Consider the following 227,876-nt stretch of genomic DNA (forward strand, 5'->3'; position numbering starts at 1 on the left):
ACACCTCCCAGTACCAGCCGGCGCTGGGAGAACCCGCCCTCCACTAAAGCCGGGGCGATTCACGGTGGTGTATTCCCCCCGATCATATGCCCGCAGCCAGGGCCGCACAGTCGACTCATCCAGCCGGAACTCACGCAGCAGCCGGGTCTTCGCGCCACGCTCGGTGCAATCCTGCCAGCGGCGCACAAAATCCAACCGGAACGCCAGCGAAAAACTGCGCTTCCCAGTCAGAGACCGGCCAATCTCAACATCACTCATCACGGGAATCCAATCCCCGCCCCACCCATCAAAACGGTGTCTCACCACCACCCTGACAAATAGGGCATGACGCGGGCAAATTCCCAACGGGCGGGCGTACTTAGTCCAGGACCCTCGCTAATCCGACTGCAGCCCAATCGCTATCGCTTCGCCACGGGTCGACACACCCAGCTTCTTCAAGATCCGTCCCACATGGAACTTCACGGTGCTTTCACTGATTTGGAGTTCATCCGCGATCGCCTTGTTCCGCTTTCCGCTGGAAAGCTGGGCCAGTACTTCACGTTCGCGGGCGTTCAGCTCGGCGAGCAGCGGTTCGTGGGACCGGGCGGCGGGTGGGTCTAGCGGAAACGCGATTGTGAGGCTGCTTCCCCAGTTCGGCAACACCTCGATCGACACGTCGGCACTGAGGGTCCGCGCGCGCGGATCCAGCTGGCGGCGCAACGTATCGCTGTCGAGTGTTCCCGGACCTTGATCTCGGATGTCTACCGTGAGACTGACACCGTCGCAGTACCAGCCGATCCGTATGCGGGAGGAGCCCGATTGGGCGGCGAACGCAAGTGTCCCCGTGGCGGTCATCGCTCTCGCGGCGTACGCGATCTCGCCCGGAATAGGCCGTCCACTGGCTGGTGGCGATATGTACTCGAGGTCGACATTGCGGTCACGCAGCAAACTGTCGATCTCGCGACGCAGCAGCTTGAAAGCGTGGGGCGGCGCTTCTTCAGAGAGATCGCGGTCATGGGTTTGTGTCGAGCGCAGCGCGAGCAACGCTGCCGTGGCGGATTCGCGCGCGGTGACGCGCGCGCGGGCGTCGTCGAGTGCGCGCGAGCGCAGCGCCGAGAGGATCGCGGCCAGGCTGGCTTCGTGTGCCGCGGTCAGTTCGGCGATCGTGCGTGCACGCTCGGCTGAGGCGGCTCGCGATTCCGCCAGATAATCTGGGCTCGCTTGCTCCACCTGCTGCCGGATGGACGTCGCGACCAGCCCGAAAATGGACGCGAGTTCCTCGTCGTAGGGCGCGGGTGTGCCCGGCGTCCGTGGCACCAGCACCAGCAGGGTATCTGTTGTGTCACGAGCAACCCAGATCCAGCGCGCCTGCCCCCCGAGTTGCTTGGTGCCAGAATAGCCGCCAGCGGGCCGCGCGTCGTTCTTGATCGCTTCGAGTTCGCTGATTGTCACGGCTTCGACGATTCCAGTGTCACCCGCCACTTTGCGCGGGCGCCCAGTGCATTCCCGCGTGAAAATCACGAGCGCACTGTGCGGCCACCGGGGCTGCAAGAACTGCGACAGCCGGTGCGCGATCTCGAAAAGTGGACCTGCTATGACCTGCCGCAATGCCCGCAGTTGGTCCGCACTGAAGGGTGGCTGAGTCGACATCTGGTTCCTGCCTGCTGACGCGTTGGTCGTCTATCCCAAAGTCTAATGAGAACTGATCGTACGGATAGACGTCTGCGCTGCGACAGACCGGTAGCTTCAGTAGTCAGATGCGCAATCGTGCATTTAAGTACAGCCCCGCACATGGCGTTTTAAGGAGTGACTGTTCATGCCGCAGCAGGTTCGAGGGGTTATCGCCCGGAAAAAGGGCGCTCCCGTTGAGTTGACCGACATTGTCATCCCCGATCCCGGCCCGGGCGAAGTCGTTGTCGACATCGCTGCGTGCGGGGTCTGCCACACCGACCTCACCTATCGGGAAGGCGGCATCAACGACGAATTCCCGTTCCTGCTTGGTCACGAAGCTGCGGGCATCGTCGAGAGTGTCGGGCCCGGCGTCGATTCGGTTGAGGTCGGCGATTTCGTAGTGCTGAACTGGCGAGCAGTGTGCGGGCAGTGCCGCGCCTGTAAACGCGGTCGTCCGCACCTCTGTTTCAGCACGTTCAACGCGTCGCAGAAGATGACGCTCACCGACGGTACCGAACTCTCGCCGGCGCTCGGAATCGGCGCGTTCGCGGAGAAGACACTCGTCCATGCCGGCCAGTGCACCAAGGTTGACTCGACCGCCGATCCGGCCGTCGTAGGTTTGCTCGGCTGCGGCGTGATGGCCGGGCTCGGCGCCGCCGTCAACACCGGCAACGTCGGGCGTGACGACACCGTCGCCGTCATCGGCTGCGGCGGTGTGGGTGACGCAGCGATCATGGGGGCCTCGCTCGTTGGCGCGCGGAAGATCATTGCGATCGACCGGGACGACAAGAAGCTCGAGTGGGCGAAACAGCTCGGCGCTACCCACACCGTCAACGCAGCTCAAGCGGATTCCGTGGAAGCGGTACAGGAGCTCACGGACGGTTTCGGTGCGGACGTCGTGATCGACGCCGTCGGACGGCCGGAAACCTGGAAGCAGGCCTTCTACGCTCGTGACCTTGCCGGGACCGTGGTGCTCGTCGGCGTTCCCACACCAGACATGAAACTCGAGATGCCCCTGCTTGATTTCTTCTCTCATGGTGGCGCGCTGAAATCCTCGTGGTACGGCGACTGCCTGCCCGAGCGCGATTTCCCCACGCTCGTCGACCTGTACTTGCAGGGCCGCTTGCCACTCGAGAAGTTCGTCACTGAACGAATCACCATCGATGACGTCGAAAAGGCATTCGACACGATGCACGGCGGCAACGTGCTCCGATCGGTGGTGGTCCTGTGAGCGGGAAGCTGCGCATCGACCACGTCCTCACCGCCGGGGTATTCGAACTCGACGGCGGCTCCTGGGACGTCGACAACAACATCTGGCTGATCGGTGACGACGATGACGTCATCATCGTCGACGCGGCACACAACGCGAAACCGATCATCGCTGGTGTGGGCAACCGGCATGTCACCGCGGTCATCTGTACCCACGGCCACAACGACCACGTCACGGTTGCACCCCAACTCGCCGCCGAGCTGCACGCCCCCGTGCTGCTGCACCCCGGAGACGAGCAGCTGTGGGAAATGACTCATCCCGAAGAGAAGCACTGGAACCTCAGCGACGATCAGCGCATCGCCATCGCCGGTACCGAAATCGAGGTCATACACACGCCCGGACACTCGCCGGGATCCGTGTGCCTGTACGTGCCGGAAGCCAAAGCCCTATTCTCGGGTGACACGCTGTTCTCCGGCGGCCCAGGCGCGACCGGCCGGTCATTCTCCGACTTCCCCACAATTATCGGATCGATCCGTGACCGGCTGTTCACCCTTCCTGAGGACACCCGTGTGTATACCGGTCACGGTGACGGCACCACGATCGGCAGCGAAGCGCCTTATCTCGAGGAATGGATCCGGCGCGGGTATTGAGTTCTCGTCTTGACACAACGCTAAACCCCGTAGCGAGCACCACCTCGCTGCGGGGTTTTCGCGTGCTTAATGGCATTCTTGAGAGAGGCCCGGCGTCCCCGGCAGGGCAGTGAGGATTCCGCAATGGCGCGCACACAGCAGAAGGCTCCGTCCGTCGCGATCGTCGGTGCTGGCTTCGGCGGGATCGGCATGGCCATCAAGCTCAAAGAAGCCGGTTTCTCAGACATAACCCTCTTTGAGAAAGCCGATGACCTTGGCGGAACCTGGCGTGAAAACACCTACCCCGGCGCGGCATGCGACGTTCCTTCGCACCTTTACTCATTCTCGTTCGAACTCAAACCAGACTGGGGTCGCCGGTACGCAGGGCAAAGCGAAATACTCGGCTACCTCCGCCACTGCACGGACAAGTACGACGTCAAACGGCACATCCGATTCGGCACCGAGGTAGCTGCCGCAAAGTTCAGCGAAGACGCGGGGACCTGGGCGCTCACCCTTAAGGACGGGAGCACGCACACGGCGAACGTTCTGATCTCGGCGTGCGGGCAGTTGAGCCGCCCGGCGTATCCGCGTATCCCGGGCCTTGCGTCGTTCGGGGGCGAACTGTTCCATTCGGCCACATGGAATCACGAGTATGACCTGACGGGTAAACGGGTCGCTGTTATCGGCACGGGGGCCTCGGCGATCCAGTTCGTGCCGGCTATCGCTGCGCAGACCGAACGGCTGACTGTATTTCAGCGCAGCGCTCCGCACGTCATACCCAAAACGGACTTCGCGTATCCGCCGATACTGCAGACGGCGTTCCGGCGAGTCCCCGGCGCGCTGCGCGCAAGCCGATGGGCTACCTACGGTGAACTCGAGCCGCGAGCCCTGATGTTCACCAAGTTTCCGCAAGTCTCAGCGGTGTACGAACGCAAATTCTTGCGGAACCTTCGTCGTGAGATCCCCGATGAAGCGCTGCGCGAAAAACTGATACCTAGCGACCCGATCGGGTGTAAACGCGTGCTGCTATCCAACGATTGGTATGCCGTATTGCGCCGCCCGAATGTCCACGTGGAAACCGCCCCTATCAGCGAAATCACATCGTCCGCGGTGATCACCGCGGAGGGTGTCGCGCACGATGCTGACGCAATCATCCTTGGCACCGGATTCAAAGCCAACGACTTCCTCGCCCCGATGCGGATAACTGGGCGGAACGGCGCAGAACTCAATACCGTGTGGCGCGACGGCGCTGAAGCCTACCTCGGGATCACCGTCGCTGGCTTCCCGAACATGTTCCTGCTTTACGGGCCAAACACCAACCTCGGGCACAATTCCATCATTCTGATGCTTGAAGCACAGATTCAGTACATCCTCGACGCCGTCCGCCACCTCCGCGACGAGCAGCTCACGTGGCTCGACGTGCGACCTGAGATCCAGAACGCGTTCAACAAGACAGTGCAAGAGCGCATGGCGTCGACGATCTGGGACCGTGAGTGTACGAGCTGGTACAAAAACGCAGCCGGTAAGAACACCAATAACTGGCCGGGTTTCACCTTCGCTTACTACGCGGCGACGCGGAAACTGAATCCCGCCGATTATCGGTTCGCGCGCAACCGCGCACCCAAGATCGATTCCAGCACACGTCAGTAGTACGCACCCAGACGAATACCGGGTTCCGGCTCAGAACTCTTCGTACACCCGCGGGTCCTGACCATTCACACGCCAGCCTGTCTCAAGCCCAGCAATCGCGGTGAGATCGCCCTCGTCCAGTTCGAAATCGAACACATCGAGGTTCTGCGCCAGCCGCTCCTGTGACGATGCTTTGGGGAAAGTCACTATGCCTTGCTGGATGTGCCATCGCAACACTATCTGCGCAGGTGAACGTCCATGCTTCTGCGCGACGGTCAACAGCGCGGGCTCGTGTAACAGGTCACCCGCATTACCCAGCGGTGACCACGCCTGTGTCACGATGCCGCGCCGCGCGTTGTCGGCGCGCTGGAACTGCTGTTGCTCACGCGGGTGCAGTTCAATCTGGTTAACGGCCGGGGTGGTCGACGAGTGTTGCGCCAATCGGTCGAGGTGTTCCGCCATGAAGTTCGACACCCCGATAGCGCGCGCCTTACCCGCTGCAAGAAGCTCTTCCATCGCATTCCATGACTCGATGTACTTCCCCACCCTCGGCAGCGGCCAGTGGATCAGGTACAGATCGACGTATTCGAGGCCGAGCCGCTCCAGACTCGCATCGAGAGCCTTCTTAGCGGCATCGAGTCCCTGTTCGCTTCCCCGCAATTTGGTGGAGATAAAGACGTCCGCCCGAGCGAGTCCAGAGTCGCGGAAACCGCGTCCGACACCAACTTCGTTTTCGTAACTCGCTGCGGTGTCAATGAAGCGGTATCCGAGCTCGAACGCCGTGCGCACAAGCTTCTGGGTTTCGTCAACACCGATCCGGGCCGTGCCTAGCCCGATCTGCGGAATCGCCACCGGCTCAATCGTTCCGTTGCGCAAGGTGATCTGCGGAACTGCGGGGAAACTCACGAGGTCTGCTCCTCAACAAAAACGATGCCGAGTTCACGGCGAATCGTGTCCATTACCGACATGGTGGCGATTGAATCCGCGAGCGGCCGAAGGGCGCTTTCCGTTCGGCCATCAGCGATGGCCCGTGCTACGGCGGCGGCCTGAAAGTGTAAGCCCTCGTGGCCGATTGCCGGTTCGGTGTAGTCGAGGCGGCGGCCATCCGGCGCTGTGACATGAAAGTCGCCTGGGATCATGAACGGACCGTCGATCGTGAGCACACCTTCGGTACCGGCGATTACCGCGGTACTCGGAGTGAACGCGAAAAGCGTGGTGTGCACCGTAGCGAGCGTGTCATTCTGCCCTTCAATCACCGCAGCGATCTGGCCATTGACCCCGGTCGGCGCAGGTGTCCCGAATGCCTTGACCGCGGTCGGCGCACCAAGAACTGAGGTTGTGAGCGCGATCGGATACGTGCCGAGATCAAGCAGCGGCCCGCCAGCTAAATCCTGCCGGAAGATGCGGTGCCCGGGGGCGAAGTACTCGCCATAATCGGCGTCCACGGAGCGGATTTCACCCAGCACGCCATCAGCGAGTATCTGCCGGATCACATCGAACTTCGGCAGAAAAAACGTCCACAGCGCCTCCATGCAGAAAACACCCTGCGCTGCCGCGATTTCCGCGATCTCCCTGGCCTGCCCAGCGTTGAGCGCGATCGGTTTCTCAATCAGTGTGTGCTTGCGGGCCTTGAGGGCGAGCATCGCGCAGGCGTGATGGTGATTGTGGGGTGTCGCGACATATACGACGTCAACATCGGTGTCACCAACAAGCTCGTCGTATGAACCGTGGGCCCTTTCGATCCCGAACCGCTCGGCGAACGTCGCGGCGCTCTCTGCGGTGCGGGAACCGACGGCAACCACCCGCTGACTGCTGTGTTTGTGCAGTGAGTCGACGAATCGTTGCGCGATCCAGCCGGTGCCGAGAATTCCCCAATTTAGTGCCGGAGCTTGGCGCGGGTCCGGGGTGCGTGGTGTGGGGAGGGTCGCAGGAAACATTAGATCTCCGGAACTGTAACGGCGACGGTTTTCCCGCCACCGTTCATGGACGTGATGACAGCGTCAGCAACAGCGCTGGCTGCGAGGCCGTCGCGGGCAGACGCGAGCGGTGTGGCGGTTCCGCTGATAATTGCGCCGACCCAGGCTTGCAGCTCACGGCGGTAGGAATCCGCGAAGCGGGGGCGCCAATCCGCCGGATAGCCAGTGCCGCGACGGCCAGCAGCGTCAATAACTGTGCGGTCCGGTTTCGTCACCTGTACGGCACCCGTCTCGCACACGACTTCACAGCGGACGTCGTAGCCATATGCGGCGTTGATGAACGTTTCTGCGGTCGTCAGCACACCATCAGCGGTACGGAGCAACATGATTTGCGGATCCTGCAGTTTCTCAGACACTCGGCTCGACCGCTTGGGCGCATGCCAGCTCACTTCGACAATCGGAGAGCCGAGAAGCCATGGCACCGTATCGAATTCATGCACTGCCGAGCCGGTGATCGAAAAAGCCGAATCGGCGCCCGGGTACGACGCCACATTGCGGTGGCTGAAATGCACGAGCAGAGGGTTACCCAGATCGCCCGACCGAATCGTGGAACGGAGCTCAGCGAAGGCGGGATCAAATCGCCGGTTGAACCCCAAGGAGATCAGCCCTGCACCGTTCTCTGCCGCAACGACCGCCGCGGCCTCCTTTGTCGTTGGCGCCAAGGGCTTTTCGCAGAGCACCGGCTTGCCCGCCTTGACACACGCCATCGTAAGCGCAGCGTGTGTCGAGTCATGTGAAGCGATAAGGACGGCATCGACTTCGTCATCGTTGATAAGAGCGATGCCATCCGTGGAGACAGCTGCCGAGGTGATCTCAGCGCTGAGCTGAGCGGAGCGCTCGGTGTCGATATCGGTGACTCGCGTGACGACGGCACTGGCAACCGACCTGTGCAGGGTGCGTGCATGATCGGCGCCCATCACGCCCAGGCCAATGATCCCAACTCGTACAGCCATCACATGCTCCCTAGCGCTTTGGCGGGTGTTTCCACAGGCACGAACTCGCCTCCAGACTGCATCGACCTGATAGCCGCATCGGCGACAGCGCTCGCGACGAGACCGTCATGCGCGCCCGCCAGCGGCGAAGGGAGCCCGCCACTCACCGAATCTACCCAAACCTGCAGCTGCAACCGGTACGCGTCCGCGAAGCGGGGCCGCCAGTCCGCCGCGTACTGCATGGCACTCCGCAGATCAGCGTCAACGACCGTCCGCGCCGGTTCAGCGAGACGCACTGCACGTGTTTCACACACCACCTCGCAGCGAATGTCGTAGCCGTAGCGCGCGTTGAGATAAGTCTCGACTGTGCTGAGCACCCCGTCTTCGGTCCGCACGAGCATCACCTGCGGGTCCTGAAGACCCGTGACACGAGGTGATTGCCTTCCGGCGTGCCAACTGACTTCAGCAACCGGGGAGTCCAGCAGCCACGCGATGGTGTCGAAGTCATGGATTGCGGAGCCCGTGATCGACATCGCGGAGTCCACTTCCGGGCAAGATTGAACGCCCCGGCTGCGAGTGTGGACTACCAGTGGTTTCTCGATCGCCGCCTTCAGTTCGGCGTATCCGGGATCGAAGCGACGCATGAACCCCAGGGAGATCAGACCGCGTCCGCGTTCGTGGGCAACAACGTCAGCGGCATCCTTCACGGTAGGCGCGAGCGGCTTCTCGCACAGAACCGGCTTCCCCGCCTCGAGACAAGCGATGGTCAGGGGTGCGTGCGTGGAGTCATGCGAAGCGATCACTACCGCGTCGACGTCCGGGGCGGCGATAAGTTCCAATCCGTCCGATGCAGCGGTAGCGGAGGGTACTTGCGCCGTGATCTCCGCCGCGCGTTCCGAATTGATGTCAGCGACGCGTGTGACGGTCGCGCCTGACACGAACCGGTGCAATGTCCGGGTGTGGTCGGTGCCCATGTTGCCGAGACCGATCACACCAATCCCGATACTCATGAAACTCCTGTCCCTCTCAGTGGGTCAGCTTGCGCGCGGCTTGCGCGTGCAGAGCGTCTTGGAAAACAGCCCGCGGCCATCCCTCGCTGAGCGCGCGCCACACCAGCTCAGCTTGTGTTTCAGGGTTCAGCGACCCGACGGGCTGGTCACGGTCGAGATTCGTCGGAAACGGGTACGCCTCAGCCGATGCGAAGATGACGTTGCGCAGCAGAGCATCTGGAACACCCGCTTGACGGTATTTCAGCAACGTTGGGTAGATCGCCGCGCTGATGCGAGTCCGGTCGACGGAACCGAGCGCGCGCCCGAAGGCTGAGGAGATCTGCAACAGGTTCGCCATGCGGGCAACGTCCGCCGAGTGATTTGAGCCAGCACCGTGGAAAAGCGCCGGGTTGAAGAAGACAGCATCTGCCTTCGACAGCGGCAGTTGAACGTAGTTGTTGTCGAAGTACTCACGAAACTCGGGGAGCGCCGTTGCCAGGTATCCGGGGACATAACGCTGCGAGTATGGCAAGTACATCGTTGGCCCCGTCTCTACGGGCATGTCGCAGTGCGCGACGGCGCCCTGCAACGTCATGAGCGGCGACAACTGATGGACATGCGCCGGGAACCGGCCCGCGAGGTCCTGTTCCATGAAGCCGAGGTGGTAGTCACGGTGCGGTGACTGTGCCTTGCCCCCGGGATTCACAACGTTGAGGTCAGCGACAACCTGGTAGTTCGGTCCCAGCCACGCTGTGGCAACAAGGGGGATGATGTCGTTGGCGAAGTAGTCGGCGAACACGTTCGGATAGCGCACCGCAAGTTTTTCGAGTGCGCCCCATAGCCGGTCGTTCGCGCCCGGTGCGGCGAAATGATCGCCCTGCTTGACACCGGCTGCGCGTTGCTCGTCAAGCAACTGGTTGAACGCGTCAGTCGCGCGGTCGATCACCGTGGTGTCCTCCCAGGCCCGCTCGAAAACGACAACCCCTGGACCTTCGAGCAGTGCGTGCGCAAGCTCCGCCTGTACGGCTTCGGTGCGCCCAGCGACAATCGCCGCGCGCATTGCCGTGTTGTAGATGGGGACGTTGCGCTCGATGCGGTCCGCGAACGGGTACTCAGCGGCATCGGTGGTTTGTTCGACGAGCGCGCGGAACGCGACGAGCGAACAATCGCCTGTCGTGAGCCATCCGGCCCGGACAGTGACAGCAGGGGCGGGCAGAGCGAGGCTCATCGGTGTTACTCCTTCCACAGCAACAGCGCGTTGAGATCTATTCTTGAAGGACTGCATCCCTCACACAACGGCTGAAAACCGTCAAAAACCTGTCAGGAATCGCATGCCGCATCCGTTCCGCATTCGCGAGATAGCCGAGCAATCTGGACTCAGTGAATCGACAGTCGACCGTGTCCTCAACGAGCGCGGCAACGTCCGCGAAAGCACTGTTGAACAGGTGCGGATCGCGATAGCTGACCTCGAGCGTCAGCGCGCCCAACTGCGCATCGGCGGCCGGACATTCTTGATCGATGTCGTTGTCGATTCGCCACCGCAGTTCGCGGCGATGGTTCGAACCGCACTCGAAGCCGAGTTATCCTCCCTGCAGCCCGCAATCATCCGGGCGCGATTCCATTTCACTGAGGATGCATCGCCACCGGCGGTGAGTTCAATGCTCGCGAAGATCCGCCAGCGGAAAACTCACGGCATCATCCTGAAAGCACCCGACTCGCCCGCAGTCGCGGAGGCGATCGACGCCGTGGGCGCGCCGGTCGTCACCCTCGTCACCGACGTCCCGGCCAGCAGGCGAGTCGACTACGTGGGGCTTGACAACCGAGCGGCGGGAGCGACCGCTGCCTATCTAATGACACAGTGGTTCGGCGAACGGCCGGGCGATGTGCTCGCGGTACGCGGCAGTGGCTTGTTCCGCGGTGATGACGAGCGGGAGATGGGTTTTCGCTCGATTCTCCGCGCTAGCGAGCCGCAACGCCGTCAGTTCGACGTTCTCGATCCCGGCGGCTCTCCCGAGCGGCTCTACCGGGATGTACGCGGACTCCTAGAACGAGAACCGGATATACGCGGTGTGTACGCGATGTACTCGATGGGGCACACCGCGATCATCCGAGCGTTCGCAGACACCGGAATCCGCTACCGCGCCTACATCACGCACGACGTCAACGACGAAACGCGCGCACTCCTGCACCGCGGCAGCATCTCAGCGGTGCTGCATCACGACCTGCGCGAAGATCTTCGCCGCGCGTGCCGGACCATTCTGCAGGCGCAGCGCGCTCTTCCCGGCCCGATCGTGTCCGCGCCATCCCCAGTCCATGTTGTGACACCCCACAACATCCCGTACGCGTTGCGCTGACGCGCGCCGCTACATCGTCATCGCCGGCATCTCGGGTGTGAAGACTTCAAGCAGGTGTGGCTGCGCAAGCACCACCACCCCGAAGAGCGCCACAGCAGTGCCCACCACGCGGGTGAACCACGCGTCACGTGAGAGATGCTTCTCCACCAGGAAGATCAGCGCGATCCCGGCCATCCATACCAGATTCATGAGGCCAACGACGAAGAGCACAGCCATGAGCGCCCAGCAGCAGCCAAGGCAGTACAGCCCATGGGAAGCGCCCGCCCGGAACGCGCCGCTGAGACTGGCGCCGAAATTATGGGTAGCCAGGAACGTGAGCGGTGTCCTGCACGCGTGCAGGCATGTCTGCTTCCACGGCGTGAATTGGTAGAGGCCCGCGATCACAAGCACTATCCCAGCTGCTGTAGCAATCCACGCTGTTCCGTGCGCGACGTCACGGAAGGCCACGAGCATAACCAGCGGCACAAGCCCGGTCACTGCCCAAATCGTCAGATAACCCGCCCCGAACACCACAGTGGCGCTGACCCCATGCCCTGCCCGGCGCATCACCATCCGGTGCAGCAGAACTATCGGCGCGACCGTGGGAAACATCATCGCAACCATCATCGTGGTCCACATGCCGAGGAAGACGAAAACACCCATATCGAAGGGCATGGCGGCGCCAACCGCGGCCAGTCCCATCGTCATACCATCCATGCCTGGAGCGAGCGCGATAATGCGCCACCATGCGATCGCGGCCAAGAGAAGCAGGGCCGCTGCTATGGCGATGGTTGCCCGGCGTTCCAGCACCGAATATGCGGTACGCGGCGTATCGCGGCGAGTTACCTCAACCATGAGTTAAGGTTGCGCAGCTGGCGCCATGCGGTTCTCGCTCGACCATTCGACGTGCGAATAGTAGGCGTTGTTGCCCGCGTGATCGAACGTCACACCGTCCGCGTCGAGTATCAGGGTCGATGTAGTTCCAATCTGCCCGTCCTTGAAAATGAACCCATCTTTGAGCACCATATGTGGTTCGTGCTTTTCACCAGTGACTGGGTTTTTGAAGCTTTCCATCTGAATTACGAGCTTGTCGCCCACTTGTACACGCGAATCAGTGTCCCGGTCGTCGATTTCGATAGATTCGAAGAACGGCCCGTGCACTTCGCTCACGGTCGCCGCGAGGATCTCCCATGGCAGGCCAGGGTCTTCTGCTGTGAGTATCGGCAGCAGCGCCTGCTGTTGTTCTTCGGTCGCGTCGATAAACAACGCCATCACACCGTTGCCTTCGTGAATCGCACCTGGCCATTTAACTGCGGCGGCGACCTTCGCGTCCTTTAGGTCGACGCCATCGCGCTCCCCTTCCGTGACGTAAAACCCGACGGTGCCTTCGCAGAATCCGTGGGTGGGGAAGCCGCTCATGTTGCATGGACACCCCAGCGCGCAATTGCACGCTTCGTAGTAGTTCGCTTTGATCCTCCAGGACATGTGCCCACCTCCTCATGCGAGGTCAGAGCTGCGCGCAGCCGCGCATATTGATCGTCTCACCAGCAGATACCACGTGCAATCCCCGAAACGGGATACGCTCTGCGCATGGCACTCGTCACGATCGGCGACGTCCGGAGGGCCGCGACCCGGATCTCAGAGCATGTCGTCAGAACACCACTCATTCCGTGCGCACGGCTATCTGACGCACTCGGATTGCGCGTGCTCATCAAGCCTGAGAACCTTCAGAACACAGCGAGCTTCAAGGTTCGCGGCGCGCTCAACACCATGCTGACGTGGCAAGAGAACGGCACCTTGCCCGAAGGTGTCGTGGGTTATTCCGCAGGAAATCATGCTGCGGCGGTTGCCTACGCTGGCCAGCGGCTCGGCGTCAAGGTCATCATCGCGATGCCGTCCAACGCGGTCGAGTCCAAAGTCATCAATGTGCGCCGGTACGGCGGCGAAATTGTGTTTACCGATGATCTTTTGGGGACGTGCGAGGAGCTAGCTGCGCGTCACGGATTTCCGGCGCTGCTTCCGTTCAACCTGCCCGAGGTGATCGCCGGGCAGGGGACCGTCGGATTAGAGATAGCGGAAGACCACCCGGGGGTCGACGCTGTGATCGTTCCGGTAGGCGGCGGTGGACTGATTAGTGGCATTGGCGCAGCGGTCACGGCCCTTTCGCCAGCTACCCGCGTGATAGGTGTCGAACCCGAGATATCGAATGCGCTTGCGCTTGCGCTGCGCCATGGCGAAGTGCGGAACCTCGATCCGGTGCGGCCGACGATCGCGGACGGATTGGCTGCCCCACGGGCTGGTGAACACACGCTGGAGAACGCTCTGCGCTATGTCGACGAAATGGCGACGGTCAGCGAGGACGCGATCACTGCGGCCTGGGCGGACATGGCGGACGCGACGAAACTGATTGTGGAACCAGCAGCAGTGGTGGGCCTCGCCGCGCTGCAAACCGGTGCAGTGACATTTCCGCCCGGATCGACAGTTGTCCTCGTTGCCTCCGGCGGGAACGCCGATCTCGTGAAACTCTCCCAGGTGCCGCGATCCACTTCCGGCTAGCCCCCAGCGGTAGTGGTTTCAGTGGAGCACGCTCGGGTAGCGCTACCGTATGGCTGAATATCGGATCATCAACTCGAAGCAGGAAGTCGTCGAGAGCACGAAGCTGCACGATGCGACGGAAGCCGTCGAGTGGTTCCGCAAGAACCTCCCGGAGGACTCGCTCGGCTATCGGCTGCAGGTCCTCACGGATGATGGCGATTGGGAGATGCTCGACGAGACGGAGAGCAGGTAGGCCTGCCGGAACCTCCCACGTGTAACGTCGTATAGGTGGGACGGTCGGTTGAGGAATCCAATCGGCGCATGCTCCGGGCGCGCGACATGATCGACCGCGCCTTCGCCGAGGAACTGGACGTGTGCGCCCTTGCGCGGACCGCGCACGCGTCGGAAGCGCATTTCATCCGCACGTTCAAAGAGACGTTCGGTGAAACACCGCACCGGTATCTCCAGCGGCGGCGTATAGAGCGGTCGATGTTCCTGCTGCGTGAAACCAGCCGCAGCGTCACCGACATCTGCTTCGCTGTCGGCTTTTCCAGTCTCGGCACGTTCAGCCGGACGTTTCGCGCAATCATGGGCGAATCCCCCACGGAATACCGGCGTCACGCAGTCGGCCTGCCGCCCGCACCGACATGTTTCGTCATGGGGTGGAGCCGGCCCAGCACCGAGCTCACACCGCCCGCAGAGTGAGCAGTTTTGGAGAAGCGGCCACGTTGATGTGCTCCGTAATGTCACGGACATGGCAGATCAATTAGTAACTGGAACAACCCATTCACAGCTGTTCGTTCTCGATCAGGATGAGGCGCTGGACTTCTACGTCGGCAAACTCGGCCTTGAAGTGCAGTCCGATGCGGATATGGGCTTCATGCGCTGGCTCACCGTAGCGGTGCCTGGCAACGAGCGTCACGAGATCCTCCTCATCAAACCGGGCCCTCCGAACCATGATGAGGCCACGGCGGAACTCGTTCGCGAACTACTCACGAAGGGCGCCTTGGGTACGGTCATTTTCGGGACGGATGACTGCCACAAGACCTTCGACGAACTCACCAAGAAGGGTGTCGAGTTCACGCAAGAGCCGGTTAAGCGTTTCTACGGCATCGATTGCGCGTTGCGGGACCCGTTCGGCAATCACGTACGAATTACTCAGCGTGCCTCAGAACCTGTCCAGGTGCCCACCAATCCGCGGTTCTGACGCGTACCACCGGCTACGCTCCGAGTATGGCCAAGGCCGCTTCGGAAGCACCGGTGGAACTCGAGATCGGCGATCGCGTCGTCACGCTGTCCAGTCCTGACCGCGTGTATTTTTCGCTTCGCGGCGAGACGAAACTGGACCTCGCGAAGTACTACATGTCCGTCGGGGACGGCATAGTCCGCGCGTTGAGGGAGCGTCCGTGCATGTTGCACCGCTTCCCCGACGGCGTCGACGGGCAGAAAGTGCATCAGAAGCGGCTCCCGCGCGGCGCACCGCCGTGGGTCGAGACGGTGCGCTTGCATTTCCCCCGCTACAACCGCACCGCCGATGAACTGTGCGTTACCGAACTCGGCAGCGTCATCTGGGCCGTCCAGATGTCGACTGTCGAGTTTCACCCGTGGAACTCAAGGCGAGCCGACACCGAGAAGCCTGACGAGTGGCGGATCGACTTAGACCCGATGCCGGAATGTCCGTTCTCACGAGTCCGCCGGGCTGCGGAAGTAAGCCATGAGATACTCGACGAACTCGGTGCGGCCGGCTGGCCGAAAACCTCGGGCGGCCACGGACTTCATATCTACGTTCGCATCAAGCCAGAGCATGGATTCACTGAGGTGCGGCGCGCGGCTTTGGCTTTCGCGCGTGAAGTGGAGCGCCGGCTCCCGGATGACGTCACCACCGCATGGTGGCGACGCGACCGCGCTCCGACGGATCTTTTCGTCGACTACAACCAGAACGCTCGCGACCACACGATGGCTGCAGCCTATTCGGTGCGAGGCAACCCGCGCGGAACGGTATCGGCGCCGTTGCGCTGGAACGAAATCCCCGACGCCGAGCCTAATGACTTCACCATCGCGACTATGCCGGAACGATTCGCCGCCCTCGGCGACCTCCACGAAGGTATTGACGACGCGGTGTTTGACATCGCGCCACTGCTGGAATGGGCAGACCGCGACGACCACGAGGAAGAGTGATACGAGCTGCCCCTGCTACTGTCATAGCTGCCATGGTGCTCGGGAAATCGGTGTGAAACCGGTGCGGCCCTCGCCACTGTGATCGGGAGTGATTGTTCGTTCCGTGCTGAATATGGCACGGAGTCACTGCGGCCCATCGCCGCGGGAAGGCAGAACAGTCGCGCACGTCCCGTCAGCCAGGAGACCGGCCACGGCCAGCGTTACCCGATTCCACGAGGACCTGGAAGGCGGTCACTATGACCAACTCTGCTTTGGCGTACCTGCGTACCAGTGCGCTACTCACAACCGCAGCCATTGCGCTGAGCGCATGCGGGACCACCGAGCCTGAGCCCGCCGCGCACACCGGCGCGGGCGACAGCCGTGACAACTGCGGGCTTGACATCGCCGTCGACGAACCGCCACAGCGTATCTACGCGGCGTACCAGCCAGCAATCGAAGTGGCACACGCGCTCGGCGTCGGAGACCGATTGATTGGCACTGCGTTTCTCGACTCAGCAGTGCTGCCCGAGTACGAGTCCGCACAGGCGGGTGCACCCTACGTGGAGAGCTTGCCGAGCCGGGACGAACTGCTCGCGCTCAGCCCTGATTTCGTCCTTTCCGGGTTCAATGGCGTGTCCGCCGAGTCGTCCCAAAGCAGTGTCGGGACGCGCGGCAGCCTCCACGACCTTGGTATCGACACGTGGATACTCAGCCCCCTCTGCCCGAGCGCAGACGGTCTCGCGGACGAGGCGATCGATCCGGCCACAGTCCGGTTCGACAACATCTACGCTGACCTGCGCGATCTCGGTGCGCTCTGGGGGGTGGAAGAGCAAGCGGAGACCGTGATCGCCGACCTCGAAGCGCGGATCTCAGCAGTTCGTGAGGCCGTCGACGGCGCGGACCGGCCAACCGTCGCTGTGGTGACTCCACGCGCTGATGGGACCTTCAGCGCGGCTAGCGGCATCGATTTCGTCTCCCAGATCATTGAGGCCGCTGGCGGTGAAAACGTGTTCGGCGACCTCACAGAGCGGCGCAACATTCCGATCGGTGCTGAAGAGCTCATTCAGCGCAATCCCGACATCATCCTGACCAGTACGTGCTGCGATGCCGCCTACACTCGCGATGACGCGTTGCCCGACGTCGAAAAGATCGTTACCAACCCGGCTTTCGCAAACTTGAGTGCCGTGCGGAACGAGACGGTGTTTCCGTTTCTGTTCGCTGATCGCGCCGCGAGCGTTCGGGCCGCCCACTCGACAGAATTGGTGGCCCAACTGATCCATCCTGATCTGTTCGGGGAGTAACCGTGGTCGGTGTGGCGCCCTCGCCGCAGCGCAATGCGCGAACGCAACGACATGCCGCGGGCGTCGCGAAGCGAGGGTTCACGCGCAGCGCGGGCCTGCTGGTCGCGGCGTCATTACTCGCTGCGACCTGCGTGGCATCGATCCTGATCGGCAATCACCCACTCAGCCTGGAGGAGGCTGTGCGGGCCTTCACTGATTTCCAGGGATCTGACACCGACCGGGTCGTTCGGTACATCCGGTTGCCGCGTACGCTAGCGGGCCTGCTCGCCGGTATCGCGCTGGGTCTCGCCGGGGCAGTTATGCAGGGTCTCACGCGCAACCCGCTTGCGGGCCCAGGAATCCTCGGTATCAACGCGGGCGCCGCCTTCGCCGTTGTCATCGCCTTGAGCGCGCTTGGGGTCACCGCGCTAACCGGCTACATCTGGTTCGCGTTCCTGGGCGCGGCCGTCGCGGCGGTGTTCGTGTACTTCTTGGGATCGCTCGGCTATGGCGGCACGACACCCGTGAAGCTGGCGCTGGCCGGTGCGGCATTTGCCGCGCTGGTCGGCTCACTGACGACCGCCATCACCCTGCTCAACCGGGGCACGTTTGACGACTACCGCTTTTGGGTGGTCGGGTCGCTGACCCGCGCTGACCTCGCCTCGATATCCGCTGTCGCCCCGTTCATGCTGGCGGGTGCGCTGCTGGCGTTCGCGGTAGCGCGCACCCTCAATTCGATCGCGCTCGGTGATGACATGGCCCGTACCCTGGGCTCGCGCCTGATCCTGGTGCGAGTTTGTGGAGCTCTGAGCGTTGTCCTCCTCGCTGGCGCTGCAACGGCAATCGCCGGCCCCATCGGGTTCATCGGTCTCGTGGTGCCACATATTGCGCGCGCCCTGAGTGGTCCGGATTACCGCTGGATTCTCGCGTGGGGCGTCGTCCTTGCACCGACGGTCTTGTTGATCGCCGACATCGCCGGCCGGATCGCCGTGGCACCCCAGGAAGTGCAGGTGGGGATCGTGACCGCACTCGTGGGGGCGCCGTTCTTCCTCTACCTGGTCCGTAACAGGAAGGTGGCCAAGCTATGACCGCGCTGCCCACAGGCACCATTCTCATACGCACCCACGACCACCGAATAGTGTTCCGTGCGCACCGCCGGTCGATGGTCGTCACCGCGACGCTGACAGTGCTCACGACGGCGGTCGCACTCTGGTCACTGACGGTCGGTCATTTCCCGCTGACCGCAGCGGACGTGATGCGGGTACTCACCGGCGGCGGCACTGTGATCGAAAACAACGTGCTCTTCAGCGATCGGATGCCGCGCGTCACGGTTGCACTGCTCACCGGTGCAGCGTTCGCGTTGTCTGGTGCGATTCTGCAGCGGATCGCCTCGAATCCACTCGTCAGCCCGGACGTCATCGGTATCAACGCGGGCGCGGCGTTCGGTGCACTGATCGTCATTACCGTGATCGGCGGCGCCGGCCTCAGCATCGTGGCCGGCGCACTGACAGGCGCACTGCTGACCATCGGTCTGATCCTGGCGATCGCTAACAAGAATGGGCTCACGGGCTACCGGCTCGTGCTCGTCGGCATCGGGGTCACCGCGATGCTGTCGTCGATGATTGCCCTGGTCCTCACTCGGGCGAACATTTACCAGGCACACACGGCCGCGATGTGGCTGACCGGCAGCCTTGCAAACCGCGCCTGGACGCACGCGCTGATAATCGGGGTTGCGTGCGGCGTGCTCGTGCCCGCTTTGCTCCTGCTGTCCCGGTCGCTGCAGCTGCTCGAACTGGGTGACGAACTCGCTCACACACTGTCCGGGCAACGAGGCGGGAACCGCGTCCCGCTGGTGATCGTCGCCGTTGGATTGGCTGCGATGGCCACGGCAGCTGCCGGGCCCATCGGATTCGTCGCGCTTGTCGCCCCACAGATCGTGCGCCGACTGCTCAAAGAGCGCAGCCCCGGGCTTGTTCCTGCCGCGGCGGCTGGGGCAGCGCTCGTCGTCAGCGCTGACCTTGCTGCCCGCACTCTCTTCCCGGCTGAACTGCCGGTCGGTGTGGTGACCGCGATCATCGGGGCGCCTGTGCTCGTCTACCTCCTCGCCCGCGCAACCAGAATCGGACACGCAGGATGACATCCCAGCTAGCAACCACGAACCTCAGCCTTGGCTACGGTAGCGACCGCACAGTCACTGACGTCAGTGTGGTCTTCCCGCCGGAGCAGACGACGGTCGTCGTCGGGCCCAACGGATGCGGCAAGTCAACGCTGCTGCGCGGCCTCGCCCGTCTGCTGAAACCACAGTACGGTGCGGTTCTCCTCGACGGCGTCAACATCAAGGACCTGCCCGCACGCACCTTCGCGCAGCGGTTAGGAATGCTCCCTCAGCAGCCAATCGCCCCCGACGGCATCACCGTCGCTGACCTCGTCGCGCGCGGGCGCCACCCGCATCAGCGATGGTTCCGGCAATGGAGCGACGACGATAACCTCGCCGTAAAGCGTGCGATGGATGCGACGGGTGTCACGGGGCTGTCCGAACGAAGTATTGACGAGCTGTCGGGCGGCCAGAAGCAACGCGTGTGGATTGCTCTCGCCCTCGCTCAGGGACCAAGCATCATGTTGCTCGACGAGCCGACCACCTTTCTCGATCTCGCACATCAAATAGACGTGCTCGACCTGCTCCGCGGCCTTGAAGACCGCACGATCGTCGCTGTTCTGCATGACCTCAATCAGGCCGCGCGATACGCGGACCACCTCATTGCCATGAAGGACGGCCGAGTCGTCGCGCAGGGCGCGCCCGCCGAAGTCGTGCGCCCCGAGATAGTCGAGGAGGTTTTTGGCCTGTCGTGCGTTGTGATCAGCGACCCGCTTACTGGCACTCCCCTCGTAGTGCCAGCCAGCCGGAAGGTCAAGGCGCAATGAGAAGCATCATCCTGGTGGCGCGTCCCACCCCGTCCGGAGTCGACATCCCCTCGGTCGCACGGCTAGCGGAACGCGTGGGTGCGGATTACGCACTTCTGGACCACGAGGAACCGTCCATTCACACCAAACTCGATGAGGCGGCGAAGCGCGGGAGCGCGGTCACACTGGTGCCGCTGGGGATACCCCGTGATCGCTATCTGGAGACGTGGATAGCCCGTGCGGTAGCGAATTGGCGTGAGACGAGGGACTTACCTCTTGAGATCACGCTGACGAAAGGAGTCGACACCACGGAGGCTTTCGCCGCCCTCGTAGCCCGGCACGTTGAGGACGGCGGGGAGCCGATCACCGCGAGCCCGGGCGCTTTCCGCAGCCCTGCCTGGTCCGAGATACCGCAGCACGACAAACATATGCTGGTCTGCCGCGGCCCGCGCTGCACCGTCTATGGTGCCGGTGCTGTGCACCGCTCGTTGAAGCGCGCATTCCCAGACGCACTGATTACCCCAACCGGTTGCCTGACACCCTGCAACTTGGGGCCACTGGTGATCACCTATCCGGACGGTGAGTGGCATTGCAGGGTGAGCCCGTTTGACGAAATCGACACAAAATAATTACAACAATCCGCTATAAATAATGCGTACTTGCTCAAATTAATCAGAATAAGTCATAAAATTCAAATTGCATAAGCAGCCCGCTATTCTGGTAGTAGGCAAACACTTGCCTGGTCGGGGCGAGAGATCACCTTACATATACAGGAGGCGATCATGTCACTCTCGGCAAAGTCACGCACCAGCCTCATCGCGGCAGCCGCGGCAACCGCATTAGTGCTAAGCCCCGCGGCGGCCAGCGCGTGGTCATTCGGCCTGGGCGGCAGCGCCGGCGGCGGCGGATCAGTCAGTTGCTGCAAGAGCGGCGGCGGTTCAGTCGGCGGCGATGTCAACGTCGGCGGCAGTCTAGGAAAGTGGTCAGCGGGCGGCGGCGGCAGCGCCTCGCTCAATTTCGGCTGGGGCTGATACAACACCGCTAATTGCGGCCAGTGACAGTCTGGCCGCAATTAGTCATGCATGTGAAATGGTTTCCCGGCAAGCGCCATAAACGCTTCCCCCAGGGCTTCACTTTGGGTCGGGTGTGCGTGAATGACCTGCGCGGCCTGGCGCACCCCGCAACCGAGGCCAAGTAAAGCCTGAGCCTCTCCGATGAGTTCACTAACCCGCTCGCCAACAAGGTGGACGCCAAGAATCTCACCCGCTGCTGAGCCGACGAGTTTCACGCCACCGCTGGTGCCGAGGATTTGGCTTTTGCCGTTGCCAGCGAGATCGTAGGTCACGGTGCGAACGTCCGGATACCGCTGTTTCGCTTGTGCTTCAGTGAGGCCAACCGCCGCCGTTTCCGGCCGGGAGTAGCTCACTCGCGGCATCTTGGCATCATCGATTGGTTCGGGTTTCAGCCCAGCGATGTCTTCCGCAACAAAAATGCCGTGCTGATAGCCCCGGTGCGCGAGCTGCGGGCCGGTAACGATATCGCCTGCGGCGTAGACACCTGGCATATTAGTTCGCAGCCGCTCATCGGTCGCTACGAAACCGTGTTCAAGGGTGATCCCCGTCGTCTCAAGTCCCTCGGTACTGGGACCACGCCCCACGGCGACCAACAGCACTTCGGCTTCAAGCTTTTCCCCGGACTCGAGGGTGACCGTGACCCAATCGTCGTGCTCTGCGACGTCCGCCACCACTGCCCGTGTCTTACCGGTAATACCGCGCCGGCGGAATGCACGCGCAACATATTTCGATACAAACTCGTCTTCGCCCGGAAGCAGCCGGTCCATCGCCTCTACCACCGTGACGCTGACACCAAGCGACGCCCAGGCGCTCGCGAACTCACACCCGATCACGCCGCCGCCAAGAACGATCGCGTCGTCGGGAAGATAACCGAGATCGAGCGCGCCATCACTGGTCATCACCCGGTCACCAAGCTGAGTACCAGCGGGAACCTTCGGATACGACCCGGTGGCCAGAACAAGATGGCTGCCGGTCACTATACGGCCGTCTACCGTCACCTCGCGGGGCCCAGTCACTTGTCCCTCGCCCTCTATCACTGTGATGCCGTGCGCGGTGATGAGTCCTCGCAGTCCACTAAACAGCCTGTCCACGACCGCATCCCGGTACTTCCGCACTCCGCCCATATCGACGTCGGGAGTCGCGCCCTTAATCCCGAATGTCGCGGCGTCACGCACGACATCGGCCGTCTCGGCGGCATGCAACAACGCTTTCGTGGGGATGCAGCCCTTGTGTAAACAGGTGCCGCCGATTTTCCCTGATTCGATCAGCGTGACGGGCATGCTCAATCCGGCGGCGCGAAGCGCGGTGGCGTACCCAGCGGATCCACCACCGAGAATGACAACATCGCTGGTCATAGCTGCTCCTTAGTGAGAAGAGAAAGCGCGTCCCGAGCCTGCGCGTATAGCCGGCCCGCACGGTACGACGAACGAACAAGCGGACCGGACATCACGCCAAGAAACCCAATCGCGCTCGCCGCATCCGCCAGTTCGGCGAACTCTTCTGGCGGAACCCAGCGTTGCACCGGGAAATGGCGCGGCGACGGCCGCAAGTACTGCGTAATAGTGATCAGATGACAGCCCGCGGCATGCAGGTCACGCAGCGCCTCCTCAACCTCATGACGCTTCTCACCGAGTCCGAGAATGAGATTGGACTTTGTGACAAGACCGCGGTCCGCGGCGGCAGTGAGCACATCAAGTGAACGCTGATAGGTGAACGCCGGACGGATGCGCCGGAACAGCCGGGGAACTGTTTCGACATTGTGCGCGAGCACCTGCGGGCCGGCATCGAAAACATACCCGACGAGTTCTGGAACGCCGCTGAAGTCGGGAATCAGCAACTCGACGGACGTTTCTGGGCTGTGCGCACGGACCTGACGTACCGTTTCGGCGTATAGCCAGGCCCCCTGATCAGGCAGATCGTCACGAGCCACGCCCGTGATTGTGGCGTAGCGCAACCCCATCGAGGCGATGGACTCGGCGACGCGGCGCGGCTCATCACGGTCCAGGCCAGCGGGCTTTCCGGTATCGATCTGGCAGAAGTCGCAGCGGCGCGTGCACTGGTCACCGCCAATGAGAAAGGTCGCTTCGCGGTCCTCCCAGCACTCGAAGATGTTCGGGCACGCGGCTTCCTGACAGACCGTATGCAGGCCTTCGCGTTCCACAAGGGCGTGGAGAGACCGATACTCCGGACCCGTGCGCATTCTGGTGCGTATCCACGGAGGTTTCGCCTCGATCGGTGTTTGCGCGTTACGTACCTCGAGTCGCAGCAGGCGGCGCCCTTCCGGTGTGGCAGTCATAGCGGCGAAGGTAGAACGTGACGTGTACCACGCTCAACATCGTCTCGGCCCCCGGCGCAATCAGTGCTGGTGAGCGCCGCCTGCAACCCCGCGCAACGCGCAGAACTGCCGCGCAACCGCAGTCATCCGAAGTGAAAAGACCCACTTACTCAGCAGTAACCTCAGATCACCGGACATACTGGGTGCCACGCCGGTCCATCCGGGTTGCACCCGCGTAATCGACGCATCGCCGCGCGCGCACCGACTCCCCTCGCAAGGAAGGCGCTATGAGCGATCGTCAGCGAACCCTGTACATGACCGTTTTGATGACCCCAGATTCCGCCAACTTCAGCGGCAACGTCCACGGCGGAACGATTCTGAAGCACCTCGACGAGGTGGCGTACGCGTGCGCAAGCCGCTACGCGGGCACGTACGTGGTGACCCTCTCGGTCGATCAGGTTGTGTTCCGGCAGCCGGTGCACGTCGGCGAGCTCGTCACATTCTCCGCCTCAATCAACTGCACCGGCCGGACCTCGATGGAGGTCGGCATCCGAGTAGAAACACAGAACATCCGCACCGGAAAGATACGGCACACCAACAGCTCGTACTTCACGATGGTCGCGGTCGACGACTTCGGCAAACCCACTCCGGTGCCACAGTTCGAGCCGCAAACCAGTCTGGAGCGGCAGCGATTTGAGGCTGCCAAGCGGCGCCGTGCTGCCCGCAAAGCGGAAGCCTCCGCCCCGTCTCCAAATCCATCTGTGCTGGTCACCGGCAACTAGCTAATTTCGGGCGTTTCAGATGACGCCCGTAGATGGATCCTGGCCGGGGGTGCAGGGGCTGCAACCCCCTGCAACTCTGTCAGCTGTATCTCACGTCACATAGAACGGACTCCAGCGCCCAGCACAACGCTGCGCGGGAAGGAGTCCTGATGAGCACCATTCACGGCAAAGTCGCCCTGGTGACAGGGGGCGGGCGCGGCATCGGCCGAGCAATCGCGCTGCGCCTCGCCGATGACGGAGCGGACATCGCGCTCGTCGACACCAACGAACGAAACATCGAAGCCGTCGCTGCCGAAATCCGCGAGCGCGGCAAGAAAGCCACCACGGTCGTGGCCGACGTCAGTTCACGTCAGCAACTTTATGACGCCGTCGACCACGCTGAGTCGGCGCTCGGCGGCTTCGACATTATGGTCAACAACGCCGGGATCGCCCAGGTGCAGCCACTCTCTGCCGTCACCGAAGCGGAAGTACGCACCATCCTCGGCGTCAACCTCGAAGGCGTGCTGTGGGGCATTCAAGCCGCAGCGAAGAAGTTCAAGGAACGCAACCAGCCCGGCAAAATCATCAACGCGTCCTCGATCGCCGGCCACGATGGCTTCGCCATGCTCGGTGTCTATTCAGCGACAAAATTCGCGGTCCGCGCGCTCACTCAAGCAGCCGCCAAGGAATACGCCGCCGACGGAATCACCGTCAACTCGTACTGCCCCGGCATCGTCGGCACCGACATGTGGGTGGAGATCGACGAGCGGTTCGCCGAACTCACCGGCGCACTGAAAGGCGCGACTTACAAGCAGTACGTGGAAGGCATCGCCCTCGGCCGGGCGGAAACACCAGACGACGTCGCCGGCTTCGTGTCCTACCTCGCGAGTCCAGACGCTGACTACATGACGGGGCAGAGTCCCATCATCGACGGCGGCCTGATCTACCGCTGAGCCATGCAACCCCTCGCAACCCCCTTCCCCGTGTCCTGGGTCACATAGAAAAGAAGTGTGAGAATGCACGAGCAGCCCGTTGTCCCTGGCAGCGCGATCGGCATCATCCCCAACCCGATGTCGGGACGCGACATTCGCAGACTCATCGCTCAGGCCTCGGTGTTCCCCAACACCGAAAAGTCCTCGATGGTGCTGCGTATCATCCGCGCGGCCGGGGCGCTCGGCGTCGAAAAGGTGATGATGTCGACGGATAAGTTCGGCATCGCTGCCGGTGTGCTGCGCGAAATTGAACGTCTGAAGAACGCGGCCCGCTCACAGCACATCCGCTGGCCGTACGTCGAATTTCTCACACTCGATGCCGTCACCGAAACAGCCCGAGACACAACCAGATACACCGAGAAGATTGCAGCCGAATGCGCGGCCGCAGTCGTTCTCCTCGGCGGCGACGGCACCATGCGTGCGGCGGCGCCAGCACTCGGGAACACGCCGATGCTCGCGCTTAGTACGGGGACGAACAACGCGTTTCCCGTCATGATCGAAGCCACTGTCGCCGGTATGGCGGCGGGGCTCATCGCAACTGGTCAGGCTCCCGCACCAGCGACGCGCAGCAAGCTGCTGCATGTCACGGTCACACGCACCAACGGAACCTCCGTGCGTGAAGTCGCGCTCGTCGACGTGTGCGTGAACTCGCTGAGCGATATTGGTTCACGCGCGCTGTGGAAGCCGGACACCCTCCGTGAGCTCTACTGCACTTTCGCAGAACCCCACGCGATCGGGTTGTCCGCAATCGCCGGGCAGCTCCACCCGGTCGGTCGTCATGCCCACAACGGAGTGGGGGTGACGCTCTCCCGTGAAGGCGACACGATCCTTGCACCGATCGCGCCCGGTCTACTCGAGCCGGTCACCGTCAGCCGCGCATACCCACTGGCACCCGGCGTACCGCATCTCGTCGCCGCGGGCAGCGGCACTATCGCGCTCGACGGTGAGCGCGAGATCGAATTCGGGCCAGCCGATCACGTCACCGTGACGCTCGAGCACGACGGGCCGTACGTCATCGACGTGGCCGCCACCCTTTCCCACAACAGTCGGCCAGAAACGGCCCCACACCAAGTCCCCGAAGAAGTCACAGCAGGGAGGTCCTGATGACGCAAACACTGTCTTCGCTGGGTCCAGATGCATCCGGTGCAACTGGGCTCAGCGAATCCCAACTTCTCGACGCCTACCGGACGATGCGGACTATCCGCGCGTTCGAGGACCGCGTGCACGACGAATTCGCCACTGGCGACATCCCTGGGTTCGTTCACCTGTATGCCGGTGAGGAAGCGTCGGCGACGGGTGTCTGCGCGCACCTCGAACCCGGCCGCGACACCATTGCGTCGACCCATCGCGGCCACGGGCACTGCATCGCGAAAGGCGTTGACGTCAAACCGATGATGGCCGAGATCTTCGGCAAAAGAACCGGCTCTTGCCACGGCAAAGGCGGCTCGATGCATATCGCCGATCTGTCAAAAGGCATGCTCGGCGCGAATGGCATCGTCGGCGGCGGCCCGCCGCTGATCTGCGGTACCGCGCTCGCTGCAAAGCTCAAGGGCGACGGTGGCGTTGGTGTCGCGTTCTTCGGTGATGGCGCCTCTAACCAGGGCACGACGCTCGAAGCGATGAACCTCGCATCCGTCTGGAACCTCCCTGCAATCTTTGTCGCCGAAAACAACGGGTATGCCGAGGCAACGAGCTCAACCTGGTCAGTTTCCGCCGATAACATCGCGGACCGAGCCGCCGGATTCGGGATGCCCGGGGTGATCGTGGATGGCTTCGACTTCTTCGCCGTGTACGAGGCCGCGGGTGAAGCGATCGCACGGGCACGAGAGGGCGGCGGCCCCACTCTCATCGAAGTGAAGTTCACTCGCTACTACGGCCACTTCGAAGGTGACCAGCAGACTTACCGCGCGAAGGACGAAGTCGCCAACGCGAAAGAAAACCTCGACTGCCTGAAGCGGTTCCGCCGCCGTGTCACTGAAACCGGCCGCCTCAGCAATGAGCAGCTCGACCTCGTCGACTCCCAGGTCGCGCAGCTCATCGATGAGTCCGTCGAAGAAGCCAAAGCCGCACCTGTGCCCACCCCCGAGGACGTACTCACCGACGTCTACGTCAAATACTGACCTGCCTGAGTGAGAGGAACCACAGAAATGGCTAGCCGTAAGCTCAGCTACCGTGAGGCGATCAACGAGGCGCTCCGCCAGGAGATGGAGCGCGACGAATCCGTCGTCGTCATGGGTGAGGACAATGCGGGCGGTGCTGGTGCACCTGGCGAGGACGACGCGTGGGGCGGTGTCCTCGGTGTCACCAAAGGTCTGTACGAGAAGTTCCCCGGCCGCGTCCTGGACACCCCGATTACCGAGTCCGCCTTTATCGGCGCCGCCGTGGGTGCAGCCACGCGTGGCATGCGTCCCGTCGCGGAACTGATGTTCATCGACTTCGCCGGGGTCTGCCTGGACCAGATCATGAATCAGGCCGCGAAGTTCCGGTACATGTTCGGTGGCAAGGCTGTCACCCCCGTGACGATCCGCGCCATGTACGGAGCCGGATTGCGCGCAGCGGCCCAACACTCGCAGGCGCTCTACCCCATCTTCACGCACCTGCCAGGGCTGAAGGTGGTGTTGCCGTCGAGTCCCTACGAAGCGAAGGGGCTGTTGATTCAATCGATCCGGGACAACGACCCGGTAATCTTCCTCGAGCACAAAGCCATGTACGACAGCACCGGCGAGGTACCGGAGGAGTCGTACACCATCCCGTTCGGTGAAGCGAACGTCGCCCGGGAAGGCGACGACGTCACGATCGTTGCGCTCGGCCGCATGGTCGGCTTCGCGCTCGACGCCGCGAAAGACCTCGAAGGTTCGGGAGTCAGCGCTGAAGTCATCGACCCGCGCACAGTAAGCCCGCTCGACCTTGACACCATCCTCGAGTCCGTGGAGAACACCGGACGCCTCGTTGTGGTTGATGAAGCGAGCCCGCGCTGCAACATCGCGACAGACATCTCGGCGCAAGTGGTTCAAGAGGCTTTCGGTGATCTCAAGGCGCCCATCAAGATGGTGAGCCCGCCGCATACTCCGGTGCCGTTTGCTGAGTCGCTCGAGGACGCATACATCCCGTCCGTACAGGACATCGTGAATGCGGCGAAATCCGTCGCTGATTGGAGCAAATAGATGAGCGACATCCAGCGCGTCACCATGCCAAAGTGGGGACTGTCGATGGAGTCGGGCAAGGTCACGGAATGGCTGGTCAAACCAGGCGATACGATCGCCGAGGGCGACCCGATCTGCGAGATCGACACCGACAAGATCGCCGGTGAACTCGAATCCACGTGGGAGGGCACAGTTCGCGCCCTCGTCGTGGAGGTGAACGAAGACGTGCCGGTTGGCGGCACAATCGCGGTCGTCGCTCCCACCGAGGTGTCCGACGATGAGATCAATGCCGTTGTGGCGGAAGCTCGAGAGCAACTCGCTGCCGGTGGCATCGAGGACGATTCTGGGCCGAAGCTCGCGACCGTCACCGTCCATGACCGGCAGATCTCCTACGCATCGCTCGGCGAAGGCGATGGCACGCCGATTGTGTTTGTCCACGGCTACGGTGGTGACAAGAACTCCTGGCTGTTCGTGCAGGAACCGCTTTCTGCTGATCGCGTGACGTACGCGCTTGACTTGCCTGGCCATGGTGCATCGTCGAAAGATGTGGGTGATGGCTCCCTGGAGGGCCTCGCGAAGTCGGTACTCGGTTTCCTCGATGAACTCGGCCTGGACAAGGCCCATCTCGTCGCACATTCGATGGGCGGCGCGGTGGCCGTAATCGCGGCCGGCCATGCACCCGACCGCGTTGCTTCGCTGACGCTGATCTCCCCCGCCGGTCTGGGGCCCGAGATCAACACCTCGTACATCGAGGGCTTCGCGTCTGCCGAGACGCGGCGAGAACTGAAGCCGCATTTGCAGCAGCTGTTCGCGGATGCGGGTCTGGTGAACCGCCAGTTAATCGATGACCTGCTGAAATACAAACGCCTCGACGGTGTCGACGAAGCGCTGTCGAAGCTCTCGACCACACTGACGAGCGGAAATGTCAGCGTCGCGGACGAGCTGACCCGCTTCAGCGGACAGGTCGTGGTGGTGTGGGGTGCCGCGGACAAGATCGTGCCAATCTCGAATGCGGCCGGTCTGAGCGACGTTCGCCAAATCGAGGAAGTCGGACACATGGCACACATGGAGTCCCCAACCTCAGTTGTCAGCGCTATTCGCGACGCACTTACGGTGTGATGTGGGGCACAATGAGAGGTGATGACCGATACGATGCCTGAACCGGCAGTAGCGGCGGGGGAAGATCCCCGCCGCTATGCACAACTGCTTTCTAGCGTCTACGACGCGGTGATGACGGGCGCCCGTCCACCGGCCCGTCCGCGCGAGATTGTCGCGGATTCCTGGCGGCGCCTGCAGCGCATCGGGATCAACCCCGACCATGGCGCAACGGCCCGGCCCGTGAGCGGCGACGAACTGGACGAGCTGCGGAAAGCGTCCGGGCTAGCGGAAGTGTACGACGGCATTTCACATGCGCTGGAAAGCATCACGGCCGACACCGAGAACATACTCGTGGTTGCCGACCGCGCGGGCCGAGTCCTGTGGCGAGCGGGCCCGAGCCCGGTACTCACGCATGCGGACCGGCTCGGCTTCATTCTCGGGGCAAACTGGTCAGAATCTACTGTCGGCACCAATGCGATCGGTACGGCGCTCGTGTCCCGCCGTTCGGTTCAGATCTTCTCCGCCGAGCATTACGTGCGCACGCATCATGCGTGGACGTGTGCGGGCGCACCCGTCCGTGATCCCCGCGACGGGCGGGTGCTCGGCGCCATAGATGTGAGTGGGCCAGCGCGGACGGTGCATCCCACAACGATCGCACTGGTCGATGCTGTGGCGAAGCTGACGGAATCGCAGCTGCGCGAGGTTCATAGAAAGTCCCTTGACCGGCTGCGCGCCGTGGCCGCCCCGGTGCTCGCCAAGTCGGGCGGGCCTGCGCTGGCAATTGACGCGCACGGCTGGGTCGCAGCAGTGGAAGGCATCGCACCGCAAAACCGGCTCGCGCTGCCCGACCAGCTCACGGCCGGGCAAACCTGGCTGCCGGCGCTCGGGTTGTGTGTCTGCGAGCCGATCCCCGGTGGCTGGCTCGTCCGCCCCGCCCGGGAGGGGGCGCAGGACATTCAGCCAACGTCGGTCGACATCGACCTGCGGACGAACTCGCCGCAACTCACCGTCGCGGGACCTTGCGGCAACTGGACCACCACACTGACTCCGCGCCACGCTGAAATTCTCTACATACTCGCCACGCATCGCGCGGGCTGCACCGCGCGTCAGCTCGCGGAACACCTCTTCGGTGATCCGAGCCGTGCGGTGACCGTGCGGGCTGAACTGCTGCGGCTGCGCCGCCACCTCGGCGCGGTTGTTCTGGGGCAGCCGTACCGCTTCGATCCGGGTGCGCACGTGGCCGTGCAGATTCCGGACGATCCGGCACAACTGCTGCCCGCCTCGATCGCACCCGCTGTAGTGCTGGCGAAAACGGAACTCACCCCCGCAGGCTAAGAAATCATCCAGGGGTGGCGAAGCGCCGTTTACATGATTGCGCTGGCAGCAGTTGGCCTGCGAGAGTCAGAGTGGTTCGCAGCAAAGAGAGCGGAGTACTGATGACACAACCTGCCACACAGAAGCGCGGTCGCCGGATCGCGATGACGAAAGAGGAACTAGACGCGTTCCTCGCAGAGGAGCGCACCTGCCGGGTCGCGACCGTTAGCCCTTCAGGACCGCACGTCACCCCGTTGTGGTTTGTGTGGGACGGTGATTTTCTCTGGATCTACTCGCTGACCAAAAGTCAGCGCTGGACGGACGCTGTGCGTGACCCCCGCGTCGCGGTCGCCGTTGACGCAGGCATCGAATACATGGAGCTTCGCGGCGTTGAGATCGTCGGGGAAGTCGAGGTGGTGGGTGAAGCGCCGCGCAAGGGAGCCGACGTCCCGGAGCTGACGCAACCGGAATCGCTGTTCGCAAAGAAGTACTTCGGCATCGAGGACATGCCACACGATGGACGCCACGGCTGGCTTCGCCTGCGTCCTGCAACGATCCGCAGCTGGGACTTCAGGAAGCTGTGATCCGGGCAGCCAGGTCCTGTATCCGTGCGTCAAGCTCAGCGGGTGACACCTTGCACTCAGCGGCAAGGCGGCGCCGCAACAGCGCATAGCCGACCATAAGCGCAACCAGCAGGGCATACAGTGCTGCAGGGTCAAAGTCGGCACGTAGTCGCCCCAATTGTTGTTCACGCTCGAAGGTGCGCTGTATGGCGCCCGCGCTGAACAGCAGCGCGCCCGGTGGCTGCCCGTCCAGCAGCAGCAGAGCCAATGCTCGGAAGGCATCGTGTCGCCCGGCCGCCGCTTTCAGCATCTGGGTGGTCAGGGCCGCCACCGTGGTCTGCGGGACGAGGCTTGGCACCAGATTCGAATCGACGTACTGGTTGAGAGCCTCGCTGATCAGGCTTCGGCCGGTCCCAAAATAGTGGTACACGAGCCCCCGATTCACACCGGCAGCTTCAGCGATCTTCCGGATGCTGAATCCCTGCAAGGGACCCTCGCGCAGCACAACGGCCGCGGCTGCCTGTTCGAGAAGTTCGGCTGTCTTGTCCTGGACAAATGCTGGTCCTGCGCCCCGCCACATAGCAATCCCCCCTGTTGGCTCGGGGCCATTATGCGTCAGAGGTCGGACAAAAACGGCGGCCCGGCAGTCCCGGCACCTCACCGAGCGGTTTAGCACATCGCTAAACCAGCAGATGCGGTATTGGGTTCCTGCCGCCCGCGCCTGAGACCCCTGTTTAATCCGGCGGTTTAGCACATCGCTAAAGGGCGTGCAGCGACTAGGCTTGGCATGTCACACACCCCGCCACAAGGAGGTTGCCATGGGGTTTTACGGTGACCATGTTCTGCCGCGCATTATCAACGTCGCGTGCGGCATGAAAATGAGCGACCCCCAGCGGCGCCGCGTGTGCGCGGACCTGTCGGGCGACGTCGTTGAGATTGGGTTTGGCTCCGGACTCAACGTTCCGTTCTATCCATCGAACCTCCGTAAGGTTGCTGCGATCGAGCCTGCCGATGTTGGTTGGAAGCTCGCACAGAAACGAGTGCGGAATTCGCCCGTCAAAATTGAACGTTCCGGGCTCGACGGGCAGGCCCTCCCGCTGCCCGACAGCAGTTTCGACACAGCACTGTCAACGTGGACGCTCTGCACGATCCCGGATGTCGTGACCGCTCTCAAAGAGGTCCGGCGGGTACTCAAACCTGGCGGCACCTTGCACTTCGTCGAACACGGAAAGGCGCCGGACGCGGACGTCCGGAAATGGCAAGACCGATTGAACCCGATTCAGCAGCGGCTATTCGGCGGCTGCAACTTGAATAGGCCGATCGTCAGCCTTATCGAGGAAGCGGGTTTCACGATCAAAGAAGTCGACCAGTTCTATGAAGATGGCGCGCCCAAATTCATGGGCGCACTATCACTCGGCACCGCGACAGCGTCCTGACACATCCGAAAGGCGCTGCGCTGCTGAACGTTTCCAGATGTGTCAGGACTCCAAACCGGGGACTGGGCAGGCGTCAGCGACGTCGATGACGATCTGCCCAGGCTCCGCTGGCCCCGGTCGTGCGCCAGATTTCCAGCTAGCACCGTCCAGCACCGACTGACCGGCTAGCGTGTCGAGTTCTTCCACTGTGAACGCTCGTCCCCTGCTCAAGAAACGCACACCTTCGGGCGCTTCGAGGCTAAATCCGGACCCGCGACCAGGTACAACGTCAAGGACGAGCTGGGTGTGCTTCCATGCCTCGAACTGTGTACCCGAGATAAAAACGGGAACCCCGTCCGGTACGTCACCGAGTTCGAGCACGCCTAAAAGCACGTCACGCTCCCCGACGATGAAGTCCCCGACGGGGTAGCACATCGGCGCTGAACCGTCACAGCACCCACCAGATTGATGGAGCATTAACGGGCCGTGGCGGCCCGTGAGCTGCCGAAGCAGATCACGAGCCGCCACTGTCATCACCACTCGGTGCATCAGAAGAATCCCTGTGCGCCCGGTGCGTAGGACACCAGCAGATTCTTGGTCTGCTGGTAGTGATCGAGCATCATGGCGTGGTTCTCACGCCCGATGCCTGACTGCTTGTATCCACCGAATGCGGCGTGCGCCGGGTACTGGTGGTAGGTGTTGGTCCAGACACGTCCGGCCTGGATCGCGCGGCCGGCGCGGTAGGCGGTGTCACCGGTTCGCGACCACACACCGGCGCCGAGCCCGTAGAGGGTGTCGTTGGCGATCGAGATCGCGTCATCGAAGTCCTTGAAGGACGTCACCGACACAACGGGACCGAAGATTTCTTCCTGGAAGATGCGCATCTTGTTGTTTCCAGTGAAGATCGTGGGCTGCACGTAGTAGCCGCCCGAAAGGTCGCCACCGAGGTCGGCACGCTCACCACCAGTGAGAAGCTTCGCGCCTTCGCTCTTGCCGATCTCGATGTAGGAGAGGATCTTCTCAAGCTGGTCATTGGATGCCTGCGCGCCGATCATCGTGTCGGTGTCGAGCGGGTTGCCCTGCCGTACCGCTTTGGTGCGGATGGCGGCGAGTTCGAGGAACTCGTCGTAGATGTCCTCCTGAATGAGGGCACGCGACGGGCAGGTGCACACTTCACCCTGGTTCAGCGCGAACATGGTGAAGCCTTCGAGCGCCTTGTCCTGGTACGCGTCGTTTTGCGCCATGACGTCGGAGAAGAAGATGTTGGGGCTCTTGCCGCCGAGCTCCAGCGTCACGGGAATCAGGTTCTCGGACGCGTACTGCATGATGAGACGGCCCGTGGTGGTTTCACCGGTGAAGGCGATCTTCCGGATCCGGTTGCTCGATGCGAGCGGTTTGCCTGCTTCGACACCAAACCCGTTGACGATGTTGACGACACCAGGCGGCAGCAGGTCACCGATCACCGAGATCAGGTACATGATCGATGCTGGTGTCTGCTCAGCGGGCTTCAGCACGACAGCGTTACCTGCCGCGAGGGCGGGAGCGAGCTTCCATACCGCCATGAGGATCGGGAAGTTCCACGGAATGATCTGGCCGACTACACCGAGCGGCTCATGGAAGTGGTAGGCGACGGTGTCATCGTTCAGTTCTGACAGCGAGCCTTCCTGAGCGCGGATCGCGCCTGCGAAGTACCGGAAGTGATCAATCGCCAGCGGAATGTCGGCGTTGAGGGTTTCGCGGATGGGCTTGCCGTTGTCCCATGCTTCCGCGAGCGCGATGGATTCGAGGTTTTCCTCCATGCGGTCAGCGATTTTGTTGAGAATGTTGGCCCGTACGGTAGCTGACGTCTTGCCCCATTTGGGTGCGGCAGCGTGTGCGGCGTCGAGGGCCTTTTCGATGTCGTCAGCGGTGGAGCGAGCTATCTCGATGAATGGCTGGCCGGTCACTGGGGTGACGTTCTCGAAGTACTCGCCCTTCGCGGGCGCTACCCATTCGCCACCGATCCAGTTGTCGTACCGCGACGGGTACGACATCAGCGCGTCGGGTGAACCGGGACGGGAATACTCGGTCATGGACTCCTCCAGTGTTTGTGGGTTGTGATCCACGACACTAGGTGCCATAACGTTGCAACTCAGTTGCACGAACGGGAGCTACCGCGAAAGTTCGCGATCCAGCCGTTCAATCCGGGCCTTGACCTGGCAGAACATTGGGGCAGCCGGATCCAGCGAACTCATGTACGCAGTGAGCGCAGTGATGTCGTCGCGGCCGTGAACCGAGGACGTCCAGCGTGCGAGGAGCTCCGGATCGCCCGCGCGCAACAGCGATGCCTGGACGCGCACATGCAGTTCCTCGCGCAGATCGACGATGCCCGGCGCGTAGGACTCTGGCAGCGCTGGCCCGGTGTAGGCGCGCAACGCGGCACGAACATCGCCGCGGTCGAGCGCTGAACGCACTTCCGCCACGTCTGTGCGCAGATCACATTGCAGGCGATATGGCCGCGACCCCAGCCGGTCCGCACCGATCACCTTCCGCAAGCGTGACAGTTCCGCACGCACCGTGACGTCGTCTAGTTCTTCCTCGTCGAGCAGAACCGCGAGCCGCTGCGACGTCAGCCCTTCGGGGTGCTCCGCGAGCAAGAGCAGGATCTCAGCGTGGCGTCGGGAGAGTTTGTGATGATCGGTCCCCTCATGCAGCACGGGGCGCGCCGCACCCAGCGTCTCCAGCCTGGGCACGGCCTCGGAGAGCCCCTGCGGCGAACGCATCAGGTGCAACCGCAACTCCGTCTCCGCTGCCATGACGGTAGCCCTGACCAGCTGCAGCACTTCAGGCGCCGCGACACGCGGACCGCCCGTGATATCGATAGCGCCGATGATCCGGCCGGACAGCGGATCATGGACCGGCGCAGCGGAGCAACTCCACTCGTGCACAGATCGGTTGAAGTGCTCGGTTCCAAAAATCTGCACCGAGTGGTCGAGCGCGAGCGCAGTGCCCGGCGCGTTTGTGCCGACCCGCTCCTCACTCCAGTCGGCGCCCTCGACGAAACTCATTGACGTTGCGCGTTCACGAGCGCGGCGATCACCCTCCACCCAGAGCAACCTGCCCCGCTCGTCCGACATGGCGACGAGAAGTTCGCTGTCGGCGGCATCTTCGACGAGCAGCTTCCGCACAACCGGACGGATAAGTGACATCGGATGCGCTGCCCGGTATGCGTTGAGCTCGGCGTCGACGAGCAGGTCGGTCTGATTGACCGTCTCGGGAGATATACCCCGCTGCTTCGCGCGCAGCCACGACTCACGAACCACCTGGCGCACCGATGCGGGCGCAGCGCCGTTCGGCGTGGCAAGGAACTCTTGCCACGCCTCCGACAGTTCTCGCGCGAGTTGTGTGACATCGCCGCCCGGCGGCAGCGCGAGCCACGGATTGGCGGCGGACCGCGGTTGCGTCATGAAATTGGGTGCCTCCTCCTCTCCGAGAGTAACCTACGTCACTCCTCTGTAGGGGAGGCCATTCATAAAGCTGGGTCTATCAGGACTTTCATCTTCTTCCCCGCGTGCAGCGCGTGGAAGCCCTCATCGATGACCTGTTCGATCGGAATTGTCGTGACCCAGCCTGTGGTGTCGTAATGCCCTTGCGCCATGAGGCCGATCACGGCTCGGTAGTCATCGCCCGTATAGCAGAGCGACCCCTGGATGCGGGACTCGTTCATCACCAAGTTGAGGAGCGGAGTTTCGAGCGGCTTTTCGTATATCGCGACGCTGACGAGTGCCTTGTGCGCGCCGATGCACTGCAGTGCTGTCGCCACGGCGGGCTGCACACCGGCCGCGTCGTACGCAGCAGCGACACCGTTTCCGCCCGTGTGGTCCCGGATGAACTCCGGTATATCCGTCGCTGCCGGGTCCAGCGTGCGGGCCCCGAGGTTCTCGATCGACGCCCGCCGCACCGGGGAGGGCTCGACCACATACACATCGTCGAGTCCCAGACCCTTCAGCGCGAACCACACGCCGATGCCAATTGGCCCAGCGCCCATCACCAGCGCGGAATCGCCGGGACGAACAGCACCGAGTCTCGCCGCGTGATACGCCACTGACATAGGCTCGACCAGAGCTCCCATCTGCAGTGACACCGACTCTGGGAGTTTGTGCAGCATATTTTGCGGAACGATCGTGGCCTCCGCCATGCCACCGTCGGCCATGAGGCCGTGGAATCCGATCGACTGGCAAATGTTGTAACGCCCAGATTGGCACGGGCCGCACCTGCCGCACCGATAGATCGGCTCGATTGCGACGCGGTCGCCTTCCGCGAAACCCTCCACGCCAGCACCAAGTTCGGTGATGGTTCCGGAGAACTCGTGCCCAAGCACCAGCGGTGCCTGCTTTCCCGTGAGCGCATGCGGCTCGGTAGGGATGAAGATTGGGCCCGCGAAGAATTCGTGAAGATCGGTCCCGCAGATTCCATTGAATCCCACACGGACCTTGACCTCACCTTCTCCCGGCGCCGGTTCCGGGATGTCATCGATGGTGACTTTGTTCGGTCCGTAGTACACAGCAGCGCGCATCAGCGTGTCCTTTCCTCGCGTCGGCTGATTAACTACGTCTATATGAGCTGGATCACACCCCGGGAGAGTTGCACGGAGTTGCAGTTCGCTTGCGGGCCAGTTGCGCACACCTGCAACAATCAGAACACCGTGCGCCGACTGCGAAGGAGCAACGTGAACACCTGGCCGGCAAAGTGGCCGCACCCGCGCACCCGTAAACGCGATGTGGCGGTCCTTGCGATTCTCGCGGCGGCGGTGCCAGGCTCGGTCGTCGTGGGGGTCATCGGACTCAGTGACGGCCGGCCGCAGGTTCTCGCCTTCGGAATTCTCATCGCGGTGCTGTTCGCGCTCGCTTTTGTGTATCACCTCCTGCATTCAGCTCGTCCCCAGCGGTGCCTCGGGGACATCAGCGTGACGAGGAACCGGGACGGCGAAGCCGTTACACGAATTCGGCGGTCACCGGTGCTTTTTCACCTGCGCACAGCCCTGATGGCTGGGCTGACGGTGCTGTTCACGGCGTCAGCGGTCGACCACTACTTCGCTGAAGAAGGCACTGCGGCCGTCCTGGGAACGCTTATTTATATCCTCATCGCCGTCTTCTTCGGCTCCTACCTGCTCGCGGTGGCAACACGCGGCCTCGCTCCTGGCTATGTAGATCTCTCACCCCACGGAATCGTTAACCGCGGCTGGAGTTTTGAAGCGCACATGCCGTGGCGAAACGTCCTTACTGTGCAGGCTGAGCACGATAGGAACCACCCGCAGGTGCTCGTCATAGGCGATCCAGAACGGGCGTGGAAGCACGACTACACCGTGCGGTTGTGGCGTATCGACCGGCTCACCGTCGTCCCGATGCTGGACATCGACACACGCAAGTTCCGGATACCTCCTGAAGTGCTGTACCAGGCGCTTTCGCACTACTTCGACAGCGCGGATTCCCGCCGTGAGCTCGGTACCCAAGCCTCAGTGGACCGCTTCAGCCGCTGGTGGCCGGTCCCCGTCTCCTAGCAGCTCAATTTACCTGCGGGTGTCATCTAAAACGTCCAGTTTCGACCGGTTTTGGGTCACACCCACAGATAGATTTGGGAGGCCGGGTGTTCAGCGGTGCGCGGCCCGGCGCGCTAACGACCACCATGCGAGGACGAGGTCGTGAGTGCTCGCCCGGATGTCGAGGCCAGTGATTTCACGGAACCGACCCAGCCGGTAGCGGACGGTGTTCCGGTGCACGTGCAGTTTTTCCGCCGCTACATCGACATTCTGATCGCACTCGAGCAGCGTCCACACCGTCTGTTCGATCTCACGATTGGCCTCGTTGTCGCTATCCAGGTAGCGGAAGTGCTGCTGCTCAACCGCGATGGCGAGCTCGTCAGCCATGAGCGCGAGGGGCAACGGCCCAAGCTGATCGAGGGTTACCACGCCTGTCCGGCCGAATGCCGCAGCAGCGTCCAGCGCGACACTCGCCGAACGGAACGCGTCGGCGACATCACGCAAGTACACTGCGGGCCCGACAGCCGCCAGAGCCCCGTCGGGAAGGGCAGGAACCTGCGGGACCAGGCCAACAAGGTCGTCTTCAAGGACCGCTAGCATAGGGCGGTGATGCGTGGTGCTGCCCGTCCGGCGGATCGCGACCGAAAGCCGTTCTTCGTCTCTCGCGCCGTCTGGATGTGCACGCAGCGGGTGGTAGCGCACGGCTGGATCGAGGCCGAACAAGCGGGCCTCAGTAGCAAGCCTGGCTGATGCCAATGTGCCATGCAGCGCGGCTCGAAGGAAGTCGGCACGACGGCCGCTCTCACGCAGCCCCGCGTCGACGGCGATCTCGCGCTGGATCTCGGCGATTACCCCAGTCGCGTCGGTCACGAACTGCCACGCGAAGTCGTGCACTCGCAGCATCGTCGCTGCGTCAAGGTGGAGGTCTGCGGCAATCGCGTCGGCCTCATGGAGCAGATACCGTGCGGCTAGCTGAATGCTGCGAGTAAGCGCACCGAACGGGAAGCCCTGCTCGGCGCGGCGCCGCGCCAAGTCCGCCAGCGGCTCCAGCCGACTCGCGTCGACCTGCAATGACACCACGTGGGTGATGACGTCGCGCATGAGCGCCACGGTCGCACCGCGCACATCCTCTTCCGGCAGCACGTCGTATTCCGGTATTTCCCGGCGCAGCAGCGACACCACCGCGTCGGTTCGTTCATCGAGGTGGGTGAGCAGGGCGTCAGCCAGGTTTGGGAGCGCTGGGTGAGCTGGCTCTGGCGACGCGGTCATGGCGCGATACTAGCCAGCTCACCACTGTGCTCATTGGTCTTCCCGCCAAATCAGGGACTGGCGAGTGCAAGTGCGTCTGTCTGACCAGCGACTCCCGCCTCTTCCCTGACCTTCGCCACGTGCCGGCGATGGGCAAGGTACTGAGCCAGCAGCCCGATCACGGTAATACCGAGCATCGTCGCAACCGCTGACGCGAAGCCGGGGCTGCCGTTGAACGCCGCGATCAGGCCATCACGGGTGTACGACATCGGCGCGATCGGGTGCAGTGCCCGCAATGGCCCGGGGATCGTTTCGAGCATCCAGACACCACCGAACGAGAACACTTGCAGCATCCACGCCGCGAGGGTGACGAGAGTGCCTGCCGCATAGCCGAAGATGCGGAACGCAGCGCCCGTGAGTGAGACGGACATCAAGGTCGCCAAGGCGACGACAACCATCACCTGGCTCAGGCTGGCCGGCGCGGGCGCCGGAGTCACGACGGACCACACCACTGTTCCGAGCACTGCCATCGCCGCGAGGCTGACCCCGGCTACGGCGAACAGTCGCCGAACGGGGCGCTTGGGGTGCGCACCGCCGGAAAACGCCGCGCCCCTTTCTTCACCCGACGCCCGGAACGACATCCACACCAGCAGCGCCACGAGAGCGGAAGACACCGATAGCAGCACCGGAACCGCGCCCGGCCCCAGCTTCGATGTTCCCGGAACGGTCTTGTCGGCGACATTGTTCGTGTCTAGCGCGACGGGTGTACTCACCAGCGATGCCAGTTGGGCGCGTGCTGATTCGTCACCCAGGTCAGGTACGCGTTGCGCACCCGCGCCGAGGCCGTCCGCGAGTTGTCCAGCGCCGTCATCGAGCTGGCGAGCGCCGTCCTGCAACCGGGGAAGGTTCGATGAGAGTTCGCCAACGCCCGCCTCGATGCGTCCCAGACCATTAGAGAGGGTCCTCGCGCCCGTGGCGAGTTCCGCACCGCCCGCAGTGAGCGTCTCGACCCCCGACCGGTACTGCGCCGTGGGATCGTTGAGCTGCCGCGCAAGCTCCGCGCCACCGGCGTTGAGCTGAGCTATGCCGTCAAGCAGCTGCTCTACCTTGCCGAGCACGGCAGCACCTTCGCTGCCCACCGGGTCGGGAAGCACCGCAAGCTGGCCCTGCAACGCACGCACTCGCCCAGCGAGCGTGCCGTCGGGGTCGACGGTGCCAGCAAGCGTGTTCAGTCCATCGGAGAGACGCTGTGCGCCATCGCCTAGCTCCCCGGTGCCGGTACGCAGCCGGACGAGCCCGTCAGCGAGCTGCTCGGCACCATCGGCCAAACGAGCACCACCGGCCGCAGCCTCGCTGACGCCGGGAGCGAGCTGGCCCGTTACCCCAGACGCAAGCTGGTCAACACCCCCTGATAGCTGACCAGTTCCGTCGGCGAGGCGGTCAGCCCCGTCCGCAGCGTCACGGATGCCACCGCCCAGATCGTTCATGCCGGTCAAGACAGTGCCGACGGTGCGGCTCGACGTCGACTTCAAGACAGCAGCGTTCAGTGTCGCCATCACGCGAGTACCTACGGTTGACGCCATCGTCGTGTTGTTGTCGTTGTATGTGACTTTGATTGCCGCAGGTTCGGTGACCCCGCTCGACAGGCCCGCGAGAGTGCTGCTGAAGTTCTCCGGAATCTCGACGATGAAGTAATAGTCTGCCGCTCTCAGTCCCTCAGCTGCCCGTTCCGCGTCGACAACTTGCCAATCCAGCGCACCGCCGTCGAGCAACGTGTGGACGATGTCAGCGCCAGCGTGGATGGTGTTGTCACCAGTGCCTGCGGGCTGGTCGGCGTTGACGAGCGCGACCGGCAGATCTTTCAGCTTCTCGGTCGGGTTGTACATTGCCCACATGAAGAGGGCGGCGAACGCCAGCGGCAAGGTGATGCAGAGCGAAAGCGCAATTCGCATTAGCCGCGAGCGCTGCCAGCGCGAGACGGGTCGGGACGAGTGCATGAAACTACTCCAGTTGGTGGGGTCGGTGACCCTGCCCAGAGCCGACGGACTGTGACATGGGCGCATACCACCGCAGCGGCATGATTCGGGTCATACAAAGCTTTCGCCCGAATGCCGCAAAAGACCATGGATGGCGTGCCAAACACGTACGCACCGAATTGTTGGGGATGACAAATAGCGACTAACAACGAGTAAACATGCTCGGTGTGAATGACCTGATGACGCGCGACGACCGACCACAGCGCAGCGTCGCCCGATGCAGACAGTGCGTCGCGACGTGCCGATCTGCTTGAGCGATCTAGAAATGCTTATCGCCGGTACGGGCCGACGACGAACCTGCCGGTCACCTTCGCGGCACACTCAGCGATGGCGCCACGCGAGAGGAACTCGCCGAAGCATCGCGCAGGCGGCATTCGACGAGTTCAAAGCCTATGCCCCAGGAACTTAGCCGCGAGGATCCTGGAGGTCAGGATCATCGTCAGCGGGAGGTTCGGGGTCTCGCCACTCTTCGACGCGTGACGACTGATCGCCCTGCCCCTGGATCAGTGATTGTTCTTCATGCTTCAGCTCTTCATCGACGCGTGGGCTGTGTTTTCCCTGTCCGCGTTCCATTTGACATCACCCCTTACCTCGTTGCTGGTCTTGGGGTACCTTGCCCGCGACGGCATTAAACGACGCAGTGCGGTTCAGCGGCAGCGAACGTCCGCAGCGGGACGCGTGACACGCTAGGTTGAATCGCGGGACCCGGGCGTGTCCAGTCCGGGGGCCGGGACCAGCCGAAGCGAGGTACACAATGTCAGCACCTGATGCTGCCTCTCAGCCCGACACTGCGTTCTCGCACCCGACTCGGATGTCGGCGCAGCAAATCGCAACCGCCATCCGCAGCGGCGATCTCACTGCCCGCGCGGTCGTCGAGGCACACATCGAAGTTTTGAAACGGCACCGGGCACTCAATGCGGTCGCGAAACCCCGCTTCGACGCAGCGCGGCGCGAAGCTGACGAAGCAGACCAGGCAGTCGCGCAGGCGACGGCTACTGACACTCTCCCGCCACTGCTGGGCGTTCCAGTGACCGTCAAAGAACTGATCGCCGTCGCCGGTATGCCGAACACGGGGGGGCTTTCCGCACCGTCGGCGAGTCCGGCCACGCGCCGACGCACCCGCAGTCGCGCGCTTACGCGAAGCCGGGGCAATCATCGTCGCAATCACCAACGCGGCCGGCCCCCTGTACTGGATCGAAACCAACAACCCCCTCTACGGCCGGGTGAACAATCCGTACGATCCGCGTCGCACCGCCGGGGGCTCATCGGGGGGTGATGGCGCTGCAGTATCGATCGGTGGCGCGCCGGTGGCGCTTGGTTCGGACCTCGGCGGCTCACTGCGCGTACCGGCGTTCTTCAACGGGGTCTTCGCACATCTCCCATCCGTGGGCCTGGTGCCCAATACGGGTCACTTCCCGATGACGGCCGGTGGCGTGCGCCGCTCGCTGTATCTCGGCCCGATCGCCCGCCATGCCGAGGATCTGCACCCCGTCTTACAGGCGATGGCCGGTCCGCACGAATCCGACCCCAATAGCGCTCTGCTGGAACTGGGTGACCCAGCAACGGTGCCGCTCGAGGGGATGCGGGTCTATTTGTCGACGGCATCCTCGCTCTCACAGCCACGCCGGGAGGTTGCGGAAGCACGTGAGCGCGCTGCCGCGTCCCTCGAGCGCGCTGGCGCTCATGTCACAGATCTGCCGCTGCCTGAGCTTCGCTGGGCGATGGGCTACGCGCTCGCGACCATCGCCGGGGAGATGGACTTCGCCGCCACCGTGGAGGAAGTACTGGGAACCGCGATCCCGCGGCGATACTCATTGCGGCGTATCCCGCGCAATGCCGTTCTCACGCTCGCAAGCGCACCTGTTGCCGCACTGCGGCTCGCGGAGACAGCGCCGGCGCGCACCGTTCGCACTCGCGCGGTACGGAGGCTGGTGAGCGCGGCGCGCCGGGCGTCGGAGCAGATCACGACCACTATCGGCGATGGTGTTTTGCTGCATCCGCCGTTCCCGCGTCTCGCGCCGCGTCACTACACCACGTACGGCCAGCCGTGGCTGCTCGCAAATACGGCAGCGTTCAATTTCCTTGGCTTGCCAGCGACACAGGTTCCCATGGGCATCAGCCCGAGTGGCCTGCCTACCGGCGTTCAGGTCAGCGCAGCACCTGGTAATGATCATGTCGCGATCCGCGTCGCGCAGCATTTGGAGCGCGTCACGGGCGGGTGGACGCCACCCCCGTCGCTCGACAGTTAGCACAGGAAAACATCGCGAAATTAGCGATTCCTGCAAAATTCGGTGAATAGTATTTTGCACGTTCGAGCGGCGCACGGGTTTACTACTCGTCAGTAAGGTGTCACGTTTGGTGCTGACGCCGGCCGCCACTTCGTAAAAAAGGCGGCCCAGCATCCCTCGCTCCTTACCCGCCGGTAATTTACCCGCAGGTACACGTTTGAATCAGCGCAGGTAGGCGCTACTTCCCGGTAACAAAACAATCGTGACGAAAGTGTGATTTGATTCACGTATTCACCCATGTGTACTGCATAACAGCGCATTCCGTCCGAAACCTGGGTGAACCGCATGAAAAGCCCCGTTGATCCCATTTGGTTACATGTGACAATCTGTTCGCCATGTTGCATGATTGTGGTGCCGGACGGCCGGTATCGAATTCGATACCGATGATGCACTCAAGGTTGATTGCAGCCGCGCCACTATGCGGTCTGCCGGCAGCGCGCGTGGCGCGCAAAACCTTTGGCAGCGTTGCATTTCAAGCATCACTATCGTGCGCCCCGATCCGCCCCGCCGGCGATCGGGCAGAGCGGCTGCGCGCCGACGGTAACCTCCGTGCGCGCGGCACTTCCCTCAGCGAAGAGCGCGGCACGCCGTAGCGGCCCACCACACCCGCAGGCAGCAGCTACACGCGCCGCTCGCGGCCACACCAGGCACAGGCTTACCGGACGACGGCGTCCAGATATACGGCTCAACAAACGTCGTCACTAGGTTCCACAAGAAACGGGGCAGGGATGTTCAAACGGATAGCGATAGTCAACCGCGGTGAAGCCGCAGTTCGACTCATCAGGGCAGTACGCGAACTCAACGCCGAGCACAACTACGGCATCAGGGTTATCGCGCTCCACACCGAAGCCGAGCGCGGCGCACTGTTTGCGCGCCAGGCCGACGAAGGTGTCACCCTTCGTCCGTCAGCCACAGCGGCAACCCCGTATCTCGACCACGCAGAACTCGAACGTGCACTCACCGAAGCAAAGGCGGACGCCGTTTGGGTCGGCTGGGGGTTTGTCGCTGAAGATCCTGCATTCGCAGAAGTATGTGCGCGCCTCGGCATTACCTTCATCGGACCCAGCGCTGACGCGATGCGTCTGCTCGGCGACAAAGTTGAGGCAAAACTCCTCGCCGAAAAGGTCGGCGTCCCCGTCGCGCCGTGGAGTGGTGGACCAGTCTCCACACGCGCCGACGCCCGGCGCCATGCGCAGGCAATCGGCTACCCCCTGATCATCAAGGCGCGCAGCGGTGGTGGCGGCCGCGGCATCCGCAAGGTGTACGCCGAAGACGAACTCGAACTGGCTCTCGAGCGCACGCAGGGCGAAGCACAGCGCTCCTTCGGTGACCCCGTGGTGTTTATCGAGCGGCTCGTCACCGAAGCCCGTCACGTCGAGGTGCAGTGCATCGCCGACGCGCACGGCAACGTGTGGGCCCCGGGCGTGCGCGACTGCTCCATTCAGCGCAAGAACCAGAAGGTCATCGAGGAGTCGGCGTCGCCACTGCTGACCAAGGAGCAGGCCGACCATCTGCGGCAGGTCTCCGCTGAACTCGTGCGTGCGGCAGGTTACTGCGGTGCAGCCACGGTCGAGTACCTTTACCAGCCAGAGCAGAAGATCTTCACATTCCTCGAAGTCAACACCCGGCTGCAGGTCGAGCACCCGATCACCGAAGCCACCACTGGCCTCGACCTCGTGAAACTGCAGATCCACGTTGCGAACGGTGGCGAACTGGCTGGCGAATGCCCGCCGGAGTTCGGTCACGCTGTGGAAGCACGCCTGAACGCTGAGGACGCCGACAACGGCTTCGCCCCAGCCCCTGGCTCGGTGCAACTGCTCAAGTTCCCGCTGGGTTCGGGACTGCGCGTCGACACCGGGATCGCGCAGGGCGACGTCATCCCGCCGGACTACGACTCAATGGTCGCCAAGATCATCGCGTGGGGCCACGACCGCTCGGAAGCGCTCGCGCGGCTGCGCACCGCCCTTCGCGAAACGACCGTTGTTCTGCACGGCGGCACAACGACGAAGTCCTTCCTGCTCGACCTGCTCGACCGCGACGAAGTGATTTCGGCTTCGGCGGACACCGGCTGGCTCGACCGCACTGGCGTGGGCACATCCAGCGACCAGACTGCCGTGCCGTCAAATACAGCCGCATCAGCCCTGCTGGCGACGGCTATCGAGGTGTACGACGCGGAGGAAGCCGTTGAACGCGGTGCATTCCGGGCCTCTGCGCGTGGCGGCCGGCCACGCGCGAGTCACGCCATCGGCCGGAAGGTCGAACTAAGCTACAAGAACCACGCATACAGCCTTTTCGTGACGCAAATCGGGCCGGGACGGTACCGCGTCGAGGGTGATGCAGGCGATCTAGAGGTCGACCTCGAGCGCCTCAGCGAGTTTGAAAGCCGCCTTACCGTCGCTGGCACACGCCACCATGTCGTCGCGGTCAAGGGGCCCGCTCACTACCTGGTCGAGGTCGACGGTGTGAGCCACCAGATCAGCCAGGACGAAGCCGGCGTGGTGCGTGCACCAGCCCCAGCTGTTGTGGTCGCTGTACCGGTCGCTGAAGGCGATGAAGTCGATACCGGGGACACCCTCGTTGTACTCGAATCCATGAAAATGGAGACGGCTGTACGCGCCCAGGTAGCGGGCCGCGTTCGCGAGGTATTCGCGGTCGTGAACTCACAGGTCGACGCGGGCGCGCCGCTCATCCGGGTTGATGCGCACAGCGAAGCGGCAGAGACTGTGGAGACGGTTAGCGTGGAGTTCCCAGCGCCGGCCGAGGCCCAATGTGATGCGCTGGATCTGCTGGATCAGCTCGGCGCGCTCATCACCGGCTACGACGTCGATGCGACGCGCGCGCGCTCGCTGCTTGCACGTTACGAACGACTGCGCAGCGCACAAACGCAGCATCCGGACTCTGACGGTGCCGTTGTGCACGCGGAACTCGCTCTGCTGTCGACCTTCGCGGATATCTGCGAGATCTCGCGTAACCGCCCAATCAATGGCGACTTCGAATCGGATGAACGCGTCCACAGCCCCCGAGAGCACTTCCACACATACCTGAAGTCATTCGACGCTGACATCGAGGGCCTCCCTGAGTCGTTCAAGGCACGACTCAGCCGCGCGCTGCGCCACTACGGTGTTGTCGACCTGACGCCAACCCCGGAACTCGCCGAGGCGGTCTACCGGCTCTTCCTCGCGCTGCAGCGCATGGAGAACCAGATCCCTGTCATCTCGGCATTGCTCGAGCGCTGGCTCACCACCACCTCGACGACACTTCCGCAGGAACTCGAAGAAGTACTCGACCGGCTGATTGTTGCCACCCAGCTGCGGTACCCGCTCGTCGGTGACCTCGCCCGTAACGTACGTTTCCGCATCTTCGACGAGCCGGTGATCAGCAAGGCGCGCAGCGAAGTCGCCGACCGTGTTCGCGGTGCACTCGAATACCTCGCGGAGAACCCGGACGCCAGTGACTACACGCAGCGTGTCCGGGAGCTGACTCGTACGCCGGAACCACTGATCGACCTCCTCGCAGGCCGCATCGAACGGCCCGGGCCTTTGCTCGAAGTCATCACGCGGGCGTACTACAAGATTCGCGAGCTCGAAGACGTCAAGGCGTTTGAGCGTGACGGCCAGCAGTTCGTCACCGGAAGTTTCCAGCTCTTGGAAGACCGGATCAGCCTGGTGTCGACCGTTGGCGACTACGAACGGCTCACCGAAGCGCTGCAGGCTATCGACGCGGTCGCGCCCGCTGACCGTTCGAACCTCGTGGTCGACCTCTACCTGTCGTGGACGGGTGCGCCCGCCGATTCTGATCAGATCGCTGCGACGCTGCTCGAAAAGCTCACCGGCACACTGACGGTGCGCCGCTTCACTGTCACTGTGTTCGGCGACGGCAGCGCAAGCCGCCAGTTCACCTTCCGGCCAGAAAATGGGGGCCTGCGCGAAGACCGCATCATTCGCGACATGCACCCGCTCACGGGCCAGCGCCTCGACCTGTGGCGTTTGAAGAACTTCGACGGAGTTCGCGTGCCCAGCGCACCCGACACCTTCTTGTTCCACCTGAAGGCCAAGGAAAACCCGGCTGACGAGCGGCTCATTGCGCTCGCTGAGGTGCGCGACGCCACGCTGCTGCGTGACGAATCCGGTCGCGTGGTCTCGATGCCCTCCTTCGAACGCGCACTCGCGGCGTGCCTCGACGGTGTTCGCCGGGCACAGGCGAAGCGGGGCAACAAGCGCCGCCTCGACGCCAACCGCGTGATGATGTACTACTGGCCCACACTCGACATCAGCCTCGACGAGGTACGCACCGTCGCCAGCAACCTCACCCCGCTGACGGTGGGCGCAGGCCTCGAAGAGATCACCGTCATTGTGTGGATGCCGGGCGAAGGCAACGAACTGGTGAAGCGCGCGCTGCGCTTCTCCTACCGCACCGGTGACGGGGTCGTTCTCAACATCACCGAGCCGCCCACCGAGCCGCTGCAGCCGATGGACGCCTACACGCAGAAGGTCCGCAGCTCGCGAGCACGCGGCACGGTCTACCCGTACGAGCTCATCCCGCTGCTCGCCGGCCCGGAAGGCAGCTTCGTCGAATACGACTTCGACGAGACCGGTACGCTCGTCCCGGTCGAGCGGCCATACGGCGCAAACACGGCCGGCCTCATCGTGGGTAAGGTCACGACGCCGACGCCGCGCTACCCCGAGGGCATGACCCGCATCGCCCTCTTCGGCGATCCCACCAAGGCGCTCGGCACTGTGGCCGAAGGCGAGTGCTCACGCCTCGTTGCCGCAGTCGACCTCGCTGAGGAACTGGGTGTGCCGGTCGAATGGTTTGCGCTTTCTTCTGGCGCGACGATCTCGATGGACAGCGGTACCGAGAACATGGACTGGGTGTCGCGTGGTTTGCGCAGGCTGATCACCTTCACGCAGAAGGGTGGCGAGGTCAACGTCATCGTCACCGGTATCAACGTGGGCGCGCAGCCGTACTGGAACGCTGAAGCCACAATGCTCATGCACACCAAGGGCATTCTGGTGATGACGCCAGACAGCGCGATGGTACTTACCGGTAAGAACTCGCTTGACTACTCCGGTGGTGTCTCCGCTGAAGACAACTTCGGCATCGGTGGTTACGACCGCGTCATGGGACCGAACGGTGAAGCCCAGTACTGGGCCCCCAACCTCACCGCGGCGTGCGAAATTTTGTTCGCACACTACGATCACGCATACACGCTGCCCGGTGAGCAGTTCCCGCGCCGTGCAGCCACTACCGACCCGATCGAGCGCGACGTCCGCACCTACCCGCACGTCCACCCGGGCAGCGACTTCACGACAGTCGGTGACATCTTCTCGTCCGAGAAGAACCCGGAGCGCAAGAAGCCGTTCGACATTCGGACCGTCATGCGGGCTGTTGTCGACCAGGACCACGGTGTGCTGGAACGGTGGGCGGACATGGCCGACGCGGACACGTCCGTGGTCTTCGACGCGCACCTCGGTGGACAGCCGGTGACGGTCATCGGTATCGAGTCCCGCGCCATCTCCCGCAAGGGCTGGTTCCCGGCCGACGGGCCTGACCAGTGGACGTCTGGCACGCTGTTCCCAGCATCGTCGAAGAAGACAGCACGAGCGATCAACGCGGCATCCGGTAGCCGGCCGCTGGTCGTGCTCGCAAACCTGTCTGGTTTCGATGGTTCTCCGGAATCGCTACGCAACATCCAGCTCGAGTACGGCGCCGAGATCGGCCGGGCGATCGTCAACTTCGACGGCCCGATCGTCTTCTGCGTGGTCTCCCGCTACCACGGTGGTGCGTTCGTGGTGTTCTCGAAGGCATTGAACGACAACATGGAAGTTCTTGCCGTCGAAGGATCCTTCGCCTCGGTTATCGGTGGTGCACCAGCTGCCGCAGTGGTGTTCTCACGTGAGGTGAACAACCGCACATCCGCCGACCCAACTGTCCAGGATCTGGAAGCGAAGCTGGCTGCCGCAGAGGACCAGGCCGACAAGGCGCACCTCCGGGTGCAGCTGGCCGCGCAGCGTTCTGCGGTGCGGTCTGAGAAGCTCGGTGAGGTCGCCGCTGAGTTCGAGGCGATCCACAACATCCAGCGCGCCCAGCGCGTCGGGTCGGTGGACGCGATCATTCCGGCAGCCGAACTGCGCCCGCACATCATTGGTGCGGTCCAGCGCGGCATGGCCCGGGCCCTGAAGGGATAACTTCCCACAGAAACGAACACCACCCCTTTGTGCACGCACAAAGGGGTGGTGTTTTCTTTCCCGTCGACGTCGAGGCCCCCCGACCGAGAGACGTGCGGATCGTTCGGGGTCAATCGGTGAATCGGTACCCCATCCCGGGCTCGGTAAGCAGGTTCTTGGGGCGCGACGGATCGGCTTCGAGCTTGCGGCGCAACTGCGCCATATACACGCGAAGGTAGTGAGTTTCGTTGTTGTACGACGGCCCCCACACTTCGCGCAGGATCTGTTTCTGCGTCACCAGCCGACCCTTGTTACGCACGAGCAGCCCAAGTATCGACCACTCCGTTGGTGTCAAATGCACGTCCTCGCCATTCTTTTTCACAAGGCGCGCACCCAGGTCGATGGAGAGGTCGCCAGCTGTGACGACGGCCTCCTGCTGCGGTGCCGAGTTCTGGCCCCGCCGCACGGCAGCGCGCAGGCGGGCCAGGAACTCGTCCATACCAAAAGGCTTGGTGACGTAGTCGTCTGCACCTGCGTCGAGTGCGGCAACCTTGTCTCCAGAGTCGGTACGGGCGGAAAGCACAACAATCGGCACGGACGACCACCCGCGAATCCCGTGAATGACCTCTGTTCCATCGATATCGGGCAGACCGAGATCAAGGATCACCACGTCTGGCTTCTCTGACGCAACGGCGCGCAGTGCCGCTGAACCGTCGGACGCGGTCTTCACGGCGTAGCCGTGCGCAGCCAGACTGATGCGCAGTGCGCGAAGAATCTGGCGCTCATCGTCAACGACGAGGACGGTCGTCATTCCGCCACCGCTTCCCGATAGTCGACGGCGGGAAGCACACACGTCACCGTGAGACCTCCGCCTGGTGTCTGCGAGGCACTGATCGTGCCATTCATTGCTTCAATGAACCCCTTCGCCACCGACATTCCCAGGCCGATGCCAGTCGTCACGTTGCGGTCACCTAGACGCTGAAAAGGTGCGAATGCCGCCTGTTCGGTGCCCTGCACCAAGCCTGGCCCGTGATCGACCACGTCCAGCACCAGAGTCCCTGCCTGTTCCCGAGCCTGGAGGGTGACGTCAGCACTTCCGTGCCGCAGGGCGTTGTCGACCAGATTCGCGATAACCCGTTCAAGCAGACCGCCATCCGCTCGAACCTCCGGCAACCCCTCGGGAATAGCCACCTTCACATCGTCGCTGCCCGGCACGCTGCGCAATGCGCGCGCCACTGAATCTTCTATGTCAATAGCGCCGATGTTCGGCCGCACAGCACCAGTGACCAGACGCGATGAGTCGAGAAGATTGTCCACCAAGCCGCTGAGCAGAGAGATGGACTCGTCAGCAACGCTGAGGAGTTCACTCTTGTCGTCGGCGGACAATGTCAGCTGTTCGTCCCTGAGCGATCCCACCGCTGTCCTCAGCGAGGTCAAAGGGGTTCGCAGGTCGTGCCCGAGCGCTGACAGAAGCCCGTTGCGCAGTGCAGCGGCGTCAGCCTGGCGCTCCGCCTCTGCAGCAGTGGCCGCCATCCGCTGATGGCGCAGGGCCAGTACCGCCTGAAATCCTGCGGTCTCCAAGACTGCCCACTCGTCGCCAGCGAGCTCGCGGCCGCGCAGTATCAGTCGCACCCCGTCGCTCACCTGTACTGCCTGCACATCAACGGTCTTCGTGATCGCACTCGCTGGCCCCAGCGCGACAGCGGTCGTCTGCCAGCCGTGCTGACCGGCCTCTTCCAGCGCGACCTTTTCCAGCCCAAAGCTCTCGGCGATCTTTGCGAGCAGGCGATTCGCAGGATTGTCCTCGAACAAGATGGTCCGTGCGAACGAGAAGAGCAGCGCGGCTTCTGTTCGCGCGCGTTCCGCTTCGGCGGCGCGAACAGCGGATCTGTTGACGACGACGGCGACGAGCACTGCTACCGCCACCATGACGCTCAGGGTGATGATGTTGGCTGCGTCAGCGATGAAGGGGGTGTGAAACGGCTCGGTGAAGAAGAAATTGAGTAGCGCGGCACTGATCGCCACGGTCGCCAGAGCTGGCAGCAGGCCGCCAACCAGTGCAGCGACCACGATGCCGAGGAGAAAAGTCATTGCGATGTTCGCGAACGCCACATGCTCTTTAAGCGGTATGAACGCCAGCGTGAGCACAGCGGGCAGTACGACCGCCGCGAACCAGCCGCTGCGGCGCCGGAAATTCGACAGGGCGGATTGGCCCGTCCTCACTGGTCGCATCAGAACACTGCCTGGCTCATCAACGGCTGCCATCCCTCTAGCTTCGCAGCATCAACCCACGATCGGACGTTCCTCTGGCAGTTCATATCGGCGCGGCCGTTCCTGCAACGCGAGCGCGGAGGCCAGCATGATCGGACCCACCCGTCCGAGCAGCATCAGGACTACTAGGACGAGATGCCCTGCCGCAGGCAGGTCAGCAGTGATTCCCATGGACAGCCCGACGGTTCCGAATGCGGAGATCGCCTCGAACAGAACGAGATCAACCTCGTGGTCGCTGAGTGCAAGCAGCGCGACGGTCGATCCGATGACAGCGGCAACTCCCAACAGCGCTACGGTGAGCGCCTGCCGCTGCACGGATTCAGCGATCTTGCGCCCCATGACGTGGACTGTGGGCTGCCCGCGCAGTTCAGCATAAATGACGAAGCCAAGCAGGGCGAAGGTCGTAACCTTGATACCGCCTGCCGTGCCGGCACTCCCACCTCCGATGAACATCAGCGCATCGGTAATCAGGATCGTCTCCGGACTCATGTCACCGACTTCGAGGGAATTGAAGCCCACCGTGCGCGGGGCCAGCCCCTGGAAGGCTCCCGCCAGGATCTTCTCACCGATGTTGAGTGGCCCCATTGTCGCTGGGTTCGTCCACTCGAAACCCATGACCGCGACAATTCCCACCAGTGCGAGTACCGCGTGGGTGAGCACGGTGATCTTGGTGTGCACGGTCCAGCGCCGATTGGCTGACGCATGGTGCGAACGTGCTTCCCTCACCATCTGCCGGACGTACTTGCCGACCTCGAAGAGCACTGGGAAACCCAGCGCACCCAGCGTAAACGCAACCATCAGCGGCACCATGATGACGGGATCCCCAACAAACTGCATGACGCTATCGGCTTGGAGCGCGAAACCTGCGTTGTTGAACGCTGAAATGGCATGGAACAAAGCGAAACCCACGGCCGAGGGCAGAGAATCGGTATACATCGTGTAGTACCGCACGCCGAGGATCAATGCGGCGGCAAGCTCGATCAGCACACTCAGCCGTACGATACCGATGACTACGCGGCGAACCTCGCCCAGCCGCAGATTCTTCGTCTCGGTATGGGCAATGAGCTGCATTCGCATGCCCATGCGGCGCGCAACCAGTAGTCCCAGCAGCGACGCGAACGTCATGATGCCCAGGCCGCCGAGCTGGAAGAGACCCGCAATCACGGCCTGACCGAACACCGACCAGTAGGTTCCAGTATCGACGACGATCAATCCTGTGACACACACCGCGGAAGTAGCGGTGAACAGGGCTGAGACAGGATCCGTCCATTCACCCGAAGCCGATGATACGGGCAGCATCAGCAGCACGGTTCCGACGAGGATCGCTCCCGTGAAGCCACCGACGACAACTCGCGCTGGATACTTTCCGAACGTCTTAACAGTTCGGCCGGCTACTCCGCGCGTCCTGTTGTAGAACACCGTTTGATCCGCCCCAAATTCTCGCCGCAGTCTTTCCTGGGCAGGCCCGTGTTCACCGGAGCCCGCAGGAGAAAGCTTGCCGCAGCGCTCATCTTTCGCAGCCATCTGAAGGGCGGAATTGACGGGTTGTTGACGGCTGACGCTGGGGTTTTTACGCGTCCTTAGCGCCAGCGCAGCGGTGTGCAGCACGCCTTTACGGACGCAAATCCCGGTCATCGAGGCAGCTAATGCCTATACTTCCCCCAACCACGGAGGAGTGATGAGGGGTGGATTTGCGCGATGCACGCACACGTCCACGACCCGCCCGCTCGCCTTCCACTGACGGCCGCCCAGCACGCGATCTGGGTGGCACAATCTCTCAGCCCTTCCGTACCGTTCTCCGTCGCAGTCTGGGCTGACCTTTCCGGCCCGATCGACCCGGTCCGGCTCCGCGCAGCAACACTAGCGGCGCTGCGCAGCGCCGAGTCGCCGCTGCAGGTAATTCAGCCCGGTGACGAAGGCGTGTGGCAGGTCCCCGTTGCCTTCTTAGAAGACACCTTTGTCCAGCTCGATTTCGGCGGCGTCTCTGATCCAGGAGCGGCGGCGCGGGCTTGGATGCATAGGGACCTGAACACCCCGGTTGATGTGACCGCGGACGGACTCTGCAGGGTTGCGCTCGCTACAGTCGGCCCGGACCGGCACTTCTGGTACGCAAGATTCCATCACATCCTGCTCGACGGCCACGGAGCCGCTCAGATCCTGCGCCACATAGCCGCCCGCTATAACGGCGAACACCCACCTGCGATGACGCCGCTGCACGGCATCGTCACGTCGGACGCCGCGTATTCCGCGAGCACGCGACATGAGCGTGACCGTGCGTTCTGGGCACGATATGTGGAGTCATTTCCCGAGCCGCTCACCCTCGGGTCCCCCGCAGCGCAGTGCAGCGCTGTGAACCACACCGCCGCAGCGCCGCTGCCTCCGGGCATATCCTCACACACCACCGCACTGGCCGCACTCACCGCTTACCTGGGGCGGGTGACCGGTCGCCAGGACGTCGTCGTTGGCTTGCCAGTATCCGCTCGGACCTCAGCCGTGCTGCGCAACGGGGCCGGGATGGTCGCGAATGTTGTACCCCTGCGCGTCGCCGTCGACCCGGCGTCTGCGCTTACGGAACACAGCAGGGTGCTGCACTCGGAACTGGGTCGTGTACTGCGACATCACCGATTCCCGCAAGCCGAGATCCACAGTCTGCTCGCGCGGCCCGAATACGGCAGAATGTTCGGTCCCGCCGTCAACCTACTGCGTACCGGGGACGTGGTGACACTTGGGCAGGCCCGCGGAAGCGCCCACATCCTCTCGACCGGACCCGTCGACGATGTCGCGATCAACCTGTGTCTGACGCCCGCTGGAGTGCGGGCGGAGTGGGAAACGAACCCGTACCGGCACTCTCAATCGGACACCGATGCGTGGTGTGCCGATTTCGCAGACTTCGCCGGGTTCTATGCAACACACGGACGCGGCCGCACGCTCGGCACTGTCAGCCGAATCAGCGGGCGTCGCGCCGCGGCTCTGGCCAGGAGCGGACTCGGCGCGCCCGCCCGTCATGACACGACAGCGGACGTGATCGCTCAAATCGGACAGGTAGATCCAACGGCAATCGCCGTTGAGACGACACACGGCACACTCACCTACGGCCAGCTGCGCGATCACGCCAGGAAACTCGCAGACCGACTCGGACAAAACGGCGCGGGCCCCGGCGCCGTGGTCGCTTTGCACTTGCCCCGTTCACCCGAGTGGATTATCGCCATGCTCGCGGCATGGACTGCCGGGGCTGGCTACCTGTCGCTCAGCCCCGACGATGCGCCTGAATACACCGCGACAGTCGCGCGCGCAGCGGGCGTACACGTGACCGTCGGCCCCGGCCTTACGATCGGCACAGCGGTGCACACGCCGACGGCCGTGTCCCCCGCCGGCATCGCATGGGTGGTGACGACGTCCGGGACATCGGGACAACCCAAAACGGTCCGGGTGCCGCAGGCCGCCGCCATCAACACCGTCACGTGGTACCGCGACGAAGTGGGAATCACCGGGGCAGATCGGGTTTTGGTCGCCAGCGCACCGACCTTTGACCTTACACAGAAAAACATCTGGGCAGCACTCACCTGTGGTGCCACGCTCCTGCTCGCGGCTCCCGCGTTCGACCCCGCCGAGGTTGTGCGGCTGGCGGCAGCAAAGGCAGCGACGGTTCTGAACCTTGCCCCCTCAGCGCTGCGGGTCGTGCAGGAGGCCGATACTAGCCGCACGCTGCACCGGCTGCGCGTACTTATACTGGGCGGCGAGGCTCTGCATCTCGCTGAGGTTGCGCCGCTTCGCGCTTCCGGTGTGCGCGTTATCAATTCGTACGGCCCATCGGAGGCCGCGGACGTCGTGTGCGCTGCTGATGCCCCCATGAGCTGCTCTCCGCGCCCGCAGGCGAGCGTCCCCATCGGCCGTCCACTGCCTGGGGTGCGGCTCCACGTCCTCGATTCAGCGTTGCACCCAGTGGGGTCCGGCCAGACCGGCGAACTGTATATCGGCGGTGTCTGTCTGGCCCATGGCTACACCGACGCGCCTCTCACCGCGCAGCGTTTCATCGCGAACCCGTTCGGCAGTGGTGAACGTTTGTACCGCACTGGGGATTTGGCACGGTGGGGCGCGGATGGCCAGCTGGAGTTCCGTGGGCGCACTGATCTCCAGCTCAAGGTGCGCGGCGTGCGCGTCGATCCGGAAGCCATCGAATCATTGTTGCGCGGACAACCTGGTGTGGAAGACGCGGTAGTCGTCGTTCGTCCCCGCACTGCCGCCGTGGTTGCCTATGTGACTACAGGAGCCACCGCCGTAAATACCGATGCTCCCCAAAACCTGCTGGCCGATCAGCTTATTCGAACACTCTCGACTCAACTGCCGCGCCATATGGTTCCCTCGATAGTGGTACCGATGCGTGAATTTCCGCTGACACGCAGCGGAAAGATCGATCGCGCAGCACTTCCCGCACCGCCGTCAGCGCCCGCGCGGGCTCCTGAGACGCGCGCTGAACGTGTCCTCTGCGAGGCCGCAGCGGACGTGCTTGGACTCCAATCCGTGAACCCAGGGGACGCCTTCTTCGTCCTCGGTGGCGACAGCATCCTCGCGCTGCAGTTAGTGGCGCGCGCCCGCTCCCTTGGCATCCTCATCACGACGCGGGACGTTTTCGAGCAGCGCACGCTGGCGCGTATCGCGAGCGTATCCAGCTGCGTTGCGCCCGTACCCGGGCTCGCCGAGCTCCCAGGTGCTGGGACCGGATGGGCTCCCCTCACCCCGATCATGAAGTGGCTGTTTGAGCGTGGCGGGCAAGCCGACCGCTGCACGCAGGCCGTACTGCTGCACGCGCCCTCCGAGTTGACCGCGACGACGCTCACGGCAGCGCTACGGACACTGCTCGATCATCACGACATCCTGCGGGCGACCATCACTGCGAACGGCATCCACATTCCTCCCTCCGGCACGCTGAGCGCGAAAAGCCTCGTCAAGGTAGTCGACTCCCACGCCCCTGGTACACCATTCTCGACCTGCGTCCACAGCGAATTGCATGACGCCGCGGCACGGCTGAACACGGAACGTGGCGTATTGCTGCAGGCCGTGTTGTTCACGAACGGCGAGCGAGACGGCGACAGCCACGTGTTGCTTGTCCTCCATCATTTCGCCGTCGATGGAGTGTCGTGGCGCATCCTGATCCCGGATCTCGCTGCGGCCTGGCTAAGTACACAACATGCTGCGCCACCGCAGTTGCCACCAGCTGGCACCTCCTTCCGCCGCTGGGCACACGGTCTCGCACAAGGCGTGTCACATCGGCGCAGCGAAATCAGCGATTGGCGGTCAGTGATCAGCGATGACGGCTGGCACATCGGTCGTCGCCCTCTCGACCCCCGGATCGACACCTGTGACACGGTGGCACGACTGGAATTCACGCTCCCCCCGGAACTCACAGACCTCGCGCTGCGGGTAGCAGCCGAGTCGGTACACGGCACCGCTGAGGACGTCCTCATTGCCAGCCTGGCAATCGCGATCCTCTCCTGGCGGCGGCGCGGGCGCATCACAGTGATGGCTGAACGGCACGGACGTGACGAAAACGCGGTGCCCGGCGCTGATCTCAGCCGTACCGTTGGGTGGTTCACCTCGCTCGTCCCGGTAGTCGTCGAACTTGGTGCTATCGATGTCCGCGATGCCCTTCGGGGCGGCGAGGCCGCGGGTACCGCGCTCAAGCGGGTGAAAGAGCAGTTACGTGCGCACCACGGCACCGGTATCGGCTACGGCATGCTGCGCTACCTGGCGGACGATACGGCGCTGGACGCGCCGCCGCCGCAGATACTCGTGAATCACCTCGGTCAACTCGGCCCGTTCACCCCCGGTGACTGGGCGCCTTCTTCCGCGGCGGGCGTTCTGCTCGCGACCACAGACCCCGCGAGTGCGGCGCCAGCCGCACTCGAAGTGACATCATATGTGGCTGTAGAACACTCGTTGCGGCAGTTGGTAATTCAGCTCGGCTATGTCACCACGCTGCTTAGCAGTGACGATGCTGAGCAGCTCGCGGCACACTGGCGATCCGCCCTTCACGGTATCGCGCTCTACGCCCAATCACCGGAGGCAGGCGGGCTTACGCCATCCGATGTCCTTGCCACCGTTACACAGACCGAACTAGACACCCTCTGCTCGGAATACCCTGGAACAGAAGATATCTGGCCGCTCACCCCGCTCCAGGAGGGCTTGCTCTTCCAAGCGCAGCTCGCCGGTGAGGAAGCTGACCCGTACGTCGTACAGGTCATCCTCGAGATCGGGGCCACCCCCGATCCCCTGCATCTCGAACGAGCATTCACCGTGTTGCTCGAAAGGCACCCCCAACTCGGGGTATCGTTCGCGACAACCGCCAGCGGGCACCCTGTTCAAATCATCGCTGGCGGGGCTCGCGTTCCAGTACACGTGGTGGATCTGGCGGCCGGACATGATGCCGCCGAGCCTGAGACAGCATTACGACGGGCTATTGATGCAGATAGAGCCACTCCGTTCAATCTGGCTAAGGGCCCGCCCATCAGAGTGACTTTGATCCGGTCCGGCAGCCGCACGGGCGGTCAGGACCGTCACTGTCTGGTTCTGACCCACCATCACATCATCTTGGACGGGTGGTCGACACCGCTATACCTGCGGGAGGTGTTCGCTGCGTGCCACGCGGGGCGCAACACCACCGTGCCGCCGCTACGGAGATACCTCGAGTGGCTGGATACGCGCGACCGCGAAACCTCACTCCGGGCCTGGCGCGGGGCGCTCCGGGACATCGAATCACCAACGTTGCTCGCTGCTGAGCCGGCGACGGCGACGCGCAGCGAGCTGCGACACACCTTCGATGCCACCACCACGGCTGCGGTGAGTGCCCTCGCGCGGCGGTGCTGCGTCACCGTAAGTACGGTTGTACAGGCCGCCTGGGCCTTCGCACTGGCAGCCGAAACTGGTGAGCAGACTGTCGTTTTCGGTACGGCTGTGTCAGGCCGGCCACCGTCAGTGAGTGGCGTTGAGGAGATGATCGGACTTCTTATCAACACTGTTCCCGTTGCGCTGCGCATCCATCCGGGCGAGACGTTCGCCGAGCTGCTCACTCGCTTTCAGAAAGAACAAGCAAACCTGCTCGAGCACCACCACACCAGCCTTGCCGAAATCCACTCGATTGCGCCTGCCGCACGGTTCGATTCGCTGCTCGTGTTCGAGTCGTACCCCGTTGAACCGGCGCAGCCCTTCGCCGCAGCGCCGTGGCGCGTCAACTCGGCGGATGTGCGCGACGGATCGCACTACCCGTTCACGCTCGTGACCTTCACTGGTCAGCAGTTGGCGCTGGAGGCCCGCTTCGATGAGGGATCCGTGACCCGCGCGCGAGCCCAGCGACTGGTGCAGCGCGTCGCCCGGCTGCTGGAAAGCGCTGACAACCTCGACGATCAGCTCGTGGGTGCCTTCGATGTTTGTTCCACCGAAACGGCTCATCTCAAGCCAGTTCGCGGCGCTGACGGTACGCCGCCCGTACCGTTAGCGCACCTATTCGGTGCGGCCGTCGCACAGCACGCGGACCGCATCGCGATCGTCGACGGCGCCCGAACACTGACGTACCAGGAACTCGACGAGTGGTCGACGCGACTCGCGCGCTGCCTGCAGGCCCGCGGTGCCGGTCCAGAAGTGGTTGTAGCCATTGCCGTACCGCGCTCCGCCGAGTACGTGGCCGCGATGCTCGCGGTCACGAAGACCGGCGCGGCGTTCCTGCCGGTTGACCCTCACTACCCCCAGGCTCGGATCACGATGCTGCTCGAGGACTCTGGCGCCGCACTGGGCATCACCATGGCCGCGCAGCACACGCTACTTGTGGGCCGCGCCGAGTGGATGGTGCTTGATTCACCCGTCGTCGAGCACGAGTCACAGGATCAGAACACCGGCGCGCTGCCCGTCGCTACCCACCCCGATAGTGCGGCATACGTCATCTACACATCCGGATCGACAGGCACTCCGAAAGGCGTTGTTGTCACGCACCGCGGGCTGGCGAGCTTCACACAAGAACAGTTCGAACGCTACGACATGCAGAGCGACTCCCGGATCCTGCATTTCGCGTCACCGAGTTTCGACGCGTCCATCCTGGAATTTCTGCTGGCATTAGGAGCTGGCGCGACGCTGGTGATCGCGCCCGAAGGTATCGCTGGTGGCGCGGAGCTCACACAACTCCTGCTAGCTCAGCGCGTCACACATGCGTTTCTCACGCCGGGAGTCCTTGAGACACTCGGCGGGTCTGAAGCGAGCGCAGACCTCTCGTCTCTTCAGACACTCATCGCTGGCGGCGAGCCCGTTCCAGCACAGATAGTGACCGACTGGTCCTGCGGGCGCCGGTTCTTCAACGGTTACGGACCCACCGAAACCACGATCATGGCAACAATTTCGGATGCGCTGTGGGTCAGCGGTGTGCCCGTGATCGGCCCACCAGTACGCGGCGCGTCCGTCGCTGTACTGGACTCAGCACTGCGACCGGTACCGGAAGGGGTCCCGGGTGAGCTCTACATCATGGGGGCAGGCCTAGCACGGGGTTACCACGCCCGATCCGGCCTCACCGCCACCCGTTTCATCGCAAGTACCTGTGGACAGCCAGGCGAGCGCATGTACCGAACCGGCGATCGGGGCATCTGGCTGCGTGATTCGGACGGACAGCTGACGTTGCAGCACATCGGCCGCACCGATGCTCAGGTGAAGCTGCGTGGCTTCCGTATCGAACTCGGTGAAGTGGATGGCCATTTGCGGGAACACCCGGCGGTTCGCTCCGCGGCGACAGTGCTCGCCACCGGTCCTGACGGCACGGACTTTCTCGCGTCCTATGTCGTCACGAGCGACAGCCGCTGCGACGCGGAAGTCCTCAGGCGTTTCCTCCGCCAACGTGTACCGTCCCACCTCGTACCCGCCGCTATCAGCATTCTCGACGAACTGCCCCTCACCGCGAACGGCAAGGTCGACCGCCAGCGGCTGCCCAGCCCTGCTGCCGAAAAACCGGCAGGCGGCGCGACCGCGCCACGCAATGCGGCTGAGGCGGCCGTGGCCAACGCGTTCGAAAGAGTCCTTCTGCGCGCCGTGCCGGGCGTCGAATGTGAATTTTTTGACCTCGGCGGTAATTCGCTGTCTGCCACAAGGGTCATCGCGCAGGTAAATGACGCCCTTCGGGTCCAGCTCGGCGTCCGCGACGTTTTCGACAATCCCACCGTCGCGGCGCTTGCCGCGCGAGCCACTGCCAGCCAGACGGGCACCCCGAACGCCGACACTTCGGGCGGCGGTGGTCCCGAAAACACACGCCCCGCCCATATTCCGCTCGCACCGTCACAGCAGCGCATCTGGTTCGCTAACCGGCTCGACGCGAACTCCCCGGCTTACAACGTGGCGTTCACGCTGACACTGACCGGTGACGCAGACAGTCTTGACCTCGCCGCGCTCCACACTGCTCTCACGGATCTCTGTGCCCGGCACGATGTGCTGCGCACCATCTACCCGGACACGCCCAGCGGACCCACACAGCACGTTCTTCCGCCCACACCACCGCGCCTTGAAGTCGTCACCGTGGGGACTGCCGAGCTCGAAGAGCTTCGCGACTCGGCCGTAAACCGCGGCTTCGATATCAGCCGTGCCGCGCCCTTCCGGGCGGTCCTGTTTGACACGGGAGATCCGGGAGTATGGGTATTGCTGATTGTGGGCCATCACATCGCCATCGACGGCGCGTCGCTTGCGCCGCTGGCCCGCGACCTCATCACTGCCTACGTGGCACGCCGAGCGGGGAAGGAGCCCGCTTTCCCAACGCTGCCACGACAATTCATCGACTACGCGCTGTGGCACCGCCGCATGCTGGGTTCACCCGCTGATCCGAGCAGCCTCGCTGCTCGCCAACTCGCCTTCTGGACGCGCACCCTCGACGGATACACACCACGACCGTTGCTCCCCGAAACTGCCACCGGGGCATCCACACGCGCCGAAATCGTCGAATTCGCCATCGGTGCAGCCGTGTGTGACAACATCTCAGCACTTGCACGCGCAACGGGTACCTCGCCGTTCATGGTGCTGCACGCGACGCTCGCCCTTCTGCTCGCCCGGGTCAGCGGCCAGCACGACATTGTCATCGCCACTCCTGTGCACGGGCGTGGCGGCCCCGAGTTCGACGACCTAGCAGGGATGTTCGTCAACACGGTCGCGCTCCGCAGCCGTATAGCCCCCTCGGGCACATTCCGTGATGTCCTGAGTGACACACGAGCGGCCGCGCTAGCCGCGTTCGACAACGCGGACGTCCCGTTTGACACCGTGGTGAAGGAATGCAGACTGTCCCAAACTCGGTTCGCTGACGTCATGCTGACTCTGAACAACACCGGACCAGTGGACATATCGCTGCCGGGGCTCACCGTGACTGCGCAGCCTGCGGCAGTCGCGGCGGTGAAGAATGGTGTGACGATCGAGGTGACTGAAGAGCATTCGGCCACGGGTGACGTCCGCGCTCTCGCGGTGCGCGTAATTTACGACGCTTCCCGATTCCACGCGGCTGCGATGGCGCGCTTCGCGCAACGTTACCAGCGGATGCTGCGAACGGTGGCCGCAGAGGCTGGCTCAGCGGGATAGCCGACTCTCGATTGCTTCCATCCGGGCATTCATGCTGCGCAACAGGTCGAGCATTTCCTCGCGCTCCTCGTGCGCGATCTTGTCTGCTTTCGCACGTTCGGTGCGCTGTTCCATTTCGTGCACCTCTTGTGTCGCACTGACGATGATGGCGATGAAGAGGTTCAGCACCATGAAACTCGAAATCAGAATGAAGGGCACGAAATAGACCCACGCGTACGGGAACTCTGTCATCACCGGTCGCGCGATACCCATGGACCAGCTTTCCAGGGTCATCACTTGGAAAAGGCTGTAGATGCTGCGCCCAAGCGTGCCGAACCACTCGGGGAATCGCTCACCGAACAGCTCCGTGCCCATCACGCCGAAGATGTAGAACATCATGAGCAGCAACGCGGCGGACCAGCCGATTCCCGGCATCGCCTGCATCAGCGATTCCACCAGCATGCGCAGTCGTTTTACCGTCGACAGCAAGCGCAGCACACGCAAAATGCGCAGTGTGCGGAGGATAGCGAGCGGCCCGGACGCGGGAATCAGCGATATCGCGATGATGAGAAAGTCGAAGATGTTCCAGCCGGATTTGAAGAATCGCGGACCGAACGCCACGAGCTTAATGAGTATCTCGATGACGAAAACAGCAAGGATCGACTGGTTGAGTGCCATGAGAATAGACCCGGCCGCCTCGCGTGCCGAGTCCGAGGTTTCGATCCCCAAGATGACAGCATTGATAAGAATCAGGGCAGTAATAATTCGCCGGGCTGTCTGGGACTCGATGCCCTCACCGAGTCGGACGCGCCACCCGGGTCCACCAGGCTGCATCACTGTCCGGTTCTCCGTCTGTACTGCCATGTGTGTCGACCACCCCTTGTTTCCCTGCGCGCGGAGCTTAGCGGAAAATCCGGCGCCAGGGCATTTGGGCCGTGCACAGCCGCTAGCATCGGGGGCGTGGACCGCACAGCGTTACGCGAGGAAGTCAGTACCCGATGGCGCGCTGCCGTGCCCAGTCTTGAAGAGTTCGTGCGGATCCCCGCGCTCTCTCCGGCTTTCGACGCGAACTGGGAGACGACCGGGCATCTCGACGCTGCAATCGCGCACCTCAAAGGGTGGATCACTGCCCGTAAGGTGACGGGCGCTGTGCTAACAATTGAGCGGTTACCTGGACGCACTCCACTCCTCGTTGTCGACATACCGGCGAGCGCGAACGCTTCGTCAGCAACGACCACGCTGTTGTACGGTCACCTCGACAAACAGCCCGCGCTCGAGGGCTGGGCGGAGGGCCTCAGCGCGTGGGAGCCAGTTCGGCGCGATGGCAGGCTGTTCGGGCGCGGCTCCGTCGACGATGGCTACGCCGGGTTCGCCGCAATCACCGCTGTTGAATCCGTCATCACTGCTGGCGGTCAGCACGGCCGCTGCGTCGTACTGCTCGAAACGAGTGAGGAGTCTGGCAGTCCTGACTTGCCGGCTTACCTTGACCATCTTGCTGACCGTCTGGGCACCGTTGGGCTCGTCATCTGCCTCGACTCAGGCGCCGCCGACTATCAGCGGTTGTGGCTCACCACGTCGTTGCGCGGCCTCGCGTCCGTGAACGTCACCGTGTCGCTGCTGCGGTCCGGTGTGCATTCCGGCATGGCCGGCGGTCCGGTCGCCAGCTCCTTCCGCGTGCTTCGGCAACTCCTCGATCGCCTGGAGGACGCTGATACCGGGGCGATCCGGCTCCGCGAACTCAACGCCGAAATTCCACCAGAGCGCGTGAGCGAAACACGCGGCGCAGCCGAAACCATCCCCGGTGCCTGGCGCGCGATGCTCCCGCTGCAGGCCGGGGTTCGCCTGGACAGCGACGACGAACTCGAATTACACCTGCGCAACACATGGCGGCCGGCGCTCGAAGTGATTGGCGCGGCCGGACTGCCCGACCCGAGCGCAGCAGGCAACGTGCTGCGGCCATCAACGACGCTGCGCTTGAGTTTCCGGCTTCCGCCGACCGTGAACGCGCAGAAGGCACTCGCCGCCATCACTCGCGCGCTGACCACGGATGTGCCATGCGGCGCGCACGTTGAGGTCACAGACGCAGAAGCCGCGAACGGCTGGAACGCACCCACCCTCGCACCATGGCTCGAGCAGGCACTTGAGACCGTCAGCGATCAGGTTTTCGGCGCGCCCTGGCGCGCACTCGGGGTCGGGGGATCCATCCCATTTATGGGACTGCTGCATGAGGCGCATCCCGAAGCCCAGTTTGTCGTCACCGGTGCGCTAGGGCCAGACAGCAACGCACATGTCCCGAACGAATCACTGAACCTCGCGTATGCGGAAAAGGTGACAGAGGCGGTCGCGATAATCCTCGACCGCGCCGCGCAAGCGAGCTAATTATCCAACTGTGTGTGAATTAGCTCGCCATGTTTCGCTCGCGCAACACAAACGTCATCACAAATCGGCAGAATCAGCACGAAATGAAACGCACGGCAATGATCTAAGCAAGGAGCACCGCGGGCGATGACCACCTCGAAAACGCAGGCCAAGCGCGCCCCGGGCGCTTTCGACAAGTTCTTCCATATCACCGAACAAGGCACGACGTTCCGCACTGAAGTGGTGGCGGGCACAACGACGTTCCTGGCGATGGCGTACATCCTGTTCGTCAACCCGCAGATCCTCGGCTCAGCCGGGATGGACATACCGGCAGTATTCGTCGCGACAGCGGTAGCAGCCGCGATCGGTTCCCTGGTAATGGGCCTGTGGGCGCGCTACCCGATTGCGCAAGCGCCCGGCATGGGCCTGAACGCGTTCTTCGCGTTCACTGTCGTGATCGGCATGGGCATTCCATGGGAAACCGCACTAGCCGGCACACTCGTCTCCGGTGTCCTGTTCTTCATCCTCGCGGTGACGGGGGTGCGCGGCGCAATCATCCGAGCGATTCCGCTGAACCTGAAGTTCGCCACTGGAGCGGGCATCGGCTTGTTCATCGCCTTCATCGGGCTGCGGAACGCGGAGATCGTTGTTCCGGATGACGCCACCACTGTCGCGCTCGGCGACCTTTCACGACCCGAAACCTTACTCGCGCTCTTCGGAGTGGTTGTCACAGCGATATTCCTCATCCGTGGCTTCAAAGGTGGCGTGTTCTACGGCATGATCCTCACCGCCGCAGCGGGCATGCTCACCGGCCTCATTTCGCCGCCGGATACGGTCGTTGCGCCAGTTCCGAGCCTGGCGCCGACGTTCGGCGCCGCGTTCGGGAACTTCGGCGATCTCTTCACCACGCAAATGCTGATCGTGGTCTTCACGATGCTGTTCGTCGACTTCTTCGACACGTCGGGCACGCTCATCGCGGTAGCGAATCAGGCCGGTTTCCTGAAGAACGGTGAACTCCCGCGAGCGAACAGGGCGCTCGTCGCTGACTCAGTCGCCACCATGGGCGGGGCGGTGCTCGGTACGTCCACCACCACGTCGTACATCGAATCGTCAGCGGGCGTGAGCGCTGGAGGCCGCACCGGCCTGACGTCTGTCGTCACGTCCGCGTACTTCTTGCTTGCGCTATTCTTCTCCCCACTTCTTGCGGTGGTCACACCGGAAGTCACCGCCCCCGCGCTGATCATCGTGGGTGTCTTCATGGCGAAAGCACTCGGCGATATCGAATGGAACAAACTCGAGTTCGCGATACCCGCGTTCGCGACCGTCGTGGCAATGCCGCTGACGTATTCAATCGCCAACGGCATCGCATTCGGGTTGCTTCTGTACCCGCTGCTCATGGTGGCCAAAGGCAGATGGCGCGACGTGCACCCGATCACCTACGCGCTATTTGTGGTCGTAGTCGCGCACTTCATTTGGCTGGTGTGAACGCGGACGCGGTGGGCTAGTCCCCTTTGGGATGCTCAATCTGGCAATCTGTCCCTGGGTAGACGATGGACTCATGGCCATCATCGAACCGCACCCGGTACGGAGGTTCTCCGTCGGGCCCCTGTACTTCAAGGATTTCAGCCTCATGTTCGGGTTGTCCCACGTGGCCGCTCTTGAAGTGGATACGGTCACCAGCTACAGCATGCATAGGTACCTCCCCTAGTGAGTGACTAGCGTCACTTACCATTCTGTTCGCGGCAGGACAGGTTAGCAATGCGTTTCGCCACAGTTGCTGGCGCGGCGAGCGTTTCGCAGGCACACTCGCGGGGGATGAGACGCGCCCTGGCCACCATGACAGTTCTCGCGGGAGCCGCAGCCCTCGCGGTGAGCTGCGGCGGCTTCGCGCAGTCCCCTGACTACTACCCCCGGACTGCATCGTCCGGCTTCAATGAAGAGTTCCAGCTGTGGATCGCACAGTCCGCAGATCAGTGCGACGCCATCACTCCAGCAATTCTCGCCGCCCAAATCGAAGCAGAAAGCAGTTTTCGCACGGACGCGCTGAGTCCGCGCGGCGCGATGGGTCCGGCCCAGTTCATACCCGAAACGTGGGAAATCTGGGGCGTCGACGCAGATGGTGACGGCGTCGCTGACCCCTACAGCATTCCTGACGCCGTGATGTCGCAGGGTGCCTTCATGTGTGACAACCACCGGCGTGCCGTCGAAGGCATCGACGCTGGAGTGCTTCAGGGCGATCCGCTCGACCTCGCGCTCGCTGCGTACAACGCAGGCTTCGGAGCGGTTCAGCGGGCCGGAGGAATGCCCGCCGGCGGCGAGTACACCAGCGAGACGCGGCCATATGTTGACCGCATCCGGGACCGGGAAGCGGTCTATCTCAGTCTTGGATGAGGACCAGCCCGCCGATTCGCCTCACGGCGAGTGGCGCAACGCGGCTCCAGCCGAACGGTATTCCGCGAAGGCAATTTTGTTTGAGCCCGGGGGATACAGCGGGCTGATCCGGTAGTTGCAACAACGCCTCCGGCGAACCTATTCCGCTGGCACGAAAATCGGCTCTCACCACGCGGCGCCTGCACGGTCATGCTCTGTGACGTGCAGTCTGCCCCCATACAACCGGTAGCGCGTCATCTGCGTGAGCGACGGCTCGTAGACGTGCACACTCACCGCCGGGACGTCATCGACGTTTCCCACATCATGGATATGGGACTTTCCGAAAGGGCGAACGGCTCCGGCGCAATAGTGAGCTACCCGCAACCGCGGCGAGTCAAGCGAACCGTGTGCGACAGTCTCTTGCAGTGATCCCGCCGCGATCGCGAACGCGCCCGCGCTCCCACCGTGGTCATGAATCCCAGTACGCTGCCCGGGCAGCCATGTGAGCAGCCACACCTCGCAGTTACCATCCACCGGCAAGCGGCCGTACCACCGGCGCTCCGCATCGAACCGCACGTAAGGCTCCCACAAGTCCCGATTATTCGCTATGCGCCGGGCAAGTGTCGTCGCTGTTGTGTCACGCCGAGCGGTCAGCGTGTTTGACGCAAGACTCATTGGCGTATTGCACACCCGGCACACTCACCGGCGCGACGGTTAGGATCGCCGTGACGCTAATTCTCCTGTCTCAGCGCATGACCGAAAAGCCGGTCGGCGTTGATCTGCCAGGCTGCTGCATCCAGCGGTGCGGGCAGCGTGGCTGCAGCCGCATACGGAGCGTCAGAGCCCGCCAGTATCCGATCTGCGCCAATCGCCTCAGTTATTGCCGCAACCGCCCGCGGCCCATACGAGGATGTTTCGACATGCAGCTGCGCTGATGACGGGGCCGGTCCGCCGCGCGCGGATGCTCGTTCGCTGTGGAGCGGTGCGAGACCCGCCAGCATTGCGAACACAACGGGCAGGTCCGGGAAATCTCGCGCCGCGCACGCAAGCCAGAGGTGATACGCGGCATGCATCTGCCCGACGTAATCCACCACGGGCGCCCACCATCCCGGTTGCCCGGAACCTCCCGCTGCCGGCCCGGGGTGAATGAAAAGTGGTTTGCCGCTCCAGGCGACCTCGTCGAGCAGGGCGCGCAGCCGCTCGTACTGACCAGGTGAACCGAAGCTGGTAGCCGGAAGCTGCAGCCCCACCCATGGGCCAGCGAGCAGCTCCCGGACATGGCCGGGGTCAGGTTCGCTGACGCACGTTGCGGCCCAGCCAAAGAAATGGCTAGGTAGCGTGGCGATTCCGGCATGGTAGGCGTCCAGCAGGGGCCTGCTCTCCGCCACAGGCAGATCTTCAATACCAAGCGGGCTTGACAGCGCAACGAACGCGCGATCGCACCCTGCCCGCTCGTTCGCGACACGCCGCGATTCAGCATCGTGGGCTGCGGGTGCCACTCGGTAAACCGGCTCCCCGCTCAGGTGCAAGTCCCAGCCGTTCAACCGCGGTGGCCGTGACCGGCACCGCAGCGCATCGACGAAGATGGGGTCCCATAGATGCTGGTGCACGTCGACCCGCGGCAGTGTCATTTCAGCGCCAGAACCACCTTGCCGGTAGCTTTGCGTTCGTCGAGCAACCGCAGCGCATCCGCTGCCTGCTGCAGCGGGATAACGTCACCCACCACGGGCGCCAGCGCACCCGAAACGAAGTGAGGTTCAAGCTCGCGCCACTGAACTTGGAGGTATCCGGGGCTGCTCATCCAGAACGCTCCCCAGCCGACGCCGACAAGGTCGATGTTGTTGAGGAGCAGCCTGTTCACGCGGACAGTGGGGATCTCCCCCGCGGTGAACCCTATGACCAGATGCCGCCCTTCCGGCCGGAGGCAGCGCAGCGAGTCGGTCATGCGGTCACCGCCCACGGGGTCCACCACGATATCCACGCCGTGCGGAACGAGGCTCTTCACCGCATCCTTGAAACCCTGGGCACGCACGACGTGGTCAGCTCCAGCGTCACGCGCCACCGTCTCTTTCGAGTCTGACGACACGACCGCCACCACGGTTGCACCGAACGCTTTCGCCACCTGAATCGCGGCGGTGCCTATGCCGCCTGCGGCACCATGTACAAGCACCGTCTCTCCCGACTGCAAGCGCCCACGGCGCAGCAGCGCGAAGTGCACCGTGAGGTAGTTCATCGGGATACCCGCCGCAACCTCGAACGAGATGGTGTCCGGCAACGGGAACACGACTGCGGGGTCGGCGGCCACGCGCTCCGCGAATCCCCCGAGTCCTGGGAAAGCGGCAACCCGGTCGCCGGCCTTGACGTGTGCCGCTTCTGGCGCCGCCACCACGACGCCCGCTATCTCGGAGCCCGGCGTGAACGGCAGCGGCGGTTTGAGCTGATAGAGGCCGCGTGTTTGGAGGACGTCCGGAAATGTCACGCCGGCCGCGTGCACCTCGATCAGGATCTGATTCTCGGCGGCTTTAGCGTCAGCCACGTCCACGATATCGATCGCGTCTGGGCCGTCGAGGGTTGTTACGTGAACAGCTCGCATGGTCCACATCTACCAGTAGCGCGAACCGCGCCATGTCCCGGCTCCGCAACCTGCCCATTCGGATAGGCAGCAGGCCTGTACTAAGCGATGCCTCACTCCACCCTAAAGAAAGGCGTGACCAGCGCAGATTCAGCGTTCACTGGAGTTACGGAGTGAGGAGGATCACATGTACTCCCTTCAGATGAACAAGCTGGCAAGCCCTGACCGGGGCGGCATCGAACTCAGTCATCGCGAATATCGTCTGTTGCGCCTCGTTGCAGCGGGACGGGCGACCATGAGTTACAGCTGTGAGCCCGATCTGTACATCGATGGCCGGTGCGTCTGCGATCAGTTCGCAGCACATCGCCTCTCAAGCGCCGGACTTATCCAGGCTGCCCGAGCTGGGGCGCGCCACGAGATCGTTCCAGCACAACTCACTCCGAGCGGCTGGGCACATCTGCACGGGAACGTTGCGTACACGATGCCGCCCGCCGCGTGAACCACCTATCCGTTCGGATAGTGACAGCCCCCTCCCCTGGGCCGTATCCGGATATCCAACCGAGTGGTTCTGGACGAAACCCATTCCCGGGCCTGTGATCGGCGTCATACGTTCACATCGCCCGATCCGGCAGCCGCCAAATGAATACCCCGCATCAGCAGCAAACTTGGAGAAAGGTTCGAAACCATGCAGGTCGATGAACTCATCAAGCCGTTTCCCATCAAGGAATTCCATCCCTTCCCGCGGGCGCTCCTCGGCCCCGGGGCGCACGAAATCATCGGCCCCGAAGCCCTCAAGCTTGGCTTCAAGAAAGTCCTCGTAATGACGAGTGGCCTGCGCGGCACGAATATCGTCCCGAAGATCGTGGGGTCGCTGGAGTACCACGGACTCGAGGTCGTTCTGTACGACAAGGTCGAGTCGAACCCGAAAGACTACAACTCCATGGAGGGCGCTGCTCTTTACCAGGAGCACGGTTGCGACAGCTTTGTGTCCATCGGTGGCGGGTCCTCACACGACGCATGCAAGGGCGCGCGCATCTCGGTCGCGCATGACGGCCGCAACGTCAACGAGTTCGAGGGCTTCAACAAGTCGGAGAACCCCAAGAACCCGCCGCACATCGCCGTCTCCACCACTGCTGGCACAGGTTCCGAAACCTCGTGGGCATACGTCATCACAGACACCACAACCGACCCTGACAATCCACACAAGTACGTCGCCTTCGACGACGCCTGCGTTCCCACGCTCGCGATCGACGACCCGGTGCTCTACTACGACTGCCCAACTGACTACACCGCCCAGTGTGGTTTCGACGTCCTTGCGCACGGTTCCGAACCGTTCGTTTCCCGGCTGAACTTCACGCCCTCGATGGGTAGCGCCCTGTACTCCATCAAGCTGGTTGCCGAGAATCTGCGGCTCGCAACCTGGAACCCGCAGGAGCTCGAGGGCCGCCAGAACATGATGTACGCGCAGTACATCGCCGGTCAGGCCTTCAACTCCGGGGGCCTGGGCATCGTTCACTCGATTTCACACGCCGTATCCGCGTTCTATGACACGCACCATGGCCTGAACAACGCAATCGCGCTACCGCGCGTGTGGGCCTTCAACATGCCTGTCGCATACAAGAAGTACGCGCAGATCGCCGGCGCGATGGGTGTCGATACCTACGGCATGACAGACGTCCAGGCAGCTGACGCAGCACTCGCGGCAGCGATCCGACTGCTCCGCGACGTGGGCATCCCCGAGAAGTTCACCGATGTCACGCAGGACACGTATTCGAAGAACCGCCTAGGCAAGGGTCCCACGAAGTTCTACGAGAACGCCAGTGTCATCAAAGGCAACGACGAGGACATCGATCGCATTACCCGCCACGTCCTCGGCGACGCATGCACACCGGGCAACCCGAAGGAATGCACGTTCGAGACGGTTCGCCCAGTTGTCGAGCACAGCATGAACGGCGATCTGGACGACCTGCTCAGCTGATCCCAGACCGGGCTGCGGGCGGATGCTGACTCCCCGCCCGCAGCCCCTCCACCATCGACTCTCGCTGAATTGAGGACGCCCGCATGAGTTTCGACGAATCAGCCCTCGCCACGGTTGACGAGGTGACCACCGCGCTCGAATCGACTGGTTACATTGCGGACAAGCAGCTCTCGACAACACTATTCCTGCTGATGCGGCTGGGTAAGCCGCTTCTCATCGAAGGGCCTGCGGGCGTTGGCAAAACAGAGCTGGCGAAGTCGCTCGCCTCGATCACCGAGCGCCGGCTTGTGCGGCTCCAATGCTACGAAGGGCAAGACGAGACCAAGGCGCTGTACGAATGGGACTACGGTAAGCAGTTGCTGTACACGCAGATCCTTCGGGACAAGATCGGCGAGATTATTGCCGATGCTGAGGATCTCGAAAGCGCGGTCGATCGGATTAGCGCCCAAGACAGTGTCTTCTTCTCGACTCGCTTCCTGAGTTCTCGACCGATCCTCGAAGCGGTTCAGTCCGACGATCCCGTCGTCCTGCTGATTGACGAGGTTGATCGTGCTGATGAGGCTCTCGAAGCTGTACTGCTGGAAATGCTTGGTGAATACCAGATTTCGATCCCCGAGATCGGAACCCTGCGCGCTAAGCACCCTCCCCTGGTCATTTTGACCTCCAACAACACGCGTGACCTTGCCGAAGCGCTCAAGCGGCGCTGCCTGCACTTGTTCGCGGACTACCCCACCGCTGACCGTGAACTCGAGATCCTGCGTACCAAGGAAACGGGCCTCGACGACGCGCTTGCCGAACAACTCGTGGGCATTGTGCGAGGGCTCCGCAACCTCGACCTTCGAAAAGCACCGAGCATCTCCGAAACCGTCGATTGGGCGAGGACGCTCGCTGTTCTCGGTGCATCCGCTCTGACGGAGGATTTGCTCCACGAGACGATGTCTGTCGTCGTGAAGTACGAGAAGGACCTGAAGGCTGCGCGCACAGCGTTGCCGCATCTCCTCAATCCCGACGTCCACCCGGTGCCGAGGACCGCGCCGGACGACAGTCTGACTGACATTGCTGATTTTGAGGACGGGCGCAATATCCGGGCACTCAAGGATCAGCCCGGGAGATTCACGCATGGGTACTACGGGACACCGTCTGCGGTGAAGGCCCCGTTACCCGCGTCGGTGAGCAGCAGTCAGGGGTCGCGCTCGTTCGCGCGGCACCGCGGAAGCAAGTGAGCACCGCATGGATGCCGCTGTCCAGGCGTTCGCATCGATACTGCGCTCACACGGAATGCGCGTGTCGGTGCCGGACGTGCTCGACGCGATCCGATGTGTGAAACAGCCGGGCATGCTTGTCGACCGAACGACCTTGAAATGCGCGCTGCGCGCTGCGCTACTCAAACAGCAGCGCGACTCAGCCGAGTTCGACCACCTCTTCGACGCGTTCTTCACCTTGTCGGATTCCGGCAGTGAATCCGCACGCACCGACACGCTGACGCTCAGTGACGAGGTCGCCGACGGGGAAGCACCGCCAGACACCGTCGCGAGCGCACACGCCCCCTTCGTGCTGTCCGATGATGCTTCAGCGAGCCCGCTCGCTGAAGGCCCAGCACCCGAGGATGTTCACGACTTTTTCGACACTGACAACCTTGCGTCCCGCCACAATCTCACCGAAGACGAAGGGATGATCGACCTTTCTTCGCCTAGCGATGAGATGGCGTTCTCGCAGGGCAATCAAGCGACCGGTGAAGCGGGTTTCCGGATCCAGCTTGATACCGACCGCCTCCACACGTCCGGGGCAGCCGGGCAACTCGCGACCAGCGAAGGCACCTCCGTCAGCACCGGACTGAGCGCTGACGAGACAGATGCCCTGCTTGACTGGCTTGGCCCCCAAAGCGATTCGGCGGGCGGCGAGTCTGCGGATATTCGCGGCAATCTTTCCGCTGCGCTGAAGCGTCACGCCGAGGCGCTACTCGCGCTGCAGCGGCCGCGCGATGAATGGCGGCGCAGCGCGGTCGAGCCGGTCGATGAACAGCAACAGCGGGAATTAGGCGAGACTCTGCGGCGTCTTGCCCAGACAATACGCGGCGCACCCACGCACCGCCGCACGGTCTCTGCCCGCGGCCGGATCCATGCTGCCCGCACCATGCGGCGCAGCATGCGATACGGCGGCGTACCGTTCACCCCGGTCACGGTTTCCCGCCGTGACGATCGCGCCCACCTCGTGGTGGTGGCCGATATCAGTTTGTCGGTCCGCGCTACCACCCGTTTCACCCTTAATGTGCTGCATGGTCTATCCGACCTGTTCCGGCAGGTGCGGTCGTTCGTCTTCGTAGCGGACGTCACCGAAACCACGGAGCTATTCGCGGATTACCGGGATGCGGCGCTTGAGTTCATCCTGGGGGGTGACGTGCTCGATCTGGATGCGAACTCGGACTACGGCCATGTATTTCGGACGATGCTGTCCGAGCATTCGTCAGCGATCAATCGAAAGACGACGCTGCTGGTGCTGGGCGACGGGCGGAGCAACGGAAACGATCCCGGCATCAGCGAGTTCGCGGAGCTAGCACGGCGGGCTCGCGAAACTATTTGGCTATCACCAGAGCCGCGATACAGCTGGCGTCTCGGGAACTCCGCGATGTCGCAGTACGAAGAGCTGTGCGATCGGGTTCGTGTCGTGCGCAACCTTCAGCAGTTGGAGCACGCGGCTATCGAGTTCAGCGGGAGAGAAGGCCGGGCATGACTATTTCACTGGACGACACCACACACATCGATCCGCTCGCGGCTCAACAACCATTCGAGTACGACGATGGGGTTATCCGGGTTTGTCAGCTGGAACAACGCTGGGGACGGCAAGACTGCGCACCAATGATCGCGCGGACCCCCCATTTCCATGTGTGCACCGTGGGCGGACGGCTGGAGATTCGGCACTGGCTGCGGCCGGACCAGATTGACAACGACCTCACCGGCATTGTGCTCGGTGAGCTGTTTGCACCTGGCCTGCTCAGCGGAAACGGCATGTTCGAGCGCGTCTTCACCGGCATAATCCGCTCCACCGTGCCCGAGCCGATTCGCGCGTGGAGCGCGTTCTACGCCAACACGCTGCGGCGCGTTCGCGCCTGCTGGCATCACACAGATGCAGACATGCGGCCAGGCTCCCAGATCACGGAGATGGCACCGGTGTACAGCCGGGCACTGCGCCTCGTACCGCCGGGCCGGGTACTCGATCTCGGGTCGTGCTTCGGTTTCGTGCCCCTTCTGCTCGCGGAAACGCGACAGCACACCGTGACGGCATCCGACGTCGTGGCTGGAAGTATGGATTTGCTTGGTGCGGTGGCCCGTGAACGTGGCGCGCCGCTCACCACGCTGGTGTGTGACGCGGCGGCGGTTCCGCTGCCGGATAACTCATTCGACACGGTGACGGCGCTGCACCTGATCGAGCATCTTCCCGCCGATCACGCACGGGCAGTGTTGCATGAAGCGGTGCGGCTAGCTTCAAAATGGGTGGTCGTGGCCGTGCCCTTTGAGGACGAGCCCAATCCGGCGTACGGACACGTGCAGGCCTTTGATGCGCGCGAACTTCGCGCCCTGGGCCACGAGGTTGGACGGCCGTTCACCGTGTCGGAGTACCACGGCGGCTGGCTGCTTCTCGACACCGAATGAGAACGCCGAATCCGCTGCAGCACCCGTGCTGCAGCGGATTCAGGTCTGCCTGCGTGTCAGCTGTAGTCGTAGAAGCCCCGGCCGGTCTTACGGCCCAGGCGTCCGGCCTCGACCATGCGGCGAAGCAAAGGCGGCGGAACCAGGTGCGGCTCACCAAACTCCTCGTACAGCGACTGCGCCGCGGCGAGGGTGACGTCTAGACCGACCAGGTCGATCAGGGTCAGCGGGCCCATGGAGTAGCCGGCACCAGCCTTCATCGCGGCGTCGATGTCTTCCTTGCTGGCGTAACCGGATTCGAGCATTCGCACCGCGGATGTCAGGTACGGGATGAGAAGTGCGTTGACGATGAATCCCGCGCGGTCGCCAACTCGCACCACGGTCTTGTTGAGCACGTCCTTGGCGTAGTCAAAAACGGCATTCGCGGTCGCGTCGTCCGTGCTGAGCGCCTCTACGATCTCGACGAGCGGCATCAAGGGCACGGGGTTGAAGAAGTGCATGCCAACAACCTGGCCGGGGCGCTGCGTCGCCTGTGCCATCTTGATCACCGGAATTGACGATGTATTCGTCGCGAGAATGCCTTCCGGCTTCACGATTTTGTCGAGCTTCGCGAAGATCTCTGTTTTCAGCGACTCGATTTCCGGGGCCGCCTCGATGACGAGGTCCCGGTCCGAGAACTGTTCGGCGTCGAGTGTCACCCCGACACGACTCAGCGCGGCGTCAGCGTCTTCTTGGCTGCGCTTACCCGATTTCACGGCACGTGCGAGTGACTTCTCCACCCGCGCGGTGGCGGCATCGGCGAACTCCTGTTTGGTTTCGAGGATGAGCACCTCGCTGCCTGCTGCCGCGCACACTTCCGCGATACCGGCGCCCATCGTCCCGCCGCCGACTACTCCGATTTTCTTCAAGGAAGGCTCCTGCTACTTGGTTGGGGCTGACTGCTCGTCACGCGCTCGCATAATCGCACAGGAAACGGGACACATTCACAGGTACGTGTCGTGAATCTGTCCCGTTGATCGTGAACCTGTGTCAGCGGAGCAGTGCGCGCGACATGACTACGCGCTGAATCTGGTTGGTGCCCTCGTAGATTTGCGTGATCTTGGCGTCGCGCATCATCCGCTCGACCGGGAAATCGGTGGTGAATCCCGCACCACCGAACAGTTGCACCGCGTCGGTCGTTACCTCCATCGCCACATCAGACGCGAAGCACTTGCTGGCGGCAGAGATGAAGCCTAGATTTCCTTCACCGCGCTCCGCACGCGCGGCAGCGCTGTAGACCATAAGTCGCGCGGCCTCGACCTTCATCGCCATGTCGGCGAGCATGAACTGCACGCCCTGGAAGCTGCTGATCGAGGTGCCGAACTGTTTGCGATCCTTGGTGTATTCGATAGCGGCATCGAGCGCGCCCTGAGCAATGCCTACTGCCTGCGCACCGATCGTGGGCCGGGTGTGGTCGAGGGTTTGCAGTGCGGTTTTGAAGCCGGTACCCGGTTGCCCGATGATCCGGTCACCGGGGATGCGACAGTTCTCGAAATACAGTTCCGCGGTCGGCGAGCCCTTGATGCCGAGCTTCTTTTCCTTCGGACCGACGATGAACCCGTCATCGTCTTTGTGCACCATAAACGCCGAGATTCCGTTGGCACCTTTGTCCGCATCCGTCACCGCCATCACGGTGTACCAGCTGGATTTGCCACCGTTGGTGATCCAGCACTTCGAACCGTTCAGAATCCAGTCATCGCCGTCCTGCTTCGCGCGGGTGCGCATGGACGCGGCATCTGACCCCGCCTCACGCTCCGACAGCGCGTACGACGCCATCGCCTCACCGGAAGCCAGCTGCGGAAGTACCTGCTTCTTCAGCTCCTCCGAGCCCTGCAGAATCAAACCCATCGTGCCGAGTTTGTTGACCGCGGGAATGAGGGACGACGATCCACATACTCGCGCCACTTCCTCGATGACGATGCACGTAGCAACTGAGTCCGCGCCCTGACCGCCGTACTCCTCGGGGACGTGCACCGCGTTAAATCCCGAGGCTGTCAGCGCGGATAGCGCCTCCTCAGGGAAACGGGACTGCTCGTCGACGTCTTTGGCGTAAGGAGCGATCTCCTTTTCGGAGAGCGCACGGATTGCGGCGCGCAGCTCATCGTGTTCTTCATTGAGCTTGAACAGGTCAAAGTCAGGGTTGCCAGCCATGGGGCGGTTCACTCCTCAAGTGCGGCACTCAGTGCCAGCTATAGACGACACCACCCAGTGAAACATGGCACTTAGTGCCAGTCAAGAGGTGAGCTGTCCGGGGTCGACCTGGTTTCGCACGGCGTTCGCGATTACCTCAGCGGGAGTGCCCGCCGGGTACTTCACCACCAGGATTTCCGCGCCGGCCGCCTTGCTGGGTGCGACACGGTACGTTGTGCGCACACCCGCTAGCGCGTCCTCTAGCGCGTCAACCGTCGCCATGCTGTCGCCGCGGATCATCGCGCGGAGGAGGTAATTGTGGCACGCAGTGACAGCCGCTGCGTATCCGACGATCGTGAGCACCTCGACGTCTGGCTGCGCCGCTCGAAGATAGTCCACGAAAATGCGCTCGTAGCTGTGCGTTGTGACGAGTTCACGGTCACGCAATGCGGGAACCCGCTGAACCACGCGGTATCGGCGCAGTGAAAGGTCGCGATTGTCGCGGAAGTGTAGGAACACGATCTTCGCGGCCTCGCAGATGGCCGCCCACGGATCTGCGTCCGCCGCGTTCAGGTACTGCTCGACGTCATTGAGCAACTGTTCATGGTCGGCGAAGATCACACCTTCCTTTGAGCGGAACTGCCGGAAGAACGTCCGCCGCGAGATCCCCGCCGCAGCAGCGATCTCATCGACGGACGTCGCTTCGTAACCACCTTCAGCGAAAAGGTCGATCGCCTTCGCGACCACACGCACCCGGAAGTCCGAGTCTCCTTCGCCAAGCTCAGTCATGTCCGCAAGTATCACATTGCGTCGTCGCCGACGCCTCAGTGCGATTCCGTATGCACAGGAAGCCCCGCATCCGCCCGCATGAACATATAGTGCAGCGCAGCTCCGATCGCTGCACCGATCAGCCAGGCGAAACCAGTGAGTTCTTCAAGGTCAGGCACCCATACGGTCGAGATTGAAAACACAGCGCCCACGCCGAATGAAGCGAGCGCCCGTACGTTCCACCCCTTAGTGAAGTAATAGGTGCCGTCAGCAGCCGTCGAGTACAAATGCTGGACACGCAGCCGCTGACGGCGGATCAGGTAATAGTCGACCACCATAATTCCGTACAGCGGCGCCAGCACGGCGCCGAGAGTGTCGACGAATCGCGCAACGCCCATGTCCGCGATGAACCCTATCCACAGCGCACCAATGACGAAGGCGATGGCCGCGGTGATCATGCCTCCCGCCCGGAAACTGATCTTCGAGGGAATCATGTTCGCGAGATCATAAGCGGGCGGGATGAAGTTGGCCACTAGATTGATGCCCACGGTGGCCGCGAAGAAGGTGAGGGCAGCGACGATCGTCAGCCAGCTGTTGTCAACCCGCTCGACGATGTCCGCAGGATTAGTCAGAGCCTCCCCGTACAACACTCCTGTACCTGCGGTAATGACGAGCGCAATGAACGAGAAGAACGCGAGACTGACCGGAAGACCCAGTAGGTTGCCGAGTTTCATGCCACGTTCCGTTTTCACGAACCGAGAGAAGTCACCGTAGTTGATGATCACGGCAGCGAAGTACGCCACCATCGTGCCGACGACCGCACTGAAAGCGCTGAGACCTCCGGCGCCTTCCGCGCCGGTGAAGACATCGCCGAGGCTGCCGAGCAGTCCGCTGCCCGCCTGCACCCAGATCGCGATCATGAGCACGATCATGACGATGTAGACCATCGGTGCAGCCCAGTTGAGATAGCGGGTTATCCACGTGATACCGCGAACAAAGAGCAGCACCTGAAACGCCGCGACGATCATGTAGGAAAGCCAGCCGATCGGTGACATACCGAGAAAGGTGGCTGTGCCCTCGTACCCTGTCACCGCAGTGATCAACAGCGCGACCGCAGTGGAGGCGAAGTATGTCTGCGCGCCATACCAGAAGATCGCAACAATGCCGCGCACCAGCGCAGGGAACTGCGCGCCGTGCACGCCCATACTGGCACGCGCCATCACTGGATACGGAATTCCATATTTGACACTGGGTTTACCAGTGAGATTGACGAGCCCCATCACGATGAAGCCGGCAAGAATAATTCCGGCCATCACCCACCATCCGTTCAGGCCCGAGGTGATAAATAGCGAAGCCGCCAGCGTATACCCGAAAAGACTTTGAATGTCGTTCGACCATACATTGAAGATCTCGAACCCGCCCCACGTGCGCTTCCTGTGCGGGAGCGGAGCCAGATCATCGTTGTACAGCTGGGGACTGCCGTGAGCGATCACCAGCGGATCGGCTGATGGGGCCGCCGCAGTCGCAGTAGAGCGATGATTGAGGTGTTCCACCCAGATGAAGCTACAGCGCGACTGTTGCCGGTGAATTGCCCTAAGAATATATTCTTAGGGGAAACCAACCCTCGTCACAGCCAGGCCAAAATCTCCCTGTGCAAGTCAACACAAAACGCAAAAATCGGGCAGTTTACGCTGACCGCCGCAGGTAAAGATCAGTTTGTGTTACGCCAGGTAAGGCTATGTGAATTACGTGTAACAGTGGTCGGTCGCAGCAATCCTCAACAACGCACAACTAATTCCGCTGCAGTAGCGTAACTCCAGCCTGGTTACGGCAAACAATCCTGATTTCACTAATGAGGCGCCATGTCCGAGAATCGCACTACAGCGGTCGACGCACCCGAAGAGGGCGCGACCACCGCCAAGAAGTCTTTTCAGCTACCCCACATTTACATAATTCTCCTCGGCTTCATCGGCCTAGCTTCGCTCGCGACGTATCTCGTGCCCGGCGGCAGCTACGAACGTGTCGACGGCCCCGACGGACGTACGACAATCGATCCCGGCTCTTTCCAGTTCATCGACGCGAACCCGATCGGCTTCACCGACTTCATGGTGGCCATTCCGCAGGGCCTGATGAGCGCTGGTGAGGTTGTTTTCTTCACCCTGATGATCGGCGGCGTGTTCATGGTGCTGCGAGCGACCGGACTCATTGAACTTGCCGTCGACAAACTGACGCGCCGGTTCGCCAGCCGCAGCCTCGTGATGATCGCGCTGTTGATGATGACGTTCAGCGTCATCGCTACTTTGATTGGCACGCAGGAGCTTTCGCTGGTCTATGTGCCGGTCATCCTGCCTTTGATCATCGCCCTGCGGTACGACTCGGTAGTCGCCGCCGCGGTCGCGCTGTGCGCAACTACCGCCGGGTTCTCCGCGGGGGTTCTCAACCCCATCAACACTGGCCTCGGCCAGCAACTCTCAGGACTGCCGCTGTACTCAGGGTGGGCACTGCGCGCCACGGTTCTGGTGGCCATTCTCAGCACGGCGATCTTCTTCGTCGTCCGCTACGCGCGGAAGGTCCAGCGGGACCCGGCACTCAGCCTCCTGGCGGGCGACGCCTATGAAGCGAGCAAGCGCGAAGAGTTCCAGCATGCACTCACCGAACAGACCCCGGCCGCGACGACCCGGCAGAAGCTCGCTTCGATCGCGACCCTGGGCTTTCTCGCGCTGCTGGTCTTCGGCGTTCTCCAGCAGGGCTGGTTCATGCTGGAAATGGCAGGTCTCTTCATCCTGATGGGCGCTGTGGTCGGCCTTATCGCGGGACTATCTGGCACTGAGATTTGTGATGCCTTCAACAAGGGTTTCCGTGAGGTCCTCGTCGGAGCGCTGATCGCGGGCGTCGCGCGCGGAGTAGCCGTGGTTCTGGAAAACGGACAGATCCTCGACACGATCGTTCACGGCCTCGGCAATCTGGTCGGCGGACTGCCCGTCGTACTCGCCGCGGTGGGTATGTTCTTCGCGCAACTGATGTTCAACTTCATCGTTCCGTCGGGCAGCGGTCAGGCGCTTGTCACGATGCCGATCATGGCGCCGTTATCGGATGTCCTGGACGTGACGCGGCAGACCGCAGTCCTTGCCTACCAGCTTGGTGACGGCTTCGGAAACATCTTGTTCCCGACGTCCGGCTACTTCATGGCGACGCTCGCGCTAGCAGGCGTGCCATGGCAGAAATGGATTCGATTCTTCTTTCCCCTGTTTCTGGCATGGGTGTCAATCGCGCTTGCGTTCTTGATCTTCGCCCAGGTAACTGGCTGGTCCTAGATCAGCCCGAGCTTGCTCGCCTCGTACACGGCCTCAGCCCGGCTTGACGCACCTAGCTTGCGCATGATGTTGCGCACGTGGAACTTCACCGTGGTTTCTGAGATATACAGCGCACCACCGATATCCCGGTTGCTTTTGCCGTGTGCGAGGTGTTCGAGCACCCGCTGCTCCCGGTCGGTCAGCGTAGGTTCCGACGATGCGGTCCGAATCGACCGGACCATCACAGAGGCAGACCTGGCATCGAATGCGCTCTCGTTGCGAGAGACCGCCCTGATCGACGTGACAAGTTCAGTGGTGTCGACGTCCTTGAGTACATAGCCTTTCGCGCCGCGATGGATCGCCTCGAGCACGAGTGCATCATCGAGAAACGTGGTGAGCACGAGGACACCGGTTTCCGGGTAGCGGGCTACCAGGTCGGAACACACTTCAAGGCCTTCCGTGTCTGACCCTGTGGACAGCTTCAGGTCGAGCAGGACGATATCGGGACGGTGCCGTTCGACTACGGCCATCGCCTCCGCGGCCGTCGCCGCTTCAGCCACGACGCGCATGTCGGCTTCACGCTCAAGTATGAACCGCAGACCCTGGCGCACGATCGCGTGGTCATCAACGAGGACGATCTTCAAAACGGCGGTCCCCCCGTCTTGGGGACGTTCATGGCGTTGTGTCGCGTGCATGGTCATGTCCTCTCGTCCATCGCGAATGCCTCCAGCGGCAGCGGGAGGTCGAGGCGCACGGTAATTCCGCCAAGCGGGGACCGGCGGATAGCGAGAGTGCCGCCAAGATCTTGCGCGCGGGCCAGCATGTTCGCCAGCCCACGGTGCGCCCCGGCAAGATCGGTCGTCTCCGCCAGGCGCAACATCCGCCGCAGGTTCACAGGGTCGCCGTTGCCATCGTCAGATACCGTCAGCGTGAGCCTGTCTGGACGGTAGTTCAGCCTCACCACTGCCTGAGTTGCGTTGGTGTGCGCGACGGTGTTGAACAATGCTTCACCGGTAATCCGCAGGATTCCGTGTTCCGCTTCCCCTGGGAGCGATATCGGCGCGCCGCGAACCACGACCCGGACCTTCACGTCACTGGGCAAGTGCACAGTTGACAAGCGCTCCAGCATGTCGGGGAGGGTGCCGAGGCAATCGTCGGGCCCGTGATGCAGCGCATAAATGGCGGCCCTCAGCCGCTCGACCGCCTTGCGTGTGAGACCTTTTGCCGCGGTGAGACGTTCGATCAGGCCGCTCGTGTCAGACTCGTCATCCATCAACTGCGCCCGGCACAGTTCAATCGTCATCCCTGCGGACAAAACATCTTGCGTGACGCTGTCGTGCAGTTCGCGCGCGATGCGATGCCGCTCGTAGTCCAGCGCCTGTGCCTGCATGGCTTCGATCAGCCGCCGATGCGTTTCGGCGAGTTCCGCATCCCGCGCTGCGAGATCTCGCTCCTTCTGAGCCGCGGCTTCCGACAGTTGCTCCGTACGGCCCCGCAGCTTCGTGGTGGCGTGCAGTAGATAGGAGTTGTGCATGGCAACAGCCGCGTGGTTCGCGAGAACGCGCAGAATGGCCAAGTCTGTTTCCGACACGAGGACGTGGCCCGACGGCAAACCAGCAATACCGCCGACATACTCGCCGTCGAGAGTCATGCCGACACGAACAACTCCATCCGCGCCCGTGTAATCTTCTGCCTCCCAGGGACGGGCACTGAGTACCTCAACGTGGGCAGCCGCGATGGGGCGGTCGATTTCCTCCTTGATCTCCCCGTCCGACAGCACCAGCTGACGCGGCCGAGCTGCTTTCAGCGCACCGTCGGCGAGCACGACGACGACCCAGTCGGCCTGTAAATGCTCGCTGGCCGCGATCAGGATCGCTTCGATCAGCGCCCGCGGGCCCTCTGTGGTTCGGACGAGTGCGCGCGAAATACTGTCGAGGGCCCGCACGGCGTTTTCAAGTCGCTCGGCAGAGCGCAGGTACTCCGGATAGAAAGAGCGCTTGCCTGACCGAACACCGGTGAGGGCGCCAAGATCCGCCTCGGAACGTCCGTAACCCTGAGGGCCTGCAATTGTCATAGCCGTGGCCTTCCTTACAGGGCATCGCGGAAGAGGGCAGCCACGAGCGCCTCGTCGGCTTCGCGGGGATTCGTGGCGAGACATGCATCGTGCAATGTGGTTCTCGCAAGGATGGGGATGTCAGACTCTCGAACGCCTAGCGCTCCAAGCCCTTTCGGCACCCCGACATCGTCAGCAAGCTGGCGGACACGGTCTGCAAGCAAGTCCGCGACACTGCCCGCTGACTTACCTGCTGTATTGATTCCTACGGCCTTCGCGAGCGGGACGAAGCGGTCAGGGTCGGCTGCGGCGTTGAACCGTATGCCATGCGGCAGCAGAATTCCGTTCACCACGCCGTGCGGTGCGTCGAGCAGACCGCCAACCTGGTGACTCATCGCGTGGACGATGCCCAGGATCGCGTTGGTGAACGCCATACCTGCCTCGAGTGCTCCCTGCGCCATTGCGATTCGTGGCTCCGCACGGCGCCGGTGCACCATGGTCTCGCCCAGGTTCTGCGTAATCAGCCGAGCTGCGTGCAGCGCGTGAAGGTCCGTCAGCCTGTTGTGAGCACGAGAGGTAAACGCTTCGATCGCGTGCGTGAGGGCATCAAGACCGGTGGCAGCGTTGAGTTCGTCCGGCATTGTTGTCAGCAGTCGCGGGTCGATCACGGTGATGTCCGGGACGAGTGTGCGGCTGATGATCGTGACCTTGATGTGTTCAGTGGTGTCAGTGATGACCGCGAACTGCGACACGTCGGCCCCGGTCCCGGACGTCGACGGCGCCATCACCAACGGAGGTATCGGGTTCACGACCCGATCCACACCCGCATATCCGAGAATATTGCCACCGTTACGGGCGAGAATCGCTACCGCTTTCGCGGCGTCGATGCACGAACCGCCCCCGACCGCGACAATCACGTCGCAACCGCTTTCTTCGTAGTGGTGAAAGGCTTTGTCGACTTCATAGTCCTTCGGATTCGGAGTGATCCCCGTCCACAACGTTGGGCGCAGCCCAGCACGCTCGAGATAATCCAGCGCCTCTTCAACCCAGCCAGCCTTCTCAATGCCCGGATCTGAGACAAGGAACGGACGCCGGGCGCCAACCCGAAGTGCGCTATGCCCGAGCTCGGCGAGCGCGCCCGGGCCGAAAACGATTTCGGGTGTGTGAAACTTGGCGAGCTGCGACGTGCCCGACTCGGCATAAAGTTCGCCTGGGCCAGGCAAATCGCCCTCGTCACGCGGCTCAAGGTCCACAAGATCAGTGAAGATCTGGGCGTTTTCCGCCCACCGCCGCGTGGCCGCGAGCGCGGAATCAGGCGTTAGTCTCACGAGGCTCCTCCACCGATTCGATCGTCCACCGCACTCCAGCGTAGCCCCATTGTGACGCCGAACACACCGACTACTGGGTGGGGCCCTACCTATCCGATCGGGCAGGTATCCGCTGCCCCTGCGCCACACGAGCAGTCCCGCCACCCTGCCCGAACGGATAGTTTCACGCGAGCGATCGGACGGTTCTGGCGAAAGCCCCTTCCAGCCTGCGTGCCGCCGCACCTACCGTCAACAGCGTCAGTGATCCACATCACCGTTTCCCGAAGGAGCCACCCATGGCTGCATCAGCGCATGTCCCCGCGGACAACGACTCCACCTGCGAAAGCACCACCGACGAGTTGCTGGTCGAGGAGGTGTCGATCGATGGCATGTGTGGCGTCTACTGAGCAACCCGCGAAGTTCGATCCAGCAGGGCGCTACACGCTGTCACCCTCGGTTTCCGTCCGGCCGGAGCCATTTGGCGCGCTGCTGTACGACTTCCACACGCGCCGGCTCGCGTTCTTGAAGTCCCCGGAGCTAGCCACACTCGTTCAAACGTTGCATACGCACTCCTCAGCCCAGGGTGCGGTAGCGGCAGCGGGTGTTCCGGCAGAAGAACACGGCACGTACCTGCGCGCTCTTGCTGGCCTTGTGGCCACCGGAACGCTCACACCGAAGGACACATAAGGATGAGACTCGTCGAGCATTTCAAAGAGGGGCTCAACGCTCCAATCTGCCTAACGTGGGAACTGACATACGCGTGCAACCTTTCGTGCACGCACTGCCTGTCAGCATCGGGCAAACGCGACCCGCGTGAACTCACAACCGCGGAATGCAAGGCGGTGATCGATGAACTCGAACGCATGCAGGTCTTCTACGTCAACATCGGCGGTGGTGAACCCACGGTCCGCCCGGACTTCTGGGAGCTGCTTGACTACGCTATCGATCACCATGTCGGAGTGAAGTTCTCGACGAATGGTGTGCGCATCACGCCCAGCCGCGCCAGGCAACTCGCGGCCACAGATTACGTCGATATTCAGATCTCCATCGATGGTGCGACGGCCGACGTCAACGACGCGGTCCGCGGCCCCGGCTCGTTCGATACGGCCATGCGGGCCATGCAGAATCTCGCTGACGCCGGGTTCAACGGATTCAAAATTTCGGTGGTGATGACCCGCCACAACGTTGCCCAGCTCGACGATTTCAAAGCGATAGCGGATCGCTTTGGTGCCCAGCTGCGCATCACACGGCTCCGTCCATCTGGTCGCGGCGCGGACGTGTGGGACGATCTGCACCCGACGTCCGCGCAACAGCTGAAGATCTACGAATGGCTGCTCGACCACGGTGCGGATGTCTTGACTGGCGACTCGTTCTTCCACCTCAACGCGCTGGGCTCGAGCCCCCTTCCTGGGCTCAACCTGTGTGGTGCGGGACGAGTGGTGTGCCTCATCGACCCTGTCGGCGACGTCTATGCCTGCCCATTCGCGATTCACTCTGAATTTCATGCGGGCAACGTCCGCACAGAAGGCGGTTTCGCGGCAGTTTGGCAGACTGCACCGCTTTTCCAGACGCTGCGCCAGCCTCAGACAGGCGGTGCATGTGCATCATGTCCCGCATTCGATTCCTGCCAGGGCGGATGCATGGCTGCGAAGTTTTTCACCGGGCTGCCGCTAGATGGGCCGGATCCGGAATGCGTGCGCGGCAATGGCGAGCGCGCCCTGGCCGCAGCGGGCACCCGGGCCTTGCCTAAGCCGGACAAAGATCACACGCACACCGCACGGCGGCTGGGGGTTCAGCTCGGCATGCCCGCCACGGCCAGGCGGCGTTCCGCGCCCGACCGTCCCTGCAACACAAGTCCGCTCGCTGGCCTGTCGTAGCCCGCGACAACCCGCAATCTCATAATTCTCGGAAGGAACACCATGGCCAGCAGCAACGAATGGTTCGAAACGATCGCTGAAGCCCAGCAGCGAGCCAAGAAGCAAGTACCCAAGTCCGTTTACCTCGCGCTTCTCGCTGGGTCGGAGAAGGGTGTCACCTTACGAGACAACGTCGATGCCTTCGGTGAGCTCGGTTTCCGGCCGCACATTGCAGATCTGCCCCAGGTTCGCGATCAGGCAACGAGCGTTCTCGGACAGGACGTGTCGCTGCCGGTACTCATCTCTCCGACCGGCGTCCAGGCAATTCACCCCGATGGTGAGGTCGCGGTTGCCCGGGCGGCAGCTGCGGCGGGGACCGCGATGGGCCTGAGTTCGTTCGCTAGCAAGCCTGTTGAAGACGTGGTGAACGCGAACCCGAAGACGTTCTATCAGGCGTACTGGATGGGTGGACGGGATGCGATCAGCGCTCGGCTCGACCGTGCGAAACGCGCAGGTGCGCAGGGCCTTATCGTCACACTTGACTGGACGTTCGCCACTGGACGCGATTGGGGCAGCCCGGCCCTTCCAGAGCGGCTCGACTTCAAGACGATGATGCGGTTTGCTCCGCAGGCTGTTCGGCGGCCGCGCTGGCTATCCCGCTTCGTGCGCAGCGGCTCACTCCCGGACCTTACCGCGCCGAATCTCGCGGAGCCCGGGGAACCTGGCCCAACCTTCTTTGGCGCGTATTACGAATGGATGCAGACACCCTCACCCACGTGGGAGGACCTTGCCTGGCTGCGTGAGCAGTGGGACGGCCCCCTGATGATCAAGGGCATCATGCATCCTGATGACGCGCGCCGCGCCGTCGATGTCGGCGCGAATGCGATTTCTGTGTCTAATCACGGCGGAAATAACCTCGACAGCACTCCGGCTGCAATCCGTGCGCTGCCGGGTATCGCGGCTGCAGTGGGCGACGACATTGAGGTCGTCCTGGACGGTGGGATTCGGCGCGGCAGTGATGTCGTGAAAGCGATCGCACTTGGTGCGCGCGCGGTCATGATCGGCCGGGCCTATCTGTGGGGCATGGCGGCAAATGGCGAGAAGGGGGTGACCAACGTGATCGAGATCTTGCGCTCCGGCATCGACTCTGCGCTGCTCGGACTCGGGAAGTCCTCCATCCACGACGTCACTCCCGAAGATCTCGTCATCCCCGCAGATTTCACCCGCGGAATGTGACCATATCGAGGTTTACTCCGAAGCGCCGCAGCCTGTCACGTAACATGTACGGCTAGCCGTTTCGGCTAACAGTCTAGCGACCCGGAGGAAACATGCCCCCCATCATGGTTTTCGACCTATCAACACTGGGACAGGAGCAGCTGGGTTTCCCGCCGGCTGACCTTTACACCGCCATCATCGACGGCCTCATCGCCGTTTCAGCCTTCGTCAACGAAGTAACTGGCGGAGTATTCGGATTACCTGTTTTCTAGCACGCGGCACAAAACGATGCGGCGCCGGTTGGACTAACCGGCGCCGCATCTCGGGACACGACGGGCGCCGAGCGCTGGGAGGACCCGCCGTTTGTTACGTTACTGACTCGGTTCGGGCAACTGGCACTCCGCGACCTCCGGGTTGACACCGAAGTAATTCAACGGTCCCGCGATGATTGTCACCACGAGTGTGCTTACGCCGGGGCAGTCAGGTGGCGTGTCTGTGTACAAGCCACGCTGCCCTGCTGCGATTGCACCGACAATCAGCCAGATGAGCGCGATCGTGACGAGCAAGCCTCCGATACGCATGGTTGGTCACCTCAATACCAGTAGCGGCGTCCTGCCACTGGCCTGCCAACGGCTCCGAGAAGCGCGAGAATGGCACCGATAACCAGCAGCGCGATACCAATCGTCCACAGGATCTGGATACCGGCAAGCCAGCCGATAACCAGCAGAATCAAACCCAGTACGATCATCACTCATTTCCTTTCAGGGCATCTTTCGCATCCTTGAAGGCATCGGTGACCTTGTCTTTTGCCTGCTTTGCCTTGGCCGCCGTTTTATCCTTCCTACCCTCGGCCTGCAGATCTTCGTCGTGCGTGCGTTCACCGATCTTCTGCTTAGCGTCACCAGTGACCTCTTGAGTCTTGGGCTTCATACGATCCGCAAAGCCAGCCATCAGATCTCTCCTTTGAACTCATTCCGCACGCCGACCGCCCAGGGGCGTCGCTAAGTGCGACAATAGGTACATTCCCCGTCGGACGCGCTTTTATACATCACTCTTGTTTTTAAGCATCGAGAGGTCCTCTGCCCTCTGTCGACGTTTGCCGATCGTGAGTGTCTGGCAGGGCTTCAGCTTTCCTGGCTGCGTTCTTTCGCCACAGCACGCCGCCAAGCACGAGCAGAACGACACCGGCAATCGCGGCTGCGACTGCTCCACCGGTGACACCGCCCGCTGCCGCAACAATTGCCAGTGCGATTGCAACTACGGCTGCACCAATCAGCAGATATGCGGCGTTTCCGAATGGGGCGCTAGGGCTGCGCTCACTCATTTTCGCTCCTTTCCAGTCTCCACCTGCAAGAAGTACCCGCGGCCCAGTTCCGGCATACCTGGTGAGTTATCCCTGGTCTTTGATTTGCGTGCGGAGTGTGCGCAGAGCTTTGTCAATTAGCCGCGAGACGTGCACCTGCGAAATTTGCAGGCGCTGGGCGATCTGGCTCTGTGTCTGCTGCTCAAGAAAGCGCAACCGCATGATCACCCGTTCCCGTTCAGGAAGTTCTGCTATCGCGGGCAACAGCATTTGCTGATCGTCAACTCCCTGCAGCCGCTCATCGCTGTCGCCAATCCGGTCCCAGCGGCCCGGTGCGCCGTCACTCGTGCCATTATCCGGAGCGTCGAGCGATACCACGTGGCAGGCGGCGCCGGCGGCGATTGCCTCGGCCACGTCATCGAATGACTCGCCCAATTCGGCGGCTATTTCGCTCGTGGTGACCGAACGGCCGAGTCGCTGCGTCAGATCTGGCGTGGCAGTGGCGATCTGTACTTGCAGTTCCTGCAGCCTGCGTGGCACCCGGATTGCGCCGGAATAGTCACGAAAATAGCGCCGCACCTCGCCCATTATCGTGGGAACAGCAAACGAGAGGAACTCCGAACTGCGCTCCGCGTCGAAACGCTCTACCGCTTTCACTAAGCCAAGCCGCGCGACTTGAATCAAATCCTCTGGTTCTGCGCCACGTCCGTAGAAACGACGGGCGATGTTCCGAGCGAGGGGCAAACACCGAACAATGATCTTTTCCCGCAGCCGTTCATACTCTGGATTAGCGTCGGGAATTGTCGCGAGCTGCCTCAACAGCGGTACGATATCACTGTAATCGTCACTCGTCACGGCGCGGTGCCGCCCTTACGCTTGCGAAGCTCAATTATCGACGTCCGGGCTCCGTTGGCGCCACCTGGGCTGCGCACCACCGCGGAGTCAGTGAGCGCTTCAATGATGTGCCAGCCGAGGCCTGATTGCTGGACTTCAACATCACTGCCGTGCGCGCTCGCTACGGTGATTATCACGCCGTCGATCGTTGACGTGAACGTGCATCGTATCTCTGCCCCTTCCGGCGCACGCGCTATCAGTTGCGTGCACGCCTCGTCCATCGCCATCCGCAGATCCTCGACTGAATCGCCGTCAAAATCCGCGCGCGACATAATCGCGACGGTGACAAGGCGGGCAAGCGAAAGCTGACTCAGCGTCGCCGGAAAGCTCAGCTCCACTCGTTCCTCAGCTTTGTGGTCTAGCGCAGCGCGGTCCATCATCGTTAGCTCCAGGCTGATCGGTTATCGTGCGTCGCGAGCCGTCATTGCTGGGAGAGTACCCACCTAGCCCGAACTCATACGCCCGGAATTAAGCCGTTTGTTGAGCCGACTCTCAAGTGACGGGTAACATCAAGATTGGTTGAGCACACAGCCGCTGCGGGATGCGTGAAGATTCGGCACCGGGCTGTGTGCGTGAGCTAGTGCGTGGTTTCACGCTCCCATCGTCGCAATAGATGGGAGGAACCTCCGCGATGAAGACGCATCTGATACCAACTCATGGCGGCGTCAACGCTCACGTATCTGTCGAGCGCACGTTCAGCGGTGTCGTTATTGTCCGGTTATCCGGGGAAATCGACGCTGCCAACTCGCAGGATGTGTGGAGCGCACTCGCCTCTCACCTCGGCCCGGGGGGTCCACGGATCTTCGACCTGACGGGTGTCACATTTCTTGGCGTGAGTGGCGCGGAAGTTCTTTTACGTGCCGTAGAACTGCTTGCGCAGCATGACACCCGGTTCGCCACCGTGGGCGGCCGGTCAGTCCGCCATGTGTTGTGTGCGGCTAACCTCGATGTTCAGCTCAACCTCGAGCGGAGTGTGAGCGACGCGGTTCTGGCGCTGGCTCAGCAACCCCCGGTACCAGTTTTGGACCAAAACTGATATCTATGGATTCCGCGCTGCCGTATTCCTGCAGCGCAGACATCGTTGGTTCTGCTCGAAGGAGTTCCGATGACGGAATCGCAGACACCTACTGGTATCGCTGCGCTGATGGCCGAGGCAGCAGTCTCGATGCAGACCGAACCGGACTATGACGCAACCCTCGAGGCAATCGTGCGCGAGGCGCAGAAGAGCATCCCGGGCACGGATGAAGCCGGGCTTTCACTGTTAAGCAGCGGAAAGATCACCACTGCAGCGCCGTCATCCCCACTCGTCGAGAAAATCGATTGCTTCCAGTACGAGTTCGAAGAAGGCCCCTGCGTCGACGCGATACTCGAGGCCGACTACTTCCGAACGAATGACATGGCAGCAGAATCGCGCTGGCCACGGTTCTCAGAGGCCGCGTTTTCGGCGGGCGTGCAGTCGATGCTGGCTTTCCGCCTTTTCATCGATGGGCAGACGCTCGGCGCACTCAACCTGTATTCCCGCCACCGTGATGCGTTCGACGATGAAGCGGTGATCACCGGGCGTCCTTTCGCAGCCCACGCGGCTATCGCGCTGGCACACTCGCGGGAGAAACTCCAGTTGCTTGACGCCCTGGACTCTCGCGATGTCATTGGCATGGCCAAAGGCATCTTGATGCAGAGGTTCCAGATCGACGACGAACGTGCTTTCCAGTTGCTCGTGAGCATCTCGCAGCGGAGTCAAGACAAACTACGCGCAGTCGCATCGAAGATCGTGACCGAAGCCCGGTCCGCCGCGCGCTAGCATCCGCACAGGCACACAATGCGCTGAAGACGTATGAAACCGGGCGAATCGGGTTAACCTTCTCACGATTGGTCCCACTTCGGTTCAAAGGAGCATTCGTGAACACTCGTTTCGTGAAGAAATCGCTGGCTGCGGCTGCAATCGTGGCGCTCGCTACGGTGCTTCCCGCCTGTGGCAACGGGGACACCGAGACTGAGACAGAGCAGACACCCACTAACGCGGTGGGTGGCGCGGTCGACGCGATAGTCGATTTGGCGTTCGTCACGGCACTGCGCACGCAGTATCCGGATGTGGCCGCCGATATGACGGACGAGGAGATCCTCTCTGCCGCCGAGGACGTGTGCGACGACATCCGGGATGGCGATGACCGATCAGACCTCATCGATTCCGTACGCGACTCGTTCGAGCGGGACGGCGAAGAACTCGACGACGCACGGGCCGAGCAGATTCTGAATTTGCTGCAAACGTCAGGCTGCTAGGCAATCGGTACGTTGCTTGTCCCAGAGGGCAAGCAACGCCCCCCCGCTCTTGCATATACGTATACTTCTACTTATAGTTATCCTGTGCCCAACAAGACCATCTACGTCTCCGATGACGACCTTCCGCTATTCACGCGCGCCCAGGAACTCATCGGAGGGAACCTCTCCGGTGCAATCGTCGCCGCGCTGCGCAGGTTCATCGAACTCGAAGAAGGCCGGCGCGAGGGCTACGAAGAGGTCGTACTCCGGGTAGGCCACAACGGCGTGCGACAGGTGCGCTTTTCCGGCACCCTCCTCGGCGAGTGGCGCGACCTCAACGACCGCCGCATCGAGCACATCCGCGTGTATCGCAGCTTAAAAGGCAAATTCGTGCTACACGCGCAATACTCCAATTGGTCGGAGTATCCCACGGAAGCGAACTGGCTCAAAGACCTGAAGAACTGGCGACGGTTACTGAGCGTGGGCGACCAGGACTGGGGCGACTTCACGTTAACGATCGCCGACGAAATTACCGAGTTTCGCGACAAACTGCCGGCGAAATTCTACGAACGTGTCGCAAGCGTCGCCGACCTGCCCAATATCGAAGACCTCGACATCTAGCAGGGGGCGAGAGCCCCGCAGGCTCCACAACCGAATACCCTCCGCGTTTGCCCCACAGGGCCAACGCGTCGATAACTCATGCACTAATGCGCATTTCTGAATGAAAGAAGGCTGACGATGAGCGCTCCTCTAGCGATCTTCGCGCGCGGACTAACCAAGCACTACGGCGAGAATGCAGTGCTGAACGGCATCGACATAGCGATTCCGAAGGGGACGGTGTTTGCGCTACTTGGCCCTAACGGCGCCGGAAAGACGACAACCGTCCGCATCCTGACAACGCTGACAAAGCCGGACGGTGGGACAGCGGTAATCGCGAGTGCGGATATCGCAGACGACCCTGACGGTGTGCGCAGGCGCATCGGCGTAACAGGCCAGTTTTCTGCGGTGGATGAACTCCTCACCGCTAGGGAAAACCTGCTGCTGATGAGCGACCTCCTCCACTTGCCTCGTCGCGCAGGCAAGAACCGTGCACAGGAGTTACTCGAACAGTTTGATCTGCTCGACGCTGCCGACAGAACCAGCAGCACATTTTCAGGCGGCATGCTGCGCCGGCTGGATCTGGCGATGACACTCATGGGAAATCCAGAAATACTCTTCCTCGATGAACCTACGACTGGACTCGATCCGCGCAGCCGTCGCGCGATGTGGGACATCATCAGAATGCTTGTCACACAGGGGACGACGGTGTTTCTTACGACGCAGTACCTCGAAGAGGCGGACCAGCTCGCGAACCAGATCGCTGTGCTCGATAACGGACGCATCGTGGCGGCAGGAACACCCAGCGAATTAAAGCGCCTTGTTCCTGGCGGTCATATCAAACTCGAGTTCTCCAGTTCCAGCGATCTTGAGGCCGCTGCCGTTAGCTTCAGCAGAGCTGTGCGCGATGAGGAAGCCCTAACCCTGTCCGTAGCCAGCGACGGCGGTGTAGCTTCCCTCCGCAACGTTCTCGATCAACTGTCTGACGCAGGTGTCGAACCCGACGGTATCTCGGTACACACACCCGATCTCGATGACGTCTTTCTTACCCTCACTGGCCATACCGCAGAAAAGGAAACCACCCGATGAGCACTCTTACCTACGCCATCGCGGACAACGTAACGATGGTGCGCCGCAGCCTGTTACACGCCAAACGGTACCCAAGCATGACCTTCAGCATCATCATCATGCCAATAATCCTGCTTGCCGTGTTCAACTATGTGTTCGGCGGCGCACTGGGCCCGGCACTGGGGCAAAACGGCGGGAACTACATCGACTATCTTGCCCCTGGGATGATGCTACTCCTCCCGGCGTACGTCACTGTCGGCGTGGCAGTTTCGGTTGCCACGGATATGTCCAAAGGAGTGATCAACCGCTTTCGGGCAATGTCGATCAACCAAGCTTCGGTTCTCACGGGGCACGTCGTTGGCGCACTTCTCCAAGGACTCCTCGGCATCGCGGCAATGACGGGCGTAGCGATGCTCATGGGGTTCCGGCCTTCGGCATCACCGATTGAATGGCTCGCGCTCACCGGGCTACTGGTCTTTCTGACCGTAGCTCTGCTTTGGCTGGCCGTAGCGATGGGGCTAGTCGCGGCGAACCCTGAAGGGGCATCCAACATGCTCATGCCCGTACTGATGCTTCCTTTCCTAGGGTCTGGTTTGGTACCGACTGACACGATGCCCGCGGGGCTGCGCCACTTCGCTGAGTTGCAGCCCTTCACGCCGCTGACTGAAACGGTGCGCGGCCTGCTGATGGGAACTGAAATTAGCTCGAACGGAATCATCGCGCTGGCATGGTGCGCGGGCATCGCTGCAGCCGGATACACCTGGTCAGTTGTTGCTTACCGTCGGCGCTACACCTGATTATGACGCGCTCCAGCCACCATCCATGGTGAAGCTCGCTCCGCTCACAGATCCAGCCTGAGCGGAAGCGAGCCAAGCCACCAGCGCCGCGACTTCCTCTGGTTCCACCAGTTGCTTCACCGCGCTGCGCGCGAGCAAGACATCGGCAACCACGGCGGAGTGGTCCAGCCCGTGTAAACGTGCCTGGTCAGCAATCTGGTTCTCGACGAGCGGTGTCCGCACGTAGCCGGGGCTCACGCAATTGCTCGTCACGCCGCGAGAGCCGCCCTCAAGGGCTACCACTTTCGATAGCCCTTCCAGGGCGTGTTTCGCGGATACGTAGGCGCTTTTGTAAGCCGACGCACGTGTGCCATGGATGGACGAGATATTGATGATCCGCCCGAATCCTCGTTCGTACATACTTGGTAGCGCCGCACGCATCAGCAGGAATGGTGCCTCAACCATGAGCCGGTGCATCCTCCGGAACGTTTCTGGCGGAAAAGACTCGACAGGAGCCACGTTCTGCACGCCGGCGCAGTTCACCAGAATGTCGGCGTCGAGCCGCAACTTTTCGAGCACAGTGACGTCGGCTAAGTCAACCTCCCACGCATCGCCGCCGATCTCGTTCGCGACCGACTTAGCGGCTACACCATCTCGGTCAGCCACCACTACAGCTGCCGCATACTGCTCTGCGAGAGCACGTGCACACGCGGCCCCTATTCCGCTCGCGCCACCAGTGACCAGCGCTTTCACCGCGATACCTCCACCGCAAGACGCTGCCGGTCCGCCTCGTCCACGTCGTGGAGTGACACCCCCTGGGTCTCGCGGAGTTTGATCGCCGCGAAGAGCGTGACGGCACATGCAGCAGCGAGGTAGACGCTGATGGGCACGGCTGAGCCGAACGCGCGCAGCAATGCCACGGCGATTATCGGTGCGAGTGAACCCGCCACAATCGAGGTCACCTGATATCCGAGAGAAACCCCTGAGTAGCGCATGCGAGTCGGGAAAATCTCGGCCATGAGAGCAGGCTGCCCGGCGTACATCAGTGCGTGAACCAGAAGCCCGAGCGTCACCGCCATCAGGATTACGTAATCGTTTCGCGTGTCGAACATCGGGAAAGCGATGAAGCCCCACGTCATTCCCAGCATCGCACCTGCTGCCACCACGGGGCGGCGACCGAACCGATCTGTCAGTCGGCCGACGTACGGAATCACCACTGCGTGCGCGATATGCGCGAAGAACAACAGCAACAGAATCGTGCTCGTATCCGCTCCAAGGTGCGTGCTCAGGTAGGTGATTGAGAACGTGACCACGAGGTAGTACATGATGTTTTCACCGAACCGGATACCCATGGCGCCGAAAACACCGCGTGGATAGCGGCGGAAGACCTCGCCGACGCCGAACGCCTGGGCTTTCGACTCTTTCACTTCGTTCTGCACTTGCTGGAAGATCGGCGCATCGGTGATCCGCGTTCGGATGTAGTAGCCGATGATGACAATGACAGCAGAGAGCCAGAAGCCGATGCGCCAGCCCCAGGACAGGAATTGTTCGTCGGGAAGCAAAGCCGCCGATGCCAGCAGGACTGACGTCGCCAGCAGGTTGCCGATTGGCACCGCTGCCTGTGGCCAGCTCGACCAGAAGCCACGCTGGTTGCTCGGGGAGTGCTCAGCGACGAGCAACACTGCCCCGCCCCACTCGCCGCCCACTGCGAAGCCCTGGATGAACCGCAGCAGCACTAGCATCAGCGCAGCGGTGTAGCCCACCTGTTCGTAGGTTGGCAGACATCCCATCAGGAATGTGGCAACACCCACCATCACGATCGAAACCTGCAATAGGTGCTTGCGGCCGTACTTGTCGCCGAAATGGCCGAAAACGATGCCACCGAGCGGCCTCGCAATGAAGCCGACGGCGTAAATCATGAAGGCTTTAAGTATGCCGTCGAGCGGATTGCCACTATCGACAAAAAAGATTTGTCCGAAGACCAACGTCGCGGCAGTCGCGAAGAGGAAAAACTCGTACCATTCGACGACGGTACCGGCCATCGACGCCGCGACGACCCTGCGCAATCCTCTGGTCGATGTCCGCTCGGCATTGTGTGTTGGCGCCGGCGTGCTATCAGGTGGCATATGACACTCCTCGAATTCACTGTGATGCACACCATGCGTGCCCATCACTGATGATTCTGCTTGCGAAAAATGCACATTCAATAGCCACATGTGCAGAGTAGATGTGCAAAAATGCAGAAATGTCGTCTGAGATGCCCGGAGATCAGGGCCGCAGCGGTCCGCGCCGCGTCAGTCCGGATGACCTGCTCGTCTTTCTCGCTGTGGCACAGACAGGACGATTCACCAGCGCCGCGGAGCGTCTGGGCATCAACCACACCACCGTGTCACGCCGCATCACAGCGCTGGAACGGGCGGCCGGCGGCAAGGTGCTCGCGAAATCGGAAGGCGGCTGGGAGACCACCGATCTGGGTAATGAACTGCTCGCTGCTGCGGAAACCGTGGAGGCGGCGCTCGCTAAGCTCAACACCGAACGGGGCGGTACGCACGCCTTGTCGGGGGTGATCCGCATGATCACGCCAGATGCGTTCGGCGGGCTCATCGTCGGAGCCGCGATGGCACAGTTACGCACTCGCCACCCAGGCCTGCAGGTCGAAATGATTAATGTCGCTCGCCGCGCACAACAGCACCGGGTGGGCGTCGACCTCGAAGTCGTCGTCGGCAAGCCTGAAGTGCACCGCGCGCAGGCATTTCACCTAGCCGATTACCGCCTCGGGCTTTACGCGGCGCATTCACTGCTCGAGCGAGATGGCCGCCCACGCGTGCTCGCCGATCTCTCGCAGTACCCGTTGATTTACTTCATCGACTCGATGCTCGACGTCGACGACCTCGATCTCGCCCGCAGCATCACGCCGTCAATGCGCCAAAACATCGGGGCCACAAATGTATTCGTGCACCTCGAAACAGCCCGGGCTGGCGCGGGCGTCGCCATCCTGCCGTGCTACCTTGCGAACCGCTATCCCGATCTCACCAGGCTTTTCCCTCGCGACGTCGACCACAACGTCAGCTACTGGATGGTGGCGCGGCCGGAAGCGCTCCGGCGGCCGGTCGTCGCAGAGTTCGTGCGTGCGGTCGCCGCAGAGGCAGCCGCTCGGCGCGGTGAGATGGGCGGTCGCACCCGCTGACGCTGAGTTTCACTCGCTCCCCTGGCGCCGGAACTGCTGATACCACTGCAGTAGCTGGGGCTGGTCGATGGAGTTGGCGTCAACCGTTTTTTCAGGATCCGCACCCTGGAGGATTCGTTTGAGTGGGACTTCCAGTTTCTTTCCGGTGCGGGTATGCGGGATTCCCGGCGCAGCGATAATTTCGTCGGGCACGTGCCGCGGCGATAGGTCAGTCCGGATCGCTCCCACTATCTCAGCTTTCAGATAGTCGGTTAGTTCGCTCTCGCCGACATCGACGAACAAGGGCATCCAATAGCCGCCGTCAGGGAGGTCGATCCCCAGGATGAGCGCCTCCCGGACCGGCCCGAGTTGCTCGACCACCTGATAGATGTCGGCGCTGCCCATGCGTATGCCGTGCCGGTTCAGCGTTGAGTCGCTGCGACCGTGCATTTCAACCGTGCCGCGCTCGGTGATGGTGATCCAGTCTCCGTGGCGCCACACCCCCGGATACTCGCTGAAGTAGGCCTCCCGGTAGCGCTCACCGGTGGGATCGTTCCAGAACGACACCGGCATCGACGGCAACGGTTTAGTGATCACGAGTTCGCCGACGGCGCCTCGCACTGGACGGTCATCGGCACCAAATGCCTCCACCGCGGCGCCCAAGCACGGCCTGCTGATTTCGCCTGCCCACACCGGCACGGTTCGCGCTGGGCCGACGAAAGCCGAGACGACGTCAGTCCCGCCACTGATCGAGCAGATCTGTTTGTCCGGGCCGACATTCGTCACAAGCCACTCCGCGGACGACGAGGGGAGTGTTGCACCCGTAATGCCGATGGACCGTAACGCGCTGAGATCATACGAATCACTCGGGTGAACGCCATCCTTGATACACCCCAACACATACCCAGGGCTAGTGCCGAGGAACGTTGTTTTCGACTCGGCGGCGAGCTGCCATAATCCACCGGCAGAGGGGTGCGCTGGGCTGCCGTCATACGTCACGATCGTCGACCCCGTCATCATTCCGGCGACGAGGAAGTTCCACATCATCCAGCTCGGGCTCGTAAACCAAAAGAACGTGTCACCGCGGCCAAGGTCCAGGTGCAGAGCGGCTTGTTTGAGATGCTCGAGCACCACTCCTCCGTGCCCGTGCACGATACCTTTCGGCAAACCTGTTGTGCCGGAGGAAAAAACGATCCAGAGCGGATGCGAGAAAGGCACTGAGGCGATGGCGTGACTGGCGGGCTGACTAGTTGCGCTCTCCCAGGCATCCATGTGTTCGGGAACTTCCAGCCCAAGCCGCTGTACGACAAGCACATACTTCACGGACGGCAGCGCGGCGGCGAGTTCCGCCACCGCACCCAGCTTCTGATGGTCCTTTCCGCCGTAGACGTAACCGTCGGCGGAAATCAGCACCTTTGGCTCCAGCTGCCCGAGCCGGGAAACAGCCGCAGACGGCGCGTAGTCCTGTCCGCACGCTGCCCAGATCGCTCCGATACTGGCAGTTGCGAGAAGCGCGATCACAGCCTCCGGAATGTTCGGAAGGTAGCCGGCGACGCGGTCGCCCTGCCGCACCCCCATCTCCCGCAGCGTCTGCGCCAGCGAGGCAACCTCGAACCGGACACGTTCCCACGTCACGTCCCGGGGCGCGCGCCCTTCTGCAAGGTCACGAATCGCAGGCCGGTTGTCGTCCGCGGACCGCAATACCACCTCGGCGTAGTTGAGTGCAGCGCCGGGAAACCACTGCGCGCCAGGCATTTCTGCATCTGCGAGAACTGGCCCTTCGTACTGGCCGAGATCAAAATACGCCCACACCGCGGCCCAGAAACGGGACACGTCTGCCACCGACCACGCCCACAGTTGATCGTAATCGCCAGCGGGGGCACCGAACCGTGTGGCGAAACGCGCGAACTCCGTGATTCTTGCGGTTTCGATGTCATTGCGGGTCGGCTCCCACAACGGGTCGGTGGCACTCATTCCGCTATTCCTCCCCCGCTGACTCCGATGATTCAGCGCGCGCAAGCACCGCTTCCGCGTGCCTTAATACTGGGGCATCAACCATCCGGCCCTCGAATGCGAAAACGCCACGTTCCTGTTTGGCCTGCTCGAGCACGCGCCCAGCCCATTCCACCTCGCTGGGCGCCGGAGCGAAGGCCGACCGCACCACCGCGACCTGGGAGGGATGGATGCAGACCTTCGCGTCAAAACCAGTTGCGACGGCATCGACAGCTTCGTTGCCCAAGCCATCGAGGTCGCGGATGTCGATATACACAGCGTCGAGCGCGAGGCGGCCGAACGCTGAGGCCGCGAGCAGAACTGATGACCGCACATGCCGGGCGACGTCCCGATACGTGCCGTCAGACCGCCTGCTCGACTGCCCGCCCATAGCTGCGATGAGATCTTCCGCTCCCCACATAAGGCCGCGGACGTTTGGTTCCTGCGCGATGTCACTTGCCCGCACGGCGCCGAGTGGCGTTTCGATGAGACCGAAGACGTCGTAATTCGCGAGATCCCGAACGTGACCCGCACCTTCACATTTCGCGAGCATCACGGCGGTGTACTTCGTTTGCGCGAGTGCTTCGCAGTCCAGCGCATGTTCTTCAGTGTCAGAAGGATTGATCCGGACCACCGTGCGAGCGGGATCAAGCGGCGTATGGATAAGCGCCTCCCGCGCAGCGGGTTTATCCGCGGCCGCCACACCATCTTCGAGATCGAGTATGACGACGTCGGCAACGAGTGCCGCCTTCACGAAACGCTCAGGACGATCTGCTGGGCAGAACAACCACGCCGGGCCGTAATTCACTGACGCCATCACGCCTCCTCACCGTATGAGAACACGTTAGCCGGTAGCCCGATGACAACGGTGGCACCGGGCTGCCTGTGCCAGTGACGGGAGCGGACATTTGCGCTGGCGTCAGAGGTTAATCTAGGACGCAATGAGAAGCAGATCACGGTCATTGTCGGACTTTCTATGGTGAATGTGAGACAACATCAGATTCGGGCGATCCCTTACCGGCCGCCGGCAGGTCCGGCGCAACATGGTATTGAGATCGTCACCCTGCGGGCATTGCGCGCCAAAGCTGGCATCAGCGAGTTTTCTGACCCGCAGTGTCCGCGGTTTCATTTGCTTTCGTACGTGACGAGCGGAACTGGCACGCACACTATCGATTTCACCTCCTATCAGCTGCAGCCCGGCACAGTGTGGTGGGTTCGTCCGGGCCAGGTGCAGCAGTGGGGAGATGTTGGCAGCTACGAGGCAACCATGGTGCTCTTCGAGGAACGAGCGCTCGGTTCCGCCGCCGCATACTTCCCAGCCGAGCAGCGGCGATACCGGTCCCTTTGGCCCCAGCCGGCGACGGAACCCCCGCCAATCAGGGAGTTGTTTGAGCACATGCGGTGGGTGTTCGAGCACTCGAACCCAAAACTGCCCGACCTCACCGCCGCGACCCTCCGAAGCGCGCTCGCGGCGACTGTGCTCACCCTAGCCGGAATCGAGCCGGAATCACCGCGCACTGTCGGTGGCGCACGGGATGCGCTGGTAGAAGCTTTTACATCGCTAGTGGAAGCCAACTTCGCGGAGACGCGCGCGGTCACTGACTATGCGCGGCTGCTCGGATATTCAGAGAAGACGCTGACACGGGCCATACGTGGGGCCACGGGGCTCACCCCGAAGAGCTATATCGCTGAGCGCGTCACCCTCGAGGCGAAGCGTCTGCTCGCGTACACCGAACTCACCGCGACACGCATCGCAGTCGAACTCGGCTTCAGCGACACCTCCAACTTCACAAAGTTCTTCGCGTCTCGCACGGGGACGTCTCCCGCAGAATTCCGCGCAACCCTCACCCGCACGGGAACCGCTCGGACTCCGGCCGTCAGTTAGCTGACGGCGTCATCCGAACGAGTGTCTTCCGCACGGCTTTCGCGATCACGTCACCGTGCTGATTGCGGCCCGTGTGCTCGAATGTGATGACACCCTCCCCCAGTCGGCTCTTCGATTCCCGCTTGTCGAGTATCAGCGTTTCCGCGTACATGGTGTCGCCGTGAAAGACCGGCTTCGGGAAGCTGATCTCGGAGAAACCGAGGTTGGCCACGATAGTTCCCTGGGTCAGTTGAGCAACCGACAACCCCACGAGCGTGGAGAGCGTGAACATCGAGTTGACAAGCCGCTGTTCGAAAGGCTTCTGTGTCTCGCTCCAGGCGGCGTCAAGGTGCAGCGCTTGGGTATTCATCGTGAGGGTCGTGAAGAGAACATTATCCGCCTCGGTGATCGTCCGGCCAGGCCGATGTTCGTAAATCGCACCGGTCTCGAACTCCTCGTACCACAACCCGCGCTGCACGATGCGGCGCGGGGTTTCGCTCGTGCTCATAGTCCGAGCTCCCGCGCGATCAGCATGAGCTGGACCTCCGTAGTACCCTCGCCGACCTCGAGGATCTTGCTGTCACGGTAGTGGCGGGCCACCAGGTACTCATTCATGTAGCCGTACCCACCGAACACCTGGGTCGCGTCACGTGCGTTGTCCATTGCCGCTTCGCTGGACACGATCTTCGCGATGGCCGCCGCCTTCTTGAAGGGCTTTCCAGAAAGCATCAGCGCCGCCGCGTCGTAGTAGGCGGCACGGGAGGTAGCGGCGCGCGCCTCCATCCGCGCTATTTTGAAAGCGATGGCTTGATTCTGGCCGATTGGTTTCCCGAAGGCACTTCGCTCTTTCGCGTATCGGACGCATTCGTCAACGCAGCCCTGCGCGACACCCGTGCCGAGCGCGGCGATGGCAATGCGGCCTTCGTCGAGGATACGCAGGAAGTTTGCGTAGCCGCGGCCCCGCTCACCGAGCAAGTTCTCCTCGGGCACACGTACGTCGTCAAAGGAGAGCGGATGGGTGTCGGACGCGTTCCAGCCGACCTTCGAATACGCTGGCTGCGCCACGAAGCCTGGGGTCTCGGCGGGCACGATGATTGTTGAGATTTCCTTCTTGCCCGCCGCACTCGTTCCGGTGACGGCCGTGACGGTGACAAGACGCGTGATGTCGGTGCCGGAGTTGGTGATGAACTGCTTGCTGCCGTTGATCACCCACTCACCGTTCTCCAGACGGGCAGTCGTCTTGGTGCCGCCAGCATCGCTACCGGCACCTGCCTCGGTGAGCCCGAATGCGCCCAGCGCCTTCCCGCTCGCGAGCAGCGGCAGCCACTTCTGTTTTTGTTCTTCGGTACCGAAGCGGTAGATCGGCATCGCGCCCAGCGACACACCCGCCTCAAGGGTGATTGCGACGGACTGATCGACCTTGCCAAGTTCTTCGAGAGCGAGGCACAGTGCGAAGTAGTCTCCACCCATTCCCCCATACTCCTCAGGGAAAGGCAGCCCGAACAGACCCATGTCCGCCATGCCCGACACGACCTCGTACGGGAAGGTCTTTTTTTCGTCATGCTCAGCGGCGACAGGAGCTACGACAGTCGTCGCGAAGTCGGCTACCGAACGGCGCAGCTGTTCGTATTCGTCCGGCAACTGAGCGGTGGAAAGAAAACTGGTCATTTCTCGAATGCTCCTTATTCGGAAGGCGTCTCGGACGCGGTGACACTGGCGAGAAGCTGATCGACTGACACTTGATCGCCGGGTGCGGAGTGGATGACAACTTTGCCGTCGACGGGAGAGGTGAGGGTGTGTTCCATCTTCATCGCCTCGACGACCACGACGGGGGTACCGGCAGCAACGTCATCGCCGGACGCGACATGGATCGCGATGACTGTTCCCGGCATGGGGCTGAGAATTTCCGCGTCCCCGCGATGCGCTTCGTGCTGACGCACGCTGGCTTCGCGAACCACCTGCAGCGACCAGGCGCCTTCACCGTTGGCGAACCACAGATGATGGTGGTCTTCAGCGACATGCAGTTTGTGCCGGCGCCCAGCTGCCGTAAGGAGCAGCAGATCACCCTCAGTCTCCGCGGAGATACTGATGGGGTCGCCGTCTCCGATTACAGCAACACCGAATTCTGGTGTGCCAGTAAGTTTCACAACCTCGGTTCGATCACCGGCCGTCAGCCGGACACGGTATGGCGCAGCCGCCCCAGCCCGCCAGCCCGACGGCACGTCCCATAAGCTTCCTGGCCGCTCCGGCCAGTGGCGCAGCCAGCGCGCTGCCGCGGCCGCAACGAAGGCGAGGTCCGGCGCCGGCTCAGCAGCAAAATCAGGTAAGCGGCGATCGAGCAGCGCGGTATCGAGGCGTCCGGCCTGAACGTCTATGTCAGCGAGGAGAAAGCGCAAGAATTCGATATTGGTGCCTACACCGAGCACAGCGGTCGTTGCGAGTGCTTGGTCAAGCCGGTGCAGCGCGGTCTCCCGGTCGGGCCCGTACGCGATGACTTTGGACAGCATCGGGTCGTAGTCACTGCCGACGACAGTGCCCACGCGCAGTCCCGAATCCACGCGGACGCTGCTTGGCTCGTTCAGGCCCAGTACCTTCCCGCCGGTGGGAAGGAAACCCCGGGCTGGGTCTTCGGCGTAGACGCGCGCTTCCACCGCGTGGCCGGTGAGCGTGATGTCATCCTGCTTCAGAGTGAGTTCCGCGCCCGCGGCGATGCGCACCTGCCACTCGACGAGGTCCACGCCCGTTACCATTTCGGTGACGGGGTGCTCGACCTGAAGTCGCGTGTTCATCTCCATGAAGAAGAACTCGTCTGGCTTGTCCGCAGACACAATGAACTCGACTGTTCCCGCGCCGGTGTAGTCAACGCTGCGTGCCGTGTTGCATGCGGCTTCACCGATGCGCGCACGCGTTTTTTCGTCGAGCAGCGGAGACGGGGCTTCTTCTATGACTTTCTGGTGCCGGCGCTGCAGTGAACACTCACGCTCACCGAGGTGGATGATATGCCCATGCGTGTCTGCGAGCACCTGCACCTCGATGTGCCGCGGACGTGTGACGAAGCGTTCCAGGAACAGCGTGTCGTCGCCGAAAGCAGAGGCGGCTTCTCTGCGCGCAGAACGCAACGCATCCGGCAAGTCCTTCGGATCCTCGACTCGGCGCATGCCCTTTCCTCCGCCACCGGCGGACGGCTTGACGAGGACCGGGTAACCAACGTCTGCTGCCGCGGCGATGAGTTCGTCATCGGTCAGCCCTGGCTTGGCGATACCCGGCACCACCGGCACCCCGAACTCGACCACCGCGTTCTTGGCGGTGATCTTGTCTCCCATCACCTCGATAGCGCGAGCAGACGGCCCGAGAAACGCGATGCCATGCTCCGCACAAGCTGCCGCGAATGCGGTGTTTTCTGACAGGAATCCATAGCCAGGGTGAATAGCCTGCGCGCCCGTAGCTTTGGCGGCTCCGATGATCTTGTCGATACTGAGGTAGCTCTCGCGCGCGGGCGCCGGGCCAATGTGCACTGCGGTATCCGCCTCGCGCACGTGGCGGGCATCGCAGTCCGCGTCGCTGTACACGGCGACGGATCGAATGCCGAGCGCACGCAGCGTGCGCATCACGCGTACCGCGATCTCGCCGCGGTTGGCAACGAGGATGGTGCTGAAGAGAGCCGATTCGCCCATGCCACACTCCGAACTGAGTTAACTCCGAATCACTCATTTTAGGTTAATCGCGATTCACTGAGTTGTCCAGATCACTACCGAGAAAACCCCCGCATAATTAGCCACTCGCCTTTGTTGCACAGTGTCACGCCAGCTTTACTAAGATCATGCACGGCAGTCGGCTCCGGAAAGGGAACGCCCGTGCAGCAGTGTTCACCCCGCTCATGGCGCAGAGCATGGGCAGTCGGCCCGGTTGCCCTTGCCATGGCCGTTACCACGCTCGTCGGTGCCCCGGCCGCCAGCGCCGAGGTTGACATCACTTCGCAAGATCTCGGCCTCGGTGACGCCATTACGTTCTTCGGTGATCGAGATACCTCGACGCTCACGCTCGCGGTTCCTCCGGGGACGGCGCCGGAGGCCATGCTCGCGCGCGTCGAGACTCCCCCCGATGCCGCTGGCGGCTGGATCGACGTGCACAGCGCGGGCCGGTTACTCAGTCGCACCGAGTTCAGCGCGCCGGCACCCGCGGACGACGCACCACCAGAAATCCTCACCCCGGTCGTTCTTCCTCTTTCCGGCGCGGAGCTTGGTAACGGAGAGGCGACGGTCGAACTCCGGACCACGGTTGTGCCTGCTGAGACGGAGTGCTTCACTTTTTGGGACCGGCCGACCGCGACGCTGCGCGACATCATCGTGCGTTATAGCGGAGACGAGGCACAGCCCCCCGGTATCAGCGAGTTCCTGCCACCCGCGCTGAGGCAACTCACGATCGCACTGCCTGCTGAGCCGAGTGAATCCGAGGTGAGCGCCGCGATAGCGATCGCAGCCGCGGTGACGCACCGCTACCGTGCTCACAACGTTCGCGTCGACGTTCAGCCGCTGGCAGACCGCCGAGACATACCCGATTTGCCGATTGAGCTTCTCAGCCGGCGCGTGATCGTTACAGAGGCTGCCGAAACAGAACTCGAGTTGCTCCCACTCGACAATCAGGTCGCGACGCTTCGAGTGGCCGGAAGCGGGCCAGAACTCGCGAATCAAGCACGGCTGCTATCGAACAACCTGCTCGCGCTGGCCACCGGAACCAGCCTCGCGATCAGCGGTGACGTCACTGTGCCACGCATCGCGCCCCGCGCAACGACTTTGTCGGAACTTGGCCTATCGGGGCTCACCGCAACCGGTGTTGGACGTGTTGCCGTTTCTATCCCACTCGATCAGACACGCATTGGCTTTGATGCTGCCGAGGCACGCGTCGGTGTGAAAGGCGCATATACGCCGCTGCCGACCGTCATGAACGGGCGGATCACCGCGCGCATCGGAGATCGCGAGGTCGGCTCCTGGCCCATGACCGCCGACGGCCGGATTGACGAACAGATAACGATCCCGCGGTCCTTGCTGACTCGATTCAGCACACTCACGATGACGGCAGAGATTGCTGGCGAATCACTGGCGTGCGGACGGCAGCAACCCGTCACACTGACGATCGATTCAGCGTCCACCATCGAATTCGACGAGGCGACTCCGCCACCGCCCATCTTCGATTCCCTGCCGCAGGCGTTCATCCCGACTGTTCACGCGGCCCTGCCGGAACTGAGTTTCGGGAACGCCGACCGGCTCATCTCCATCGTGACCGGCCTGCAGCGCCAATCAGCGACTCCTTTCCACACAGAGATAACGACGGCTGGTGTACAGACTGGGCTGCCCTCGATCCTGATCGTGGACGAGAACACTGCCGTACCGCTGCCACTGCCCCTTGAGACGAGCGGCACCGCGTTTCTCGCCGAATCCGCGGACGGGGTCGTTACCCTCGACCTCGGTACCGGCGAAGCACCACCCTATGGGGCGCTGCAAGTGGCCCAGAACGGGAACGCTCTCGCGCTCGTAGCTTCCGGCGACAACACCCTCCTCGATACGCTCATCACCTGGCTCGATGACGATCCCGCGCGATGGGCGGGGCTGAACGGCAATGTCGTGGTCCAACTCCCCCAGGGTGAACCGCAGGTCTTGTCCATTGGTGCCACGGAGGCTACGGCTGCTGATGGTGATACAGAAACGACGATGCGCCTGGTGGTCACCGGGGCGCTTGTGGCGCTCGCGGCAGGCATCGTGACGGCTGCAGTGATCGGATTGCGCCGCCGCGGCACTGCGAAACCACAGCACCGGCCCGAGGGCTGACACGATGGCTCGGAGTTACGTGTGGCGCTGGGCGATTATCCTGACCGCCACCGTGGTGGCGTTTTGGCAGACGTGGGCGAACGTCATCGCCGAGGCCCGCGCGGGCGCCGCCGTAGGCTACTACGGGATCGTGATCGTACTGGCCGTTGTCGCCGCCGCCGGCCTTGCCCGCAAGCCACATCGACAACTGCAGATCTTCGACAAGCAGGCAGATGCCATCACCGGCGTCCTCGCCCTCGTCATCTCGATCCTCATCAAAGCGCTCGTCGTACCGCGGTACTCGGAGCAGTACCAGGTCCTCCACCTCGATGTCCTCGCCGCCGGCGTGTTCCTGGCCGGCTGCACGGCCTTGATGTTCGGGTTACGCCCATTCGGCCGGTTCTGGCCCGCGTGGGCCCTGCTCCTCGCGTGCGGGCCACTCACCTACCGGTCGCTAGTCGTGATCTTCGGGGGCACAAGCTGGTCTGCAGGCGTTGTCGTCACTTTGTTTTCTGCGGCGGCTGTCACGATAGCCTTCGCACTCACCGTGCGCGAAGCAGCTGTTATCGGTGCGACAGTCGTCGTGCTTGGAGGATTCACGGTCCTCCTATTGTCGTGGCTCGCGCCAGGTGCACCACTTATCGTGAGCCAGGCGGTCCCATCAGTCACGGCATCTGTCGCCACCATTCTCCTTGTCCGAGCGCATCGCCGCCGACAGGGAGCTAACCGCTATACCAGGGGGCCGGCCCTGGTACCGAGCGTGACGTGGCGGACGGCAGTCACCTGCATAGTGGCCGGAGTACTCGTTGGCCTTGTCTCACTGCCCGAACGGTCACCAGCCATCGTGGCCGCTGGCCCGCCGCTGACTGGAAGTCCCGCGCTCGAGGTGCCCGCTGGATGGTTCGAGACAGCTCGCACAGACTATCCGTGGGTGCGGCGCTACTTCGGGCCGACCGCGACGCTGACCCGCCAATACCTTTCTGCGCAACCCTCGAACGAGGCGGTGGGTGCTTTCGCGGATTCGGTGCTGGCGGAACCAGGGGTGCTGGGATTCCTGTCAGGACAGAGTGTCGAACCACCGCACACTGCGCGCACCATCGTGATCGATACCTTCACAGATCCGCATCCAGCCCAGCTCGATGTCTACCCCGACGCGACCCTTTATGACATGCACAAGGCGCGGCGCAGTGAACCCCGCATAGTGAGCCTCGGCCACGGCGTCATCGGTACGCTGTCCACACTTATCGACGAAACCGCCTATCTGACCGAGACCATGCTTGTTTTCTCTTGGCAGCGCGGCGACGAAGCACAACGGGTAGTCATCATCGCGGTGGATAACCCTGAACCGGACGCCATGTTTCCGGAACCTCAGCCGTCCATGGCATCCAACATGCGAACGCTGATCGAAGTACTCTTTCGCGGCAATACCGCGATCGCCGACATCACACCCGAGTTCAAGGATGCTGGGCTTGTCACGACGGCCGGACGACAGATCGTCGCAGCACAGTTCGGGGAGGAGCCATGAGCGCACCTCGCGACCAAGACGCGCTCCTTGACCATGCGATTCACGGGCTCAGCCGGCTCGACCCCCTCGCGTCCGCACAGAAGGCATTCGTCCCGTGGCAGCGGAATGCACTCATCGGGCTGGCTGCCGTCGCAATCGTCTTGCTTGCGCTGTGGCCACTTCCGGCCCTTACTGTCGCGGTCGCCTTCTGTACCTTCGGATACGTTGTCACCATCACCGATCGCATCCTGATTTTCAGCCGGGGGCTGCGCGGTGACGCCATCCTCCAGATCTCCGACGAGGAAGCGCTCGCACTGCCGGCCGAGGACCTGCCCGCGTATACGATTCTGGTTCCGGCATATAAAGAGCCGGAAGTTGTCGCTCTCCTGCTCAGCGCAGTTGGCGGCCTCGATTATCCGCGAGAGAAATTGCAAGTGCTGTTGCTGCTCGAAGCAGATGATGCGGAGACCATTCGAGCCGCGCGCGAAGCGCACCTCAGCGAGACCGTCACGATCATCGAAGTTCCGCCAGCCGAGCCAAGAACCAAACCGAAGGCATGCAACTACGGCCTACATTTCGCTACTGGTGAGCTCGTCACCATCTATGACGCTGAGGACCACCCCGAACCGTTGCAGCTGCGGCGGGCCGTTGCGGCGTTCCGGAAACTCGGCGATGACGTGGCCTGCATTCAAGCAAAACTCAGCTTTCACAACGGCACCCAGAACGTGCTCACGGGCTGGTTCACAGCCGAGTACGGCCTATGGTTCAGTTTCCTGCTGCCCGGCCTGATGCAGAGCCGGTCTCCCATTCCGCTCGGCGGCACGTCAAACCACCTAAAGCGCGAGGCGTTGGAGCAGCTCGGGGCATGGGACGCATTCAACGTCACCGAAGACGCTGATCTCGGCGTTCGCCTTGCAATCGCCGGCTACCGCACCGCAGTACTTGATTCGGTCACGATGGAAGAGGCCAACAGCGACGCAATCAACTGGATACGGCAGCGGTCACGCTGGTACAAGGGATATCTGCAGTCCTGGCTGGTGCACATGCGACGGCCGCTTGCGACCTGGCGGAGCCTGGGCACCGTAGCGACGATACGCATGACGATTTTCCTCGCGGGCACCCCCACGATCGCTGCGCTGAACTCGGTTTTCTGGCTGATGACGCTCAGCTGGCTGCTCGGGCAGCCAACGCAGGTTGGGGAGCTCTTCCCGTCTTACGTCTATTACCCGGCCGTTGTCTCCCTCGTGTTCGGCAATGCGGCAACCATCTACATGGGGCTCATCAGTATCCGCGAGAACCGCCAGAGCGAGCTTTTGATCCCCGTCCTCACTGTGCCGCTGTATTGGGTCATGATGAGTATCGCGTCGATCAAAGGGTGCTGGCAGCTGTTTCGCAACCCCTCGTTCTGGGAGAAAACCGCACACGGCCTGCCGGGCGCAGGGACGGGCCCGTGAAAACACTGACGCGCCCGCTAACGCTCGTGTGGCTTTCAGCATCGCTCGCCTATCTGGCCATCGGCGGGGCACTCAGCCTGCGCTACGGATATCTGATGGGTGACGCGCTCGCGCGGGTGTCCTCCGTGGAATCAGTGCTCTACAGCCGGGATCCTCATCTCGCCGCGCTCGGGTTTATTTTCACTCCGCTGACGGCGCTGCTGCAGCTTCCCCTCGTAGCGCTCTCTCCCCTAGTCCCCGAAATCACTCGGTGGGGGCTCTCGGGCGTCATCATCTCCGCGGTGTTCATGGGCGCCGCGGTCGCGCAAATCTGGGGAATAGCGACCGACCGTGGCGTTCCGCGCGGGGTGTGTTTCGCGGTCGCCGTGCTTGTAGCCCTCAACCCCATGATTGTTTTCTACGGCGCGAACGGAATGAGCGAGGCCCCGTTCCTCTTCTTCGTACTGTGGGCGACCCGGCGCCTGCTGCGGTGGCTCTACACCGATGACGTCGACGACCTAGTCGTAGCCGGAATCGCACTCGCCGGTGCATATTTGACGCGTTACGACGCGATCGTGGTGGTCGGGGCGGCCGTCGGAATCATGAGCGTGATTTGTGTGCGCCGGGGAAGCTCAGGCTGGCGCGTTCGCGGCGCGGTTCTCGACATCGTGATCCTCGCGCTTCCATTCATCGTCGCCTTAGTCCTGTGGGCGGGAGCTAGCTGGATACTGACGGGTGAGGCGTTCGCGCAGTTCAGCTCGCAGTACGGTAACACGGCCATCCTAGAAGCCGCCGGCGTAGTGGATATCGATCCAGTCGAAGGCCTCATGTTTTCCGTCACCGAGATCGTGCTCCTCAGCGCGGCGCTACCCGCGCTGCTCCCGGTTTCGATCGCGCTGGCGATCCGGCGCCGTGAACTCGACGTTGCGCTTCCGCTCGCCCTCTGCGGCTCCGTCCTGGCGTTCCAGACATTCGCCTACTCGAACGGCATGACATTTCCCTTCCTCCGGTTTTACATCTGCGCGGTGCCACTCGCTGCCCTGCTTGCACTCCACTTGTGGCGGCGAACTGTCGTTCCGGAAGCACGGCGGCCCGGAGAGTTTCCCGCAACCCCGGCTGTCGTTTCCCCAACACCCCGTTTCGGTGGTGCACGGCTGTGGGGTGTGGCCGCGCTCGCCGCAAGCCTGCCAATCACCGCGGCGGGCATGCTGCACCCAACGCTTTCCAGTCAGCAATTTGGGTTGATCTCAATCCTTCCGGTGCCGGTCGGCGCCACAGCGCAGGCCCAGGTGGATGCGGACGCGATCGCCCGCTCATTCAGCACCGAACGCCGGCTCGCGGACTACCTCGACGCCCAGGACTTGCCCGACGGATCGGTGCTCACCGACACCGTGTACGGTTTCGCGGTGGTAGTGGCGTCCAGCCGCCCGCGCCAGTTCGTCATCCCCTCAGACGGTGATTTCGTGACGATCCTCAACGATCCAGTCTCGCACGGCGTGCGCTACCTCCTCGCTGTACCCAACGACGGCCGCGGCGCAACGGACGCGCTGAATCGCCGCTACCCGACGCTGTACGAGAACGGTGCACAAATCGCCACCCTCGAACTCGAGGTTCCCAACGACGGCTTCCAGCAACCCCCGTGGCGGCTGTACCGGGTGTCACCCGAGGTCGAATAGCACACCTCACCACAGCGATTCGAGCATGTCCCACACGGGACCGTCCGGGCCAATGTCCATGGTGCACGCGTCACGGCGTGGGTCAGGAACGTACGCCCATAACAGCGCACCAGCGGTGCCCGCTTCCCGCTGGCCCCGAATCTTGTTGGCGAACGCGTCAGCGCGTCGCTCCAGCGGCAGACATGTGCCTGCTGGTATGCCAATCTCACCCACGAGCAGCGGCTTACCAAGATTCCTCGACTGGGTTATCCGCGCGGCCAGGCCGTCGAATTCGTCCCCGGGCAGTACTTCGTCGTCTGCGCCGTAATCGTGGTACTGGGTGATGTCCACGTACGGAGATTCGTTGACGTACTCGAAATCAGCGCCGGCAGTGCCGCATTGACCGCCGCCGACGAGTCCCAGTGTGATGGGGTGGCTGGGCGACGCGCCGCGCAGTAAGGCGCCCGCTTCGTCGACAAACTGCCGCAGAACCACTGCGGAATCGTCCGGACATGTGCGGAGTTCAAGCGTGCAATCGAACCCCGCGCATACTGAGGTTTCGGGTTCGCCTATCAGCTCCCAGGCGGCGATCGCCGACGAACCGTCCCAGCGCTCCGCGAGCATCACCACCCATTCAGCAAAAGGCACCGCGGGCTGCATCGAGTTGCGCCACCCAGAGACATACCAGTCGCGCTGTTTGAAAATGTTGTTCTCGCACGCCCCCTCTTGCCCGGTCAGGACTGGAATAACCAGCTGTTCGTGTTTCTGCGCCGCTGCGATGACAGCGTCCAGCGCAGCGAAGTTAAACTCGCCGGTATTTCGGTCGATCGCCAGTGTCTGGTAGGCATTGAATCGGGTAAGCGAACGTGGTGCGAGCGAAGCGAAGAACTCCTCCGCGTCAACTTCGGCGCCACAACCGATATTGATGTCCCAGTCGGTCCCGAGCTGGTAGGCGTTGACTCCAGTGGGCCACCAATTCTCGCCATCGAGGGTGATCTGGCCATGCTGGACCGCTACCCGCGGCGAGCCACTGAGCACGTGCGGTGACTCATCGGCCGCGCACCCCGACACTGCCACTGCGAACAGCGCCGTAAGTGCTGCGGCCACGTATCGGTTCATACACGGCCGGTGAGGTCGGCGACCGAATCGACGACATAGCTCGGGCGGAACGGGAACTTCCCGACATCGCCGCGAGCGGTCGAGCCGGTAAGAACCAGGAAGGTCGTGAGCCCAGCTTCCATTCCGGCGATGATGTCGGTATCCATGCGGTCCCCGACCATCGCGGTTGTTTCCGAATGGGCGCCGATGCGGTTGAGCGCGGACCGAAACATCATGGGGTTGGGTTTGCCGACGAAATACGGCTCGCGTCCGGTGGCGGCAGTGATCAGTGCTGCGACCGCCCCTGTGGCGGGGAGCGGACCTTCGGCGCTGGGGCCAGTGGTATCCGGGTTTGTACAGATGAAGCGAGCGCCGCCTTTGATCAGTCGTATCGCCTTCGTGATGGCCTCGAAAGAGTAGGTTCGCGTCTCCCCTAGTACCACGTACTCAGGGTCCCTGTCGGTCATCGTGTAACCCGCCTCGTAGAGTGCCGTGGTCAATCCCGCCTCACCCACAGCGAAGGCACTCCCATTCGCTACCTGGTCACTCAGGAAGCGCGCGGTCGCAAGTGCTGATGTCCAGATCGATGTCTCGTCGACTTCGATACCAGAGTTCGCGAGCCGTGCCCGAAGGTCGCGGGGAGTGTAGATCGAGTTGTTGGTCAGCAGCAGAAACGGTGTCCCCTTGTCGCGCAGAGCGCCGATGAACTCGTTGGCACCCGGGATCGCTTTCTCTTCGTGCACCAGCACGCCATCCATGTCTGTAAGCCACGCCTCGATCTTCCGCTCACCCGGCATTGCTTCTCCTTTGTAGGCACCCTTCCCGCTTATGTTCTCACCCTCGAGACCTACACGAGGTACCCAGCGATGCCCGCGTACAACCCTCCAGCGAGAAAACTGCCCGCGATCGGTCCAGCTATCGGCACCCATGAGTACGCCCAATCCGCACTCCCCTTCCCGCGAATGGGTAACAACGCATAGGCCAGCCTCGGGCCGAGGTCTCGGGCGGGGTTGATCGCGTATCCAGTCGGCCCGCCAAGACTCGCACCGAGGCCGAGAACGACGAACGCCACTGCGGCATAACCGAGGCTGTTCCCCGCAGGGTCCGAAGCCGCAAGAAGAATCCACAGCACGAGCACGAACGTGCCAATTACTTCGGTGACGGTGTTCCACCCGTAACTGCGGACGACCGGACTCGTCGAAAAGATCCCAAGAGTCTTACCGGGTTCTGGTTCGACATCGAAGTTCTTCTTGAACGCGAGCCAGCACAGCGCCGCACCGATGAAGGCACCGACTAGCTGCGCACCAATGTAATAGGGCACCAGGCTCCAGTCCGTCCGTCCCGATACAGCGAGGCCAATCGTGACCGCTGGATTAATGTGCGCTCCCGATCTCCAGGCGACAGAGGCACCGGCGAAAACTGCCATTGCCCACCCGAGGTTGATGAGGAGCCAGCCGCCGCCCGCACCCTTGGAGTGTTTCAGCACTACGGTGGCGACGACGCCAGTGCCGAGTAGCACCAGCAAGCCAGTACCGAGCGCTTCGAATACGAGAATCTGCGGAATCGTTAGGTTGTCCATCACATTCGTCCTTCACAAAACCTTTGCGCCGGCTCGCGCACCAGCACGGACGTCCGGGGCACCCAGCCGGGCCGCGTCCGCAGTGTGGTCATCAGCCTGAAGCTGCGAGTCAATTTCGGCGTCTACACGTGCGTGGTAATGCTCGATCTCTCGCTGCACGGCTGCCGTATCCCAGCCAAGGTACGGTTTGACTAATTCGGCAGCGGCCAGCGCCGCCACTTTTCCGCGGTCGCGGGTTTCGATCGACACGCGCGTGCGCCGCGCGAGGATGTCATCAAGGTGGAGCGCTCCCTCGTGCGTGACGGCGTAGACGATTTCTGCCTTGAGGTACCGCTCTCCGCCGGGAAGCGGCGCTGCCAGCTGTGGGGCGCCGGCGATGAGTTCCAGCACTTCCGTGACCGCGGAGCCATACCGGTGCAGCAGATGTTCCAGACGTCCCACAGTCAGACCAGAAGTCGCTGCGAGCCGCGCACGTGCAGACCACATTTCCTCGTACTCGCGGGCGCCTACGAGTGGAGTCGTCTCGGTACGCGAGGGTTCGAAAGTGCCGCCGACGTCGCGAAGTGCAGCGTCGATGGCGTCTTTGGCCATCACGCGGTACGTCGTGTACTTGCCGCCGGCCACGAGGGTCAGGCCGGGTGCCGGGCTCACGACGGCGTGTTCGCGCGAGAGTGTGCTCGAATCGTCGGCTTCCCCCGCGAGCAGTGGCCGCAGCCCGGCGAAGACGCCGACGATATCGTCGCGGGTGAGCGGCTTTGCCAGCAGCGCATTGACTTGGCCGAGTATGTATTCGATATCCCGGCTGGTGGCAGCTGGATGGGCAAGGTCGAGATTCCAAGTGGTGTCGGTGGTGCCAATTACCCAGAAGTCATCGCTCCACGGGCACGGAATAATGAAGAGGAGACTTTTTTCCGTTTCCGTGATGAGCCCCGTCGCGGCGTCGATCCGGTCCCGCGGAACAACGATGTGAACGCCTTTGGAGGCGTGCACCTTCAGCTGCCCCCGGTTGCCGAGCATCGCCTGGATCTCATCGGTCCACACCCCTGCCGCGTTGACGACGTGGCGGGCGCGAATGTCGATGAGGTCGCCTGTTTCCAGGTCACACACCTGCGCCCCGGCCACCCGATCGCCGTCGCGGAGGAATCCCATCACCCGCGTGCTGTTCGCACACTGTGCGCCAAATGATGCAGCGGTGCGGGAGAGCATCAGGGTGTGGCGGGCATCATCGAGTTGCCCCTCGTAGAAGAGGATTCCGCCTTTGATTGCTTGTTTCTTACCGCCGGGAAAAAGCGTCAGAGCTTTCCGGCGACCGAGGTGGCGGTGGTGGCCTGGAACGCCTTTGCCAGCGCCGAGGACGTCGTAAACGCCGATCCCCGCACCCGCCCACACGCGGTCGATGACGCTCTTCTGCAACGGGAACAGGAAGGGCACAGGCCGCGCGAGGTGCGGAGCCAGCGTGTGCAGGATCAAAGCACGTTCACGCAGCGCCTCGAACACTAGCGGGAATTCGAGCTGCTTGAGATACCGCAAACCACCGTGCACGAGTTTTGAGGAGCGGCTTGAGGTTCCGGAGGCGTAGTCGCGCGCCTCCACGAGCCCCACACGTAGTCCGCGTGAAGCCGCGTCGAGAGCCGCACCGGCCCCGACGACGCCGGCCCCAATAACGAGGACGTCGAGTTCGGTGCCCGCCATCTCTTTGAGTGCCTGCGTGCGGTTAGCCGGGCTGAGAGAAACAGGGGTGAGCATGTGAGATCACATCGCTTTCACAGGTGAGAAGTTTGGAGGGGAGTTTCTAGGCGACGTCAATCCAGTCGAATGTCCGCTCGACCGCCTTCTGCCAGCGGCGGTACCCTGACTCACGCTGACCGTCGTCCCACTGGGGCTCCCAGCGGGCGTGCTCGTTCCAGTTGTGCCGCAGTTCATCGGTGTCCTTCCAGAACCCAACGGCGAGGCCAGCCGCGTACGCCGCGCCCAATGCGGTCGTTTCTGCGACGACGGGACGACTGACCGGAACACCGAGAACGTCCGCCTGAATTTGCATGCACAGCGAGTTGGCAGTGACCCCGCCGTCGACCTTGAGAACTTCCAGGCTGACACCCGAATCTTTCGCCATCGCGTCGGCAACATCACGGCTCTGGTAGCAGATCGATTCAAGCGTCGCCCGCGCGATGTGTGCGTTGCTGTTGAACCGGGACAAACCGACGATCGCGCCGCGCGCATCGGAACGCCAGTAAGGCGCGAACAGTCCGGAGAATGCTGGCACGAAGTACACGCCACCGTTGTCTGCAACTTCGCGAGCGAGCGTTTCACTCTGCGCGGCGCCCTGAATGATGCCAAGCTGGTCCCGCAGCCACTGCACTGCCGAGCCTGTGACGGCGATCGACCCTTCGAGTGCATAGCGCGGCGCCTCCGAACCAAACTGGTAGCAGACCGTGGTGAGCAAGCCGTTGTCCGAGCGAACGAGTTCGGTGCCGGTGTTGAGCAGCAGGAAGTTGCCGGTGCCGTAGGTATTCTTGGCTTCGCCGGGTGCGAAGCACACTTGGCCGACCATAGCTGCATGCTGATCGCCGAGCGCGGCGGTGAGCGGCACTTGGCCAGCGAGCGGTCCCTGCTCGGTCGTGGTTCCGTACGCGTCGGGCGCCGATGACGGCCGGATCTGCGGCAACATCGACCGGGGCACAGTAAAGAACCCGAGGAGTTCGTCGTCCCATTCAAGAGTTTCGAGGTTCATCAGCATTGTCCGGCTGGCATTCGTGACATCAGTGACGTGCAGGCCGCCGTGTGGACCGCCAGTCAGGTTCCACACCAGCCAGCTGTCGATCGTGCCGAAAAGCGCTTCGCCACGCTCCGCCGCCGCGCGGACTCCTTCAACGTTCTCAAGAATCCACTGCACTTTGCCGCCGGCGAAATAGGTAGCGGGCGGCAATCCCGCTTTGCGGCGGATGATGTCGCCCTTGCCCGAGCGTTCGAGTGCGGCAGCGATGCGGTCCGTTCGGGTGTCCTGCCACACGATGGCGTTGTAATACGGGCGGCCGGTCTTCCGGTTCCAGACAACGGTTGTCTCACGCTGGTTGGTGATGCCCAGGGCGGCGAGGTCGTTGTAACACAATCCGGCCCGTCCGAGCGCGGTCTGCATGACCGCAGAGGTACGTTCCCAAATCTCGACGGGATTGTGCTCGACCCAGCCCGGCCGCGGCATGATCTGCTCGTGCTCTAGCTGGTGACGCGCCACTTCGTTCCCGTCGTGGTCAAAAACCATGAATCTGGTACTGGTCGTTCCCTGATCGACTGCGCCGACGTAATTCGCCATGATGATCTCGATTCCCTAGATGACTGTGATGCGTGTCTCAGCGGTGAAATGCAATGTAGAGACGCCACACACGGAAAAGAACTGATGCCATTCGGCATTGTCGAACGCAATTACGTTCGACAATGCCGAATGGAACGCGAGACTGTGACATGCCGTCAAGCGGTAGCCTTCAGTGCATGCCAGGGATGGTGCAGTCTGTCGAACGCGCTGCAGCGCTGCTGCGTCTGCTCGCTGCCGAGCGGGAACCCGCGACGCTAGGCCAAATATGCAGTGCGCTCGGTATCGCCAAAGCCACCGCCCACGGCCTGCTCAAGACCCTCATCCACGTGGGGTTCGTCGAACAAGACCGCGACACCGGCCGCTACCAGCTCGCACCTGACCCGCTGACACCTGAATCTGTGCTGTGGGACGTGAACGAAATCCGGTCACGAGCGATGAACTGGGCTGACGCTCTCGCCGCGCGGACCGGGCAGGCGACGCGCCTCGGGGCATTCAGGGACGGCAGTCTGCTCGTCGTTCATCATGTTTTCCGGGCCGACTCGACTCCTCAAACGAGCACGACTGGGAGTCGGCTGCCGCTGCATGCCACCGCGCTCGGCAAGGTTCTGCTGGCACACGATACCCGCGCAGCACGCGGCCTTGGTGCCGGGCCGTTGCCCGCGATCGCCTTTCGGACAATCACCGATCGTGGCGAACTGGCACGTGAACTGGCACGGGTGCGCGACGCCGGCTGGGCGTCAGCGGTGCAGGAACTCACCACGGAGACCGCGGCGATCGCCGTTCCCATTAGAGACGAAGGCGGCGCTGTCATCGCTGCGATCGGCATCGAGGGCCCGCTCGACGATATCTGCACGAGCCGCGGCGCTCCCCGTCCCGAACTCATCGAACAAGTGCGGCACGCCGGACACAACATCTCCCACGAATTCGGCCACGGACGGTCCCTATGACGGAACGCTATGTCGCTGCCCTCGACCAGGGGACGACGTCGACTCGATGCATGATCTTCGATCGCCACGGCCGACTCGTATCAATGGCTCAGCGCGAGCACCATCAGTTCTTCTCCCATCCGGGATGGGTGGAACATGACGCGGCGGAAATCTGGGCCATCGTTTCGCGCATCATTCCAGATGCGCTGCGAAAAGCCGGAATAGACCCGGCCCAGATCGCTGCGCTCGGTATCGCTAATCAGCGTGAAACCACAGTCGTCTGGGACCGCATTACCGGCAAACCGCTGCACCGAGCGATTGTCTGGCAGGACACCCGCACGTCACACCTGGTTGCGGAACTGGCGGCTACCGTAGACCACGCCGACGTCATGCACCGCGCAGGCGCACCGCTTGCGAATTACTTCTCGGGTCCACGGCTGAAGTGGCTCCTCGATTCCAGTCCGGCGCTGCGCGCACGTGCAGAAGACGGCACGGCGTTATTCGGGACCATGGACAGCTGGCTGGTGTGGAACCTGACGGGAGGTCCCGAAGGTGGCATTCACATCACCGACGCCACCAACGCGAGCCGCACCATGCTGATGAATCTTGAGACGTTGTGCTGGGATCCTGTGCTGTTGGACACCTTCGGGGTGCCGCGCACGATGCTCCCAGAGATTCGCCCGTCGATGGGCGATTTCGGCAGCACCGTGGCCCCGGTGGCGGGTATACCGATCCGCGGTGTGATCGGCGATCAACAAGCGGCACTCATCGGCCAAACGGCGCTGCGTGCGGGGGATGCCAAGTGCACCTTTGGCACCGGGAGCTTTCTCGTGCTGAACACCGGGACCGATCTGGTGCGTTCACAGCGCGGACTCATTAGCACCGTCGCGTACACGGCCACCGGTGAAAATCCCGTCTATGCCCTCGAGGGTGCGAATCCTGCTGCCGGCGCGCTTGTCGACTGGTTCCGGAAAAACATAGGCGGGCTGCGCAGTTCAGCCGAAATCGAAACCCTCGCCTCAGCTGTGAGTGACTGCGGCGGCTGCTATGTCGTCCCCGCGTTCTCCGGTCTGCTCGCACCGCACTGGGTTACCACTGCCCAGGGAGTCGTGGTGGGGCTGACGTCATACGTCACCCGTGAGCATCTTGCCCGCGCGGTCTTGCAGGCCACCGCGTTTCAGACCCGCGATCTCGTTGAAGCGATGAATGCGGACGCACGAGATGCCGGCACGCTTGCGCAAGCACGTTTCCTCGCGGTTGACGGTGCAATGACTGCGAACAATCTACTGATGCAGATGGTCGCCGACCTCACCGACATTCCAGTGGTACGACCGATGATGGCGGAAACCGTAGCACTCGGCGCCGCGTATAGCGCCGGCCTTGCGTCCGGGTACTGGGCGGACAAAGCTGTCCTCCACCGAAACTGGAAGAAGGCAGCAGAGTGGCAACCGCAGCTCGATGGTCTGCGCCGCGGCGAGGAGCTCACACGCTGGGGACAGGCGGTGCGGCTGGCCGCCGAATGGGGAAGACTCACCGCGGACTAGACGGAATGCTGCGCCGCCGCAGCTCGCGCGGCTTTCAGATCGGCGACGAGACCCTCAAGCGCCTCATCGCGATGGTCGCTCGGGCCGCGCAGCACCGCGGACGGGTGAATGGTGACGACGATCGCCGGATCAGCGCCGCGGAGCTCTTTGAGAAGGATCTCGTCGTCGAGCTGCAGCACCTCACCCCGATGCTGGGTGAGCCGAAAGGAGCCACCAAACAAAGACTGCGCGGCGGTGGCCCCCAGGCACACGACGAGGTTTGGCCGCACCGCGACCAACTCGGCCACAAGCCAGGGCCGGCATGCGACAACTTCTGAACGACTGGGCTTCTTGTGGATTCTTCTCTTCCCGCGCTGCGCCATGCCGAATTTGAAATGCTTGACGGCATTGGTGACATAGGCATCCGACCGTCTGATTCCAGCCTGTTCCAGCGCACTCTCAAGCAGCCGTCCAGCGGGCCCGACGAATGGCTCACCGGCGCGGTCTTCCTGATCGCCCGGCTGCTCTCCGATGAGCATGATGCGCGCGGACGAACGCCCCGCACCGAATACCGCTTGGGTGGCCGCCTCAAACAACCCGCAGCCTCGGCACTGGGCAGCAGCGTCCGCAAGCTCTGCCAAATCGTGTGTCTCAGGAACGAACTCTTCTGCACCGGACATCTCGCATCACGCTTCCCTGCCTCTGCACCTCGGCGAGGGGTGCCCCCAAACTGGGGCATCGAAACTCAGGTGCTACATGCGGAACACTCCGTACGATACTGGCGCCAACGGTGCGTTTGCGCATGCGCTGAGCGCCAAGCCAACGACGGTGCGGGTATCGGCAGGATCAATAATGCCGTCATCCCAGAGACGTGCGGTCGAATAGTACGGGTTGCCCTGCCGCTCGTACTGATCGCGGATAGGCGCTTTGAAATCGGCCTCTTCGTCAGCGGACCACTCTTGGCCCTGTGCCTCGAACTGGTCGCGACGAACAGTGGCGAGCACCGAAGCGGCTTGCTCCCCGCCCATGACGGAGATACGGGCATTAGGCCACATCCAGAGGAATCGCGGGCTGTAGGCCCGGCCGCACATGGAGTAATTTCCGGCGCCGTACGAACCGCCCATCACAACGGTGAGCTTCGGCACGCGGGCACACGCAACAGCCGTCACCATTTTCGCCCCGTTCTTGGCGATACCGCCGGCCTCATAATCCCGGCCCACCATGAAGCCAGTGATGTTCTGCAAGAACAACAACGGGATCTTGCGTTTGTCACAAAGCTCGATGAAATGCGCGCCCTTCAGCGCAGACTCACTGAAGAGCACCCCGTTGTTCGCGATGATGCCCACCGGGTGGCCGTGGACACGGGCGAACACGGTGACCAGGGTCTTGCCGTACTCAGCTTTGAACTCCTGATACTTGCCGCCGTCGACAAGAACTTCAATCGCGTCGCGAACGTCGTAAGGGATCCGCGCATCCGTGGGGACGACGTCGTAGAGGTCGGTTTGATCTCGTTCCGGCCCGGCTGGCGGGCTGATCTCCCACGGGGAGTCAGTGCGCGGACCGAGCGTCGCAACGATGTTTCGTACGATGCGCAGCGCATCCTGGTCATCTTCCGCCAAGTGGTCTGTGACTCCGGAAACCTTGGAGTGCAGATCGCCACCGCCAAGATCTTCCGCTGACACCACCTCACCGGTAGCGGCCTTAACGAGCGGCGGACCGCCCAGAAAGATTGTGCCCTGGTTCCGGACAATCACAGCTTCGTCGCTCATAGCCGGGACGTAAGCGCCGCCGGCGGTGCAGGAACCCATAACCGCTGCGATTTGCGGTATCCCCCGTGCACTCATATTCGCCTGGTTGTAGAAGATCCGGCCGAAGTGTTCCCGATCAGGGAACACGTCATCCTGCTGTGGCAGGAACGCCCCGCCAGAGTCAACGAGGTAGATGCACGGCAACTCGTTCTGCAGCGCGACCTCCTGTGCGCGCAGGTGCTTCTTTACCGTCATCGGGTAGTACGTGCCGCCCTTGACGGTGGCATCGTTCGCGACGATCACGCATTCACGGCCGGAGACCCGCCCGATTCCGCTGATGACCCCAGCGCCCGGCGCTGCGTCGTCGTACATGCCGTTAGCCGCAAGCGGCGCGAGCTCGAGGAAGGGGCTCCCGTGGTCGAGCAGCCGGTTGACGCGCTCACGGGGAAGCAGCTTGCCGCGGGCGACGTGCCGTTCCCGCGCCTTCTCGCTCCCGCCGAGCGCTGTTTGCGCGAGAGTCTCACGAAGTTCAGTGACGAGCCGCTGATGCTCTGCACGGTTGGCTGCACGGTCGAAGGCCATCTCCACACTCCGAACTGAGTTAATGATGAATAACTGAGTTCGAGAGTAGCTGGCGCTGCAGCCGTTGTCCAGGTCACACAGCCAGTCACACCCGCCGCAACCGGTGGCCTAGATCACAACGGCGCTAGGTGGATGCCGCGCCGCAGCCACACCTCCCAGTAGCGCCCGACGCACGCGTCGATCGTTCGAACGACGCGAAATTGCAGGCAGAATGCCGTTTTGAAACCCCGGAAATACGCAACCTCTAGTTATTAACAGCCTGACACGTGAATGTTTGCGGTTATGGCATGAAACATCACAGAGGGGTCACGGAGTCACTGTTTAAGTCACCCTGAGCGTTGTAAAAGGATTAGCTGAGAGAACCCTGTAACGTTCGCCGTTCAACCGTCGATTAGCCAGATATCGGTGTGCAGAGCCGGAGACCAAACCTCCCGCTAATAAGTACCAGCACACTGAGTACAACAGATCTCACGTTATTCACAGGAGGATCACAGTGGGACGTCTCCACAAGCTCGCAATTGCATCAGTAGCTTCCGCGGCACTGCTCGTTCCGTTCGCCGGCACGGCTGCAGCGCAGCCAGCGATCGGCGGCGAGGGTGGCCTGAACCTTGACCTCGGCAGTGCCAACATCGGTGGCGACCTCGGCGCACTCTTCGGCCTCGGTGGCGGCGAAGGCGGCTTCAACATCGGCGGTGACCTCGGCTTCGGCGGCTTCCAGCTGGGCGCCCAAGGTGACGCGGCCGCAGAATGGGAAGCCTTTGTCGCGTGGGTCGAGCGCGAATGGCAGCTGTGGCTCGAAGCGAACTTCGGCGCACAGGGCGGCACCGGCGGCGGCGGAGCTCAGGGCGAATTCAACGCGGAGGCCGCGTGGGCCCAGTTCGTTGCGGACGTCGAAGCTGCCTACAACGCCTGGCTTGAGGCGCAGGGCGGCGGCAACGTTCAGTTCCAGTTCCAGGCTCCCGAACTCCCTGAGTTCAACTTCGGCCTCGGTGCTGACGGTGGCGTGAACATCGGCGAACTCCTCGGCCTCAACCTCGACCTCGGCGCCAACTTCGGTTCCTGATTTCGCTGCAGGAATTACGCATCACGGCTGCTGTTTTAGCCTGCGAAAGGGCCGGACAATCGTCCGGCCCTTTCCGTTATTCACGCTCTCAGAATCCGCCGCACGAAACCCGCAGGTCGCCCCTAAAACGTACGCGTTATATCTCCCGGGGTGACGCCTTTCACGTTCACTACTTCTCGCTCAGCAGGACGGCTGCGGACCGCGACTATCTCCGCCGCAATGGCAACGGAAACCTCTGAGGGCGACCGTCCGCCTAATGCAAGCCCGGCAGGCATTGAGACACGAGATATCTGGCTTTTGCTGAAACCTTTGCGGGCGAGCGCGGCCTTACGCGCCGCAACAGTTGCTGCCGATCCCAAAGCACCGATATAAGCGATGCCGCGCGGCGCACGGAGAGCTGCGGTCAACACACCGACATCGAATCGCTCCATATGCGTCATCGCGAGGATGACCGTGCGCATATCGGTACGCCCCGCTTCCAGCTCCGCACGCAGGTATTCCCCGGGGTTAGCGGCCACAATCTCCGTCGCTGCCGGAAAACGCGAACGATCGAGGAATGCACGTCGCGCGTCACACACCGTAACCGCGTACCCCAGGAACGCTCCGAGCGCACACATCTCCGTCACGAAGGGCGAGCTGCCAAAGAGCAACATGCGCGGGCGGGACGCGATCACCGTCACAAACTGGCCTGCCACCACGGCGGCCGAGTCGGCACTGAAATCCGCAGTAAAACCCACCGGCAGGCGGGCCCCACACTGTAAGCCATCGATCGTCCAGGCACTCTCCCGGCCGCCGCTGCGGCCCACATGCGGAATTGCCACCGCCCTCGCTACGGAACGGTCGGCCAGAACCGCACCGGCAGCTCGCCAGAAGCGCTCCAGTTCCACACCGGCGACGCGTTCTATGAGCACACTCATCACTCCGCCGCACGTCAGCGCAACCGCTGCTGGATCACCTGAAGGGTGGTAACGAACGTACTGCGCCTGACCGGTGGCACGCACCACTTCCGCCCGCGCGCAGATATCGGAATCAACACACCCGCCGGATACGCCCCCCACTATCGGGCCGCTATCCGCGATCGCCATCGAACTTCCTGGCGGCATAGGGACGGAACCCCTGGTCGAAACCACTGTCGCGAGGGTGAACGGAGCCGCTTCCGAAAGACCGGCGAGCCACCGCAACACGTTTCGCATCGCAGCCTCCTCGGACGGAACCCACCTGACAGTTGTGCTACCGACGGTAGCCCTCGGCGAGGTGACCCGCACATCGACAGCTGACAGCCGCTACCCAAATCAGTTAATCTCGATTCACCTGGACAAAGCGGCAATGGTTCTAGAATAGCGAGGTGGCACCGGTGGCGATGCAAGCAGCCGCAGAAGAACCGGCACCGACCCGGCGCAGCCAGATGAAGGCTGATCGGCGCAAACAACTCCTCACCGCCGCCGCAAAACTCATCGCGGAACGCGGGTATAACGGCGTGCGCCTCGAAGATATAGGCGCAGAAGCTGGTATCAGCGGACCAGCCATCTACCGCCACTTCCCCAACAAAGAGGCACTCCTCGTCGAGCTGCTGACGGGGGTAAGCGATCACCTCTTCTACGGCGGTTCCGAGGTCGCTGACCGAGCAGCTAACGCTGAAGAAGCCCTCGCTGGGCTCATCGAGTTTCATTTGGACTTCGCGCTGAACCAGTCCGACCTCATCCGCGTGCAGGATCGGGACCTGCATAGCCTGCCCGCCCAGGCACAGCACCAAGTGCGGATGTTGCAGCGGCGCTATGTCGAACGCTGGGTGCAAGTTCTCATGGAACTCACCCCCAGCCTCGACGCAGTATCAGCGCGCACCAAAGCACACGCAGTCTTCGGACTCATCAATTCCACACCGCACAGCGCGCGGGCATCAGCAGCTCGCACCCGCGAGATTCTGCGAAACATGGCGCGCGCGGCCCTCGCTTCGTGAGATAGCTGCGCGCCCACCGATGAACATCCCCGCGGGCGGCGGTCAGTAAGGGAGACACCCAACTCACCGCTCCCAAGGAGTCGACATGTTCACCGAACCCACACGCGCGCAGCGCATCACCGGCTGGATCCTCACTGGGCTTGTGGGCCTATTCCTGTTGTTCGACAGCGCCATCAAGATCTTCGCGGTCGAATCGGCAATGGAGGGGTCCGAATCACTCGGCTGGACCATCGAGCAGATGCCGGCTGTCGGCTGGATACTGCTGGTGTGCCTCGTCCTTTACCTGATACCGCGGACCGCGTTGGTGGGGGCGATTCTTCTGACCGGCTACCTCGGCGGTGCTATAGCGACGCACCTGCGCGTCGACTCTCCGCTTTTGAGCCACACTCTCTTCCCGATTTACGTGGCAGTTGTGATCTGGGCTGGGCTCATGCTGCGTAGTAGCGCAGCACGTCGCGTCCTATCTGCGGGAACGAGTGCGGCCCAAGAACGGTCAGGACGCGTGCGCGAGGGCACGCGAGTTTCGTAGCTGAGCAGGAGCGTGTCAGTCGGCACGTACCGATCACGAAGGGACCGGTACGTGCCGTGCAAGAAAGGCCAATTGGTCGGCCACGTTTCGTTCGAAATCATCGCCGACGTAAATATCGAAATGCCCGGCTGCGGTGAGCGTCACCTCGCCGCGGGGTGCTTGGGCAGCGTACTTCCGGGTCGGGCCCGCGGGCGCGACCGTATCGGATTCACAAATCACGAAGAGGATCGGGCACTGCACCTTCCGGGCGTAGCGGCCTGGGAAATGACGGACGATCTGCAGCGCAAAACGGGCCGCGACCTCACTGGGGACTTGCACGCCTGCAGGCGTGATGGCCCTAATCCCTGGTTCAGCGTCCGGGGCGGACATGAGCGCGGTGGAGCCCGGCGGCCCATAGGTTGCCACTCGCACCGGGTCAGCACCCCTCAGAGCGGCCACGTGATCACGCACTGCCAGTGCGGTCAGCTTCGCCGTCGTCAGCGCAGGGATTGCGCGAGTGGAAGCGAGGCCATCCGTGAACGGGCACTGCACGATCGCGGCCGCGATACGGTGGTCGCGGGCCGCTGTGATGATGGCATGGCCACCACCAAATGACGTGCCCCACACGACGACACGGGCCGAGTCGATCCCGTCGATAGTGCGCGCGTGCGCCACAGCCGCCGTCCAATCTTCGAGCTGACGGCCAATGTCCAGCAGTTGACGGGGCTCGCCGCTACTGGCGCCAAAATGCCGGTAGTCGAAGACTAGGCAGGCGTAGCCTGCCGCCTGGAACCGCTCGGCAAAGGCGTCGAGTCGCATTTCTCTGACGCCGCCCAAGCCATGCGCCATGACGATAATCGGCTGCTTGCCCGCCGAGTGCGCGCTGCTTGCCTGGTACAACCAGGCAGCGCAGGTTCCGTCCCCAGCGGGGAAGGTTACGTCGGTACGCGCCATGACACCTCTCTGTGCAATCGCCTCGGTTCTGGAACTTAGTCCACAACGCGGGTTTAGTGTCGATATTGCCGTCGATACCGCATCGACCGGAACCCCGTCACCCGCGGCAGCAGCGCGTGCGGAGAGCTTTGCGTCAAGGCACCTGTCCACACACCGGTGCCATACGCAAGATCATCGAGCCTGCGCGCAGCCAGGAAGCGCAGCGGATCCAGGTTCGGCGCGGTGCGCCGGTAATCCGTGAGGCCGTCGGTCACCGCGGCCAGCAATAGTGCGCGCCGCGCGCGCCACGAGAAGCACGCCGCCAGCACTGCCACCGGCCACCAGTGCCGCACGAGCAGCGCACTCATCTGCGTTGCACTTCCCGTGAGCAGCCGGAAGGCCAGCCTGATTCCAATACGTGTCCGCGTAGCGGCCTCTGCTTCCACGAGGCGGCTCGCCCGGTATCCGGTGACGGCGAGGAGAACCGACAACACCGCTATCGACCATTTGCGCTGGATGAGCAGCAATACACTGACGGCGCCAAGCCACGGTGTCAGCACCGCCGGCGCGACAGCGGAACCGTGCCGCGCAGCAAGCGGGGCAGCACTCGTCCCGTAGAACTTCTTGCGAGCAAGCCACGGACGCAGCTCGTCGCGGTGTTCATGGAGCGCGTGCACGGACGGGTCGTACCGAATCCGCCACTTCTCCGCCAGCCGCCACATTAGGTCGACGTCCTCGCCGGAGCGCAGTTGCTCGTCGAATCCGGCCTCGAGCGCTGAGACCCGAGCAATGAAACATGCGCTCGGAACCCATGCGACGCGGCCGCCCGGTTTCACCAGCGCGGGCTCGGGTCCGAGATCCAGCGATGAACACGCCGCCTCGTACCGTGTGATCCAGTTACTGCCCTCGTGGCCCACTACGCGCGGCGCTGCTACTGCCACCCGCTCATCGGTGAAGTGGCGCAACAACAGGGCTAGCGACTCAGGAGCGACAGCGACGTCCGAGTCGGCGAAAGCCACGAACGGCGTCGTCACCGCCCTCAATCCCGCGTTGCGAGCGGCCGCCGGTCCCTGGTTAATGGGCAGTGCAACCAGCCGTGCACCGTGCTGCGCAGCCACCCGTGCAATGGCGCTGGGATCGTCAGAGCCGTCGTCGACGACAACGACAGCCACCCCGCTAGTGAGGGCGGTCAGCGCGCGGTCGAGTTCATCGCTGCGGTCTTTCACCGGAACGACGACGGTCACATCCGTGAGGCTTGCTTCCGGAAGTGTGTTTGTCACAGAGGATGCGAGGCCTGCATCTATAAGCCGTCCAGCAAGCGCCCGGCTCAGTGCATCGTTAACCTTGATCGAGCGGCCCATGAGGCGGTCACTTACCTTCGCTTTCACACGAAGCACACGGAGCGGTTCGCCGCCCATGAGGACGCTCCCACCCTCGTACGTGCGTACATCGCGGTGCAGGGCTACCCGTGTGCCGTCCGGCAGCGGTTGTTCCGCTGTCACGGCCGGAACCCACCGTCCGCGCTCACAACGGAGCCGTTCAGCGCCGCTCCCTCACGTGAGCAGCACAGCGCAATCACCCCAGCCAGATCTTCCGGCGCGAGGATCCGCCGGATCAGGGCTGACTTACCAAGGTCTTCTGACGTGGTGAGACCGTACAGCCGCGCAGTACCTTCGAGCATGTCGGTTTGCGTAGCACCTGGTGCCACGGCGGCAGCGGTCACTCCGCTTCCGGCCAGGTCGGCGGCAAGTCCCTTGACCAGCCCGACCACCGCATGTTTGGCAGCACTGTAAGCGGCGAGGTGATAAAGGCCGTGGGTGCCCGCAGCCGAGGACACCGCGACAAAGCGGCACCGCGAGGGATCGGGACCGGCCAGCATGTGCGGGACGCAGGCCGCTGCGGTGTTCCACACCCCAACCAGGTTGGTATCCCACATTTCGTGCAGTTGAGCGTTCGCTGTCTCCCACAGCGGCTGTCCGCCGGCGATCACACCAGCAGCGGCGACCGCAACGTCGAGACGGCCGAAGGCGGTGACGGCAGCTTCGGCGGCATGCCGCATCGCGATGCGGTCACGCACATCTGCGATGTGAGCCTGCACCTGCTCGTCGTCATACTTCTCAGCAACCGCCATGAGATCACTGGCCGATGCGAGCGCGTACTTCACTTCAAGGGGCCGTTCCGCGCTATCGCCTGCACAGCTATCAACGGCAAGGACGCGATATCCCTGAGCAGCGAGCGCATGAACGGTCGCTGCTCCCATGCCTCGCGCCGCTCCGGTAACAAGTGCAACTGTTCCATCGTTCACACCCGGCTCCGATCCGGCATGGTCAGAAACCCTTTGTCATCCGGGTGACCACATTCGATACGCGCGACCACGTCATCGATCATCTCAGCAAGCACGCGAGCGCCTTCCTCAGCCGTTGCGCCAGCGGGGTCGCCGAGGACACCGTTGGGCGATACCGCCGCTACTCCGCCCGTGATGATCTGAGACAGCAGTTCCGTTACCGGCGCGGTGTTGCCCGCTTCTGCTCGCGCTAGGTTAACGCTATCGGGCTCCAGGTGCAGCATCAGGGATGTTTCGGTGTAACCGGCGTGTGCATCGACGCTCTCGGTCGCGCATGCCGCCCACACGACGTCATGTTTTTCGTACCGCATCTGGTGAACGGCCGCAGCAAGCGCCTGCACATTTCCGCCATGCGCGTTGACGATGACGACCTGACCCGCCCAGTGCGACAGTGAGCGGACAAGCTCAACCAGCATCATCTTGAGGGCGTCCTGGCCGATCGACAGAGTCCCCGGAAACGACTGATGCTCACCGCTGGATCCGTAGTAGAGCGGCGGCGCGACGAATGCTCCGTTTCCCAGCCGGTGCGCGGCCCCGCGGGCCACCGCAACGGCGATCGCGGTGTCGGTATGCAATGGCAGGTGCGGGCCGTGCTGCTCAACCGAGCCAAGCGGCAACAGCACAGGTGGTCGCTGCTGGATACTCGGCCAACTCACCCGGCTGAGCTCGGTCACGGCATTCTCCTTACGCCCGTGCTGGCACCCCGAGTTCACGAATGAACCCGGGTGGTATCACCACGTCATCAGCGGTCAGGTCGTGTATTGACGAGTGACCGAGCCCGAGCAGAGCCGAGTCGATACCACCACGCAGAATGTCGAGCACATTCTCGACACCGGCTTGCCCGTTCGCTGCAAGGCCCCACAGATATGCCCGGCCGATCATCACCGCGCGCGCGCCGAGCGCCAGCGCTTTTACGACGTCGCTGCCGCGCCGCACACCGCCGTCGAGCAGCACCTCCACGTCGTCACCGACTGCCTTGACGATCGATGGGAGCATCCGGATCGGCGCCGGTGTGGTGTCGAGGTTGTTTCCGCCATGGTTGGACACGGAGATCGCGCTGACACCGATGTCCGCGGCGCGAAGCGCATCGTCGACGCGTGAAATGCCCTTCAGCATGAAGGGCCCGTCCCACTGCTGCCGCATCCAGGCGATGTCTTCCCACGTTGGCGGCGGGGTCTGCATCCATTGTCCGTACGCGCCGAAGAACGTGGGCGCCGGTACGCCAGCTTCTGGATCATCGAGGTTCGGGGCTGTCAGATCCGGGATGTTGCCGGACCTGGCGTACTCGATCAGCCAGCTCGGCCGCACGACTACCTCGGGCGCGAGCCGCAACATCGCCTTGAGGTCCATCTTCTCCGGGATCGTCGGGCTGCCCCAATCACGGCCCATCGAAAATGACCAGTCAAGAGTGACGATGATGCCTTTTGCACCTCCGTTCTTGGCCCGTTCAATGCGCCGGACCGTGTACTCGCGATCCCCCATCCAGTACATCTGGAAAAACGTCTGCGGGTTCGCTTCGACGACATCTTCGAGCGTGCGTGAAGCGAACGACGAGAGACCCATCGCTGTGCCGCGGGCGGCTGCGGCGCGAGCGACCGCCACCTCGCCTTCCGGGTGTACCGCCTGCACACCGGTGGGCGAAATGAGGACCGGGAGCGAAATGTCCTGCCCCATCACCGTCGTGGACATTTCGCGCTTCGCGGAGAGTCCCGCGACGTGTGGCGCGAAGCCGAGTTCCGAGAATGCTGACAGGTTGTCGACGTAGCTCACGCCCTTCTCTGAACCGGCGATGAGCGCTTTGTACACGGACTTGGGGAGTCGCTTCTTCGCGCGCTGCTGCGCGATGGCGACAGTCTCGAACCAGGTGTTGCGAGCCATCATGAGCCTTTCTGATGAGGGTCAAACCCCGCGAGCGGATTTTCCGCGCACGCACGCACGGGCGGCGCGGGTTTACCAAGCGAGAGCAAAACCGGCTCCGGCTTCTTCTTGGGAGGCCGGGGTTTGGCGCTGTGCGAGTGGTCCTGGCTGGGCTTGGGAACTGCGCCGCGTGTTGCGAGCGCGCTCTCCCCGTAGCCCTGAACGCATTCGGGGTCAGGTCCGTCGAGTGGCAGGCCGGTGAAGAATTTCGCGGCCATGCAGCCGCCCCGGCATTTGTCGAACGCGTGACACGACGTGCACGCGCCGGAAGTCTGCGGTGACCGCAAGTCACAGAACAGGTCCGAGGTGCGCCATACGTTTCCAAAGCCCCCGTCAGCAAGAACGTTGCCGGCAAGGAACTGGTCGTGGATGGCGAACGGGCAGGCGTACACGTCGCCGATGGGGTCGATCAGGCAAACGACACGCCCCGCGCCGCACAAGTTCAGCCCGGGCAGCGTCTCACCGAATCCCGCAAGGTGAAAGAAGGAGTCGCCAGTCAGCACGTTTTCCCCGGCGCGCAGAAGCCATTCGTACAGTTCCCGCTGCTGCTCAGCGGTGGGGTGCAATTCATCCCAGACGTCGGCGCCGCGGCCGGAGGGGCGCAGCCGGGTGAGTCGCAGCGTCGCACCGTAACGGTCAGCGAGTGCTTTGAACTCGTCGAGCTGTCCGACGTTCTGCCGGGTGACGACAACGGAGATTTTTGCGTCTTTGAAGCCGGCTTGGGCGAGGTTTTCCAGCGCCCGGATCGCCATGTCGAATGAGCCTGGTCCACGGACGTGGTCGTTGACTTCTGCGGTGGCACCATCGAGTGAGATCTGCACGTCGACGTAATCGGTGGAAGCCAGGAACCGCGCCTTATCAGGGGTGATGCGCACGCCGTTTGTCGAGAACTTCACGCCGACGTTGTGGCTGACGGCGTACTCGAGCAGGTGCCAGAAGTCTGAACGTACGGTCGGTTCGCCACCACCGATGTTGACGTAAAAGACCTGCATGCGCTGCAGCTCATCAATAACGGCTTCGCATTGTTCAGTGGAGAGTTCGCGGGGGTCGCGGCGGCCTGATGAGGACAGGCAGTGCACGCAGGCGAGATTGCAGGCGTACGTTAGCTCCCAGGTCAGACAGATCGGCGCGTCGAGGCCGTATTCGAACTGCTCGACGAGTGATCCGCCGACGGGTCGCTGCTCAACGGTCGTCATGATGCGGCTCCTGTCGCTGCTGAGGACGTGGCTTGGGGACGGATCATGTCGGCCGCGGCGAGGCCACGCAGTGCTTTGAGGTAGGCCGGCCATTCTCCGGCCGGGATCTCCGCGGCGCCAAGCGCGCCGCGGATCGAGTCACTTGCGGAGAGCGCGCGCACTAGTTCGACAAGTTCGGGGCGCTTCAGGAAGGTCAGCCGCCGGTTGCCGAAATGGTACGCGAGCGCGCCGAACGGTTCAGGACGAAGCGCCACCGACGGTGATAACGCCCAGCCCTCACCCAGGAACGCTTCGTCGCTGAAAGTGGACATGTCGCTCTCGGCTCTCAGTACACGCCGCACATGCCGTCGATGGAGACTTCCTCGACGAGATCATCACTGGCAAGCACTTCCGGCGACGTTTCGGTGACTGTGCCGTCCGGGCTGTTCATAGGTCACTCCTCACGTGTTTAGATTTTTGTGATGGGTGACACACTAATGGCACTCAGGGCCAAAACTCAACCCCAGCGGTACACCTGCGTCTTGTGACGGTTATCACTGAATAACACTCTGGACACGACGACTTGTGGGTGGCCCGGGCGCTGCGTTGGTAGCTTTCTTGAGGTGACAACTCGCTCCAGCCCTGCACGTCAGGGCCGCCCCTCGGCCACGAGCCACGCATGGATCGAGCGCGTCGCGTTCGAGCTGTTCGCAGCCAAAGGTTTCGAAGCGACGACAGTCGGCGACATCGCCCGCGCCGCGGGTATTGGCCGCCGCACCTTCTTCCGCTACTTCGAGTCAAAGAACGACATCCCCTGGGGGCAGTTCGACGACAGCCTGGCATCCTTCCGGAAAACTCTGCGCGACATGCCAGACGACCTCCCCGTCCACGTCGCCGTACACCAAGGCGTACTGGCCTTCAACACGTATCCGCCAGAGGCAGTCCTCCAGCATCGCCAGCGCATGGCGCTTATCCTTAAAACCCCAGCACTGCAAGCACACTCAGTGCTCCGATACGAGGAGTGGCGCCTCGTTATCGCGGAATACGTCGCGGCACGCATGGGCCTCATGCCCGGCGATTTGCTGCCTCGCACAATCGGGCACATCAGCCTCGCTCTTGCCGTCACCGCCTACGAGCATTGGCTCGAGAACGAAACTCAAGACTTGCTGGCAATCCTCGATCGTGCAATGACCGAACTGCAGACGTATTTCGCAACCCCCGCCACTCCCAACCTGTCCGAAAGCTGACAAGCAGCCGCCCAACGGTGAGACCCTCGTGGAAGCCGATCTACGAATCTTCCAGTTAACCTTGATTCACTGAGTTGAGTGGATCACACTGGTAGGTACCCACGACGACAACAACCCGGAGCGGTGATGATCAGCTACGCATCTGGCATTTCCGATACACCTTTAATCGGTGACACCATCGGCGACACGTTTGACAAGACCGTTGCGGCGCACGGTGACCGAGAGGCACTCGTCGACCGCCCCACCGGTCGGCGATGGACGTACTCGGCGCTTGCCGACGAGGTGAATACCGTTGCTGCGGGTCTCATCGGACTAGGGGTGAGGAAGGGAGACCGCGTCGGCATCTGGGCTCCAAACTGCGCGGAATGGGTTCTCACCCAGTTCGCCACAGCGAAGATCGGCGCCATTCTCGTCAACATCAACCCCGCCTACCGCACACAGGAACTCGAATATGTGCTCAACCAGGCCGGAATCAAGGTTCTGATCGCGGCGCCCACCTTCAAAACGTCGGACTACCAGGCAATGGTTGCCGAGGTCCGGCCGAAGACGTCCCGCCTGGAACAGGCGATCTTCCTCGGGTCTCCCGAGTGGCACAGCATCTTCACATCGGGTGCCGACTCGCTCGCCTCCGACGCGGGCATCGTGCGGCAGGCACAGTCGAGACTGAGCGCCGACGACCCAATCAACATCCAGTACACGTCGGGCACAACGGGATTCCCCAAGGGCGCAACGCTCAGCCACCACAACATCCTGAACAACGGCTTCTTCGTCGGCGAACTACTCAGCTACACCGAGGAAGACCGCGTGTGCATCCCGGTGCCCTTCTACCACTGCTTCGGCATGGTGATGGGCAACCTAGCGTGCGTCAGCCACGGCTCGACGATGGTGATTCCGGCGCCGTCATTCGAGCCGAAAGCAACCCTGCAAGCAGTATCCGAAGAGGGCTGTACGTCGCTGTACGGCGTTCCGACGATGTTTATCGCCGAGCTCAACGAGCCTGATTTCGAGACGTATGACTTTTCCAGCCTCCGCACCGGCGTCATGGCAGGCTCGCCATGTCCCGTTGAGATCATGAAGCAGGTCATTGAGCGGATGGGTATGGCCGAGGTGTCGATCTGTTACGGGATGACGGAGACCTCGCCGGTATCCACACAGACACGCAAGGACGACTCGGTGGAGCATCGCGTGTCAACGGTGGGCCAGGTGGGTCCGCACCTCGAGATCAAAATTGTTGACCCGGCCTCCGGGCAAACCGTGCCGCGCGGCACCCCAGGGGAGTTCTGCACGCGCGGCTACTCCGTCATGCTCGGGTACTGGGATCAGCCTGATAAGACCGCCGAAGCCATCGACGCGGCCCGCTGGATGCACACGGGCGACATCGCGGTCATGGACGACGAGGGATATGTCAGTATCACCGGCCGCATCAAAGACATGGTGATCCGTGGCGGAGAGAACGTCTATCCGCGTGAGATCGAAGAGTTCCTCTATACGCACCCGGATATCCTCGACGCCCAGGTCATCGGAGTACCGGACGAGAAGTATGGCGAAGAGCTTATGGCGTGGATACAACTGCGCGAAGGGTCGGAGCCGCTCACGGTGGAATCACTGCGCGAATTCTGCACCGGCAAGCTCGCGCACTACAAGATTCCACGGTACGTCCACATCGTCGATGAGTTCCCGATGACAATCACCGGAAAAATCCGGAAAGTCGAAATGCGGGAGATGGCGAAGAAGCTGATAGCCGACGGGGGCTCAGCGAAACAGTGAGTCGAGCTGCGGCGAGTATCGTGTCCGCCATGGAGGCAATCGACTCGATTGACCAGAGTCTGCTGCGGCTGCTCCAGGCGGACGGCCGCGCTACCTACTCAGAACTCGCAGGACAAGTCGGACTCTCGGTAGCGGCCACTAAACGCCGCATCGATCGCTTGTGCGCCAACGGAATCATCACGGGTTTCACCGCCGTGGTTGATCAGGCCAAACTTGGGTGGACAGTAGAGGCTTTTACCGAAGTCCGATACGTCGGCACCACCACCCCTGACGACATGCTGCGCGCGATGTCGGAAATTCCTGAAGTGGATGCCGCCTACACCATCGCGGGCGATCCGGACATGCTCGTTAAACTGCGGGCGCGCGACAACAGCCACCTTCAAGATGTCATCAAACGGCTGCGCAAGGGGCGCGCGACCGGCACGAAGTCGATGATTGTCCTGGGCACCTACCGCCGCGAGGGCTGACAGCTTCACCGGACTCTCACGCAAAGAATCTCCGCAAAACTCAGCATTCTCCCGCCTTTGTTGCGTCTGCGTCGCCGAATCATTCGAAACAGTTGTGACGCAGAGCACGCCGATGCTCGTATAAATCAGCCGGCCAGTTCCGGCGCTCTCGATGTCAGCCACACGCGTCGCAGAGCTACTGATGTGCGCCCACATGGCCACAAGCCGTCTGGGCGAAGGAGAGTCAACCGACAACCAACCAGGCGTGTCATCCGGGTTACATCCGGATGCGCCCGCACAAGGAGTGGTCGTGCCACAAACAGGCATGCAACACACGCGAACAGTGGAGCAACCGGGACGTGAGGCCTGGAGCTGCCGCTCAGTTTTTATTCTGGCGGCAATCGGATCCGCCGTCGGCCTGGGAAACATCTGGCGGTTTCCCTATGTCGCCTACGAAAACGGCGCCGGCGCATTCATCATCCCTTATCTCTTCGCGCTGCTCACCGCAGGAATCCCACTTTTATTTCTTGACTATGCGATCGGGCACAAGTTCCGCGCATCAGCCCCACTCGCATTTCGCCGCCTCCATAAACGCGCTGAATTCATCGGATGGTGGCAGGTCGGCATCTGCTTCGTTATCGCCGCCTACTACGCGGTGATCGTCGCGTGGGCCGTGCGATATACGTTCTTCTCGGTTACCACCGCGTGGGGAGATGACCCGGAAGGCTTCCTCTTCACAAACTTCCTCCGGCAACAAGACGGCGCCGAGGTTGGCGCCACCCTAGTGCCCGGCGTGGCGATACCGCTCCTCTTCGTGTGGCTGGCGGTCCTGTTCGCGCTCGCGCTGGGTATTCAGCGGGGAATCGGGCGAGCGAACAAGATTTTCGTTCCGCTGCTCATCGCCGCTTTTCTGGCGCTCGTCATTCGCTCGTTGTTCTTGCCCGGCTCGCTCGAAGGCGTGAGCGCTTTCTTCACTCCGGACTGGAATGTTCTCCGTGAACCAACGGTGTGGATCGCAGCGTACGGCCACATCTTCTTCTCAGTGTCGGTGGCGTTCGGCATCATGGTGACCTACTCGTCATACCTGAAGCGAAAGAGCAATCTGACTGGATCCGGACTCGTTGTGGGGTTCGCGAACAGCGGCTTTGAAATCCTCGCGGGTGTCGGCGTATTCGCTGCTCTCGGCTATATGGCGATGGTCGCGTCCGTTCCGGTTGATGAAGTCGTTTCCGGCGGAATCGGATTGGCGTTCATCGCCTTTCCGCAGATCATCTCGGCAATGCCCGGTGGGGCACTCTTCGGTGTGCTCTTCTTTGGGTGTCTGGTGTTCGCGGGCTACACGTCACTCATCAGCCTCGTGCAAGTTGTGATCGCTGCCGTGCAAGAAAAGCTCGGTATCTCTCGGGTCGCTGCAGTGGTGGGGGTAGGCACGCCGATGGCGCTTGTCTCACTCGCACTCTTCCCGACCACAACGGGGGTGAATGTTCTCGATGTGGTCGATAAGTTCACCAACCATCTCGGAATCGTCGGGGTGGCATTAGTTTCCGTCGTCACGCTGAGCTGGGTGTTACGGCGGCTGCCTGAACTCCAGGCGCACCTGAACTCGGTGTCGACGGTTCAGCTCGGCAAACCGTGGATCATCTGCGTCAGTGTGATCACCCCAGCCGTTATCGGCACGATGCTGGTTACCGAACTGCACTCACTGCTCAAAGATGGCTACAGCGGGCTGCCGACGTTGTTCGTGGGAACATTCGGCTGGGCACTGCAAGCGGCGCTCATCATCTTTGCCCTCGTCGCCGCGACACTCCCGTGGCGCGCACCACGAAACGAATTTCTCCCGGCAGCAGCTTCTCAGATCGAGGTACGAACATGAACACCTCCGCAATCATCATGATGATCCTGTCGTTCGGCATAACGCTCGGCGGCCTCGCAGCGGCACTCCGTCACCTTCAGCTGCATCCCGACGAAGCTGACGACGAGTAACCCCTCAACGCCGCGAGCAAATGTAGCGGCTGGGGCCACCCAATCAGCACATTCGCTCGCGGCGTCACTCGCTTGCCGGCCGCGGCCATTGGGTCGCACCTAACTCACGTGACACCGTCCGGGCCGCGGAGCGCACCGCTTCGGCGACAGCATCACCCACTGGCCATTCAGTAGTAGGCACCACAACGCCGATCGCACCGACAAGCTGGTGGGAATCAAAGACCGCGCCAGCGATTCCCGACTCGCCGAGCACGGCCTCGTCACATTCTTCGGCGATACCCGTCTGCCGCACTTGCGCGAGGACCCCTTGGAGTTCAGTGGGATCAGTAAGCGTCTCACCTGTCATTCCGCGCAGCGGCGTACCCACGGGATCCGCGACAGTCGGCAGAAAAGCGAGCATGGCTTTGCCGAGGGCACTCGCGTGCGCAGGGATGACGATCCCCACCTCTGGCATGTACCTTCCACCGTCCAGGCGGGGCTGATGGTAGATGATCACGACGTCACCCAGTGCTTCACCGGGCAGAAGTACACCCACGCGCACCGCGAAGCCCGTCCTCCGCCCGAGTTCTTCCGCCCACGTGATCGCCCTTGAGCGCAGGTCCAGCGTGTCGAGGTAGACGTTTCCCAAGCGCAGCGTCGCTGGCCCCAATTGGTAGCGGCCGGTTGCCCGGTCCTGAACCACGAGTCCATGTGACACGAGCGTGCGCACGATCCCGTGCACCGTCGGGGGACGCAAATCCAGGTGCGCGGATAACTCCGACAGACTCATGCGGCGGGCACCCTGCAGCGCTGTAAGGATGCGGATCGCCCGGTCAACCGACTGAATCACGTGAGCCCTCAGATCTCTGACAGAAAGCTATTGCGAACAGCCTAACGGGCGGCGTAGTGTGACGTACATCATTCGATAATGTCGAATGTCATTCGACCAAAGTCAAGGACTTGGGGACGAGCGGCACTCGGCAGGAGCTATCACCGGCTGGCAAATCGGAGACACCAATGGACGTTCACCTCCCTCCAAGCACCCCACAAAAACTCGTCGCCGAGGCACTGGGAACCGGGTTTCTCGTGTTCATCGGCGTCGGCGCAGTACCTGCGACGCTGATCATCAACGGTAATGCCCCGTTCACGATGGCCGACCTCGGAATAATCTCGCTCGCATTCGGCACGATCGTCGTCGCGACCGTGTACGCCTTCGGACACGTGTCCGGCAATCACATCAATCCAGCCGTCACCCTGGCGCTCGCAGTCACTCGGCAGTTTCCGTGGCGGCGTGTCCCCGAGTACCTCGCGGCGCAGGTCGTGGGCGCGACGCTCGGCGCACTCGCAATCATTGGGGTACTCGGCAGGCAAGCCAACGACGTAGGACTCGGTGTTGCCGCCTACGGTGACGGTGTAGGCGCCGGGCAGGCGTTCACTGGCGAGTTCATCGGCACATTCATCCTCATTCTCACCGTGCTGATGGTCATTCATCGCGCTGCGACACCGGGCTTCGCTGGTCTCGCCATCGGCCTCGTGGTGTTCGCGGTGATCATCCCGCTCGCGCCAGCCACCGGCGCGTCAATCAATCCCGCTCGGACTCTGGGTCCCATGATTATTCACCAGCTGTACGGGGGCGACGTAGCGTGGAGTCAGGCACCCGTGTACCTCGCTGCTGAACTCTCCGCCGGAGTCGCCGCCGCGCTGGTGTACCTGCTGCTCACCAGCACGCGACGAGTTTCAGAACCCTTAACCGGCAACGCTGTTCGGACAGCAACCGCACCATCTGTATAGCGAGGAACCCCATGAAGAAACTCATCAACGACCCCGCCGATGTCGTAAGCGAAGCGCTCACCGGACTTGCGGCGGCACACCCCGAATTGCGTGTCGACCTAAACAACAAGATCGTGTACCGCGCGGACGCGCCAGTGCCCGGAAAAGTGGGCCTCATCTCCGGTGGCGGATCCGGTCACGAGCCGATGCACAGCGGGTTCGTCGGAATGGGCATGCTCGACGCGGCCTGCGCCGGTGAAGTGTTCACCTCCCCAGTCCCCGACCAAATGCTCGAAGCTACGAAAACCGTCGATTCTGGCGCGGGCGTGCTGCACATCGTGAAGAACTACACCGGTGACGTGATGAATTTCGAGATGGCCGCTGAACTCGCGGCCGCAGAAACCGGAGTGGACGTTATTCAGGTCGTCACCAACGATGACGTCGCGGTGAAGGACAGCCTGTATACCGCTGGGCGGCGCGGGGTGGGCGTCACCGTCCTCGTCGAGAAACTCGCCGGAGCTGCCGCCGAGCAAGGAAGACCCCTGAAGGAAGTCGCCGACGTCGCCCAGCACGTCAACGACAACGGGCGCAGCATGGGCATCGCGCTAACACCATGCACGGTGCCGGCCGCTGGCAAACCAACATTCACCCTCGCGGAGAACGAGATGGAAGTCGGCGTCGGAATACACGGCGAGCCCGGCCGCGCTACCGTCAGCCTTGCGCCTGCCAGGCAGGTGGCGGAAATGCTGATGGAACCAATTCTTTCCGACCTTCCGTTCACAAAGGGCGACAGTGTCATCGCATTCGTCAACGGCATGGGCGGCACACCACTGCTGGAGCTATACCTGATGTTCGGTGAAGTGGCGCGCATACTCAACGGCCACGGCATCGAGATCGCGCGTTCCTTGACTGGTTCCTACATCACCTCGCTTGAGATGGCTGGCTGCTCCGTCACGCTCCTCAAGGCAGACGACGATCTTGTCAGGCTCTGGGACGCACCTGTCAACACACCCGCGCTGCGATGGGGGATCTGACGATGACGATTACAGTTGGCCAACTCCACTCCTGGCTCCGTATCTTCGCAGACCTCATCAGCGAGCACACTGATGAACTCACGCAACTCGATTCGGCGATCGGCGACGCTGACCACGGCACCAACATGCAGCGCGGCACCGCGGCCGTCCTCGCTGCGCTCGACGACAATCCGCCAGAGGATGCGGCTGCGCTGTTCAAGCAAGCCGGCATGGCGCTCGTCAGCAAGGTCGGCGGCGCAAGCGGTCCGCTGTACGGCACGTTTTTCATCAGAGCTGCGGCCTCCGCCGGCCCGGTGGCGGAGCTCGAGCCCCACGACTTCGCGAAGCTGCTCCGCGCCGGCCTTGAAGGCGTGGTGGCCAGGGGTAAACCAGATCCTGGAGACAAGACCATGTTCGATGCGCTGTCGCCTGCCGTCGAAGCGGCCGATCAGACACTCGATGGCGGCGCGTCACTCACCGACGCACTCGCTGCCGCCGAAGCAGCAGCGAACTCCGGCCGCGACGCGACCATCCCGATGCTGGCGCGCAAAGGACGTGCCTCCTACCTCGGTGAGCGCAGCATCGGGCACCAAGATCCGGGTGCGACGAGCGCTGCGCTGCTGATCACAGCTGCGGCGAGAGCGCTCGGGTGACGCGCATGGTTGGTCTAGTTGTGGTCTCTCACAGCCGCCAGCTTGCCGATGCGGCTGTCGCGCTCGCGTCCGAAATGGCGCATGGACGCGCGCTCCAGATCGCGGTGGCGGCGGGACTCGATGAGCGAACTTTCGGAACCGACGCGATCGAGGTGCAGTCGGCCATCGAGAAAGTCTCTGGCGCTGACGGTGTGCTGGTCTTGATGGACCTCGGTTCGGCAGTGCTTTCTGCCGAACTTGCGCTCGACTTGCTCGATCCTGATATCGCCGCGAACGTGCGGTTGTGCGCTGCGCCGCTCGTTGAAGGCCTCGTCGCTGCGACCGTCGCGGCCGCGGGCGGGGCGACCCTGGCGGAAGTCGAGGCCGAAGCCGTCAGCGGCCTCGCCGGAAAGCAAGCGCACCTCGAACCAGCCGCGATAGCGGAAGATTCCGCGACGGACATGCGCGACGGACTCACAGCCACGTTTGTCGTGGAAAACGCGCATGGCTTGCATGCTCGTCCCGCTGCGCGGCTCGCCGCTGAAGTGCGGGCTCTCGATGCAGACGTGCACGTGCGCAACGTCACTACCGGCTCCGCGTTTGTGCCAGCCGCGAGCCTCACCCGCCTTGCCACACTCGGCGCCCTCGCCGGCCATTCCCTGGAAGTGTCGGCCGTCGGAAAGCAAGCGAAAGAAGCTGTTGAGCACGTTCTTTCGCTCGCGGCCGAGCATTTTGGCGAAGACGCACACCTCGAACGCCCGACTCCCACTGTGTCCTCGCCGGGTCCGCAGCCGGCATCACCCGGAATCGGAATCGGCCCGGCGTGGTTTGCGGAGGCATGCGAAATCGACCTGTCAGACGTCAGCGCAAGCGCTGCTGATCCTGCCGCGGAGTGGCGCCGCGTCCGCAACGCCGTGGCCGATGCCCGGCGCATTATCTCCCGCACTCGCGCCACCACCGCGCGCCAGGCCGGGGAAGCTGAGGCGGGGGTTTTCGATGCTCATCTGATGCTCCTCGACGACGCGGAACTCATTGATGCCGTGCGCGAAAGAATTGATGCCGGCACGTCCGCGCCGCACGCAGTGGCGGTCGTATTCGGTGGCGCAGCAGCCGATTTCGAGAGTCTCGACGACGACTACCAGCGTGCACGCGCCACGGATGTGCGGGCTGTGCGTGATCAGGTCCTCGGCGCCATGCTGGGGATATCCCACGAATTCGCCGCGCAAACTGGCATCCTGATCGCCGCAGATCTCACGCCCGCGCAAACAGCACACCTCGACCGCGAGGCAGTGCGCGGAATTGTCCTTGCGCAAGGAAGTCCGACGTCACACGCGGCGATCCTCGCACGTTCGCTAGGCATTCCCGCCATCACTGGAGCGGGACCGGGAGTGCTCGCTGTGCGGGCCGGCACCACCGTCGCGATTGACGGCACCGCGGGGACGATACACATCGAGCCCAATGACGAGTTGCTGGCTGACCTCCGCGCCCAGGCTGCAGAACAACAGCGGCAGTTCGCGGACGCACTCAGCCATGCTGCGGCGCCTGCGCTCACGCACGACGGCGTCACCGTGCACGTCGCGGCGAACGTGGGGAACCGTGACGACGCCGCAACAGCAGTGGCGAACGGCGCGGACCTGGCGGGCCTGATCCGCACCGAGTTCCTCTTCCTCGGCCGCGAGACCGCACCGACGGAGGACGAGCAGTTCGCAGCGTATCGTGAGATCGCCGCAGCGCTCGACGGACGCCGGGCGATATTCCGCACCCTCGACATAGGCGGCGACAAGCCCCTGCCGTACGCCACCCAGCCGCACGAAGAGAACCCCTTTCTTGGGGTCAGAGGGATTCGGCTCGCACTCGGGCAGCCAGGGCTATTCGAGCCTCAGCTAGCGGCGCTGCGGCGGGTGGCGGTTGAATTTCCCGTCAGCGTGATGTTCCCGATGGTGAGCACCGTTGACGAACTCGTCGAGGCGAAACAACTGCTCGCGTGTGCGAACCTGCCTGCGGGTATCGAGATCGGGATGATGATCGAGGTGCCCGCCGCAGCGCTGAAAGCCGCAGCATTCGCGCCGCACGTTGACTTCTTCAGCATCGGCACGAACGATCTGACGCAGTACGCGCTCGCTGCGGAGCGGGGCAATGCCCGCCTGGGAGCGCTTGCGGACCCGCTCGACCCGGGCGTTCTGCGCCTGATTGCCGAGGTGTGTGCCGCCGCAGACGGACAAGCCCGAGTCGCGGTGTGCGGCGAAGTCGCCGCCGACCCTATCGCAGCCCCGCTACTCATAGGGCTGGGCGTCGACGAACTAAGTGTCACACCACACTCGGTGCCGACCGTAAAACAGACTGTGCGCGGCCTCAGCGTGGCGGAGTGCCGAGACCTGGCACAGCGCGCGGTGCACCAGGCCCGAGCCAGTGACGTGCGTGACCTACTGCGCTGAGTCCGTCTATGGGTGTCAGCGAAAACGGGCATCGAACGCCTGTTTTCGCTGACGCGCGCAGGGGGATTCACGACGGCGCGGCGGCTCGAGGCAGACCGTACGACTCGAGACACACAACGTAGTACAGCGTCCAGAGCACCATCCAGTTCATCCAGCCGAGGGCGTTGCCGTGCAGTGCACCGGCAACGACTGGCTCGTGCAGAACGGTCCCCGCAATCACGTAGTAGTACAGGAGGAATGTCACTACGCCCAGGGGCAGAGTGATGGCGACGCGCACGATCCAATTGAGTGCCTCGTTTGGGCCGTTCGGATAATTCGTGAACGCGTTGGACCACAGAATCATCCAGAACACCCAGCACACCCCGAGTTGAGCCGCGAAACCCGTGACACTTGAGCCAATGCTCGCTACTGCGTCACCGCCGATGAGGGCTTTTCCAGCGGTGAGAAACAGAAAGTAGATCCCGGTCCCCACGACGAGGTTGCCGACCACGGAAACGGCGGCAACGCGGCCCGGGGAACCGGCAAGGCGCCACGGCCAGTTGTCCGTGATGAGCCCCGTGAGCACCACGGCAACGATGACTGAGTAGAACCAGCCGATCAGCGTGTCGGTACTGAACCAGGCTGTCGCTGGCTCAGCCCACACCGCCAGGCCAGGAAGGCCAAGGACGGCATAGACCAGCAGCGTAGGAACCATCAGAAGCCCGATTTGGCCGAGACCGGTCCACGGCTGGTGTGACGCTGCGCGCGAGAACGGCCAGTGCTGCCAATTCACCACGCCCGTCACGAAGAAAAAGAAGCCGAACAGAACAAACAGTGCGCCGGTCAGATAGCCGGCGCCGTCAGCGCGATCGGCCGCGAAACTGGGGTCGATCCGGCCCCAGCCGTAAGCGAGCAGATAGGTAACTCCGGCACCGAGGACGAGCGAAGTGCCTATCACGGCGAGGCCGCGGGCAGGCTGCCGCAGTCGGTCGAAACCAGTGAACTCCAGATTGAAACCTATCCACACGACGGCGAGGACGGTCCAGAAGAGCAACGCCAGGAAGGGTTGCGGGTAGAGGCCGAGCACGCTCCATTCCGGGTCGATGAGGATATACCAGAAGATCAGCGCGAGCGCGCTAACGATCACCAGGTTTGCGGCACCGAACGCGAACCATGGGATTGTGCGCTCGGGTCGCACTCCGGTGGTCGTGCGGGGGTCGTCGGACAGGGACACGTGGGACATACGAATACCTCGTTCACAACGAACGGAAATCGTGGCCGGCAGCACGGTGTGAGGATCGGACATGATGCCCGAGTGTGATCTGCGTCTCGTGGACTACCAATTGATACACGCCTCCCGAATCCGGCAGTAAGCGTTGCAGAGGGTTGCAAGCGCAACCGGTACCCAAAGTCCATCTACGGGTGTCACGTCAAACCCCCCGGAATTTGGGCGATTATGTTGACACCTGTAGATGAATCCAGGGAGCGACGGGATGGGTAATGAGAGCAATGCTGGGTCTCGGGGAGGTTCGGAAAGCTGTTGCGGCGTTTTTGCTCAGCCCTCCGGTCTCGCTGCGCGCAGCCATCGGCGCGGCCCTGCCCAGGCCCGGCCGTCCGTTGGATGGCAAGAAGGTGCTGATTACAGGGGCGTCCTCAGGAGTGGGAGCTGCGGCTGCCGAGCTTTTTGCTTCCGAGGGAGCGACCGTACTGCTCGTTGCCCGTAACTCGGAGCGTCTCGCGACCATCGCGGCCGCGATCGAACGCGCCGCAGGTATCTGCGAGGCGTATTCCTGTGACGTCACGGACGAGGCTGCCGTCGGGAAACTGGTCACAGACATTCATCACCGGCACGGCCACGTCGATGTCCTCATCAACAACGCTGGGCGATCCATCCGGCGCAGCGCCATCGACTCTGTTTCCCGGTTCCACGATTACGAACGCACGATGGCCCTCAACTACTTCGGCGCCGCACGTCTCACCCTCGCGCTGCTGCCCGCCATGCTCGGCGCGGGCGGTGGCCACATCATCAATGTCGCGACGTGGGGTGTTCATGCCGATTCGATGCCCATGTTCACCGCGTACCACGCGTCCAAGGCCGCAATCGCAGCGTTTGGCCGCAGCCTGGCCGCAGAGTGCAGGGGCTCCGGTGTCCACGTGACGACGGTTGAGTTCCCGCTCATCCGCACCCCGATGATCGCTCCCACCAAGAAATACGACACCATGCCAGCACTCACGCCGCAGCAAGCAGCCGGGTGGCTTCTCAGGGCCGCCAAGACGCGACCAATCGAGATCTACCCGCGTTACGCCGCCATCCTCAGGCACATCAACACAGTCGCCCCGGCGGTGACTGACGCACTGATACGCCGGGCGGGGATCTAGGTGGCCATTCGAGTAAGGACCGTTTTCACCGCGGTGTTACAGCGAACAGTTCCGTTTCATTATCGACCCCTTTGAAGGGGAACGCACCAAGAGACGTCATTACGAATCGATCGGCGTCCAGCCTGGACACAACGTCGCGCGTCACCACCACTTGCCTCGCGTCCGCGACCGACAGCGCACGGCTAGCCAAGTTGATGGGTCGTCCATACCAGTCACCCGATCGAGGTACGGCTTTTCCGAACGTCACAGAGGCACGCAGCGGCGGGAGACCGTGGTGCTGGGCCTGCTCGCAAAGATCCAGCGCCACCGCAACGATAGCGTCGACATTCGGTGACATCAGCATGACCGCGTCGCCGATTGTTTTGAACACCCGCACGGGCGGGTCAACGAGTGCGGTCGCCAGCGCAGACAGTTCATCTGCAACGCCGCCTAACACCTCGGCTGGCAGTTGCTCGCCCAGCTTTGTGAAGCCAACAAGGTCCGCGAAACAGATCGCGACGTCCTGCGCACCGCCGATCCGGATGTTCTGTTTGTCCGCCGCGCTCACTGCTTCAGACCGAATACGCTGAGCCAGCGTCGTCCCGAGGATGTGCGCGAGGATTTGTGACTCCACCTCAGCGAAGCGGCGAACCTCGAGGGCGTAGCGGAGAATGATGTCGGGATTGCCGTCCGCACGCGACATGCCGTGCTCGATGAGTTCAGACAGGCCGTCGATAAAACTGCCCAAATTGCGCCCCCATACTCGTGCGAGCGCGTGTAACTGCTCGAATTCGAAGCCCAGCGCGAGATATTCACCAAGACGGAGCGCAATGAGAACGTCATCATTGCTATAGGCTGCGATATCGCTTCCTGGGACCCCTCGTCCGAGAGCTCGGAACCACGACCGCAGCATCGTTTCGTCAACCGAGGACTTCTCTGCCAAGTCCCCGATCGTTAGCGTCGCCGGGGGCTCCAGAGCATGTTCGAGGATCATCAGCGGCAGTCGGCCCTCAACCGTGGCGGCTCGCAAATCATCGACACTTACGCCCTCGTACAGTAGGGCGTTCAGTGCCATCACACGCAGCGCACGTGAATCACCCTCGACGCCGTCGAGCAGACCTGCGGCAGCGAAGAACTCTGCACTTTCATGGCCATTAGGCAGATCCTCACCGGCACTGGACACATGGGTGATCTTAGTTGCTGACGTTATAGGAGGGTGCAGGATTTGGCGCGGGCCGGCGCAATGAACGGGGACGGCAGAGCACCAAAGCCAGCAGGGGGATCACCGCCATTGCGGCGACGGCGAACCTCGCGGTAGTGAGATCCGCAGTGAAACCGGTGAGCAGCGCGCCTGCGGGCCGCGTGCCAGTAAATGCGAGCAGCCACAATGCCATGATTCGACCACGGAGATACGGCGGTATTCGTAGCTGAATTCCGGTGCCGATGGCGGTGACGGCGAGACTGAAACCTACACCTATCACACCGAAACCCACGAGTGCAGACACCACGATCGTGGACACAGCAGTCAGCAGTGCGCCGAGCACCATCACCGCGAGTCCAGAGCCGACAAACACTTCAGTGGATAGCCGCCTCGTGAATACAGCCAGGATGCCGATGCCCACTAGTGCGCCAACGCCGAAGGAAAAAGTCAGGGCACCGACGAGTTCCGAGCCACCACCGAGTTCTTCCGCCAGGGCGGGCGCGAGGGTAATCGTGGGCTCAGAAGCGAACCCGACAGTGGCTATCGCGATAAGGAGGTACAGCAGTGGACGGTCGGTCCATACATGCCTTAATGCGGCACGGACCCGATAGTCGACCTCTTCCGCTGGAATCTGCCGCGGCGGAATCTTGATGAGCAGCACTGCGGCAATGCAAAGAATATGACCGAAGGTGGCGCATGCGAAACCAGCGACAGGGCCGGAAACCGTGACGATAAAGGCGCCCAGTGCGGGGCCGACCAGTCGCGCGGCCGTCATGGGAGCCGTGTTCAGGGTCATTGCCGCTGGCAGTTCTTCCCGCGTCACGAGTGCCGGCGTCACAGCTTGCATCGCCGGGCCACCGATCACAAAGCCGATGCCAACAAGGCACGAGCACGCAAGAATGGCCCATGCGACGGACCAGCCTTGCAGATTTCCGAATGCGTAGACCAGTGCTGCGCCGCCCGCGCCAGTTGCACACACCAGCCGGCCCAAAAGTATCTGCCGCTTCACGTCCCCGTGATCAGCCCACTTACCGCTCAGCGGCGTGAGCAACTGCGGCCCGAACTGGACTGCGGTGATCAATCCCACCGCGAGGGCCGAGCCGGTGGCGGAGTAGATAGCGATCGCTGCGACTACACCGTGCACCCACACCGCTGTCGTCGAAAAGAACTTACCCCAGGTGAGCAGGCCGAAATTACGGTCGACGAGGAGCCTGAAGGTGGAGCGTGGCGAATCCGCGGCTTCAGCGCGCACCATACGCAGCCTCGATGTGGTCATAGCCCTCAAGCAGTCGCGCCAGGAGCGCACTTAGAGTTCGGCATTCCTCGTCAGTCCAGTCCGCGGTGATCTCGGCCAGTAGGGCGGAACGGTTTCGCGTTGCCTTGCGAAGTGCGCTGACGCCCTCATCGGTCAGATGCAGTCGGGTACGCCGCTGATCGTTCACACAGGTGGTCTTGGTGAGGAGTCCGCGCGCAATCACGGCGTTCACCGCGCGGCTTGCCGTTGATTGCTCGACTTCAAGCTCCGCGGCGACCAGCCCGATCGACGGACTCACACCCTGTGCCTCGTGCCGTTCGACAGACCGTAAAATGCGCAGGTCACCGACACCTGGAATCTCCGGCACCCCGTCGAGCACGCGACTGCGGAACCCCGGCCGCCGCAGCGCGCGAAAGAGACGGAGGACTTGTTCATCGAGGAGGGACAATGTCGCGTCCGAAGTGCGCATAGATATATGCATAGCACATGCATCTTCTCTTTGGCCAGGAGCAAACGCTCAGGTCCCAGCAGTGAAAACGGTCACAAAAGGCAATTCTGAATCGTTCAACTTCTGCAAATTCGCCCCGGCGGGGCAGTTGTGTGACCCAGCCGATACCTATTTCGAAAAATTCACCGGTACCTTCTATTCACGTAACTCACTGTTCAACGCCGAACGTGAGAAAGCCAGAGAAAGCCAGAGAATTACCATGCCTGAATCGGTCGCCTACGTCGCCACGGACCGCGCTGAGCGCTACCTCAAGCAGCTCGCACGCCACTTTGGGCACCAGGTCCCCGTTGTCCAGGAGGGGCCGCATGCAGAATTCAGTTTTGATATGGGGGCAGGTATCGCTGACGCGAGCCGCGGATATCTGGTGCTGAAGGCGCACGCGCGGTCCGACGGTGACCTTTCGGCAATCCAGGACGTGCTGGCTACCCACCTCGAACAGGTCGGCGAGCTGGATGGCCTCTCGGTTTCGTGGTCACCCGCCGTGGCTGCGTGACTGCAAACCTCAGTGCGGCGCGGTGACTTCGTGAGCTGGGTAAGCGTGAATGACCGCCGTTCTTATTCGCGGTAGCACGTCTTTCAGCCGGTGTTCTGCGGCATGGGCGATTTCGTGGGCCTGCCGGAGCGTGTAGTCGGGTGCAATATCGAGTTCGCTCTCCGCGTGCAATTCGTGCCCAATCCATCGAATACGCAGCGATCGGACAGCAGCGACGTCCGGCACTGAGTGAAGCGCTTTCGAGGCGGCGTCGTATATCGAGGGGTCGATGCCGTCAAGAAGCCGCCGCAACACTTCACGCCCCGACGCGATGAGTATGGCAAGTATCGCGACCGTAATGGCCAGACCAACGACGGGGTCCGCCAGGTCGTATCCTAGTGCCGCACCCGCTGCGCCGAGGACGACCGCAAGCGACGTAAACCCGTCTGTTCGCGCGTGATAGCCGTCGGCGACGAGCGCGGCGGAGCCGATCTGGCGCCCCACACGGATGCGGTACATCGCAACGAGTTCGTTGCCGATAAAACCGATAACTCCCGCCGCAGCGACCCACCCGATGTGCGAGATCGCGACCGGGTTGATCAATCGCCGTATCGATTCGAATCCGGCAACCAGCGCCGACAGCGCGATCGTCCCGACGATGAACAGCCCTGCTAGATCCTCCGCACGTCCATAGCCATAGGTGAATCGTCGCGTGGCCGCGCGGCGGCCAATGAGAAACGCGATCCACAGCGGCACCGACGTCAGAGCGTCCGCAAAGTTGTGGACAGTGTCCGCGAAAAGTGCCACCGACCCCGAGACAACAACAATCACCAACTGCAGCGCCGCGGTAATGCCGAGCGCGACGAGGCTGATCTTGACCGCGCGGATACCGATCCGGCTTGACGTTAGGGCATCATCGACCCGCTCAGCGTGGTCATGACTGTGCGGCACAAAGAACTCGCGAAGAGCAGCACCAACTCCCCCGTGCCCATGCGCATGCCCGTGTCCTCGGTGCGTCACGCCTGCTCCGCCTCGTTGAACGGGTGAAGCAGCTTGACCTCACCTGCTGACCGATGATGCGGCGGAACACCAGGGCCCGCATGTTCGGCGTTGAAGACCGCGTCGGTGACGAGTTGCTGAACATGCTCGTTTTCGATGCGGTAGAAGACCTGCGTGCCCTCGCGGCGCGTTTTCACCAGGCGCGCCATCCGTAACTTGGCGAGGTGCTGAGAGACGGATGGGCCTGGCTTTTCGACGATGGCAGCCAGTTCGTTGACTGACAATTCGCGCTCGACAAGCGCCCACAGGATGGTGATCCGGGTCGGGTCGGCGAGCATCCGGAAGATCTCGACCATCAGGTTGACTTCGTCCTCTTGCAGACGACGGCGACAAACCTTCTTATCTGCATTCATACGCAGATAATAGCGTACATCGCGGCTGCTGGCTCACCGCTGCTACGCCTGCCTTCCGGTAATACGCACCGCGACGATGTGCTCCATATTCTCGTATCCCCACTCGCTGAGCGGCTCGAGAGCTTTGTTCAGCGATTCACCGAGCGGTGTGAGCGTGTATTCCACTCTCGGTGGCACCTGGTGGTAGACCTCGCGATGCACCAGCCCGTCGGATTCCATCTCCCGGAGCTGCTGGATCAGCATCTTCTCACTCACGCCCTCCACCAGCCTTTTCAGCTGACCGAATCGGCACGGCGAGTATGTGTCCAGCGCCCACAGGATCAGCGCTTTCCATTTGCCGCCAACCACATCCATTGCGGCGTCAAGCCCGCAACTGTAAGAAATTCGCTTCATGCTTACTTACCTTTTGGTAGGTATCTGACTAATTAGTAGGTACTTGAAGATTGTATACGCGGTGACGATGCTGATTGTTGTTAGTTCTTCACGCCAACAACAACGGAGAGTATCTGTGTCACAAGCTAACTCAGCAGCAGAAACGTCGGCCGCGGTGCTCGGCCTGGGTCCGATGGGAGCGGCAATTGCCCGGGCCCTCATCGACACCGGCGGCAAGGTCAGCGTGTGGAACCGCTCGGCAGCGAAGACCGCGCCACTCTCTGAAGCGGGCGCGATCGCAGCGGCAACGGCCACTGAAGCGGTGACCGCACACCCCATTGTCATCGTCTGTGTCGCCGACTACGCTGCGGCACGCTCAGTCGTGGAGCCGGCGACGACTGCACTTGCGGAAAAGACGCTCGTCAACCTCACCAATGGCACACCGCAGCAGGCACGCGAACTGAGCGCGTGGGCGGCAGCCCACAACATCGATTACCTCGACGGGGGAATCATGGCGGTTCCCACTGGGGTCGGCCAGCCAGGATCATTTGTCTTGTACAGCGGTGATGAACGCGCGTTCGCCGGTGCCAGGCGCACGCTTACGGCACTGGGGAATGCCGTCTACGTTGGGCCGGATGCGGGGGCGGCAGCGAACTACGACCTCGCGCTGCTGAGCGCAATGTACGGGATGTTCGCCGGCACCCGGCATGCGGTTGAGCTGGTGGGCGAAGACGGCGCACCGCAGTTCATCGAGCAGTTGCTCGTACCGTTCCTCACAGCCATGGCCGGTGCGGTGACCACAGACGCCAGCGACTCACCGCTCAGTATGCAGGCCACCGCGCTGGCGAACATTGTCGCCGCCAGTGAAGGCGTCCACGCCGCCTCGCAGAGCCACCTCATCGGCCCGATGCATGAGATCTACGCGGCAGGCGCGGGGGCACAGTTGCCGCAAATAGTCAGAAAGCTCGCTGCAGGGCTTGGCTGAGACTGTCGGTGGTAGAGGCGCGGGCCGCTGTGAGAGCAGCCGGCGTTGTGGGTGACAATCGACGCATGCGCAACACAGAGTGGAATGCTCGCTACGACGCCGACAGCGAGCCGTGGGGCGCGAACCCAGCGCAGCTTCTGCCCAGCCTCCTGGACGCCACGCCACCGTCAGGTGCGGCGCTCGACGTCGCATGCGGATCAGGGCGAAATGCGAGATGGCTGGCTACCCTCGGCTGGGCGGTGACAGCCGTCGACTTTTCCGAAAGCGCGATCCGAAAGGGGCAAGAAAGCGACCCCGGCGACCGGATCACCTGGGCGGTCGCAGATGTCACTCAGTGGAGTCCCGCTGGCACCTTCGATCTCGTGTTGTTCAGCTACCTTCATTTACCGCACGACATTCTCCGCGCCGTACTCCAGCGAGCCTTCACCTGGCTCACTCCCGCAGGCATGCTGTTGTACTTGGGCCACGCGCGCGAAAACGTGGACCGCGGTACGGGCGGGCCGCAGGACCCGTCCGTCCTTCCCGATATCGGTTTGCTCGCCGAAGCGGCGTCGGGATACCAGGTAGCTGACCTTCGCCATGCCGTACGAGCGACGCCAAACGGCCAAGCGATTGATGTGGTCTTGAAGGCTCGCCCCTGGGCCGAGAGCGCGGGGGTGTAAAGCCCGAACCGGCCTGGCGGAAGCGCGTCCGCCAGGCCGGTTAACAGGGGTCATTCGATGCGTTCACCAGTTTCTGGGTGGAAGAGGTGTACCGAACCGCTGCCCTTGCGCAGCGTGACGGAGTCGGCCAGGCGAGCAGGTGTTCGGCTCAACGAGCGTGCGACGAGTTGCTGGTCGGTGCCGTCAATGTGGGTGTAGACATACGATTCGCTGCCCAGTGCTTCCACCAGATCGACGACCGCATCGATCCCACCGCTTTCGGTGGTGAGTTCGAGATGTTCCGGCCGAATACCCACTGTGACGGTGTCGATGTCTTCGCGGTGGAGCGCGGTCATCTGGCCGCGCTCTAATTCGAGCACCGAATTTCCGATGCGAACGCCGTCGGCGACGATCGGCACTGTCATGAGGTTCATCGCGGGTGAGCCGATGAACCCGGCGACGAACGCGTTCGCGGGCCGGTCATACAGTTCGGTGGGAGACGCGAATTGCTGAAGTTGCCCGAGTTTGAGGACGGCGACGCGGTCACCCATTGTCATTGCCTCAACCTGGTCATGAGTGACGTACACGGTGGTCGTTCCCAGGCGGCGCTGCAGTGCGGCGATCTGGGTGCGGGTCTGTACACGCAATTTTGCATCAAGATTGGACAGGGGCTCGTCCATGCAGAAGACCTGAGGTTCACGCACAATCGCGCGTCCCATTGCGACCCGCTGCCGCTGCCCGCCCGACAGTTTCGCCGGCTTGCGATCGAGAAACTGGGTGAGGTCGAGCAGTTTGGCGGCGTCTTCGACCTTCTTCTTACGCACGTCGGCAGGAACCCCGCGCATCTTCAGCGCGAAGGCCATATTCTCGCCGACAGTCTTGTTCGGGTAGAGAGCGTAGTTCTGGAAGACCATCGCGATGTCGCGGTCTTTCGACGGGACACCGACCATGTCTTGGCCGCCGATGCGGATGTGGCCTTCGTCGATGTCTTCCAGCCCGGCGAGCATCCTGAGTGCGGTGGATTTCCCGGAGCCGGATGGCCCGACCAGGACGATGAACTCGCCGTCTTCGATGTCCAGGTTGAGGCGGTCGACTGCGAGCGAGTCGGAGTTCTCGTAGATGCAGGAGGCGTTTTCGTAGGTGATTGTTGCCATGTCAGTTCCTTGAGTGAGAAGCCTGGTTGAGTTACTTGATGGCGCCGAAGGACAGGCCACGCACGAGCTTGTTCTGTGCGAGCCAGCCAGCGAGGATGACGGGAAGGGCCGCGAGAGTCGCTGCCGCTGAAAGCTGCGCCCAGAAGAGTCCTTCACCGGTGATGAAGCCGACCATGTAGACCGGGATCGTCTGCGCCTGAACAGCTGTCAGGTTGACGGCGAAGAAAAACTCATTCCACGAGAAGATCACACAGATCAGGGCGGTCGCGGCGATACCGGGGGACACGAGCGGCAAGATCACTTCCCGTACGGACGTCCACAAGCTCGCGCCGTCCATGCTGGCAGCTTCGAGGAGCTCGCCTGGGACTTCGAGGAAGAATGACCGCATCATCCAGATCGCAATCGGCAGGTTCATCGCGGTGTAAAGGACAACGAGCGCCCAGATGTTGTCGAGCAGCCCAATGTTGCTGACGATCACATACAGCGGAATGATCGCAGCCACGATGGGGAGCATCTTCGTGCTGATGAAGAAGAACAGTGCGTCCTGGGTGCGTTTGACGGGGCGCAGCGACAGCGCGAAGGCCGCGGGCACACCGAGCAGCAGCACCAGGATCGTCGAGACGATCGTCGCGAACGCCGAGTTCATCAGGGCGATACCGGCACCGGCTTCGAACACACCACGGAATTGCTCGAGCGTAGGCGTGAAGAACAGCTTGGGCGGATCCGCGTAGGCGTCGGCCTCTTGCTTAAACGCGGTGAGCACCATCCAGAACACGGGGAAGAAGAAGCCGAGCGCGGCGATCCACGCGAGCAATCCCCAGATGCTTGGCTTGCGGGTCTTTTTGACGTGCCGGCGGCTGTCGCGGACTGTGCCCGCTGGCTGAACGGTGGAATCGGTTCGGGTGCTCATCACGCCGCCTCCTCTTTCCCAGTGAAGGTCTTGAAGATCAGGCGCAATGCCAGGGTGGCAACGATGATCGTCGCGATGACGGTAACGACGCCCATCGCGGCGGCCTGACCGATGTCGAATCCGAGGAAGGCGCGCTGATAGATATAGAACGGAAGGTTCGAACTCGCGGTGCCGGGCCCGCCCTGGGTCATCATGTAGATCGAGTCGAACGTGTTGACGAGGTAGATCGCACCGAGTACCGCACCGAGTTCGATGAAGCGGCGCAGGTGCGGCAGGGTCAGTTCACGGAACAGGGAAAATGCGCTAGCCCCGTCAACTCGCCCGGCTTCGAGGATGTCGCGCGGCATGGACTGCAGGCCAGCCAGGATCAGCAGCATCATGAATGGGGTCCACTGCCAGACCAGGTTCGCCATCACCGCGGCGAGCGGGAATCGGCTGACCCAGTCGATCTGTTCCACCCCGAACGGGGAGAGCACAAAGTTGATGATGCCGAAGACTGGGTCGAGCATCGCGGTCTTCCAGATCAGTGCGCCCGCTACTGGCGTGACCAGGAACGGCGTGATCAGCAGCGTCCGCACGATACCGCGGCCAAGAAATGCCCGATCGAGCAACAGTGCGAGCAGCAGTCCGAGGAAGACGGAGATCAGCACGGTTCCCACAATAAGAAGAACAGTGTTGACCGCGGCCTCGCGGAACACGCTGTCGCGGAATACATCAGCGTAGTTCTGGAACCCGACGAAAGTTCGCGAGCCGGGTCGCACCAGGTTCCAGGACTGCGTTGAGTAGTACAGCGTGAAGACGAACGGGATTTGGGTGACCACGATCATGAAGATCAGTGCGGGCAGCAGCGGGCCGCGCCGGCGCCACCCCTCGGCACGAGAAATGCTGTCGTGCTTAGCTTTTTTAACGGCGCGGACATGTTCCGCGCTGCTGGGAGCGGTGTCTTTCACCGCGACGGATGTCATTGGTTCTCCCTGTAACTCGCGCCGACAGCCTCGGCATACAGCTGTGCTTGTTCAAGCGCTTCCGATACGGACTTCTGACCAGCGATCGCGGCGCTGATCTGCTGACTGACTCGCGTCCCGAGATCTTGAAACTCCGGGATCGCAATAAACTGCACACCCGTGTAGGGCACCGGCTGCACCGTGGGCTGCAACGGGTCCGCGTTTGCCATCGACTCGAGGGTGAGTGGCCCATAAGCTGCCGAAACCTCGGCGTACTCCGGGATCTCGTACGTGGAGTTGCGGCTGCCCGGCGGCACGCGGTCCCAGCCGAGTGTCTCGCCCACCAGTCGCATGTATTCCGGGCTTGTCATCCAGGAAATGAAGCGCCATGCAGCTTCTTTGTTGGTGCTGGTCTCTGGGATACCGAGCGACCACGTGTATAGCCAGCCCGCGTGCTCTTTCTCTTCGACGGGTGCCAGCGCGTAACCGATTTGCCCAACGACATTGCTCGATGACGGATCCTCGAGCACAGATACCGCAGCCGTGGAGTCATACCACATCGCGACGCGACCCTGCGCGAGCTGTGTCGCGCACTCACTAAATCCGCTGGTGGCTGCGCCTGGCTGGCCATGCTCGCGCACCAGGTCGACGTAGAACTGCACGGCCCGCTGCACCTCGGGGCTGGTGAGCTGGGGGTTCCAGTCCTCATCGAACCAGCGGCCCCCGAAGGTGTTGATCACCGTGTTCAGCGGTGCGAGCACCTCACCCCACCCGGGCTTGCCGCGGAGGCAAATGCCAGGCAGGCCGGGCCGGTCGAGTTGCTCCGCAGCCTGGGCCACTTCCGTCCAAGTCGGCGGATTCGACAGCTCAATTCCGGCTTCGTCGAACAGGTCCTGGCGGTACATCAGGAAGGACGACTCGCCGTAGAACGGCACCGAATACATGTCGCCTTCGTACGAGAGCGAGTCCTTCAGTGACGGGATGAAATCGTCCTCGTCGTACCCCTCGGTCTCGCGTGCGAACTCCGATAGGTTGGTCAGCCAGCCGTGCTCCGCCCACTGCGGGGTTTCGTAGTTACTGATCATGACGACGTCGAATTCGCCACCGCCCATTGCAGTCGATGCGGTGATCTTCGCGCGCGCCTCGTTCTCTGAAAGCGTCACGAACCGCAGATCGACGTCTGGGTTCTCGGCCCGGAACTGGGCCGACAATGCTCTGGCATCCTGCATCTGAGAGTTGGAGACCATCGCTATTGTCACGGTCTGGTCGGACGTGCCGAGTGAGCCCGCTCCGGCACATCCGCTGAGCGCAAACACGAGCGCGCCAGCGCCAGCGATGCACTTGAATGCTGGTTGTTTACGTAATTTCACTGGTTCACCTCTGGTTGAGAAGCCATTGCGCGCACTCGAGGTCGCAGACGAGCATCTTTGCCAATCCGCCTCGAACGGCACCAAGCACCGCTTCGTGTTTCGCATGTCCGCCGGTCACGAGAATCGAACCGGGACAAGCCCGGACATCGTCGAGATTGATCGACATCGTGCGGTTGTTGAGCGGGCCGTCGACGGCGCTGCCGTCCTGGTCATAGAACTGTCCGCCGATCTCCCCGACTGCGCCGAGACGCGTGAGAATGCCGAGGGTATCGGCGTCGATAAAACTTCCTTCGAACAGCGTGCCGGCTGTTGAGACGGCACCGACACCGAAGATCATCATGCTGGCCTCGCGGCCCTTCTTCAGTGCTGCAGAGATCACGGAATCTGCCTTCATCGCAGTGACCGTGTCCACGTCCGCGTACAGCGGAGCGGGCAGACGCACGGTCATGGCCTTGAGCTGTGCCGCGCACCGGCCGAGAATGTACTCGACTCCCGTCTGGTAGTTGATCGCACTCATCGAACCGTCGAGCTGAACGATCTCGCGCGCTGTGGCGGTATTCGCAGGGAGCGCCTGCGCCACCGCGACTGTCTCCGGGCCCCATGTGAAGCCGAGTGTGTCGCCGGGACGGACGCGCCGCGTGAGAAGGCCCGCGGCCGCTCGTCCTACACTGGTGAAACTGCCGTCAAGGCTGTCGACGTTGTCGGTGACAACGATCGCTTCAGTCAGCCCGAACTTTTCCTCAAGGGCGCGCTCTTCCTCACTGTGCAAGTCGTCGCGGAGATGCTTCGGAATGTGCACATCAATGGTGACGAGCCCTTCGGCCCGCGCCCTCGCAACGAGGCGGCCGACGGTGGGCCGCGAAACTCCTAGTCGCGACGCGACGTCAGCCTGCGTAAGCCCGTCGAGGTAGTAGAGCGTGGCGGCCCGCAGGCACACACGCAAGTCCTCCGCGCTTGACGCCTGCTCCGGTGAACCGGAGGTGTGTGAAACGACCAACCCGCCCTCCCAATCTTGAGCAAATGTTCATGGTGCGATCTTCTGCTCACTACGCTAACATAGTCGATGTGACACAGACAACAACTTCTTCACAAAGCCAACGCGGTCACACTGGTGAGCCGATTCCCCCAACAATGCGCGCGAGCGTTTTGCTCGAGAAAGGGCGGATCGAGATGCAGCAGCGCCCGGTGCCCGCACCGGGCCCTGGGGATGTACTGATCAAAGTCAGCTCAGTCGGGATCTGCGGGTCAGATACTCACTACCTCCGCGAGGGGCGAATCGGGCACTATGTCGTCAGCGCCCCGCTCATCCTCGGCCACGAAGCAGCGGGCACCATCGTCGCTGTCGGTGAGGGCGTACAAAAAGCCCGCATCGGGGAACGGGTATCGATCGAGCCGCAGCGCCCCGACCCCACCACGGCTGAGTCACGGCGCGGTGCCTACAACCTGTGCCCGCACATGCGTTTCTACGGAACCCCGCCGATAGACGGCGCGCTCTGCGAATACGTGACGATCGGCGCGGACTTCGCGCACCGCGTGCCCGACTCGTTGTCAGATGACGCGGCCGCGCTCTGCGAGCCCCTGTCGGTAGCTATTGCGGCGGCGCGCAAAGGCGGAATAACGGCGGGATCGCACGTGCTGATTGCCGGTGCTGGACCGATTGGAATCGCGACGATCCAGGTAGCACATGCCTTCGGAGCAACATCGATCATTGTGACCGACCTCGACGAAACGCGCCGCACACTCGCCACGAAATTCGGCGCCACCCAAGCGCTCGACCCACGAAAGACCGACCTCAGCGAACTCGCTGCCGATGTCTTCATCGATGCCTCGGGCGCACCTGCCGCTATCAATTCGGGAATCGACGCTGTTCGCCCCGGCGGCACCGTCGTCCTTGTCGGCATGGGCGCGGAAACCATGGAGCTGCCAGTCCAAACAATCCAGAATCGCGAACTCGTTCTGACGGGAGTCTTTCGCTACGCGCACACGTGGCCGACCGCCATCGAACTTGCCGCGAGCGGACGCGTCGACCTCGACCGCATGGTCACCGCCACTTTTCCCCTCGAAGCGGCCGAAGCCGCACTCAACGCTGACCGCACCGCCGGCACAATCAAAGCTGTCGTACGCCTCTAACTTTCAGGAGTAACGCCCCATGAATGCCCCCGTCACACTCGCCGCCGCGACTCTTGGAAGCCTGCCCGCTCACGTCACCGTGCCCACCTACGATCGCAGCGAAATCACCACCGGCATCGTCCATTTCGGCGTCGGCGGGTTTCATCGCGCCCACCAGGCGATGTACGTCGACACGCTCCTCAATACAGGTAAGGCGCGCGAGTGGGGAATATGCGGTGTCGGTGTCATGCCCGGTGACAAGCGCATGAAAGGCGCACTCGATGCCCAAGATGGCCTGTACACGCTGGTTTCGCGACACTCGGACGGCACGTGGGACGCACGGATCATTGGCTCGATCGTCGAATACCTCTACGCCCCCGATGATCCGGAGGCAGTGATCGAAAAGATGGCAGCGCCGGGCACCCGCATTGTCTCCCTTACCGTGACCGAAGGCGGCTATAACCTGCGGCATGACACCGGTGAGTTCGATGCCTCGCATCCCGCGGTACAGCACGACCTCACGAGCGGTGCCCCAACCACAACGTTTGGCCTGGTCATTGCGGCGCTAGCACGGCGCCGCGAGCGGGGACTCCCGTCTTTCACCGTGATGTCCTGCGACAACATCGAGGGCAACGGTCATGTGGCACGTAAGGTCTTCACCGCGTTTGCGGAGCTCAAGGACCCCGGCCTTGCGGAATGGATGCGTGCAAACACTACGTTTCCGAACTCGATGGTTGACCGAATCACCCCCGTCACTACACCCGAAGTAACGGCTGCCATCACCGAGCGCCTTGGCATCGACGACCGCTGGCCCGTTGTGGCGGAACCGTTTACGTCGTGGGTGCTCGAAGATGAGTTCGCCGATGGGCGACCCGAGTTCGATGCGGCAGGGGTCCATCTCGTTACGGATGTGGCTCCGTACGAATTGATGAAGCTTCGTCTGCTCAACGCCAGCCACCAGGGTCTGTGCTACTTCGCGTACCTAGCGGGCTACCGGCTTGTCCATGACGCCGCTTCGGACCCGCTGTTCTCGGCCTTCCTGCTGGACTACATGAATCGCGAAGCCACACCAACCCTGAAGCCAGTGCCCGGAGTCAACCTCGATGAGTACAAGAAGACACTGATCGAGCGGTTCTCCAACCCCGAGATCGCGGACACCATAGCGCGGCTGTGCGCGGAATCGTCCGACCGCATCCCCAAGTGGTTGCTGCCGGTGATTCGGGAGAACCTTGCGAAGGACGGTGACATCCGGCTTTCCGCAGCGATCGTCGCGAGTTGGGCACGTTACGCCGAAGGAGTCGATGAGCACGGCCAGCCGATCGAGGTCGTCGACCAGTTGCGAAACACATTGGTGCCGCTCGCGCAGCGTCAGCGTGACGAGCCGCTGGTCTTCGTGAAGAACACGTCGGTTTTCGGCGCACTGGCTGACGAACCGCGCTTCACCGAGGCGTACACCTGGGCGCTGGACTCCCTGCACCGCGACGGGGCGCGTGCGACTCTCGAGAAACTAGTCAGCGCGCCTGTCCGCTGACCTGCGGTTTGAATCCATCTGCACCCGTCAATCGAAACGCCGCTTTTGGATGGGTTATGACTGACGGGCGTAGAGGGATTTTGGGGGGTCGCGGAACCTATGACATTGCGAGCACAGTCTTCACCCAGCCCTCGTCCCTGCGGTCAAAGCGCTCGTATGCGTCTAGAACATTCTCTGGGCCACGAAGTTGGGTGATGAAGGGTGTGAGATCGATATCGCCCCGGGCCACCATCGAGAGGAGTTTCGGAACGTACCTGCGGTGGTTACAGTTCCCGCCCTGGATCGTGAGATTACGGTTCATCGCCTCGCCGATCGGGAACGCATCGAATGTCGGTGGGTACACCCCAATGATGCCGATGGTTCCCGCTTTAGCAACAGCCTTCGTCGCCCAGCGCAATGCCAGGCTTGGAGCGTCGCCTGGCACCCAAGTATCGCCCTGCGGCTTCGCCCCGGGCGCGGCGTTGCGCTGCTCATCGTCGAAGTCAGATTCCGACAACGGCAATTCGTCAGCAGCAGGCCCCTTCGCCGGCCGTTCTGCGTCGACACCGACAGCTTCGATGACCCGGTCAACACCGATACCGCCGGTGAGTTCATGCACCATCGCTACCGGGTCTTCGGTGTTGAAGTTGATGACTTCCGCGTTCTGCCGTCGCGCCATTTGGAGCCTGGATGCGATTCCGTCGACAACCAAGACGCGTGAGGCACCCTGCCGCTTTGCTGACGCGATCGCACACTGACCAACCACTCCCGCGCCGAGGACCAGCACAGTGTCACCGGTGCTCACCTGTGCGAGACGGGACCCGAACCACGCTGTCGGGAGAATGTCCGAAACCAGGATGGCTTCCTCGTCGCTCACCGAGTCCGGAACCTTCACGAGCGTCGTAGCCGCAAACGGGATGCGGGCGAACTCTGCCTGTAGTCCGTCCACTGGTCCTGTGGCTTCGGGACCTCCGAAGAAGGACGTGCCGGCGAGCGGTCCGTTTGGGTTGGCCTTATCGCACTGCGCGTAGTAGCCGGCGCGACAGTAGGAGCATGTGCCGCAGCCGATAGTCGAGCAGACGACGACCCTGTCGCCTTTAGTGAAACCGCGGACGGCGCTTCCAGTTGTCTCGACAATGCCGATCGCCTCATGGCCAAGGATCGTGCCGTCTTGCATGCCCGGCATTGTGCCTCTGACGAGGTGCAAATCGGTGCCGCATATTGCGCTGGTCGTGATGCGGATGATCGCGTCCGTGGGTTCTTTGATCTGCGGCTCAGCGACGTCCTCGAGGCGAATGTCTCCCACTCCGCACCACACAACTGCCTTCACGATGACCTCCTCGTCGCGGTGCCCCGCGATTACTGATCGGCACTGCGGTCTCTTGCGGGCGACCGCTGAGAGGAGGGTGCCCGGGACACAGCGCCGAAAACGCGACGGAAGAAACGCGTGTCAGAAAGGCGTCGCCATGGGTGTTGTTACTCTGTCCCCTCGGTGAGGTTGCGTACCTCGGCATACCGTTCCCGGATGCTCGGCACGGACTCAGCCTCATAGGTCCCGAACGGTGGGTGTTCCCAGCGGGGCGGTTCCGCCGTGCCAGCGAGGGTCCAGGCGGCTTGCCGCGCGGCGCCTGTCGCCACATACTCTCCAGGCTGGGGCACAGCCACGGGCGCACCGAACACGCTGGGCGCGATCGCACAAAGCGCCTCTGATTTCGCCCCGCCTCCGACGAGCAGGATGCGGCGGACGTTTACTCCTTGCGCGACGAGATGATCGATGCCTTCCGCGAGCCCGCACAGCAGTCCTTCGACCGCGGCCCGCGCGAAGTGGGCTGGCGTCGAGTTAGCGAGCCGCAGCCCGTGAATCGCCCCTGTGGCGAGGGGACGGTTCGGCGTGCGCTCCCCTTCCAGATAGGGAACCATCACGAGGCCATCCGCACCTGGCGGGCATGAAAGCGCCAGTCGCGACAGTTCGGCGTAGTCCACGTTCAGCATCGACGCCGCGGCGTCAAGAACGCGAGCACCATTCAGTGTGCACACCAGCGGGAGGTGCCGGCCCGTCGCGTCCGCGAAGCCGGCAACAAAACCACGTGGATCGTGCGGAGCTACAGCCGACACGGCGGACACCACGCCCGAAGTCCCGATCGATACAACGACGTCGCCATCGCCCACATCGAGCGCGATGGCAGCGCCAGCATTGTCCCCCGCGCCGGGACCAATCGTGGCGCCCCACGACGTCTCTCCCAGCGCGCCGTTGGGACGAGCCACCTGTGGCAGCACATAGTCACGATCACGGCTGGCCAGCGCCAGCAGGTCACGCCGATACTCGCCTGTCGCTGCGGAGAAGTAACCTGTCCCGCTAGCGTCGCTGCGGTCAGTGCCCAGATCGACGATGTCCCCACTGGTGCTGAGCTTCCAGCTCAGCCAGTCGTGCGGCAGGCAGACAGCAGCAGTGCGGTCCGCGTTCGCCGGCTCGGTGTCGGCGAGCCAGCGCAGTTTGCTCACTGTGATCGCCGCGAGCGGCACTACCCCGACGGCGTCCGCCCATGCTGCCGCACCACCGAACTCGTCTACTAGTTGAGCCGCGGCGCTCGCCGATCGAATGTCATTCCACAGCAGCGCCGGGCGCACAACGCGACCAGCTTCGTCGAGGCACACCATGCCGTGCTGCTGGGCGCCAACAGAGACCGCCGCGACATCATCGAGGCCACCGGCATCAGTGATCGATTCGGCAAGCGCGCGTTCCCACAATGCGGGGTCAACCTCCGTGCCGGGCGGGTGTTTGGCGCGCCCTTCCCGCACGATTCGCCCGGTCTCAGCGTCACAAACCAGGACTTTGCAGGACTGCGTAGACGAATCGATTCCGGCAACAAGTGTCACTCGGCCGATCCTACCGGCGTTTGGAGTTGACCTGAACTCTCAGCGACAGCGGACCGCTAACCCAAGTGGGGACCACCACATTGATCTGATTATGCACTCTGTCATAGATTCTTCGTTATGACACGGCAAAAGACAGATCTTTCCCAGCTCACCGGACTCGAGCTGCTGCGCATGATGACCGCCCTACCCGAACAGCCGCCGAACATCGGGAAACTCCTCGGCATGGAAGTCGGAGCTGTCGAGTACGGAACGGTGGAATTCAGCACGGTGTCGCGGCCAGACTTCGCTAACCCGCTCGGCAACGTGCACGGCGGCATCTGCGCGACGCTCCTCGACTCGGTGATGGGGTGCGCCGTGCACACCACCCTGGAACCGGCGACCGGTTACAGCACACTCGAGCTCAAAGTGAACTATTTGCGTACTGTCCCGACCAGTGGCGTACGGCTGACAGCTCACGGCACGATCATTCACACCGGGCGATCGACCGCCACAGCAGAAGGCAAAGTGTTCGATGACCAGGGACGGCTTGTCGCACACGGAACGACTACCTGCCTGATTCACCGCTGAGCGGCGACTCCTCGCCCACCAGTTGCCGCATCGCATCCGCCGTCTGCGCATTCGCGGGCAAGAACGTCTCGATACTCAGCTCGGCGAGTGTCAGATCGTGCGCGGTGCCGAAAGTGCTCACCATGCTGACAAACTCAAGCTCAGCGCCGCCGTCCGTCCGCAAAATAAGCGGGATTGCGACGCCCTCGATCGATTCCGCGTCAAGCCCACCGGGATACTCCATCAATTCGTCGAACAGGTCCCGGAGTTGCGCAGAGTTGCTCGTGGCTGCCTCGCGCCCTAAGCGTCCAAGCACATGGGCACGCCACTGCGACAGATTCACGATGCGAGATGACAGTCCCAGCGGGTGCAGGCTCAGGCGCAACACATTGATCGGCGGATACAGCAATCGCGCGGGCGCATCCTCGGGGATCTGCGACAGCAGCACCCCGACACCGCGATTGGCACGCATCAAGTTCCAGGACCGGTCTACCACCAAGCAGGGGTACGGGTCGTGGCTGGAAAGAACCAGATCGATCCCCGCACTGAAAGGCGCGAGATCAGGGTCGTCGAGTGAGCGCTCGCCGAACTCCGGCGCGAAGCCAGCCGCGATCAACAGCTGGTTTTGCTCGCGCATCGGCACATCCAGCGTCTGCGCCAGCCGCAATACCAATTCGCGGCTGGGCCTGGACCGGCCCGTCTCGATAAAGCTGAGGTGGCGAGCAGAAATGTCCGCTTCAATCGACAGGTCCAGCTGGCTCAGCCGACGCCGGCTGCGCCACTCGCGCAATAAGGGGCCGATCGCGCTCTTTACCGCCGTTCGCTGTGGCATGCCATCACTAAACAGCACAAGACGCGGTCAGGCTATTACCGCACGGGTAATCGTCAGACGTCGCTGAACGCGCGCCACATCGCGCGACCGTAAAGCTCTCCCAGTTCTGCTGGCTGCCACTCGCCAGCCACCCCGAGCAGAGAGCGCAGCGACGCCTCACATGAGGATATGAAGAGTTCGACGAGCACGGGCAGTTTACGGTCGAGGTCGCGCGTCCCCCGCGCATCGAGCACTGGTCGCAGTTGCGCCGACACATGCTCCGCAACCACCGCGCGCGCTTTGGCGAATCGATCCGACACGGCCGGGTCCGGCTGTGCGAAGAACAGCAGACGCCACGAGTCCGGTTGCTCGGCCACCACTTTCAGCAAAGCTTGATAGCCGTGCACAAACGCGGTCTCGAGATCGTCCCCGCGTGCAGAGCGCAACGCCAGCAACGTGTTCGCAAGCAGCGCCTCCGATTCCCGCGTGAGCAGCTCATCGATCAGCTCAACACGGTCGTTGAAGCAGGAGTAAACGACTGGGCGCGTCACCTCCAGGCGCTGCGCGACCGCACCGATGGTGACTGCGCCCACGCCGTCCGCCACCGCTATCTCGAGTGCGGCATTGAGGATCTGCGGGCGGCGGCGCTCTGGTCCGAGGTGAGCAGCGCGCGTCTTGCTCCGAGAGGCACGTGGCACATCGACAGGGTACGGCACCTTCTGTGGCATTCGGTTTTCCGCCTATACCGCAGCACCCGAGCGCTCGCGGCGTGTACCCGTTGCTGAGTACCGCGCTTTGGCCTCGCTGGGCGTCACAGTTTCTTCACGCACCGGCGCAGCGGTCGTGCGATGCTGACGGAGAACCTCGCCCGTCATCGGTGCGTACTCCGCCAGCACGCGGTCAGCCACGGCAGGAATCCCGCCGATCCGAACCAGTAATTTCGTCATTGGAACGACGGCTCTGTCAATGGCTGAAGGCTGGTCGAAGCCGCCGACCGTCCGCATCCACCGCGGGAGCGTGGCTACGGTGGCGGGAGCGAGGATTCTGCTGCCTGCCCACAACGTCAAACCTCTGCTCTTGGGCGTCCGCAGCAGGTAGTGCATTCCCTCGTAAGCACGCTCGGACACACACAAAGACGGCCGAACGCGTTCAAAATACTCGTGCACCTGCTCCCTCGACGCGGGAACATCAGCGGCATCACATGTTTGCAGGCTCGCGGCGACCGCGCATTCGGCCCAGTATCGCCGCTCCTCCTCTGCAGTGAGCTTGCCTGGGCCGTACATCTCGTAGCACTTGAGCACGGAGTGCCAGCCGGTGACGTGGATCCACAGCTGCGATTCGGGGTTGTTCGCGCTGTAGCGCCGGCCAGTTATCGGTTCTGTGCCGGTGGCTCGCGCGTGAACCTTCATCAAGTGTTCGGAAACGCGGATTGCCGTCCTGCTGTCCGCAGTAGCTACCGTCAAGAAGTACGCCAAGGTTCGGTCGAGGCGACCGCGCGGATCGCTGTAGATGCCGGACATGTCAGCGACCGCGGCGGCGAGGAACGGATCAAAGTGTTCGAGCGACACGGAGCGCTGGAATCCGATCAGCGCGGTGGGGTGCGTCCACACCTTCCAGGTCGGTGACTCCGGACCGAAAAACCCGTAGTCGGTCACACGCAGAGCGGTCATACGAATGCTCCTTTGCATCGGGCCGATATCTACAGCCTTGTAGATATTCCTTCCTCAATGTAGCAAAAATATTCACTAGTGTAGTAATGTTCCGGCGCGACGTGCACTGCACACCCGAAAGGACACACATGGCCTCCTCCTCAGAGACCCTGTTTAACCCGAAATCCACGAACTTCACCCAGTTCGACGCAAAGACACAGGAGCTGTTCCGCGCAACAATCGAGTTCTTCGAATCCCGCGGCAAACAGTGGCTCAAGCAGCAGGATCGCGAGCGTGTCTGGTACGCCGACTTCCTCGACTTCGTCAAGAAGGAGCGGATCTTCGCCCTCTTCCTGACAACGTCGAGTGACGCCAACGGTGACCCCGATAAGCGCTGGGACACCGCCCGCAACGCGATGTACTCCCAAATCCTGGGCTTTTACGGTATGCAGTACTGGTACGTCTGGCAGGTCACAATTCTCGGGCTCGGGCCGATCTGGCAGTCCAAGAACACCACAGCACGCAGGAGAGCCGCGGAACTTCTCGAAGCCGGGGAGATCTTCGCTTTCGGCCTATCAGAGCAGGATCACGGTGCGGACGTCTATTCGACCGACATGGTCCTTCAGCCGCAGCAAAACGCGCCGGGAAGCTACACCGCGAGTGGCGGCAAGTATTACATCGGCAACGGGAACCAGGCCGCCATGGTATCGGTATTCGGGCGGCGCTCCGACAAGCCGATCATCGACAGTTCCGACATCGAGCGCCACCGCCCCGAAGAAGATTTCGAAGGGTACGTGTTTTTCGCCGCAGACAGTCAGCATGAGAACTACAAGCTGCGCAAGAACGTGGTCGACGCCCAAATGTACGTTGCGGCTTTTGATTTGGAGCAGTACCCCGTCGCTGCGGACGATATCCTGCACGCCGGAAAAAGCGCATTCCACGCCGCGATCAACACCGTCAACATCGGAAAGTTCAACCTCGGGTTCGGCGCAATCGGCACGTGCGAGCACGCGATGTTCGAAGCGATGACCCACGCGGAGAACCGCGTCCTCTTCGGCCAGCGCGTCACAGAATTCCCCCAGATCCGCCGGATGACGGCAGAAGCCTACGCGCGCCTGGTCGGCATGAAACTCTACAGCGAGCGCGCAATCGACTACATGCGCTCCGCGACCCCGAGTGACCGACGTTACCTGCTGTTCAACGCGATCGAGAAGATGAACGTCACGCGCGAAGGTGAAAAGATCGTCACGCTGCTGGCCGACACCATTGCGGCGCGGGCGTTCGAGAACGACATGTACTTCACGATGGCGCTGTTGGGCGTGAGTGGCCTGCCCCGCCTCGAAGGCACCGTCCACGTCAACATGGCACTCTCACTGAAGTTCATGCAGAACTTCATGTTCCGGCCCGCCGATGCCGGGCTCGTCGCGCTGCGCGTGCTTCCTGCTGGCAGCGCACCACGCGGCGTAGTGAGGACGCTTTCGACGAGCTTGCGCGGCACCAGCGCAGCGCTCGCGACGCTACCGAAGGTTCGTGCCGTCCTATCGACAGCCGATCTTCCAGACGTCCCGACACGACGGGACGCCAGCAACGACGATTTCCTTTTTGAGCAGGGCGCGAGCGCTGGCCTGAGCAAAGTCCAGTTCGCCGACTGGCGGCCCGTCTTCGCGAAGTTCCGGCACATCCCGAATGTCCAGGTGTTCCTCTCGCAGGCCGAGGCGCTGCAGACACTGCTGGTGGCGGCCAGCCCAACTCCGCAGCAGCAGAAAGACGTCGACTTTCTGTTCAGCCTTGGTGAACTATTCACCCTCGTCCCGTACGCTCAGCTGATCCTGGAGCAGGCAAACATCGAGAACACCAGCGAGGACCTGCTCGATCACCTCTTCGAAGTACTCGTCACTGACTTCTCCGGCCATGCAATCAAGCTGCACTGCAAGACCACGGCGACTCGGGCGCAGAAACGGCGCGCGCTCGATCTGGTGCGAGAGCCGGTGGCGGCCCCGGTGCGCTTCGACAACGTGGTCTCGGCTGCGCGGCGCATCGCAGGAACCTACGAGATGGGACGATGATCGACCGCTCAGTGACCTGATTACCTGCCAGGTAATCGACGCCCCTACCCGCAAGGGTGGATGCTCCGAGCATGAAAACTCAGACTAGAAGTACCGCACCACTCTCAATGCGCGCGACGCTGCAGCTCGACGCGGTGGTCACCGGCCTCAACGGTCTCGCCTACGTCGCCGGTGCCACCGTTCTCGACGAACTGATCGGCCCCGCCGCACCGACCCTGGTTGCTATCGGCCTGTTCCTCACCGGTTACGCGATACTCGTGGGCTGGGCGGGCACACGCAGCCCGGTGAACCGCCGGATGGCAATCGTGATCGCGGAGGTCAACGCCGCGTGGGTTGCCGCTTCCCTCGTGGTGGCTGCAACGGGTGCGCTCTCGCTGACAACCGTGGGGCGGGTCTGGGTGGTCGTTCAGGCCCTTGTAGTAACCGGTTTCGTGATTCTGCAGGTCAAAGCAGCACGCGGGTGAACGGCGCTTCCTGACGAAAACTCAGGCAACCGCGCGTAATGACCGACAGAATGACAGCGTGCCTCCTGTTCCCCCCGGTAAACCTGAGCTCACGCTCGGTCCGCTGCTCCGATACGTTGACTCGCATTCAGCGACAGTATGGGTCCAGACGGATCGAGCGTGTCGGGTGACAGTTCGGTGTGACGCGATAGTCGCGGAAGAGTCCACCTGGGCTGTCCACGGCAGACACTTCGCGCTGCTCGTGCTCACCGGACTCGCCTCAGACAGTGAACTCCCCTACACGGTCGAGTTGAATGCCGAGCAGGCATGGCCGCCAGGGACGGAAGCAGGCCATGCGGTGTGGCCGCGTAACGTGATTCGGACGCAGCCCAGCAAAGAGCTCCCGACTCGCCGCACGCGAATCGCATTCGGCTCCTGCTACCGTGCTGGCGACCTTTCTCCTGGGGTATCTAGAGAACTGGGCGCGGACTCACTCGTCGCTCTCTCGCGTTTCATGACGAGCATCGATCGTTCAGAGTGGCCGGACGTCCTCTGCCTCCTCGGTGACCAGGTGTACGCCGACAACGGCCCAGAGTCGCTGGCCGCGCATCTCTCACGCGAAGACGACGGGCAGCTGCACGCGGTGGATTTCGGTCAATACGCTGTCCTCTACGAAGCAGCGTGGGCACAGCCGGATGTGCGGTGGCTGCTCTCAACCGTCCCCACCTGCATGATCCTCGATGACCACGACCTGCGTGATGATTGGAACACCTCGCTCGCGTGGCGCCGCGAGGCGGCTGGCAACCCCAACTGGAAGCGCATCGTCGAAGGCGCGCTCTCCTCGTACTTCGTCTACCAGCACCTCGGCAACTTATCGCCAGCGCAGCTTGCTGAGGACGCGGTCTTCGACGTGTTGCGCAATGCTCATGACGACACAGGGCGGGAGGATTATCTGAGAGAGTTTGCGCTGGACGCCGACCAGCAGCCAGAGCAGGCACGATGGAGTTTTGTGCGAGATTTCGGTCGAGCACGCCTCGTGATGGTCGATACCAGGTGTTCAAGAGTTCTCGCTGAAACCGGCCGTCGGCTTCTCGATAATCACGAGTGGCGGTGGGTGCGTGAGCAGGTACTTGAATCAGACGCTCCGCACATTCTGATCGGCACGTCCCTTCCGGTACTCATGCTTCCCGGTATCCACCAGCTCGAAGGCTGGAATGAGGCGGTATGCGCGGGCAGCTGGGGACGACGATGGGCACATGCCGGTGAGCGAATACGTCGCGCCCTCGACCTAGAGCACTGGGGTGCGTTCCGTGCGTCGTTTCTCGACATGGTGACGCTCATCCGCGACGTCGCCGCCAAACCGAAGCCGCCCCACACGGTCACCTGGCTCTCGGGAGATGTCCACAGTTCCTACATCGCCTCCGGGACCCTCGACGAACTGGCGCACTCGCGCATGGCGATTACCCAGCTGACGATGTCGCCGTTTCGGAATCCCCTGCCGAAGGCCGTGCGCCAAGCGAAGAAATTGCTAGGCGCACGAACCGTCGCATCAGCATTCAGGTGGCTCGCGCACCGCGCGAAGGTCGACGACACGGGTCTCGATTGGACCATCCCGCACGGTCCGTGGTTCCGCAATGGGGTGATGACACTTGATCTCACGGACTCGTCCGCGGTGGCACACGTTGACCATGCGATCATCGCCGATGACGGCTGCCACCGGTTGCACCGCACAGCAACCGTCACGCTAGGGCACGATCACTGCACCGGTTAGCCGTCAGAGATTCCGCTCAGCCCAGGTCACAAGCGCATCGCGGACGAAGACCGCACCACCGTCACCCGCGGATGCCTCATAGTTCGCGGCGAAGCGCGGATCGTCAACATACATCTGCGCAAGTCCCGTCAGATGTTCTTTGACGGGCGCTTTGCCCTGGTATGCAGCCGTGAGCCACTTGTAATGACGTTCGGCGACTCGTTGCGCCTCGTCGCCGTCCGGGCTGTACCCGGCCGCATAGGCGCGCTGCCACTCGTCGTTGAGCGACTTCACCTCGGTCATGAAAGCGGCCTTGTCATCGGAGCTAAGCCCGCGCCACCAGCGGTCACCGTCGGCATAGGCTTGTTTGCCCCACCGCTGCTCCACTTCCTCCTTGTATTGCGTGTGATCGAATCCGTCCAGCATGTGCTCGGCCATCGGTGTTTCCCCTCGTTCCTTCGTTTCAATGGTGTGCTGCACCGCACGGATCTGCCGGCCAAGACGTTCCTTTTCCGACTCAAGCCAGACGAGGTGGCCACGCAAAGCTGTGACGTCGTCCTTCTCCCCGTCGAGCACATCGCCGATAGTCGGCAGCGTGAGCCCAAGATCGCGAAGCATAAGGATGCGCTGGAGCCGGGTGAGCGAGTCCGCGTCGTAGTAACGCAGCCCGCCCGCCCCCGTGCGGGTTGGTGCGAGAAGCCCAATGTGGTCATAGTGACGCAGCGTTCGCGTCGTTACTCCCGCAAGCCGGGCTACCTCTTGGATTGGCCAGTCCATGCGAGAACCGTACGCATTGACGTTGCGTCAACCGCAAGTGGTAAACGAGAGGCGCCACAAGTGCGCACAGAAATGCGCCATGGCAGCGGGAAATCTGCGCTTATTTGCGCAGATGTGGAGAGAGCTGATACAGACTCCTGCTTGTCGGCTGGCTAACCGCGGGACCGTATCCCGTGTACCTCATCACAAAACTCGCGCTCGGGGCCAGTCGCTGATCAGCGAGCCGGCTCACAGCTTCTATGCGCACCATGGTTTGATTCCGGTGCGAAACCACCCGATCGCACAGCTGGCGCGCATGTCTACCTCAGCCAGGGTGCCAGCGCACCTCGCATACCACGCGGGCACCCCGGTCAGGATGACGTCCTAATCGATCCATAACCGCAGCAGCCGTCACTGTCCGGGCGCGCCCACTGCAATGAGTCCTGACTCATACGCATAGATCACCGCCTGTGTGCGATCACGCGCGCCGAGTTTCGCGAGTATCGATCCCACATGCGTCTTCACGGTCTCAGTCGAGAGAAAGAGTTCCGCGCCGATTTCCGCGTTGGTCAGGCCGCGAGCGAGCGCCTTGAGCACTTCCGTTTCGCGAGCCGTCAGTTTTGCGTGCTGCGACGTAGATCCGCGGGGTGGTGACTGCTGGCGAACGAGTCGCCGCAATGCTTCGGGGAAGAGAAGCGCATCGGTCGTCGCGAGCATCCGGATCGCAGTGAGCAGGAGCTCCGGCTCGGCCCGTTTCAGCAGGAACCCAGCTGCACCGGCATGCAGCGCCTCATAGACGTACGAGTCGTTCTCGAACGTCGTAAGCACAAGGACCCTAGGCGTGCCAGTTTGCCCGCGGCCCGAGATTCGCCGTGTCGCTTCGATCCCGTCGATGTTGGGCATCCGGACGTCCATCAGCACAACATCTGGTGACGTATCCCGGACGAGGGCTGGCACGTCGACGCCGTCACCCGCCTCGCCGGCCACGTGAAGCCCTGGCTCGGTGCCGATGATTGCCGCAAGTGCGGTACGCACCAATGGGTCATCGTCGACGATCGCAACTCTGATCATGCTGGCCTCCGTGCCACAGGCAGCAGTGCGCGCAGCACCCATTCGCCGGAGTGTTCGCCAGCGTCCAGCTCGCCACCCAAAAGCAGGAGCCGCTCTCGAATACCGTTGAGCCCGTGCCCGTCACGCGCCACCGGATCGCGTGCACGAATTGTGTTTCGCACGGTGACGGTGAGCTCTTCCGGCGTCGCCACGAGCCTAACCCGGACTGTACCCGCGCCGTAACGGGCAGCGTTTGTCACGCCCTCCTGCACAATCCGATACGCCTCGGCCGAGACGCGCGGCGGCAGGGATCTGGCGTCTCCTTCTTCAGTCACTTCGACGGGGACAGGCGCGTTGCCAGCCAGACTGTGCACATCGGCAAGGGTACGTGTCTGCCCTGCGTCCGCGGGTGCGTCACGGAGCAGACCGAGCATGCGATCGAGCTCGCCGAGCGCTGCGCGCCCTGTGTACTCGATCGCGGCCAGGGAGTCGCGCACCGCCGCGTCCGCTCCACCCCGCGTATCGGCGATTCGCCCGGCCGCCGTGGCTTGCATCAACATGGCAGTCAGCGCGTGGCCGACAGAATCATGGAGCTCGCGCGCTAACTCATTCCGTGCCGCGAGCTCAAGCTCCCGTGACTGCGCAAGCGCCAGCCGATCAGCAGGTGTCGGCCCCAAGAAGGCCGGCGCGGCGCGCCGCAATACTGCCCCAGTTCCCACCAAGAACGCGATTGTCGCCGCCCCGACAAACACCCCGACTGGCACTGCCCACGCTGCGGACCAGCCGCCGCCCGCCTCGATGACCGCATCTTGTGCGGTGCCGTAACGCAGGCGGGCGCCGTCAAGGAACGGGAACGCGAAGAGACCCGCCGCCATCGGCACACCGGTGATCAGCACAAGCGCCGCCATACTGCCGGCCACCGTGTTCAGCACAAACCAGCCGAGTCCCCGCAGCCTCGAATCCCACGAACGAGGATGGCGAACGTCCGGCACCTCCGCCCCGAGCAAGAGCCGTGCGGCTGCCACTTCGAGCTGACGCACGGGTGGTGCTGTCAGCACCGCGACCGCCAGACCAGCGGTGACGACCGCCAGCAGAATGAGAAGCACGGCGTTGGTGCTGTCGGCCATCCGCATCGACGAAGCGAAGGCCCACCCCAGCGCAATAAAGGGCAAGGCCAGCGCAGCACCCAGGAACACGTGGATGGTGCTGGTGACGGTGCGGCCGCGCATACAGCTCATCTTGTCAGGGTGGCGCAGCCGCCGAAATCCCCCGTGCGAGGGAGGTGAACAATACGAGCGAGGGATCCCTGGCGGGCGTGACGCGACCAACGTTGATGACATGTCTGACTACACGAATCCGTCCCGTCTACGCTGGGCGCTGTCCCTCACAGCTCTCGCGGCAACTGTCCCTTATCTTGCGCTGAAAGGCCACTGGATCTTCGGAGGAAGAACCGGTCTGACCGACCCTGACTTCGGCACCAGCCCGGTGATGGCCGGTTTCAACGCGGCCACCGCAGCTATGGAAGCTGCGGCGATCGTGCTGGCCCTGGCGTTTGTCATGCCGTGGGGGCGGCGCGTGCCTGCGCTCGTGATCGTGGCACCGATGTGGGTTGCGACCGGCCTTCTTGGACAGATTCTGCTCACACTCCCGATCCAGCTGGCACTAATGACCCTCGCCGGGTCACCGCTGTCCGACCCCGGCCCGGGCCCAATCGAGGCGTGGGTGTTCACGATGGTCTACGGAGGTTTTGCGGTGCTCGGGGTGTGCCTGATCTCCGGGTTCATCATGTACGCGCGGAGCCGCTGGTCCGATGCACAGCGGTGGCAGGCGCAGCTCAGCACTGTCGGCCGTCCGCACTTCGCAGCCGCGGCGGCGTTGCTTCTGTTAGCCGCCCTCATCGTCGCCGCGAGCACGGACCTGCTTAACGCAACTGCTGCGGCTGCTGCCCTACCCGCCGGGGAGATCACGATTTACGGGATCGGTGTGTGCTCAGTCTTGATGATCGCCACCGGGAAGCCGCGCAGCGTGCGTCGCTGGATGCCCATCTTCGGTGCGTTCCTCGCGTCCGGTGCGCTAACCGCCTGGGGCAGCTACCTGCTCATAGTGATGCTGATCCCGAATGACCTGATGGCCGAGGCTGACGTGACAACTGCAGCGCTCGCTATCGCCGCGGCCAAGGTCCTCAGCGGTGTCGTGTGTGCGATTGTGTTGTGGAGATTCACCGGCGCGGCCACACGTGCCGTAGCTCATACTGGCTGGAGCGCGCAATCACGTACCGCCGCTGCGACTAACAGTTGAGCTACAGGTGTGAGGAGTTCCAGTTGGCGCGATCCGCTCAGCGCAGTGATGCACAGTACAAGGCAGCGCGACGAGCGGTCGCCCGGAAGCACCACCCCGACCTGGGCGGGGATCCAGAGGCTTATTTGCAGGCCCTGGAGGAGCTTGCGCAGCAGTACCAACTGCGCGCTGGGAGCCACTCCACCAGCGAAAGTGCTGTGGTGGCCCGGATTGGAGTGTGGCGACAGGGGGCGCGAGCCCTGAAGCGCGCGATACGCAGACGGGCGCGCAGGCGATGGATCGAGATCTAAAAGAACTGTGATCTGGTTTCAGGCCCCGCCGGAGCGGGTATGCGAAATTACGCGCGGGGCCGATGGCTATCGTGCAGGCTCCGCTGGTTAAGCAGGAGCCAGCGGAGCTCAACTCAATCTTGTCCGAGTTCGCCGTGGCGGTTGACGATTGTCTGCGCGATCTCGATCAGCTTGACGTTCATGTGCTGGGAGGTCTCTTTCAGCACATTGAACGCTGCATCGGCGCTGCAGCCTTGCCGACTCATGAGGATGCCTTTCGCTTGCCCGATCACGTCACGGCTTTCGATTGCTTGCTTGAGATGGTGTTCCCGGAGCTGACGGTAGGTGACAGCGTCAGTGTGTGCGAGCGCAAGTGAGGCGTACGAGGACAGCACCAGAGCAGTGGTCATGTCCTCTTCGGAAATTCCAGCCCTCCGGGTGGAATAGACGTTCAGTGCGCCGGGCGGGTGCACGCTGCGGGGGCCCGGCTCAAGCGTTACAGAGAGCAGTGCAGCGATACCAAGCCGCGCAGCGGGTGGCCCGAAACGCGGCCAGCGCGCGTCTGCGCCTATTTCCGAGCTGTGGATGTATCCAGGGCCGTTTTCGCGGGCGCATTCGACGCACGGTCCTTCGCCAGTGGAGTACTGAACGTGATCGAGTTCGGCACAGACATCACTGGTTGCGACCGGGGTGTAGTACTTACCTTCGCTGTCACGCAATGTGACGCTGACGAAATCTGCGCCGTCAATAAGCAGCTTCGCGTTGGCAATGACATGCTCGGCTACGTCGGCCGCTGTGTCTGCCTGTTTGAGCAGCGCCTGGGTCAAGCTGCTGTACATCGCTTGAAGCTCCTCGAACCGCTCCACTCGCTGACCTCACTTCGCTGTTCGACGTTAGGGTTCCGCATTCCACCACGGCGCCTGGCGTGAACGGTTCGCTCCGAGTCTAGTCGTTTGGTGCTTCTGTGTGATCCCAGCAGCGCGAGCCCGGCAAAATGATTACCCGGCGTGCATTGTGACAATGACCGTTGTAATATTCTGTCGAGCATAGGCCCGACTCAACGAGGAGTACGCGTCGTCATGGCTACACCCGATGCAACGATGAAGTTGCTTACCAGTGACGTCCCTGTCAGCGACAATGTCGCGCTGCACGCCCGCAAGGTCAGCTTCGACTTGAGCGATCTGCCCCTGCACTACGTTCCGCACGACGCATTCGCGACACACGTGCTGAACGTCCTCAATCTTCTCCTTCCCGCAGGTGAAGAGTGGTTCGTCGAAACCTTCAAAGAGGCTCTGCCGCTGATTCAGGACGAGAAGCTTCGAGAAGACGTCATCGGCTTCATGGGCCAAGAAGCGATGCACGCACACGCGCACTCCGGGATCCGCCACCTCCTCCGCCGCAAGGGTATCGATACCGCGCCGTTCCTCGACCAGGCGCACTGGATTTTCGAGAGCGTACTCGGGGAGCGCCCGGTCAGCGGGCTGCGGCAGCGAAACTACCTGGTCGAGAAACTCGCCATCATCGCGGCGCTCGAACATGTTTTCGCGTTCCTTGGCGATTGGGTTCTTAACGCCGACGGTCTCGACCGGGCGGGTGTCCACCCCACGATTCTCGACCTGTTGCGATGGCACGGCGCCGAAGAGGTCGAGCACCGCATGGTGGCGCACGAAACCCTGCACTACTTCGACAGCAGCTACTTCCGACGCGCACGCGCCCAGCTCATCGCCGGCCCGGTCCTGATCTTCCTCTTCTGGCGGGGTACGCGATTTCTCATGAATGCTGACCCCGAGCTGGTGGCTATGCCCGAGAACGAGAAAAGAATTTTCTGGCGCAACTTCGTCAAGGCAACCAAGCGCGGTGTGCTGCCCTCGATGCCACACCTGATCACGCGCATGGCCCAGTACTTCGCACCGAAATACAGCCCCGGAAACGTGGGCGATACCGCACAGGCTGTTGCCTATCTCGCGTCGTCCCCCGCAGCGAAAGCGGCGGAACAATGAAACTGCTGCACCGCCCGCCGGGCGCGGTGCCGCGTGCCCTGTCGAGAGCGCGAACTGACCGTGTCCTCTCCGCGTTCGGATTTGCGGCCGAAACGCTGTGGCTGCGCCGCGTCACGGCATCCGATTACCGCGCGAAGCGGAAAGCTGCACCACTTGACCATGTGCTCCACCTTCAGCTCATCGGCCGTACCGTGGTCGCGCACGACGAAGACGTCGTCCAATTGACGTTCGCTGCCCCCGACGGCAGCCCCCTCCCCTTGTGGCAGCCTGGATGCCACCTCGACGTGCATCTGCCGTCCGGGCGCCGGCGTCAGTACTCGCTATGCGGCGACCCGCAAGATAACCACAACTACCGTATTGCTGTCCGGAAGATCCCGGACGGTGGTGGCGGTTCACTCGAGATGCATGCGCTGCCGCTCGGGGCCACCGTGGAGCTTCGCGGCCCGAAAAACGGGTTTCCGTTCGTCCCGCGTGATCGAATGCTCTTCGTCGCTGGCGGTATCGGGATCACCCCGATTCTGCCGATGGTGCGGGCAGCACAGCGGCTCGGCATCGACTGGCAGTTCGTGTACTGCGGACGGACGTTGCAAACGATCCCGTTCCTCGGCGAAATCGAGTCGTGGGACCAGGCCCGGGTGATGATTCGGCTCGACGAGGAGCACGGCACCCCATCAGCAGCCGGTCTTCTCGCTGTGGCTCCTGAGGCCGACGCCGTCTATGTGTGCGGGCCCCCGCCCATGATCGACATGCTGCGGGCCGCAACCGTGGACTCCACAGTGTCGTTCCACGCGGAACGTTTCAGCGCCCCGGCGGTTCGTAACGGCCGCCCATTCGAGGTGCAGCTCGCGAGTACGGGCGAGGTGCTGGCCGTACCAGCCGACGCTTCCGCACTCGCAGTGATCCGGCAGCGCCAGCCTGATGTCGCGTACTCATGTCAGCAGGGATTTTGCGGTTCCTGCAAGGTCCGCGTGTTAAGCGGCACTCCAGAGCACCTGGACACACGCCTCACCGACGACGAGCGCAGCGACTCGATGCTTATTTGTGTGTCACGCGCACAAACTGCCCGCCTCGTGCTGGACATTTAGAACTTCACCTCAATGCACCGGCCAAAGCTGGAACCATGGGGGCATGGACCCTGTCGACGCGCTGCGTGAGGTCGCGTTCTGGCTCGAACGGTCACGCGCTGAAACCCATCGAGTCCGGGCTTTTCGGCGCGCCGCGGACGTGGTCGCTGCCCTGCCAGAAGCAGAGCGCGAGAAGCGGCGCCGCGCCGATTCGTGGACCGGGCTTTCTGGTGTCGGGCCGAAAACCGCACAAGTAGTCAAAGAATCATTCGACGGCATTCCCGCCTATCTGCGCGACCTTCGCGACGCCGCAGAACCTATCGGGCTGGGTGGTCACGAGCTGCGTGCTGCCCTGAAAGGCGACCTGCATACCCATTCCAACTGGTCTGACGGCGGCAGCCCGATCGAGGAAATGATGCGTCGCGCAAAGTTGCTCGGGCACGAGTACTGCGCATTGACAGACCACTCCCCGCGCCTCACCATCGCAAACGGCCTCTCCGCGGAACGGCTGCGCACCCAGCTGACGATAGTTCGCGAACTCAACGAAACTCTGGCGCCGTTCCGGATTCTCACCGGCATTGAGGTCGACATCCTTGATGACGGCGCACTCGACCAGGATGAGGACTTGCTCGCCGAACTCGATATCGTGGTTGCGAGCGTGCATTCAAACTTACGAGCCGAGCGCGGCGCGATGACACGACGCATGGTGCGTGCGGTCCAGAATCCGAACGTCGATGTGCTGGGTCACTGCACTGGCCGCCTCGTTGAAGGGGGCCGTGGCACCCGCCCGGAATCGAAGTTTGACGCGGAGAAGGTGTTCACGGCGTGCCGGGAATATGGGACGGCAGTAGAGATCAACTCGCGGCCTGAGCGCCGGGACCCGCCGAGACGGCTTATTGATCTTGCCCTGGACATCGGGTGCTTGTTCAGCATAGACACCGACGCCCACGCGCCCGGGCAGCTCGACTGGCTGGGTTACGGATGTGAGCGTGCCGCCGAGCGAGGCGTCACGTCAGAACAGGTCATCAACACGTGGCCGCGAGAGAAACTGCTCGAATGGGCTCGTTGAATTCGCGCTAGCAGCCAGCACACCGCAGAATAGGTTAATGCCGGACCGCGGATTCACTCCTACGCAGCTCGCGGCGCGAGCCGCCTATCTGCTGCGCGGCAACGACCTGGGCACAATGACCAGCGCCGCCCCGCGCCTCTACCCGCACATGTGGAGCTGGGACGCCGCGTTCGTCGCGATTGGCCTCGCACCGCTCAGCGTGGAGCGCGCGGTGGTAGAACTCGACACGCTGCTCTCCGCGCAGTGGCGCAACGGGATGATCCCGCACATCGTCTTCGCCAATGGGGTCGATGGCTATTTCCCGGGCCCGGCGCGGTGGGCGTGCCGCGACTTAGCAGCACATGCACCACTGGGTATGCAGACGTCCGGAATCACCCAGCCGCCTGTCCACGCCATCGCGGTGCAGAAGATTCTCGACCACTCACGCCGGCACGGACGCACCACTCGCGCGATCGCCGAAGAGTTCCTCGACCGCCGCTGGCCTGATCTGATGCGGTGGCACCGCTGGCTTGCCAACGCCCGCGATACCGGCGGGAACGGCCGCATCACGCTCTTCCACGGCTGGGAATCCGGAATGGATAACTCGCCGCGCTGGGATTCCACGTACGCGCGAGTAGTGGCTGGGGTGGTACCTGCCTACACCCGGGAAGATCTTGTGCACGTGGCCGATGCATCACATCGTCCCAGCAACCGCGAATACGACCGCTACCTGTGGCTCCTGGAGGAAATGAAAGCGGCGCGATACGAGGATGCCGAACTCGCCCAATCAATGAGCTTCGCGGTCGAAGATGTGTTCGTCAGCGCGATTTTCGCCATGGCATGCGAGGTCCTCGCCATCATCGGTGAGGACCACTCAAAACCCCACTCTGATGTGCGCGAGTTGCACCATTGGGCGGAGCGGTTCCGCAAGGGCGTGGCACAAACCGCCGACGCCCGTAGCGGAGCCGCGCGCGATTATGACTTGCGCAACGATTCGTGGATTCAGACCGAAACCCTCGCGATGTTCGCGCCACTTATCTGCGGCGGTCTTGACCGCGAGACGGAACGCGCGCTTCTGCGGACATTCGAGGGGCCGAAGTTTTGCGGTCATCCCGATCTGCGTTATGCAGTTCCTCCGTCGACGTCTCCAGTTTCGCGTGACTTCCGTCCGCTGGAATACTGGCGCGGACCGGTGTGGCCAGTAATGACGTGGCTTTTCTCGTGGGCTTTCGGCCGCCGCGGATGGGCTGAGCGCGCATACCTGCTGCGGGCCGAAGGATTGCGCCAAGCCAGTGACGGCAGCTTCGCCGAGTACTACCAGCCGTTCACGGGGGCCCCGCTTGGCAGCATGCAGCAGTCCTGGACAGCCGCCGCTGTGCTCGACTGGCTGGGGTAATTTGTCAATCGCGTTGTAGCATCGGGGATGTGACCCGCGCCACCGCTGCACAAGACCCCTCGGCATCTGCGCTTGCGCTGCGCGTCCTCGTTTACAGCGATGACGCCAACACGCGGGAACAGGTTAAGGTGGCGCTCGGACGGCGTCCACACCCTGATCTTCCGCAACTCGAGTTCCTCGACGTCGCTACGGCGCCCGTCGTCATCAAGAATCTCGATGCGGGCGGCATAGACCTGATGATCCTTGACGGCGAGGCGGTTCCGTACGGTGGAATGGGCCTCGCAAAGCAGTTGAAAGACGAGATTGATCCCTGCCCACCAGTAGTTGTCATTACCGGACGCCGGGACGACAAGTGGCTCGCAAAATGGTCACGCGCCGAAGCGGCGGTCCCGCACCCGATCGATCCGGTGGAACTGACCGAGACGGTGACGCGACTACTGCGCGAGCGTCACCGACCTCCGGAGATGTAGCTTTCGAGCTGCTCACGGTCGTCTTCGAGTTCGTTGATTCGGCTCTTCACCACGTCACCGATGCTGACAATGCCGATCAGCTCACCCTCAAGCACAACAGGCATGTGCCGCACGCGGCGCTCCGTCATGATTTCCGCGAGGCTGTTGACGTGGTCGCTGGGTACGCAACTGACCACGTCGGTCGTCATGATCGCAGATACTGGTGCGTTCAGCACCGCCGCTCCGTTCTTGTGGAGCTTTCTGACGATGTCGCGCTCGGAGACAATCCCGATGACGCGCCCCTCCTCAACGACGACCATGGCGCCGACGTTGTGTTGCGCGAGGGCACCGATCAGCTCTGACACTGTCGTCTTCGGGTCCGCCGTCGCGACGTTCGACCCTTTGTTCCGAAGCAAGTCCGAGATCCGCATCTGAGTCACCTCTTGTTCTCGCCCGCTTTGCCTGCTATTCAGGCTAGCGACGTTCGAGGGTATCCGGGAACGGGACACGCAAAACAGTCCGTTTAAGTCCAGGTGAGCACCGGCTGGATGACCCGCCCGGCGCGCATGTCGGCAACAGCTTCGTTGATCGCAGTGAACGGATACTTCACGATTAGCTTGTCGATGGGGAACCGGCCCCGCCCATGTTCGCGGAGCAGTTGCGGAACGAATTCCTGCGGTAGTGCATCACCTTCCGTGCACCCTCGGAGCGTTTTGCCTGCGAGCATGACCTCGCTGACGTTGATCAATGCGTGCGTGTCACCAAGCCCGACGACCACCAACGTTCCACGTGAATCAAGAGCGGAAAGGGCGTCCGCTACGACACTGCTTTTCCCCGTGGTGTCGAGGGCACAACCGGCGCCACCAGCAGTTGCCTCATGGACGCGGCTTACGATGTGGGGGCCCGGCTCGAAGACCGCAGTCGCCCCGAGCTCACGCGCGAGTTGCCGTCGGGACGGCACGGGATCGACCGCGATGAGTGTCTTAGTACCGCGCATCCTGGCTGCCAACAGTGCAGACAACCCCACTGCCCCGGCACCGAAGATCACGAGTGAATCGTCCGGAGCAAGCTTCAACACGTTGAGCACCGCTCCAGCCCCGGTCTGGAAGCCGCACCCCAGGGGAGCTGCGATCGCCAGGTCAGGCACGTTTTTTGCGACAACCACGTTGTTCTGTGAGGTGATGACGTGCTGCGCGAAGCTGGACTGGCCAAAGAACGCGCCGTACAGCGGTGAGCCGTCGCGGGTGAGCGTTGGACTGCCGTCCGCCCGGAATCCAGATGCATTGATCTGCTGCATCTTCGAGCAGTATCCCGGCACTGCCGCGCGGCAGTGCCGACAAGAGCCGCAGTAGCCGAAGCTCAAGAGAACCCGATCTCCCGGACGGACGTGGGACACCTTGGCGCCAGTGCGTTCAACAATTCCCGCACCCTCATGTCCATACACCGCGGGCGCGGGAACTTTCGCTTTGAACGTGAGATCCGTATGACAGATCCCGGCTGCAACAATCCGGACTAGCAATTCGTCCGGCCGGATCTCATCGAGTTCGACCGGCGTAAGGGTGAACGGCGCGTCAGGTGCCGTCGACAGTGCCGCGAGCGTCTTCATCCGACGCGGGAGAGGGCGAAGTAGAAGTGCTGGCCGCCGGGAGTCACGTTCTTCCCGTTCATGATTCCGAAAAGCGTGTGCTCATCAATCCGTTTGAAATGGTCGAATACGGGCATCGAGTCATAAACCATCGTGGCGGTCACCTCGCCGCGGAATTCGACATTCCACAAGCTGGCCTCGCCCTTCATCGTGGTCGTGTTGGAGTAGAGCGTCCCGTCCTCGCGGCGGCAGATGAGTGGCTTGGCGTCGAGCAGCGAGAGAAACGACTTTCCGTACCAGCGGATCTTGTTGAGCTGCCCGCACAGTGGGTGACCGGTCGCGAACTCGCTGCCTTTCCATTCACCCAGGATTTCCTCCGCGCGCACTCTCGGCAGCGCAGTCCAGATGGTGTCCAGCTCGGCCGGATCGACGGCGCCCTTTAGGCGGAGCAACTCGTCAAAGCGGCCCCGGGCTGCGGCCACATTCATCGCATACTCCCTTCCCGAACCTTTTGGTTCGGATTCGGGTGCAACGCTACGCCGAACCAAACGGTTCGGCAAGAGTAGAGTGACCGTGTGCGAGCAGCAGGAGAAGCGACCCGAGAACGGATACTTGCCGCCGCGGTCGGTGAATTCGCCGAATACGGCTTCGCGGGTGCACGAATCAATCGCATCGCTGCCCAAGCGCGAGCTAGCAAGGATCGGCTTTACGCCTACTTCGAAAGCAAAGATGATCTCTACGCTGCTGTCACCGCACGCTGGGTCGCGGAAACCGTCGGCGAAGCCGCACTCAGCGCTGCAGACTTGCCCGGATACGCCGGACGGCTATTCGACAGCTTCCTCACCCACCCGCGCAACCTGCAACTGCAAATGTGGATCGAGCTTGAGTCACCAGATGTCCTGCACCGCCCCGGTCACTATCGAGACGCGTGGGAAAACAAGCTCACCGAAATCCGGCGCGGACAGGCAGAAGGCGTGATCGACCCCTCTTGGCACGCATCCGACTTACTTCTCATCCTCACGGATGTCCCGCGGACGCTCGCCAGTGCAGTGCTGCTCGCGGAAAAACGAGCAGGCGAAAACCTGGCTGCGCTGCGTGCGTCCCGCCGCGCGGCAGCTGTGGAAGCCGCGCGGCGGCTGACCACCAACGCCGCCGCGCTCTCACAGACCCGGAGGTGACCAATGAACCACCTTCATCGCGGTCATCTCGTCGAGTAATTCCGGTCCGAATCCGTAACCGCTGCCGCTGGCTTTCCGCGGCTCGGATGCACCACCGGGCGCGCCGCCGAACACCGCGTTGATTTTCACTGTGCCCACGGGGAGCGTGTGCCACGCCTCCTGCGCATGCGCCATGTCCGCAGTCAGTACCGAGGCAGCAAGCCCATAGCGGTCGTCCGCGGCCTCAATAAGGGCGGTGGAAAAGTCCGGCACGGCGCGAACAGGCGCGACCGGACCGAACGTCTCCTCCCGGAACAGGAGCATCTGTGGCGCGCAGTCGGCGACTACCGTCGGCGGATAGAAGGTTCCGGGCCCGGGCTTGGGCTCACCGCCGGCGAGAATTCTCGCACCGCCCTCGACTGCATCCATGACGTGATGGTGCACGTGGTCACGCTGTCGCTCGTCCACCAGCGGACCAATCTTGAGGCCCCACTCGCCCGCTTCACGGGCCAGCGCATCAGTGAACTCACTGGCCACCGACTCCACCACATAGATCCGCTCCACCGAGACGCAGATCTGGCCCGCATTCGCGTACGCACCGAGAGCTGCCTGTCCCGCAGCCCACTCCGGATCTACATCGCCATCAACGATCAGCGCATCGTTGCCCCCGTTTTCTAGGAGCGCCTTCGCACCTCGACGCGCACACTCCGCTGCGATGGCGCGGCCGGTAACGCTGCTGCCCACGTGCGCCACTACATCAATCTGCGGCGCAGCTGCCAGCCGGGCACCAGTCAGGCCGTCACCATCCAGAATTTCGAGCGCGCCAGCGGGCAGGTTCTCCGCGAGCAACTGGGCAAAGCTGCGCCCGGTTCGGGGGCAGCGCTCACTCGGCTTGTGGACAACGGTATTTCCCGTGACCAATGCAGCACCTAGGAGACCAGCAGCCACGGCAATGGGGTCATTCCAGGGCGTGAGCACCGCAACGACGCCCCGCGGCTGGGGCACCATCACGTCGATCGCGGACCAGCCGCCCTGCAGACTGCGTCCGCGGTGCAGCGGCCCGAGTTCAGCGTATTGCCTGAGCGTGCCAATGCCGGCGTGAACGCCCCCCCAGCGAATCCTCCCGAGACTTGCCGGTCTCACACGCGTTGACTTCAGCTAGTTCGCCAGCGACGGCTTCTACCGCCGCCGCGGCCTGCCGGATGGATTCAGCACGCTCAGCAGCAGGGGTACGCGACCAGTGGGCGAATGCGGAATGCGCGCGATCAACCGCCGCATCACACGCATTCGCGTCGGCAGTGGCCACCTGTGTCACCACGTCACCGGTGCGGGGATCGAGGACAGTGAGCTCCGTAGTCGTCATTTCGTGCCTGTACCCGCCCACGTCCTTCTCAAATCTAACTGCGGAAGACAACCAGAACCGTCCCGTTTGTCTAGTTTTACTTGACCCGTGTAGATGGATTGCCGGAGGGAAGATAACTTGGCTCGCTAAAGATCACGCGAACCACGTCACACTCCCGGTAGGCTGAGAGCCAGCTCACACGAGTCCGCCGAAACACGTTCGGCTTCAAGGGATGGAGTGATCGCCAGCCCACCACACGCGGTCACCTGTCACCGGAGCGGCTGCACGACGAGACTGCCTACAGGCGGCTGATGAGGACAGCGAGGAGGGGGAGCTCAGACGCATGAACGTCTACGTGCCGATCCTTGTTCTTGGGGTGATCGCGGTCGTGTTCGCGGTGTTCTCCGTGTTCATCGCGTCAGCGGTTGGACCCCAGCGCTACAACCGCGCGAAACTCGACGCGTACGAATGCGGAATCGAACCCACCCCGCAGCCGTCGGGAGGCGGGCGCTTCCCAGTGAAGTATTACCTCACCGCGATGCTCTTCATCATTTTCGGCATCGAGATCGTGTTCCTGTATCCGTGGGCCATCCACTTCGATGCGCTTGGCCTCTTCGGGCTCGCCGCCATGGCGCTTTTCATATTCAACGTTTCGGTTGCGTACGCATACGAGTGGCGGCGCGGCGGACTCAGCTGGGATTAGCACGGGGGTCACTGATGGGTCTCGAAGAGAAGGTACCAAGCGGGTTTCTACTCACCACGGTCGAGCAACTCGCGGGATACATGCGCAAAGGTTCCCTGTGGCCCGCGACGTTCGGGCTCGCGTGCTGCGCGATCGAAATGATGGCGACAAGCGGGGGCCGTTTCGACATCTCACGTTTCGGCATGGAAGCGTTCCGCGCTTCACCACGCCAGGCAGACCTGATGATCGTTGCCGGGCGGGTCAGCCAGAAGATGGGCCCCGTGCTGCGGCAAATCTACGACCAGATGGTTGAGCCAAAGTGGGTTCTTTCCATGGGCGTCTGCGCGTCATCGGGCGGCATGTTCAACAATTACGCCGTGGTACAGGGCGTTGACCATGTCGTTCCTGTCGACATTTACCTTCCAGGGTGCCCGCCTCGTCCGGAAATGCTGCTTTACGCGATTCTCAAGCTCCACGACAAGATCCAGGAAATGCCCCTCGGCGTGAACCGGGAGGAAGCGGTGCGTGCGGCCGAGCAGGCAGCGCTCGCGGCCCGGCCCACCATCGAACTGAAGGGGTTGCTTCGTTGACCGACTCGAACGATAAGAGCGTCCAGCCGGAACATCCTGAAGAAGCGACCGCGGGCCCTGAAGGCACCCTTCCAGAGCAACAACCAAAATCTGAGGTCATCGACGTCCGCAAAGGCATGTTCGGAATTCGCGGCACGGGTGACACCTCCGGTTACGGCGGGCTGGTCCGGGAGGTGCGTTTGCCGGGCAGCACCCCGCGGCCCTACGGCGGCTACTTCGACGACGTCGCAGATGCGCTCGCGGCCGCACTCGATGCGACCGGCGTCAGTTTCAGTGACGCGATAGAAAGAGTTGTCGTTTTTCGAGGTGAACTCACTTTTCACGTCCAGCGGGAACACCTCGTCACGGTAGCGTCCTTGCTGCGTGACGAGCCGCTGCTGCGCTTTGAACTGTGTCTCGGCGTCAGCGGAGTGCACTATCCCGCGGACGTGGACCGGGAATTGCATGCTGTGTACCCGCTGATGTCGATCACCCGGAACCGCCGCATTCGGCTCGAAGCGGCAGCACCGGACAGCGATCCTCATATCCCGTCGCTCTACAGCGTCTACCCGACGAATGACTGGCATGAGCGCGAAACCTATGACTTCTTCGGCATCATTTTCGACGGCCATCCATCGCTGACCCGCATCGAGATGCCTGATGACTGGGAGGGCCACCCCCAGCGCAAGGACTACCCACTTGGGGGCGTACCTGTCGAGTACAAAGGCGCTGTCGTACCGCCGCCCGACGAGCGGAGAGGCTACAACTGATGAGCGATCACACCACTGACAAAGAATCGGTGTACACGGTTTCGGGTCAGGACTGGGAGAGCATCACCGAGGCCCTGAAGGAAGCCGAAGACGAGCGGATCGTCGTCAACATGGGTCCGCAGCATCCGTCCACGCACGGCGTGCTCCGGCTGATTCTCGAAATCGAAGGCGAAACCGTCACCGAAGCCCGGTGCGGGATCGGCTACCTGCATACCGGCATCGAGAAAAACCTGGAGTTCAGATACTGGACGCAGGGCGTAACTTTCGTTACCCGCATGGACTACCTCGCACCGTTCTTCAACGAGACGGCATACTGCCTCGGGGTCGAGAAACTGCTGGACATCACCGATGACATCCCTGAGCGGGCGACTGTCATACGGGTGATGCTGATGGAACTCAACCGCATCTCGTCCCACCTTGTCGCGCTCGGGACGGGTGCACTGGAACTCGGTGCCAGCACCCCAATGTTGTTCGGATTCCGGGAGCGCGAGATGGTTCTCGATGTATTCGAAGCGATCACCGGACTCCGCATGAACCACGGATACATCCGGCCGGGCGGTCTCGTTCAGGACCTCCCGGAGGAGGGCATCAAGAAAGCGCAAGAGTTGCTGAAATTGATGCCCAAGCGCCTGCGCGACCTGGAGTTGCTGCTCAACGAAAACCCCATCTGGAAGGCACGCACCAAAGGTATTGGTTACCTCGACCTCACGGGCTGCATCGCCCTCGGCATCACCGGACCCGTTTTGCGATCGACCGGGCTGCCGCACGACCTTCGCAAAGCGCAGCCGTACTGCGGTTACGAAAATTACGAGTTCGACGTGATCACCGATACCGGCTGCGACTGCTACGGCCGCTACCTCATTCGTGTCCGCGAAATGATGGAATCTCTCAAGATTGTCGAGCAGTGCCTGGATCGGCTGAAACCGGGTCCTGTGATGGTAGCGGACAAGAAGATCGCGTGGCCGGCGCAGCTCGCGCTCGGTCCCGACGGCCTTGGAAACTCACTCGAGCACATCCGCAAGATCATGGGCACCTCGATGGAAGCGCTGATCCATCATTTCAAGCTCGTCACCGAAGGATTCCGCGTACCGGCCGGGCAGGTCTACATCCCGGTCGAATCACCGCGCGGCGAACTCGGCGTCCACATGGTCAGTGACGGCGGCACCCGGCCGTACCGCGTGCACTACCGTGACCCGTCGTTCGCGAACTTGCAGGCGGTTGCCGCCATGTGTGAAGGCGGCATGGTCGCTGACGTGATCGCCGCGGTCGCAAGCATCGACCCTGTGATGGGGGGAGTGGACCGATGACAACACCTGAGCCCGTCTTCCTTCAGCTCGGCCCCAAACCAGACGAGAAGGGCCTCATCGTCCGCGAAGGTGTGCGCACCACGTACCCAGACGAGGTGCGCGAACGGTTGACGCAAGATGCGGACCACATCATCGCCCGCTACCCCCAAGCCCGGTCAGCACTGCTCCCGCTGCTGCACCTCGTGCAAGCCGAAGACGGCTGCATCACCCCCGCTGGCGTTGACTTCTGCGCGGACCAGTTGCAGCTCACCGGTGCGGAAGTCACCGCTGTCGCAACGTTCTATTCGATGTACCGGCGTACCCCCACAGGCGACTATCACGTCGGCGTGTGCACCAACACGTTGTGCGCGGTGATGGGCGGTGACGCGATCTTCGCTGAGCTGAAGAAGCACCTCGGCATCGGAAATGGCGAAACCACAGCGGACGGCACAGTCACGCTCGAACACATCGAATGCAACGCAGCGTGCGATTTTGCGCCAGTGGTCATGGTGAACTGGGAGTTCTTCGACAATCAGACCCCGGAATCCGCTACCCGGATTGTTGACGACTTGCGCGCCGGAAAACAAGTGACTCCCACCCGTGGCGCACCGTTGTGCACATTTAGGGAGACGGCGCGCATCCTCGCGGGATTCCCGGATGAACGCCCTGGCGCGATCGCCACTGAACCCGGAGATGCAACGCTGGCCGGCCTCCGCATCGCACAGGAGCGCGGCATGCACGCGCCACCCGCACCCACGGCGGCAGCGGAGCCCACCAGCGAAAAGGAGGCATGACATGCCCCTTGTGCCGTACCTCAGCCGCTACTGGGACGCTCCGGACACCTGGACGCTTGACACCTACCTGCAGCATGACGGCTACCAGGCGGCCCGCAACGCGTTGCGCATGCATCCAGATGTCGTGATACAGACAGTCAAGGACGCTGGGCTGCGCGGGCGCGGTGGTGCTGGGTTCCCCACCGGGATGAAGTGGGGCTTCATCCCGCAGGGCGATGACAAGCCGCATTATCTCGTCGTCAACGCGGACGAGTCCGAGCCGGGCACCTGCAAAGACATCCCCCTGATGCTCGCCACGCCGCACGTGCTCGTCGAGGGCATCATCATCGCGGCGTACGCGATCCGTGCCAGCCATGCATTCATCTACCTCCGCGGCGAGGTCGTGCCAGTTTTGCGCCGGGTCCAGCAGGCAGTCGCCGAAGCGTATACGGCCGGGTATCTCGGCCGGGATGTCTTCGGCTCCGGCTACGACCTCGAACTGATCGTGCACGCGGGTGCAGGCGCATACATCTGTGGGGAGGAAACTGCACTGCTCGACTCACTTGAGGGACGCCGCGGACAGCCGCGCTTGCGCCCCCCATTCCCGGCCGTCGCAGGCCTGTACGCCTGTCCGACGGTGGTGAACAACGTGGAATCGATCGCAAGCGTGCCCTCGATCATCCTCAACGGCATCGACTGGTTCCGCTCCATGGGCAGTGAGAAATCCCCCGGTTTCACGCTGTACTCACTCTCTGGCCACGTAACCCGGCCCGGCCAGTACGAAGCGCCGCTCGGGATTACGTTGCGCGAACTCCTCGACTACGCGGGCGGTATTCGGGCGGGACACAAACTGAAGTTCTGGACGCCGGGCGGGTCGTCTACCCCTATCTTCACCGCCGAGCATCTCGATGTGCCCCTCGACTACGAGGGATGTGCTGCGAACGGTTCGATGCTCGGCACCAAGGCACTGCAAATTTTTGATGACACGACGTGCGTCGTTCGGGCTGTGCTGCGCTGGACGGAGTTCTACGCACACGAGTCGTGCGGCAAGTGCACTCCGTGCCGGGAGGGGACTTACTGGCTCGTCCAGATCTTGGAGCGTCTCGAAAACGGTCTGGGCACGGAGGACGACCTCGAGAAGCTCCTCGACGTGTCCGACAACATTTTGGGGAAGTCGTTCTGTGCCCTAGGTGACGGAGCGGCCAGCCCCATCATCTCGTCGATCAAGTTCTTCCGCGACGAGTACCTGGCGCACCTCCCGGACGGCTGCCCCTTCGACCCCTATCAGTCGACGCTGATGGCATCCACACCCGGGGGAACTGGCCACCCAGCACAGGAGGGGGCGCAATGACTGTGACGAGCAGTTCGAACTCCAGTCAGACAACACCGGCCGAGATGGTCACACTCACCATCGACGGCGTCGAAGTGACTGTCCCCAAGGGGACGCTGGTGATCCGCGCGGCCGAACTCATCGGCATCCAGATACCTCGCTTTTGTGACCACCCACTGCTCGACCCCGCCGGCGCCTGCAGGCAGTGCATCGTTGAAGTCGAGGGGCAGCGCAAACCACTCGCCTCCTGCACCATCACCGTCACGGAAGGCATGGTCGTCAAGACCCAGCTCACGTCCACTGTCGCGGATAAGGCACAGAAGGGCGTAATGGAGTTGCTGCTCATCAACCACCCCCTCGACTGCCCAGTGTGCGACAAAGGCGGGGAATGTCCGCTGCAGAACCAGGCGATGTCCAACGGCCGGGCCGAGTCGCGGTTTGAGGACGTCAAACGGACGTTTCCCAAGCCGATCAGCATCTCAGCGCAGGTGCTCCTCGACCGGGAACGGTGCGTGCTGTGTGCCCGTTGCACGCGTTTCTCGCAGCAAGTTGCGGGTGACCCGTTCATCGAACTGATGGAACGCGGCGCGCTCCAGCAGGTCGGGATCTACGCGAATGAACCGTTCGAATCGTACTTTTCCGGCAATACGGTGCAGATCTGCCCTGTCGGGGCGCTCACCGGCACCGCGTACCGTTTCCGCGCCCGCCCGTTCGACCTCGTATCGAGCCCCGGTGTCTGCGAACACTGCGCCAGCGGGTGCGCACAGCGCACCGACCACCGGCGCGGAAAGGTGTTACGCCGCCTCGCTGGGGACGATCCCGAAGTCAACGAAGAATGGAACTGCGACAAAGGCAGGTGGGCATTTACCTATGCCACCGAGAGTGACCGCATCACCGCCCCGCTGGTGCGCGGTGAAAACGGCTCACTAGAGCCAGCATCGTGGTCAGAAGCTCTCGGCGCGGCCGCGCGCGGGCTCGGTGCGGCACGAGGTCGCACCGGCGTGCTCACGGGTGGGCGCGTTACCTGTGAAGATGCGTACGCCTACGCGAAGTTCGCGCGCCTCGTGCTGGACACAAATGACGTCGACTTCCGCGCGCGCGTCCACTCGGCGGAAGAGGAGGAGTTCCTGGCCGCGCATGTCGCTGGACGCGGCACAGCCACCTATACGGACCTCGAAAACGCACCGACCGTTCTGCTCGCCGGGTTCGAACCTGAAGAAGAGTCACCCATCGTTTTCCTGCGCCTGCGCAAAGGCGTGCGGAAAAGGAATGTGCGCGTGTACTCGCTCGCACCGTTCGCGACGCGCGGTCTGCAGAAACTGTCCGGCACCCTTCTCAGCTCAGTTCCCGGAGCTGAAGCGCATACGCTTGATCACCTGCCCGAAGACATCAGCGAGCAGCTGAGCCGCCCCGGGGCGGTGATCTTGGCGGGCGAACGCCTCGCAGGATCCGCCGGTGCGTTCACAGCCTTGACCCGTCTCGCTGCCGCTACCGGCGCACGTCTCGCATGGATACCGCGACGGGCCGGTGAACGCGGCGCGGTGGAAGTTGGTGCGCTCCCCACGCTCCTGCCGGGCGGCCGCGCCGTCAGTGACGCGGCCGCGCGTCGCGAAGTCGCCGACTTCTGGGGTGTGCCGGAGCTGCCCAGTCAGCCTGGCCGGGACACCTCGACGATCCTTGCTGATGCAGCACAGAGCAACCTGGGCGCATTGCTGATCGGCGGCGTCGAGCCTGCAGACCTGCCCGACCCCGAAGCGGCGCTCGCCGCGGTAGACGGTGCTGGCTTCGTCGTCAGCCTCGAACTGCGCCGCAGCGTCATCACCGATCGGGCCGATGTTGTCTTCCCGATCGCACCGGTCGTGGAGAAGGCGGGAACGTTCCTTAACTGGGAGGGACGCGAACGCGGTTTCGCGCCGGCGCTGCGCGACACCGGCGCGGTCGCTGACCACCGTGTCTTGCACGCGCTCGCCAGCGAGATGGGTGTGCAGCTAGCGCTTCCGGATGCAGCCGCCGCGCGCGCGGAGCTTGTCCGGCTCGGCGCATGGCAGGGGGAACGCCCCCCGAACCCCGATGCTGAAACGGGTGCACAGCCCGAGCCGGCAGCTGGAGAAGCTGTTCTCGCCACCTGGCGGATGCTCCTGGATTCGGGGCGGCTGCAAGACGGCGAGCCCCACCTCGCGGGCACGGCACGCCGACCGGTAGCCAGGCTGTCCGCCGCGACCGCGGCTGAAATCGGCGCCGAAGATGGCACCGAGGTGACGGTGCGGTCCGTGCGCGGTGAAGTCACCCTCCCCCTCGCCGTCACCGACATGGCCGACCGCGTGGTGTGGGTGCCGCAGAATTCTCCCGGGTCCGCCGTCAACACGATGCTCGCCGCACCGGCCGGCAGCATCGTGCAGATCATCGCTGCGGAGGCACCGTGATGGGTAGCCACACTCTCGCCGTTGGGTACGCGGACCTGTCCATGTTCGGCCAGGATCCGTTGTGGCTGGTGATCCTGAAAGCGGTCGGGGTCTTCGGCTTCCTCGTCGTCACGGTGCTAGTCGCTATCCTGCTCGAGCGCAAAATCATGGCGTGGATGCAGATGCGGGTCGGGCCGAACCGTGTCGGCCCGTGGGGTATCTTGCAAAGCCTCGCGGACGGCGTGAAACTGGCGCTCAAAGAGGGCATCATCCCTAAAGGCGTCGACAAGCCGATCTACCTGCTAGCCCCCATCATCGCCGTAGTACCTGCGATTCTGGCGTTCGCGGTCATCCCCTTCGGGCCGCAGGTATCGATCTTCGGTACCCAGACTCCATTGCAATTGACCGACCTGCCCGTAGCGGTGCTCTACATCCTCGCGGTCACCTCGGTGGGCGTGTATGGCATCGTGCTCGCCGGCTGGTCGTCCGGCTCAACATATCCCCTGCTCGGCGGATTGCGGTCCACTGCACAGGTCATCTCGTACGAGATCGCGATGGCACTTTCGTTCGTCGGCGTGTTCCTCTTCGCGGGCACGATGGCGACGTCCGGGATCGTCACTGCCCAAGAAGGCACCTGGTACATCTTCCTGCTTTTGCCGTCCTTCCTCATCTACATCACCTCGATGGTGGGCGAAACGAACCGGGCACCGTTTGATTTGCCGGAAGCCGAGGGCGAACTCGTCGGCGGGTTCCACACGGAGTACTCGTCGCTGCGATTCGCGATGTTCATGCTTGCTGAATACATCAACATGGTGACGGTGTCGGCGCTGGCAACCACACTGTTTTTGGGCGGCTGGCGCGCCCCATTCCCCTTCAATCTCTGGGAGGGCGCCAACAGCGGCTGGTGGCCGCTGCTGTGGTTCGTCCTCAAAGTGTGGCTGTTCCTGTTCGTATTCATCTGGCTGCGAGCGACGCTGCCCCGCTTCCGTTACGACCAGTTCATGAACCTCGGGTGGAAGATCCTGATCCCGATCTCACTGGTGTGGGTGATGGTGATCGCCACGGTGCGCGGTTTCTACAACGCTGGTTACGACGTCCAAACGATCGTCCTGGTCTGCGCGGGGGTGCTGCTTGCGGCGATCGTCGCGATCGCGGTGTGGCTGCGCGCGCGACGCCCGCAACCGACCACCGGACCCCCGGCTCATTTCGATCCGATGGCGGGCGGTTTCCCGGTGCCCCCACTGCCCGGCCAGGATGCCGCACCCGCTGAGGAGGCTCGACATGGCTAAAACACCGAAGTTCTTGGAACCGCTCGCTGGTTTCGGTGTCACGTTCTCGACAATGTTCAAGAAGCCGATCACGGAGCAGTACCCCGAAGAGAAGGTGCCCACCAACCCTCGATACCACGGTCGACACCAGCTCAACCGGCACCCCGACGGGCTTGAGAAGTGCATCGGGTGCGAACTGTGCGCGTGGGCGTGCCCAGCTGACGCAATCTACGTCGAGGGTGCTGACAATACGGAGACCGAACGCTACTCGCCCGGGGAGCGCTACGGCCGCGTCTATCAGATCAACTATTTGCGCTGCATCGGTTGTGGTCTGTGTATCGAGGCATGCCCGACCCGAGCACTCACGATGACGAACAACTACGAGATGGCGGATGACAACCGCGCCGGTCTCATCTACGAAAAGGACCGGCTGCTCGCGCCCCTCAAGTCCGGCATGGTTCCCCCACCGCATGACATGTACCCGGGCACCACTGAAGACGACTACTACCGCGGCGACGTCACAGAGGCGTCACCTGAGCAGGGTGAAATCGCCGGAAAGGAGGGGTGATGCTGCTGGAGCTGGCTGAACCCATCACCCGGACATCCACCGGTGAGGCCGTGCAGTTCTGGATTCTCGCGACCATCGCCGTGATTGGCGCCCTCGGCGTGGTTGCCTCTAAAAAAGCGGTGTATTCGGCGGTATGCCTCGCCACCACAATGATCATTCTGGCAATCTTCTACATCGCACAAGGCGCAATGTTCCTCGGCGTTGTGCAGATCGTCGTTTACACCGGCGCGGTCATGATGCTTTTTCTGTTCGTGGTGATGCTCATTGGAATCGAGTCCAAAGATTCGCTGGTGGAGACGCTGCGCGGTCATCGCATAGCGGCGGTCGCGGCGGGGCTCGGGTTCGGTTTGCTGCTCGCCAGCGGGATCGCGAGGACCGCCCTACCAGCCTTCGCGGGATTCGGCGAGGACGGCGAGACGTACCCGGGCGGCAGCGTCCCCGCGCTCGCGGAGCTCATTTTCATTCGCTACGTGTGGGCGTTCGAACTGACGGGTGTGCTGCTGATTATCGCAACGCTGGGTGCGATGATCCTCGCGCACCGGGAAAAGTTCACCCACCGCAGATCGCAGATGCAGATGTCGCAGGAGCGTTTCCGCGCCTGGCAGCGCGGCGAGGATGTCCACGTCACCCCACTCCCCAGCCCGGGTGTGTACGCCCGCCACAACGCTGTTGACCAGCCGGCCCGGCTCCCGGATGGCACCTACTCTGAACTGTCCGTCAGCGAGGTTCTGCGCAGGCGCGCCCCTCAGCGTCCAGCGATCGAATCTGCTGATGACGACCGGGAGGAGGGCAGCGCCCGGTGAGTCCCGAAAACTACCTGTTTCTCTCAGCCCTGCTTTTCACTATCGGTGCGGCAGGGTTTCTTCTCCGCCGAAACGCCATCGTCGTTTTCATGTGCATTGAACTCATGCTGAACGCCACCAATCTCGCTTTCGTGGCGTTTGCGCGCATGCACGGCAACCTCGACGGCCAGGTGTTCGCGTTCTTCACCATGGTCGTTGCCGCGGCCGAAGTTGTGGTGGGCCTCGCGATCATCATGGCGATCTACCGTTCCCGCCGTTCGGCCTCGGTCGACGAAGCCAGCCTGCTGAAGAACTGAGGTGACGGTATTGGATTCGCTTACCGCAATGCTCTGGCTTCTGCCTGGCCTTCCGCTCGCAGGCGCAGCAATTCTGCTGCTCGCGGGCCGGCGCAGCGACCCATGGGGCCACCTGCTCGGATGCGCGGCGGCGCTGGGTTCCTTCGTGCTGGGTCTGTTGCTGTTCGTCGAGATGATTGGCCGCGCCGACACCGATCGTGTCTTGCATCAAGCACTGTTCAGCTGGGTGCCTGTAGCCGACCTGCAGGTCGACTTCGGGCTGCAGCTCGACCCCTTATCGATGTGCTTCGTCCTGCTCATCACCGGTGTGGGATCGCTCATTCACATCTATTCCATCGGGTACATGGACCATGACCCGGAGCGGCGCAAGTTCTTCGCGTACCTCAACCTGTTCCTTGCCGCGATGCTGTTGCTCGTACTCGCGGACAACTACCTCGGACTGTACGTCGGCTGGGAGGGCGTGGGTCTCGCGTCGTATCTGCTGATCGGGTTCTGGCAGCACAAACCGACGGCGGCGACGGCGGCGAAGAAGGCTTTCGTCGTCAACCGGGTAGGTGACATGGGGCTCGCCATCGCGATGATGCTCATGTTCGTGACGTTCGGGACGGTGACGTTCAGCGAGGTTTTCGGCGCCGTCGATGGCGCGGGCGACGGGGTCCTCACCGCGCTGGGCCTGCTGCTCTTGCTCGGGGCGTGCGGCAAGTCGGCGCAAGTTCCCCTGCAGTCCTGGTTGCTCGACGCGATGGAAGGTCCCACGCCCGTTTCCGCGCTGATCCACGCGGCGACGATGGTAACCGCGGGCGTGTACTTGATCGCCCGTTCCAACCCGATATACGACCTCTCCCCCACCGCGCAGTTGGCGGTAGTGATCGTGGGTGCCGTCACCTTGCTTTTCGGGGCAATCATCGGCTGCGCCAAGGACGACATCAAGAAGGCGCTCGCGGCGTCGACGATGAGCCAGATCGGTTACATGGTGCTCGCTGCAGGTCTCGGCCCGGCGGGATACGCGTTCGCGATCATGCATCTCCTCACGCACGGCTTCTTCAAAGCGGGGCTCTTTCTTGGCGCGGGTTCAGTGATGCATGGCATGAACGACGAGGTGAACATGCGCCATTTCGGCGGCTTGCGAACTGTCATGCCGATCACGTTCGTCACGTTCGGGCTCGGCTACCTCGCCATCATCGGCGTCCCGCCATTCGCCGGCTTCTTCTCGAAGGAAGGAATCATCGAGGCGGCCTTTGATGCTGGCGGCATCAAAGGCTGGGTGCTGGGCGGCGCCGCACTGCTCGGCGCGGGAATCACCGCTTACTACATGACGCGCGTGATGATTCTGACGTTCTTCGGCAAGCGTCGCTGGGATCCGGCAGTCAAACCGCACGAATCACCGGGCGTGATGACAGCACCGATGATCCTGATCGCCATAGGTTCAGTCGCGTCGGGTGCAGTGCTCGCGGTCGGTGATAGGTTGCCATACTTCCTCGAACCCGTCGTCGGGAGCCACCATGGGGAACACGTTGTGCCCGTCTGGGTGGTTACGACGCTGGCCTTGGGCGTTGTCGTGGTGGGTGTCGGTGTGGCCGTGCGGCAGTACGCCGGGAAGGACGTGCCCGTGGAGGCCCCCGCCGATGTCTCGCCAGTGACGGTCGCGGCACGGCGTGACCTCTACGGTGACGCCGTCAATGAAGCGGTCCTCATGCGTCCGGGGCAGCAGTTCACCAGCGCGGCAGCTGTGGTTGACGACAAAGTGGTCGACGGGGCAGTCGGGGGTGTTTCTGCGTTGGTCGGCGCGGTCTCTAGTCAGGTCAGGCGAATACAGACCGGTTTCACGCGTTCGTACGCGCTGTACATGCTCGTGGGTGCGGCATTGTTGATCGCCGCGCTGCTGCTGGGAGGGGTGCTATGACGAACTTCCCCTGGCTCACGGCGCTGTGGCTGGCACCGGTGGCTGGTGCCATCGTGGTGATGCTGCTGCCCGCGCAGGCACGCCAGGCCGCTAAGGGTGTCGCGCTAGCGGCATCACTGGTGGTCTTCGGCATCAGCCTGATTCTCGTCGCGGGTTTCGAACCTGGCGGCGAGCAGTACCAGTTCGTCGAGTCACGGACGTGGATACCTGCGCTGGGCGCCGGATACACCCTTGGTCTCGACGGCATCGGCATGATACTTGTGCTGCTCACTGGTGCGCTTACACCGCTGCTGCTCATCGCAGCGTGGCGCGACGACGAAAAAGGCTTCCCCGGCAGGCGCCGCCCCGCGCACACCTATGTTGCCCTCATCTTGCTCGTCGAAGCGATGGTACTGGTGACGTTCACGTCACTGGACATTCTGCTTTTCTACATCTTCTTCGAAGCGATGCTCATCCCGATGTACTTCCTCATCGGAGGTTTCGGAGGCCCGGACCGCGCGGCAGCCGCAGTGAAGTTCCTGCTGTACAACCTGTTCGGCGGGCTGATTATGCTCGCCGCGGTGATCGGTTTGTTCGTTGTCACCGCTGACATCGGCGAGAATGACCGGGGCACATTCGATTTCCGGACTGTCGTCGCGGCTGTGTCAACTGGTGAGCTCGGCATTGACCCCGCCATCGCGAAACTGTTGTTCCTGGGCTTCACCTTCGCCTTTGCGGTGAAGGCACCACTCTGGCCGTTCCACACGTGGCTGCCGAACGCGGCAGTACAGGCGACACCCGCCAGCGCGGTGCTGATGATGGCGATCGTCGACAAGGTCGGGACTTTCGCGATGCTGCGTTACAGTTTGCAACTGTTTCCCGACGCCGCCCAGACCTTCGCGCCACTGATCATCACACTCGCGGTCGTCGGTATCATCTACGGCGCCGTGCTCGCGATCGCGCAAACAGATGTGATGAAACTTATTGCCTACACATCGATTTCGCACTTCGGCTTCATTATCCTCGGCATTTTCGCGATGACGAGCCAAAGCCACGCCGGGTCGGCGCTATATATGGTGAACCATGGCGTGGCGACAGCCGCGCTGTTCCTTGTCGCGGGCTTCCTGGTTTCGCGCCGCGGCACACGAGCGATCGCGGATTACGGTGGAGTGCAAAAGGTTGCGCCAGTTCTCGCAGGTTCGTTCCTCATAGCGGGTCTGGCAACTCTGTCGCTGCCCGGCTTGGCACCCTTCATCAGCGAATTCCTGGTGCTTATCGGCACGTTCGGCCGCTACCCGGTGGCGGCGGTATTCGCGACAGTGACGTTTGTGCTCGCCGCGATCTACATTTTGTGGACGTATCAGCGGATGATGGGCGGGCCGGTCACCGCTGGAAACGAGAAGATTCGGGACCTGCACCTGCGAGAGGTGGCGGTGGCGGGGCCCCTCATCGTGGTACTCATCTTCCTCGGCCTGTACCCGAAGCCCGCGCTCGATGTGATCAGTCCCGCTGTGGAACACACGCTCACCACCATCCACGTCGCGGATCCAGCTCCCGAGGTAGCTGGTGGCCAGTCGAACGGAGGTGGTGACCAGTGACTCCCGATATTGCCTACAGTCAGCTCGCACCGATGTTGATTGTGTTCAGCGTCGCGATCGTGAGCGTTCTCGTCGAGGCGTTTCTGCCCGCACGTCACCGCTACGTGACGCAGATGGCCCTCAGCATCGCAGGGCTTGTGGCTGCTTTTATCGTCGTACTCACGCTCGCCGGCACCAGCGCGGTCACTGCAGTGGGCTCAGTCGCGGTCGATGGCCCAGCCTTGTTCCTGCAGGGTGTGATCCTGTTGGTGGCACTGGTGTCGATGCTGCTCCTCGGCGAGCGATCCCGTGAAAGTGTCGTGGTTCTGGAGGGTTTCGCGCCACAAGCATCCGCGGTGCCGGGCGGTGTCACAGAGCGGGAGGCGACCAAAGCCGGGGTGATGCAGACAGAGGTTTTCCCGCTGGCCTTGTTTGCCGTGGGTGGCCTGATGTTGTTCCCCGCCTCGAACGACTTGCTGACCATGTTCATCGCGTTAGAAGTGCTATCGCTGCCGCTTTATGTGCTGTGTGGCATGGCTCGGCGCCGCCGGCTGCTCTCCCAAGAGGCAGCCCTGAAGTATTTCCTCCTCGGCGCGTTTTCCTCCGCGTTCTTCCTCTACGGGGTCGCGCTCATCTACGGTTACGCGGGCACTGTGGAGTTCGCGGGAATCGCTGCCGCGGTAGACGAGCAGGGTGCCAACCCGCTTATTTTAATCGGCATCGCGATGCTCTCCGTGGGCCTGCTGTTCAAAGTAGGTGCGGTGCCGTTCCACATGTGGACACCTGACGTGTATCAGGGAGCCCCCACGGCCGTCACAGGATTCATGGCGGCTGCCACGAAGATCGCCGCATTCGGCGCGATGCTTCGCGTCTTCTATGTCGCTCTCCCGGAACTCGCTGTCGACTGGCGGCCGATTTTGTGGGCGGTTTCCGCGCTGACAATGCTCGCGGGCACCATCATCGCGGTGACTCAGACCGATGTAAAGCGCATGCTTGCGTATTCCTCTGTGGCGCACGCCGGTTTTCTCTTGACGGGGATCGTTGCCGCTAACGATGCTGGCGTTCCCGGTGTGACGTTCTACCTCGTGGCATACGGTTTCAGCACCCTCGGGGCCTTCGCGGTCGTGAGTCTCGTGCGTGACCAGGGCGGCATCGAGGCCGGCGACATGAACTCATGGGCTGGGCTGGGCAGGCAATCGCCCCTGATCGCCGGGTCATTTGCGCTGTTTCTGCTAGCACTCGCCGGTGTCCCACTGACAAGCGGATTTATCAGCAAATTTGCCGTGTTCTCGGCGGCGCTCGAGGGTGGTGCGGCAGGGCTCGTAATCATCGGTGTCCTCAGTAGCGCCATCGCGGCGTATTTCTACATCCGCGTGATCGTCTTGATGTTCTTCACCGACCCGGTAGCAGACAGCGCGGTTGTGGCACCGAAAGCTATGACGACTGCAGTGGTCGTAACCGGTGCGATCGTCACAGTTGTTCTCGGTGTGCTGCCGCAAGGTGTCTTGGATCTTGCGGAGCGTGCGTCGGCCTTCGCGTGGTGAGCAAGAACTACCTCAGCAGTTTGTGAACGCGCTCCGACTCGCTGAAGTCTTTGAACTGCCTGCGAATGAAGTCCTCAAGCATTCCGTTTTCCTGTAACACCGCGATGACCCTCGGCGCGAAGCGCAAGGCCTCTTCAATCATGTCCTCGCGTGTCACGCCGATCTCGTCGAGCAAATCCGCGAGCGTGTGCTGCCCGTATTTGGCGAAGAACACCCCGACGCCTTCTTCAATCGCCGTCCGGATCGAGCGCGTGCCCCGAAACTCGCGCCAGAATTCGAAGCCGAGTGTCAAGAAATCTTCGATATCGTCCGCGCTGATCACCGCGTTGATCGCGCTGAAGGAATCAGTCTTGTGCTGCTCGAACATCTCCATCGCAGCCGAGATGATGGGGTCGCGTGCATCGCTGATGTTCGGAGTGTCGACGTGCGAAATGACACCCTGCACGATGCGTTCCGTGAATTCACGCGCGAACTTGTCAAGCGTGTCCGGAACTCCGGGGGCGACGCGCGCTCCAATGGACTCGGTGACGCGGACTAACATTCCGAGCCCGGGCAACCGTTCCGCGTAAGTGCGATTACGCTGCAGCACATCCACGGCCATCCGGTACAGGAACCACGCGACGGAACTGCGCACCACAGGGCTGTGATAGAGCAGGTCGACCACGCGCTGGAACGCGGGATTCGACATGAATTTCTCGGCGATCGCTTCGAAACTCTGTTCCGAGACGAAGTCGACCTCTTCGTCCTCCGCAGTAAAGGTACGTTCGTGAATCCGGGCAGCAATATCACCGACAAGCTCCGGGATGGTGCCTTCAATTCGCCATTCAAGCGCGTACTTGATGGCTGCCCCACTCACTTGCTGTGGCGTCACCACGTCACTGAGCGTGATCCGCTGAGCTCCAACGAGCGCATTGCCGACCTCTACGTGCACCCATTTGATGAACGCGTCACCACTCAATTGCTCGAGGATGTAGTCGGTGAGCGCATCGAGAAGTTCGGTGGAGCCTGTGCTGCCGTTGCTGTCGTCCGCCACGGTCTCAGGATAGAGGTGATCTACTCCGCATGGGGCCACGCGAGACGCGTGAGCTTATTGCGTCCCCGCAATTTAACAAGCTCACCCGTTTGCCATCTGCCTTGCTCGCTGTCAGCAGCAAAACTCACCGAATACGCCGACGCCAGAATCGAGCCTGGCTGCTTCTTGGCGAGTTCGGTGAGCCTCGCCGCCTCGTTGACCGGGTCGCCAATTACGGTGTATTCGAAGCGGTCGGCAGAGCCGACATTACCGGCGAGGACGGTGCCTGCTGAGACGCCGATGCCCACGCGGATGCCAGGTACGTCGCTGAGTTCCCGCGCGAGTTCACGAGCGGTCACCAGTGCACCAGTCACAGCATCCGCGCGGTACGCCGGCGCACCGAAAACGACCAGCGCCTCGTCACCGACAAACTTGTTCACGAAACCGCCATGCCGCTCGACGACGGCAACGACCACTTCGAAGAACCGGTTGAGCATGGCCACAACATCACCCGGCCGCTGTGTGGACACCGCATGCGTCGACCCAACGAGATCGACAAAAAGCACGGCGACAAATCTCGTCTCCCCGCCGATCGCCGCGCTGCTCGCAACGGCCTGACTCGCTACGTCGCGGCCAATGTGCTGCGCAAGGAGTTGCTGCAAGCGGACGTTCTCCTGCTCGAGTTCCTCGATGCGGGCATGCAACTCAGCGGTCTTCGCGGCCGGTCGCGGCATGTCGGAACTCCCCCTCGATACTTCTTTACCATCATGTAAGCGCACGCTTGTGCCACTATTGTAGGGCGTCAAGACTTCCGGAGTAGGCTGATTTTTGCACTTCACAGCGATCTAACTCAGGCTTTCCTTGCTGAGTGAGTGTACACGCGTTTACTATTCGTTCGCAGCACTCGCGTCCGGCACTACGAGGAGACCATGACTGAAATTGCTCTCATTGCGGTCGCATTGATTGCCGTCGCAGCAGCGGTGGTGCTGAGCGTGCTTTTGGTACGCACCCGCCGCGAGCTGGCAGCCCTGCAGCGCGAGGCAGAAACCTCAGCCACACAGCGCCTTCTCTCCGGCGGCCGGGAAGCAGTCCGGACGGTCTGGAACACCGCCGACCTGGTGCGCAAGAAGGGCTTTGGCGCGATGGTCCGTACGTCAATCGAAGACCTAGCAAGTTGGGCGGAAGTCGAGCGTCCCGACCTCGCACGCCTCACCCCCGACGGAACAGTGGTCATCTTTTTCTCCGACATCGAAGGCTCCACCGCGCTCAACGAACAACTCGGCGACCGTGCGTGGGTACGCCTGCTTGAGCGACACGACAAACTCATCCGGCGTTCCATCAAGAACCAGCAGGGGCACGTCATCAAAACCCAGGGTGACGGCTTTATGGTTGCCTTCGCCGATGCCGGGCAGGCCGTTCTCGCGGCGATGGACATACAAAAAGAGCTCGGCGAGGCGAGTTGGGCGCGCAGACACGACGTGCGCGTTCGGATTGGCATACACATGGGTAAATCAGTGCGCCGGGGGGATGACCTCTTCGGACGCAACGTCGCGCTCGCGGCGCGGGTGGCAGATCAGGCACACGGCGGTGAAACGCTGGTGACCCGGCGCGTGCGCAATGGGATCGGCGACGACACGAAAGTTCGATTCAGTGATCCACGTGAAGTTGAATTGAAAGGCTTCGATACTGCCCACGCTGTTTACCCCGCTGCGCCTGCGCCTGAGGCTGATTGACGAAGCTAATGCGGCTCAAGGCCCGCCGCTTCCGCTGCGCCGTCCGCCAGAGCGATCCCTGCACCGGCATAAAGGTGGAAGACATCATCCGCACCGTGGTCGCGGATCGACTCGATTTCGTCTCGATGCTGGACTACCGCGGCGACTTCGCCGTCGTAGTGCAGCTTTCGTAGCTGGTCGAGCGCCACCACGTTGGGATCATGATGAGGGAGCGCCAGAATAACAATGTCGACTGTCTCAGCGATCGTCAGCTTCTCCCAGAAATCCGGGTCAGTGGCGTCCGCCTCAATCACGTTGTACCCACGATCCGACAGTGCCGCGACCCGCTCATCATCAGTATCGATGCCTTGCACATGTAGCCCGTATGCCCCTGTGAGCCGATCGTAGGCGCCCCGGCCGACGCGCCCCATGCCCAGGACTACAGCTTCCGCGTCACCAACGTGGATCGGGCGGTCGATCGAGTTGAGGCGTTCGGGGTCTTGCGCAGGCAGGATGTCGACCATTTTTTCGTACATTGCAGTCGAGCGCCGGTTAAGAATCGCAGACACACCGAAACTCAATGCAACCGCGATCGAAAGGGTCACAAGCCAGTCATCCGTCAGCCAGCCATTAGCGCCAGCCAGTACAGCCACGATAAGGCCGAATTCGGAATAATTTGTTAGCGCGAGAGCTCCCAGAAATGACGTGCGGCGACGCAACCGGAAACGATTGAAAAAGGCGTAAAACAGCGCGCCTTTCGCGAAGATCAGGAGTACGAGCAGCGCGGCGACACCTGCGGTACTCCACGTCGGAAGATCCGCGAGACCGATCGAGACGAAAAATCCTACGAGGAAGAGCTCCTTCATGTTGAACAGCGCACGAGACATCCCGGCGGCCGAGGGGTGCGTTGCCAGGAGCATGCCGATGATGAGCGCCCCCAGGTCTCCCTTGATACCCACGAACTCGAAAAGCGCATACCCAAGGCCCAACGCGAGCACGACACCATAGAGCACCTGCATTTCACCGTGTCCGACGCGCTCCAGCAGGCCGCGCAGAAGTGGGGCGAGTGGGATGAGGGCGAGCAGGCCTAACGCCCAGGGGCTTGGCAGTTCGCCCGTTGACGCAGTGATAAAGACCACCGCGAATATGTCCTGCATGATCAGGATTCCGATTGCGAGACGGCCGTAGAGAGCGCGAGTCTCACCGCGCTCTTCAAGAATCTTCACCACAAAAACAGTGCTCGAAAACGAAAGCGCAAAGCCGAGGATTGCGAGCACCCTGACGTCCGCGTCAGCCAGCGCCGCGAATCCCACGAGCTTGAGCAGAGCGAGCACGCCGATCAAAAAACCGGTGGAACAGACCATATGCGCGGTGGCGGTCCCCCATACTTCCTTGCGCAGGAGCGTACGCACATTGAGCTTGAGCCCGATCGTGAAGAGCAGCAACGTCACACCTAGATCGGCGATCGTGCGCAGCATCTCGGTTTCCTCGTAGCCGAGAGCGTTGAGCACGAAGCCCGCGACCAAAAAGCCGACGAGCGGCGGCAACCGCAACCCCATAGCGATAAGTCTGCCGACAATCGGCGCGACAAGATACGCGGCATTCACGAATTAGATATCCATATAAGCCCGATTAGCGGTCCCAGTAAGAGGTTACCGACGCACGGGACAGGCGCTCGACCCAGCGACTCGAAGCTGTGATGCAGTTCATATCTGGACGTGTCCGATTCTGTCGTCACATTGTGAGCCCCAGATAATTCGCCCGACAAGCCCGCCGATGTGATTTTGAATTTCCAATACCATCAGGGTGACTGAACTCATAAACAATCACCCATGCACTTTTCTCATGGGGCGCTTCTTGTTCCCTAGACTCACCCACAGGAGATTCACAGCCAGGTCTCATTGTGGAGATCGTGGCACTCCTCATTGGTGTGAAAGATCAACGTTGCTCTTTCCCCCGCGGCCCCGGACCGACCCCCAGCTGGTCTGGGGCCGCGCAACTTCTGCAACCATCGGTGTGTGCCACCATCTGAGGTGCCCGCACGGCACAATAGGGGAATGGCACCCGATCTCGAGCCGATTGCTGATGACGGCCTGCTGGAACGAGAGGCCCGCGCGTCAATCGAAGCTGTAGACGATCTCGACGGGTGGGCGCGCCGTTTCGATTTACTCTCCGACGCCAACCGTCTCGGGATACTCCTCGCCATTCACCGCGCGCCCGGCATCACGGTGGGTGGCCTCGCCTCTGCGATGGGCATGTCGAACAGCGCTGTCTCGCACGCACTGCGACTGCTGCGTCACCATGATTGGGTGCGTGTACAGCGAGATGGGCGAAACATGCGGTATTACCTGGATGACGCTGTAGTGCACGCAATCTTGCACGGCATCGGCGGCACACACGCGGCACTGTAAGTATGCTCTGAAAGGACAAACTGGGTGGTTCATCCAGATCGCCTGTCTGACCAGGTGCTCAACCGGACGCTGCTTCAGCGGCAACACCTTTTGCGCCGTGCTCCACTGTCACCGCAGGATCTGGCAGCCCATCTTGTTGGCCTGCAGGCCCAGGACTCACTGCCGCCCTACATCGGCATGTTCAGCCGTATCAGTGGCTTTGATCCAGCCGCGCTGTCCCGCACCCTCGAATCGCGCGAGCTCGTGCGGGTAACCCTCATGCGGGGCACCATTCATCTCGTCACTGCCGAGGACGCGGCGCGGATGCGGCCTATTTTTCAGCCGGAGTTCGAGAAGGCTATCGACCGCCCCGGATTCTTCTTCGGAGCTCTCGACGGGCTTGCCCCCGAGACGATCCGGCGACAGGGCGAAGCTGTGTTCGGTGATACACCGCTCAGCGCCGCGGACGTCCGTGCCGCAGCGAAACGGGCTTTCCCCGACCGCGATCCCAGCGCGATCGCGCAAGCGTGGTACTACCAGCTTCCCGTGCTCCAGGTACCGCCCCGCGGATTGTGGCGCACGTCGGGCCCTCCCACCTGGGCACGCATCGAAGACTGGCTTGGCCGTGACCTGGCCCGCGACTACCCGCCGTCCGAAGTCGTGGCGCGCTACCTTGCCGCATTCGGTCCCGCGACGACGCAAGACATCGCAGCGTGGTCGCGCCTGCCCGGGGTGGCGGAACTCATCAGCAACCTGGGCCCGCGGATACGGCCCTACCTCAACACCAGCGGTCAGACCCTGTACGACGTGGAGGACGGCGCACTGGCCGACCCGGACAGCGAAGCACCAGTACGGTTCCTGGGCTGGTACGACAACGTGTACTTGAGCCACAAGGATCGTGCGCGCATCGTCGCTAGTGACATCTCCGCACAGCTCTGGAACGGCGAGACACGCAACATTTCACCCATTCTCGTCGATGGGTTCATCCAGGGCGGCTACCGCATTCTTACAGGCAAGAAGGGCGACCCGGTGGAGATGCGGATCCGCATGGTCGCGACCACCAGCGCCGAATCGCTGGAGTACGTGGAGAAAGAAGCGGTCCGGCTCCTTGAATTCCTCGAGCCGGACCGCCCCGCGGTGATCGCATTCGTAACGCGGTTATGACGCGGCCGCTGTTATGCGACGAGTCTCCGTGTTCAGCACGGCACTCAGCGCCCGGGCACCTTGCGCACCGACAACCACAAAGGCGGTTGCTGGCACCGCCGCAAAGGCAATGATCGCGCTGAGTTCCGGCAGCACCGACCAAACAACTGGCAGCAGGCTCTCCGCATTGACGAGCAGCGAGGCGACGAATCCCGCAGCGCCCACGGCGATCAGGACGAGCGGCACGAGCCACAGCGCGCGCCGCTCCTTATCAGTAGCTGCTCCCCACATCGACACGCTGGCGCACAGCGCGAGAACCCCGGCAGCCACAAACAGAATCATCGGATCTGCCTGCGCCCACACATCCGTGACTACTCCGACACTGTTAACCACAGCCTGACCCCCCGACGAGTACTTTTTTTTACCAGGTAGAAACTAGTTTCTGCCTACGGCCAACTCATCGGGCCCACGTCTGATCTTGTTACGGTTCGGCTACGACCTTGAGATGACAATCACTGCCCGCGCATCAACCCTAGGGTGGATTCGGCGACAGATGTCGCGCAATGCGGGACAGGACCGCGGTGATCACGGACGATAGGAACGGACATCCACCCGACGCGAACGCAGGGAAACACTTCACATGGCATCGAATGACGACATCGTGAACGCGAACGCGCCGACCGAGCCGCTCTTCATCGTGCCGCGGCGCACGAAAAGCGGAATGGAGCACACGGAACCGCGTCCGCTGATCATGCGGCTCATCCAGGCGGAGGTCGAGAAAAGCCTGCTCGGCGAGGCACGCAGGTATACGCGTGCGCAGGTTGCGGAACGAGCGGGCGTCACTGCGGAGTACGCGCGCACGCTGTGGCGGGCTCTTGGATTTGCCAGTCCTGAACATGAACAAGCTGTGCTGTTCACTGAGAGTGACGTTGATGCGCTCAGAACAGTGGCGAACCTGGAGAATGCTGGCCTGCTCAATCACGATCTTGCGGTGGGTCTGACTCGTGCTTTGGGGCAAATGTATTCCCGCACTGCGGAATGGCAGCTGCCCCTCCTCAACGAACTGGTGGTTGACCTCGTAAGGGAACGCATGGAAGTCAATCCGCCGATCTCACCTGTTGAAATACTCGATGATGCGGCAGACCTCGTTGAAGAATGGGTTCCGGTTGCTCACTCCCTCCAGACTTACGTATGGCGCCGGCATCTCGCAGCTCGTGCCGCCAGGTACCTCGCTGGCCCCGGTGAGGACACTTCCAGCCAATCTCTCGTGGTCGGCTTCGCCGACATGGTCGGGTTCACCGACCTCACTCGTCTCAACAATGTGACTGGGCTCGCTGAACTCCTCGAATCGTTCGAGTCAACCGTCACATCGATCATTGCCAACCACAGTGGGTCCGTGATCAAGAACGTCGGCGACGAGATCATGTTCTCTGTCGAGCAGCCTGCCTCCGCCGCGCGGATCGCGCTCGAACTCCACGAAGCCACCGAAGCGGACGAATCTCTGCCCCTGCTCCACGTAGGGCTGGCCTACGGCGAGGCGCTGGCTCGCTACGGCGACCTGTACGGCTCGGTTGTGAACACCGCAGCCCGGCTGACCAGCGCAGCGCGCGGCGGCGACACGCTGGTCGACGGGAACCTCGCGGAGATTCTGGGCAGCCATCCTGCTTTCACGATCAAAGCGGTGAAATCTGCGCGGCTGCGGCGTTTCATGAAGTACAGACCACATTCGCTGCGCTGGGCGAAAAAGTGAATTCTCGCCCCTAATAGCGGCCCGCCATTCCGGCATAGGCGACACCGGAAAGGTCCGCGAGCTCTTTCTTCCACGCCACGAGGTCGTCTGCGCTGAACTCGCTGACATGGCTATGACCGCAAGCACGGGCCATCACCTGCATCAGTTCAACCGAAGCTGACAGGAACCGTGCCAGACGATGCGCAGCCTCGTCGACCGGCAATCGCGTCCGCAGCAGGGGATCCTGAGTCGCGATTCCCACCGGGCACTTGTTGGTGTGGCAAGCGCGCATGCCAAGACACCCGATTGCTTGCATCGCGGAGTTGGCGATAGCGATCGCATCCGCCCCCAGAGCGAGCGCTTTGACGAAATCTGAGGGTGTGCGCAGCCCACCGGTGATGATGAGGGTGACGCCGTCTGCACCGAGCATGTCAAGATGGCGGCGAGCACGGGCCAGCGCGGGAATCGTCGGCACCGAGATGTTATTGCGGAACAGCAGCGGTGCCGCGCCGGTTCCTCCACCGCGCCCATCGAGGATGATGTAATCGACGCCAGCGTCAACGGCCGCATCGATATCGCGTTCGACGTGTTGCGCCGAGAGTTTCACTCCGATGGGTATCCCCTCGGTCAACTCGCGGATCGCCGTCGCGGCTTCCCTGAAGTCGGCGACCGTCGTCAAATCCTTAAAGCGCGCGGGCGATATCGCGGAAACACCCTCTTCTAGGCCGCGAACAGCAGCAATCTTGCCCTTCACCTTGTGCCCGGGCAGGTGCCCACCCGTACCGGTCTTCGCTGCCTGGCCAAGTTTGAAGTGAAAAGCCTGACTCGTCTTGACGAGTTCTTCCGAGTAACCGAACCTGGCGGAAGCAAGTTCGTAGAAGTACCTGGTGTTTTCTGCTTTCTCCTCCGGCAGCACGCCCCCTTCTCCGGAGCAGATTCCCGTACCGGCGAGTTCCGCTCCCCGAGCAAGGGCGGTCTTCGCTTCCTCGGAAAGCGCGCCGAAACTCATGTCGGACACGAAGATCGGGATATCAAGCCGCAGCGGCCGGGCCGCGCCGGGACCGACGACTACTCCGGTCCCCACGGGATCGTCGTCCAGCAGCGGTGGCTTCGCCAGCTGAGCGGTAAGGATCTGCAAGTCGTCCCAGGACGGCAGTTCCGTGCGGGGAACCCCCATCGCCTCGACCTGACCGTGGTGCCCCACCTTTGTCAGCCCGTGCGCAGCCAAATCCCGTATCTCGCGGTTGTACGGTTCCTCCGGAGCGCCTGTGAAGTCAGCGTATAAGCCCTGGTAACCGTTGCGCTTGTACTTCTGTGGGTTGCTGCGCTCCCAACGCACCACATCATCCGAATTCACCCACACACCGCCATCTTCGACCCAGGCATCGAAAGCCTTCAGATCGGCACCCTTGAAGTGGATGTTGATTCCACTCTTGGAGTCATACGTCGACCCGTGCAGGCCGCATGTCAAACGCCCATTCCGCACAGTGGCGTCCGAGAGCAGTGCCCCACGGTGCTGGCAGCGGCCATACAGGACGGAGACCGCGTCATCGTGATGTCTGATAACCACTAGGTCGACATTCGCGACAAGTGCATACGTCGGTTGTTCAGGCTGCAGATCCGCCCAGTGGGCGACCTTTGTGGCGCTCATCAGCGGCACTTCTCCTTGCTTCGTTGCGAAGTATCCAGCTCACGTCAGACTCTGATGGGCTGTGAGAATCTGCGCGGCACTGACACGGTACAGCAGCAGCGGAAAAACGCCGTGGATCAGCGGGTGTACAACTGGCTGAGCTCGGCGCCAATTCTGGCTAGCTCGGCCTGCACTGACGCGGGTTCGAGCACCTCGACCATCGCGCCCCAGCCAGCGAGATTGCGCGCGATGTCGAGTGCTGTCGGTGCGGCGACACGAACTCGGCTGCGCCCGCCGTCAAGATCGGCGTCGACGCGGCAGTGCCTGCCGAAGTGATCGCGCAGAATTGCGACGTAGCCGGTCTCGATGAGCACCGTTGCCCAGGTTCGGGACCGCTTCACTTCCACTGCTTCGACTACCTCATTCCAAGCCTGGTCGAGAGCGAAGTCCTCGGGGCGTTCCGCTCTCTCCCCGGTCACCTCGGCCGCAACGATGCGGCTGACCCGGAAAGTGCGCTGCCCGCGCTCACTGCCAGCGACGAGGTACCAGATGCCGTTCTTGTCGACGAGCCCCCATGGGTCGACGAGACGCACGGATGGCTCTCGCCTGGCGTTGGTGTAGGTGAGCCGGACCTGGCGCCGCCGCACGACCGCGCTTTGCAGCAGACTGACGAGGCCGGGACGTGGCCGGTCGAGACCGCTCCATCCGGTGGGGTCGTTCAGGCTCGTGCTTGCTGCCGCTTCGGCGTCGGCGCGGAAGGTGTGCGGGAGCGCGCGAACGAGCTTGCGGAAGGCCGTTCTTGCCTCCGCTGAGATGGCAGCAGCCGGGCCTACTAGCAGGAACAGCGCTTGCGTTTCGGCCGCCGACAATCCGCTGAGGTCAGTGCGCGCGCCGCCGAGGAGCGACCATCCGCCGCCGCGCCCTGACTGCGGATAGACCGGAATGCCCGCCACCGAGAGTGCTTCCAGATCGCGGCGAGCCGTCGCCACCGACACCTCAAGTTCCTCGGCGAGTTCGGCGGCGGTCACCCGCCCTCGGTGCTGGAGGAACAGCAGGGCCGCGACGAGCCGGTCTGCGCGCATAGCGTCGAGTATCCCTCAGAAAAGTGATCAGTTGATGAGCACTTTCACTGAGAAAGTTGGTGTACCGAACAGAAACCAGAAAGGAATACCCCCATGCTGCGAGGGCTCACCACCACCAATTTCGTCGTCGACGATCTCCGCTCCGCCGTTGACTGGTACACCGAACTACTTGGAGTGGAGCCCTACTTCATCCACGACATTGACGGGACCCCGGCCTACATCGAGTTCCGCATCGGCGACTTCCAGCACGAACTAGGGTTCATCGCGAGCCGGTTCGCACCGCCCAGCCGACTCGGCCCGGAAACCGGCAAGACGCTGACCTACTGGGCGGTTGACGACGTTGAGGCTACGCACAAGCGGCTGCTATCAATGGGAGCCACCACCCACGAGGACGTCACGAAACGCGGCCCCGGATTTGTCACCGCGTCGGTCATCGACCCATTCGGCAACGTACTCGGCGTCATGTACAACCAGCACTACCTCGACATCGTTGCGTCCGCGAAAGGTGCGTGACATGGACGTTCTCGCAAGCAGCGCCGAAGCGTGGCGCGCCTGGCTACGGACTCACGGCGGCTCCGAGACTGAAGTCTGGCTGGTGATCCACCACAAGGACAGCGTGATGCCTAGCCTGCGTTACGGCGCGGCAGTCGAACACGCGCTATGTTACGGCTGGATCGACGGACTGCACCGAAAGCACGGCGCCGACAGTTCGCGGTTGCGGTTCACTCCCCGGCGGCCGCAGAGCACGTGGAGTGCGGTGAACCGCGAGCGCGCCTCCCGCATGATCGCTCAAGGTCTCATGACTGCAGCAGGGCAGGCCGCCATCGACCTCGCGAAGAACCATGGCACGTGGCAGCCAACACCCAACGGAATACCCTCGGAGCTGCAGGAACTCCTCGACAAAGACAGTGTCGCCAGGGCCAACTTAGTCGCGTTCCCGACGTCGTCGCAACGCCTGATCCGGGAATGGATCGCTGCAGCCAAGCGACCGCAGACACGAAAGCGGCGAGTGGCACGCACTGTCGAACTCGCGGCCACGAACCGTCGCGCCAACCATCCGGATCCTCACAAAAAAATATCCGCTGTCGCCACCGCCTGTTGTCGAAAATTCGGCGGCGGCTCCGTCCCTGGAGTAAGAGTGGCCACGAGGGCCGCGCTACTACAGAGGAGAGCCGCCATGAAGTATCTGCTGCTAAAGCACTACCGGGGAGCGCCAGCGCCGGTCGTTGACGTGCCGATGGACCAGTGGACACCAGAAGAGGTTGATGCGCACGTGCAGTTCATGCGCGATTTCGCCGCTCGCTTAGAGGAGACAGGTGAGTTCGTCGACGCCCAGGCCCTCGCGCCCGAGGGGGCCTTCGTGCGTTATGACGGCGCGGGACGACCGCCGGTGACCGATGGCCCTTTCCCTGAAACCAAGGATCTCATCGCCGGCTGGATGGTGATCGACGTTGAGTCGTGGGACCGTGCCGTCGAACTGGCTGGGGAACTGTCCGCCGCCCCTGGGGCGGGCGGCAAAGCAATCCACGAGTGGCTTGAGGTGCGGCCGTTTCTCAACGAGATTCCAATGGTGACTGAATGAATGAGACGCTGCTGCGGGAACTCGTGCCTGCGGTGATCGGTGTCCTCGTCCGGCGCGGCGCTGATTTCGCGTCGGCCGAGGATGCGGTGCAAGACGCGCTGATCCGGGCCCTGCAAACCTGGCCGGCCGAGCCGCCGCGAGACCCCAAAGCGTGGCTTGTTGCGGTGGCATGGCGCAGGTTTATCGATACTGCGCGCGCGGAGGCGTCGCGGCGGGACCGTGAGCTGGCCGTAGGCGCGGAGCCGCGACCGGGTCCGGTGTCCGCGGCAGATGACACGCTGTGGTTGTATTTCGTGTGCGCGCACCCCCAGCTGCCAGCAAGCGCAGCGGTCGCGCTGACGCTGCGCGCTGTCGGTGGCCTCACCACGCGGCAGATCGCCCGCGCCTACCTCGTGCCGGAAGCGACCATGGGGCAACGGATTAGCCGGGCAAAGCGGCGCATTGCGGACCTCCCGCTGGATCAGCCCGGCGATCTTCAGACTGTTCTTCGCGTGCTTTACCTCGTTTTCAACGAAGGGTACGGCGGGCACGTGGATTTGGTTGCCGAGGCCATCCGGCTCACCCGCCAGCTCGCTGCGCTCAGTTCCGAGCCAGAGGTTGCTGGACTTCTGGCGCTGATGCTGCTGCACCATGCCCGCCGGGCATCGCGTACCGGCCCGGACGGTCGCCTGGTGCCCCTGCGTGAGCAAGACCGCACACTGTGGGACACCACGATGATTGCTGAGGGCGTGACCATCTTGCAGAGCGCGCTGGCACGCGACCGGCTCGGCGAATACCAGGCACAGGCTGCGATCGCGGCGCTGCACGCGGATGCTCGCAGCACCGCCGAAACTGATTGGGTTCAGATCGTGGAGTGGTACGACGAACTGCTGCGCCTCACGGCAAGCCCGATAGTGCAGCTGAACCGGGCAGTCGCGGTCGGTGCGGCTGACGGGCCGCAAGCGGGACTGGCTGCGCTGGCTGAGGTGGAGCCGAGTCTCCCCCGCTACACCGCCGCGGCCGCGTACCTGCATGAAAGCGCTGGCGACCTCGAGCGTGCAGCCGATCTGTACGCTGAGGCCGCCCGCACAGCGAATAGTGTGCCCGAACGTGACCACCTCATTCGCGAGGCCGCGCGGGTGCGGCACCTGCTCAGCTAGCCCGCGCTGCCGTCACCCGCGCCAATCCACCTACGGAGGTCACACGAAACGGCCGATTTCAGGCCGTTCTGGTTGACTCCCGCAGTTGGATTTGTGACCGGGATGCACGCGACAGCAGTCGTTCAAGTGGACCCTGGCTGAAGAACAGCGACCATGTCCATGCCACGATCAGTGGCACCGCGAGAAACAGCGCGAACTGGAATCCGCTCAAGGACAGTGTTCCGGTAATCGTCAGCAGCCACAGTGCGACGATGTGCCCCGCGTAGACGGTCAAGGGCATGCGTCCGAGCGCGCTCAACGGCGCTACCAACAACCGCGGTGCGAAGCGAGCGAACGCGATCGAAGCGGCGATCACTATGATCGCGACACCGGTGCTGCCGAGGATGTCGAAGGGTGTGCCTGCGTGCGGGAAAGCGATGAACAGCCATCGCCAGTCATGTGTACTGACCGTCCCCATCATTCCGTGCTGTGCGAAGAACGTGAAGAGTTCATTACCCGCCCCCGGCTGAAGATCATCGAGCCCCTGGACGAGGGCGGCTTTCATTCCGAAGGCGTGCAACGCGAGATAAGACCCCCCGTAACCCGCCGCAGCCAGCAGACTGCCCGCTCCCAGCAGCGCGGGCCACGCACCATTCCGGCCAGTTCCCCACCGGCCAACAGCCAAACCAGCCAGCACAAATGGGATCCATGTGAGCACGGGGTACATTCCGTCGATCAACAGTATGCGCAACGAAGCCAATACACCGTCGAGTGACATGAATGCGTCAAGCGTGACTGTCCCGCCAAGGGTGTCGGTGGGCGGCAGCACCCGCCCGCGCACGAGGAAAGAAACAACGGGTGCGACGAGCGCCGTTACCGCAGCGAGTAAAGCCACACGTTGCCACGACCACGCCAACAACGGGGTGACCACCCAGAACAGCACGGCATACGTCGCGAGGATCACCACCACCGGCGTCCCGAGGAGCATCAGCGCAATACCCAGCACGAACAGAAGCGCGCCGCGGATGACAATACCGCGCCGATCGCTGCGCAGCTTATCGCCCCGATGCACTTCCGCACCGCCGCTCAGGAGTGCGAGAGACACACCTGCGAGCACGGCGAAAAGAACTGATGCCCGGCCGGTGAAGGGGGCGAGATACTGCGGCGCAAGGACACCCATGCCGGTATGCACGGTGATCATTCCGAGCACAGCAAGTGCTCGCGCGACGTCAATACCAGCGATGCGCTCGCTGCGAACCGAGTTGGGTTCGAAAGTGGTAGCGGCGGTGGCCACGGCAACTCCAATTCTGAGTGGATGCGGTGGCCTTGACGCTATTGGGGGAACGCACCGAATTCGCCGGCCTAGAGACCGATTTCGGTGTCATACCACGGGACGACTGCCGCCCCTCTGCAATCCAACTACGGGAGTCAACGGAAACGACCGGAAAACCGGACTTTCAGGTGACTCCCGTAGATGGATTCGGAGGCAGGGGGCGAGGGCAGGTATTAGCCGCTGATTGCTGTGAGTGCCGCCTCGAAGGTCTTGCTCGGGCGCATCACGGCGCTGAGTTTTTCGCTGTCGGGCTGGTAGTACCCGCCGATGTCAACCTGCTGCCCTTGGACCTCAGAGAGTTCCCCAAGGATGGCTTCTTCGTTTTCAGCGAGTGTGTTCGCCAGCGTCCCGAATTGCTTCTGCAGTTCCGGATCTTCGGTCTGGGCGGCCAGCTCTTGCGCCCAGTACATGGCGAGGTAGAACTGGCTGCCACGGTTGTCGAGCTCACCAGTCTTGCGGGACGGACTCTTGTTCGTTTCGAGCAGCTTCCCAGTCGCCGAATCAAGGGTCTTGGCAAGGATTTCCGCCTGCTTGTTCCCGGCCTTCTTCCCCACATCCTCGAGGCTCACAGCGAGTGCAAGGAACTCCCCGAGCGAGTCCCAGCGCAGGTGGTTCTCCTCGACAAGCTGCTTGACGTGGCGCGGCGCAGAGCCTCCCGCCCCTGTCTCGTACAGACCTCCGCCAGCCATGAGCGGAACGATCGACAGCATCTTGGCGCTGGTGCCGAGTTCCAGAATGGGGAAAAGGTCGGTCAGGTAGTCGCGCAGGATGTTGCCTGTGGCCGCGATCGTGTCCAGCCCACGGATGAGACGCTCCAAGGTGTACCGCATCGAGCGCACCTGGGACATGATCTGAATGTCGAGGCCTTCAGTGTCGTGATCCTTCAGGTACGTCTGGACCTTTTTGATCAGTTCGTTCTCGTGCGGGCGATACGGATCGAGCCAGAACAGGACGGGCATCCCCGAATCACGTGCCCGGGTTACAGCAAGCTTTACCCAGTCGCGGATAGGCCCGTCCTTTACCGTGCACATGCGCCAGATGTCACCAGCTTCAACCGTCTGAGACAGCAGGACTTCACCCGTCTCGAGGTCGACGATGTTGGCTTCGCCGCCTTCTGGCATTTCGAACGTCTTGTCGTGCGAGCCGTACTCCTCGGCCTTCTGCGCCATCAAACCGACGTTGGGCACGGTGCCCATCGTCGTGGGATCAAACGCACCGTTGGTCTTGCAGAAGTTGATGATCTCCTGATAGATCCGGGCGAACGTCGACTCCGGCATCACAGCCTTGGTGTCCTTTGGCCGTCCGTCCGGGCCGTACATTTTGCCACCGGCGCGGATCATCGCCGGCATCGAAGCGTCGACGATCACGTCACTCGGCGAGTGGAAGTTGGAGATGCCCCGCGCTGAATCCACCATCGCAAGTTCAGGACGGTGCTCGTGGCAACGGTGCAGGTCTTTGATGATTTCGTCGCGCTGCGACGCAGGAAGTGTGTCGATCTTGTCGTACAGATCGCCCATGCCGTTGTTGACGTTGATACCCAGCTCGTCGAACAGTTCCTGATGCTTCTCGAAGGCTTCCTTGTAGAAGATGCGCACCGCATGGCCGAAGACGATGGGGTGCGAGACCTTCATCATCGTTGCCTTCACGTGCAGTGAGAACAGCAGCCCCGTTTTCCGCGCATCCTCCATCTGAGCCTCGTAGAAGTCCAGCAGAGCCTTCTTGCTCATAAACATGCTGTCGATGACTTCGCCGTCCTGCAGCGCAACCTTGGGCTTGAGGACGATCTTCTCGCCACTCGTGGTGACCAGCTCCATCTTGACGTCGCGGGCCCGGTCGAGTGTTATCGACTTCTCCCCGTGGTAAAAGTCGCCCTCGCGCATGTGTGCGACGTGGGTGCGTGACGCCATCGACCACTCACCCATGCTGTGCGGGTGCTTGCGCGCGAACTCCTTCACAGCCTTGGGCGCCCGACGGTCTGAATTGCCTTCGCGCAGAACGGGGTTCACGGCGCTGCCCAGACACTTCGCGTACCGCTTACGGATTTCCTTTTCCTCGTCCGTCTTAGGGTCCTGCGGAAAGTCCGGCAGCTCATACCCCTTGCCGCGCAATTCCTTGATCGCCGCCAGGAGCTGCGGCACTGAGGCACTGATGTTCGGCAGCTTGATGATGTTTGTATCGGGCAGTTGGGTCAAACGACCGAGTTCACCGAGATTGTCCGGCACGCGCTGCTCTTCGGTCAGGTAATCGGGAAACTCCGCAAGGATCCGCGCGGCGACAGAAATGTCGCTGGTCTGGACGTTGATTCCGGCCGCCCCGGCGAACGTGCGCACGATCGGCAGAAAGGCGGCGGTCGCGAGCAAAGGCGCTTCGTCAGTCAGCGTGTAGATGATGGTGGGCTGCTCAGTACTCATGGTCCTTCTTCCCGCTTTAGCGCTTATCCGTGTCTAGGCATTGTGTGCCAAGTGCGGCAACCATGTTACGGCAGCGAGATATGGCCCACCTAACAAAGGGTGAGCTGATGGGAGTGCTCACACAATTGGCGAATGCGCTGTGAAACGGGCGTAACACTGCGCTAAAAAACGCGCCCAGCGTCGGCACGCGAGCTACTTCGTCAGCCCAAACTCAGCGAGTTCGACGAGCCCGTCAAGCGCGTCAGCAAACACCTGTACCCGAGCGTGCATACCGGGCGCAGCAAGCAGTGCGTACCTGTCGGCATCCCCAAGCGGCACGCGGTCGGCCAGCGAGTACAAATGAAGAGCTGGATCCTCAGGCAGACCGCCGAGTTCAGGTACGCGCGGTGACGGGACATGCTGTTTCCCAGCGAGGCGAGCGAGCAGGCTGTATAGCTCGGCGATGCGCGCGCTGAAATGCTGGAAGTCAGCGGCGGTGAAGTCACGGTCCTCATCAGGCCATTCCTCGACCTCGGCTCGCGGATACGGGTCGTCGGGGAGCCATCGTCGTATCCTGATCCGTGAACGGCCCCGGCAGTCGAGTGCGATGCGCCCACCGCCGAGATCAACGTGCGCCACGATCTCAGCTTTAGTGCCGATGTCGTTGCGCAGATCGCCTCCGCCAACCTCGGCACCACGGGCAATAAGTACCTCACCGAAAAACGGCCCGCCCGGGGCGGCGAGGCAGTCCCGAACCAGTTCCTGGTAACGCGGCTCGAAGACATGCAACGGCAGGCGTCCGCCGGGCAACAAAGCCATACCAAGCGGAAACATCGGCGAAACCGTCATTGCACCAGCATCCCTCACTTGCCGTGTTCCGGCATTCAGTCTGATTGACTTCGCAGATATCGGCCGAAATGCGGAACAGTGAACCCGATCGAACCACGCTCAGCGGAGTAGATCAGGCCCTTCTTGATCAATCCGTCCCGGGACGGGGAGAGCGAGGCGGGGCGCCGGCCGAGATGCTTCGCGATTTCCGCGGTGAGCACAGGGCCGTCGTCGCCAGCGAGATCCGCCATCGCCCGCATGTATTCCCGTTCTGCGGGTGTCGCGCGCTCATACCTGGAACCGAAGAATCCAACTGCGAGTTCTTCCTCTGCGTCGGGCGCGGCGACCCGCACATCGTTGGCAGTGATCGGCGACTGCGCCGCCATGTCCCAGGTCGCTTTGCCGTACGCCTGCACAAAGTAGGGATACCCGTCCGCGGCCGCGTACAGCGCGTCGAGCGCGTCAGGCTCGAAGGTCACGTCTTCACGTTCGGCAGGCGCCAGCAGCGCGAGGTCGAACGCGTCCCGGTCGAGCCGGTCAATACGGTGGTACGCGAAGAGTCGTTCGGAATAGCTTTTCGATGCGGACAACACAGCCGGAACATGTGGCAGCCCAGCACCAACCACGATGAGCGGTGCGCCCAGTTGGCTGAGTTCGTGGCAAGCGGCGCACAGGGCAGAGACGTCCGCGGCGCCGAGGTCCTGAATTTCATCGATAAAGATCGCAATCCCGACGCCCACATCCTGCGCCAGCGATGCCGCGTCGACGAGCAACTCCAAAAGGTCGATTTCGATATCGCCGGAATCTGCGCGTCCCTTAGCGACAGGAACGTCGATTCCGGGCTGCCACTTCTCACGCATACCCTTGTCGGCTGACGCCCGAAGTGCGAACGCTTTGAGTACGCCGAGGAACTCATCGACCCGCTCTGGGTCACGGTGCGCTGCAGCGATTTCCCGGATCGCCATGTGCAGAGCTGACGAAAAGGGCCGACGCAGTTCTTGATCGGGCCGGGCTTCAATCTTTCCCGTCCCCCAGCCGCGGCTGATCGCCGCGGACCGCATCTGGTTGAGCAGCACCGTTTTTCCGACACCGCGCAGGCCGGTCAGCATGACGCTGCGTTCGGGACGGCCACGCGCTATGCGCTCGAGAACAACGTCGAACGCAGTCAGTTGCCGTGTCCGACCGGCAAGTTCGGGTGGCTTTTGCCCGGCCCCTGGAGCGTAGGGGTTGCGCACTGGGTCCATGGCGCCACCGTATCGCCGGCGCTACGAATATCTACGACTTTCTATGGTGTGTTCTAGAGATAGTGAGATTTCTGTGATCAGTCCGGGATAAGACCTTCCACAGCGCTGATCAACTCACCCCCGACGAGCATGTGCGGGTCGTTATGTCCCACGCCTGGCAGAACGACGGTGCTGTTGAGGTTCTTTGCCGCATCCGCCACCTTTGCGCTCATCTCAGCGGGAACGATGTCGTCAGACGTGCCGTACACCACGACGATGGGCACCGTGATCTTCCGTACCGCATCAACGACGCGGAACCGGTCGCGCAAGAAGAACTGGACCGGCAGCCGTGGGTAATGCAGCTTTCCGACCTCTACCAAATCTGTGAACGGTGATCGGAGGACTACGCCGCCGGGCGGGTAGCGCAGTGCCAGTTCCGCGACTACACCGCATCCGAGGCTCTCACCGAAATAGATCATCCGTTCGGGCTCGACGCCACGGTTTTTCCGGAGGTACCAATACGCAGCGCGAACATCGAGGGCGAGGCCCTGCTCGGACGGCTGGCCTGGGTTGCCTCCGTAGCCGCGGTAGTCGAGCAGCAGCGTTGCGATTCCGCGACGCGCGAGTTTCGCCGCGAGCGGCGCGCGGTCCGCCCGGCTACCAGCGTTGCCATGCGCCATCAGCACCGTGACGTTGCGGTCTGCGGCTCCACTAGACGGCCGCACATACCAGGCACGCAGAGTCAGACCGTCGTCGGTGGTGAATTGAACATCTTCAGCACTGCTCACAACGCTGGCTGCTGGCGGGATCGGCAGCGCATCGGGATAGTAGATGAGCCTGCGCTGCATCGACCACGCCGCTGAACCTGCAAAAGCGAGACCCAGACCGCCAAAAGCGGCGCCGCGCCGCCATATTCCCCCAGTACCAGCCATGTCGAGCTGCCTCTCTGACCAAGCGGAGGCAGCGTTGCCCCCGGCGCTCATCGTCCTCAGATCATCCACTATGCCGGGTTAGCGCGGTTACACGGGAGCCGGGCGGGTCTGTGTCACCGCAACGCCCGGCCCCAGGGCACGCGCCTCAGCCTGGCACTGCGACACCGAACTGAGCGTAGATCTTGTTCCGCTTGCGGGGATCGACGTTAACTTTGGTGATGTCGCCGTGGTAGTGCGCCAAAACCCGCTTGTCCATTACCCTCCGCCACAGTGGTGGCACGACCGCGAGAAGAATCATGGTCGCGTAACCGGCTGGGAGTTCGGGGGATTCCTGCATCGTCCGCAATGCCTGGTATCGCCGCGTCGGATTCGCGTGATGATCGCTATGGCGCTGCAGATGGTAAAGGAAGAGGTTGGTACAGATACGGTCGCTATTCCAGCTGTGTGCCGGATTGCACCGCTCATACCGCCCGTTTGCGTCCTTCTGCCGGAGCAGCCCGTAATGCTCAAGGTAGTTCACCGCTTCGAGCAGTAAGAACCCGAAGACGGCCTGGATAACGAGGTAAGGAAGGACAGTCCAGATGGTGTAGCTCTCAATCACACTTGTCCAGCTGAGCACCTGCAGTGCGATCAGCGCAGCAGCCCACATGCCGATGCTCATTGCCCACGCATTGAGGACGTCGTTCTTAAGGGTCCAATGCGAGCGTCCTGATCTCGCGAAACGCTGCTGCTCAAGCTTCCAGCCAGATCGCACACTGCCGACGACGGTGCGCGGAAAGAATGCGTAGAGTGACTCACCAAAGCGCGCGGTTGCGGGATCCTCCGGCGTCGCGACCCGAACGTGATGCCCGCGATTGTGCTCAATATAGAAGTGACCGTATCCGCATTGGGCCAGGACGATACGGGAGAGCCAGCGCTCGAGGTTTTCTTTTTTATGGCCAAGTTCGTGCGCGACTGTGATACCGATACCTGCTGTCGACCCGACCGTCAGGGCCAGACCCACGCTATCGAGCACGCTCAAGTTGCCGCTCGCCCACAGCCACAATGCCAGAACGAACCCAGCGTATTGAAGCGGGAGATAAAGATACGTCACCCACCGGTACCACCGATCGTTTTCGAGTTCGGCTATGAACTCAGCTGGCGGGTTCTGGCCATCGTTGCCCAGTGCCACATCGATGACGGGGATCAGTACAAACACTACGATCGGGCCTGCCCACCACGCTAGCGAGTTGCCAGTAAGGGAGTACAAGCCCGCGGCAAGCAGGGGCGCCGTTGCGGGGATTAACGAAAAGAGCCAAAGATATCGCTTCCTGTCGCGCCAGCGCTCGAGATCTGCAGCCGCGCGGCCACGTCGCGTCACAGCGGTCATGACAGAGACCTGCCTTCAGTCATGCGCCGGACTCCATTGTCCGGCGGCTAGGGCGTTAACTGTAGGCGGCAGTTCGTCAGGGAGATAGACATCAGAGCAATGGCTGTCGAAAGTGTGGACTAAGGTCCCTAGTTTTTGCGTTTAACATCACAGATTCAAAGCCGAGGGTCTGCTCAACAACCTCCGACAGGATCGAAAAGCGACTAATTCGAGCGCAAATTGAGGGATCCTCATAAGCTTGGCAGGTTCAGGCTCGCGAGTACGGCTTTCGCCGCTCGCTCGCCAGACGTGGCTGCGTCGGCGAGCGACGGTAGATCAAGCTGGTAGTCGCCGGCAAGGTAGATCGTTCCGAGCGGATCGCGCAACGTCGGTAGTGAGTTCCTGCGTCCGGGAGCCCAGAAAGGCACGACGCGGCGGTGGCGCCGTACGATGCCCTCGCCCAGCTTTCCTTCCAGCTCGGGAAACACTGCGAGCAGGTCCTTCGTGAATCGCGACACGATCTCCTCGTCGGACAGGTCGAACAACGCGTCGGCCGCAGCGCCGCCAGCGAAACAGGCCAGCGCTCCACCCGGCTTACGGTCGTCACCACTGCGCATCGCCGCGGCGTGGTTGAACATCGCCTGGAACGACAGCTGCGGCGTCGAGACGGCGAAGTAGTCGTCCCAGCGCTGCGGGCCGGTTTCGTCGGTGAAGAATCCGACAATCACGTACCGGCCGTAAGTGATGTCGCTGAAAGCGTTCCGGTGCTGCTGCGGGAGGTCCGGGATGATCCGTTCGGCGATGTCGGCGGGCGCGGTCACGATCGCGCGCTTGGCTCGCAGCCGCACCGGCCGGTTCCCGTCGAGGTACTCGACGGTGACGCCGTCCCCGTCCTGCCGCACCGATTGCACAGCCGAGTTCAGCCGGATCCGGCCACCGAGATCCTCGGCCAGAACGTCGGTCAATGTCTGGTTGCCCCCCACCGGGAGCGAGAAGTTCGGGACTTTCGCAGGGTCAGCGAGCGCGATGCCCACCGATGTAACGAACTGGGTAGCGGCCGTCTCTTCCAACTCGCATCCCATCCACTGCGCCGAAAACGCGCGAACGACGTCGGCGGCTAGCCTCGACCGGACGCCCTTGAGTAGGTACGAGGCCAGCTTGGTGTCGAGCTTGGCACGGACCCGCTGTGCGATACGGCTTTGCGACTCCAGAAATGGCGTGACCGCGAGGATGCGTGCACCGACAGCGGCCATGCCGATACGGTCCAGCGCGGTCATCCGCGTGCGGAACATCAGCGCAACGGGATTCGCGGTGTCGACTATCCCGCCGTTCAGGTAAAGCGCAACGCTTTTCCCTGCGAGCGATCCCCTCTCGATGCCGTGCCGGTCGAGGGCTTCGATGAGTGTGCCTGTGCCCTCGGTGAACTGAGTGCCGACATTGATCCAGTAGTCGCCCTGCCGGACGGTCTCGACTCGCCCGCCCGTGCGGTTGTCGGCTTCGAGTACAACCACGTCGGTCTCCGGTGACAGCGTGGTCGCCGCCATTAACCCCGCCATACCGGCGCCGACGACGACCACGTCGGTGGTCTCTTCCTTTATTTCCCGTGTTGGCATTGGAGCTCCTTGAGCTGCGCGGGCAGCGTGCGGGTGATGATCTGCTGAGCTTCGGTGAGTATCGATTCCACGACTTCCTTGCAGCTACCGATGTCGTCGATCAGGCCTTGCGCCTGGCTGGCCCACCACATACCACCGTCGACGTCACCGTTGCCGTACACCTGCTCGCGGCCGCGGGCACCGCTGGCCAGGTGCGCGACATCGTCGAACGTCGCACCCGGCCGCCGGGCGAGGGCAGCGATTTCTTCAGAGACCGCATTGCGGGCCACACGGGCGGTGTTGCGGAACTCGCGGAACACGACGACCGTGTCGCGTTCGGTGTTGCCCACGATCTGTTGTTTCACGTTGTCGTGGATGGGCGCTTCCGTGGTCGCCATGAAACGCGTGCCCATGTTGACCGCGGAAGCACCGAGCGCGAGGGCGGCAACCAGACCGGCGCCGGTGGCGATTCCGCCGCTGGCGATGATCGGAATGGACAGCGCCTTGGCGGCAGCGGGGATCAGCACAAGGCCCGGGACGTCGTCATCGCCCGGGTGCCCGGCACATTCGAAACCGTCGATGCTGACAGCGTCGACACCGAGTTGTTCGGCCTTGACGGCGTGCCGGACCGAAACCGCCTTGTGAATGACCTTCACCCCGGCGGCCTTGAAAGTCGGCAGGTGCGGCCGCGGGTTCCCCCCGGCGGTTTCGACGATGGTGATGCCACTGTCGACGATGGCGTCACGGTATTCGTCGTAGGGCACCGGCTGAATGGTCGGCAGAATTGTGAGGTTGACCCCGAACGGCTTGTCGGTCAGATCCCGGCAGCGGGCGATCTCCTTCACCAGGGCCTCGGGGGTGGGCTGGGTCAGGGCGGTGAGAAAACCGAGCGCCCCCGTATTGGCCACGGCGCCAATCAGATCCGCGGTACCAACGGCGGTCATGCCGCCACAGACGATCGGGTGCTCGATCCCGAACGTCTCGGTGAAAGTATTACTGAACATGTGCATCCTAGTTCTGGTGACCGCTCCACAGCGGGACCGCAATGGTCATACGTCTAAGTCATATGACTATTATGGTCGAGGACGGCCGACACTTTGTCAACGACTGAGGTTTGCCCGGTCGGCCTGACTACTCAAATCTTTCGACCCGACGCAAGGACAACTATGACTGTTCCTACCCTCTGGCTCGACGACATCAGCGTCGGTGACCGCTTCCGCACCGAGACCTACGAACTTGGCGCAGAGGCGATCATAGACTTCGCCAACGCATGGGACCCCCAACCGTTCCACCTCAGCGAAGACCTCGCACGGGACACCTTCTTCCAAGGTCTCGCGGCCAGCGGCTGGCACACCGCCGCGATCACCATGCGACTGCTCGTCACCAGTGGGTTGCCTTTGGCCACCGGCATCATCGGCGCCTCAATCGATCTGGCTTGGCCGACGCCCACTCGCCCCGGTGACCGGCTCCACGTGGACCTCGAGGTCACCGATGTCCGAGCCTCCCGATCCGATCCGAGCCGCGGATTCATCACCGCCGTCTACGACACTGTTAACCAGCACGGTGAGATCCGCCAGCACACCACCGCACGGCTGCTGGCGTTCTCCCGGCCCTGAACGCCGTCGTCTCACACAGCCGACGATCGGCCGAGTCACATCCCGTGATTCCGTGCTAGCAGGGCCACGACTCACACTGTCGCCGGCACGCTAGCCGCCTTGGCGGCGTCGACGCGCTTGTTGTAGGCGTCGAATGCCCGGTACGCGCGGTAGTAGGCGAACATCTGCAAGCCCCACGTGGTCAGTGCGAGGGTGTAGAAGATCGTGCGCTCGGCGTCGTCGCCCGGGATGTCAACGAAGTCATAGGTCGCGGCGATGAGGAAGCCGCAAGCGGTGGCAATGCCGGCCCACACAGCGTGTCGGCGCTCGCCGATGTCCCACAGACGTTTCACGAAGTAGATCAGGAAGATCGTGGTGAGCACGTTGGCGACCACGTAGAAGATCTTGCCGGAGAGACCGATCTCCTCGGCGTACCGACTGAGGATGAAGCCCGCGAAAGCAGCGAGGGCGAACACGCCGATATCGATAGCCGCGGATGGCTTGTACCGGTGGGTGACCTTCATTAGCCCGAGAACCAGGATCAGGGTGATGCCGATAGACCGAGAGAAGGCGTCCAGGAAGTACGCCATGGAGTACATCGGACTGTCTTGGCCAGCCTGGAGGAGGGCGTAGATAAGGAAGTTTGTTCCCGAAGTCGCAACGATGATCCATTCGAGTCCGAGCAGGTAATTTCTGAAGTTCCGGATGAATAGGACGCCGTATATGAAGCCGACGGCGATCATCCAAATGTCCGCGACCATGAAGAGTAGTTCCCAGATGGCCATGATCTTCTCCTTGGGGGTGACACCAGCCGACCAGCGGCGTGGTCATTTCGTGAGGGTTGCCAAACGGTCGGAGGCGCGGTCCGCCAGCCAGCCCGCGTACAGCGCGGGGCCCCTGACGAGACTGGGCCAGAAGCGCTTGCGGCCGTGCCAGATTGCCGCCAGGTCGTCGTGCATCGGCGCA

At 62.6% G+C, this 227,876-nt stretch carries 211 protein-coding genes, 5 pseudogenes and 1 riboswitch (1 of these 217 running past the window's edge); of the genes and pseudogenes, 110 read left to right on the forward strand and 106 right to left on the reverse strand.

Going from position 1 to position 227,876, the window contains the following annotated elements; translation table 11 throughout:
* Positions 1 to 258: pseudogene (locus ONR57_RS09525) on the reverse strand (hypothetical protein); the annotation flags it as partial.
* Positions 259 to 375: 117 nt separating this feature from the next.
* Positions 376 to 1,629, reverse strand: coding sequence for a LuxR C-terminal-related transcriptional regulator (locus tag ONR57_RS09530; protein WP_265123038.1), 1,254 nt, complete (start codon positions 1,627 to 1,629; stop codon positions 376 to 378).
* Between the two features lie 166 nt (positions 1,630 to 1,795).
* Between ONR57_RS09530 and ONR57_RS09535 the strand changes: the two genes are divergently transcribed.
* The 3 genes from ONR57_RS09535 to ONR57_RS09545 all read left to right on the forward strand — a co-directional run bounded on the left by ONR57_RS09535 (position 1,796) and on the right by ONR57_RS09545 (position 5,139).
* On the forward strand, positions 1,796 to 2,881 hold the full coding sequence (locus ONR57_RS09535) for an S-(hydroxymethyl)mycothiol dehydrogenase (protein ID WP_265123039.1): 1,086 nt from the start codon (positions 1,796 to 1,798) through the stop codon (positions 2,879 to 2,881).
* Positions 2,878 to 3,510: an MBL fold metallo-hydrolase gene (locus ONR57_RS09540; protein WP_265123040.1), complete on the forward strand. Its 633-nt coding sequence runs from the start codon at positions 2,878 to 2,880 to the stop codon at positions 3,508 to 3,510. Before ONR57_RS09535 ends, ONR57_RS09540 begins: the two co-directional genes overlap by 4 nt.
* A gap of 123 nt (positions 3,511 to 3,633) precedes the next feature.
* Entirely contained in the window at positions 3,634 to 5,139 is a 1,506-nt protein-coding gene (locus tag ONR57_RS09545; protein ID WP_265123041.1) for an NAD(P)/FAD-dependent oxidoreductase, read from the forward strand.
* 30 nt (positions 5,140 to 5,169) lie between these two features.
* Here ONR57_RS09545 and ONR57_RS09550 read toward each other — a convergent pair whose 3' ends face one another.
* The 5 genes from ONR57_RS09550 to ONR57_RS09570 are packed head-to-tail and all read right to left on the reverse strand — an operon-like array spanning position 5,170 to position 10,243.
* Positions 5,170 to 6,024: an aldo/keto reductase gene (locus ONR57_RS09550; protein WP_265123042.1), complete on the reverse strand. Its 855-nt coding sequence runs from the start codon at positions 6,022 to 6,024 to the stop codon at positions 5,170 to 5,172.
* On the reverse strand, positions 6,021 to 7,055 hold the full coding sequence (locus ONR57_RS09555; protein WP_265123043.1) for a Gfo/Idh/MocA family protein: 1,035 nt from the start codon (positions 7,053 to 7,055) through the stop codon (positions 6,021 to 6,023). Before ONR57_RS09555 ends, ONR57_RS09550 begins: the two co-directional genes overlap by 4 nt.
* Entirely contained in the window at positions 7,055 to 8,047 is a 993-nt protein-coding gene (locus ONR57_RS09560) for a Gfo/Idh/MocA family oxidoreductase (RefSeq protein ID WP_265123044.1), read from the reverse strand. Before ONR57_RS09560 ends, ONR57_RS09555 begins: the two co-directional genes overlap by 1 nt.
* Positions 8,047 to 9,036, reverse strand: coding sequence for a Gfo/Idh/MocA family oxidoreductase (locus ONR57_RS09565; protein WP_265123045.1), 990 nt, complete (start codon positions 9,034 to 9,036; stop codon positions 8,047 to 8,049). The genes ONR57_RS09560 and ONR57_RS09565 overlap by 1 nt, the downstream gene beginning before the upstream one ends.
* A gap of 16 nt (positions 9,037 to 9,052) precedes the next feature.
* Positions 9,053 to 10,243, reverse strand: a complete 1,191-nt coding sequence (locus ONR57_RS09570; protein ID WP_265123046.1) for a phytanoyl-CoA dioxygenase family protein — start codon at positions 10,241 to 10,243, stop codon at positions 9,053 to 9,055.
* A 103-nt stretch (positions 10,244 to 10,346) separates the two neighbouring features.
* Here ONR57_RS09570 and ONR57_RS09575 point away from each other — a divergent pair, with 103 nt between their 5' ends.
* Positions 10,347 to 11,369, forward strand: coding sequence for a LacI family DNA-binding transcriptional regulator (locus ONR57_RS09575; protein ID WP_265123047.1), 1,023 nt, complete (start codon positions 10,347 to 10,349; stop codon positions 11,367 to 11,369).
* Between the two features lie 9 nt (positions 11,370 to 11,378).
* Here the strand turns inward: ONR57_RS09575 and ONR57_RS09580 are convergent, their stop codons facing one another.
* Together ONR57_RS09580 and ONR57_RS09585 are read right to left on the reverse strand one after the other, a co-directional pair.
* On the reverse strand, positions 11,379 to 12,203 hold the full coding sequence (locus ONR57_RS09580) for a DUF2182 domain-containing protein (protein ID WP_265123049.1): 825 nt from the start codon (positions 12,201 to 12,203) through the stop codon (positions 11,379 to 11,381).
* A 3-nt stretch (positions 12,204 to 12,206) separates the two neighbouring features.
* On the reverse strand, positions 12,207 to 12,833 hold the full coding sequence (locus ONR57_RS09585) for a DUF1326 domain-containing protein (protein WP_265123051.1): 627 nt from the start codon (positions 12,831 to 12,833) through the stop codon (positions 12,207 to 12,209).
* Between the two features lie 105 nt (positions 12,834 to 12,938).
* Here ONR57_RS09585 and ONR57_RS09590 point away from each other — a divergent pair, with 105 nt between their 5' ends.
* The 11 genes from ONR57_RS09590 (at position 12,939) to ONR57_RS09640 (ending at position 21,252) form a co-directional block, all read left to right on the forward strand.
* The gene (locus ONR57_RS09590) at positions 12,939 to 13,904 is read left to right on the forward strand and encodes a threonine/serine dehydratase (protein WP_265123053.1); all 966 of its coding nucleotides are present in this window, start codon (positions 12,939 to 12,941) and stop codon (positions 13,902 to 13,904) included.
* Positions 13,905 to 13,953: 49 nt separating this feature from the next.
* A complete protein-coding gene (locus tag ONR57_RS09595) occupies positions 13,954 to 14,136 on the forward strand; it encodes a hypothetical protein (protein WP_265123054.1) in 183 nt (60 codons plus the stop codon).
* 68 nt (positions 14,137 to 14,204) lie between these two features.
* On the forward strand, positions 14,205 to 14,588 hold the full coding sequence (locus ONR57_RS09600) for a helix-turn-helix domain-containing protein (RefSeq protein ID WP_265123374.1): 384 nt from the start codon (positions 14,205 to 14,207) through the stop codon (positions 14,586 to 14,588).
* Between the two features lie 49 nt (positions 14,589 to 14,637).
* Entirely contained in the window at positions 14,638 to 15,090 is a 453-nt protein-coding gene (locus ONR57_RS09605) for a VOC family protein (protein ID WP_265123055.1), read from the forward strand.
* A gap of 26 nt (positions 15,091 to 15,116) precedes the next feature.
* The gene (gene ligD / locus ONR57_RS09610) at positions 15,117 to 16,061 is read left to right on the forward strand and encodes a non-homologous end-joining DNA ligase (RefSeq protein ID WP_265123056.1); all 945 of its coding nucleotides are present in this window, start codon (positions 15,117 to 15,119) and stop codon (positions 16,059 to 16,061) included.
* A 16-nt stretch (positions 16,062 to 16,077) separates the two neighbouring features.
* A riboswitch (cobalamin riboswitch) is annotated at positions 16,078 to 16,269 on the forward strand.
* Between the two features lie 28 nt (positions 16,270 to 16,297).
* The gene (locus tag ONR57_RS09615; RefSeq protein ID WP_265123057.1) at positions 16,298 to 17,341 is read left to right on the forward strand and encodes an ABC transporter substrate-binding protein; all 1,044 of its coding nucleotides are present in this window, start codon (positions 16,298 to 16,300) and stop codon (positions 17,339 to 17,341) included.
* Between the two features lie 2 nt (positions 17,342 to 17,343).
* Positions 17,344 to 18,408 (forward strand): iron ABC transporter permease, encoded by a 1,065-nt coding sequence (locus ONR57_RS09620; RefSeq protein WP_265123059.1) that lies wholly within the window; start codon positions 17,344 to 17,346, stop codon positions 18,406 to 18,408.
* The gene (locus ONR57_RS09625; RefSeq protein ID WP_265123061.1) at positions 18,405 to 19,457 is read left to right on the forward strand and encodes an iron chelate uptake ABC transporter family permease subunit; all 1,053 of its coding nucleotides are present in this window, start codon (positions 18,405 to 18,407) and stop codon (positions 19,455 to 19,457) included. The genes ONR57_RS09620 and ONR57_RS09625 overlap by 4 nt, the downstream gene beginning before the upstream one ends.
* Entirely contained in the window at positions 19,454 to 20,242 is a 789-nt protein-coding gene (locus ONR57_RS09630; protein ID WP_265123063.1) for an ABC transporter ATP-binding protein, read from the forward strand. Before ONR57_RS09625 ends, ONR57_RS09630 begins: the two co-directional genes overlap by 4 nt.
* Complete coding sequence (locus tag ONR57_RS09635; protein ID WP_265123065.1) at positions 20,239 to 20,850, forward strand: ferredoxin; 612 nt, start codon at positions 20,239 to 20,241, stop codon at positions 20,848 to 20,850. The genes ONR57_RS09630 and ONR57_RS09635 overlap by 4 nt, the downstream gene beginning before the upstream one ends.
* A 153-nt stretch (positions 20,851 to 21,003) precedes the next feature.
* A complete protein-coding gene (locus tag ONR57_RS09640; protein WP_265123066.1) occupies positions 21,004 to 21,252 on the forward strand; it encodes a hypothetical protein in 249 nt (82 codons plus the stop codon).
* 41 nt (positions 21,253 to 21,293) lie between these two features.
* On the opposite strand, the gene lpdA is transcribed toward ONR57_RS09640, so the two are convergent.
* Complete coding sequence (gene lpdA / locus ONR57_RS09645; protein WP_265123068.1) at positions 21,294 to 22,649, reverse strand: dihydrolipoyl dehydrogenase; 1,356 nt, start codon at positions 22,647 to 22,649, stop codon at positions 21,294 to 21,296.
* The gene (lipA, locus tag ONR57_RS09650) at positions 22,646 to 23,590 is read right to left on the reverse strand and encodes a lipoyl synthase (RefSeq protein ID WP_265123069.1); all 945 of its coding nucleotides are present in this window, start codon (positions 23,588 to 23,590) and stop codon (positions 22,646 to 22,648) included. Before lipA ends, lpdA begins: the two co-directional genes overlap by 4 nt.
* Before the next feature lie 266 nt (positions 23,591 to 23,856).
* Between lipA and ONR57_RS09655 the strand changes: the two genes are divergently transcribed.
* The 8 genes from ONR57_RS09655 to ONR57_RS09690 all read left to right on the forward strand — a co-directional run bounded on the left by ONR57_RS09655 (position 23,857) and on the right by ONR57_RS09690 (position 31,461).
* On the forward strand, positions 23,857 to 24,351 hold the full coding sequence (locus ONR57_RS09655; RefSeq protein WP_265123070.1) for an acyl-CoA thioesterase: 495 nt from the start codon (positions 23,857 to 23,859) through the stop codon (positions 24,349 to 24,351).
* A 149-nt stretch (positions 24,352 to 24,500) separates the two neighbouring features.
* Positions 24,501 to 25,283: an acetoin reductase gene (locus ONR57_RS09660; RefSeq protein ID WP_265123071.1), complete on the forward strand. Its 783-nt coding sequence runs from the start codon at positions 24,501 to 24,503 to the stop codon at positions 25,281 to 25,283.
* Positions 25,284 to 25,346: 63 nt separating this feature from the next.
* Entirely contained in the window at positions 25,347 to 26,426 is a 1,080-nt protein-coding gene (locus ONR57_RS09665; RefSeq protein WP_265123072.1) for an ATP-NAD kinase family protein, read from the forward strand.
* Positions 26,426 to 27,442: a thiamine pyrophosphate-dependent dehydrogenase E1 component subunit alpha gene (locus tag ONR57_RS09670; protein ID WP_265123073.1), complete on the forward strand. Its 1,017-nt coding sequence runs from the start codon at positions 26,426 to 26,428 to the stop codon at positions 27,440 to 27,442. Before ONR57_RS09665 ends, ONR57_RS09670 begins: the two co-directional genes overlap by 1 nt.
* Before the next feature lie 27 nt (positions 27,443 to 27,469).
* Positions 27,470 to 28,486, forward strand: coding sequence for an alpha-ketoacid dehydrogenase subunit beta (locus tag ONR57_RS09675; protein ID WP_265123074.1), 1,017 nt, complete (start codon positions 27,470 to 27,472; stop codon positions 28,484 to 28,486).
* Positions 28,487 to 29,584 carry an acetoin dehydrogenase dihydrolipoyllysine-residue acetyltransferase subunit gene (locus ONR57_RS09680; RefSeq protein WP_265123075.1) on the forward strand — a complete coding sequence of 366 codons (1,098 nt, stop codon included), beginning with the start codon at positions 28,487 to 28,489 and terminating at the stop codon, positions 29,582 to 29,584.
* Between the two features lie 21 nt (positions 29,585 to 29,605).
* A complete protein-coding gene (locus tag ONR57_RS09685; protein ID WP_265123076.1) occupies positions 29,606 to 30,898 on the forward strand; it encodes a helix-turn-helix domain-containing protein in 1,293 nt (430 codons plus the stop codon).
* Between the two features lie 101 nt (positions 30,899 to 30,999).
* Positions 31,000 to 31,461: a pyridoxamine 5'-phosphate oxidase family protein gene (locus ONR57_RS09690; protein WP_265123077.1), complete on the forward strand. Its 462-nt coding sequence runs from the start codon at positions 31,000 to 31,002 to the stop codon at positions 31,459 to 31,461.
* Here ONR57_RS09690 and ONR57_RS09695 read toward each other — a convergent pair.
* A complete protein-coding gene (locus ONR57_RS09695) occupies positions 31,448 to 32,020 on the reverse strand; it encodes a TetR/AcrR family transcriptional regulator (RefSeq protein WP_265123078.1) in 573 nt (190 codons plus the stop codon). The genes ONR57_RS09690 and ONR57_RS09695 overlap by 14 nt on opposite strands.
* Before the next feature lie 238 nt (positions 32,021 to 32,258).
* Here ONR57_RS09695 and ONR57_RS09700 point away from each other — a divergent pair, with 238 nt between their 5' ends.
* Positions 32,259 to 32,876 carry a class I SAM-dependent methyltransferase gene (locus ONR57_RS09700; RefSeq protein ID WP_265123079.1) on the forward strand — a complete coding sequence of 206 codons (618 nt, stop codon included), beginning with the start codon at positions 32,259 to 32,261 and terminating at the stop codon, positions 32,874 to 32,876.
* A 42-nt stretch (positions 32,877 to 32,918) separates the two neighbouring features.
* On the opposite strand, the gene ONR57_RS09705 is transcribed toward ONR57_RS09700, so the two are convergent.
* The 4 genes from ONR57_RS09705 to ONR57_RS09720 all read right to left on the reverse strand — a co-directional run bounded on the left by ONR57_RS09705 (position 32,919) and on the right by ONR57_RS09720 (position 37,410).
* Entirely contained in the window at positions 32,919 to 33,404 is a 486-nt protein-coding gene (locus ONR57_RS09705) for a DUF779 domain-containing protein (protein WP_265123080.1), read from the reverse strand.
* The gene (gene adh / locus ONR57_RS09710) at positions 33,404 to 34,927 is read right to left on the reverse strand and encodes an aldehyde dehydrogenase (RefSeq protein ID WP_265123081.1); all 1,524 of its coding nucleotides are present in this window, start codon (positions 34,925 to 34,927) and stop codon (positions 33,404 to 33,406) included. Before adh ends, ONR57_RS09705 begins: the two co-directional genes overlap by 1 nt.
* A gap of 78 nt (positions 34,928 to 35,005) precedes the next feature.
* Positions 35,006 to 36,301, reverse strand: coding sequence for a transcriptional regulator (locus tag ONR57_RS09715; protein WP_265123082.1), 1,296 nt, complete (start codon positions 36,299 to 36,301; stop codon positions 35,006 to 35,008).
* 62 nt (positions 36,302 to 36,363) lie between these two features.
* A complete protein-coding gene (locus ONR57_RS09720) occupies positions 36,364 to 37,410 on the reverse strand; it encodes a 2,3-butanediol dehydrogenase (RefSeq protein ID WP_265123083.1) in 1,047 nt (348 codons plus the stop codon).
* Positions 37,411 to 37,563: 153 nt separating this feature from the next.
* Between ONR57_RS09720 and ONR57_RS09725 the strand changes: the two genes are divergently transcribed.
* Positions 37,564 to 38,394, forward strand: a complete 831-nt coding sequence (locus ONR57_RS09725) for a hypothetical protein (protein ID WP_265123092.1) — start codon at positions 37,564 to 37,566, stop codon at positions 38,392 to 38,394.
* A gap of 90 nt (positions 38,395 to 38,484) precedes the next feature.
* On the opposite strand, the gene ONR57_RS09730 is transcribed toward ONR57_RS09725, so the two are convergent.
* The 3 genes from ONR57_RS09730 to ONR57_RS09740 form a co-directional block, all read right to left on the reverse strand.
* Complete coding sequence (locus ONR57_RS09730; RefSeq protein ID WP_265123093.1) at positions 38,485 to 39,642, reverse strand: CdaR family transcriptional regulator; 1,158 nt, start codon at positions 39,640 to 39,642, stop codon at positions 38,485 to 38,487.
* A gap of 50 nt (positions 39,643 to 39,692) precedes the next feature.
* Positions 39,693 to 41,618 carry a YhgE/Pip domain-containing protein gene (locus ONR57_RS09735; protein WP_265123094.1) on the reverse strand — a complete coding sequence of 642 codons (1,926 nt, stop codon included), beginning with the start codon at positions 41,616 to 41,618 and terminating at the stop codon, positions 39,693 to 39,695.
* Positions 41,619 to 42,062: 444 nt separating this feature from the next.
* Positions 42,063 to 42,230: a hypothetical protein gene (locus ONR57_RS09740; RefSeq protein ID WP_265123095.1), complete on the reverse strand. Its 168-nt coding sequence runs from the start codon at positions 42,228 to 42,230 to the stop codon at positions 42,063 to 42,065.
* 238 nt (positions 42,231 to 42,468) lie between these two features.
* Here ONR57_RS09740 and ONR57_RS09745 point away from each other — a divergent pair.
* The 3 genes and pseudogenes from ONR57_RS09745 to ONR57_RS09755 all read left to right on the forward strand — a co-directional run.
* Positions 42,469 to 42,669 (forward strand): annotated as a pseudogene (locus ONR57_RS09745) (amidase); the annotation flags it as partial.
* A 121-nt stretch (positions 42,670 to 42,790) separates the two neighbouring features.
* Positions 42,791 to 43,906 (forward strand): annotated as a pseudogene (locus ONR57_RS09750) (amidase family protein); the annotation flags it as partial.
* A gap of 767 nt (positions 43,907 to 44,673) precedes the next feature.
* A complete protein-coding gene (locus ONR57_RS09755) occupies positions 44,674 to 50,133 on the forward strand; it encodes a carboxyl transferase domain-containing protein (RefSeq protein ID WP_265123096.1) in 5,460 nt (1,819 codons plus the stop codon).
* 109 nt (positions 50,134 to 50,242) lie between these two features.
* Here the strand turns inward: ONR57_RS09755 and ONR57_RS09760 are convergent, their stop codons facing one another.
* Genes ONR57_RS09760 through ONR57_RS09770 form a run of 3 tightly spaced genes read right to left on the reverse strand, consistent with a single transcriptional unit; the run spans position 50,243 to position 54,018 of the window.
* A complete protein-coding gene (locus tag ONR57_RS09760; protein ID WP_265123098.1) occupies positions 50,243 to 50,923 on the reverse strand; it encodes a response regulator in 681 nt (226 codons plus the stop codon).
* On the reverse strand, positions 50,920 to 52,377 hold the full coding sequence (locus tag ONR57_RS09765) for a DUF4118 domain-containing protein (RefSeq protein ID WP_265123100.1): 1,458 nt from the start codon (positions 52,375 to 52,377) through the stop codon (positions 50,920 to 50,922). The genes ONR57_RS09760 and ONR57_RS09765 overlap by 4 nt, the downstream gene beginning before the upstream one ends.
* A gap of 18 nt (positions 52,378 to 52,395) precedes the next feature.
* Positions 52,396 to 54,018, reverse strand: coding sequence for a TrkH family potassium uptake protein (locus ONR57_RS09770; protein WP_265123101.1), 1,623 nt, complete (start codon positions 54,016 to 54,018; stop codon positions 52,396 to 52,398).
* A 63-nt stretch (positions 54,019 to 54,081) separates the two neighbouring features.
* On the opposite strand from ONR57_RS09770, the gene ONR57_RS09775 reads away from it, so the two are divergent.
* Entirely contained in the window at positions 54,082 to 62,970 is an 8,889-nt protein-coding gene (locus tag ONR57_RS09775) for a non-ribosomal peptide synthetase (protein ID WP_265123103.1), read from the forward strand.
* On the opposite strand, the gene ONR57_RS09780 is transcribed toward ONR57_RS09775, so the two are convergent.
* Positions 62,959 to 63,813 (reverse strand): ion transporter, encoded by an 855-nt coding sequence (locus ONR57_RS09780; RefSeq protein ID WP_265123105.1) that lies wholly within the window; start codon positions 63,811 to 63,813, stop codon positions 62,959 to 62,961. The two genes, ONR57_RS09775 and ONR57_RS09780, sit on opposite strands and share 12 nt — an antisense overlap.
* Positions 63,814 to 63,909: 96 nt before the next feature.
* On the opposite strand from ONR57_RS09780, the gene ONR57_RS09785 reads away from it, so the two are divergent.
* On the forward strand, positions 63,910 to 65,328 hold the full coding sequence (locus ONR57_RS09785; protein WP_265123107.1) for a M20/M25/M40 family metallo-hydrolase: 1,419 nt from the start codon (positions 63,910 to 63,912) through the stop codon (positions 65,326 to 65,328).
* 126 nt (positions 65,329 to 65,454) lie between these two features.
* Complete coding sequence (locus tag ONR57_RS09790; protein WP_265123109.1) at positions 65,455 to 66,792, forward strand: NCS2 family permease; 1,338 nt, start codon at positions 65,455 to 65,457, stop codon at positions 66,790 to 66,792.
* Positions 66,793 to 66,808: 16 nt separating this feature from the next.
* Here ONR57_RS09790 and ONR57_RS09795 read toward each other — a convergent pair whose 3' ends face one another.
* Positions 66,809 to 67,000, reverse strand: coding sequence for a DUF1918 domain-containing protein (locus ONR57_RS09795; RefSeq protein WP_265123111.1), 192 nt, complete (start codon positions 66,998 to 67,000; stop codon positions 66,809 to 66,811).
* 122 nt (positions 67,001 to 67,122) lie between these two features.
* Between ONR57_RS09795 and ONR57_RS09800 the strand changes: the two genes are divergently transcribed.
* A complete protein-coding gene (locus tag ONR57_RS09800; RefSeq protein WP_265123112.1) occupies positions 67,123 to 67,698 on the forward strand; it encodes a lytic transglycosylase domain-containing protein in 576 nt (191 codons plus the stop codon).
* Between the two features lie 165 nt (positions 67,699 to 67,863).
* On the opposite strand, the gene ONR57_RS09805 is transcribed toward ONR57_RS09800, so the two are convergent.
* The 3 genes from ONR57_RS09805 to ONR57_RS09815 are packed head-to-tail and all read right to left on the reverse strand — an operon-like array spanning position 67,864 to position 70,270.
* Complete coding sequence (locus ONR57_RS09805; RefSeq protein ID WP_265123113.1) at positions 67,864 to 68,352, reverse strand: cysteine dioxygenase family protein; 489 nt, start codon at positions 68,350 to 68,352, stop codon at positions 67,864 to 67,866.
* A gap of 56 nt (positions 68,353 to 68,408) precedes the next feature.
* Positions 68,409 to 69,308 carry an amidohydrolase family protein gene (locus ONR57_RS09810; protein WP_265123114.1) on the reverse strand — a complete coding sequence of 300 codons (900 nt, stop codon included), beginning with the start codon at positions 69,306 to 69,308 and terminating at the stop codon, positions 68,409 to 68,411.
* Positions 69,305 to 70,270, reverse strand: coding sequence for an NADPH:quinone oxidoreductase family protein (locus ONR57_RS09815; protein WP_265123115.1), 966 nt, complete (start codon positions 70,268 to 70,270; stop codon positions 69,305 to 69,307). Before ONR57_RS09815 ends, ONR57_RS09810 begins: the two co-directional genes overlap by 4 nt.
* 166 nt (positions 70,271 to 70,436) lie before the next feature.
* Between ONR57_RS09815 and ONR57_RS09820 the strand changes: the two genes are divergently transcribed.
* The 5 genes from ONR57_RS09820 to mftM all read left to right on the forward strand — a co-directional run bounded on the left by ONR57_RS09820 (position 70,437) and on the right by mftM (position 75,877).
* Complete coding sequence (locus tag ONR57_RS09820) at positions 70,437 to 70,748, forward strand: hypothetical protein (RefSeq protein ID WP_265123117.1); 312 nt, start codon at positions 70,437 to 70,439, stop codon at positions 70,746 to 70,748.
* A gap of 186 nt (positions 70,749 to 70,934) precedes the next feature.
* Positions 70,935 to 72,227, forward strand: coding sequence for an NDMA-dependent methanol dehydrogenase (gene mdo / locus ONR57_RS09825; RefSeq protein WP_265123118.1), 1,293 nt, complete (start codon positions 70,935 to 70,937; stop codon positions 72,225 to 72,227).
* A gap of 83 nt (positions 72,228 to 72,310) precedes the next feature.
* Positions 72,311 to 73,450, forward strand: a complete 1,140-nt coding sequence (locus tag ONR57_RS09830) for a MoxR family ATPase (RefSeq protein ID WP_265123119.1) — start codon at positions 72,311 to 72,313, stop codon at positions 73,448 to 73,450.
* A 7-nt stretch (positions 73,451 to 73,457) separates the two neighbouring features.
* Positions 73,458 to 74,957 carry a VWA domain-containing protein gene (locus ONR57_RS09835; RefSeq protein WP_265123121.1) on the forward strand — a complete coding sequence of 500 codons (1,500 nt, stop codon included), beginning with the start codon at positions 73,458 to 73,460 and terminating at the stop codon, positions 74,955 to 74,957.
* Complete coding sequence (mftM, locus tag ONR57_RS09840; protein WP_265123123.1) at positions 74,954 to 75,877, forward strand: mycofactocin oligosaccharide methyltransferase MftM; 924 nt, start codon at positions 74,954 to 74,956, stop codon at positions 75,875 to 75,877. Before ONR57_RS09835 ends, mftM begins: the two co-directional genes overlap by 4 nt.
* 56 nt (positions 75,878 to 75,933) lie before the next feature.
* Here the strand turns inward: mftM and ONR57_RS09845 are convergent, their stop codons facing one another.
* From ONR57_RS09845 to ONR57_RS09860, 4 genes are all read right to left on the reverse strand, one after another.
* Entirely contained in the window at positions 75,934 to 76,782 is an 849-nt protein-coding gene (locus ONR57_RS09845; RefSeq protein ID WP_265123124.1) for a 3-hydroxybutyryl-CoA dehydrogenase, read from the reverse strand.
* A 121-nt stretch (positions 76,783 to 76,903) separates the two neighbouring features.
* Positions 76,904 to 78,064, reverse strand: coding sequence for an acyl-CoA dehydrogenase (locus ONR57_RS09850; protein WP_265123125.1), 1,161 nt, complete (start codon positions 78,062 to 78,064; stop codon positions 76,904 to 76,906).
* 81 nt (positions 78,065 to 78,145) lie between these two features.
* Positions 78,146 to 78,832 (reverse strand): TetR family transcriptional regulator, encoded by a 687-nt coding sequence (locus ONR57_RS09855; RefSeq protein ID WP_265123126.1) that lies wholly within the window; start codon positions 78,830 to 78,832, stop codon positions 78,146 to 78,148.
* Between the two features lie 35 nt (positions 78,833 to 78,867).
* Positions 78,868 to 80,364 carry an NCS1 family nucleobase:cation symporter-1 gene (locus ONR57_RS09860; RefSeq protein WP_265123127.1) on the reverse strand — a complete coding sequence of 499 codons (1,497 nt, stop codon included), beginning with the start codon at positions 80,362 to 80,364 and terminating at the stop codon, positions 78,868 to 78,870.
* A 309-nt stretch (positions 80,365 to 80,673) separates the two neighbouring features.
* Between ONR57_RS09860 and ONR57_RS09865 the strand changes: the two genes are divergently transcribed.
* Complete coding sequence (locus tag ONR57_RS09865; RefSeq protein ID WP_265123129.1) at positions 80,674 to 82,125, forward strand: YfcC family protein; 1,452 nt, start codon at positions 80,674 to 80,676, stop codon at positions 82,123 to 82,125.
* Here ONR57_RS09865 and ONR57_RS09870 read toward each other — a convergent pair.
* Genes ONR57_RS09870 through ONR57_RS09880 form a run of 3 tightly spaced genes read right to left on the reverse strand, consistent with a single transcriptional unit; the run spans position 82,122 to position 85,380 of the window.
* Entirely contained in the window at positions 82,122 to 82,805 is a 684-nt protein-coding gene (locus tag ONR57_RS09870) for a response regulator (protein WP_374116430.1), read from the reverse strand. The two genes, ONR57_RS09865 and ONR57_RS09870, sit on opposite strands and share 4 nt — an antisense overlap.
* Positions 82,802 to 84,178 (reverse strand): sensor histidine kinase, encoded by a 1,377-nt coding sequence (locus ONR57_RS09875; RefSeq protein WP_265123131.1) that lies wholly within the window; start codon positions 84,176 to 84,178, stop codon positions 82,802 to 82,804. The genes ONR57_RS09870 and ONR57_RS09875 overlap by 4 nt, the downstream gene beginning before the upstream one ends.
* A 14-nt stretch (positions 84,179 to 84,192) precedes the next feature.
* Positions 84,193 to 85,380 (reverse strand): iron-containing alcohol dehydrogenase, encoded by a 1,188-nt coding sequence (locus ONR57_RS09880; protein WP_265123376.1) that lies wholly within the window; start codon positions 85,378 to 85,380, stop codon positions 84,193 to 84,195.
* A gap of 380 nt (positions 85,381 to 85,760) precedes the next feature.
* Here ONR57_RS09880 and mftA (ONR57_RS09885) point away from each other — a divergent pair, with 380 nt between their 5' ends.
* From mftA (ONR57_RS09885) to ONR57_RS09905, 5 genes are all read left to right on the forward strand, one after another.
* Positions 85,761 to 85,871, forward strand: coding sequence for a mycofactocin precursor MftA (gene mftA, locus ONR57_RS09885; RefSeq protein ID WP_265123132.1), 111 nt, complete (start codon positions 85,761 to 85,763; stop codon positions 85,869 to 85,871).
* Positions 85,849 to 86,151: a mycofactocin biosynthesis chaperone MftB gene (gene mftB, locus ONR57_RS09890; RefSeq protein ID WP_265123133.1), complete on the forward strand. Its 303-nt coding sequence runs from the start codon at positions 85,849 to 85,851 to the stop codon at positions 86,149 to 86,151. Before mftA (ONR57_RS09885) ends, mftB (ONR57_RS09890) begins: the two co-directional genes overlap by 23 nt.
* A gap of 2 nt (positions 86,152 to 86,153) precedes the next feature.
* Positions 86,154 to 87,341, forward strand: a complete 1,188-nt coding sequence (mftC, locus tag ONR57_RS09895; protein WP_265123134.1) for a mycofactocin radical SAM maturase — start codon at positions 86,154 to 86,156, stop codon at positions 87,339 to 87,341.
* A gap of 42 nt (positions 87,342 to 87,383) precedes the next feature.
* Positions 87,384 to 88,556, forward strand: coding sequence for a pre-mycofactocin synthase MftD (gene mftD / locus ONR57_RS09900; RefSeq protein ID WP_265123135.1), 1,173 nt, complete (start codon positions 87,384 to 87,386; stop codon positions 88,554 to 88,556).
* Positions 88,557 to 88,648: 92 nt separating this feature from the next.
* Entirely contained in the window at positions 88,649 to 88,807 is a 159-nt protein-coding gene (locus tag ONR57_RS09905) for a hypothetical protein (RefSeq protein WP_265123137.1), read from the forward strand.
* Between the two features lie 99 nt (positions 88,808 to 88,906).
* Here the strand turns inward: ONR57_RS09905 and ONR57_RS09910 are convergent, their stop codons facing one another.
* The 6 genes from ONR57_RS09910 to ONR57_RS09935 form a co-directional block, all read right to left on the reverse strand.
* Entirely contained in the window at positions 88,907 to 89,116 is a 210-nt protein-coding gene (locus ONR57_RS09910) for a hypothetical protein (RefSeq protein WP_265123139.1), read from the reverse strand.
* Between the two features lie 11 nt (positions 89,117 to 89,127).
* Complete coding sequence (locus tag ONR57_RS09915; RefSeq protein ID WP_265123141.1) at positions 89,128 to 89,283, reverse strand: DUF6131 family protein; 156 nt, start codon at positions 89,281 to 89,283, stop codon at positions 89,128 to 89,130.
* Positions 89,283 to 89,486 (reverse strand): CsbD family protein, encoded by a 204-nt coding sequence (locus tag ONR57_RS09920; protein ID WP_265123142.1) that lies wholly within the window; start codon positions 89,484 to 89,486, stop codon positions 89,283 to 89,285. Before ONR57_RS09920 ends, ONR57_RS09915 begins: the two co-directional genes overlap by 1 nt.
* A 109-nt stretch (positions 89,487 to 89,595) precedes the next feature.
* Positions 89,596 to 89,859 (reverse strand): hypothetical protein, encoded by a 264-nt coding sequence (locus ONR57_RS09925; RefSeq protein ID WP_265123143.1) that lies wholly within the window; start codon positions 89,857 to 89,859, stop codon positions 89,596 to 89,598.
* A gap of 66 nt (positions 89,860 to 89,925) precedes the next feature.
* Positions 89,926 to 90,693, reverse strand: coding sequence for a SigB/SigF/SigG family RNA polymerase sigma factor (locus ONR57_RS09930; protein WP_265123144.1), 768 nt, complete (start codon positions 90,691 to 90,693; stop codon positions 89,926 to 89,928).
* Positions 90,690 to 91,112: an ATP-binding protein gene (locus ONR57_RS09935; protein ID WP_265123145.1), complete on the reverse strand. Its 423-nt coding sequence runs from the start codon at positions 91,110 to 91,112 to the stop codon at positions 90,690 to 90,692. The genes ONR57_RS09930 and ONR57_RS09935 overlap by 4 nt, the downstream gene beginning before the upstream one ends.
* Positions 91,113 to 91,363: 251 nt before the next feature.
* On the opposite strand from ONR57_RS09935, the gene ONR57_RS09940 reads away from it, so the two are divergent.
* The 6 genes from ONR57_RS09940 to ONR57_RS09965 all read left to right on the forward strand — a co-directional run bounded on the left by ONR57_RS09940 (position 91,364) and on the right by ONR57_RS09965 (position 95,453).
* Positions 91,364 to 91,768, forward strand: a complete 405-nt coding sequence (locus ONR57_RS09940; protein WP_265123147.1) for an STAS domain-containing protein — start codon at positions 91,364 to 91,366, stop codon at positions 91,766 to 91,768.
* Positions 91,769 to 91,837: 69 nt separating this feature from the next.
* A complete protein-coding gene (locus ONR57_RS09945) occupies positions 91,838 to 92,533 on the forward strand; it encodes a GAF and ANTAR domain-containing protein (RefSeq protein ID WP_265123148.1) in 696 nt (231 codons plus the stop codon).
* 98 nt (positions 92,534 to 92,631) lie between these two features.
* Positions 92,632 to 93,012 carry a DUF732 domain-containing protein gene (locus ONR57_RS09950; RefSeq protein WP_265123149.1) on the forward strand — a complete coding sequence of 127 codons (381 nt, stop codon included), beginning with the start codon at positions 92,632 to 92,634 and terminating at the stop codon, positions 93,010 to 93,012.
* A gap of 84 nt (positions 93,013 to 93,096) precedes the next feature.
* Positions 93,097 to 93,612, forward strand: a complete 516-nt coding sequence (locus tag ONR57_RS09955) for an EXLDI protein (RefSeq protein WP_265123150.1) — start codon at positions 93,097 to 93,099, stop codon at positions 93,610 to 93,612.
* A gap of 117 nt (positions 93,613 to 93,729) precedes the next feature.
* Positions 93,730 to 94,677, forward strand: coding sequence for an ATP-binding cassette domain-containing protein (locus ONR57_RS09960; RefSeq protein WP_265123151.1), 948 nt, complete (start codon positions 93,730 to 93,732; stop codon positions 94,675 to 94,677).
* Complete coding sequence (locus tag ONR57_RS09965) at positions 94,674 to 95,453, forward strand: ABC transporter permease (RefSeq protein ID WP_265123152.1); 780 nt, start codon at positions 94,674 to 94,676, stop codon at positions 95,451 to 95,453. Before ONR57_RS09960 ends, ONR57_RS09965 begins: the two co-directional genes overlap by 4 nt.
* Here ONR57_RS09965 and ONR57_RS09970 read toward each other — a convergent pair whose 3' ends face one another.
* Together ONR57_RS09970 and ONR57_RS09975 are read right to left on the reverse strand one after the other, a co-directional pair.
* Positions 95,454 to 96,185 carry an SDR family oxidoreductase gene (locus ONR57_RS09970; protein WP_265123153.1) on the reverse strand — a complete coding sequence of 244 codons (732 nt, stop codon included), beginning with the start codon at positions 96,183 to 96,185 and terminating at the stop codon, positions 95,454 to 95,456.
* A complete protein-coding gene (locus ONR57_RS09975; RefSeq protein WP_265123154.1) occupies positions 96,182 to 97,558 on the reverse strand; it encodes an MFS transporter in 1,377 nt (458 codons plus the stop codon). The genes ONR57_RS09970 and ONR57_RS09975 overlap by 4 nt, the downstream gene beginning before the upstream one ends.
* Before the next feature lie 119 nt (positions 97,559 to 97,677).
* On the opposite strand from ONR57_RS09975, the gene ONR57_RS09980 reads away from it, so the two are divergent.
* Positions 97,678 to 98,619 (forward strand): LysR family transcriptional regulator, encoded by a 942-nt coding sequence (locus ONR57_RS09980; protein WP_265123155.1) that lies wholly within the window; start codon positions 97,678 to 97,680, stop codon positions 98,617 to 98,619.
* Between the two features lie 9 nt (positions 98,620 to 98,628).
* On the opposite strand, the gene ONR57_RS09985 is transcribed toward ONR57_RS09980, so the two are convergent.
* Together ONR57_RS09985 and ONR57_RS09990 are read right to left on the reverse strand one after the other, a co-directional pair.
* Positions 98,629 to 100,572, reverse strand: a complete 1,944-nt coding sequence (locus ONR57_RS09985) for an acetoacetate--CoA ligase (protein ID WP_265123156.1) — start codon at positions 100,570 to 100,572, stop codon at positions 98,629 to 98,631.
* A 4-nt stretch (positions 100,573 to 100,576) separates the two neighbouring features.
* Positions 100,577 to 101,407, reverse strand: coding sequence for a CoA ester lyase (locus tag ONR57_RS09990; RefSeq protein ID WP_265123157.1), 831 nt, complete (start codon positions 101,405 to 101,407; stop codon positions 100,577 to 100,579).
* 168 nt (positions 101,408 to 101,575) lie between these two features.
* On the opposite strand from ONR57_RS09990, the gene ONR57_RS09995 reads away from it, so the two are divergent.
* Positions 101,576 to 102,475: an AraC family transcriptional regulator gene (locus ONR57_RS09995; protein WP_265123158.1), complete on the forward strand. Its 900-nt coding sequence runs from the start codon at positions 101,576 to 101,578 to the stop codon at positions 102,473 to 102,475.
* Here the strand turns inward: ONR57_RS09995 and ONR57_RS10000 are convergent.
* The 3 genes from ONR57_RS10000 to ONR57_RS10010 are packed head-to-tail and all read right to left on the reverse strand — an operon-like array spanning position 102,468 to position 106,128.
* Positions 102,468 to 102,962: a MaoC family dehydratase gene (locus tag ONR57_RS10000; protein WP_265123159.1), complete on the reverse strand. Its 495-nt coding sequence runs from the start codon at positions 102,960 to 102,962 to the stop codon at positions 102,468 to 102,470. The genes ONR57_RS09995 and ONR57_RS10000 overlap by 8 nt on opposite strands.
* The gene (locus tag ONR57_RS10005) at positions 102,959 to 104,122 is read right to left on the reverse strand and encodes an acyl-CoA dehydrogenase family protein (RefSeq protein ID WP_265123160.1); all 1,164 of its coding nucleotides are present in this window, start codon (positions 104,120 to 104,122) and stop codon (positions 102,959 to 102,961) included. Before ONR57_RS10005 ends, ONR57_RS10000 begins: the two co-directional genes overlap by 4 nt.
* 14 nt (positions 104,123 to 104,136) lie before the next feature.
* Entirely contained in the window at positions 104,137 to 106,128 is a 1,992-nt protein-coding gene (locus ONR57_RS10010) for an acetyl/propionyl/methylcrotonyl-CoA carboxylase subunit alpha (protein WP_265123162.1), read from the reverse strand.
* Positions 106,129 to 106,308: 180 nt separating this feature from the next.
* On the opposite strand from ONR57_RS10010, the gene ONR57_RS10015 reads away from it, so the two are divergent.
* Genes ONR57_RS10015 through ONR57_RS10030 form a run of 4 tightly spaced genes read left to right on the forward strand, consistent with a single transcriptional unit; the run spans position 106,309 to position 112,871 of the window.
* A complete protein-coding gene (locus ONR57_RS10015) occupies positions 106,309 to 108,279 on the forward strand; it encodes a cellulose biosynthesis cyclic di-GMP-binding regulatory protein BcsB (protein ID WP_265123164.1) in 1,971 nt (656 codons plus the stop codon).
* A 4-nt stretch (positions 108,280 to 108,283) separates the two neighbouring features.
* The gene (locus ONR57_RS10020) at positions 108,284 to 109,783 is read left to right on the forward strand and encodes a hypothetical protein (RefSeq protein ID WP_265123165.1); all 1,500 of its coding nucleotides are present in this window, start codon (positions 108,284 to 108,286) and stop codon (positions 109,781 to 109,783) included.
* Complete coding sequence (locus tag ONR57_RS10025) at positions 109,780 to 111,216, forward strand: glycosyltransferase (protein WP_265123166.1); 1,437 nt, start codon at positions 109,780 to 109,782, stop codon at positions 111,214 to 111,216. Before ONR57_RS10020 ends, ONR57_RS10025 begins: the two co-directional genes overlap by 4 nt.
* A complete protein-coding gene (locus ONR57_RS10030; protein ID WP_265123167.1) occupies positions 111,213 to 112,871 on the forward strand; it encodes a glycosyltransferase family 39 protein in 1,659 nt (552 codons plus the stop codon). Before ONR57_RS10025 ends, ONR57_RS10030 begins: the two co-directional genes overlap by 4 nt.
* Positions 112,872 to 112,877: 6 nt before the next feature.
* On the opposite strand, the gene ONR57_RS10035 is transcribed toward ONR57_RS10030, so the two are convergent.
* From ONR57_RS10035 to glpK (ONR57_RS10055), 5 genes are read right to left on the reverse strand one after another with little or no spacing between them, the layout of a single operon-like run.
* Entirely contained in the window at positions 112,878 to 113,957 is a 1,080-nt protein-coding gene (locus ONR57_RS10035; protein WP_265123169.1) for a cellulase family glycosylhydrolase, read from the reverse strand.
* A gap of 8 nt (positions 113,958 to 113,965) precedes the next feature.
* On the reverse strand, positions 113,966 to 114,745 hold the full coding sequence (locus tag ONR57_RS10040; RefSeq protein ID WP_265123170.1) for an HAD-IIA family hydrolase: 780 nt from the start codon (positions 114,743 to 114,745) through the stop codon (positions 113,966 to 113,968).
* Between the two features lie 50 nt (positions 114,746 to 114,795).
* Positions 114,796 to 115,527, reverse strand: a complete 732-nt coding sequence (locus tag ONR57_RS10045) for an MIP/aquaporin family protein (RefSeq protein WP_265123171.1) — start codon at positions 115,525 to 115,527, stop codon at positions 114,796 to 114,798.
* 12 nt (positions 115,528 to 115,539) lie between these two features.
* Positions 115,540 to 117,273, reverse strand: a complete 1,734-nt coding sequence (locus tag ONR57_RS10050) for a glycerol-3-phosphate dehydrogenase/oxidase (protein ID WP_265123173.1) — start codon at positions 117,271 to 117,273, stop codon at positions 115,540 to 115,542.
* A 46-nt stretch (positions 117,274 to 117,319) separates the two neighbouring features.
* Positions 117,320 to 118,837, reverse strand: coding sequence for a glycerol kinase GlpK (gene glpK / locus ONR57_RS10055; protein ID WP_265123174.1), 1,518 nt, complete (start codon positions 118,835 to 118,837; stop codon positions 117,320 to 117,322).
* A gap of 176 nt (positions 118,838 to 119,013) precedes the next feature.
* Between glpK (ONR57_RS10055) and ONR57_RS10060 the strand changes: the two genes are divergently transcribed.
* Complete coding sequence (locus ONR57_RS10060; RefSeq protein ID WP_265123175.1) at positions 119,014 to 119,784, forward strand: IclR family transcriptional regulator; 771 nt, start codon at positions 119,014 to 119,016, stop codon at positions 119,782 to 119,784.
* Positions 119,781 to 121,307: a glycerol kinase GlpK gene (gene glpK / locus ONR57_RS10065; RefSeq protein WP_265123176.1), complete on the forward strand. Its 1,527-nt coding sequence runs from the start codon at positions 119,781 to 119,783 to the stop codon at positions 121,305 to 121,307. Before ONR57_RS10060 ends, glpK (ONR57_RS10065) begins: the two co-directional genes overlap by 4 nt.
* Here glpK (ONR57_RS10065) and ONR57_RS10070 read toward each other — a convergent pair.
* Positions 121,304 to 121,966 (reverse strand): UdgX family uracil-DNA binding protein, encoded by a 663-nt coding sequence (locus ONR57_RS10070; protein ID WP_265123177.1) that lies wholly within the window; start codon positions 121,964 to 121,966, stop codon positions 121,304 to 121,306. The genes glpK (ONR57_RS10065) and ONR57_RS10070 overlap by 4 nt on opposite strands.
* Before the next feature lie 72 nt (positions 121,967 to 122,038).
* Positions 122,039 to 123,616 (reverse strand): carboxyl transferase domain-containing protein, encoded by a 1,578-nt coding sequence (locus ONR57_RS10075; RefSeq protein ID WP_265123179.1) that lies wholly within the window; start codon positions 123,614 to 123,616, stop codon positions 122,039 to 122,041.
* Positions 123,617 to 124,109: 493 nt separating this feature from the next.
* Between ONR57_RS10075 and ONR57_RS10080 the strand changes: the two genes are divergently transcribed.
* A complete protein-coding gene (locus ONR57_RS10080) occupies positions 124,110 to 124,679 on the forward strand; it encodes a hypothetical protein (protein WP_265123180.1) in 570 nt (189 codons plus the stop codon).
* Positions 124,680 to 124,801: 122 nt separating this feature from the next.
* Here ONR57_RS10080 and ONR57_RS10085 read toward each other — a convergent pair whose 3' ends face one another.
* On the reverse strand, positions 124,802 to 125,872 hold the full coding sequence (locus ONR57_RS10085; RefSeq protein ID WP_265123181.1) for an XdhC family protein: 1,071 nt from the start codon (positions 125,870 to 125,872) through the stop codon (positions 124,802 to 124,804).
* A 167-nt stretch (positions 125,873 to 126,039) separates the two neighbouring features.
* Here ONR57_RS10085 and ONR57_RS10090 point away from each other — a divergent pair, with 167 nt between their 5' ends.
* The gene (locus ONR57_RS10090) at positions 126,040 to 126,636 is read left to right on the forward strand and encodes a TetR/AcrR family transcriptional regulator (protein WP_265123378.1); all 597 of its coding nucleotides are present in this window, start codon (positions 126,040 to 126,042) and stop codon (positions 126,634 to 126,636) included.
* Between the two features lie 85 nt (positions 126,637 to 126,721).
* Positions 126,722 to 127,165 (forward strand): DoxX family protein, encoded by a 444-nt coding sequence (locus ONR57_RS10095; protein ID WP_265123183.1) that lies wholly within the window; start codon positions 126,722 to 126,724, stop codon positions 127,163 to 127,165.
* A gap of 33 nt (positions 127,166 to 127,198) precedes the next feature.
* Here the strand turns inward: ONR57_RS10095 and ONR57_RS10100 are convergent, their stop codons facing one another.
* From ONR57_RS10100 to mftA (ONR57_RS10135), 8 genes are read right to left on the reverse strand one after another with little or no spacing between them, the layout of a single operon-like run.
* Positions 127,199 to 128,098 carry an alpha/beta hydrolase gene (locus tag ONR57_RS10100; protein ID WP_265123185.1) on the reverse strand — a complete coding sequence of 300 codons (900 nt, stop codon included), beginning with the start codon at positions 128,096 to 128,098 and terminating at the stop codon, positions 127,199 to 127,201.
* Between the two features lie 53 nt (positions 128,099 to 128,151).
* Entirely contained in the window at positions 128,152 to 129,579 is a 1,428-nt protein-coding gene (mftF, locus tag ONR57_RS10105; protein ID WP_265123186.1) for a mycofactocin biosynthesis glycosyltransferase MftF, read from the reverse strand.
* Entirely contained in the window at positions 129,576 to 130,382 is an 807-nt protein-coding gene (locus ONR57_RS10110) for a mycofactocin-coupled SDR family oxidoreductase (protein ID WP_265123187.1), read from the reverse strand. Before ONR57_RS10110 ends, mftF begins: the two co-directional genes overlap by 4 nt.
* Positions 130,379 to 131,134 (reverse strand): mycofactocin biosynthesis peptidyl-dipeptidase MftE, encoded by a 756-nt coding sequence (gene mftE, locus ONR57_RS10115; protein ID WP_374116431.1) that lies wholly within the window; start codon positions 131,132 to 131,134, stop codon positions 130,379 to 130,381. The genes ONR57_RS10110 and mftE overlap by 4 nt, the downstream gene beginning before the upstream one ends.
* Complete coding sequence (gene mftD / locus ONR57_RS10120; RefSeq protein WP_265123379.1) at positions 131,106 to 132,299, reverse strand: pre-mycofactocin synthase MftD; 1,194 nt, start codon at positions 132,297 to 132,299, stop codon at positions 131,106 to 131,108. Before mftD (ONR57_RS10120) ends, mftE begins: the two co-directional genes overlap by 29 nt.
* The gene (mftC, locus tag ONR57_RS10125) at positions 132,299 to 133,534 is read right to left on the reverse strand and encodes a mycofactocin radical SAM maturase (protein ID WP_265123189.1); all 1,236 of its coding nucleotides are present in this window, start codon (positions 133,532 to 133,534) and stop codon (positions 132,299 to 132,301) included. Before mftC (ONR57_RS10125) ends, mftD (ONR57_RS10120) begins: the two co-directional genes overlap by 1 nt.
* On the reverse strand, positions 133,531 to 133,845 hold the full coding sequence (gene mftB, locus ONR57_RS10130) for a mycofactocin biosynthesis chaperone MftB (protein ID WP_265123190.1): 315 nt from the start codon (positions 133,843 to 133,845) through the stop codon (positions 133,531 to 133,533). Before mftB (ONR57_RS10130) ends, mftC (ONR57_RS10125) begins: the two co-directional genes overlap by 4 nt.
* A gap of 14 nt (positions 133,846 to 133,859) precedes the next feature.
* Positions 133,860 to 133,964 (reverse strand): mycofactocin precursor MftA, encoded by a 105-nt coding sequence (gene mftA, locus ONR57_RS10135; protein WP_265123191.1) that lies wholly within the window; start codon positions 133,962 to 133,964, stop codon positions 133,860 to 133,862.
* A 172-nt stretch (positions 133,965 to 134,136) separates the two neighbouring features.
* On the opposite strand from mftA (ONR57_RS10135), the gene mftR reads away from it, so the two are divergent.
* The 5 genes from mftR (at position 134,137) to ONR57_RS10160 (ending at position 138,956) form a co-directional block, all read left to right on the forward strand.
* Positions 134,137 to 134,760 carry a mycofactocin system transcriptional regulator gene (gene mftR, locus ONR57_RS10140; RefSeq protein WP_265123192.1) on the forward strand — a complete coding sequence of 208 codons (624 nt, stop codon included), beginning with the start codon at positions 134,137 to 134,139 and terminating at the stop codon, positions 134,758 to 134,760.
* 126 nt (positions 134,761 to 134,886) lie between these two features.
* A complete protein-coding gene (locus ONR57_RS10145) occupies positions 134,887 to 136,527 on the forward strand; it encodes an AMP-binding protein (RefSeq protein WP_265123193.1) in 1,641 nt (546 codons plus the stop codon).
* 29 nt (positions 136,528 to 136,556) lie between these two features.
* On the forward strand, positions 136,557 to 136,994 hold the full coding sequence (locus ONR57_RS10150) for an Lrp/AsnC family transcriptional regulator (protein WP_265123194.1): 438 nt from the start codon (positions 136,557 to 136,559) through the stop codon (positions 136,992 to 136,994).
* A gap of 304 nt (positions 136,995 to 137,298) precedes the next feature.
* Positions 137,299 to 138,846 carry a sodium-dependent transporter gene (locus ONR57_RS10155; protein ID WP_265123380.1) on the forward strand — a complete coding sequence of 516 codons (1,548 nt, stop codon included), beginning with the start codon at positions 137,299 to 137,301 and terminating at the stop codon, positions 138,844 to 138,846.
* Positions 138,843 to 138,956 (forward strand): methionine/alanine import family NSS transporter small subunit, encoded by a 114-nt coding sequence (locus tag ONR57_RS10160; RefSeq protein WP_265123196.1) that lies wholly within the window; start codon positions 138,843 to 138,845, stop codon positions 138,954 to 138,956. The genes ONR57_RS10155 and ONR57_RS10160 overlap by 4 nt, the downstream gene beginning before the upstream one ends.
* Before the next feature lie 64 nt (positions 138,957 to 139,020).
* On the opposite strand, the gene ONR57_RS10165 is transcribed toward ONR57_RS10160, so the two are convergent.
* Positions 139,021 to 139,785: an IclR family transcriptional regulator gene (locus ONR57_RS10165; RefSeq protein WP_265123197.1), complete on the reverse strand. Its 765-nt coding sequence runs from the start codon at positions 139,783 to 139,785 to the stop codon at positions 139,021 to 139,023.
* 167 nt (positions 139,786 to 139,952) lie between these two features.
* On the opposite strand from ONR57_RS10165, the gene ONR57_RS10170 reads away from it, so the two are divergent.
* Genes ONR57_RS10170 through ptsP form a run of 4 tightly spaced genes read left to right on the forward strand, consistent with a single transcriptional unit; the run spans position 139,953 to position 144,785 of the window.
* Positions 139,953 to 140,726 carry an MIP/aquaporin family protein gene (locus tag ONR57_RS10170; RefSeq protein WP_265123198.1) on the forward strand — a complete coding sequence of 258 codons (774 nt, stop codon included), beginning with the start codon at positions 139,953 to 139,955 and terminating at the stop codon, positions 140,724 to 140,726.
* An 11-nt stretch (positions 140,727 to 140,737) separates the two neighbouring features.
* Positions 140,738 to 141,739 (forward strand): dihydroxyacetone kinase subunit DhaK, encoded by a 1,002-nt coding sequence (gene dhaK, locus ONR57_RS10175; protein WP_265123199.1) that lies wholly within the window; start codon positions 140,738 to 140,740, stop codon positions 141,737 to 141,739.
* Positions 141,740 to 141,741: 2 nt separating this feature from the next.
* Complete coding sequence (dhaL, locus tag ONR57_RS10180) at positions 141,742 to 142,371, forward strand: dihydroxyacetone kinase subunit DhaL (RefSeq protein ID WP_265123200.1); 630 nt, start codon at positions 141,742 to 141,744, stop codon at positions 142,369 to 142,371.
* 5 nt (positions 142,372 to 142,376) lie between these two features.
* A complete protein-coding gene (gene ptsP / locus ONR57_RS10185) occupies positions 142,377 to 144,785 on the forward strand; it encodes a phosphoenolpyruvate--protein phosphotransferase (protein WP_265123201.1) in 2,409 nt (802 codons plus the stop codon).
* A gap of 67 nt (positions 144,786 to 144,852) precedes the next feature.
* On the opposite strand, the gene ONR57_RS10190 is transcribed toward ptsP, so the two are convergent.
* Positions 144,853 to 146,007, reverse strand: a complete 1,155-nt coding sequence (locus tag ONR57_RS10190) for a hypothetical protein (RefSeq protein ID WP_265123203.1) — start codon at positions 146,005 to 146,007, stop codon at positions 144,853 to 144,855.
* Positions 146,008 to 146,264: 257 nt separating this feature from the next.
* Here ONR57_RS10190 and ONR57_RS10195 point away from each other — a divergent pair, with 257 nt between their 5' ends.
* Positions 146,265 to 147,143 carry an SDR family oxidoreductase gene (locus ONR57_RS10195; protein WP_265123204.1) on the forward strand — a complete coding sequence of 293 codons (879 nt, stop codon included), beginning with the start codon at positions 146,265 to 146,267 and terminating at the stop codon, positions 147,141 to 147,143.
* Positions 147,144 to 147,168: 25 nt separating this feature from the next.
* On the opposite strand, the gene ONR57_RS10200 is transcribed toward ONR57_RS10195, so the two are convergent.
* The 3 genes from ONR57_RS10200 to ONR57_RS10210 are packed head-to-tail and all read right to left on the reverse strand — an operon-like array spanning position 147,169 to position 150,047.
* Entirely contained in the window at positions 147,169 to 148,305 is a 1,137-nt protein-coding gene (locus tag ONR57_RS10200; protein ID WP_265123205.1) for an adenylate/guanylate cyclase domain-containing protein, read from the reverse strand.
* Between the two features lie 10 nt (positions 148,306 to 148,315).
* The gene (locus tag ONR57_RS10205) at positions 148,316 to 149,599 is read right to left on the reverse strand and encodes an MFS transporter (protein WP_265123206.1); all 1,284 of its coding nucleotides are present in this window, start codon (positions 149,597 to 149,599) and stop codon (positions 148,316 to 148,318) included.
* A complete protein-coding gene (locus tag ONR57_RS10210; protein WP_265123208.1) occupies positions 149,565 to 150,047 on the reverse strand; it encodes a MarR family winged helix-turn-helix transcriptional regulator in 483 nt (160 codons plus the stop codon). Before ONR57_RS10210 ends, ONR57_RS10205 begins: the two co-directional genes overlap by 35 nt.
* A gap of 61 nt (positions 150,048 to 150,108) precedes the next feature.
* Here ONR57_RS10210 and ONR57_RS23305 point away from each other — a divergent pair, with 61 nt between their 5' ends.
* Positions 150,109 to 150,579 (forward strand): DUF2218 domain-containing protein, encoded by a 471-nt coding sequence (locus tag ONR57_RS23305; RefSeq protein ID WP_265123210.1) that lies wholly within the window; start codon positions 150,109 to 150,111, stop codon positions 150,577 to 150,579.
* Positions 150,580 to 150,588: 9 nt separating this feature from the next.
* Here ONR57_RS23305 and ONR57_RS10220 read toward each other — a convergent pair whose 3' ends face one another.
* From ONR57_RS10220 to ONR57_RS10230, 3 genes are read right to left on the reverse strand one after another with little or no spacing between them, the layout of a single operon-like run.
* On the reverse strand, positions 150,589 to 151,578 hold the full coding sequence (locus tag ONR57_RS10220; protein ID WP_265123211.1) for a cation diffusion facilitator family transporter: 990 nt from the start codon (positions 151,576 to 151,578) through the stop codon (positions 150,589 to 150,591).
* Entirely contained in the window at positions 151,575 to 151,970 is a 396-nt protein-coding gene (locus ONR57_RS10225) for a metalloregulator ArsR/SmtB family transcription factor (RefSeq protein WP_265123212.1), read from the reverse strand. The genes ONR57_RS10220 and ONR57_RS10225 overlap by 4 nt, the downstream gene beginning before the upstream one ends.
* Positions 151,971 to 152,012: 42 nt before the next feature.
* Positions 152,013 to 152,363: a helix-turn-helix domain-containing protein gene (locus ONR57_RS10230; protein ID WP_265123213.1), complete on the reverse strand. Its 351-nt coding sequence runs from the start codon at positions 152,361 to 152,363 to the stop codon at positions 152,013 to 152,015.
* 115 nt (positions 152,364 to 152,478) lie between these two features.
* Here ONR57_RS10230 and ONR57_RS10235 point away from each other — a divergent pair, with 115 nt between their 5' ends.
* Both ONR57_RS10235 and ONR57_RS10240 read left to right on the forward strand, forming a co-directional pair.
* On the forward strand, positions 152,479 to 153,327 hold the full coding sequence (locus tag ONR57_RS10235) for an NAD(P)-binding domain-containing protein (protein ID WP_265123214.1): 849 nt from the start codon (positions 152,479 to 152,481) through the stop codon (positions 153,325 to 153,327).
* A 65-nt stretch (positions 153,328 to 153,392) separates the two neighbouring features.
* Positions 153,393 to 153,989 (forward strand): bifunctional 2-polyprenyl-6-hydroxyphenol methylase/3-demethylubiquinol 3-O-methyltransferase UbiG, encoded by a 597-nt coding sequence (locus ONR57_RS10240; protein ID WP_265123215.1) that lies wholly within the window; start codon positions 153,393 to 153,395, stop codon positions 153,987 to 153,989.
* 50 nt (positions 153,990 to 154,039) lie between these two features.
* Here the strand turns inward: ONR57_RS10240 and ONR57_RS10245 are convergent, their stop codons facing one another.
* From ONR57_RS10245 to ONR57_RS10265, 5 genes are read right to left on the reverse strand one after another with little or no spacing between them, the layout of a single operon-like run.
* Entirely contained in the window at positions 154,040 to 155,122 is a 1,083-nt protein-coding gene (locus ONR57_RS10245) for an ABC transporter ATP-binding protein (protein ID WP_265123216.1), read from the reverse strand.
* 31 nt (positions 155,123 to 155,153) lie between these two features.
* Positions 155,154 to 156,032, reverse strand: coding sequence for a carbohydrate ABC transporter permease (locus ONR57_RS10250; RefSeq protein WP_265123217.1), 879 nt, complete (start codon positions 156,030 to 156,032; stop codon positions 155,154 to 155,156).
* Positions 156,032 to 156,997: a carbohydrate ABC transporter permease gene (locus ONR57_RS10255; protein ID WP_265123219.1), complete on the reverse strand. Its 966-nt coding sequence runs from the start codon at positions 156,995 to 156,997 to the stop codon at positions 156,032 to 156,034. The genes ONR57_RS10250 and ONR57_RS10255 overlap by 1 nt, the downstream gene beginning before the upstream one ends.
* Positions 156,994 to 158,346: a sugar ABC transporter substrate-binding protein gene (locus ONR57_RS10260; RefSeq protein WP_265123221.1), complete on the reverse strand. Its 1,353-nt coding sequence runs from the start codon at positions 158,344 to 158,346 to the stop codon at positions 156,994 to 156,996. Before ONR57_RS10260 ends, ONR57_RS10255 begins: the two co-directional genes overlap by 4 nt.
* Before the next feature lie 4 nt (positions 158,347 to 158,350).
* A complete protein-coding gene (locus ONR57_RS10265) occupies positions 158,351 to 159,343 on the reverse strand; it encodes a sugar-binding transcriptional regulator (RefSeq protein WP_265123222.1) in 993 nt (330 codons plus the stop codon).
* 134 nt (positions 159,344 to 159,477) lie between these two features.
* On the opposite strand from ONR57_RS10265, the gene ONR57_RS10270 reads away from it, so the two are divergent.
* Positions 159,478 to 160,476 carry an NAD(P)-dependent alcohol dehydrogenase gene (locus tag ONR57_RS10270; RefSeq protein WP_265123381.1) on the forward strand — a complete coding sequence of 333 codons (999 nt, stop codon included), beginning with the start codon at positions 159,478 to 159,480 and terminating at the stop codon, positions 160,474 to 160,476.
* 19 nt (positions 160,477 to 160,495) lie between these two features.
* On the forward strand, positions 160,496 to 161,986 hold the full coding sequence (locus ONR57_RS10275) for a mannitol dehydrogenase family protein (protein WP_265123224.1): 1,491 nt from the start codon (positions 160,496 to 160,498) through the stop codon (positions 161,984 to 161,986).
* A gap of 97 nt (positions 161,987 to 162,083) precedes the next feature.
* Here ONR57_RS10275 and ONR57_RS23310 read toward each other — a convergent pair whose 3' ends face one another.
* Both ONR57_RS23310 and ONR57_RS10285 read right to left on the reverse strand, forming a co-directional pair.
* Positions 162,084 to 163,295, reverse strand: a complete 1,212-nt coding sequence (locus ONR57_RS23310; RefSeq protein WP_265123225.1) for a zinc-dependent alcohol dehydrogenase — start codon at positions 163,293 to 163,295, stop codon at positions 162,084 to 162,086.
* Positions 163,296 to 163,441: 146 nt separating this feature from the next.
* A complete protein-coding gene (locus ONR57_RS10285; protein WP_265123226.1) occupies positions 163,442 to 164,842 on the reverse strand; it encodes a xylulokinase in 1,401 nt (466 codons plus the stop codon).
* A gap of 117 nt (positions 164,843 to 164,959) precedes the next feature.
* Here ONR57_RS10285 and ONR57_RS10290 point away from each other — a divergent pair, with 117 nt between their 5' ends.
* Entirely contained in the window at positions 164,960 to 165,409 is a 450-nt protein-coding gene (locus ONR57_RS10290) for a PaaI family thioesterase (RefSeq protein WP_265123227.1), read from the forward strand.
* On the opposite strand, the gene ONR57_RS10295 is transcribed toward ONR57_RS10290, so the two are convergent.
* From ONR57_RS10295 to ONR57_RS10305, 3 genes are read right to left on the reverse strand one after another with little or no spacing between them, the layout of a single operon-like run.
* Positions 165,387 to 166,220 (reverse strand): helix-turn-helix domain-containing protein, encoded by an 834-nt coding sequence (locus ONR57_RS10295; RefSeq protein WP_265123228.1) that lies wholly within the window; start codon positions 166,218 to 166,220, stop codon positions 165,387 to 165,389. The genes ONR57_RS10290 and ONR57_RS10295 overlap by 23 nt on opposite strands.
* Positions 166,221 to 166,273: 53 nt before the next feature.
* Positions 166,274 to 166,897, reverse strand: a complete 624-nt coding sequence (locus tag ONR57_RS10300; RefSeq protein WP_265123229.1) for a TetR/AcrR family transcriptional regulator — start codon at positions 166,895 to 166,897, stop codon at positions 166,274 to 166,276.
* Positions 166,898 to 166,939: 42 nt separating this feature from the next.
* The gene (locus tag ONR57_RS10305; RefSeq protein WP_265123230.1) at positions 166,940 to 167,869 is read right to left on the reverse strand and encodes an oxygenase MpaB family protein; all 930 of its coding nucleotides are present in this window, start codon (positions 167,867 to 167,869) and stop codon (positions 166,940 to 166,942) included.
* 128 nt (positions 167,870 to 167,997) lie between these two features.
* Between ONR57_RS10305 and ONR57_RS10310 the strand changes: the two genes are divergently transcribed.
* From ONR57_RS10310 to ONR57_RS10320, 3 genes are all read left to right on the forward strand, one after another.
* Entirely contained in the window at positions 167,998 to 169,914 is a 1,917-nt protein-coding gene (locus ONR57_RS10310; RefSeq protein WP_265123231.1) for an acyl-CoA dehydrogenase family protein, read from the forward strand.
* A 71-nt stretch (positions 169,915 to 169,985) separates the two neighbouring features.
* Complete coding sequence (locus ONR57_RS10315; RefSeq protein WP_265123232.1) at positions 169,986 to 170,378, forward strand: hypothetical protein; 393 nt, start codon at positions 169,986 to 169,988, stop codon at positions 170,376 to 170,378.
* A gap of 166 nt (positions 170,379 to 170,544) precedes the next feature.
* Complete coding sequence (locus tag ONR57_RS10320) at positions 170,545 to 172,128, forward strand: alkaline phosphatase D family protein (protein WP_265123234.1); 1,584 nt, start codon at positions 170,545 to 170,547, stop codon at positions 172,126 to 172,128.
* A gap of 3 nt (positions 172,129 to 172,131) precedes the next feature.
* Here the strand turns inward: ONR57_RS10320 and ONR57_RS10325 are convergent, their stop codons facing one another.
* The 3 genes from ONR57_RS10325 to ONR57_RS10335 form a co-directional block, all read right to left on the reverse strand.
* The gene (locus ONR57_RS10325) at positions 172,132 to 172,884 is read right to left on the reverse strand and encodes a MerR family transcriptional regulator (protein WP_265123235.1); all 753 of its coding nucleotides are present in this window, start codon (positions 172,882 to 172,884) and stop codon (positions 172,132 to 172,134) included.
* Positions 172,885 to 173,274: 390 nt separating this feature from the next.
* Entirely contained in the window at positions 173,275 to 173,934 is a 660-nt protein-coding gene (locus tag ONR57_RS10330) for a response regulator transcription factor (RefSeq protein ID WP_265123237.1), read from the reverse strand.
* Positions 173,931 to 175,151, reverse strand: coding sequence for a sensor histidine kinase (locus ONR57_RS10335; protein WP_265123238.1), 1,221 nt, complete (start codon positions 175,149 to 175,151; stop codon positions 173,931 to 173,933). The genes ONR57_RS10330 and ONR57_RS10335 overlap by 4 nt, the downstream gene beginning before the upstream one ends.
* Positions 175,152 to 175,251: 100 nt before the next feature.
* On the opposite strand from ONR57_RS10335, the gene ONR57_RS10340 reads away from it, so the two are divergent.
* Positions 175,252 to 176,211 (forward strand): hypothetical protein, encoded by a 960-nt coding sequence (locus tag ONR57_RS10340; protein ID WP_265123239.1) that lies wholly within the window; start codon positions 175,252 to 175,254, stop codon positions 176,209 to 176,211.
* Positions 176,212 to 176,234: 23 nt separating this feature from the next.
* Positions 176,235 to 176,501 (forward strand): hypothetical protein, encoded by a 267-nt coding sequence (locus tag ONR57_RS10345; RefSeq protein ID WP_265123240.1) that lies wholly within the window; start codon positions 176,235 to 176,237, stop codon positions 176,499 to 176,501.
* Between the two features lie 113 nt (positions 176,502 to 176,614).
* On the opposite strand, the gene ONR57_RS10350 is transcribed toward ONR57_RS10345, so the two are convergent.
* Positions 176,615 to 177,319 (reverse strand): GAF and ANTAR domain-containing protein, encoded by a 705-nt coding sequence (locus tag ONR57_RS10350; protein ID WP_265123241.1) that lies wholly within the window; start codon positions 177,317 to 177,319, stop codon positions 176,615 to 176,617.
* A gap of 240 nt (positions 177,320 to 177,559) precedes the next feature.
* Between ONR57_RS10350 and ONR57_RS10355 the strand changes: the two genes are divergently transcribed.
* The 5 genes from ONR57_RS10355 to ONR57_RS10375 are packed head-to-tail and all read left to right on the forward strand — an operon-like array spanning position 177,560 to position 182,458.
* Positions 177,560 to 178,480: a metal-dependent hydrolase gene (locus ONR57_RS10355; protein ID WP_265123242.1), complete on the forward strand. Its 921-nt coding sequence runs from the start codon at positions 177,560 to 177,562 to the stop codon at positions 178,478 to 178,480.
* Complete coding sequence (locus tag ONR57_RS10360) at positions 178,477 to 179,565, forward strand: PDR/VanB family oxidoreductase (RefSeq protein WP_265123243.1); 1,089 nt, start codon at positions 178,477 to 178,479, stop codon at positions 179,563 to 179,565. The genes ONR57_RS10355 and ONR57_RS10360 overlap by 4 nt, the downstream gene beginning before the upstream one ends.
* Before the next feature lie 43 nt (positions 179,566 to 179,608).
* On the forward strand, positions 179,609 to 180,613 hold the full coding sequence (locus ONR57_RS10365; RefSeq protein ID WP_265123245.1) for a PHP domain-containing protein: 1,005 nt from the start codon (positions 179,609 to 179,611) through the stop codon (positions 180,611 to 180,613).
* 37 nt (positions 180,614 to 180,650) lie between these two features.
* Positions 180,651 to 181,988, forward strand: coding sequence for an amylo-alpha-1,6-glucosidase (locus tag ONR57_RS10370; RefSeq protein WP_265123246.1), 1,338 nt, complete (start codon positions 180,651 to 180,653; stop codon positions 181,986 to 181,988).
* 29 nt (positions 181,989 to 182,017) lie between these two features.
* A complete protein-coding gene (locus ONR57_RS10375; RefSeq protein WP_265123247.1) occupies positions 182,018 to 182,458 on the forward strand; it encodes a hypothetical protein in 441 nt (146 codons plus the stop codon).
* Here the strand turns inward: ONR57_RS10375 and ONR57_RS10380 are convergent.
* From ONR57_RS10380 to ONR57_RS10390, 3 genes are all read right to left on the reverse strand, one after another.
* A complete protein-coding gene (locus ONR57_RS10380; RefSeq protein ID WP_265123249.1) occupies positions 182,437 to 182,868 on the reverse strand; it encodes a CBS domain-containing protein in 432 nt (143 codons plus the stop codon). The genes ONR57_RS10375 and ONR57_RS10380 overlap by 22 nt on opposite strands.
* Positions 182,869 to 182,960: 92 nt before the next feature.
* Positions 182,961 to 184,043: an NAD(P)-dependent alcohol dehydrogenase gene (locus ONR57_RS10385; RefSeq protein ID WP_265123250.1), complete on the reverse strand. Its 1,083-nt coding sequence runs from the start codon at positions 184,041 to 184,043 to the stop codon at positions 182,961 to 182,963.
* Entirely contained in the window at positions 184,040 to 184,510 is a 471-nt protein-coding gene (locus tag ONR57_RS10390) for a DUF4334 domain-containing protein (protein ID WP_265123251.1), read from the reverse strand. The genes ONR57_RS10385 and ONR57_RS10390 overlap by 4 nt, the downstream gene beginning before the upstream one ends.
* Positions 184,511 to 184,597: 87 nt before the next feature.
* Between ONR57_RS10390 and ONR57_RS10395 the strand changes: the two genes are divergently transcribed.
* Positions 184,598 to 185,200, forward strand: a complete 603-nt coding sequence (locus tag ONR57_RS10395; protein ID WP_265123252.1) for a TetR family transcriptional regulator — start codon at positions 184,598 to 184,600, stop codon at positions 185,198 to 185,200.
* Here ONR57_RS10395 and ONR57_RS10400 read toward each other — a convergent pair.
* Both ONR57_RS10400 and ONR57_RS10405 read right to left on the reverse strand, forming a co-directional pair.
* Entirely contained in the window at positions 185,183 to 186,322 is a 1,140-nt protein-coding gene (locus ONR57_RS10400) for an aldehyde dehydrogenase (protein ID WP_265123254.1), read from the reverse strand. The genes ONR57_RS10395 and ONR57_RS10400 overlap by 18 nt on opposite strands.
* On the reverse strand, positions 186,246 to 186,542 hold the full coding sequence (locus tag ONR57_RS10405; RefSeq protein WP_265123255.1) for an aldehyde dehydrogenase family protein: 297 nt from the start codon (positions 186,540 to 186,542) through the stop codon (positions 186,246 to 186,248). Before ONR57_RS10405 ends, ONR57_RS10400 begins: the two co-directional genes overlap by 77 nt.
* A gap of 322 nt (positions 186,543 to 186,864) precedes the next feature.
* On the opposite strand from ONR57_RS10405, the gene ONR57_RS10410 reads away from it, so the two are divergent.
* From ONR57_RS10410 to nuoN, 14 genes and pseudogenes are all read left to right on the forward strand, one after another.
* Complete coding sequence (locus ONR57_RS10410; RefSeq protein ID WP_265123256.1) at positions 186,865 to 187,224, forward strand: NADH-quinone oxidoreductase subunit A; 360 nt, start codon at positions 186,865 to 186,867, stop codon at positions 187,222 to 187,224.
* Between the two features lie 14 nt (positions 187,225 to 187,238).
* Positions 187,239 to 187,793: an NADH-quinone oxidoreductase subunit B family protein gene (locus tag ONR57_RS10415; RefSeq protein ID WP_265123257.1), complete on the forward strand. Its 555-nt coding sequence runs from the start codon at positions 187,239 to 187,241 to the stop codon at positions 187,791 to 187,793.
* Complete coding sequence (locus ONR57_RS10420; protein ID WP_265123259.1) at positions 187,790 to 188,542, forward strand: NADH-quinone oxidoreductase subunit C; 753 nt, start codon at positions 187,790 to 187,792, stop codon at positions 188,540 to 188,542. Before ONR57_RS10415 ends, ONR57_RS10420 begins: the two co-directional genes overlap by 4 nt.
* Positions 188,542 to 189,849 carry an NADH dehydrogenase (quinone) subunit D gene (gene nuoD / locus ONR57_RS10425; protein ID WP_265123261.1) on the forward strand — a complete coding sequence of 436 codons (1,308 nt, stop codon included), beginning with the start codon at positions 188,542 to 188,544 and terminating at the stop codon, positions 189,847 to 189,849. The genes ONR57_RS10420 and nuoD overlap by 1 nt, the downstream gene beginning before the upstream one ends.
* The gene (gene nuoE / locus ONR57_RS10430) at positions 189,846 to 190,622 is read left to right on the forward strand and encodes an NADH-quinone oxidoreductase subunit NuoE (protein ID WP_265123263.1); all 777 of its coding nucleotides are present in this window, start codon (positions 189,846 to 189,848) and stop codon (positions 190,620 to 190,622) included. Before nuoD ends, nuoE begins: the two co-directional genes overlap by 4 nt.
* A 1-nt stretch (position 190,623) precedes the next feature.
* Positions 190,624 to 191,952, forward strand: a complete 1,329-nt coding sequence (nuoF, locus tag ONR57_RS10435; RefSeq protein WP_265123265.1) for an NADH-quinone oxidoreductase subunit NuoF — start codon at positions 190,624 to 190,626, stop codon at positions 191,950 to 191,952.
* Complete coding sequence (locus ONR57_RS10440) at positions 191,949 to 194,354, forward strand: NADH-quinone oxidoreductase subunit G (protein ID WP_265123267.1); 2,406 nt, start codon at positions 191,949 to 191,951, stop codon at positions 194,352 to 194,354. Before nuoF ends, ONR57_RS10440 begins: the two co-directional genes overlap by 4 nt.
* Positions 194,354 to 195,586, forward strand: a pseudogene (gene nuoH, locus ONR57_RS10445) (NADH-quinone oxidoreductase subunit NuoH); the annotation flags it as partial. The gene ONR57_RS10440 and the pseudogene nuoH, both read left to right, overlap by 1 nt.
* 28 nt (positions 195,587 to 195,614) lie before the next feature.
* On the forward strand, positions 195,615 to 196,169 hold the full coding sequence (gene nuoI / locus ONR57_RS10450; RefSeq protein ID WP_265123269.1) for an NADH-quinone oxidoreductase subunit NuoI: 555 nt from the start codon (positions 195,615 to 195,617) through the stop codon (positions 196,167 to 196,169).
* The gene (locus ONR57_RS10455; protein ID WP_265123271.1) at positions 196,169 to 196,972 is read left to right on the forward strand and encodes an NADH-quinone oxidoreductase subunit J; all 804 of its coding nucleotides are present in this window, start codon (positions 196,169 to 196,171) and stop codon (positions 196,970 to 196,972) included. The genes nuoI and ONR57_RS10455 overlap by 1 nt, the downstream gene beginning before the upstream one ends.
* Positions 196,969 to 197,268, forward strand: coding sequence for an NADH-quinone oxidoreductase subunit NuoK (gene nuoK / locus ONR57_RS10460; RefSeq protein ID WP_013809217.1), 300 nt, complete (start codon positions 196,969 to 196,971; stop codon positions 197,266 to 197,268). The genes ONR57_RS10455 and nuoK overlap by 4 nt, the downstream gene beginning before the upstream one ends.
* A 28-nt stretch (positions 197,269 to 197,296) precedes the next feature.
* Complete coding sequence (nuoL, locus tag ONR57_RS10465; RefSeq protein WP_265123382.1) at positions 197,297 to 199,171, forward strand: NADH-quinone oxidoreductase subunit L; 1,875 nt, start codon at positions 197,297 to 197,299, stop codon at positions 199,169 to 199,171.
* Positions 199,168 to 200,748: an NADH-quinone oxidoreductase subunit M gene (locus tag ONR57_RS10470; protein ID WP_265123273.1), complete on the forward strand. Its 1,581-nt coding sequence runs from the start codon at positions 199,168 to 199,170 to the stop codon at positions 200,746 to 200,748. The genes nuoL and ONR57_RS10470 overlap by 4 nt, the downstream gene beginning before the upstream one ends.
* Positions 200,745 to 202,271, forward strand: a complete 1,527-nt coding sequence (nuoN, locus tag ONR57_RS10475; protein ID WP_265123274.1) for an NADH-quinone oxidoreductase subunit NuoN — start codon at positions 200,745 to 200,747, stop codon at positions 202,269 to 202,271. Before ONR57_RS10470 ends, nuoN begins: the two co-directional genes overlap by 4 nt.
* 7 nt (positions 202,272 to 202,278) lie before the next feature.
* On the opposite strand, the gene ONR57_RS10480 is transcribed toward nuoN, so the two are convergent.
* Entirely contained in the window at positions 202,279 to 203,304 is a 1,026-nt protein-coding gene (locus tag ONR57_RS10480) for a hypothetical protein (RefSeq protein WP_265123277.1), read from the reverse strand.
* Positions 203,305 to 203,324: 20 nt separating this feature from the next.
* Positions 203,325 to 204,017, reverse strand: a complete 693-nt coding sequence (locus ONR57_RS10485) for an adenylate/guanylate cyclase domain-containing protein (protein WP_265123278.1) — start codon at positions 204,015 to 204,017, stop codon at positions 203,325 to 203,327.
* Between the two features lie 195 nt (positions 204,018 to 204,212).
* On the opposite strand from ONR57_RS10485, the gene ONR57_RS10490 reads away from it, so the two are divergent.
* Complete coding sequence (locus ONR57_RS10490; protein WP_265123279.1) at positions 204,213 to 205,016, forward strand: adenylate/guanylate cyclase domain-containing protein; 804 nt, start codon at positions 204,213 to 204,215, stop codon at positions 205,014 to 205,016.
* A 5-nt stretch (positions 205,017 to 205,021) separates the two neighbouring features.
* On the opposite strand, the gene ONR57_RS10495 is transcribed toward ONR57_RS10490, so the two are convergent.
* Positions 205,022 to 206,602 carry a cation:proton antiporter family protein gene (locus ONR57_RS10495; protein WP_265123280.1) on the reverse strand — a complete coding sequence of 527 codons (1,581 nt, stop codon included), beginning with the start codon at positions 206,600 to 206,602 and terminating at the stop codon, positions 205,022 to 205,024.
* Positions 206,603 to 207,052: 450 nt separating this feature from the next.
* Between ONR57_RS10495 and ONR57_RS10500 the strand changes: the two genes are divergently transcribed.
* Positions 207,053 to 207,406, forward strand: coding sequence for a helix-turn-helix transcriptional regulator (locus ONR57_RS10500; protein ID WP_265123282.1), 354 nt, complete (start codon positions 207,053 to 207,055; stop codon positions 207,404 to 207,406).
* 24 nt (positions 207,407 to 207,430) lie between these two features.
* The gene (locus ONR57_RS10505) at positions 207,431 to 208,549 is read left to right on the forward strand and encodes a winged helix DNA-binding domain-containing protein (protein ID WP_265123284.1); all 1,119 of its coding nucleotides are present in this window, start codon (positions 207,431 to 207,433) and stop codon (positions 208,547 to 208,549) included.
* Here the strand turns inward: ONR57_RS10505 and ONR57_RS10510 are convergent.
* Entirely contained in the window at positions 208,544 to 208,921 is a 378-nt protein-coding gene (locus ONR57_RS10510) for a hypothetical protein (protein ID WP_265123286.1), read from the reverse strand. The two genes, ONR57_RS10505 and ONR57_RS10510, sit on opposite strands and share 6 nt — an antisense overlap.
* A 247-nt stretch (positions 208,922 to 209,168) precedes the next feature.
* On the opposite strand from ONR57_RS10510, the gene ONR57_RS10515 reads away from it, so the two are divergent.
* The gene (locus ONR57_RS10515) at positions 209,169 to 210,278 is read left to right on the forward strand and encodes an adenylate/guanylate cyclase domain-containing protein (RefSeq protein ID WP_265123287.1); all 1,110 of its coding nucleotides are present in this window, start codon (positions 209,169 to 209,171) and stop codon (positions 210,276 to 210,278) included.
* Positions 210,279 to 210,288: 10 nt separating this feature from the next.
* Here the strand turns inward: ONR57_RS10515 and ONR57_RS10520 are convergent, their stop codons facing one another.
* Both ONR57_RS10520 and ONR57_RS10525 read right to left on the reverse strand, forming a co-directional pair.
* A complete protein-coding gene (locus ONR57_RS10520; protein ID WP_265123289.1) occupies positions 210,289 to 211,908 on the reverse strand; it encodes a glutamate synthase-related protein in 1,620 nt (539 codons plus the stop codon).
* Positions 211,909 to 212,024: 116 nt separating this feature from the next.
* Complete coding sequence (locus ONR57_RS10525; RefSeq protein ID WP_265123290.1) at positions 212,025 to 212,969, reverse strand: YafY family protein; 945 nt, start codon at positions 212,967 to 212,969, stop codon at positions 212,025 to 212,027.
* A 93-nt stretch (positions 212,970 to 213,062) separates the two neighbouring features.
* On the opposite strand from ONR57_RS10525, the gene ONR57_RS10530 reads away from it, so the two are divergent.
* From ONR57_RS10530 to ONR57_RS10545, 4 genes and pseudogenes are all read left to right on the forward strand, one after another.
* Positions 213,063 to 213,482, forward strand: coding sequence for a VOC family protein (locus tag ONR57_RS10530; RefSeq protein ID WP_265123291.1), 420 nt, complete (start codon positions 213,063 to 213,065; stop codon positions 213,480 to 213,482).
* A gap of 286 nt (positions 213,483 to 213,768) precedes the next feature.
* A pseudogene (locus ONR57_RS10535) lies at positions 213,769 to 213,996 on the forward strand (YdeI family protein); the annotation flags it as partial.
* Between the two features lie 150 nt (positions 213,997 to 214,146).
* A complete protein-coding gene (locus tag ONR57_RS10540; protein WP_265123383.1) occupies positions 214,147 to 214,551 on the forward strand; it encodes a YciI family protein in 405 nt (134 codons plus the stop codon).
* A complete protein-coding gene (locus tag ONR57_RS10545) occupies positions 214,548 to 215,690 on the forward strand; it encodes an RNA polymerase sigma factor (protein ID WP_265123292.1) in 1,143 nt (380 codons plus the stop codon). Before ONR57_RS10540 ends, ONR57_RS10545 begins: the two co-directional genes overlap by 4 nt.
* A 58-nt stretch (positions 215,691 to 215,748) precedes the next feature.
* On the opposite strand, the gene ONR57_RS10550 is transcribed toward ONR57_RS10545, so the two are convergent.
* The 8 genes from ONR57_RS10550 to ONR57_RS10585 all read right to left on the reverse strand — a co-directional run bounded on the left by ONR57_RS10550 (position 215,749) and on the right by ONR57_RS10585 (position 226,319).
* On the reverse strand, positions 215,749 to 216,963 hold the full coding sequence (locus ONR57_RS10550; protein ID WP_265123293.1) for a DUF1624 domain-containing protein: 1,215 nt from the start codon (positions 216,961 to 216,963) through the stop codon (positions 215,749 to 215,751).
* A gap of 212 nt (positions 216,964 to 217,175) precedes the next feature.
* A complete protein-coding gene (locus tag ONR57_RS10555; protein ID WP_265123294.1) occupies positions 217,176 to 219,413 on the reverse strand; it encodes an NADP-dependent isocitrate dehydrogenase in 2,238 nt (745 codons plus the stop codon).
* 192 nt (positions 219,414 to 219,605) lie between these two features.
* Complete coding sequence (locus ONR57_RS10560) at positions 219,606 to 220,241, reverse strand: LON peptidase substrate-binding domain-containing protein (RefSeq protein WP_265123296.1); 636 nt, start codon at positions 220,239 to 220,241, stop codon at positions 219,606 to 219,608.
* 35 nt (positions 220,242 to 220,276) lie between these two features.
* Positions 220,277 to 221,464 (reverse strand): AAA family ATPase, encoded by a 1,188-nt coding sequence (locus ONR57_RS10565; RefSeq protein WP_265123297.1) that lies wholly within the window; start codon positions 221,462 to 221,464, stop codon positions 220,277 to 220,279.
* A 77-nt stretch (positions 221,465 to 221,541) separates the two neighbouring features.
* On the reverse strand, positions 221,542 to 222,375 hold the full coding sequence (locus ONR57_RS10570) for an alpha/beta hydrolase (protein ID WP_265123298.1): 834 nt from the start codon (positions 222,373 to 222,375) through the stop codon (positions 221,542 to 221,544).
* Positions 222,376 to 222,520: 145 nt separating this feature from the next.
* A complete protein-coding gene (locus ONR57_RS10575) occupies positions 222,521 to 223,744 on the reverse strand; it encodes an alkane 1-monooxygenase (RefSeq protein ID WP_265123299.1) in 1,224 nt (407 codons plus the stop codon).
* A gap of 230 nt (positions 223,745 to 223,974) precedes the next feature.
* Entirely contained in the window at positions 223,975 to 225,336 is a 1,362-nt protein-coding gene (locus tag ONR57_RS10580; protein WP_265123300.1) for an NAD(P)/FAD-dependent oxidoreductase, read from the reverse strand.
* Entirely contained in the window at positions 225,318 to 226,319 is a 1,002-nt protein-coding gene (locus ONR57_RS10585; protein WP_279347679.1) for a nitronate monooxygenase family protein, read from the reverse strand. The genes ONR57_RS10580 and ONR57_RS10585 overlap by 19 nt, the downstream gene beginning before the upstream one ends.
* 162 nt (positions 226,320 to 226,481) lie before the next feature.
* Between ONR57_RS10585 and ONR57_RS10590 the strand changes: the two genes are divergently transcribed.
* Entirely contained in the window at positions 226,482 to 226,931 is a 450-nt protein-coding gene (locus ONR57_RS10590) for a MaoC family dehydratase (protein WP_265123303.1), read from the forward strand.
* Positions 226,932 to 227,002: 71 nt separating this feature from the next.
* Here the strand turns inward: ONR57_RS10590 and ONR57_RS10595 are convergent, their stop codons facing one another.
* Together ONR57_RS10595 and ONR57_RS10600 are read right to left on the reverse strand one after the other, a co-directional pair.
* Positions 227,003 to 227,695 carry a transporter gene (locus tag ONR57_RS10595; RefSeq protein ID WP_265123304.1) on the reverse strand — a complete coding sequence of 231 codons (693 nt, stop codon included), beginning with the start codon at positions 227,693 to 227,695 and terminating at the stop codon, positions 227,003 to 227,005.
* Positions 227,696 to 227,737: 42 nt separating this feature from the next.
* Positions 227,738 to 227,876, reverse strand: partial view of an FAD-binding oxidoreductase gene (locus ONR57_RS10600; RefSeq protein ID WP_265123305.1) — the end only. Its footprint extends 1,160 nt past the window's final position; only the last 139 of its 1,299 coding nucleotides appear in the window; the start codon falls outside the window, past its right edge; it ends in the stop codon at positions 227,738 to 227,740.

The organism is Hoyosella sp. YIM 151337 (assembly GCF_026041215.1).
Taxonomy (GTDB): Bacteria; Actinomycetota; Actinomycetes; order Mycobacteriales; family Mycobacteriaceae; genus Hoyosella.

What these genes read in the sequence shown, in the direction of transcription:
- ONR57_RS09530 (WP_265123038.1), bottom strand. Translation starts at nt 1,629, where the DNA reads ATGTCGACTCAGCCACCCTTCAGTGCGGACCAACTGCGGGCATTGCGG.
- ONR57_RS09535 (WP_265123039.1), top strand. Translation starts at nt 1,796, where the DNA reads ATGCCGCAGCAGGTTCGAGGGGTTATCGCCCGGAAAAAGGGCGCTCCC.
- ONR57_RS09545 (WP_265123041.1), top strand. Translation starts at nt 3,634, where the DNA reads ATGGCGCGCACACAGCAGAAGGCTCCGTCCGTCGCGATCGTCGGTGCT.
- ONR57_RS09555 (WP_265123043.1), bottom strand. Translation starts at nt 7,055, where the DNA reads ATGTTTCCTGCGACCCTCCCCACACCACGCACCCCGGACCCGCGCCAA.
- ONR57_RS09560 (WP_265123044.1), bottom strand. Translation starts at nt 8,047, where the DNA reads ATGGCTGTACGAGTTGGGATCATTGGCCTGGGCGTGATGGGCGCCGAT.
- ONR57_RS09565 (WP_265123045.1), bottom strand. Translation starts at nt 9,036, where the DNA reads ATGAGTATCGGGATTGGTGTGATCGGTCTCGGCAACATGGGCACCGAC.
- ONR57_RS09570 (WP_265123046.1), bottom strand. Translation starts at nt 10,243, where the DNA reads ATGAGCCTCGCTCTGCCCGCCCCTGCTGTCACTGTCCGGGCCGGATGG.
- ONR57_RS09575 (WP_265123047.1), top strand. Translation starts at nt 10,347, where the DNA reads ATGCCGCATCCGTTCCGCATTCGCGAGATAGCCGAGCAATCTGGACTC.
- ONR57_RS09580 (WP_265123049.1), bottom strand. Translation starts at nt 12,203, where the DNA reads ATGGTTGAGGTAACTCGCCGCGATACGCCGCGTACCGCATATTCGGTG.
- ONR57_RS09585 (WP_265123051.1), bottom strand. Translation starts at nt 12,833, where the DNA reads ATGTCCTGGAGGATCAAAGCGAACTACTACGAAGCGTGCAATTGCGCG.
- ONR57_RS09590 (WP_265123053.1), top strand. Translation starts at nt 12,939, where the DNA reads ATGGCACTCGTCACGATCGGCGACGTCCGGAGGGCCGCGACCCGGATC.
- ONR57_RS09595 (WP_265123054.1), top strand. Translation starts at nt 13,954, where the DNA reads ATGGCTGAATATCGGATCATCAACTCGAAGCAGGAAGTCGTCGAGAGC.
- ONR57_RS09600 (WP_265123374.1), top strand. Translation starts at nt 14,205, where the DNA reads ATGCTCCGGGCGCGCGACATGATCGACCGCGCCTTCGCCGAGGAACTG.
- ONR57_RS09605 (WP_265123055.1), top strand. Translation starts at nt 14,638, where the DNA reads ATGGCAGATCAATTAGTAACTGGAACAACCCATTCACAGCTGTTCGTT.
- ligD (WP_265123056.1), top strand. Translation starts at nt 15,117, where the DNA reads ATGGCCAAGGCCGCTTCGGAAGCACCGGTGGAACTCGAGATCGGCGAT.
- ONR57_RS09615 (WP_265123057.1), top strand. Translation starts at nt 16,298, where the DNA reads ATGACCAACTCTGCTTTGGCGTACCTGCGTACCAGTGCGCTACTCACA.
- ONR57_RS09625 (WP_265123061.1), top strand. Translation starts at nt 18,405, where the DNA reads ATGACCGCGCTGCCCACAGGCACCATTCTCATACGCACCCACGACCAC.
- ONR57_RS09630 (WP_265123063.1), top strand. Translation starts at nt 19,454, where the DNA reads ATGACATCCCAGCTAGCAACCACGAACCTCAGCCTTGGCTACGGTAGC.
- ONR57_RS09635 (WP_265123065.1), top strand. Translation starts at nt 20,239, where the DNA reads ATGAGAAGCATCATCCTGGTGGCGCGTCCCACCCCGTCCGGAGTCGAC.
- ONR57_RS09640 (WP_265123066.1), top strand. Translation starts at nt 21,004, where the DNA reads ATGTCACTCTCGGCAAAGTCACGCACCAGCCTCATCGCGGCAGCCGCG.
- lpdA (WP_265123068.1), bottom strand. Translation starts at nt 22,649, where the DNA reads ATGACCAGCGATGTTGTCATTCTCGGTGGTGGATCCGCTGGGTACGCC.
- lipA (WP_265123069.1), bottom strand. Translation starts at nt 23,590, where the DNA reads ATGACTGCCACACCGGAAGGGCGCCGCCTGCTGCGACTCGAGGTACGT.
- ONR57_RS09655 (WP_265123070.1), top strand. Translation starts at nt 23,857, where the DNA reads ATGAGCGATCGTCAGCGAACCCTGTACATGACCGTTTTGATGACCCCA.
- ONR57_RS09660 (WP_265123071.1), top strand. Translation starts at nt 24,501, where the DNA reads ATGAGCACCATTCACGGCAAAGTCGCCCTGGTGACAGGGGGCGGGCGC.
- ONR57_RS09665 (WP_265123072.1), top strand. Translation starts at nt 25,347, where the DNA reads ATGCACGAGCAGCCCGTTGTCCCTGGCAGCGCGATCGGCATCATCCCC.
- ONR57_RS09670 (WP_265123073.1), top strand. Translation starts at nt 26,426, where the DNA reads ATGACGCAAACACTGTCTTCGCTGGGTCCAGATGCATCCGGTGCAACT.
- ONR57_RS09675 (WP_265123074.1), top strand. Translation starts at nt 27,470, where the DNA reads ATGGCTAGCCGTAAGCTCAGCTACCGTGAGGCGATCAACGAGGCGCTC.
- ONR57_RS09680 (WP_265123075.1), top strand. Translation starts at nt 28,487, where the DNA reads ATGAGCGACATCCAGCGCGTCACCATGCCAAAGTGGGGACTGTCGATG.
- ONR57_RS09685 (WP_265123076.1), top strand. Translation starts at nt 29,606, where the DNA reads ATGACCGATACGATGCCTGAACCGGCAGTAGCGGCGGGGGAAGATCCC.
- ONR57_RS09690 (WP_265123077.1), top strand. Translation starts at nt 31,000, where the DNA reads ATGACACAACCTGCCACACAGAAGCGCGGTCGCCGGATCGCGATGACG.
- ONR57_RS09695 (WP_265123078.1), bottom strand. Translation starts at nt 32,020, where the DNA reads ATGTGGCGGGGCGCAGGACCAGCATTTGTCCAGGACAAGACAGCCGAA.
- ONR57_RS09700 (WP_265123079.1), top strand. Translation starts at nt 32,259, where the DNA reads ATGGGGTTTTACGGTGACCATGTTCTGCCGCGCATTATCAACGTCGCG.
- ONR57_RS09705 (WP_265123080.1), bottom strand. Translation starts at nt 33,404, where the DNA reads ATGCACCGAGTGGTGATGACAGTGGCGGCTCGTGATCTGCTTCGGCAG.
- adh (WP_265123081.1), bottom strand. Translation starts at nt 34,927, where the DNA reads ATGACCGAGTATTCCCGTCCCGGTTCACCCGACGCGCTGATGTCGTAC.
- ONR57_RS09715 (WP_265123082.1), bottom strand. Translation starts at nt 36,301, where the DNA reads ATGACGCAACCGCGGTCCGCCGCCAATCCGTGGCTCGCGCTGCCGCCG.
- ONR57_RS09720 (WP_265123083.1), bottom strand. Translation starts at nt 37,410, where the DNA reads ATGCGCGCTGCTGTGTACTACGGACCGAACAAAGTCACCATCGATGAC.
- ONR57_RS09730 (WP_265123093.1), bottom strand. Translation starts at nt 39,642, where the DNA reads ATGACCGCGTCGCCAGAGCCAGCTCACCCAGCGCTCCCAAACCTGGCT.
- ONR57_RS09735 (WP_265123094.1), bottom strand. Translation starts at nt 41,618, where the DNA reads ATGCACTCGTCCCGACCCGTCTCGCGCTGGCAGCGCTCGCGGCTAATG.
- ONR57_RS09740 (WP_265123095.1), bottom strand. Translation starts at nt 42,230, where the DNA reads ATGGAACGCGGACAGGGAAAACACAGCCCACGCGTCGATGAAGAGCTG.
- ONR57_RS09755 (WP_265123096.1), top strand. Translation starts at nt 44,674, where the DNA reads ATGTTCAAACGGATAGCGATAGTCAACCGCGGTGAAGCCGCAGTTCGA.
- ONR57_RS09760 (WP_265123098.1), bottom strand. Translation starts at nt 50,923, where the DNA reads ATGACGACCGTCCTCGTCGTTGACGATGAGCGCCAGATTCTTCGCGCA.
- ONR57_RS09765 (WP_265123100.1), bottom strand. Translation starts at nt 52,377, where the DNA reads ATGGCAGCCGTTGATGAGCCAGGCAGTGTTCTGATGCGACCAGTGAGG.
- ONR57_RS09770 (WP_265123101.1), bottom strand. Translation starts at nt 54,018, where the DNA reads ATGACCGGGATTTGCGTCCGTAAAGGCGTGCTGCACACCGCTGCGCTG.
- ONR57_RS09775 (WP_265123103.1), top strand. Translation starts at nt 54,082, where the DNA reads ATGCACGCACACGTCCACGACCCGCCCGCTCGCCTTCCACTGACGGCC.
- ONR57_RS09780 (WP_265123105.1), bottom strand. Translation starts at nt 63,813, where the DNA reads ATGGCAGTACAGACGGAGAACCGGACAGTGATGCAGCCTGGTGGACCC.
- ONR57_RS09790 (WP_265123109.1), top strand. Translation starts at nt 65,455, where the DNA reads ATGACCACCTCGAAAACGCAGGCCAAGCGCGCCCCGGGCGCTTTCGAC.
- ONR57_RS09795 (WP_265123111.1), bottom strand. Translation starts at nt 67,000, where the DNA reads ATGCATGCTGTAGCTGGTGACCGTATCCACTTCAAGAGCGGCCACGTG.
- ONR57_RS09800 (WP_265123112.1), top strand. Translation starts at nt 67,123, where the DNA reads ATGAGACGCGCCCTGGCCACCATGACAGTTCTCGCGGGAGCCGCAGCC.
- ONR57_RS09805 (WP_265123113.1), bottom strand. Translation starts at nt 68,352, where the DNA reads ATGAGTCTTGCGTCAAACACGCTGACCGCTCGGCGTGACACAACAGCG.
- ONR57_RS09810 (WP_265123114.1), bottom strand. Translation starts at nt 69,308, where the DNA reads ATGACACTGCCGCGGGTCGACGTGCACCAGCATCTATGGGACCCCATC.
- ONR57_RS09815 (WP_265123115.1), bottom strand. Translation starts at nt 70,270, where the DNA reads ATGCGAGCTGTTCACGTAACAACCCTCGACGGCCCAGACGCGATCGAT.
- ONR57_RS09820 (WP_265123117.1), top strand. Translation starts at nt 70,437, where the DNA reads ATGTACTCCCTTCAGATGAACAAGCTGGCAAGCCCTGACCGGGGCGGC.
- mdo (WP_265123118.1), top strand. Translation starts at nt 70,935, where the DNA reads ATGCAGGTCGATGAACTCATCAAGCCGTTTCCCATCAAGGAATTCCAT.
- ONR57_RS09830 (WP_265123119.1), top strand. Translation starts at nt 72,311, where the DNA reads ATGAGTTTCGACGAATCAGCCCTCGCCACGGTTGACGAGGTGACCACC.
- ONR57_RS09835 (WP_265123121.1), top strand. Translation starts at nt 73,458, where the DNA reads ATGGATGCCGCTGTCCAGGCGTTCGCATCGATACTGCGCTCACACGGA.
- mftM (WP_265123123.1), top strand. Translation starts at nt 74,954, where the DNA reads ATGACTATTTCACTGGACGACACCACACACATCGATCCGCTCGCGGCT.
- ONR57_RS09850 (WP_265123125.1), bottom strand. Translation starts at nt 78,064, where the DNA reads ATGGCTGGCAACCCTGACTTTGACCTGTTCAAGCTCAATGAAGAACAC.
- ONR57_RS09855 (WP_265123126.1), bottom strand. Translation starts at nt 78,832, where the DNA reads ATGACTGAGCTTGGCGAAGGAGACTCGGACTTCCGGGTGCGTGTGGTC.
- ONR57_RS09865 (WP_265123129.1), top strand. Translation starts at nt 80,674, where the DNA reads ATGTCCGAGAATCGCACTACAGCGGTCGACGCACCCGAAGAGGGCGCG.
- ONR57_RS09870 (WP_374116430.1), bottom strand. Translation starts at nt 82,805, where the DNA reads ATGACCATGCACGCGACACAACGCCATGAACGTCCCCAAGACGGGGGG.
- ONR57_RS09875 (WP_265123131.1), bottom strand. Translation starts at nt 84,178, where the DNA reads ATGACAATTGCAGGCCCTCAGGGTTACGGACGTTCCGAGGCGGATCTT.
- mftA (WP_265123132.1), top strand. Translation starts at nt 85,761, where the DNA reads ATGGCTGCATCAGCGCATGTCCCCGCGGACAACGACTCCACCTGCGAA.
- mftB (WP_265123133.1), top strand. Translation starts at nt 85,849, where the DNA reads ATGGCATGTGTGGCGTCTACTGAGCAACCCGCGAAGTTCGATCCAGCA.
- mftC (WP_265123134.1), top strand. Translation starts at nt 86,154, where the DNA reads ATGAGACTCGTCGAGCATTTCAAAGAGGGGCTCAACGCTCCAATCTGC.
- mftD (WP_265123135.1), top strand. Translation starts at nt 87,384, where the DNA reads ATGGCCAGCAGCAACGAATGGTTCGAAACGATCGCTGAAGCCCAGCAG.
- ONR57_RS09905 (WP_265123137.1), top strand. Translation starts at nt 88,649, where the DNA reads ATGCCCCCCATCATGGTTTTCGACCTATCAACACTGGGACAGGAGCAG.
- ONR57_RS09910 (WP_265123139.1), bottom strand. Translation starts at nt 89,116, where the DNA reads ATGCGTATCGGAGGCTTGCTCGTCACGATCGCGCTCATCTGGCTGATT.
- ONR57_RS09915 (WP_265123141.1), bottom strand. Translation starts at nt 89,283, where the DNA reads ATGATCGTACTGGGTTTGATTCTGCTGGTTATCGGCTGGCTTGCCGGT.
- ONR57_RS09920 (WP_265123142.1), bottom strand. Translation starts at nt 89,486, where the DNA reads ATGGCTGGCTTTGCGGATCGTATGAAGCCCAAGACTCAAGAGGTCACT.
- ONR57_RS09925 (WP_265123143.1), bottom strand. Translation starts at nt 89,859, where the DNA reads ATGAGTGAGCGCAGCCCTAGCGCCCCATTCGGAAACGCCGCATATCTG.
- ONR57_RS09935 (WP_265123145.1), bottom strand. Translation starts at nt 91,112, where the DNA reads ATGATGGACCGCGCTGCGCTAGACCACAAAGCTGAGGAACGAGTGGAG.
- ONR57_RS09940 (WP_265123147.1), top strand. Translation starts at nt 91,364, where the DNA reads ATGAAGACGCATCTGATACCAACTCATGGCGGCGTCAACGCTCACGTA.
- ONR57_RS09945 (WP_265123148.1), top strand. Translation starts at nt 91,838, where the DNA reads ATGACGGAATCGCAGACACCTACTGGTATCGCTGCGCTGATGGCCGAG.
- ONR57_RS09960 (WP_265123151.1), top strand. Translation starts at nt 93,730, where the DNA reads ATGAGCGCTCCTCTAGCGATCTTCGCGCGCGGACTAACCAAGCACTAC.
- ONR57_RS09965 (WP_265123152.1), top strand. Translation starts at nt 94,674, where the DNA reads ATGAGCACTCTTACCTACGCCATCGCGGACAACGTAACGATGGTGCGC.
- ONR57_RS09975 (WP_265123154.1), bottom strand. Translation starts at nt 97,558, where the DNA reads ATGCCACCTGATAGCACGCCGGCGCCAACACACAATGCCGAGCGGACA.
- ONR57_RS09980 (WP_265123155.1), top strand. Translation starts at nt 97,678, where the DNA reads ATGTCGTCTGAGATGCCCGGAGATCAGGGCCGCAGCGGTCCGCGCCGC.
- ONR57_RS09985 (WP_265123156.1), bottom strand. Translation starts at nt 100,572, where the DNA reads ATGAGTGCCACCGACCCGTTGTGGGAGCCGACCCGCAATGACATCGAA.
- ONR57_RS09990 (WP_265123157.1), bottom strand. Translation starts at nt 101,407, where the DNA reads ATGGCGTCAGTGAATTACGGCCCGGCGTGGTTGTTCTGCCCAGCAGAT.
- ONR57_RS10000 (WP_265123159.1), bottom strand. Translation starts at nt 102,962, where the DNA reads ATGAGCACGAGCGAAACCCCGCGCCGCATCGTGCAGCGCGGGTTGTGG.
- ONR57_RS10005 (WP_265123160.1), bottom strand. Translation starts at nt 104,122, where the DNA reads ATGACCAGTTTTCTTTCCACCGCTCAGTTGCCGGACGAATACGAACAG.
- ONR57_RS10010 (WP_265123162.1), bottom strand. Translation starts at nt 106,128, where the DNA reads ATGGGCGAATCGGCTCTCTTCAGCACCATCCTCGTTGCCAACCGCGGC.
- ONR57_RS10020 (WP_265123165.1), top strand. Translation starts at nt 108,284, where the DNA reads ATGGCTCGGAGTTACGTGTGGCGCTGGGCGATTATCCTGACCGCCACC.
- ONR57_RS10025 (WP_265123166.1), top strand. Translation starts at nt 109,780, where the DNA reads ATGAGCGCACCTCGCGACCAAGACGCGCTCCTTGACCATGCGATTCAC.
- ONR57_RS10040 (WP_265123170.1), bottom strand. Translation starts at nt 114,745, where the DNA reads ATGCCGGGTGAGCGGAAGATCGAGGCGTGGCTTACAGACATGGATGGC.
- ONR57_RS10045 (WP_265123171.1), bottom strand. Translation starts at nt 115,527, where the DNA reads ATGGACAACCTAACGATTCCGCAGATTCTCGTATTCGAAGCGCTCGGT.
- ONR57_RS10050 (WP_265123173.1), bottom strand. Translation starts at nt 117,273, where the DNA reads ATGCTCACCCCTGTTTCTCTCAGCCCGGCTAACCGCACGCAGGCACTC.
- glpK (WP_265123174.1), bottom strand. Translation starts at nt 118,837, where the DNA reads ATGGCGAATTACGTCGGCGCAGTCGATCAGGGAACGACCAGTACCAGA.
- ONR57_RS10060 (WP_265123175.1), top strand. Translation starts at nt 119,014, where the DNA reads ATGCCAGGGATGGTGCAGTCTGTCGAACGCGCTGCAGCGCTGCTGCGT.
- glpK (WP_265123176.1), top strand. Translation starts at nt 119,781, where the DNA reads ATGACGGAACGCTATGTCGCTGCCCTCGACCAGGGGACGACGTCGACT.
- ONR57_RS10070 (WP_265123177.1), bottom strand. Translation starts at nt 121,966, where the DNA reads ATGTCCGGTGCAGAAGAGTTCGTTCCTGAGACACACGATTTGGCAGAG.
- ONR57_RS10075 (WP_265123179.1), bottom strand. Translation starts at nt 123,616, where the DNA reads ATGGCCTTCGACCGTGCAGCCAACCGTGCAGAGCATCAGCGGCTCGTC.
- ONR57_RS10085 (WP_265123181.1), bottom strand. Translation starts at nt 125,872, where the DNA reads ATGCGAAACGTGTTGCGGTGGCTCGCCGGTCTTTCGGAAGCGGCTCCG.
- ONR57_RS10090 (WP_265123378.1), top strand. Translation starts at nt 126,040, where the DNA reads ATGCAAGCAGCCGCAGAAGAACCGGCACCGACCCGGCGCAGCCAGATG.
- ONR57_RS10095 (WP_265123183.1), top strand. Translation starts at nt 126,722, where the DNA reads ATGTTCACCGAACCCACACGCGCGCAGCGCATCACCGGCTGGATCCTC.
- ONR57_RS10100 (WP_265123185.1), bottom strand. Translation starts at nt 128,098, where the DNA reads ATGGCGCGTACCGACGTAACCTTCCCCGCTGGGGACGGAACCTGCGCT.
- mftD (WP_265123379.1), bottom strand. Translation starts at nt 132,299, where the DNA reads ATGGCTCGCAACACCTGGTTCGAGACTGTCGCCATCGCGCAGCAGCGC.
- mftC (WP_265123189.1), bottom strand. Translation starts at nt 133,534, where the DNA reads ATGACGACCGTTGAGCAGCGACCCGTCGGCGGATCACTCGTCGAGCAG.
- mftB (WP_265123190.1), bottom strand. Translation starts at nt 133,845, where the DNA reads ATGTCCACTTTCAGCGACGAAGCGTTCCTGGGTGAGGGCTGGGCGTTA.
- mftA (WP_265123191.1), bottom strand. Translation starts at nt 133,964, where the DNA reads ATGAACAGCCCGGACGGCACAGTCACCGAAACGTCGCCGGAAGTGCTT.
- ONR57_RS10145 (WP_265123193.1), top strand. Translation starts at nt 134,887, where the DNA reads ATGATCAGCTACGCATCTGGCATTTCCGATACACCTTTAATCGGTGAC.
- ONR57_RS10150 (WP_265123194.1), top strand. Translation starts at nt 136,557, where the DNA reads ATGGAGGCAATCGACTCGATTGACCAGAGTCTGCTGCGGCTGCTCCAG.
- ONR57_RS10155 (WP_265123380.1), top strand. Translation starts at nt 137,299, where the DNA reads ATGCAACACACGCGAACAGTGGAGCAACCGGGACGTGAGGCCTGGAGC.
- ONR57_RS10160 (WP_265123196.1), top strand. Translation starts at nt 138,843, where the DNA reads ATGAACACCTCCGCAATCATCATGATGATCCTGTCGTTCGGCATAACG.
- ONR57_RS10170 (WP_265123198.1), top strand. Translation starts at nt 139,953, where the DNA reads ATGGACGTTCACCTCCCTCCAAGCACCCCACAAAAACTCGTCGCCGAG.
- dhaK (WP_265123199.1), top strand. Translation starts at nt 140,738, where the DNA reads ATGAAGAAACTCATCAACGACCCCGCCGATGTCGTAAGCGAAGCGCTC.
- dhaL (WP_265123200.1), top strand. Translation starts at nt 141,742, where the DNA reads ATGACGATTACAGTTGGCCAACTCCACTCCTGGCTCCGTATCTTCGCA.
- ptsP (WP_265123201.1), top strand. Translation starts at nt 142,377, where the DNA reads ATGGTTGGTCTAGTTGTGGTCTCTCACAGCCGCCAGCTTGCCGATGCG.
- ONR57_RS10190 (WP_265123203.1), bottom strand. Translation starts at nt 146,007, where the DNA reads ATGTCCCACGTGTCCCTGTCCGACGACCCCCGCACGACCACCGGAGTG.
- ONR57_RS10195 (WP_265123204.1), top strand. Translation starts at nt 146,265, where the DNA reads ATGAGAGCAATGCTGGGTCTCGGGGAGGTTCGGAAAGCTGTTGCGGCG.
- ONR57_RS10205 (WP_265123206.1), bottom strand. Translation starts at nt 149,599, where the DNA reads ATGACCACATCGAGGCTGCGTATGGTGCGCGCTGAAGCCGCGGATTCG.
- ONR57_RS10210 (WP_265123208.1), bottom strand. Translation starts at nt 150,047, where the DNA reads ATGCGCACTTCGGACGCGACATTGTCCCTCCTCGATGAACAAGTCCTC.
- ONR57_RS10225 (WP_265123212.1), bottom strand. Translation starts at nt 151,970, where the DNA reads ATGAATGCAGATAAGAAGGTTTGTCGCCGTCGTCTGCAAGAGGACGAA.
- ONR57_RS10230 (WP_265123213.1), bottom strand. Translation starts at nt 152,363, where the DNA reads ATGAAGCGAATTTCTTACAGTTGCGGGCTTGACGCCGCAATGGATGTG.
- ONR57_RS10240 (WP_265123215.1), top strand. Translation starts at nt 153,393, where the DNA reads ATGCGCAACACAGAGTGGAATGCTCGCTACGACGCCGACAGCGAGCCG.
- ONR57_RS10245 (WP_265123216.1), bottom strand. Translation starts at nt 155,122, where the DNA reads ATGGCAACAATCACCTACGAAAACGCCTCCTGCATCTACGAGAACTCC.
- ONR57_RS10250 (WP_265123217.1), bottom strand. Translation starts at nt 156,032, where the DNA reads ATGAGCACCCGAACCGATTCCACCGTTCAGCCAGCGGGCACAGTCCGC.
- ONR57_RS10255 (WP_265123219.1), bottom strand. Translation starts at nt 156,997, where the DNA reads ATGACATCCGTCGCGGTGAAAGACACCGCTCCCAGCAGCGCGGAACAT.
- ONR57_RS10270 (WP_265123381.1), top strand. Translation starts at nt 159,478, where the DNA reads ATGCGCGCGAGCGTTTTGCTCGAGAAAGGGCGGATCGAGATGCAGCAG.
- ONR57_RS10275 (WP_265123224.1), top strand. Translation starts at nt 160,496, where the DNA reads ATGAATGCCCCCGTCACACTCGCCGCCGCGACTCTTGGAAGCCTGCCC.
- ONR57_RS10290 (WP_265123227.1), top strand. Translation starts at nt 164,960, where the DNA reads ATGACACGGCAAAAGACAGATCTTTCCCAGCTCACCGGACTCGAGCTG.
- ONR57_RS10295 (WP_265123228.1), bottom strand. Translation starts at nt 166,220, where the DNA reads ATGCCACAGCGAACGGCGGTAAAGAGCGCGATCGGCCCCTTATTGCGC.
- ONR57_RS10305 (WP_265123230.1), bottom strand. Translation starts at nt 167,869, where the DNA reads ATGACCGCTCTGCGTGTGACCGACTACGGGTTTTTCGGTCCGGAGTCA.
- ONR57_RS10310 (WP_265123231.1), top strand. Translation starts at nt 167,998, where the DNA reads ATGGCCTCCTCCTCAGAGACCCTGTTTAACCCGAAATCCACGAACTTC.
- ONR57_RS10315 (WP_265123232.1), top strand. Translation starts at nt 169,986, where the DNA reads ATGAAAACTCAGACTAGAAGTACCGCACCACTCTCAATGCGCGCGACG.
- ONR57_RS10325 (WP_265123235.1), bottom strand. Translation starts at nt 172,884, where the DNA reads ATGGACTGGCCAATCCAAGAGGTAGCCCGGCTTGCGGGAGTAACGACG.
- ONR57_RS10330 (WP_265123237.1), bottom strand. Translation starts at nt 173,934, where the DNA reads ATGATCAGAGTTGCGATCGTCGACGATGACCCATTGGTGCGTACCGCA.
- ONR57_RS10335 (WP_265123238.1), bottom strand. Translation starts at nt 175,151, where the DNA reads ATGAGCTGTATGCGCGGCCGCACCGTCACCAGCACCATCCACGTGTTC.
- ONR57_RS10340 (WP_265123239.1), top strand. Translation starts at nt 175,252, where the DNA reads ATGTCTGACTACACGAATCCGTCCCGTCTACGCTGGGCGCTGTCCCTC.
- ONR57_RS10350 (WP_265123241.1), bottom strand. Translation starts at nt 177,319, where the DNA reads ATGTACAGCAGCTTGACCCAGGCGCTGCTCAAACAGGCAGACACAGCG.
- ONR57_RS10355 (WP_265123242.1), top strand. Translation starts at nt 177,560, where the DNA reads ATGGCTACACCCGATGCAACGATGAAGTTGCTTACCAGTGACGTCCCT.
- ONR57_RS10360 (WP_265123243.1), top strand. Translation starts at nt 178,477, where the DNA reads ATGAAACTGCTGCACCGCCCGCCGGGCGCGGTGCCGCGTGCCCTGTCG.
- ONR57_RS10365 (WP_265123245.1), top strand. Translation starts at nt 179,609, where the DNA reads ATGGACCCTGTCGACGCGCTGCGTGAGGTCGCGTTCTGGCTCGAACGG.
- ONR57_RS10370 (WP_265123246.1), top strand. Translation starts at nt 180,651, where the DNA reads ATGCCGGACCGCGGATTCACTCCTACGCAGCTCGCGGCGCGAGCCGCC.
- ONR57_RS10380 (WP_265123249.1), bottom strand. Translation starts at nt 182,868, where the DNA reads ATGCGGATCTCGGACTTGCTTCGGAACAAAGGGTCGAACGTCGCGACG.
- ONR57_RS10385 (WP_265123250.1), bottom strand. Translation starts at nt 184,043, where the DNA reads ATGAAGACGCTCGCGGCACTGTCGACGGCACCTGACGCGCCGTTCACC.
- ONR57_RS10390 (WP_265123251.1), bottom strand. Translation starts at nt 184,510, where the DNA reads ATGAATGTGGCCGCAGCCCGGGGCCGCTTTGACGAGTTGCTCCGCCTA.
- ONR57_RS10405 (WP_265123255.1), bottom strand. Translation starts at nt 186,542, where the DNA reads ATGACGACTACGGAGCTCACTGTCCTCGATCCCCGCACCGGTGACGTG.
- ONR57_RS10410 (WP_265123256.1), top strand. Translation starts at nt 186,865, where the DNA reads ATGAACGTCTACGTGCCGATCCTTGTTCTTGGGGTGATCGCGGTCGTG.
- ONR57_RS10415 (WP_265123257.1), top strand. Translation starts at nt 187,239, where the DNA reads ATGGGTCTCGAAGAGAAGGTACCAAGCGGGTTTCTACTCACCACGGTC.
- nuoD (WP_265123261.1), top strand. Translation starts at nt 188,542, where the DNA reads ATGAGCGATCACACCACTGACAAAGAATCGGTGTACACGGTTTCGGGT.
- nuoE (WP_265123263.1), top strand. Translation starts at nt 189,846, where the DNA reads ATGACAACACCTGAGCCCGTCTTCCTTCAGCTCGGCCCCAAACCAGAC.
- nuoF (WP_265123265.1), top strand. Translation starts at nt 190,624, where the DNA reads ATGCCCCTTGTGCCGTACCTCAGCCGCTACTGGGACGCTCCGGACACC.
- ONR57_RS10440 (WP_265123267.1), top strand. Translation starts at nt 191,949, where the DNA reads ATGACTGTGACGAGCAGTTCGAACTCCAGTCAGACAACACCGGCCGAG.
- nuoI (WP_265123269.1), top strand. Translation starts at nt 195,615, where the DNA reads ATGGCTAAAACACCGAAGTTCTTGGAACCGCTCGCTGGTTTCGGTGTC.
- ONR57_RS10455 (WP_265123271.1), top strand. Translation starts at nt 196,169, where the DNA reads ATGCTGCTGGAGCTGGCTGAACCCATCACCCGGACATCCACCGGTGAG.
- nuoL (WP_265123382.1), top strand. Translation starts at nt 197,297, where the DNA reads ATGCTCTGGCTTCTGCCTGGCCTTCCGCTCGCAGGCGCAGCAATTCTG.
- ONR57_RS10470 (WP_265123273.1), top strand. Translation starts at nt 199,168, where the DNA reads ATGACGAACTTCCCCTGGCTCACGGCGCTGTGGCTGGCACCGGTGGCT.
- ONR57_RS10485 (WP_265123278.1), bottom strand. Translation starts at nt 204,017, where the DNA reads ATGCCGCGACCGGCCGCGAAGACCGCTGAGTTGCATGCCCGCATCGAG.
- ONR57_RS10490 (WP_265123279.1), top strand. Translation starts at nt 204,213, where the DNA reads ATGACTGAAATTGCTCTCATTGCGGTCGCATTGATTGCCGTCGCAGCA.
- ONR57_RS10500 (WP_265123282.1), top strand. Translation starts at nt 207,053, where the DNA reads ATGGCACCCGATCTCGAGCCGATTGCTGATGACGGCCTGCTGGAACGA.
- ONR57_RS10515 (WP_265123287.1), top strand. Translation starts at nt 209,169, where the DNA reads ATGGCATCGAATGACGACATCGTGAACGCGAACGCGCCGACCGAGCCG.
- ONR57_RS10520 (WP_265123289.1), bottom strand. Translation starts at nt 211,908, where the DNA reads ATGAGCGCCACAAAGGTCGCCCACTGGGCGGATCTGCAGCCTGAACAA.
- ONR57_RS10525 (WP_265123290.1), bottom strand. Translation starts at nt 212,969, where the DNA reads ATGCGCGCAGACCGGCTCGTCGCGGCCCTGCTGTTCCTCCAGCACCGA.
- ONR57_RS10530 (WP_265123291.1), top strand. Translation starts at nt 213,063, where the DNA reads ATGCTGCGAGGGCTCACCACCACCAATTTCGTCGTCGACGATCTCCGC.
- ONR57_RS10540 (WP_265123383.1), top strand. Translation starts at nt 214,147, where the DNA reads ATGAAGTATCTGCTGCTAAAGCACTACCGGGGAGCGCCAGCGCCGGTC.
- ONR57_RS10545 (WP_265123292.1), top strand. Translation starts at nt 214,548, where the DNA reads ATGAATGAGACGCTGCTGCGGGAACTCGTGCCTGCGGTGATCGGTGTC.
- ONR57_RS10555 (WP_265123294.1), bottom strand. Translation starts at nt 219,413, where the DNA reads ATGAGTACTGAGCAGCCCACCATCATCTACACGCTGACTGACGAAGCG.
- ONR57_RS10560 (WP_265123296.1), bottom strand. Translation starts at nt 220,241, where the DNA reads ATGACGGTTTCGCCGATGTTTCCGCTTGGTATGGCTTTGTTGCCCGGC.
- ONR57_RS10565 (WP_265123297.1), bottom strand. Translation starts at nt 221,464, where the DNA reads ATGGACCCAGTGCGCAACCCCTACGCTCCAGGGGCCGGGCAAAAGCCA.
- ONR57_RS10570 (WP_265123298.1), bottom strand. Translation starts at nt 222,375, where the DNA reads ATGGCTGGTACTGGGGGAATATGGCGGCGCGGCGCCGCTTTTGGCGGT.
- ONR57_RS10575 (WP_265123299.1), bottom strand. Translation starts at nt 223,744, where the DNA reads ATGACCGCTGTGACGCGACGTGGCCGCGCGGCTGCAGATCTCGAGCGC.
- ONR57_RS10580 (WP_265123300.1), bottom strand. Translation starts at nt 225,336, where the DNA reads ATGCCAACACGGGAAATAAAGGAAGAGACCACCGACGTGGTCGTCGTC.
- ONR57_RS10585 (WP_279347679.1), bottom strand. Translation starts at nt 226,319, where the DNA reads ATGTTCAGTAATACTTTCACCGAGACGTTCGGGATCGAGCACCCGATC.
- ONR57_RS10590 (WP_265123303.1), top strand. Translation starts at nt 226,482, where the DNA reads ATGACTGTTCCTACCCTCTGGCTCGACGACATCAGCGTCGGTGACCGC.
- ONR57_RS10595 (WP_265123304.1), bottom strand. Translation starts at nt 227,695, where the DNA reads ATGGCCATCTGGGAACTACTCTTCATGGTCGCGGACATTTGGATGATC.